Source organism: Mesorhizobium sp. M0909, assembly GCF_040319515.1.
Lineage (GTDB): Bacteria > Pseudomonadota > Alphaproteobacteria > Rhizobiales > Rhizobiaceae > Mesorhizobium.
The window spans coordinates 1-223308 of sequence record NZ_JAMYOA010000009.1 but is presented as its reverse complement, the minus strand read 5'-3'; the positions used below and the strand labels follow the sequence as shown (position 1 = coordinate 223308).

Here is a 223308-nt window from a genome sequence, read left to right as displayed (position 1 = left end):
ACGGCTTCAGCAGGTAGCCCTGGGCGCCGGCCCGTTTTGCCCGCATGATCGCCCCGACATCGACCTCGACCAGCGAAATCAAAACCTGCGGCAATACCGGGCTTTCGATGGCGCGCACGCGGCGGATGAGGTCCTGCGCCTGCATGTCCGGTAAGGCGCCGTCGACGACGATGATATCAGGCATGTCGGCCGCGCACATCTCGATCGCCTCGTGGCCGCTGGCGGCCTCGATCACCATCATGCCGGAACCGCCCAGGATACGCCTTGCGACCTTCCTGATGACGCTCGAATTATCGACGAACATGCAGCGTTTCATTCCTGGACCCTCTTGCCGTTTGGCGAACCGGCAGCGTCGTGGCATCTGCCTGGGAACATAGGGCCGATCTGGTAAAGAAGCCGAAAAGCCGTTAGGTAAAATTTTCCTGAAGGTGTTTTAGTGAAATCTTCTTTCCCAATGCTTCACGCAATCAAGCTGCAAGCGCGTCTCACAGATGTTAAGACCACGCCGTAAATAGGACTTGGAGAGAATACTTTCCCCGCTCTTTCGGAGAACTTCAGGCTGCGGAAAGGACGATCTCGTCGGCGGTCGCGTGGATCGAAATCGTCATGTTGGCTTCGCGGGCCAGGAGCAGCGTGTAATAGGGCTGCACCGAATGCGCGTCGATCGGCTCGTCCGGCCTGTTGCCGGAATGCAATTCCAGGAATTTGGGCGGCACGCGCAGCATCGGGCCGCTCGCCGCGAGCGCAAAGCGCGGCTCGGTCTCCAGGTTCTCCAGCGTGACCGCCAGCCTGCCGCCGCGCGGAATGGCGGCGTTGGCGACGAGGATGAGATTGAGCAGCAGCTTGACCTTGTTCTTGGGCAACAGCGCACGGGTCCCGTTCCAGACCAGTTCCGGCTTCTCGTTCTTCAGGAAGGCGATGGCCACGGCCTCGGCATCCCCGGTGTCGATCAGCATGCCGGCGGAACCGGCGGCGCCGAAGGCGATGCGGGCGAATTGCAGGCGGGCGGAAGCGTTTTTGGCGCTTTGGCGGATCAGTTTCATGGCGTCTTCGTCGGCGCCGCCCTCGTCGAGCAGCTCAAGCCCGTTGTTTATGGCGCCGACCGGCGAAATGATGTCGTGGCAGACCCGGCTGCACAAAAGCGCCGCCAGGTCGGGTGCGGAAAGGGTGAAAAGCTCGGCCATCGGCAAAAATCCCTGCAAATTTCACAACACAATGACCGGGCGGTCATGATCACGCCTGTCAACACGAATCACGCTCTCTCCCAAGCATTCTGAATACACAGCGCTTATGCGTGCAGCAACAAATCCAAAATTTTGATTGTCGAAAATGGTGTGTTCACGCAGCAGGGTGCTGCGCGGGCGATGCGAAACAGCCTTCGAACCGCCATCTTCATGTGAGAGTTTAATGGTTGAAAAAGGATTACGGCATAGTTTGCCCCTAACAGTCATCCTTAACGGCCGCCAAAGAGCTGTACGGATGCGAGGCGTCGGCGAAAGTGCTCCCTGACGGAGATTGGAAGCATGGTTTCCCGATTCTACGACCGGACTTTTTTCCGTGTCATCTCAATGACGATCGCGCTCATCGGCCTTGTCGCCTTTTCGGCATCGGCGGCGCGGGCGCAGGAATACACGGCCCAGGAGATCGTCGATTCCGGTCATAAATTCTTCGGCGCGACATCGGGCGGGCTCGCCACCGTCGTCGAGAAGATTTTCGCCACCTATGGCCTGCCGAACGGCTATCTGCTCGGCGAGGAGGGGTCCGGGGCGCTGATCGGTGGCCTGACCTATGGCGAAGGCACACTCTATACCAAGAATGCCGGCGATCACAAAGTGTTCTGGCAAGGCCCGTCGCTCGGCTGGGACTTCGGCGGCGAGGGCTCGCGCGTCATGATGCTGGTCTACAATCTGGACGATGTGAGCAGCCTCTATAACCGTTTTGGCGGCGTCGCCGGCTCTGCCTATGTCGTCGCCGGCGTCGGTTTCAACGTGCTGAAGAACAACAATGTGCTGCTCGTGCCGATCCGTACCGGCGTCGGCGCCCGTCTCGGCGTCAATCTCGGCTACCTCAAGCTCACCCAGCGCGCGACCTGGAATCCGTTCTGACCGGCATGACGGAGCGACGGCGATTGGGCCTGTGATCCAGCGGCCCGAGCTTTGCCGCGGCATACTCTTGCCGTGGCGCCGGATTTCCGTCATGCGAAGATGGCAAAGTCGACCTTTGGCGGTTGCCATGCACAACGGATAGTCATCTTGGTCCAGTCGATCCTGTTCTTTGTTCTCGGCTTTCTCTGCGCCGGCTTTCTGGCGCTGATGATTGCTCCGGCCGTGTGGCGGCGGGCGGTGGCGCTGACGCGCAAGCGCGTCGAGAGTTCGATGCCGTTGACGCTGGCCGAGATCCAGGCGGACAAGGATCGCATTCGCGCCGAGTTCGCGGTTTCGGTGCGCCGGCTTGAAATGACCGTCAAGTCATTGCGCGAGAAGGCCGCCGAACAGCTGGTCGAGATCGGCCGCGACCGCGAAGCCCTGAAGGAATTGGCGGCCGAGCGGCAGGACAAGAACCGGGTCGTCGCCGATCTTACAACCAGGGGCGAGGAGCTTCGCAAGCGCGATGAGCAGCTGCAGCAGCTGTCGGAGCGGCTTGCGGAGACCGAGCGCGCCCACGAAAAGCGCGGGCTCGAACTGCGGAAACTGGAGCACATGTATGACGACGCCAGTTTCTTATCCAGCAGCCGGCAGATCGAGCTGGTGGCGCGCGAATCCGAGCTGCAGAAGCTGGCGAGCGACATTTCGCTGCTGCGCGGCCAGCGTAAGGAGGCGGACAGGCGCAGCCAGGAATTGGCAGCCGAAAGCAAGGCTTTGCGGGACGCGCTGAAGGCCGAGAAGAAAAGAACCGGCGACCTCGAAAAGAAAATCGAACGCCTGCTCGCCACGCTGGCCGATCGCGAGGACAGGCTGGAGCGCCGCGAGAAGGAACTGGTGCGCCTTCGCGAAAAGCCGAAAGGCGCTGAAAGGGCGCCTGCGGCGGGTCTTGCCGGCGTGCCAGGCAGTCAGGTCAATGTGGCCGCCAACGGCGACATCGAAAAGACAACCGCCAAGCTCGACGCCGACCGCGAGCGGCTGGAGGCCAGGCTGACATCGCTGGCACGCGAGAACAGGCGGCTGAAGACAGATCTTGCTGCCGTCGAAACGTCGAAATCACGGGCCGGAGATGATGCCGGCAGCGCCAGCGCGGCATTGCGCGAAGAGATGAACGATCTGGCGGCGCAAGTCGTGGCCTTGACGGCAAGGCTCGACGGGCCGGATTCGCCGATCGCCCGGGCGCTTGCAGCGGCTGAGGATACGCGGCCGGGGAGCAGCGGACGCAGCCTTGCCGATCGGGTGCGAGCGCTGCAGAAGGCCGCTTCGACCGACTGAGATTCCGCAAGCGCAAGCGCGGCGGCTCTGAAGCGCGTCGCGTTCGACCGCCTCATAGGACGCGCTTTAAGTTCTTGTTTGATGCATGTCGTTATCGCGAAACCGCTGCACGCTTTTGCGCGACATGCATCAGGCTCCGGAAAAATGATGCAGCGCGATGGCTGACGCGGCGGCGACGTTCAGGCTGTCGAAGCCTTGCGCCATACCGATCCGCAGCGTCTGCAGGCGGGCAAGCAGGCTTTCCGGCAGGCCTTCGCCCTCGGTGCCGAGATAGAGCGCCAGCCGCTCGTTTCTCTTGGCATCGCGAATGTTGATCTGCCCGCGCGGCGACAAGGCGAATTGGCTGAAGCCTTGCCGGTCGAGCATGGCGGTGCAGCCGGCGGTATCGGCAAAGCAGGCGAAGGGGACCTTCAAGGCCGCACCCACCGAGACGCGGATTGCCTTGCGATACAGCGGATCGCAGCAGGTCGGGTCGAGAAGCACGGCATCCGCGCCAAAAGCCGCGGCATTGCGGAAGATCGAGCCCATATTGTCATGATTGGCGATGCCGACCAGCACCACGATCAGCGCGCGGGCGGGCAGCGCGCCAAGCAAGGCTTCGGCGGAGATCGCCGCGCCCTTGCGGCCGATCGCCAATATGCCGCGATGCATGTGGAATCCGGCGATCCTGTCTATGATTTCGCCGGATGCGACATAGATCGGAAGCCCGGCAGGCGCCTTGCGCAAGACGTCATCGAGGCCGGCCAGCCGGTTTTCGAGTACCAGCACCGATTCTGCCTCGAAGCGCCGGGCGGCGAGCAGCGTGTCAAGCACCACCTTGCCTTCGGCGACGAACCGGCCTTGCCGGCCGGCAAGATCTCGCTCCCGGATGTCGAGATAGGCTGCGACGCGGGGATCGTGCGGATCGTCTATGCGGATCGGATTCATGGCTTCCTCGGCGGACCATGGCGTCGGCCACGAATCGGGACTCGGTTTCGGAAGGCATGATGCCGGAACCGAAGCTCAGACCGTATCTCAGCGTCGAAATGGATGCACGCCGTTCTAACGGTCATCCAGTCACTGGGGCGCCGGGCCAGGATGGAATCTGCCCGGGCTTTGGCGACGGGGGAATATTGATTCCCGCGGTACGGCTCTTCGGCAAGCCGCTTCAATGCAGAATTTCGATGGGGCGAGGGAACCGCACAGGGCCATGCCGCGTCATAGAAGCGGGCTCCTGCTGCGGTCCTGGGAGGACATCGATGATCAGGCTCCTCCTCGTCTTTGCCGCCACGCTTGCCCTTGCATGCGGCGTGGCCCGCGCGGCCAAGCTCGATCCGGCCACCGTCAATCAGGCCCAATTCACTGTCGGCGAACCGAAGGGTGTCGATCCGATGCTGCTGAAGGCGCAGATCCTTCTGGATCGCGCCCGCTTCTCGCCGGGCCTGATCGACGGTCGCCTTTCCCAGAACTTCGCCAAGGCCGTCGCCGCGTTTCAGGCGGCAAACGGACTTCCGCCCGATGGCAAGCTCAGTCCACAGACCTGGAGCAAACTCATCGCAACCTCCGCCAAGCCGGTGCTGGCGACCTATGAGGTGATGCGCAAGGATGTGCGTGGACCGTTCACCCGGCGTATTCCCGCCCGCTTGGAGAGGATGGCTCGCTTGCGGCGGCTCGGCTACCGCAATGCGGTGGAGAGATTGGCCGAGCGCTTCCATGTCAGCGAACAATTGCTGAGAATGCTCAATCCGGGCACCAGCCTCAGGAAGCCCGGCAGGACCTTGGTGGTGCCGGATGTCGACAGGGGCGACCCTCCCGCCGGCGTCGCCACCATCGAGGTCGACAAGGGCGCTCGCCTGGTGCGTGTGCTCGACCGTGCCGGCAAATGGCTGGCGGTCTACCCCGCCTCGATTGGGAGCGAGGAGAAGCCGGCGCCGAGCGGCATGGCAGAGGTCAGGCGCGTGGTGCACAACCCTACCTATCACTACGATCCGGACTTCGCTTTCAAGGGGGTCAAGACCAAGCGGCCCTTCACCATCGCTGCCGGGCCGAACAATCCCGTGGGATCGGTCTGGATCGACCTTTCCATCGAAAGCTACGGCATCCACGGCACGCCCGAACCAGGCAAGATCGGCACGACCTTTTCGCATGGCTGCATCCGGTTGACCAATTGGGATGCCGAAGACCTTGCCTCCATGGTGCAGCCGGGCACCAAGGTCGAGTTCAAGGACGAGATGGCGCAGGCCGCCGACGAGCGTGTTCAGTAGCAAGGCCGACTTGGCAGCAAGGCGGATTTGGCAGCAAGGCGGATTTGGCGGCAAAGCGGATTTGGCGGGGTGTTCTCCGCCTCGGCCGCTCAAGTCCCGGCGCGACGCAGCCGGTGAGCCATCTGCGACAGTTCACCTTCGCCAAAAATGCCGTCCAGCATATGCAGCAATTCGCGCACCGCCCCGGATTTGCAGGAATAATAGATCATTTGCCGATCGCGGCGGGTCTCGACAAGGTCGGAAGCCCTGAGCTTGGCCAGATGCTGTGACAGGGCGGATTGGCTGAGCGACACCTTCTCGGCTATGGCGCCGACCGACATCTCGCCCTCGGCCAGATAGCTCATGATCAACAAACGCTTTTCGTTGCCCATCAGCGTCAGAAACGCAGCCGCGGTTCCGGCGTTGGCGACTAGTTTGTTCGAGACCATAGATCCCCCATGCCTTCTTGCTCATCCGCCGCTATGGGGGCAATAGCGTCGGATTCCATAGACTTTCCCTATAGATGCACGCCAGCGATTCAGCGTCACTCGCAAAGGTAGAACATTTCGCTCAAATCTCAAGGCTTGCTTTCCATGCAAGCCGATTAACTGTGCGGCTGTGATTAATTTGCCGATCGGGCAGCCTTTGCCATGTCGACCAGGACAAGCCTGAGGTCGCGTGCCGCTGCCAGCGGCTCGGGGAAGAAGACCCGACAGACATCGTCGCCGGATACGAGATCCATCCCGTCGGCGTCGAACCCGGTGACGATCCAGCCGTCGCCCTCGGCCCCGCCGAAATGACTTGCGTAGAGGGCAATCGCATCGAGATGGTCGGCGTTCATATGGTCGAGTGCCGATTGCTCGCCGACGGCAAGCTCTTCGACGATCGCTCCCGTCGCGACCAGATAGGTGCGGTCGAGCAGATAGGCCTTGCCGAAGCCGCCGTTCAGGCTGGCGCGCTCCGGTTCGACCCGGAAGATCGAGAAGTCGCCGAGTCCGGCATAGAGCTTCGCCTTGGGATTGTGGTTGAGGTAGCGCCGCTCGGCGCGGGCGTGTTCGTTCGATCCGCGTTCGAGCCGCACGGCGCGGCAGACGAGCGTCAGTCGCGGATGCGCCAGCGGATCGCCCTTGCCGGGTTCGCCGACGAGCAACGAGCAGCGCGGGTCGGCAAGGATAGCGCCGGTATGGGCGGACAGCATCGACACCAGGATCAATGGCGTGCCGTCGATGTCGGTGGCGACGCCGACCCGGGTGGCCAGCGGCGAACCGGTTCCTGGTTCGAGCACCGCAAGCGCGCCGAAACGGGCACTGCGAATCAGCGTCTTTGCCAGCCTGATCGCCTCGGCGTCGGTCGCGCGGATCACGTCTTTCCTGGGTTCGTCCAAAGCACCACCGTCGCTTTTATTTCGGCGCCATGCGGAGCGCGCCATCGAGGCGAATGGTCTCGCCATTGAGCATCTGGTTCTCGACGATGTGCAAGACAAGTGCCGCGTATTCCGAAGGCTCGCCCAAACGGGAAGGGAAGGGTACTGCGGCGCCGAGCGAATCCTGCACCTCCTGCGGCATGCCGGCCATCATCGGCGTCCTGAAGATGCCGGGCGCGATGGTGCAGACGCGAATGCCAAAGCGGGCGAGATCGCGCGCCACCGGCAGCGTCATGCCGACGACGCCGGCCTTGGACGCGGAATAGGCCGCCTGGCCGATCTGGCCGTCATAGGCCGCGACCGATGCGGTGTTGACGATCACGCCGCGCTCGCCGCCCTGTAGCGGTTCGAGCCTCGCGGTCCGGTCGGCGACCAGGCGGATCATGTTGAAGGTGCCGATCAGATTGACCTCGATCACCTTGCGGTATTGATCGAGTGGGTGCGCTCCGTCCTTGCCGATCGTCTTCAAGCCGATGGCGATGCCGGCGCAATTGACCAGAATGCGCGGCTCGCCGAGCGTCTCACCCACTTCCGCGACAGCAGCGGCACCGCTCTCCGCGTCGCTCACATCACATTGGACGGCGATGCCGCCGATGTCGGCCGCCACCTTGGCCGCCCGGTCGATGCCGAGATCGAGGACGGCAACCCTGGCGCCACGGGCGGCAAGAGCGCGCGCCGTCGCCTCGCCAAGGCCAGAGCCGCCGCCCGTGACGATCGCAATCTGGCCGTTCGGGTTCATCTTGACGTTCGCCTCCCGGCCCAGACTAATGTTGCGAAGCCACCGTGCAACAGCGCCGGCACGGTCACGCCATCGCGGCGATGTGCTCGGCAATCCTTGCCTGGTCGGCGTGGCAAACCTCGCCCACCAGCCTTGCCACCGCGCCCGGCATGATCTCGTGCGCCAAAAGCCGGTCGGGATCGACGGGACGCGGCATCGAGATCTGCCCGCGCGGCAGCCTCTTGAAGCCGAGCGGGCCGTAATAGGGTTCGTCGCCGACCAGCATCACGGCCGGCGCGCCGGCCTTGGCGGCGGCTTCCAGCGCGATTGCCACCAGCTTGCGGCCAATGCCGAGGTTTTTGAAGGCCGGCCGCACGGCGAGCGGCCCGAGCATCAGCGCGCGGCCGGCACCGGCGGCGATACGCGTCATCCGTACCGAGGCGACGACGATTGCGCCGTCGACGGCCACGAATGACAAAGCGCGTTCGTGCGAGCCAGCTTGGCGGATCTTGTAGGCGGCAAGCACGAAACGGCCCGGCCCGAAAGCCTCGTTGTTGATGGCTTCGATTTCAGGATCATGCGCCGGAGTTTCCGGCAGGTATTTCACGTCGGCAAGGCTCATGGTCTTTGCGTTCCGGTATACGAGGAAAGGTTTGCTGCAAGCGGCAGCGTTCGCCAGTCAGCGCTTCATCAAGCGCGGGCGCTCTTTCGTCGTCGGTCGAACCGGATCACGGCAAAGTCAAACATGCGGATGTCCGCTACCACCAATTTTCAGCCGCCGCAATCGGCCGGCGCAGCCGACACGCACTCGACGACCCAGCCGTTGACGATCTGTTCAGCGTCGGGGATTTCCGCGGGGCCGCTTGCTGCCCTACATCGGGTAGGAACGCGAAAGGATATTTTATGGGATTGCTAGTCGAAGGCCAATGGCAGGACCGCTGGTACGATACCGGGGAGAGTGGCGGGAAATTCGTGCGCGCGCAGTCACAGTGGCGCGACTGGGTGACCCGCGACGGCGCGCCGGCCGAAGGGCGAAAACGCGGCTTCAAGGCCGAGTCCGGCCGCTATCACCTCTATGTCTCGCTCGCCTGCCCGTGGGCGCATCGGACGCTGATCTTTCGCGTGCTCAAGAAACTCGAGGACGTGATTTCCATCTCGGTCGTCCATCATTTCATGGGCGCCGACGGCTGGACGTTCCTGGCCGAGGACGGCGCCACCGGCGACACGCTCTACGGCCTCGATTTCCTGCACCAGATCTACACCAGGGCCGGTCCCGGCTATTCGGGCCGGGTCACCGTTCCCGTGCTGTGGGACAAACGCGAGCAGACCATCGTTTCGAACGAATCCTCCGAGATTATCCGCATGCTCAATTCGGCGTTCGACGAATGGGGCGATGCCAAGCTCGATTTCTATCCGCAACCGTTGCGCGGCGAGATCGATGCGGTCAATGCGCTGGTCTATCCCGCGGTCAACAATGGCGTCTACCGTGCCGGCTTCGCCACCACGCAGACAGCCTACAAGGAGGCGTTCGGCGAATTGTTCTCGTCGCTCGACACGCTGGAGGACCGCCTGTCAAAGCAGCGCTATCTCGTTGGCGGCGGCATCACCGAGGCGGACTGGCGGCTGTTCACGACACTGGTCCGCTTTGACCCGGTCTATGTCGGCCATTTCAAGTGCAATCTGCGCCGCATCGCCGACTATCCGAACCTGTCGAATTATTTGCGCGACCTCTACCAGGTGCCGGGCGTCGCCGGCACGGTGAATTTGCACCACATCAAGTCGCATTATTACGGCAGCCACGAGACGATCAACCCGACGCGCATCGTGCCGGTCGGGCCAGAGCTCGACTATGGCGCGCCGCATGACCGAAACAGGTTCAGGAAGGCGGCTTGAAACCACCGACCGCGAGCTGGTTACTGGAAAGGCTCCGCATCGAGTTGGGCTCGTCTGGCGCGACTGGCCTTCAGAAAGATTTTGCCGAGTCGCTTGTTGAAGCCGATCGCGTTGAGGCAAAATCCAAAAAGCGCAAGTATTGCCAGAACTAGTATCCAGGCTCCGGCGGGGATATCTTCCAAGCTCGTCGGCGCGACGCCGACCAGCACCGAGAACAGTAGGCAAACGATTGAAAACAACAACGATGCAGCTGTTGAAAGAATGACTATTTTCCAATACTCACTTCGCTCAAATAGTCTTCCATGTCGTTTTATGAATGCTGAGTAGGAGAAAGAAGATGATGCGAATATTATAGCTAAATTCACGGCCGTTGCCGTGCTCTTTTCCACGGATGGAAGAAGGTACACAAAGGCTACCCATGAAACATACAATACTATTGTTGCAGAAATATAAATTCCAACATAACGCCAAATATTTACGGCTTCAATCTTGTCAACTGGCATTTGTTTCCCCCGAATTCGACGCAAAATAAAGTCTTGAGTTCCAAATGCAAGAAAATTCTCTGCTGTGAAGTCACCAGTGGGGCGAGGCCGCGGCGTTTCCAAAAATCTCCGCGATGCGCCGCAAAGTTGCCGGTGTCGTGCCCTCCGGCAGACGATCGAGCGAAAAGAAGCCGGCCTCAGCGATCTCGCGGTCGGGCAGTTTGGGTGCTTTCTGGTTGAACTCCTCGACCAGATAAAGGCCGACATGATCGCGGCGGCTGGCGCGGCGGTTGAAATGCAGCGATTTCAGCACCGGCGGTCCGGTCAGCGCGATGTTGCCTTCCTCGGACAGTTCGCGCGCCAGCGCCTCGATCATGGTCTCGCCCGGCTCGACGCCGCCGCCCGGAAGATGCCAGCCCGGAACATAGGTGTGGCGGATGAGGAAGACCGAATTGGAGGCTCGGTCGTGGATCAAGCCGCGCACGCCGAGCGTCATCGGCCGCCGCAGTACGAAGTACAGGTGAAACAGCCTTGCCCTGAGGCCCGGCCATCCGGTCTGGCGCAGGGCTTGCTCCGGATCCGGCGTCGTCATCGTCCGCGAAACCGTGAGTGGAAAGCGGCGCGCGCCTCGCCTATGAAGAAAAGATGTTCAGGCTCGCGCATATTTCCGATGTCCATCTGGGGCCGCTCCCCGATGTAACCTATCGCGATCTCGCCTCCAAGCGCGTGGTCGGCTACGTCAATTGGCAGCGCAACCGCCGCCGCCACATGCACGACGCCGTCATCGACACGATCGTCGCCGACATGAAGGCCAGCGGGCCGGACCATCTCGCCATCACGGGCGACCTGGTCAATCTGGCGCTCGACGGTGAACTCGAGATGGCCAAGCACTGGCTGGAGACGCTGGGCTCGCCCAACGACGTGTCGGTCGTGCCGGGAAACCATGACGCCTATGTGCCGGGCGCCTTCGACAAGACCTGCCGGTCGTGGGCGGCGTGGATGACCGGCGACGGCGTCAATACGCCGGTCGACCGCAACACCTTTCCGTATCTGCGCGTACGCGGCGATGTTGCGCTGATCGGCGTCTCCACGGCGCGCGCCACGGCTCCGTTCATGGCCAACGGCTTCTTTCTGGAAGGCCAGGCGGAACGGCTGCGCGGCATGCTCGACGCCACAGGCAAGCGCGGCCTGTTCCGGGTGATCATGATCCACCACCCGCCGATGCGCGGCGCCGTTTCGCAGAACAAGCGGCTGTTCGGCATCTCGCGCTTCCACAGGGTTCTTCACCGGCACGGCGCCGAGCTTGTGCTGCATGGTCATTCGCATGTGCCGTCGCTGTTCTTCATCGGCGCCCGCAAGACAAAAATCCCGGTGGTCGGGGTCGCCGCCGCCGGGCAGGCCCCCGGCAGTTCGCATGCGCCGGCGCAATACAATCTGCTCGACATCGACGGTGAAAAGAACAATTGGCGGATCAAGCTGACGCGCCGCGGCCTGACCGGGCCGGCATTGCCGCCCAGCGACCTGCAGACGCTGGAGCTTGGCGTCGAGGCCGAGGCGTCGATGGCTAGAGCAATTCCAGGAAAAGTGTGAAGCGGTTTTCCGTCCGGAATTGCATCAAAACAAAGAGATAGAGCCGTTCAGCGTTTCGGTGAAACGCTGAACCGCTTTAGAAGCTTATTTTCATCGCGACGATGCGATCCCAGAACAGCACGAGCGAAATCGCCAGGCCGACCAGGGCGCCGGCGGCGATCAGGCCGAGGCCGGAAAAGAACGCCGACCAGCCGTTGCTGCGCGCGGCGATCTGCAGCGGCGGCTCGGCCTCCGCCACCAGGGCGCGTTTAAGGCCGGCGACGGCTTGCTCGATGCCGCCTTCCATCATTCTCTGGCGCTCGACAACGCGCTCGGCGACATAGCGCGTCACCTGGTCGGCAACGACCTTCATGTCGGTCGATTCGGCGAGGACGACGCGGCCGATGCGCGTGTCCTTGAGAAAGCGGTAGGTGCGGCGGTCGCGTCCCATGGCGACATGGCTGACGGCGTCGATCCACAGCCGTGGCTGCAGGCCGGACGAGACGGCGAAGTCGAAACTGTCCATGTCGGTGGGCACGTCGCCGAAGACCGGCGCGAGTTCGGCGGCAAGCAGATCGAGCCGCATGCGATGCGCTTCGCGCATGTCGACGACGACGTCGTCGCGGTCGGCGAAGGCGTTCTTGACGTCGCGAATGGCATCGGACAGTTTTCGCGACTGATCGATCTGGGTGATGTTCTCGCCTGCGTCCTTCATCGGCGTTGCCTCGCGGGTTTGGTTAACACCGAATTAACACAGCCGCCGGCAAAATGCACTTGCCAGATCGACGGGCCGGCAAGGGTTCGGTGGAAGGAGCACCTGCGCCGCGGCCGTCCCGCGCGAGGACGGATCAGCTCGTCGCCGCAGCCAATTCTGGACGAAGCCGCCTGCTGCGACGCCGGATGTTGCGACGGACAGCCTCGACGACCAGGCCGGGCGCTTCCTCGACCAGCATATGGCCGGCTTCCAACACGCGGTGCAGATGAAAATGCTTCGGCAAGCCGTCCGCCTGGCTGACGGGCAGCATCGCGTCGTCGGTTCCCCAAACCACCATGATTGGCATATTCAGCGTTTCAAGCCGCTCGCTTGGGATGACGCCTTGCCGATCAGCCCTGGTCATGGCGGCCCCGAGCTCGACAAGTGTCCGTAGCTGACCGGGACGCTGCCGCATCTCGTTGACGAGATCGACCCTATGCTGCGAAGGCCGGCTTTGTGGTCCCGACATGTCGGCAAGACAGGCGCGGATTTCATCCGTGCCGGCAGCGGCGGCGTAACGACGCAGCAGCGGACCATTGATCTCAGGACCGAAACCGCCCGGCGCCAGCAGCGTCAGCGAGGCTATTTTTTCCGGCTCGTTCAATGCCATCAGGGCGGCCACGGCGCCGCCCATCGAGTGGCCGACGAGATGGGCCCGCTTAATCCCGCGAGCGGAAAAATCCGCAAGGACGGCACTGGCTGCAATCCTGGCCGGACCGCCGCCCGGAAAATCGAGCGACAGCCCATGCCCCGGCAGATCATAGGCCAACGTCCGCGCGCCGAGTGCCAGGGACGCGGCCACCTCGCGCCAGTCGTCGTGGCAGCCACCGAAACCATGCAGCAAGGCGATGGTTGTCGGGCCGGTGCCCCGTTCGGCAGCGTAAAGAGATGGGCTCATGCAAACTTTATGGATCAGATGCCCGGGGGCGGTCTTATGCGAGGATCAGTCTTTGCGGGAGATCAGACTTATGCGGAGATTAGTCTTATGCGCGATAAGACCTATGTGGGATCAGATTGGCCGGTTCAAATTGTGTCTGAATTGCGCTTTGGCCGTCCGGATGGCCAGTAAAATCTTCGCGATCACCTGACGTCGTGCACGCGCCGGGAGACGTCAGCTGGCGCCGCCAAGCCCGGCGGCGCGCAGGGCTTCCACCAGCCGGTTGGTCAGATCGGCGGGATATCTTCGTTCGACGAAAGTTGCGCGCGGATCGGCTGCGAATTTCGGGAATTTGGTGGTCAGTTCCTGCAGCAGCCTGCTCGCCAGCTTCTCGCGGCCGGCAGCCTTGGCGCCGATCAGCCGCGCGGCCAGATAATGCGATTTCATTTCCGTCGTTCGCAAGCCGTCGCCGGCAAGCGTCGCCTTGTTCATGTCGCCCATCATGAACTCTCCGGCGAACAGCCCGTAATCCCACCATGTCGGATGGGCGCTGGCGATGTCCACCGCGTGAGCGATGATCGGGGTGCCCTCGCTGTACCTGCCGGCGAAAACCAGCCCGTAGCCATAGGCGGCGGCCATTGCGAGATCGTAGGGATTGAGCTCATAGGCCTTGCGCATCCAGCGGATCGATTCCGCGGAATCGCCCATGCGCGAGTTGAGATAACCAAGGGCGCGGTGCGCGTAGGGGCTGGTCGGGCCCATCTGGATGGCGCGATGGGCAAACGTCATCGCTTTTTCGATCGTCGCGTCGGCGGGGTAGGGATAGTGGTCGGTGACCGCTTCAAGATGCAAGGACGCGAGCTCCGAATAGACGAGCGACGACTTCGCCTTCCCGTTGGCAAGATCTTCGAGGCAGCGGTAGGCGGCTTCGTGCGTCTGGGCGTTCTGGTCGAGATAATATTTGCCGTTGAGCACCAGGCACGCCGTCAGCCCGGTCTGGATGCCGCTCTGCTCGATGTAGTTGTAGATCGTGCCCGAGGCGGGAAGAGCCGAGCTCAAAATGCCGGAGATCTGGTCCTCGATGGCGGTGTTCGCGCTGTCGCCGGCGGTCAGGTTGCGTGACAGCAGCACGCGGCCGGTCGCCACGCTTTGCAGCTCGAGCATGATGTCGCCGCTGCGCGGCCCGGGCAGGACATCGAATACGAAGCTGGCGGCGTCGGTAACTGGATCGGGCGGGCTGTCGGCATCACGGCCGATGAAATTGATGGTGTCGAAGCCGCTAAGGCCGGCGCGCAGCGATGCGGCGACACGGCGAGCCACGTCGCTGTCGGCCTTGATGGCGATGTAGACCTGGGGAAGGTTTTCGACCGGAGGCGCTGCAATGCTGGCGGTCGCCACCGCGGTCTCGACCGCCGTGTCGCCGCCGGTCAGCAATACCACGCTGCCCTGGCGAAGGATCAGCACACCCAGCATGAGAATGACCAGCGCGATCGCCAGCCAGAAGAATTGCAAATGCCGCTGCAGCGAAGGTGCAGCAGGGGTGACGGCTGGAACGCTCAGCAATGCAGCCGGATGTGTCCGGTTGCGGGCGTCCTCCAGCGATCCGGGCGGGGCGTTTGTCGCCTCTTCTGTCGCCGGCTGCGGCTTGCTCTTTGCCTCCACCTCCGCCGGCAAGCGAATGGCATTGAGTTCGTAGGATGGAACATAGCCGCCGCGCGGAATGGCGATGCGGACCGGTTCGGCAACGCCCTCATTGGCGAAATACTGCTGCAGAAGCTCGCGCAGCCTGCCGGCCTGCACCCGCACCACCGCATCGGTCGACGGATCGAAATCGCCGTCCTTGCCGAAGACGTCCATCGCTATGGAGAAGCCCTTGAGCCGGTCGGCTTCGCCTGCCTGCTCGCGCTCGACGAGATAGCGGAGCAGCTTGCGCGCGCGCTCGGATCGTCCGAACGTTTCGCTGGCAAGCAATCGCTCCAGCGTTTCGCGCACTGCGGGGGCGGCAGGCGTGGTATGCTGCAAGTGTCGATCCCTTCGAATTCGGCACAGGTTGAGGTACAATCATATAGCGCTGGCGGCGCCTTACAAGCGTGTGCTTATGGTGCGATAGCGTACCCACCGGATAAAAGTCCGGTGGGCCGATGGCGCGAGTCTGGCAGTCTCGGCTAGCCGAGCTTTCGGCCGACGATGCGGTTGGCGGCCGAAACCACGGCTTCGAGCGAGGCGGCGACGATGTTGGTGTTAATGCCGGCGCCGAACAGCTTGCCGCCCGGATGTTCCATCTCGACATAGGAAATGGCCGAGGCATTCGAGCCGCGCTGCATGGAATGCTCGGAATAATCCAGCACCGACATCGGCACCCCGACATGGCGCGACAGCGCATCGACGAAGCCGTCGATCGGGCCGGTGCCGGTGCCTGATATGGTCACCTCCTTGCCTTTGTCGAGGATCACCGCTTCGACCACGCGCCGGCCCTTGACCTCGGTGTCGGGGTAGGTGTGGTGGTCGAGGAATTTCAGCCGCGCGCCGGGCTGGTCGACATAGGTGTCGAGAAAGCGCTCGTAGATGCGCCTGGCCGGCACCTCCTTGCCTTCGGCGTCGGTGATCGCCTGGATGGCCTGGCTGAACTCGATCTGCAGGTTGCGCGGCAGGTTGAGGCCGTAATCCGCATGCAGCACATAGGCGATACCGCCCTTGCCGGACTGCGAGTTGATGCGGATGATGGCTTCATAGCTGCGGCCGACATCGGCTGGGTCGATCGGCAGGTAGGGCACCTCCCAGTGCGGCGTGTTGGCCTTGCGCAGCGCCTTCATGCCCTTGTTGATGGCGTCCTGGTGCGAGCCGGAAAAGGCGGTGTAGACGAGCTCGCCGACATAGGGATGGCGCTCGGGGATCTTCAGCTGGTTGGAGTATTCGTAGACGTCCTTCATGCGATTGATGTCCGAGCAGTCGAGCTTGGGATCGACGCCTTGCGTGTACATGTTGAGCGCCAGCGTGACGATGTCGACATTGCCGGTGCGCTCGCCATTGCCGAACAGCGTGCCTTCGACGCGGTCGGCGCCCGCCATCAGGCCGAGTTCGGTGGTGGCGATGCCGGTGCCGCGGTCATTGTGCGGGTGCAGCGAGATCAACAGGTTCTCGCGATTGTCGAGATTGCGGCACATCCATTCGATGCGGTCGGCATAGATGTTGGGCGTCGACATCTCGACCGTGGAGGGCAGGTTGATGATCAGCTTGTTTTCCGCCGTCGGCCTGACGATCTCGGTGACCGCGTTGCAGATCTCCAGCGCCACTTCGAGCTCGGTGCCGGTAAAGCTCTCCGGCGAGTATTCGAAACGGTAGCCGCCGCCGGCCTTCGCCGCCATGTCCGTGATCATCTTGGCCGCATCGGTGGCGATCCGCTTGATGCCGGCGACGTCCTTCTCGAAGACGACGCGGCGCTGCAGCTCGCTGGTCGAGTTATAGAAATGGACGATCGGGTTGGTGGCGCCCTTCAGCGCCTCGAAAGTGCGGGTGATCAGTTCCGGCCGGCACTGTACCAGCACCTGCAGCGAGACGTCGGCGGGCACGTTGCCTTGTTCGATGCACCAGCGGGCGAAATCGAAGTCGGTCTGCGAGGCCGACGGGAAGCCGATCTCGATCTCCTTGAAGCCCATGTCGAGCAGCAGGGCGAACATGCGCGCCTTGCGTTCCTGGCCCATCGGATCGATCAGCGCCTGGTTGCCGTCGCGCAGGTCGACCGAGCACCAGATCGGCGCCTTGTCGATCACTTTCGAAGGCCAGGTGCGATCGGCAAGGCCGACGGTCGGATAGGGTTGGTATTTGCGGGCAGCGTCCGGCATGCCCTTCGCGGGCTTGGTGGTTTCCTCTACGTTCAGACGGATATCTTCTCGTGCGTTCATCGTCTTTTCTCCCGGCGGCTCGCGGATCCAGCTTCAGGCGGATTGGTGGCGAGCGGCGCCTTTACCAGAATTTCGTTCGCTTGATGTGACGTGCCAATTTGCAGACTGGCCAAGGAGCGTGCGCGTGAGCGGCGAATTCGACCGCCGGGCGCTCCTTCAGCGAACCCGGCGATCGCCGATAAGGCCGAGAAGCAGCAGGGTGGAAGCAAGCGCGCGAACGGTCTGGCCGGCAATGCCGGTCGGACGGGACGCAAAAGAGGTGGCGCGCGGGCTCATGGCGGTTTTCATACAGGAGCGGGCAAAGCGAGGCAAGTGGGAGCACGCCCGTCGGCTTGGGGCTGTTCGATGCCAGGGAAATCAATCAAACGGATGACCGATGCTGGCGCTGCCCCTCACTCGGGGCGGCGCAGACCTGTCGCGATTGTCCGGGTAGCCACATTTTGTTCTTGCTTTGTGCCGGCAACTATGCTACTAATTTGGGTATGGTGCTAATTGGCTCCAACGACCCGCCTCCCGAGGCGGGTTTTTTATTTTCGGCGTCATGCTTCGAGGACTACCCTATCGTCCCATCCGGCCGCTCCTTCCAGAGCACCGGAATCCGGTCCAGGAGGAAAGACATGGACACGCCCGATCCCATCCGCCGCTTTGTCGAAGCCACCAATGCCGGCGACACCGAAGCCTTCCTGGACAGTTTCACGCCGGATGCCTTTCTGAGCGACTGGGGCCGGTCGTTCCGGGGCCGCGAGCAGATTGCGCGCTGGAACCAGTCGGACAATATCGGCGTGCAGTCCAGGTTCAGCATCCTCGGCATCGCAGCAGCGGACGGCACCTGCCGCGTTCGCATCGCCGTCGAAGGCAACGGTTTCAACGGCGAGGGCGATATGGTCTTCACGCTGGACGGCGAGCGTATATCGAGCCTGGTGATCAGCTGACGCAGCCCAGCTGGGCTTTACTCCCGCAGGCTTCTCGCCACCAGCCGCGCCACGCTTGGGCCGACCAGAAGCACGATCAGGAAGCGTGCCGATTGCAGCGCCATGACGAAGGATATGTCGACATGCTGCGCGGCGGCGGCGATGATGGCGACGCTGTCCATGCCGCCCGGGCTGGTTGCCAGATAGGCGGTCAGCGGATCGATGCCGAGCAGGCGGCTGATCAGGAAGGCGAGGCCGCCGCAAAAGCCGATCAGGGCAATGATCGAGCCGACGATCTGCGGCAGCGCGCGGGCCGCGTGGCGCAAAATGGCCCTGGTGAAATTCAGGCCGATGCTCCAGCCGATCGTCGTATAGCTCAAGGCAAGCAGCCAGGGCGGCAACTGCATGGTCACGCCGAGCCCAAGATGGATAACGGTGCCGAAAATGAAGGTGCCGAGGAAGAACGGCGACGGCAGCCGGAAAATCTTGCCGGCGAGGCCGCCAACCAGCGCCACGCCGAAAGTCGCGGCTAAGCCTTGCGGGTCGACCGGTGGGAACCAGACGATGGCTGGCACCTCGATGCCCGAGGTGTCGACCCAGAGCTTGGCCACCAGGGCTGCCGTCATCGAGACGCAGATGACGCGCAGATAAAGCATGAAGGCGACGAGGCGCTGGTCGGCGCCGAAGGCACCGGCCATCAGCACCATGGCGGTGGCGGCGCCCGGCGACGAGCCCCAGACCGCGGTGGTGCCGGGCAGGATGCGCCAGCGGCTGATCAGCCAGCCGAGCAGGCTGGATGCCGCGACCGTCGCCATCACGACGCCAAGGAACAGCGGCCATTCCTTGTAGAAGACGGGAAAGATATCGGCCGAGATGGAACTGGCGACCAGGCAGCCGACGATCGCCTGGGCTGAGCCGAACAGAACCCGCGGCACGCGCACCGTGGCGCCGTTGGTGCCGGCGACGATGGCCGCCAGCATCGGTCCGATCAAGAGCGCGGCCGGCAGGGCGGCGAGTTCCAGCGCGCCGGCAAACAGCACCGAGACCACCACCAGGACCGGCCACTGCCAGGCCTTGTGGATCCGCGCCAGGTGCTCGATGGCCGGCGGGTTCGGGGAAGAATCCATAGATGGGCTCTTAGACCGGCCGCGAAAAAATGCGAACCCTTTTTGCGGGGTTGGCCTTGGGTGACGACTGCACTAGGAGATGGCCGGCAGGCCAGAGGGGGGCGCTGTCCCGCCGGCCTCTCCCTCTATTCCGCCTTCGCTGGCAAGCCGAACCCGCCAACAGGATGCGTCTCCACCTGGAACTCGAACCCGGCGATGATCGGCCGTGCCTTGGCGATTGCCGCCTGGACTTCGGGCAGCTGCAGCGAAGCCTTGTGGCTTTCGGCGTCGGTCCACACTTCGGTCACCCAGATCGCGTCGGCATCGGCCGGGTCGGTGGCGATGATGTAGTTCAGGCAGCCGGGCATGGCGCCGGTGCTGGCGAGCAGGATATCCATCATTGCGTCACGCTGGCCGCGCATCGCCCGCATCTTGCCGATCAGTCCGTACATTCGATTTGCTCCGTTAAGATGACGCAACCAGGAGTATGCAGTTCGCCGTCTACGGCATCAACTGCCCGCCATTGACCTCGATCACCTGGCCGATGATGTAGCCGCTCAACAGATCGGAGGAGAGGAACAGATAGGCGCCGACGCAGTCCTCGGCCGTGCCGGCGCGGCCCTGCGGGATGGTGGCGATCATGCTTCTCATCTGTTCGTCGGTCGAGTAGCGCTCGTGGAAAGGGGTGGCGATGGTGCCGGGCGCCACTGCGTTGACGCGGATGTTGAAGCCGATCAGCTCTTTGGCCATGCCGCGCGTGACGTTGGAGACGAAGGCTTTGGCCGAGCCGTAAAGGCCGGCGCCGCCACCGGCGCCGTTGCGCGCGGCGATCGAGGAGGTGTTGACGATGAAGCCGCCCTGGCGCTTCAGCCATGGGATCGCCTTGCGCGAAGCCGTCAGCACCGAGCGCGCGTTGAGGTCCATCACCGCGTCGTAATGCGCCTCGGTCTGCTCGGCATAGGGCACGCGGCCGAGCATGCCGCCGGCATTGTTGACGAGGCCGTCGAGCCGGCCGAAATGTTGCGCACTGTCCTCGACGACGCGCTCGACATCGGCAGGGATCGAGAAATCGCCCTGGGCGAGGAACACGTCGCCGCCGCCGTTGCGAATGGTCGCGGCCAGGTTTTCGGCAGCCGCGCGGCTCGAATTGTAATGCAGCGCGACGCGGCATTTCTGCGCGGCGTAGGCAAGTGCAAGCGCCGCGCCGATGCCGGTCGACGCGCCGGTGACCAGCACCGCCTTTCCGGCAAGGTCGGGGATGACCAGAGAGGGGCTGACAAGGGCGGTGGTGGCTGGCACGTCTATTCCTCCGGGGGACTCTGCCTGCTCTTCGTAGGCCCTCGCAGTCCTCGCATTCAAGTCCGTAAAAGTTTAGAGCGGTTCACCGTTTCACGGAGACGGCGAACCGCTCCCTCTTTGTCTTGACGCAATTCCGGACGGAAAACCGTTTCACACTTTTCCTGGAATTGCCCTATGGCCTGAGATAGGCGTAGCCCTGGCGTTGCAATTCGGCGAGCTTGACGACGCCGCCCCTGTCGGCTGCATGGAAGCCGTCGAGCAGGTCGGCAAGGCCGATATCCATGCCGTGCATGGTGTTGGCGCAAGCGTGCGGGCTGAGCCCGTCCTGGACAAGGCCGGCGAACCGCCCGGAAATGGCGGCGGATATGCCCTTCGACTTGAAGGCGGCAAGTGCCGGGCCGTGCACGACAAGCGCGATGTCGGCATTGCCGTCGGTGCCTTCGAAGTGGTTCTTGATGTTGCCGAGCACGAAATTGACCTTGTCGAGGTCGCTGAGGTGATAGGCGACCTTTTGCCTTTCCTCTTCGACAGCCTTGACTTCAATGGCTGCCGCCTTGGTCGGGCGCAGCCCGAAAAGCCCGGCAACTCCGGCAAGACCGACGCGGAAAATATCGCGGCGTCGCATGGCTTCATCTCCCATTTGGCCGGCCGGCGCAAATTGCGTGGCCTCGGCCGCGATCCTAGCATAAATTGACGCCACGTCTTGTCGGGGCAATGGAGGGGTAGCATGACGTCGAGGACCATAATGGGGACCATTGTGGGCGCCGGAGTTGGGATTGCCTTGCTCGCCGCCGTCGCCGGCTCTGCTTTCGCCGATGACACGCTCAAACTCACCGAGCTCAGCCCCGACGGCAAGGACGCCTGCTTCGGCCGCGTCTATGATGCCGCGCATCTCAAGTCGCATCCGCAGCAGAAGGTGGCGCGCATCTTCTTCTACTACGGCCGCGACCCGGTCAGCCGGCCGAACGAGGAGCCAAGCGCCGGCATCGACTCCTCCTACAATGGCTTCATGGCGACGACGGTGCGCGGCGCCGGGGCGCCGGAATGGCTCGGTGGCTGGTGCAGCCATGAGTCCGAGGACGGCAAGACCGGCCCGATCCGCTGCGGCATGGATTGCGATCGCACCATGGCTTCGCTGAAGGTCGACGACAAAGGCCGGCTGATTGTCTCGGACGTGCAGCCCGACCTCTATCTCGACGCCGGCTCGGAAGACGAGCTCGGCAAGGCGGAGTACGAAAGGCAGGCGCTGGGCAAGGACGATAACGGCTTCAGGCTCGACCCGATGCCAGCCGCGACCTGCAAGGCGGAGTTCGCGCGCATCGACCCGATCGACCCGGCCCTTGGCCCGCCATTGCGCGAGCGACTGAAGCCGGACCAGGCCTTCTGCTACGGACGCGACTACGACGCCGCGCATCTCGGCTCGCATCCCGATCAGCTGACCCAGTCGATCAGGGTTTTCCGCGGACCGGTCGAGCTGGCGTCTTTCGCCAAGGAGGGCGATCCGGCCAATTGGCCAAGCGGCGCCGACATCGCCGTTTCGGTTACCACGCGGCAGAAATCGGCCAAGGTCACGCAGGTCTACAACTGCCAGGGCGAGGGCGACCAGTGGCGCTGCGCGGCGAGCGCGAAGACGGGTGCTGCCTCCTGCGACATCGCGCAAAAGGAGGTCTTCCTTCGCCGCGGCGCCAACGGCACGATGATGCTGGCCAACCCGAACAGCGGCCTGCCGATCGTCGATCTGTGCTCGAAAGCGGCGGCAGGCGACACAATGTCCGACGACAAGGTCTACCGGCTGCAGCCTATGCAGCAGGCTGCCTGCGGGCTTTGAGCAGTTGAGAACCGCGATGCCGGCGGGACAGCGCCCCCCTCTGTCCTGCCGGACATCTCCCCCTCAAGGGGGGAGATCGGCAGCTTCGCCGACAGCGCTTGTCGTTGGAGATTGGCGAAGCCCGAAGCGACATCCAATCTCCCCACTAGAGGGGGAGATGTCCGGCAGGACAGAGGGGGGCGCGAAGGATCACGACTGAGCGATGTTTTCTCTGCGACGCCACCTCACGCGAACGGCACGGCCGTCGTGCCCTTGGGCAGTTTCGCTTCGTCGTCGGGTTCGACATGGATGATGACCCGCACGGAAGGGATTTCGGCCTTCAGCGCGTCTTCGATGCGGTCGCAAATGACGTGGCTGGCGCCGACCGACATGTCGGCGTCGACAACCAGATGGAACTCGATGAAGGTGGCGCGGCCGGCGATGCGCGTCTTCAGGTCGTGGACCTCGAGCGCGCCCTTGCAATTGGCCGAGATGATGTCGCGGATACGGATATGTTCCTGGGTATCGACGGCGCGGTCCATCAGTCCGTTCATCGACGAGCCGATGACGTGCCAGCCCTGCCACAGGATGTTGAGCGCCACGATCACGGCAAGAGCCGGATCGAGAACCTGCCAGCCGGTCAGCACGGCGCCGACCAGGCCGATGAACACACCGACCGAGGTCGCCACGTCGGTCATGATATGCCTGCCGTCGGCAACCAGCGCCGGTGATTTTTCGCTTCGGCCGGTGCGGATCAGTGTCAAGGCCCAGACGGCGTTGATGACCGTTGCGACGCCGTTAATGGCAAGGCCGGTCCATGGCTGTTCGAGCGGGGCCGGATGCTGCCACGACCACCAGACCTCGTTGAGGATGAGCAGCGCGGCAAGCACGATCAGCACGCCTTCCAGGACGGCCGAGAAATACTCGGCCTTGTGGTGGCCGAACGGATGGTCCTGGTCGGCCGGCTTGTAGCTGACCTGGATCGCCCAATAGGCGGCCGCTGAGGCAATGACGTTGACGATCGATTCCAGCGCGTCCGAATAAAGCGCAACCGAACCGGTGACGTACCAGGCCACCAGCTTCAGGCCGAGCACGACGAAGGCGACGACGATCGACCAGAAGGCGAGGCTGGCGACCTTCTGCCTGGCGGCGGCTTTGTTATCCACCGCGGTCACTGGGGAAGAAATCCCAACACTGAGCCCTCGAATTTAAGCGGCCTTTTCCTTGGCCTTGCGCGGCAGGTGCGCGACAATGTTCTCGATGATGCGCATGCCGGCATTGTGGCCGAGCGTCATGATCGATTCCGGATGGAACTGCACCGCAGCGATAGGCTCCTTGCGGTGCTCGAAGGCCATGATGATGCCGTCTTCGGTCTCGGCGGTGACGACAAAACCATCGGGCAGCCGCACCGGATCGGCGAAGATCGAATGGTAGCGGCCGACGGTCACCTCCTTGGGCAGGCCGGAGAAGATGATGCCTGGCTTCGATACGCGGATGCGCGACGGCTTGCCGTGCATCGGGATGTGCAATTGGCGCAGCTCGCCGCCATAGGCCTCGGCCAGCGCCTGCAGCCCGAGGCAGACGCCGAAGATCGGCAGGTCGCGCGCACGGGCCCGCTTGATGGTGGCGGCGCAGTCGAAGTCCTTCGGTGTGCCGGGACCGGGCGACAGCACGACCAGGTTTGGCTTCAGCCGGTCGAAGATCTCGTCCGGCACCGGCGTGCGCACCGTCGAGACATTGGCGCCGGTCTGGCGGAAATAGTTGGCCAGCGTATGGACGAAACTGTCCTCGTGGTCGACCAGCAGGATATTGACGCCGTCGCCGACACGCGCGGTGCTGCGTTCGGTGCTGGCGGCATTGCCTGATTTGGCGTCGCGGATGGCGGAGAGCATGGCGGATGCCTTCAGTTCGGTTTCGGCTTCTTCTTCCTCGGGAATGCTGTCGAAGAGCAGCGTGGCGCCGGCGCGCACTTCGGCGATGCCATCCTTGATGCGGATGGTGCGAAGCGTCAGGCCGGTGTTCATGTCGCCGTTGAAATTGACCATGCCGATCGCTCCGCCATACCAGGCGCGCGGGCTCTTCTCGTTCTGCTCGATGAAGCGCATTGCCCATAATTTCGGCGCGCCGGTAACGGTGACGGCCCAGGCATGCGACAGAAAGGCGTCGAAGGCGTCCATGCCTTCGCGCAGCCGCCCCTCGATGTGGTCGACGGTGTGGATCAGGCGGGAGTACATCTCGATCTGGCGGCGGCCGATGACGCGCACCGAGCCCGGCTCGCAGACCCTCGACTTGTCGTTGCGGTCGACGTCCGAGCACATGGTGAGTTCGGATTCGTCCTTCTTCGAATTGAGCAGCTTCAGGATCTGCTCGCTGTCGGAGATGGCGTCGTCGCCGCGCTTGATGGTACCGGAGATCGGGCAGGTCTCGACGCGGCGGCCGTTGACGCGCACGAACATTTCCGGCGAGGCGCCGATCAGATATTCGCCCTCGCCGAGATTGATGAAGAAGGAATAGGGCGAAGGGTTGATGCTCTTCAGCTTGCGGGAAATCTCGGAGGGCTGGGTTTCGCAGCGTTCGTAGAACATCTGCCCCGGCACCACTTCGAACAGGTCGCCACGCTCAAAGCTCTTCATCGCCTTGCGCACCAGCTTGGCATATTCGCCGGGCTCGTGGTCGCCGCGCGGCGGGATGCGGTCGGCGGTCCTGAACGGCTCGACGATTTCGTCCCGCGGCAGGCCTTCGGTCGAGAAGCCATCGCCGGAATAGTCGTAGCGGTCGGTCCAGGCCTTGGTCGAATAGTGGTCGACGACGAGGATCTCGTCGGGCAGGAACAGCACGAGATCGCGTTGGCTTGGCCTGCGCTCGAGCTTGTAGTCGACCGGATCGAACTGGAAGGCGAGGTCGTAGCCGAAGGCGCCATAGAGGCCGAGATTGGCATCTTCCTCGGTCTTGAACAAGGCGGTGATGGCACGCAGAACGGTGAAGACGGAGGGAACGCGGCTGCGTTCCTCCTCGGTGAAGACACGACCGGGCTTGGCGACTTCGAGGCGGACGAGTTTGTTCGACGTCTCGGCGATCGTGACATCGTCAAGGTCGGCAAGCACCGTGCCGATTACCGGCAAAAGCACCTCGCCGCGGCGGTTCAGCGCCTCGATGCGCATGGCGCGGCCGCGTGCCGAGATCACCACCGGCGGATCGATGATGGCGGTGTCCCAGCGCGTATAGCGGCCGGGATATTCGTAATTCGAGGAAAACACAGCGCCGCGGCGCGAATTCAGCCCGTCGACATAGCCATCGATCGCTCCCTCATACGGCCGGTCGTGGCGCTGGCGGGTAATCGCCACGCCGCCGGCGGTGACGAAGCGCTCGGCTCCATTCTCCAGAATTTTCGTCGTCATTGCCGTCTCCATCAGCGTCTTTGGGGCAACGGACCCGGGAATGGCTTGAAAAAACAAATGGCCGCCCGGACATTCCGCTGCGGCCACCCTCTATTGTCACGCGAACGCGTTCGAACAGGCCGCTGTCAGCGAGCCCACCACCAAATGGTCTTGATCGAACGCATATTCATGGCGATTCCCATAGCGGCGATTGGCCGGCCGCGCAACTGGATTCAAATGAAGGCCTCAGTCCTCCAGCGTTCCCGACCTTGCATCGGCGCTCGTCCCGTCGCCGACCAGCTTCAAGAGGTCTTCGCCGGCGCGGATGATGCGGCGGGAGCGCCGCGTGAGGATGAGGCCCGCCTGCGGCGCCAACACTTCTGTGCGGCCGTCGGGCTCGCCGGGCGCGTGGACGATGGTGGCAAGGCGTGCACCCTTGGTGACGCGGTCGCCCGGCTTCACGTCGTAGAGGATCGCGCCCGAGCGGGCCGCCGGCATCATCTCGATGTTTTCGAGCGGCGCGACAATACCGGTAAAAAAACTTGGCCCAACGAAGCTGCCAAGCGCGGGCAGCGCCTGATCCTGGATGACGCCGCGCGCCACCAGCAGCCGGTAGAGCCCTTCGGCATCGGCGCCGGCCAGGGCGCCGTCAACATCGAGTACGCCGCGATATTCGACCGTGGTGGCGACGCGCCGGTCCAGGCGCGCCACGTCGGCTGGAGCGTTCTGATATGGCATGATCGAGGCGCCTTCGAAGGTGCCGTCGGCGTCTTCGTGCCACAGCATCACCGCATCGACGCCCATGGCCGCTGCACAATCCGCCATGGCCGGCCACAGGCTGGTGTGGACGTAAAGATAGGCGAGGCCCTCATCGTCGCAATGCAGGTCGAGCACGATGTCGTGGCCGATGGAGAGCTGCAGCAGCCGCGTTTTCAGCCGCTGGTCGACCGTGCCGTGCGTCGGCAGCAGGGCGACGTCGGGCGCGGCGAGCCGCGGAAAGCCGCGATTGAAATTGGTGCGCGTGCCCAGATGGAAGCGGCCCTGATGGTCACCGTAAAGATATTGCGCGCGGCCTATCGGATTGGCCCAGGGCACGATGGTGATATTGCCGCTGACACGGCCTTCGGCTTCCGCCTTGCTGAGCATCGGTATCAGCGTGTCGATAGCGACGACGCCCGGCAATTCGCCGGCATGAAGCGCCGCCTGCAGATAGGCGGAAGGCGCCGTCTTGTCCGACCCGGCGAAGCGGAAGACGGGGAATTCGTAGGAAACGCCTTCGCTGTCGCCGGCGATGCGTTCGATGGACTTCTGCATGCTGTCCTCCGTCAAGAGTTCGGAAGACATGCCCGTCGCCGGCGCGCTTGTCGATTGGTCCAGCCAGCGGTGCTATGGGCGCAATGAGCCTCCCTGCGGGATGCGCGAGGGGTCGCGCGATACGCCCGGTTCACACCAGCGGCTTTAATTCCTGGGCGATGGTCGGCAGAAGCTCCGAGACGTTCGGGTGGATGTGCACGGCGCGCGCCAGCGTGCTGACCGGCGCCTTGGCATACATCAGGTCGAGCACGCAGTGCACCGCCTCGTCGCCGCCCGGGCCGAGCACCGAACAGCCGAGGATCTCCCGGGTGTCGGCATCGACCAGGATCTTCATGAAGCCTTGCGTCTCACCTTTTTCGACTGCACGGCTGACGCGGGTCATTGGCCGCTGGCCGACCAAGGCGCGGCGGCCGGATTTCCTTACCGCTGTCTCGGTCATGCCGCAGCGGCCGAGTGGTGGGTCGATGTAGAGCGCATAGGCCTCGATGCGGTCGCTGACCTTGCGCGGATCGTTGTCGAGCAGGTTGGCGGCGACGATCTCGTAATCGTTGTACGAGGTGTGGGTGAAGGCGCCCTTGCCGTTGCAGTCGCCCATCGCCCAGATGCCGGGCACGCTGGTGCGCAACTGGTCGTCGACGACGATGAAGCCGCGTTTGTCGACCTCGACGCCGGCTTTGTCGAGGCCGAGATCGTCGGTGTTTGGCGTGCGGCCGAGCGCCAGCAGCACATGCGAGCCGACCGCAGCCGCCTTGCCTGGCGCGAAGGTCACGGCGATTTCGTTGCCTCGCCTGGCGAAGCGGATGTCGTCGGCGCCGAGATGGACGGCAATGGCTTCGTTTTCGAGGATCGACAAAATGGCGTCCGAGACGTCCTCGTCCTCGCGGCCGATCAGACGCGGGCTTTTTTCGATGACCGTGACTTCGGAACCGAAGCGGCGGAACATCTGCGCGAATTCGAGCGAGACATAGCTGCCGCCGATGACGATAAGATGGCGCGGCAGCTCGTCGAGATCCATCATCGACGAGTTGGTCAGGTAAGAAATGCCGTCGATGCCGGGCAGGTCGGGCACGGAGGCGCGCCCGCCGGTGTTGAGGAATATCTTTTCGGCGCTCAGCAGATCGTCGCCGACGCGCACCGTGTTGGCGCTTACGAAGCGCGCATGGCCGCGATAGAGCGTGCATTTGTCCATGCCGGCAATCCAGTCTTCGAGATTGCCGCGGGCGTCGTTGGAGACCTTGTCCTTGCGCGCCTTGATCGCCTTGTAGTTTACCCCGACGGGACCGGAGAGCGTCACCCCGTAATCCGCGGCGGAGCGGGCGAGATGCGCGGCATAGGCGCTTGCCACCATCGTTTTGGTCGGCGTGCAGCCGGTGTTGACGCAAGTGCCGCCGACCAGCTTTCGCTCGATCAGCGCCACGCTCATGCCGGCCGCATTCAGCCGGCCGGCGAGCGGTGGGCCGGCCTGCCCGGCACCGATGATGATGGCGTCGAATGCCTTTGCCATCATGCCACCGCCGCCACGATCAGAAGCCCGCCGACGATCGCCACCGCGTCCTCGATGAAGGCGGCGGGCGGGTCCTTACCGAAGGCGGTGGCCAGGCGTTTGCGCGCCTCGGCGCCGCCCAGCGTGCCGATCACCGCACCAACGGCGCCGGCGATCAGGCCGCCTATGGTGGCGCCGTCCGTGGCGCCGATCACCGCGCCGGTGAAAGCGCCCAGGACGATGCGCGTGCCGAATTGCTGCGGCACCTTGCGGCTCGGCGTCGATGGCAGCTGGTCGGTGACCAGCTCGGCGATGGCCAGGATGGTGAAGACGCCGACAGCGATCCAGTGGCCCATGAAGCTCGCCCAGGTGCCGGCAACCGGCAACCAGCCAAGCCAGGCGCCCCAGGCGACCGCGGCGGGCGCGGTCATGGCGCGAAGCCCGGCAACGATGCCAATCAGGAGTGCAAGAATGTACAGCATGATTGATCCCTCGATGGCCGGCTTGGGACATATCCGAGAGGGCAGGCTACCATAGGTCCGGTATTTGACCAGAGGTGGTGTCGCCGCCGGCGCTTCCCGTATTTGCAACACTTGTGCTTTGGCAGAGATTGAAACTGGAGTTGCGGCCATGACGGCGAGCGAACGCACGAAAATGGCGGCGGGCGAGTGGTATTGCTGCCTCGATCCGGAACTGGAGGCGCTGCGCATTACGTCGCGCGACGCGGTGTTCGAGCACAACAGCCTGCCACCGCGGCAGCGTGGCGATATCGGGCCTGGATTGCGGACGCTGCTCGGCGCTGCGGGCGAGGGCGCCCGGATCGAAGCGCAGTTCCACTGTGCCTATGGCTTCAACATCTTTCTCGGCGACCGCGGCTTCCTCAATGCCGGCTGCATCATTCTCGATACGGCGCCAGTCCGCATTGGCAAGGGAACACTGCTCGGCCCCAATGTGCAGATCTATTGCGCCGAGCACCACGGGGAGACTGCTGGGCGGCAGGCAGGGCTGGAAATCGCCAGGCCCGTCGAGATCGGCGACAATGCCTGGATCGGCGGCAGTGCCATCATCCTCGGCGGGGTCAGGATAGGCGACGGCGCCATCGTCGGCGCCGGTGCCGTGGTGACGCGCGACGTCGCGGCGAACACCACGGTGGTTGGTAATCCGGCACGGATAATCAGGAACGGCTGAGCACCTGTGCTTCCGTCGCCGGTCATGTCGTCGTTCTGGTGGACATGGGGGCGGCTGTGTCACTTGGCCGGAGGTGGATGCAACCGTGTGTCGAGCGCAAACGCCTCCTGGGTCTTCATGGCGTATGCCCCTCTGGCGAGGCTCGCGTCGAAGATCAGGTTCCAGCTATGCTGCGATACGGCGCTCGGAATCACAACGAAGCGGTGCCGTTGCAGAAGATCGTCGCCAAACGCCTGTTGTCCGGAGCTCGGAATGCCCGGGCGCAACCAGTTGGGGTTGGGCACGGCCGCAGGGTCGACGATATGCACATCCGCGACATCGCTGACGATCGCTGCCGTCATGACATGCGCTATCGTGTCGAGCGCCCTGAAGCCCTTATGGACCGCAACTTCGAGGATCGCAGTCGACGGATCGATCGAGCAGTAGACGGCGCGCACGCCCTTGCTGTTCCAGCGTCCGCCCACCCTGTATGCGCCCTCGCCACTATCCCATGCAGGCGCAAACGCGGCTTGATCGAGGCGCCATCCGATGAGGTCGGAGCCACCAAGCGCCGCCGGCAGCGGCGTCATGCATAAACGCCATATTCAAGCCGTTCCAGATAGTCTTCTACAAGCTCGATCCCCGCCGGTGTCGCCAGAAGGTCGATTGGACGACGCTGGTCGAGCCCAATCGCCGGGCGCTCCAGCCATTGCTCTGCCTCCACCTGCGAACCGAACACGTCGGTCGCTTTCGACAGGATCTCCGCGAACTTCCAGGTTCGTCCGCTCTGGTCCTGACTGAGAGGCTTGGAAGGAGCATCCTTGCGGCGCTGGTAGGTGCGTAGGCTCATGCCGACGGCCTTCTCCAGCGAATCAGTCTTCTGGATGAAGACGAGTTGCCCGATAAGATGGTCCAGCGCTGAAGCCGGCAGGCCGTGCAGAAGCAACTCGTGGGCATCCAAAGCGCTGCTGAGGCGCCTTGCCAGAATGCGGCTGCCGCCTAGCAATTTCGCCACCTTCTGAAGTTCATTGTTTTTTGCTGCTGGCGCAGCCTTTTCCAATGCCATCGCCACGGCGAGCCCTCTTCGCGTCATCTGTCGCTTTAATATATGACAGATGACGCAGAGCCTTTCAAGTACGACAGGATCGAGAGCAGGGCAAATGCTCCGAGAAAAAGATAGCCTGCTCGGGCCGGATGGCAGTCCAACGTCGGCACTGAAGCGATTGCCCTGGAATCGAGCGCGAGCCGAATTTCACCTCGGCATGTGCGCCACGCGCTCCTCCTGAGCACTCTTCGAGAATTCGCGCCGGTACTGCGCCGGCGAGGTTCTGAGCCGCGCCGCGAAATGCTGGCGCAGCGAGGTGGCGCTGCCGAAACCGGCCTCGAAGGCAACCGTGTCCATCGATTTCTCCGTTGCCTCCAGCAGCCGCTGCGCCAGCTGGGCGCGCTGGTCGGTCAGCCAGTCACCAAAACTGGTGCCGATCGTTTTCTGGAAACGGCGCGTGAACGTCCGGCGGGTGAGGCCGGCGTGACCGGCAACGCTGTCCAGACTGTGCGGCTCACCCAGGGTTTTGCGCACCGCTTCGAGAGCCTGGGTGAAGCGGTCCGCAATGCCGGTCCTGGCGATGGGACGTTCGATGAATTGAGCCTGCCCGCCCTGCCTATGCGGAGAAAGCACGATCTGCCGGGCCAGGCGAAGTGCCGCCTCCGCGCCGTAACGAGCCCGCACGACGTGCAGGCAGCAGTCGAGCCCGGCGGCGACGCCGGCGGATGTCACGACATCGCCATTGTCGATGTAGAGCACTTCCGGTTCGACGAGAATGTCGGGATAGAGTTCCTGCAGCTGATCCGCGTAGGCCCAGTGCGTCGCCGCTCGCCGCCCCGAAAGCAGTCCGGTCGCCGCAACAGCGAACGTTCCCAAGCACAGTCCGACGATCAGCGCGCCGCGCTCGTGCGCGCCAAGCAACGCGTCGATCAATGCGGCTGGAGGCGAGCTCCTGAGATCCTTCCAGCTTGGCACGATGACGATGTCGGCGTCATCGAGCGCGGAAAGCCCGTGCGGGACGCTGATGGTCAGCCCAGCATCGGTACGGATCGGCCCGTCCTCAATCGCGCAGACCCGGAAGTCGAAGCGCGGCAGTCCGAGTTCCGTGCGATCCGCGCCGAACACGAGACACGGCACGGAGAGATGAAACGGGCTGATGCCATCGAAGGCGATGGCGGCAACGGCAGGATCGGTCATGGGAGCTCCAGCAACGGGTGAGGCGATTGTCCCAATTCTTTCGAATAATGTCAATTGGGACACTTTTTGCGTTCCCGTGGCGAGCTTATCGTCCATCCATCACTGTCCAACGGGAAAGGAAAACCCCATGTCGCAACCAGCCACAGGTAAAGCTCCACGCCGCGCCCTCATCGTCATAGATGTTCAGAACGACTATGACGGCGGCAACCTCGCCATCCAGCATCCGCCCTTCCGCGACAGCGTCGTCAATGTGGCGCGAGCGATGGATGCGGCCACCGAGGCAGGCGTCAAGGTGGTGGTCATCAAGCAGTTGGCACCGGAAACCTCACCGGTTTTCGCCAAGGGCAGCCACGGCGCCGAGTTGCACCCGGAAATCGCCAGGCGAAACCGCGACCACTATGTCGAAAAACACCTGCCAAGCGCCTTCACCGGGACCGACCTCGAGGAGTGGCTGCGCGCCAACTCTATCGATACGATCACTGTCATCGGCTACATGACACATAATTGCGACCTCTCGACGGTCATCCACGCCGTGCATATGGGCTTCGAGGTGGAGTTCCTATCGGACGCAACGGGGTCATTGCCCTACGCCAACAGCGCCGGCTACGCGTCGGGGGAGGAAATCCATCGCGTCATGACGATCGTCCTGCAATCGCGCTTCGCGGCCGTTCTCAAAACCGCCGAATGGATCGAGTGCCTGAAGACCGGCGCGGTACCCCAGCACGACACACCCTATGCCTCCAACCAGCGCGCGCTGGCGCGGAGCGCAGCGTAGGAGACCATTGCGGACAGGCAGAAGGGCGCCGCAGCGTTGCGGCGCCCTTTGCCGTACGAGCACTGATTATCCCTAAAACAGGCCTTCGATCTGGCCGATTTCGTTCAGGAAGATCTTTTCCGAGGATGGCGCTTTGGGCAGACCGGGCATGGTCATGACCTCGCCGCAGATGATGACGACGAAGCCGGCGCCGGCAGACAGCCTGACCTCGCGCACCGGTACGGTGTGGCCGGTCGGCGCGCCGCGCAGATTCGGATCGGTCGAGAAGGAATATTGCGTCTTGGCCATGCAGACCGGCAGGTGGCCATAGCCGGCGTGCTCCCAGGCGTGGAGCTGATCGCGCACCGACTTGTCTGCGATCGCTTCGGAACCGCGATAGATGCGCTGGACGATGGTGTTGATCTTCTCGAACAGCGGCATGGCGTCGGGATAGAGCGGGGCAAATTGCGACGCGCCGGATTCGGCCAATGCCACGACCCTTTTGGCCAGTTCCTCGATGCCGGCCGATCCCTGGGCCCAGTGCTTGCACAGGATCGCCTCTTCGCCCATCGAGGCGACGTAGTCCTTCATCGCCTGGATCTCGGCCGCTGTGTCGGAGTAGAAATGGTTGATGGCGACCACAGCCGGCACACCGAACTGGCGGATGTTCTCGATGTGGCGGCCGAGATTCGCACATCCCTTCCTGACCGCCTCGACGTTCTCCTTGCCGAGGTCCTCCTTCTTGACGCCGCCATTCATCTTCATGGCGCGAACCGTGGCGACGATGACCGCCGCTGCCGGCCTCAGGCCGGCCTTGCGGCATTTGATGTCGAAGAACTTTTCGGCACCGAGATCGGCGCCGAAACCGGCTTCGGTGACGACGTAATCGGCTAGCTTCAGCGCCGTCGTGGTGGCAACCACGGAGTTGCAGCCATGCGCGATGTTGGCGAAGGGGCCGCCATGGACGAAAGCCGGGTTGTTCTCCAGCGTCTGCACGAGATTGGGCTGCATGGCGTCCTTCAGGAGTACGGCCATTGCACCGTCGGCCTTGAGGTCGCGGGCATAGACGGCCGACTTGTCGCGACGATAGGCGACGATGATGTCGCCGAGGCGCTTTTCCAGGTCCTTCAGGTCGGTCGACAGGCACAGGATGGCCATAACTTCCGAGGCGACTGTGATGTCGAAACCGGCCTCGCGGGGGAAACCGTTGGCGACGCCGCCGAGCGAACAGATGATCTCGCGCAGCGACCGGTCGTTCATGTCCATGACGCGGCGCCAGACGACACGGCGGGTGTCGATGCCGAGCTCGTTGCCCCAATAGATGTGGTTGTCGATCAGCGCCGACAGCAAGTTATGGGCAGTGGTGATGGCATGGAAATCGCCGGTGAAGTGGAGGTTCATGTCCTCCATAGGCACGACCTGCGCGTAGCCGCCACCGGCGGCACCGCCCTTGACGCCGAAATTCGGTCCGAGCGAAGCCTCGCGGATGCAGACGATGGCCTTCTTGCCGAGGCGGTTGAGGCCATCGCCCAAGCCCACCGTCGTCGTCGTCTTGCCTTCGCCGGCCGGTGTCGGGTTGATGGCGGTGACGAGGATCAGCTTGCCGTCCTTGTTGCCCTTCACCGACTTGATGAACTCGGCCGAGATCTTCGCCTTGTCGTGGCCGTAGGGCAGAAGATGCTCGCTCGGAATGCCGATCTTCTGGCCGATCTCCTGGATCTGCTTCTTCCTGGCGCCCCGCGCGATCTCGATGTCGGACTTCACTTCGGCCATGACGGCTTCCCTCTGGATTGGACGGATTTGACTAGTGTGGTCGCAAGAACAGCCCGGCGTTGCAGGCGCGAGCATGTTCTACCCCTGTCGCTGCCGCGGCGTCAACTTTCATGCAACTATGTTTCCTGCAAAGAAAATACCTCTGCCGCCGGCCGCTCTGCTACAGGTTCTTTTTTGCGCCGGTTGCAGCGCCGTATAGAAGCCAGAGCAGGGGCGGTTCCGCCGTCTCAAAACAGCCGCCTAATACGCGAAAAGCGACAGAAGCAACGGCGCAAATTCACCAGCGCCGGCTGTGCGGAACGATCCGCTACTGCGTCAGCACGTTGCTGATCTCGACCATGTTCGAGCGCACCCTGAGTATGTAAAAACCCATCGTCGTCAGATGTGTCGGCAACAGCCAGCCGTCCTCGCGGCCATTGGCGATGATGAAGGGCTGGATGCGCAGCGCCGAGACGAACTGCGCGTCCATCGTATCCCACAGGTTCTGCAGGTGCTTTTCCTTGATGACGTCCTCGAAGTCGGCCTGTGCGCCCTTCATCAGCCCGTAATAGGCATAGAGCTGGCCATAGGCGAACCAGAAGCGATCGTCGGCGCGCGTGTCGAACCAGCCATTATTGTGGTTTTCGGCACGCTCCTTGAGGATCGCCGAGGTCGAACCGATATCGGACGAGATGCGGTCGATATACTGCTTGAGATTGTCGGCGCGGGCATCGAACGTCGCCTGGCAGGCTGCGAGGCGGGCGTTGAAGGAACGCAGCTTGCGCACCGCGTCGCGATAGTAGCTCGGCGTCGGCGTCTTGGGGCCGAACGGGTTCAAGCCGAAATACCAGGTTTCCTCATCGAACTGCAGATTGCCGCGGGCGTCCTGCAGGTCGGCGTCGATCTGCGAGGTGGTGCGGACGCGGCCGAGATTATCGGCAAGCTCGGTCGCCGTACGCCGCACCGCCTGGTTGATGCCGCGCTGGAACGAAGCCTTGTTGTCCATGAACGGCGTGTGGTCCCAGTCGATGCCGAACAGGCCGAGCTTGTAGAGGATCATCGACGACACCCAGGCATTCTGGTTGACGTTGAAGTCGGTCAGGTCGGCAGCAACCTGGGCAATGGCTGAATTTCCGCAGGTCTTGGCCGTGTCGGTGCCGGCGCCGGCGGAAACCTGTTCACCGGCGGAGCTGTTGCGTTTTTCGAAAGTGTATTTGTCGACGTAATTCGGGTCGAAATTGTTCCACCACTGCGTGGCATAGAAGAAATTGACATAGAGGCCGATCAGCACGAGCACAGCCAGGCCGAGCACCGCCTTCAGGATCCAGCCGCGTTGCGTGTACCAGCGCCCCGCCCACAGGAACGGCCACAGGATCGCGCCGATGAGCAGGCCGATGCCGCGGCCAATCCACTGGAAAATCCGGGTGAAGAAATTCACGATCGGATCAAGCATGGCGATGTCACCCCCCTCAGTCAGTCAAGCCGTAGAGGCGTGTGCGAAACGCCACCTTGTCCTTCAGATATGTGGTTTTCAGAACGTCCACAACATGCGATCGCCAGGCGTCGCTGAAGCCGTCATAATCCCTGTAGAAGCCCGGCTTGTTGAAGACGTAACGCGAGACGAAGTCCTGCGGCACGAAGTCCGAGATCAGCTGGTTGGTCAGCCAGGCGTCGGGATGGTCCGGCTTGGCGCGGATGACCAGGAAGCGCTGCTGCGGGAACACATCCTCGATCTTGAGATGGCCGAGCTGGGCGATCTCGCGCTTGGCGGCGTTGAGGAAGGGAAAATTGCCGTCCCTGGTGATCAGATCGGCATGGCCGTGGATCCAGGTCTGCAGCCAGACCTTGTCGACATCGGTCAGATTGCGGTCGGGCTCGGCGTCGCGGATCATCGCGCGCACCACCATTTCGGCGCGATGCTCGAGATAGCCGGAGGTTTCGATCCATGAGGCGCGCGGCAGCTCGATGCGGCCGGTCGAGGCGAGGAACTTGAACACCTTGTCGGCATCGTGGATCGAAAGGTAACTCACCTGCCACGGCCGCGAGCGGCGGAAACCGGGCGCTGCCGGGTCGCTGATCACCGTCGTCACGTCGGGATCGACGAACACATAGAGCCCGCCGAAATGGCTGGTCCAATAGGCATTGTGACGGAAGATCACCTGGTCCGGCACCAGCGCATTCTCGCGGATGTCGCCGCAGATCTTCGCCAGCTCGACCATGTGGGCCAGCATGGCGTTGTCGCGCCAGGCATCCGGCTCCTGCTTCAGCCGATCGACCAGCTTGCCGAGTTCGGCGGCCTTGCCGAGCACATCCTCGGCCGAGAGCACCTTGAATTCGACCTGGTTGATCGACAGCAGGTCCTCGATGTCGTCGACCTTGGGGACCGAATCCTCGATCTCGCCGTAGATGACGTCCTTGATCGTCAGCGCATCGATGGCGCGCTGGTTCTTCGACATGAATTCGTACATCAGCAGCGAGGTGTTGGAGAATGCCGTGTGCACCACCGGCAGGTCGATCTGCGACGGCGTCAGGATGATGAAGCGGCGGTTGACCTCGTTCGGATCGAGGTAGCTGTAGTCGCCGCATTCCTCGGCGACCTGCGGCGAGAAGCCAGTGCGATCGATCTCGAAGCTTTTCAACTTGGTCGGCTTCAAGCCGAACGCGATCATCGCCTTGTTGTAGCGCTGGATCAGGTGCGGCTCGTCGATCGTCAGCAGCCGGCCGTAGATCAGCTCGTTGTCGCGCAACAGATTGGGCTTGTTGGCGGGGCTCATGCTTTCTTCTTCCCGTTCACGGGGAGAAGGTGTCCGAACGGCGGATGAGGAGCGCGAACGCTCCTTCTTCCCTTGTGGGAGAAGGTGGCCGAGCGAAGCTCGGTCGGATGAGGGGTGTTCCAGCTTGACGAATACCCCTCATCCGTCGCCTTCGGCGACACCTTCTCCCACAAGGGGAGAAGGGGGCGTCGGCGCATCTCACGCATTCCACAGCCCCTTCTTCTTCATCTCCTCGATCTCGCGGACGGCACGCTCCCGCAGCCGAGTATCGCGGATCATCTTGCTCACCGCGGCATCGTCGGACTTGTCGGAATAACGGAATTCGGAATCCGCATAGCGATTGATCTCCTGCATGACCATGTCCATCGAGAATGGCCCGCGCAGTTCCTCGATCATGGCTTTCTTGTCGTCGTAACCCTTGTGCATGAAGGCTTCCGGCTTTTCGAACCACTCGTCGGGCAATTCGATGTCCATGGCACGCATCTTGATCGCGTCGGTGACGTTCTTGATGGCGCGGCCGGTAAAGCGCGGCTCGGCATCCTTGATCATGTGCAGATAAGTGCCGATGTCGGCCATCGTCTTCGGTGCGCCGTTCTCCTTCATATAGCGCTCGTAGACCTTCATCAGCCCGTCTTCCTGCGGCTTTTCATGTTCCTCATAGGCCTCCATCACCGCGCGCTGGATTTCCTGGGCAGCGTAGAGCTTGTGCTCGCCGAGCGGGATCTTGTGGTTCTTGCCGGCGAGCAGAACGAAGATGTCGATGTAGTCGTCGCGGCTCTGCGGGCCATCGACCAGCCAGCGCGCGCCGGCGCGCTGGCGCAATGCGTCGTCGACGTTCTCGGGATAGTTGGAAAACATGCCGAACGAGCAATTGCCGCGCACCACGGTGCCGGCACCCCCGAACGCGTCCATCAGGACGCCGGTGATTTCCTGCTGGCCGGCCGAGGCGCGATCGTCGGAGCGGCGTGCGGCGACCTGGTCGATATCGTCGATGGTGCCGAAGCCGATGACGCGCGGGTTCAGCACATTGTTGATGAACTGACGGCAGTTCTGGCCGGACTTGCCCTGGTAGGACGAGATCTGGTCGACGCCGAAATTCTCGTAGGCGAAGGGATAGCCGGCGACCTGGCAGTAGCCGTTGACGAGACCGGCGATCATCTGGATCAGCGTCGTCTTGCCGGTGCCGGGCGCGCCGTCTCCGATGAAGGTGAACAGGAAGCCGCCGAGCTCGACAAACGGGTTCAACTCGCGCTCGAAGTCGTAGGCCATCAGCATCTTGGCGAGCTTGACCGACTGGTATTTGGCGATGTGGTTGCCGACGACCTCTTCTGGTTTTTTGAAGGTCATGACCAACGGTTTTGCCCGCTTGCCCGGCGCGACGTCGAAACCATCGAGCGTGAAATCGTCGACGTCGATGCGGATATGCGCGTTCTCGAACGGGCCGATGCCGTCGAAGCGGCCTTTTCGCGCCAAAAGCCCATCGATGGCAATGCGGGCAAAGGCGCGCGCCCGGGTCATCAGGTCGGCGTCGTCCTTCGCGCCTGATATCGCCCTGTCGAGGCCGGCCACGATCGATTTCACCGCGTCCTGGGGCGTGTCGAACAGAAAGTCCGGCTCGGGCGTGTCGTTCGGCGCCTCGCCGTCGCTATCGATCAGCTGGAACAGATAGGAGGCGAAGCTGAAGGCGGAAATATAGGCCGAAGCTGACAGCAGCTTTTTGAATGTGGCGGCTTCGTCGCCTTCGAGCGGCGCGCGGGCGTTTTTCGCTTGCAGGCTTTCGAGGTCAGAGCCTTCGGCGAAGACATCGGATATTGCCAACGCAATGGCCAGCCCACGCCGGGCGCGAAACAGCAGCGTGTGCTGCGGGATGGTCAGCAGCTGGTCGTCGGGATGGACGGCAGCGACGGTTTTGGCGAGCTCGACCTCGCGCGTGCGGCGAACCGAGCCGACCGAAACGGTCGAGACGAAGCGGCGGTTGGTGCCGGCAAGCGCGGTACCGGATTCGCGCGATGGGTCCTCCAGCACGACGATGCGGGTGATGAAACTTTGCGCAGTGGCGCGGTGCTTTTCGATTGCCGATTCCGGGATGGTGGTCAGACCGGTGTCCATGGAGGATGCTCCGCGATTTGATGGTCAGACGTCGCTGATGACCTGCCCTTTGGACAGGATATGGACCTTGTAGCCCGAAAAGATCTTCTGCGCCTCGCCGGCGGCGTAAAGCGACTGATAGGCCTCATGCGGAATCAGCGCGTGGTTCTCGTAGCTCGACACGCCCTGGCGTGCGGCCTCGAGATCGTCGGTGTTGATGAAGAATTCCTGCGTCGTCTTCTCGCTCGAAAACAGCCCCTTGCGGCCGGGCTTCTCGGCCTTGGAAAAGACCTCCTGGATAGTCCAGGTCAGCAGCCAGGCGTTTTCCGGCTTGCGCACTTTGGCCAGCACTTCGTTCACCGTCGAATTGTTGTCGGTAATGCCGGCAGAATAGAACGGGCCGAGCACGACGCGGCGCAGCTGCTTGGGATGCAGCGTCTCGAAATCCTTGTCGAGGTTGACCGCGATCGTCGCCGGCGACAGCGTGTAGGCGGAATTCTTCTCGGTGAAATCGTCGAAACGGTGGGCAAGCTCGGGATTGAGCAAGCCGTCGACCGGCAGCGGAATATCGACCCTCTCATTAAGTTTGCCGCTACTATCGACCAGCTGCCGGATCATGTCGTCGGAGGAATCCTCGACCGTCGCCATGTAGACCAGCGGCAGGTTGGCGCTGCCGTCGAAGCAGGCCCAGTGGACCAGGTAATAGGGCCGCAGCGTCTTCGGGTTGACCGAAACCTTGGCCGTCTGCGCCAGCGTGAACGGGCCGAAGGTGGTCCCGCTCTTGACGTCTTCAAGGTAAAGCCGCTCGGCCATCGACTTCTGCAACGCTTCGGGAAATTCCTTGTGGCGCAGAATGAAGTCGGCCATTTCCTCGCGCAGCTCGCTGGCCGAAGGGATGACGGCGAGACGGCTGTCGGCCTGGAGGCGGTCGTTTTCCAGCTCGAGCAGGTTCTGGAAAACCGGAAAACCGCTTTCGGCGCGCGAGATGCGGAACGTCTCGGTGAAACCCAGCCGGTTGCGCCAGCACGAGAACGACTTGTCGAGCCGCGCAATATATTCGGCGACGACCTTGGCGACGATGCCGTGCCGATAGAGCGGCGAGCGATCGTCGCGCATGAACACTTCGAGGCCGCCAAGTGCCGCCGCGATCGTCGAGAAATAGCGCGCCGCGGCTTCGTTTTCGGGAGTCATGCTGCCAGCCCTTGGGAGCAGTGCACGTGCAGCAATTACGACTGCACGTAATTTGCCGAATTGTGCTTCTTCATCACATCGTCGAAGCGGCGGGCGAAGGCATCGTCGGCGAGCTTCTTGCGGCGCTGGATGTCGGCGGTGGCGACCATGTTCTTCTCGTGCATTTCAAGCAGATCGCCGATGTGCTTTTGCGAGGCGGCACCAATGCCGGCCATGGTCTCCTCGGCGGTGTTGTCGACCTGGCTGCCCAGCGTGTTGATCTTGTGGGCGACATCCTGCTGGGCGGCGGTCTTCAGCGAATCTTCCAGGGCCTTGTACAGCACGATGCGCTGCTCGGTATCGATGGTCAGCTTGTTGATCAGCGTCGATTGCGCCGCGATCTGATTGTTGAGCGAATCGACGAAGGTCTGGAACATCGAGGTGTAGCGCTCCAGCGTCTGGCTCTCGGCCAGCAATTCCTGCTCCTTGGCCTGCTTTTCGTTGTATTCCGTGGCCAGTTTCGAGCGTTCGCCTTCAAGCTGCGTGCGCTCCTTCTGGCTGGTCGAGGCGGCGATCTTGTTCTCGATGTCGAGCAGCATCGGGTTGAGTTCCTCGATGCGCTTCTGCACGGTCTCGAGATTGGACATGGTTGTCTTGCGGCGCTCGATCACCTGCGACAGGCTGGCCTCGGAGGTCTTGTAGCGCGCGTCGAGAACCTGCTTCTGCGCCTTGAGGATGCCGACGATGGTGTCGGATTTCGCCAACAGCTCCTGCAAATTGCCGGCCAGCGACATGTTGCGGACGCGGTCGGTGCGCATGCGCTGTTTGCGCTGGCTAGAGAAGACGCCGACGAAATTCTCCCAGCCGGTGTAGTTCTTCATGCTCTCGAATTCGGCGCCGAAGACGTTGGTGGCGTCCTCCAGGCCGATGATCAGGTCGGCGATATTGCCTTCCATCACCTTCTGCTGCTTCAGCACGTCCTCGATGCGGGCATTCTCGATGTCGAAATTGGCGTCGCCGATCTTCTTGTCGGCGGTGGCGAGCGTGTCGAGCACGCTACCGGACTGCTCGATCTTGGTGCGCATGTCCTCTACGACCTGCTTGGTCTTGGCAATCTCGGCATCGAAATTCTGCAATGTCGCCATTGGGGCCTCCCGCTTCGGCATCGGTTTTCGTGTCGCAAACCGCCGTGACTATATGTGCCGGGTTTGGCGAATGAAAGACGGAAGACGGGCGACACCAGGAAACGAGGCAACTGGGGTCACGCTCAGGGCTTGGGATCGGCCTTGAGGTAGGCGATGACATTGGCGATGTCCTCGTCGCTGGTCAGGCCGGAAGGTCATTTTATTGCCGGGGACCTTCTGCCGCGGCGCGCGCAGGTATTCGGCAAGGTTTATTTCGTCCCAGACCAGGCCGGCGGCGCCGGCGTCCTTCATCCCCTGCGAGTAGCGGCTGAGATAACTGTCCGCGGTGCCGGCGGTGCGGCCGACGACACCCAGCAGATGCGGGCCGACCTTGTCGCGTTCGCTCGTTGCCTCGTGACAGGCCATGCATCTGTTGAAGACCTTCTTGCCGAGAGCGGCATCGCCGTCGGCATGCGCGGCAAGAGCGCCGACGAAGAGGAAAGCAGTTGCAGATGAGATGGCTCGAAACATGGGAACTCCCCGACGGCTCTGGCTGAGAGGTTTTGAAAATAGGAAGCAGGCCTTAACAAGCGCCGCACGATGACGCGATTGCCGAACGAATGTTGGCTGGGCGGTCGGATGGACGCAACGCGCTGGTCAGGTTTTGATGAAGCCGATGAAATCGTCGGGCATGACGCGGCCCATTTCCTCTTCCCAATGGCGGCGGCAGAGTGAGACATAGACGTCCTTGCCGATCGCCACCTGTTCACCCTGTTTCGCCACCTTGCCGTCGGCCCCTAGGCGTACCACCATCGTCGCCTTGCGGCCGCAACGGCAGATTGTGCGCCCCTCGCGCAGGTCGTCTGATATCGCCAGCAAGGCGCGCGAGCCGGAAAACAGCTTGCCCTGGAAATCGGTGCGCAGGCCATAGCACATGACCGGGATGTTCAGCCGGTCGGCGATGCGAGCGAGTTGCCAGACCTGATCCTCTTCGAGGAACTGCGCCTCGTCGACGAAGACGCAATGCACCGTGGCGTGGTCATGATGCTCGGCGACCCGGGCAAACAGATCGTCGCCGTCGCGGAACATCTCGGCCTCCGTCTCCAGGCCGATGCGCGACGAGATCAGCCCGGTATCGCCCTTGCGGTAGTGGCCGGCGATGAACAGCATCGTCGTCATGCCGCGCTCGCGGTAATTGTACGAGGCCTGCAACAGCATCGTCGTCTTGCCGGCATTCATCGTCGCATAATGGAAGTACAGCTTGGCCATGCCGTCCTTTTAAGCCGAGTTGCAACAAAGCGGGGAGGGGGAGCGCCTACATTCCACCGGGAAAAGACGACTTCCATCCGTAAAGCGGCGGGCGTGTCGCCGATCGGCCAGCCTGCGCCGTTGTTCGTGATTGCCTTAGTGCTTGAAACCGCAGCAGAATGGTGTTTGGCTGACGGAACAAAGGTGGAGATAAAACCGCCACTTCGCTTCACCGAGAACTGAAATGGGAGAATTTCTATGTCGCGCATGAGTTCATTCGTCGCCGGCCTCGGCCTGGCGGCTTTTCTATCCACGACTGGGGCCTTCGCCGGTGATGCGGAAACCTGCAAGACGGTGCGGCTGTCCGATGTCGGCTGGACCGACATCCAGGCGACTACCGGCGTCGCCTCGGTACTGCTCACGGCGCTCGGTTACGAGCCGCAGGTGATCCAGCTTTCTGTGCCGGTGACCTATGCATCGCTGAAGAACAAAGACCTCGACGTGTTCCTTGGAAACTGGATGCCGTCGATGACCAACGACATTAAGGACTATACCGCCGAAGGCTCGGTCGAGACCGTCAGCGAAAATCTCAGCGGTGCCGGCTATGGCATCGTCGTTCCGACCTATGTCGCCGATGCCGGTGTCAAGACGCTGACCGATCTCGGCAAGTTCAAGGACAAGTTCGACGGCAAGATCTATGGTATTGAGGCCGGCAATGACGGCAACCGCATCATCCTCGATATGATCAAGGATCCGAAGACCAATCTCGAAGGCTTTGAACTGGTCGAGTCTTCCGAGGCCGGCATGCTCACCCAGGCCGAGCAGTCGATGAAGAACAATGAATGGATCGCCTTCCTCGGCTGGACGCCGCATCCGGTGATGGGCGCCATGAAGATCACCTATCTCGAGGGGATGGGAGATAGCGGCTTTGGTGCTGCCACCGTGCATACCAATGTACGCAAGGGCTACATGAGCGAATGCCCGAACGCCGGCAAGTTCATCGCCAATCTGAAGTTCAACCTGGACATGGAAGGCGAGATGATGGACGCGATCCTGAAGGGCGCCGACGCCAATACCGCCGCGACCGACTGGCTGAAGAAACACCCTGACGCGATCACCCCCTGGATCGCCGGCGTCACCACCTTCGACGGCGGCGATGCGGCGGCAGCTGTGAAAACGGCGCTCGGAAGCTGACCCGATCATCTGGCATGACGAGACAAGGGGCAGCCACGGTAGAAATGGCTGCCCTTTTTCATATCCTGTGACAAGATGACCGTGCGGCGAAGGACGGCGCCGGCAGAAGAGGGGCTAGATGGATCCGATCTCCAAATTCCTGGTCAGTTACAAGATTCCCATCGGGGCATGGGGGAAGGCGTTTTTCGGCTTTCTCACCGACAATTTCGACACCATCTTCAGGGCTTTTTCCAACAGCCTCAACTTCCTGCTCGACGGCATCGTCGACGGGCTGCTGTTGCTGCCGCCGGTTCTGCTGATCGCGCTGATCGCTCTGCTCGCCTATTTCCTGCAGCGCTCGAAAGGCCTGGCTTTGGCGGTATTCATTGGATTGCTGTTCATCCTCAACCAGAACCTGTGGAAGCAGACGGTGGAGACGCTGGTGCTGGTGGTCGCCGCCGCCGCCGTGTCGATGGCCATCGGCGTGCCGCTCGGCATCTGGGCCGCGCACAAGCCGAAGGTGTATCGCGTCATGCTGCCGGTGCTCGACCTGATGCAGACGCTACCGACCTTCGTCTACCTGATCCCGGTGCTGACCCTGTTCGGCCTCGGCAATGCGCCCGGCCTCATCGTCACCATCATCTTCGTCATTCCGACCTCGGTTCGGCTCACCCATCTCGGCGTCACCTCGGTGCCGAAATCGATCGTCGAGGCGGGCGAGGCGTTCGGCGCCACCAAACGCCAGCTGCTGTGGAAGGTCGAGCTGCCTTCGGCGCTGCCGACCATCATGGCGGGGCTGACCCAGTCGATTATGCTGTCGCTGTCGATGGTGGTGTTCGCCGCCCTTATCGGCGCCGGCGGCCTCGGCACCGAGATCAACCGCGCGCTCGGTTCGCGCCGGATCGACCTAGGGCTTGAGGCAGGGCTGGCCATCGTCGTGCTTGCCATCGTGCTCGACCGAATGACGCGCATCGGCGTGGGAGGCAAGAAATGACCGTCGCCGTCGATTTCAGAAATGTCGACATCGTCTTCGGCGCCGACCAGGCAGGCTCGCTGGCGCTGATCGACAGCGGCGCCACCCGCGCCGAGATCCTCGAACAGACCGGCAACGTACTGGGCTGCGCCGGCGCCAGCCTCACCGTGAACGAGGGCGAGATCTCGGTGCTGATGGGGCTTTCCGGCTCCGGCAAATCGACGCTGCTCAGGGCCGTCAACCGGCTGAACGTCGTCTCGCGCGGCCAGGTGCTGGTCAAGGACGGCGACGGCACGGTCGACGTCGTCACCTGCGACGAGGCGACGCTTCGGCGGTTGCGGCAGAAACAAGTGGCGATGGTGTTTCAGCAGTTCGGTCTGCTTCCGTGGCGCACAGTGGAGGAAAATGTTGGCCTCGGCCTCGAGCTCGCCGGCGTGCCTGAAGCCGAGCGCAAGGAGCGGGTGAATAAGCAACTGAAGCTGGTTCATCTCGACCAGTGGTCGAAGAAATACGCGCATGAGCTTTCCGGCGGCATGCAGCAGCGCGTCGGCCTGGCGCGCGCCTTTGCCACCGAGGCGCCGATCCTGCTGATGGACGAGCCGTTCTCGGCACTCGACCCACTGATCCGGACCAAGCTGCAGGACGAGCTGCTGCAGCTTCAGGCCGAGCTGAAGAAGACCATCATCTTCGTCAGCCATGACCTCGAGGAGGCGCTGAAGATCGGCACCCACATCACTATCATGGAGGGCGGGCGCATCGTGCAGACCGGCGCGCCGGAAGACATCGTGCTGCGGCCCGCCAACGATTATGTCCGCGACTTCATCGCCAATGTGAACCCGCTTTCGGTGCTGACCGCGTGGAACGTCATGCGCGACCGCCGCGACCTCGAGCACGGCGAGGACGGGTGGGTGTGGCTCGACCGGCGCAAGACGACGCGCTTCAAGATCGACGAGCATGGGCTGGTGGCGGCGGCCGAGCGCGACGGCAAGCCGGCGGTATGGGTGTCCTGCGCCGATGTCGAAGCCCAGCCGGAGGAGACGGCGCAGGTGTTCTGGGCCAATCCCGGCACCTCGCTGAAGACCGTGATGCTGGCCATGCATCGCTCGCAGACCGCACCGGTGGCGCTGTTCGACGACCAGTCGCGCTTCGTCGGCGCCATCGGCGTCAGGGATGTGCTGAGCGCGGTGCTGCGAAGATAATTTTTCTCCTTGGCGAGAACCGAGACCAAACGCCGCGCCAAGGAACGCCGGCTTAGCCCGATATCGCAAGCTAAACCGCCAGCGGCAATCTCAGTTCCGTCAACAGGCCGCCATCGGGGTGATTGGACAGGATGACGTCGCCGCCGGCGCCGCGGGCGATGTTGCGGGCGATGGTCAGGCCGAGGCCGAGGCCGCCGGTCTGACGGTTGCGCGACTGTTCCAGGCGCACGAACGAGCCGAACACGGCGTCGAGCTCGGCTTGCGGTATGCCCGGCCCTTCGTCATGGATCGCCAGCGTGATTGTCTTGCCTGATTGACGCAGGCTGAGATGCGCCCTCTTGCCATAGGTCACCGCGTTCTGGACGAGGTTGGTGACGCAGCGCCGGAGCGCGACCGGCCGCGCCATGCAAATCAGGCCGCGCGAGCGCCCGTCTTCATTCTCGAAGGAGACCTCGTCGAAGCCGTCGGCGATCGATTCTACCAGCGACCAGAAATCGATCCTCTCGCTCTTCTCCTCGGTCACCTCGAAAGTGGCGAAGTCGATGACCGAGCTGGCAATGCCTTCGATATCGGCGAGGTCGTGCGCCAGTGCGGCGCGCACGGACGAATTCCTCAGCAGTTCGAGGCGCAGCCGCATCCTGGTCAGCGGCGTGCGCAGGTCGTGCGCCAGTGCGGCCGCAAGATGCTCGCGGTCCTCGACGTAGGCGCGCAGCCTCGCCTGCATGGCATTGACCGCCTTTGCCGCGGTACGCACCTCGCGGCTGCCGCTCTCGGCGATCGGCGGGCTCTTCAGGTCCTCGCCGATCCGCTTCACCGCGGTCTCCATCATCCGGTAGGGCGCCGTCAGCCGACGCAGCGACCAGATCGAGGAAGCCACCACCAGCCCGGCGATCAAGGCATAGAGCGGCAGGCTATCGAAGCTCAGTATCGGCCCGGCCGGCGTGTTCGGCTCGGTGAAGTTCAGCCATTGGCCGTCGGCAAAGCGAAGCGAAGCCGTCAGCTTGTCGCTCTGGGCGAAATCGGCCGCCAGCACCAGCAGGTCGCGCTCGACCTGGCCGATATCGGGACCGGCGACCGTCCCACCGGGAGCGTCGGCTTCGTGCGTTGCCGGGTCGCGGCGGACCCGTGCATCGGTGATGCCGAACTTCGACAGCCGGCCGACCAATATGTCTTCCAGTTCGGCCAGCTCGTCGTCGCCCGCTATCGACGAGGTGACGGCGGGCGTGTCGGAGACGGTGAGCGCATAGGTGGCGTTGAACAGCCCGGAGGCCGTCGCCTTGCGCTGTTCTGGGGTGGCATCATGCATCAGCTGCACCAGGGAGAAGGCGCGGTCGTTCAGCCGATAGAGATCGACGACGTCATTGGCGGCGGCACGGTCGCGCGAAACGATGTAAAGGGTCGCGATCTGGCTGATCAGCAGGCCGGCGATGACGATGAGCAGCACCCAGACCGGCAGCGTTTGCGGCAGGATGCGTCTCATTCGGAGGTCGTCTCAGGCAGGAACTGGTAGCCGCCGCTGCGCACGGTCAGGATCAGTTTCGGCGTTTTCGGGTCGTCCTCCATCTTGCGCCGCAGCCGGCTGACCAGAATGTCGACGCTGCGGTCGAAGCTGTAGCCGCTGTCGCCGCCGGACAGCTCGATCAGCTGCTCGCGGCTCAGTACGCGCTGCGCGCTCTTGACGAAGGTCTGCAGGAGATTGAATTCGGCCATCGTCAGCTCGATCCTGACGTCGCCGGGCGCCATTAGCCGGCGGCGCGAACAGTCCATCGTCCAGCCGGCGAAATGGTAGATCTGCCGCGAGGCGGCGCGTCGCGGCTCGGCGGCGCCATTGCGTCTCAAGACGGCACGAATGCGTGCGAGCAGCTCGCGCGGATCGAAGGGTTTCGGCACGTAGTCGTCCGCGCCCATCTCCAGCCCAACCACGCGGTCGGTTGTCTCGGTAACCGCGGTCAGCATGATGATCGGCGTCGAATAATTGGCGCGCAAGTCGCGGCAGAGCTCCAGCCCGCTCTTGCCGGGCAGCATGACGTCCAGGACGATCAGGTCGACCTGGGCGCGGCGCAGGACGGTCTCCATCTCGGTGCCGTCGGCGGCGACCGATGTATGCAGCCCTCGCTTCTGGAAGAATTCCTGAAGCAGGTCACGAATGCCCTTGTCGTCGTCGACGATCAGTATGTGGGGGTCGGATTTCACAGGAAACCTGTCATTTGTGGATCGCCCAAGCGGTGCTTCGGCCGTCAGCCAGACGATAGAATTCAGGCCATAAGTTGGCCAGTGAAGATCGGCGGCCCGATCCGGGCTGCCCAGAAACAATCCAGAAACAAAATTCTACAATCCGGAAAAACTGCCGAAAAAAATCAAGGTCATAAGTGGTGCCGTGGCGGTCAGGTCATCGGCTGCGACACGCGTTACGGGATTACGGATAGACCAATGCAAAGGTTCTCGATCAGTCTGATGGGTGCGTTGCTTTCCATTTCGCTCGTCACGGCTGCGGTTGAACAAGCCGATGCAAAACTGGCCGATGCAAAGGTGGCCAATGCAAAGGCGGCCGATGCAAAGGTGGCGACCACCCGCAGCGAGCGTTGCATCGATCTGAACCGCCAGTTTGACGAAGCCCTCGAAACCCATGCCGCGGCAACGCAGGTCACCGCGGCGAAAGCACTTCAAAGAAAGGGAAACCGGTTCTGCGCCAACAAGAAACAGGCACAGGGAATCCGGATGCTCGCGAACGCCTTGAAGCTGCTTGGAGTGACACCGATCGATCCCGTTCAGTGACACTCAATCCGATCTGCACAAAAAGGAAGTGAAGCCATGAAAAAGTCTCTCCTCTCCGCCCTCGGTCTCGCCATCGCGCTGGCCGTCTCGATGCCGGTTCTCGGCGCCAGCAGCGCCAATGCCGCGACCACCACCCCGGCTGCGACGACAACGACGACCGCTGCGCCGGCCAAGGCCGTGAAGAAGGTCGCTGCCAAGAAGACCGTCAAGAAGCACAAGAAGCACGCGGTCAAGGCAGCTCCGAAGGCCTGATCAAGCGACATCTTTCTACCCTATGAGAAGACCGCTCCAGTTGCGATTTGCCTGGAGCGGTCGTCTTTTTTATAGCGTGCAGACAATAGGGGGCAGTCCCGGCCCACACCCCCGTTGAACGCCAGACGGCAGTTCCCACATAGGCACGGATTTTTGAGCTGCGTCCGCCGGGAAGCCGCTCGCGCGCGGTTGAATGGACGACCGCTTTTGCCCATGTCAAAATGACCGCAAAGCCGTCGTACTCAATTGCCGGTCCAATGCCTGAAATCGCGACAAAACCCCGTACCAGCACGAAGCCGAAAGTCGAACGGCCGAAGCTCTACAAGGTTATCCTGGTCAATGACGATTTCACGCCGCGCGAGTTCGTCGTGACTGTGCTGAAGGCCGAGTTCAAGCTCAGCGAAGACCAGGCGCATAGGATAATGATCACTGCGCACCGGCGCGGCGTCTGCGTCGTCGCCGTCTTCACCAGGGATGTCGCCGAGACCAAGGCAGCGCGGGCGACCGATGCCGGCAAGGCCAAGGGCTACCCGCTGATGTTCACGACGGAGCCGGAGGAGTAGGGCTCCTTTTCCCTTCTCCCCTTGCGGGAGAAGGTGGGCGAGCGAAGCTCGGTCGGATGAGGGGTGTTCCAGGGAACGCCGACGCCTCATTTCTTCCGGCACCCCTCATCCGTCTTGGCGCTTCGCGCCAATCCACCTTCTCCCACAAGGGGAGAAGGAAGGACGGTGCCGCTACCGCCCTTCGCGGTACCACATAGAGCCCATCGCCAGAAGAAGCAGGCCGAGTCCGAGGAAGCCACCGAACAGCGGCACGCGCGAGACGGCCTTGAGCACGCTGTCGTCGGTAGTGCGCAGGCCGATCCAGTCATTGCCGGAGGCCGCGCCCGACGAACGGACCGGGACGATTGATGGCAGCGTGACCGTGCTGGTGAGATTGCCAAGTGGCGAGGCCGGAGCCAGCCGGCGAACGCTGCCGCCGGTTGCCTCAGCCGGTGGTTTCAGCCGGTTCTCGGTGGAGACGACATCGGTGAATTCCGGGGCGTTGACCGGCCCGACATGGGCCAATGCCGTCAGGTCGCCATTGCCGACCTGGTAGAGACCGATTTCGCTGGTCTCGACGCTGCCGAGGAAGACACCTGGTTCGGATTTCTCGAGCCTGACGATCAGTGCCTTGCCGGATGGCGTGATGACTTGCGCCGGGCCGGGGTCGTCGCTCATCGTCTGGCGGCGGATTTCCAGCACCATGCCGCGGCCGTCGGCGGTCAGCCGCTCTTCCTCGAGTTCGGGCTCCTTCATCAGCCAGTGGGCGATGCGCCGGTAGAGCTGGACGTGGGGCCCACCGCCCTCGAAGCCGCGCGCCCACAGCCAGCCCTGGTCGGACAGAAGCATGCCGACGCGGCCTTCGCCCTTGCGATCGAGCAGCAGCAGCGGCCGGTTGTCGGCGCCCTTCATCACCACCTCGCCCTCGGGGTTCTCGACCCCGATGGTGCGGAACCAGCGGCTCCAGTGCGGCGGCTCGGTCGCGGAGCCGTCGAGCCCACGCGTTACCGGATGACGCTGGCCGGTATCGGTGAGGCGCGGATAGAAGGCCTTGTCGATGACCTCGCCGGTCGGCATTGCCGGCAGCGCCGACATCAGCGGCGTGCGGGCGATCGAGCTTTCGCCGGCATATTCGGGGCCTGCCGCGATCAGCAGCGCGCCGCCCTTTTCGACATATTCGGAGATATAGTCGTAATAGAGGATCGGCAGTACGTCGCGGTGCTGATAGCGGTCGAAGATGATCAGGTCGAAATCCTTGATCTTCTCGACGAACAGCTCGCGCGTCGGGAAGGCGATCAGCGACAATTCGTTGATCGGCGTGCCGTCCTGCTTTTCCGGCGGGCGCAGGATGGTGAAGTGCACGAGGTCCACCGAAGCGTCGGATTTCAGCAAATTGCGCCAGGTGCGCTCGCCCGCATGCGGTTCACCGGAAACGAGCAGTACCCGCAGATTTTCGCGAATACCGTCGATCAGCGCGATGGCGCGGTTGTTGGTGTCGGTGAGTTCGCCCGGCTCGTGGTTGATGGCGAGTTCGACAATGTTGCGCCCGGCGCTGGGAATAGTCACCTGCAGCGGCATCGCCTGGCCGATGTTGGCGTGCTCGACCGATACCTGCTCGCCATTGACCGATACGCGGACATCGACCGGGCCGGTGTCGTTGTTGGTGGCGATGACTCGATAGGTCATGTCGAGCGGCTTGCCGACGAGGCCGAAGCGCGGCGCATTCTCGAAGCGAATGCGACGGTCCTTTTCATGCTCGTTGCCGGTAATCAGCGCATGCAGCGGGGCATTGAAGTCGGGTGTGCCGGACGGTGCGTCATGCACCTCGCCATCGGTGATCATGATGGCGCCGCCGATGCGCGATGGCGGCACGTCGCGGAAAGCATTTTCGAGCGAGGAAAACAACCGCGTCTCGGTGCGCTCGTCGGCGGCTTCGGACTTGCCGGCTTCGACGACACGGACGTCGAACTGCTTGAAGCGGCCGAGACGTTGCTGAAGCCCGGCTAACGCCGCGTCGGTCTGCTTGGTGCGGTCGCCGATATCCTGGCTCTGGCTGCGGTCGACGACGACGGCGACGATGCTTTTCAGCGGCTCGCGCTCTTCGTCGAGGAACACCGGATTGAGCAGCGCCGCAGCCAGGGCAATCAGGGCTGCCAGGCGGAAAATCGCACCGCGCTGGCGAAACCAAAGGCCGGCCAGCGCCAGCAGCAGCAGCGGCACCAGGACCACTGCGAGCAGCGGCCAGGTGATGAGCGGTTCGAAGGAGAGCGACCAGTTCATGGTCTACTGTCCCAGCCGTTCGAGCAGCACCGGGACGTGCACCTGATCGGATTTGTAGTTGCCGGTCAGCATGTACATCATGATGTTGACGCCGGCGCGCAGCGCATAGATGCGCTGCATCGGATCCGAAGGCACCGTCGGCAATAGCGGGTCGCCATTCTCGTCGACCGCCCAGGCGCCGGCGAAATCATTGGCGGTGATCATGATTGGCGAAACGCCGTCGCCGGTGCGCACCGGGCGGTTCTCGGTGTTGCTGGCTTCGAGCGATGCCTCGACCCAAAGCGGGCTGCCGGCAAAACGGCCAGGAAACTCCGGAAGAATGTAGAAGGATTTGGTCAGCACGTGGTCCGACGGCACCGGTTCCAGCGGTGGCACGTTGAGGTTGCCGAGGATGTCGCGCAGCCGCTCCGTAGCCGGGCTGGTCGAATCCGCACCAATGCCATTGGCGAACTGGTCGCGGGTGTCGAACAAGACCGTTCCGCCCTGCTGCATATAGGCGTCGATGCGCGCGATGGCGGCCTCGCTCGGCATCGGGGCCGAGGGATCGATCGGCCAGTAGATCAGCGGGTAGAAGGACAGTTCGTCCTTCGAGATGTCGACGCCGGCGGGTGCTCCGGGTTCGAGCGCGGTTTTTTCGATAAGAAAGCGGGTCAGCCCTTCGAGCCCGGCGCGGCTGATCGAATCGACACCCGGCTCGCCGGTCAGCACGTAGGCGATCCGGGTCTTTGAAATGTCCCCGATCGCCTCCGTATCTCCCGGTTTGGCGTCGTCGGCACGCGCGACGTCCGCTTGGCCAATCAAGGCGCCGAGCGCCATCAGCAGGACGGCTGCCGTCGCCGCAGCGCCGGCACGGCGCGGCCGGCGCGACAACAGGCCGCCCATCCAGAATACGGCAAGCGTGTCGAGCACCATCAGCACCAGGGCGGCCGTGACAAGCGGACCTTTGAGGTTGCGCTGCTCGTCGAAGGCATACTGGATGGTGGTGACCGGCACCGTGATTTCAGGCCGGGCCAGCGGCGTGAATGCGCTGTCGCCACCGAGCAGATTGTGAGCGAACACTCCCGTTTCCGAGCCGTAGAGGCCGGGCGGGTTTTCCAGCGTCACCGGCAGCGGGCCGGCGCCGGGCACTAGGGGCCTGGCATCCGGCGTCGGCGGCACCAGCGTGCCGTCGGCGGCGATCATGCGATAGGGTGCCAGCGACGTGGCGGCTGCCTCGGCATTGGCGACTGCCGAGCCCTGGTTGCGCGACAATTGCACGATGCGCCGCAGCATCTCGACGAAGCTGCCGGAGATCGGGAGGTTGGACCACGTCGCCTCGGGGGTGACGTGGAACAGTACGAGGGTGCCCTTGTCCTTCTTCATCCCGGTCACCAGCGGCGTACCGTCGGCAAGCGTGGCCCAGGTGCGCTCGACAATGTCGGGCGTCGGCTCGGCCAGCACCTGCCTGGTAACGGTGACCTCGGTTGGCGGCGCGAGGTCGGCGAAGGGACCGGTTTTCGGGAATTCGGTGACCGGCTGCGGCGCCGTCCATGACAGCGCGCCGCCAAGCGATCGCTCGCCGGTGCGCAGCCGGACCGGCAGCAGATCGTCGTCATTGCCGGCAGCGGCCAGCCGCGAACCGGCAAAACGCACCAGTGTGCCGCCCTTGTCGACCCAGTCGACCAGCCTCTGCCGCGCCTGTTCCGGAATGGTGCCGACATCCGCCATGACGATCATCGCCGGTTTCTGGTCGAGCAGTTGCGGAATGGCGTCGGCGAGATCGACGCTCGACGGCTCGACGAGATCGGCGAAGGGCTGCAGGGCGCGGCGGATGTAGTAGAGCGGCGACAGCAGCGGTTGCGCCTGATCGGCCTCGGACTGCGACAGCAACCCGACGCGGCGGCGTTTTGAGCTCTCATCGAGCACGCGGACGGCACCGGCCTGGCGCTCGCCATCGAGCGCGATATAGGCGAAGTCGTTGCGCAGTTCGAACGGCACCGCCATCGTGCCGGTCGCGGTGGTTCCGCCCGGGGCAAAGGTAAGCATCGCGTCGGCAATGCGGCGGCCCTTGTCGTCGAACGCGCCGGCCGTCACCTGTGCAGGTGCCGGGTCGCCCGGTGCGCGGATGGCGGTCAAGGCGAAGCCGTCGACCTGGTTGTCGGCGCCGGTCAGGCCAGTCAGCGACAGCCGGTCGGAGACGGCCCAGACAATACGTGCCGCGTTCTTTGACAACAACGTGTTGAAGGCGGTTTCGTCGCCTTGCGCCGCCAAGCCATCGGCGAGCACTGCGACGCTGGCGCCCGGCAGCGACTCCAGGGCTGACGCGACGCGGGCGTAGACGGCGGGGCGGTCGGTCGGGATCGGCCGCGGCTTTGCCGCGCGCAGCCGGTCGAGCGCGGCAGCGGCATCGAAGGGACCGATCTCGGCATTCGGCTTCTCGGCGGTGAAAGCGATGAGCACCGGCACGCCATTCGAATTGGCATCGGCGATCAGCCGCTCGGCGGTAGCGACCCGCTTGCCCCAGTCGGCGGCACTTGCCCAGTCATTGTCGATCACCAGCGCCAGGGCGGCGCCCTCGGCGGGCAGCTTTTCGCGCGGGTTGAAGACAGGTTCGGCAAGTGCCGCCACGACAAGCGCGGCCATCAGCAGCCTGAGCAGCGTCAGCCACCAAGGGCTCTGCTGCGGCGTTTCTTCGCGCCTCAACACGCGGGCGAGAATCCTGAGCGGCGGAAACACCTCGGTTTGCGGCCTGGGCGGGGTCAGCCGCAGAAGCCACCAGATCACCGGCAGCGCCAGCAGGCCCCACAGCACCATCGGCGCCCCGAAGGAGAGCGGCAGCCAACTCATGCGCGGGCCCTCCCGGCAAAGCTGCCCTCGGCGGTCATCGCCATATGGATGCGCACCAGCGCCTCGGAGGCAAGGCGATCGGTATGGTTGACGGTAAAGCTCCAGCCAAGCCGTTTGCACCAGGCGGCCAGTTCCTGGCGGCGGGCGGCATAAAGCAGGCGATATTCCTCGCCCAGCATTTCGGCGCGGCCGGCGGTCAGCTTGTCGCCGGTCTCAGGATCGGTGAATTCGGTGCGCCCGGCATAGGGGAAGCTTTCCTCGGCCGGATCGGCGACCTCGATCAGATGTGCGCGCACGCCGTGGCGGGCGAGCACGTCCAGCCAGGCCATGGTGTCCTCGACCGGGTCGAGGAAATCGCTGACGAGGACGATGTCGCAGAAGCGGCGAATGCCGGACAGGTCGGGCTTTGCCGGCAGGTCGCCGGCGTGCATCAGTTGCGCCGCGATGCGCTCGGCGCCATTGCGGGCGGTGAACGGGTCGGTCAGGCCGGGCCAGGCAATGCGCTCGCCGCTGCGCGACAAAAGCTCGGCCATGGCCAGCGTCAGCACAAGGGCGCGCGATTCCTTGGAAACGCCGGCTCCGGTCGATTTGTAGAGCATGGAAGGCGAGGGGTCGGCCCACAGCCACACCGTGTGGGCGGCCTCCCATTCACGGTCGCGGACATAGGTGTGGTCGTCGCGGGCGGAACGGCGCCAGTCAATGCGCGAGGAATCGCCTTCGACATAGGGCCGGAACTGCCAGAAATTCTCGCCGATGCCGCGCTTGCGGCGGCCGTGCCAGCCGGCAATTACCGTGTTGACGATGCGGCGCGCCTCGACCAGCAGGTCCGGCACCAACGAAGCCCGCAACCGGCCTCTGGCGAGCGCATCGCGCGTCGCTGCCGGTGCCTGCGCTTCACCGATGCGCGCCATCAAATCCCTTTCGCGAGCTTCGCCACGACGTCGCGAACCGTGGTGCCCTCGGCGCGGGCGGCGAAGGTCAGCGCCATGCGGTGCTGCAGCACCGGCTCGGCCAGTGCGCGGACGTCGTCGACCGACGGCGCCAGCCGGCCGTCATAGAGGGCGCGGGCGCGGGTGCACAGCGTCAGCGCCTGACTGGCGCGCGGGCCTGGGCCCCAGGCGACGTGCTTGTCGGTATCGGCGTTGCCCTGGCCGGGACGCGCAGAGCGCACCAGCTTGAGGATCGCCTCGACGACGCTTTCCGGCACCGGCATGCGGCGGATGAGCGTCTGGATGTCCTTCAGCCGCGCCGGCTGCAGCACGTTTTCAGCCTTGGCATCCTCGATACCGGTGGTTTCCAGCAGGATGCGGCGCTCCGCCTCGATCTCGGGGTAGAGGATGTCGACCTGCATCAGGAAGCGGTCGAGCTGTGCCTCGGGCAGCGGATAGGTGCCTTCCTGCTCCAGCGGGTTCTGCGTCGCCAGAACATGGAACGGTGACGGCAAGTCGTGGCGCACGCCGGCAATGGTGACGTGGTATTCCTGCATCGACTGCAGCAGCGCCGACTGGGTACGCGGCGAGGCGCGGTTGATCTCGTCGGCCATCAGCAGTTGCGCGAAGATCGGCCCGGAAATGAAGCGGAACGAACGCTTGCCGAATTCATCCTGCTCCATCACCTCTGAGCCGAGAATGTCGGACGGCATCAGGTCGGGCGTGAACTGGATACGGCGCGAATCGAGGCCGAGCACGATGCCCAGCGTTTCGACCAGCTTGGTCTTGGCTAGGCCGGGCACGCCGACCAGCAGTGCATGGCCGCCGGCCAGCAATGCGACGAGCGTGCGCTCGACGACGCTTTCCTGGCCGAAGATGACCCGGCCGACGCCGTTGCGAACCCTCGAAATGTCGGCCAGCGCTTTCTCGGCCTGCGCCACCATGTCCTTTTCGCTGATCGGGCTTTCCTTGATCATCACGCTCATGCAGCATCGATCCTTCTGGTTGGAAATACCGCTTGGCACAGTGGGTGCCGCAGAATGCCGCGATTCGGCCTCGCAGGGCGCCTGTCTTTGAATTTAAATCACAGACTTAGGCTGACAAGCGGAACAACAGTGACTATTTCGTGACCATGACGGAAGCCGCAGACAATCGTGAAGAGAGCCTGACGGCCGCGACCGAGGCGCGCGGGCTGCAAGCGCTGGTCTCGCGCGCGACGCGCGCCGGCAAGGGGCCGGCGCCGGTGGAACGCTGGAATCCGGCGTTTTGCGGCGATCTCGACATGGAAATCAAGCAGGACGGCACCTGGTTCTATCTGGGAACGCCGATCGGCCGGATGCCGCTGGTGCAGCTTTTTTCCTCGGTGCTGCGTAAGGACGAGGACGGCAGGACCTACCTGGTGACGCCGGTGGAAAAGGTTGGCATCCGCGTCGCCGACGCGCCCTTCATTGCCGTCGAGATGGACGTGTCTGGCGCGGGCGACGGACAAATCATCACCTTTCGCACCAATGTCGGCGACGTGGTCGAGGCTGGGGCGGGACACCCGCTGCGCTTCGTCGATGAGGACGAGACAGGTGGCCTGAAGCCCTATGTGCTGGTGCGCGGGCGGCTGGAGGCGCTGGTGGCACGGCCGGTGATGTACGAGCTGGTCGAGCACGGCGAAGAGATCGACATCGGTGGCAAGACGATGTTTGCCGTCCGTTCCAAAGGCGAGGTCTATCCAATCATGCCGGCTGAGAAACTGAAACGGCTGAGCGCATGATGGACCGCCTATGATGGATCAGGTGACGCCGTTGGCGTTTTCCGCTGCCGAGTTTCGCCAGCGCGTCGCGGCGCAGCCGCTGGCGCATGCCGGCGACGATTTTGGCGACCACCGCTTCAATCCGGGCCATCCCAGACTGAAGCTGGCCAACGCGCTGCGCGACGCCGCCGTTCTGATCCCGGTGGTCGATCATGGCCATGAAGCCACGGTCCTTTTGACCAGGCGGGCGGAAAAGCTGCGCAACCATTCGGGGCAGGTTGCTTTCCCCGGTGGCACCGTCGATCCAACCGATGCGAGCCCGGAAGCGGCGGCGTTGCGCGAGACATTCGAGGAGATCGGTCTCGATAGGGATTACATCGAGATCATCGGCCGTCTGCCGGACTACGTTTCCGGCAGCGGCTATCGCATCGCCCCGGTGCTCGGGATTGTGCGGCCCGGTTTCAGCCTGACGCTGAATTCCGACGAAGTCGATGCTGTCTTCGAGGTGCCGCTGGGTTTTCTGATGGACCCCGCCAACCACACCAGAGACAGTCGCATGTGGAACGACCTCGAATGGTTCTTTTACGAGATGCCCTATGGCGGCCAGCGCATCTGGGGCGTCACTGCGGGCATCATCCGAACGCTCTATGAAAGGCTCTATTCGTGAGCAATCCTGTGTCGATTGCCGGCAAGGCCGGCTGGCTCGGCGAAAGCCACTTGCAGCGCCTGCTCGCCGCGCTCACCCACGGCGGCGAGGAGGCGCGTGTCGCCGGCGGTGCGGTGCGCAACGCGCTCATCGGCCAGCCGGTCGCCGACATCGACATCGCCACCACGACGGTGCCCGAGGAAACCATCCGGCGTGCCGAGGCGGCGGGCTTCAAGACGGTGCCGACCGGCATCGAGCATGGCACCGTCACCGCGGTCGCCCAGGGCAAGGCCTATGAGGTCACCACGCTGCGTGCCGATATCGAAACGGACGGCCGGCGCGCCAAAGTGTCGTTCGGCCGCGACTGGAAAGCCGACGCTGAGCGGCGCGATTTCACCATCAATGCACTCTATGCCGAAGCCGATGGAACGGTCGTCGATCTGGTCGGCGGTATCGCCGATATCGAGGCGCGGCGGCTGCGCTTCATCGGCGATCCGGAAGCGCGTATCCGCGAGGATTATCTGCGCATCCTGCGTTTCTTCCGTTTCTTCGCCTGGTATGGCGACGGCAGGCCGGATGCCGAAGGGTTAAAGGCTTGCGCCCGGCTGAAGCAGGGGCTCGACCAGCTCTCGGTCGAGCGCGTCTGGTGGGAATTGAAGAAATTGCTGTCGGCGCCGGATCCGTCGCGGGCGCTGCTGTGGATGCGCCAAGCCGGCGTTCTGACCGCCGTTTTGCCGGAAAGCGAGAAATGGGGCATCGATGCCATTCACGGGCTGATCAAGGCCGAGAAGGACCTGGCCTGGGCGCCGGACCCGCTGCTCAGGCTGGAAGCCGTCGTGCCGCCGGATGCCGCGCGCATGAAAACGCTTGCCGAGAGATTGAGGCTTTCCGTGAGCGAGGCAAGCCGCCTGCGGAATTGGGCGATCACGGCTGCCGTCGATCCGAAAACGACCGAAGGAGAGTTGGCGAAAAGGCTTTATTTTGGCGACCGCCAAGGCTTTGTCGATCGGTTGCGGCTGTTGCTTGCTTCCGCTCGAGCCCGCGCGGTCGAAGACAATGACGCACTACTCGAAGCCGGTGGCTTCTCGCGCCTGCTTGCCTTCGCCGAAAAATGGCAAAACCCTGTTTTTCCGCTCAAGGGCGCCGATCTGACGACACTTGGCGCGTCACCGGGGCCAAAGCTTGGTGCAACGTTGAAGAACCTTGAAAAGGAATGGGTCGAGTCCGGTTTTGCGCTCGATCGCGGCGCGCTGCTCAAGCGCGCCGCAGAGGCACTCGAATCCTGACCGTCACGCTGCGTCGCGGACCTTTTCGATGCGCGAGCGGATCGCCTCGATCATCGTCTCGCGAATCACCGTCTCGCCATGCGTCTCGCGCAGATGCTCGACGGCACGGCGCATGACCTCAGCCTCCTCCTCCGCGCGTGTGTGCCACTCGCAGCCGGGTACGAGCGACCCGCAATGGAATTCCTTCATCGGCTTCTCCTCATCTCCTCCTTGGAGCACCGCGCACTGACACGGAAGCTCCACACCTTTGATTGCGCGATCCGGAAACCGCGTCCGGTATCCGGGCTACACGCTGGCCAGGTTAGCATAACACGATCGAATGGTTTTGGTTGCCTTAGAGTGCCGTGCGTCCAAGCCGACACGCGGTGATCGGATTGCGAAAAGGCGGAGCATCGCTGCTCCGCCCTCTTACGCTACCTAGGAGTAAGACCTCGTCTTGCTCCAGCGGGCAGGACATCACTTCACGATCTTGACTGCCTCGGCAATTTTATCCTTGCCGCTCATATCCCACGTGACGCGGACCTTTTCGCCGACCTTCAGGCCAGGATCCTTGAAGGTCTGGGGCAACGTAAAGGTGGCTCCGTTATCCAGAACCAGGCTCATCGCCGTTCCATCAAAGCTTTTGATCGTGCCGGTGGTGTGCTTGACCGCAGCGAATGCGGCAGTACCAGAGGCGAGAACGGCAGCGGCGGCTGCGGTCATAATAAGCTTGCGCATGGCATGCTCTCCTGGAAAATGCGGGCACTGCTTGGGAAAGGTGCCCCATTCAATCATGGGCCGTCCGGTCACGTCGGGTCGCGGCTCTCGGGAGTAAAGAACCGCCGGCGTTTCCCGGCCCGACGCGACAAATAGCCCAATCTTTACAATGGTATATTAGACGAAAAAGATATTTTTTGGCGCGCCTTGCGCCACATTCGCTGTCAAATTCCGGGGATTTGGACCCGATTGCGGCTCACGTCGTGCTCACCGAGATTTTACGGCCATTTCGCTTCTGGCGGCAGGCTGGACAGGATCGAGGCGACATTGCCGCCGGTCTTCAGCCCAAAGACGGTGCCGCGATCGTGAAGCAAGTTGAATTCGACATAACGGCCGCGGCGGATGAGCTGCTCGTCACGGTCGCCATCGGTCCAGTTGTCATTGAAGTTGGCGCGCACCAGATGCCCGTAGACGACGAGAAAAGATCGCCCGACGTCCTGGACGAAGTTGAAATCGGCGTCCCAGCCGCCTTTGTCCTCATCCGAATGCAGCCAGTCGAAGAAGATACCGCCGGTACCGCGCGGCTCGTTGCGGTGCGGCAGATAGAAGTACTCGTCGCACCAGGCTTTGAATTTCACGTGGTCGGCGATCGCCGCGTTCTTCTCGCAGGCAAATTGCATAGCCCTGTGGAAGGCGACCGTGTCGGGGTCGTCCTGGCTGCGGCGGCGGTCGAGCACCGGTGTCAGGTCGGCGCCGCCGCCGAACCACTGGCGTGAGGTGACGACCATGCGCGTGTTCATATGCACGGCCGGCACGTTGGGGTTCCACGGATGGGCGATCAGCGAAATGCCGCTCGCCCAGAAGGACGGGTCCTCTTCGGCGCCCGGCATCTGCTTCCTGAATTCGGGGGAGAACTCGCCATGAACGGTCGAGGTGTGGACGCCGACCTTCTCGAAGACGCGGCCATGCATCATCGACATGATGCCGCCGCCGCCCTTGCCGGCATCGCGTTGCCACGGCGTCTTTTCGAAGCGACCGGGCGACCAGCTGGCCTGCGGCCCCCGCAGGTCCTGCTCGATCTGCTCGAAGCTGGCGCAGATACGCTCGCGCAACGTCTCGAACCACAGCCGTGCCTTCGTCTTCTTCTGTTCGATGTCGGCTGGCAGCCCCGCCGGTATCTCGGGTCGTTGCAAATCCTGTCTCCGGTTGCGGGGCGTACCCCGACAAATGACTCGTCTTTTCCGGCCGCGATCCCTAATCTCTTAGGTGCAAGGGTCAAGTGTAAATGGAGTTCTTTCGTGCGCACCCCGGCAAGACCGCCGCTGGATGGCCTGAAGAAGAGGCTCGACCGTTCACGCGCCGAGAACGCGCGCATGCCGCGCGACGGCTTCCTGCGCGAGACCTTCGTGCTGCCGCGCTCCGACGCTCGTCTCAAGGCGAAGGAATGGTTCGAGCGCTTTCCCAAGCAGGCCTATTGGACCGAGATCGAGAGCTGGTTCGAGCGGCCGGGCGACGTCATCGAATTCACGATCAGGCGGCTGCCGGCGGCGGATTAACGCTCGATCAGCAAGCGTCTCGCGCCCGGCCCTCGGATGCTCAGCCGGTCGCCCTTATTCCGCAGCGGACATTTGTCGATCGACATGCAGCCGCAGCCGATACAGTCGGTCAACCCGTCGCGCAGCTTCTTGAGCTGACTAATCTTCTGGTCGAGCTCGTCGCGCCAAGCCGTCGAAAGCAGGTTCCAATCCTCGCGGGTCGGCGTTCGTCCTTCGGGCAGCGATCGAAGGGCTGTGCCGATCTCGGCCAGCGAAATGCCGACCTCCTGCGCTACCTTGATGATCGCCACACGTCGCAGCACGTCGCGGCCGTAACGCCGTTGGTTGCCTGATGTGCGGTGGCTGCGGATCAGCCCGCGCGCTTCATAGAAATGCAGCGCCGACACCGCCACGCCACTGCGCGTCGCCACCTGGCCGACCGTCAATTCCGTTGCCGCAGCCATCTCCGATTTTCCGCTTGACCTCAAGTTAAGTTGAGCTTGTAGCGAAGAAGCCTCGAAGATGCAAACGGCAGGAGATGGCGATGGGCGTCTGGATGAGAATGACCGGAGAGGACGCAGTGTTGCGTGAGGACGATGCCTTGGTCGCTGCGGCCGGCGATCGCGTACACGTCCTAGCGAAGCTGCCGGATCGCCTCGCCCGCCACCATCGCAACGGAAAGCGCGACGTTGATGCTGCGCGCTCCGGGCTGCATCGGGATGGTCAGGCGCGCATCCGCCGCCTCGTGGACGGCATCCGGCACGCCTGCGGATTCGCGGCCGAACAGGAGAATGTCGTCGCCGGCAAAGGCGAAATCCGTGTAGGCGGCAGCTGCTTTGGTCGACAGCAGCACCAGCCGCCGCTTGGCAAGCTTGCGCCAGTCCTCGAAGGCGTGCCAGTCGACATGCCGGGTGAGCGCCGCCATTTCGAGGTAGTCCATGCCGGCCCGTTTCAGCGCCCGGTCACCGAGCGGGAAGCCTGCCGGTTCGATGATGTCGACGCCGAGACCGAGGCAAGCGGCGAAGCGCAGGATTGTCCCGGTGTTGCCGGCGATATCAGGCTGGTAGAGCGCGATGCGGAGACGGTCGTTCATTTCCGCGTCTTTCTAATAAGTGGCAGATCAGCCACAGAGCTCTCGCGGTTTTGGAAATTCCTGGACTGGCGGGTGGTCATTTTCTGCGAAGTCGGTTATACGGCCAGCATTGTCAACCCGAACCGATGGAGGGGTAATTCATGATGGCCATGCACATCCACCACCTCTCTCGTGGGCTTACCAGCCCGACGGCGGTTTCGGTACGACGATTCTCCTGACCTTCTAGACTTCATCGCACCGATTCCCGCCGAAACCTTTTTCGGCCCTTGAAGGAATCCTGCGATGTTTTTCAAGCTGTGGAGGGGCTGAACGCCCCACCTGAACGCGCTTCGACCGACGCCACCTTTGCCGCGCCGCGCATGCCCGCCGCCTGGGTTGGTTCACCCTTCTACCTGCATCTTCAACTGGAGGACGGACCGATGTTCGATCCCTGTAAAATACCCGGCTCAAGAAGCCTGCACGAGCGCAAGACCGCGACCTGGGCGCTTTTGATCGGCGAGACCCACTCGTCGGCGGTTCACGCCGAGACCCGCCGGCGTCCGCATCGCGGCATGCTGCCGGACGTCGATTTCTCGCGCGCCGTTCCGGACCATAGCCGGCCGTCGCTGGTGCGCCGGATCATCAGGCTGATCCGACCTGGTGCAAAAACCGGCGCGAAAATCCGGATCGTCAAAACGTCATCAGCATCGTCAACCGAGACTGTCGGCGAAAGGCCCGCGACAACCTATATAGCGCGAAGCAGGGCCGGCGAGGCGGACGATACCGTATCGCCGGTCCTTGACGCCCTGCGGTCTGGGCACCTCGTCCGTTCGCGTGCCGCGTGAGCGGGAAATTGTGAGCATCACTATGTTTAGCTGGTTTGAAAAAAGGCTCGATCCGTTCCCTGCCAAGGAGCCGGTCGAGCCGCCGCGGACACTGATCGCCTTCTGCGTGCATTACACGCGCGGCGCATGGCCCTACATCGCTCTCGATGCGGTACTGGTGACGGCCATCGCCCTTGCCGAGGTGTGGATGTTCGGCTTCATGGGCCGGATCGTCGACTGGCTGTCCGGACAGAATCGCGAGACGTTCCTGCAGACCGAAGGCTTGAAGCTGGCCGGCATGGCCTTCATCGTGGTTTTCGCGCTGCCGGCAACGGTCTGGTTCCATTCGCTGCTCAACCAGCAGACGCTGATGGGTAATTATCCGATGCGTATCCGCTGGCAGGTGCATCGGTACCTGCTCAAGCAGTCGATGAGCTTCTATCAGGACGAGTTTGCCGGGCGCATCGCGACCAAGCTGATGCAGACAGCGCTCGCCGTGCGCGAGTGCGTGATCAAGCTCATCGATGTGCTCAATTATATCGTCGTCTATTTTCTCGGCATGCTGTTCATTGTCGGCTCGGCAGACTGGCGGCTGGCTGCGCCGCTTGCCGTCTGGCTTGCCGGCTATGTCCTGCTGTTGCGCTATTTCATCCCGCGACTGGGCAAGGTCGGCGAGGAGCAGGCCAATGCGCGCTCGACCATGACTGGCCGTGTCGTCGACAGCTACTCCAATATTCAGACGGTCAAGCTGTTCTCGCATGCGCGGCGCGAAGCATCCTTCGCCAAGGACGGTATGGCCGGCTTTCTCGACACCGTTTACCGATCGATGCGGTTGGTGACGCAACTCTACGGCCTGCTCTATGTCCTGAATTCGCTGCTGTTGTTTTCGGTCGCCTCGATCTCGCTGTGGCTGTGGCTCGGCCAAGCCGTGACGATCGGCGCTGTCGCCCTGGTCATCGGCCTCGTGCTGCGGCTCTGGGGCATGTCGCAATGGATCATGTGGGAGATGTCCACGCTGTTCGAAAATATCGGCACGGTGCAGGACGGCATCGCCTCGATCTCGCTACCGCGCCTCGTCGAAGACCGGCCTGGTGCCAAGGATATTGCCGTGACCAAGGGCGAGATCCGTTTTGAGGACATCCGCTTCCACTACGGCAAGCAGAAGGGTGTGATCGAAAGCTTGTCGCTGACGGTGAAGCCGGGCGAGAAGGTCGGCATTGTCGGTCGATCGGGTGCCGGCAAGTCGACGCTGGTCAATCTTCTATTGCGCTTCTACGACCTCGAAAGCGGCAAGGTCCTGATCGACGGCCAGGACATTGCGGCAGTGACGCAGGACTCGCTGCGGGCCCAGATCGGCATGGTCACGCAGGACACCTCGCTGCTGCATCGCTCGGTACGCGAGAACATCCTCTATGGCAGGCCGGACGCCAGCAACGAGATGCTGATCGAGGCGGCGCGGCGCGCCGAGGCGCTGGATTTCATTGCCGGCTTGTCGGATTCGAACGGCCGCAAGGGTTTCGACGCGCATGTCGGCGATCGCGGCGTCAAATTGTCCGGCGGCCAGCGGCAACGCATAGCCATAGCCCGTGTCATGCTGAAGGACGCGCCGATCCTCATTCTCGACGAGGCGACCTCCGCCCTCGATTCCGAGGCCGAGGCGGCCATCCAGGAGAATCTCTACAAACTGATGCAAGGCAAGACCGTCATCGCCATTGCGCACCGGCTGTCGACGATCGCGGCCATGGACCGGCTCGTGGTCATGGACAAGGGCCGAGTCATCGAGGAAGGTTCGCATGAGGAACTCGTTGCCAAAGGCGGGCTCTACGCCCAGCTCTGGCAACGTCAGTCGGGCGGATTCCTGCTCGACGACGCGCCTTCTGCCAACGATGCGGCCGCCAACGATGCAATCGCCAAGGGTGAAGCCGCCGAATGATGACTGCCATCTACCGCTGGTTCGAGAACTGGGTCTATCCATTCCGGGAGCCCGCGGACCTTCGGCCACCTGCCGGCGTCAGGGGTTTCCTCTGGCATTATGTCGGGCAGGCGAAGATCGCCTTCTTCGCCATGCTGGTGATCGGCGGCATCGCACCGCTGGTCGAAGCCGGACTGTTCTATTTCGTCGGGCGGCTGGTCGACATTCTCGACCAGCTTCCCGGCGAACGCAGCTGGCACGCGCTGTGGACTGCCGCCGGCCCGGAACTTGTCTTCATGATCGCGGTGGTGCTGGTCATCCGCACCATTGTCGTCGGTCTGTCGGCGCTGGTCGACGAGCAGACGATCACGCCGGGTTTCTATAATCTGGTGCGCTGGCAGGCGCATCGCCATGTCTCGCGCCAATCCTACGCCTTCTTCCAGAACGACTTTGCCGGGCGTATCGCGACCAAGGTCTGGCAGGCGGGACAGGCGACCGGCGATCTGATGGAAAGCTTCATCGAGGTCGTCTGGTTCATGGTCGTCTATACGGTGACGACGCTGGCGCTGGTCGCCGGGCTCGATCTCCGGCTGGCGGTGCTGGTGGTGATCTGGATTACCGCCTTCGGCTTGCTGGCCAGGCGCTATTTGCCGGCAATCCGCAAACATGCCGAAGCGACCGCCGAAGCCGGCTCGATGATCACCGGCCGCCTTGTCGATTCCTATTCGAACGTACAGACGCTGAAACTGTTCTCGGCCGATGGCGACGACCACTACATCAGGAACGGCTTCGACATCTATCTCGACGCGCTGCGCCCGTTCACCCGCCGGCTGACAGGCGTGCGCATGGCGCTGACGATGCTGTCGGGCATCATGATCACGGCGATCGCCTGCTTCGCCGTTTATCTCTGGGTCGAGGGTTCGATCACAGTCGGCGCCGTGGCCTTCACGCTGTCTTTGGTGCTGCGGCTGAACATGCTGCTCGGCCGGCTGATGATGCAGCTCAACGGCATCTTGCGTAACCTCGGCGTGCTGGAAAACTCCAAGGCGCTGATCTCGCAGCCGCTCGGCCTGACCGATGCGCCGGACGCGAAAGAGCTTGTCGTCGGCGGCGGGCGCATCGACGTCAGCAATGTCGAGTTCCACTACGGCAAGGGGTCCGGCGTGCTCAACGGCATCGACCTCGTCGTGCGGCCGGGCGAAAAGGTCGGCCTGGTCGGCCCGTCCGGCGCCGGCAAGACGACCTTGGTCAATCTGATCCTGCGCCTCTACGACCTCGAGAGCGGCAAGATCACCATTGACGGGCAGGACGTCTCCAGGGTCACGCAGAATTCGCTGCGCGCCAATATCGGCGTCGTCAGCCAGGATACGGGACTTTTCCACCGCTCGCTGCGCGACAATATCAAGCTCGGCATGCCGGAAGCGACCGACGCCGAGGTGGTCGCGGCAGCGAAGAAGGCCGAGGCGCACGAGTTCATCCTCGGTCTGCGCGACAATCGTGATCGTATCGGCTACGAGGCCTATGTCGGCGAGCGCGGCGTCAAGCTCTCCGGCGGCCAGCGCCAGCGCGTGGCGATCGCCCGCGTCTTCCTCAAGGATGCACCGATCCTGGTGCTCGATGAGGCCACCTCGGCGCTCGATTCCGACGTCGAGGCGGCGATCCAGGAAAATCTGGCAAGGCTGATGGAAGGCAAGACGGTCATCGCCATCGCGCATCGGCTGTCGACCATTGCGGCACTCGACCGGCTTGTGGTGCTCGACGAGGGCCGCATCGTCGAGCAAGGCACGCATGACGAGCTGGTCGGGCTCGACGGGCTCTATGCCAGGCTGTGGAAGCGGCAGTCCGGCGGCTTCCTGTTCAACGAGGAGAGCGCGCTGGCCGAGACCCGGCCGGCGGAGTAGTTTCTAAAAACCGGAGTAGACCATGGCGGTGAGAATGCCATCGAATTTCGGACGGTCCGGCGCGCAGGAGAGCGCGTTGGACCTGCTTGGCCATGAAATCCTCGGCGAGAAGGCGGCCGCGCTCGGCCGCGCCGGCCGGCGCGTCGAGGAAACATTGACCAGGCTGCGCGAGAATTGCGACAGTGTCGACCGTGCCCGGCTGCTCAGGGATGCAGCCGAAGCGGTGCACGGGTATTTCATCCAGCGCGAACTCTGCGGCCTGCGCAAGCACGACGCGGTGATCCGGGAATACAACATTCCCAAGGCCGTGCTGGCCAGGCTCGGCGCCAGCGGATGACCCGAACCGGAACTGGTTCGGGAAGCGTTATTCCAGCCACTCGGTGATGAAGCTGCCGTTCTCGTGTATGTCGGTGGTTTCCAGCGGGCCTGGCCCGAGATTGGTGAATTTGTGCGGCGTGTTCGGCGGCACGACCAGGATCTGGCCGGCTGTGGCCTCGATCTGCCGGTCGCCGACGGTGAACAGACCGGTCCCGGTTCGGATGATGAAAATCTCGCAATAGGGATGGCTGTGCAGCCTCGGGCCGCCGCCGGTCTCCGGCAGGTAGTTAAAGATCAGGCAACTGCTGGAACCGTAAGGCCCGCATTGCAACTCGCCTTGCCAGTGGTCGGGCAACTGGTCGGGCGCTTTGGCCCATTTGTCGCGGTCGATGACATGCGCCATGGGGCGAGGATAAACCGGGCGAGCGTCCGCTGTCGAGGTGAACGCAGCCATTTGGTTTTGCTGCTGTTTTCCAATCGTTCAGCTGGGCAAATTATGCCCCCGCGACAATCTGCCCTTGTGCCTTCGCCCGTCTGGACAAAAACAGGCTTCACGCATAAACCCAAGTCCCAAATGCCGGAGGAATTCGCTAGCCTGTTCGCCATGCGCTGTCGGGCCGGCGCGATTGAGCAGGGAACAAGCTCGGCCGCCGGTACGGAAGAGGCGAAAGGATCAGGCACCGTGAGCGCAACCGACACCCAGGATCCCAACCGTCGTGATTTTCTCTACGTCGCCACCGGCATGGCCGCGGTGGTCGGCGCGGGCGCCGTTGCTTGGCCGTTCATCGACCAGATGCGTCCGGATGCCTCGACGCTGGCGCTTGCCTCGGTCGAGGTCGACGTCTCGTCGTTGACGCCAGGAATGTCGCTCGTCGTGAAGTGGCGCGGCAAGCCGGTAGTCGTGCGCAACCGCACCGAAAAAGAGATGAAGGACGCCGAGGCGGTCAATCTCGCCGAGCTCAAGGACCCAATCGCCCGCAATGCCAACCTGCCGGCCGACGCGCCGGCGACCGACGCCAATCGAACCACGCCGGGCAAGGAAGCCTGGATGGTGATGGTCCAGGTCTGCACCCATCTCGGCTGCATCCCGCTCGGCCAGGAAGGCGATTTCGGCGGCTGGTTCTGCCCATGCCACGGTTCCGTATACGATACCGCCGGCCGCATCCGGAAGGGGCCGGCACCCGAGAACATGGCAGTACCGGTGTTCCAATTCGTTTCCGACACCAAGATCCGTATCGGCTGAGGCAGGGGATATTTCCATGAGCGAGGGACACTCGACCTATACGCCCAAGTCCGGCATCGGACGCTGGTTCGATTCGCGCATGCCGCTGCCGCGGCTGGTCTATGACAGCTTCATCGCCTATCCGGTGCCGCGCAACCTGAACTATGCCTGGACCTTCGGCGGCATCCTTGCGCTTATGCTGGCGGCGCAGATCCTGACCGGTATCGTGCTGGCCATGCACTATGCGGCCGACAGCACTCTCGCCTTCGATTCGGTCGAGAAGATCATGCGCGACGTGAATTCGGGCTGGCTGCTGCGCTATCTCCATTCCAACGGCGCGTCGTTCTTCTTCGTCGCCGTCTACATCCATATCTTCCGTGGCCTCTACTACGGCTCCTACAAGGCGCCGCGTGAGCTGCTGTGGATCCTCGGCTGCATCATCTACCTGCTGATGATGGCGACCGGGTTCATGGGCTATGTGCTGCCCTGGGGCCAGATGAGCTTCTGGGGCGCCACCGTCATCACCGGCTTCTTCACCGCCATTCCGCTGGTCGGCGACTGGATCCAGCAGCTTTTGCTCGGCGGCTTCGCGGTCGACAATCCGACGCTGAACCGCTTCTTTGCGCTGCACTACCTTTTGCCGTTCATGATTGCCGGCGTCGTCGTGCTGCACATCTGGGCGCTTCACGTCGTCGGCCAGAACAATCCGACCGGCATCGAGGTCAAATCGAAGACCGACACGCTCGCCTTCACGCCTTACGCAACCATAAAGGACGGGTTCGGCATGATCGTGTTCCTGTTCGTCTTCGCCTATTTTGTGTTCTACCTGCCGAATTATCTCGGCCATCCCGACAATTACACCGTGGCCAACCCGCTGAAGACGCCGGCCCACATCGTGCCGGAATGGTACTTCCTGCCGTTCTACGCGATCCTGCGCGCCATCACCTTCAATATCGGGCCCATCAACTCCAAGCTCGGGGGCGTGCTCTGCATGTTCGGCGCGATTGTCATGCTGTTCCTGGTGCCGTGGCTCGACACCTCGAAGGTGCGCTCGGCAGTCTACCGGCCCTGGTACAAGCTGTTCTTCTGGCTGTTCGTGGCCGACGCCATCCTGCTCGGCTGGCTGGGCTCGCAGCCGGCCGAGGGCAGCTATGTATTCATGGCGCAGATGGCGACGCTGTTCTATTTCGCCTTCTTCCTGGTAGCGCTGCCGGTGCTCGGGCTGATCGAAAAGCCGCGACGGCTGCCGAATTCGATCACCGAGGCGGTGCTCGAGAAGAACAAGGGCGGCGGCGGACATCCTGCCGGTGCCACGACCGCGCCGGAAACCAAGGGCTGAGCATGATCCCGAAAAGTGGAAACCGGTACTCGGACAAGGTCATGCTCGAGACGATGACAGCGCGTCAGAGAATCTCAAGGGGAATTGGCATGAAAAAGATTCTCTCCTCGCTGGCGCTGCTTGGCCTTGTGGCCGCGGGCATGGGTGCCGCAAGCACTGGAGCCAGCGCCCAGGAAGAGGCGCACAATGAGGCGGCGCCGACGCATTTCCCGATACACGAACCGAAGGAAATGGACTGGAGCTTCGCCGGGCCATTCGGCACGTACGACAAGGCCCAGCTGCAGCGCGGGCTGAAGGTCTACAAGGAAGTCTGCTCGGCCTGCCATTCGATGAATTTGGTGGCGTTCCGTACGCTGGAAGGCCTTGGCTATTCGGATGCGCAGATCAAGACGCTGGCGGCCGAATATACGATCCATGACGGCCCGAACGATGCCGGCGACATGTTCGACCGTCCCGGCAAGCCGTCCGACCATTTCCCGGCGCCATTCCCCAATGTCGAAGCGGCAGCGGCGGCAAATGGCGGCGCAGCACCGCCCGACATGTCGCTGCTGGCCAAGGCGCGCGGGGTCGAGCGCGGCTTCCCGCGCTTCGTGTTCGACATCTTTACGCAATATGCGCAGGGCGGCCCCGACTACATCCACTCGCTGCTGACCGGCTACGACCAGCAGCCGCCGGCTGGCATGGTCATACCGGAAGGCACGCACTACAATCCGTACTTCCTGTCCGGCGTGTCGCTGAAGATGCCGAAGCCGCTCTCCGACGGCCAGGTTACCTATGATGACGGCGCGCCGCAGACTGTCGACCAGTACTCGCGCGACGTGTCGGCCTTCCTGATGTGGGCGGCCGAGCCGCACCTCGAGGACCGCAAGAAGACCGGCTTTCGCGTGCTGGTCTTCCTGCTGCTGTTCGGTGCGCTGGTCTACCTGACCAAGCGCAAGGTGTGGGCCGGCGTGGCGCACTGAGCCCTGCGATATACGAGAATGCGAGGGCGTCGAAAGGCGCCCTTTTCATTGCAGGCATGTCGATTGATCGCAGCCGACGCTGAGCAAGGCCCTTTGCCGGACAATTTTCCGTCAGGTATCACATGGCGGTAGCCGGACTTGGCGGCGCCGGGTTACGATTGGCCCATTCCTTTCACGCCTTCAGCCGAATCTGAATAGCCCGGAGAGCCGCTCGATGAAATCCTCGCTCGAAGAGACGCTGCTTGCCGCGATCCGCACCATTCCGGATTATCCCAAACCCGGCATCCTGTTTCGCGACATCACCACGCTGCTCGGCAATGCGCGGGCCTTCCGCCGCGCCATCGACGAACTGGTGCATCCCTATGCCGGCCTGAAGATCGACAAGATCGCCGGCATCGAGGCGCGCGGCTTCATCCTCGGCGGCGCCATCGCCCACCAGCTCTCGGCCGGCTTCGTGCCGATCCGTAAGAAAGGCAAGCTGCCTTACGAGACGGTGCGCGTCGCCTACAGCCTGGAATACGGGCTGGACGAGATGGAGATGCACAAGGACGGCGTTTCTCCAGGCGAGAAGGTAATCCTCGTCGATGATTTGATCGCCACCGGCGGCACGGCCGAGGCGGCCGTCAAGCTATTGCGGCAGATCGGCGCCGATATCCTCGCCGCCTGCTTCGTCATCGACCTGCCGGACCTTGGCGGCCGAGAGAGGTTAGAGGCGCTCGGCGTACCGGTGAGGACGCTGATCGGGTTTGAGGGGCATTGAGCGTTTCTTCCTTCTTTCCTGTGGGAGAGGGGAAGAACTCCGCTCACTCCACCTTCACCAGCACGGCACTTTCGAATTCGATGACCTTGTCGCCGGTCGAATCGAAGGCCTCTGAGCGGAGCGTCAGCAGCCGCCAGCCCGGTCGCGAGGCGATGGGGCGATGGGCCAGCGCGGTGCGGGTGAAAGTCACGGTTTCCCCGGCATAGACAGGTTTGGGCCATTTGAGGTTCTTGAAGCCGGGCGAGGGACCGAATTCCGGCACCGGCCCGGGGCCGGGCCAGCGGGCGACCTCTGCCTCCATGCCAGCCTGGAGGTTCAATTTCATCCAGGTGGCGGCGGTGTGCCAGCCCGAGGCGCAGAGCCCGCCGAATATGCTGTTCCTCGCCGCCTCTTCGTCTATATGGAATATCTGCGGGTCGTATTTGCGGGCGAACGCCTTGATCGCCTCCGGTTCGAATCGATGTGAACCGAGCGTGACGGTGATACCGATGCAGAAGAATTCGTCGAGGCTCACGCACTGCCCTCGCGGGTGAGGAACATGACGGTGTTTTCGAGCTCGAAAACACCTTCGCCGCGCTGGTTGAACAACTCGCTGCGCATAGTCACCAGGCCAAGGCGGGGCTTCGATCTGGACAGTCGCTTGGCAAGGACGGTGGTGCTGCCGCTCAACAGGTCACCGGCCAGGACCGGCCGTTTCCATTTGACCTGGTCGACGCCTGGCGCGCCCTGGGAGGTCGAGTCGAGCAGGAAGGCATCGCACAGCATGCGCATGAACATGGCGCAGGTGTGCCAGCCCGAAGCCGCCAGCCCGCCGAGGATGCTGGCCTTGCCCGCGGCCTCGTCGAGATGCATCGGCTGGGCATCGAACTCGTCGGCGAATTCTATGATTTCAGCGGCGCTTACCAGCTTGGTGCCGAGGTCGAGCGAAGCGCCCTCGACAAAATCCTCATAAGCCCAGGTCTTTGTGGTCATGGTCTGGAATCCTGTTCAGGATTGTACAATCGCTACGCGTCGGGTCCCGGATGCAGGCAGGGCGGCATTTGGTCAAGCAATTTCTGGTGCGCCAGCCTGCTGTGCCCAAGCCGTAGCGCGCATTGACGACCCTATAGCCAGCCGCGACGGCGGAAATACCAGAAGGGCAGGATTGCCGAAAGCACCATCATGCCGATGGCGAAGGGATAGCCAAAGTGCCATTTGAGCTCAGGGATGATGTCGAAATTCATGCCGTAGATTGAAGCGACAAGCGTCGGCGGCAGGAAGATGACAGCGGCGACGGAGAAGATCTTGATGATGGCGTTCTGCTCGATCGAGATCATGCCCAGCGTCGCGTCGAGCAGGAAGCTGATCTTCTGCGACAGGAAGGTGGCGTGGTCGGCAAGCGACAGCACGTCGCGCGACAACGTTTTGATGCGGGCGCGGGTATCCTTGCTCATCTTGGTCTGAGTGGAGGCATGGGCGAGGAAGCCGGCAAGGCGCTGCAGCGAGATCAGGCTGTCGCGGACCGAGGAGGCGAGGTCCTCCTTGCGGCCAATGCCTTTCAACAGTTCCTGGAAGTCACGGTTGCGCTTGGAAACTTTGGTCGAGCGTGCCTCGAATATATCGCGCGAGATCGCCTCGACGTCGCGGCCGGCGCGCTCCAGAATGTCGGCGAGGCGGTCGACGATCGCCTCCAGCAGGCCAATCAGGATGGTGTCGCCGCTGGTGCAGCCGGTCGCCACCTTCTCGGCGCGCAGCGGAAAGGTCTTGAACGCCTTCGGCTCGTGGTAACGCACGGTGATCAGCCTGCTGCCGGCGAGCACGAAGGTGACCGGTGACATCAAGGGATCATCCAGTTCGGTCTGAGCCGGCAGAATGGCAGTCATGAAGTAGGCGCCGTCCTCGACGTAGAGACGGCTCGAGATCTCGATCTCCTCCATCTCTTCCCGGGTCGGAACGGCAATGCCGAGCCAGGTCTCGATCGTGGTCTCTTCTTCCTTTGTCGGGCTGAGAAGGTCGACCCAGACGACAGCATCGCTGTTTTGCAGGAGATCATCGACAAGGCGCAGGCGATCATTGTCGACGACGAAGGCCTTGATCATCGCCGGTCTCCCTTGCTGTTGCTAAAGAGGGTTTCGTTCGGAAGGGGCGCGTCACTCAGATCGCACTGACATGGCCATGTGAGGCTCGAGACCAGCGCAGAGGCCCCTTAGACCGGGCGTGACGTGCCGTCAAGCAGCGGCAAGACGCCGCCGCGATGCCTGTTATGAAGTTGTGACCGAGCAGCAGCCATTGTGGAGGCCGGGCGGTTCTCGCCGGGTCAGGTGTTGAACTTGAACAGCATGATGTCGCCGTCCTGGACGACATACTCCTTGCCTTCGTCGCGCGCCTTGCCGGCCTCCTTGGCCGCTACTTCGCCGCCTAGCCTGACGAAGTCGTCATAGGCGATGGTCTGGGCGCGGATGAAGCCGCGCTCGAAATCGGTGTGGATGACGCCTGCCGCTTGCGGCGCCTTGGCACCCTTGTGCACGGTCCAGGCGCGCGTCTCCTTGGGGCCGACGGTGAAATAGGTGATGAGCTGCAAAAGCTCGTAGCCGGCGCGGATCACCTTGTTCAGGCCGGGTTCGTCCAGGCCGAGCGTTGCCAGGAATTCCATTTCCTCTTCGTCCGAGAGCTGGGCGACTTCGGCCTCGATCGCCGCTGAAATCACGACAGTGCGGGCACCTTGCGCGGCGGCCATCTTCTCGACCACCCTGGTATGCGCGTTGGCGGTGGCGGCGTCGGCTTCCGCGACGTTGCAGACGTAAAGCACCGGGTGTGAGGTCAAGAGATTCAGCCCCTGCAGGATGCGCAGATCCTCACCCGAGATGCCGTTGAGCAGGATGCGGGCGGGCTTGCCGGCCTGCAGCAGTTCGAGCGCCGCTTCCATCATCGGAAGTACGGTCGCTGCTTCCTTGTCTTTGCCGGCGGCACGCTTGCGGATCTGCACGATGCGGCGCTCGAGGCTGTCGAGATCGGCAAGCATCAATTCGGTCTCGACGGTCTCGGCATCGGCGACAGGATCGATGCGGCCCTCGACATGGGTAATGTCGTCATCCTCGAAGCAGCGCAACACATGGACGATGGCGTCGACCTCACGGATGTTGGCGAGGAATTGGTTGCCAAGCCCTTCGCCTTTCGAGGCGCCACGCACCAGGCCGGCAATGTCGACGAACGAGATGCGGGTCGGGATGATCTCCTTCGACTTGCCGATCGCGGCGATCTTCTGCAGGCGCGGGTCGGGCACCGCCACCTCGCCGGTGTTCGGTTCGATGGTGCAGAACGGATAATTGGCGGCCTGTGCCGCCGCCGTTCTCGTCAACGCATTGAAGAGCGTCGACTTGCCGACATTGGGCAAGCCAACGATGCCGCATTTGAAACCCATTTTTGTCTGGTCCTATCGGGAAATCGAATTTGATCAGGGCTATGGGCGAAAGCGCCGATGATCGTCAAGCCCTGAGCACTTATGCCCGCGGCGCTGACGGCGCCATGGCTTAGTCCTTGCCGCCAAAAAGCTTCTTCAGCATGGCCGCCATCGGGCCGGTTTCGGGCAGCTTGGCCGTCGGCTGCTGCGGCCGCGCCTGGCGGACGTGGCTTTGTGCCTTTGGCGCCTTGGGCGGCAGGCGGTCGTCGTCGCCCGTCGGCGTGAGCTTGTCGCGCAGGGCCAGCGTCACGCGGTTCATGAAGGAATTGTCGTCGCCCTCGGCAAGCAATCCGGCACCGTCGGCGATTGCGTCGAGCAGCACGTCCAGCCATTCGCGGTCGGCCTTGGCGAAATCGCCGAGCACATGGCCATGCACCATTTCCTTGACGCCGGGGTGGCCGACGCCGATGCGCACACGGCGAAAATCCTTGCCGACGTGCTGGTCGAGCGAGCGGATGCCGTTGTGGCCGCCGGAACCGCCACCGACCTTGACGCGCACCTTGCCGGCAGCAAGGTCGATCTCGTCATAAAAGACAGTCAGCGCCGAAGGGCCGAGCTTATAGAAGCGCAAGGCTTCGCCGACCGACTGGCCGGACAGGTTCATGAAGGTCTGCGGCTTGATCAGGATCACCTTTTCGCCGGCAAGCGTGCCTTCGGCGATCAGACCCTGGAATTTCTTCGACCAGGGCGAAAAGGAATGGCGGCGGGCGATCGCGTCCGCCGCCATGAAGCCGACATTGTGCCGGTTGCTGGCGTATTTCGCGCCCGGATTGCCGAGGCCTGCAAAGACAAGCATCGTCGCCTCCGGGCGGGAAGGGGTTACTTCTCTTCGGCGGCAGGAGCCGCTTCGGGCGCAGCCGCTTCAGTCGTCTCTTCTACCGCCTCCGGCTTCATCGCCGAGGAGCCGGCAATGGTCGCGATGGTGAAGTCGCGGTCGGAGATCACCGGCTTGACGCCGGCCGGCAAGGTGACGGCCGAAATGTGGATCGAATCGCCGATATCGGTGCCGGTGAGATCGATGGTGATGAAATCCGGGATCGCATTCGCCGGGCAATGGAACTCGACCTCGTGGCGCACGATGTTGAGCACGCCGCCGCGCTTGATGCCGGGCGACTTGTCTTCATTGATGAAGTGCACGGGCACGTCGACATTGACTTCGGTGTCCTTGCCGATGCGCAGGAAATCGACGTGGACCGGAAAATCCTTGACCGGGTCGAGCTGAAAATCCTTGGGCAGAACCTGGATCTTGTTGCCGTCGACGTCGATCGTGGCGACCGTGGTCAGAAACCCGCCGCCATGGATCTTGTAGTAGATGTCCTTATAGGTCAGCGCAATTGCCAGGGGAGGCTGCTTGTCGCCGTAAATCACTGCAGGCACTTTACCGTTGCGGCGAACTGCACGGGCGGACCCCTTACCGACCTGTTCGCGCGCTTCGGCCTTGAGCTCGTAAGTATCGTGGCTCATGGCATTTCCTTTCGCGTTGTTCTGGAGCGTTCGCGGCCAGCGTGGCTGGGCCGTAAACGTCGAAAGCCGCCGGGTGGGGCGGCCTTCCGCCGCGTTGCCTCCAAGGGTGTCTACGCGGGTGGCGGCTCTATAGCGGAAGGCGGCGCGAGGTGCAAGCCAAAGGCAGGTATGGGGCAGCATCTCACTGAATTTCGGCTTTGCGCCCTTGGCGGACGTTCAGTTGACAAATCTTCCGCACAGGCGCGACTTACACGAGACACGACATCTTCGTCATCGCCACGCCAAGTGTTGTCATGTTCGATTTGTCAAGCCTGAGAGCAAGCCGTACTGGAAAGCGAACCGTTTACTGATTTCACGAAGTACAATGGGGTGACAGTCAGAGGGGAACGCAATGACGAGCGCAACGGACATTCTTGATGCCGTCGTCATCGGTGCCGGCTGGGCGGGGCTAGGTGTCAGTCATGCGCTGATGCAGCGCGGCTTACGTCACAGAGTGCTGGAGCGACATCGCATCGGTGAGACCTGGCGGACCCAGCGTTGGGACTCATTTCGGATAAATACCGCGAACATCCAAACGGTCATGCCCGGGGATAGCTATGTCGGCTCCGATCCCGACGGCGCAATGACAAGCGGCGAGTTTGTCGCGATGTTGGAGGACTATGCCCGCCGTCATGCCCTCCCGGTGGAAACCGGTACGCCGGTGACCGACCTTGTTGCGAGCGACGGCCTGTACCGGCTTACCATTCCGCGCGGTTCCCTGTGTGCGAGAATGTGGTGATCGCCAGCAGTAACCAGAACTGCCCGGTGCGCCCGTCCTTCTCCGCTTTGTTGCCGCCCGAAGTCCGGCAGATCGACGCATCAGCCTACCGCAACGCATCCGGTCTCGACAGTGGAGCGGTGTTGGTGGTCGGTAGTGCCCAGTCGGGAGGCCAAATCGCCGAGGACTTGGCCCAAGCGGGGCGAACTGTGTTTCTCGCAACGAGCCGAGTCGGCCGGCTGCCCCGAACGTATCGAGGTCGTCACATCAGTGTCTGGCTGGTTCTTAGCGGACTGCTAGACGTGACGCGCAAGGAAATACTTGAACAGGGCCCAATCCCAGGAAGGCCGCTGCAAGGAGCGCTCCATACAATCAGCCTGCAGTCCCTCAGTGCGCAAGGCGTCGTCGTACTGGGTCGGCTCACGGGCGTCGACGACGGCCGCCTCTCGTTCAGCGACGAGGCGGAAGCGCATGTTCGCCATGCGGACGAGGGCTCCGCCAGAGTTCGAAGCCAGATCGACGATTATATCGCGCGCAACCGAATCGATGCCCCCGAGGCTGAGCCGGACCCGGCGGAGACGATTGAAGCGCGTCTGCCCAATCCACCGATCCGATCAATTGATCTCGCGGCGCGGGGGATCACGACGGTGATCTGGTGCACCGGTTTCACTGGGGATTTCGGATGGGTGCGCGTTCCCGATGTGCTCGATCCACACGGCCAACCACTGCACGAGAACGGGTTTGCGAGCGTCCCGGGTGTGTATTTTGCCGGCCTGCCTTTTGCAATCACCCGGCGGTCGGGCACAATATTGGCAATTGCGGAGGAAGCAGCCCTGGTGGCCGACGATATCCAGCGTCGTTTGGTAAGGATCGCCTCCGACCTCCCGATTCAGTGATCCCGACCGCAGACGAATCTCATCCGGTCGGCGGCTCTCTCCTCTCGCGAGATTTGAGCCATTCAAGATGAATGGCCGCGGAGGGTTAAAAGCCGAGGTTCAACCCGACGTGTCACCTGCTCGTGGTCAATGCTCCACCTTCCTGGCTTTCCGCATGTTCGGTAAGAACACCGTCAGTAGCCCGAGCAGCGGCAAATACGAGCAGACCTGGAAGACGAAATCGATGCCTTTCAGGTCGGCGACGACGCCAAGCACGGCGGCGGCGATGCCGCCCATGCCGAAGGCGAAGCCGAAGAAGATGCCGGCGATCATGCCGACGCGGCCGGGCACCAGTTCCTGGGCGAAGACGACGATGTTCGAGAAGGCCGAGGACAGGATCAGGCCGATCAGCACGGTGAGAACCATCGTCCACTCGAAATTGGCGTAGGGCAGGGCCAGCGTGAAGGGCAGCACGCCGACGATCGAGAACCAGATCATCGCCTTCTGCCCGTAGCGGTCGCCGAACGGGCCGCCGAGCAGGATGCCCAGGGCAGAGGCGCCGAGGAACAGGAACAGCATGACTTGCGACATCTGCACCGAAACACCGAACTTATGAATGGAATAGAAGGTGTAGTAGCTGGCAAGGCTGGAAATATAGGCGTTCTTGGTCAGTACCAGCAGCGTCAGCACCAGCAGCGCTCCCATCACCTTGCGGCGCGGGAAGGGCGAGACGAAACCTGCCGCCTTGCGGGTGCCCTGTGCGGCACGCAGGCGGCTGTACCAGCCGCCGACCTGCCACAGCACGATGATGCCGATCAGCGAGCCGCCGGCGAACCAGGCGATGCTGGTCTGGCCGAAGGGCACGACGATGAAGGCTGCCAGCAGCGGCCCCATAGCCTGGCCGAAATTGCCGCCGACCTGGAACAGCGACTGCGCAAGACCGAACCGGCCGCCGGAGGCGAAGCGGGCGATGCGCGAGGATTCCGGATGGAAGATCGCCGAGCCGATACCGATCAGCGAGGCGCCGATGAGGAGCAGGAAATAGTGTCCGGCGTAGGCCAGCACGACCAGTCCGATCAACGAGGAGGCCATGCCGTAGGGCAGCGAATAAGGCATCGGCCGCTTGTCGGTGATCATGCCGATCACCGGCTGCAGCAAGGATGCCGTCACCTGGAAAGTGAAAGTCAAGAGGCCGATCTGCCAGAAATCGAGACCGTAATTGTCCTTCAGCAGCGGATAGATCGCCGACAGCAGCGACTGCATGATGTCGTTGATGCAATGGCAGAAGCTCACCGCCAGGATGACGGTGAAGGCCGTCGCCTGAGCTGAGATGTGGCCGGCCGCTGCCGGCTCGCCCTCGGCGATTGCTGTGGTATCTGTCAAGGCATGCTCCGTGGTCTTTTTGGCGGGCACTTCCGCACGCGGTCTTATGGGGCCGGTTGCCTTATACGTTGCTTGTCACGCGACTTCTTTCGTGGTTTGGTCCAATAGTTTCGCAAGTGGGCCATAGCTGATGCCGCATGGCAGGGAAATGTTTAAAGCGGGCGACGGTGATCTCGGGTTGTTGCATGAGCGTCGCTGGCAATGGCTGGAGCAGGCCGTTGGGCCGGCAGTGGCGCTGCCGACCGAATATCCGGACGGCTACCATGTGCCACGGCACCATCACAGCCGCAGTCAGTTGCTGCACGCGCTGGTCGGGGTCGTGCTGGTAACGACGCGGCATGGGCGCTGGATGGTGCCTCCGGACCACGCGATGTGGATCCCCGCCGGCACCGAACATTCCGTCGAGATGCTGGGCGACGTCAGCATGCGGTCCGTCTATGTGATGCCGGAGGCCATTCCCGGCCTACCGGACGGGTTGCGCGTCGTCGGTATCACCGATCTGATGCACAGCCTGATCGTGGAATCGGAAAAGCTGCCGCAGGGCGCGGAGTTGGAGGGGCGGGGCGGGCTGATCATGAAGCTCCTGCTGCACGAAATCCCGAACCTGCCGGAACGGCCGCTCGGACTGCCGTTCCCGTCCGACGCAAGGCTGGCAGCGCTGTGCCGGCGCTTCGTCTCGGCACCGTCACCGCATGCGACGATCGACCAATGGGCCGCTATCGTTGGCATGAGCCGCCGCTCTTTCACCCGCGCGTTCCACCGCCAGACGGGATTGTCGCTGTCGACCTGGCGTCAGCAGGCCTGCCTGTTCGCGGCGCTGCCACGGCTGGCCGACGGCGAGCCGATCACAAGGGTGGCGCTCGATCTCGGCTATGACAGCGTGCCGGCGTTCATCACCATGTTCAAGCGCATGCTGGGAGCCTCGCCACGCGGTTACATGCGGGGCGCCCGTGATGCTGGCGAAGGTGCGGCGAATAAGCGGTCCGGCTCGGCCTGAGTCGCAGCCCTGAAGCGCGTAGCGTTCGACCGGCCTCATGCGACGCGCTTTGGATTCTTGTTTTCATGCATGTCGTTATCGCAAAACCGCTGCACAGTTTTGCGCGGACATGCATTAATCGAACAGGCTCGACACCGATTCCTCGGTCGCCGTGCGTGAGATCGCCTCGCCCATCAGTTCGGCGATGGAGATGACGCGGATATTGGCGGCGTCGAGCACTGCCTGGGTCGGCTGGATGGAATCGGTGATGACCAGTTCCTGCAGTTTCGAGGCGCCGATGCGGGCGATGGCGCCGCCGGACAAAACGCCATGGGTAGTGTAGGCGGTGACACTGGTGGCGCCGTCGGCAAGCAGCGCATCGGCTGCATTGCACAGCGTGCCGCCCGAATCGATGATGTCGTCGATCAAGAGGCAATCCTTGCCGCGCACGTCACCGATGACGTTCATGACTTCCGATTCGCCGGGGCGCTCGCGGCGCTTGTCGACGATGGCGAGCTGGGCATCGATGCGCTTGGCGAGCGCGCGGGCGCGGACCACGCCGCCGACATCCGGCGAAACCACCATGACATTGGCAAGCTGCTTGTATTTCGCCTTTACGTCGCGGGCCATGACCGGCACGGAAAACAGATTGTCGGTCGGGATGTCGAAGAAGCCTTGAATCTGGCCGGCATGGAGATCCAGGGTCAGCACCCGGTCGACGCCCGCCCTCGTGATCATGTTGGCGACCAGTTTGGCCGAGATCGGTGTGCGCCCCGAGGCACGGCGATCCTGCCTGGCATAGCCGAAATAAGGAATAACCGCAGTGATGCGCTTGGCCGAAGAGCGCATGAAGGCGTCGATCATGATGAGCAGTTCCATCAGATGATCGTTGGTCGGGAACGAGGTGGACTGCAGGATGAAGACGTCCTCGCCGCGCACATTCTCCTGGATCTCGACGAAGATTTCCTGGTCGGCGAAGCGCCTGACGCTGGCCTTGCCCAGCGGAATGTTGAGGTAGCGGGCGACTGATTCGGCCAGCACCCTGTTGGAATTGCCCGCGAAGAGCTTCATGCACCGTTCCTGGCGAAGGATTGAGAGACTCCGATAGCACTCCAGCCTCTTAGTCGGGCTTTTAGCGGCCCGCGCCGGTATTGCAAGCGTCGTGAATGGGAATCCGCCGGCTAATCTCAATAAACGCTTACGGCTTGACGATGCGGCGATAGGTCCACTTCGATGCCGACGGAATCGGGGATAGCTCTATCTTTCAGTCTGAGCATGGTCTCTTCCGAAAACCGGATTCACTTTCGGAATTATGCTCCATGTCAGCCGGCGCCGCCGCCAAGCCACGTGGCGAACTGGTCGATTGTCTGGTCGGCAATTGCCTGCATGGTGGCCGGGGCGACCGCCGCCCAGCCTTCGCCGCCGCCGACAGAGGGCGCTTTCTGCTGGCCGTTGATGCGATGCAGCCGGTTGCCGGCCGGGTCATAGATGTCCCAGACGTAGATGACGGTGGTGTCCTTGCCTTCCGTCATGGTCGAGAAATAGCCCTTGAGCACATGCGTTGGGGTCTGGTCGGTGCTGCCGGCCAAGGTGATGCCGCGCTGCCTGGCGCGTGTCTGAAGCTCGGCGGTCAGCGGTGTCGCGGCTTCTACCGAGGCGCCGACGATCGGCGCCACCTGCAGCCGGGTCCGCGCAATGGCAGCCGCGCTTTTGGCGGGTGGCACGGCTGCTGCAGCCGAAGGCTGCGCTGTATCTGCCGTTTGCGCGGTGCCGGCAGGCCGAGCCGGAGTTGCGGGGGGCGTTGCGGCACTTCCGGCTCCGGAGAGCGATTGCGTCGATTGCGGGGCAATGGCCGACGGTTCGAGAACGTCCTTCGCATTGGTGCAGGCCGCCAGCGCCAGCGCCACGAGCAATGACACGGTCGTCACATGCGATCGTCTCATTAGCCTGAAAACTCCTTGGCGACGAACGCCCCTCACACTCTTTCCATTATGGATTCACTGCACGATCAAGTCGAGATCATGGCGGGACAGCGGCTTAGGCTGGGATTCGGTCGTCAGATAGGTACGGCCAAGCGTCATCGCGGTTTCGGTTTCGGAGTCCATGATGATCATATGGGCGAACAGCGTCATGTTCGGCGCAATCGGTTCGGGATTACCCTGATAGAACATCGGCATGTCCATCCAGGACGGGGTGAAGCGGGCGCCGAGCGAATAGCCGCAGGCATTGAGCCGGTGCTTGGTCAAATTGTGGGCTTCGAGGGTGCGGGCATGGGCGTCGAACACGTCGCCGAACGTATTACCGGGCGTCATCGCCTTCTCGACTGCAAGTAGCGCGGCGCGGGCGGCATCGAACAATTCCTGGTGGCGTTTCGATACCTTGCCGGTCAACACCGTGCGCATCATTGCCGCATGGTAGTGGTGGAAGACACCGGCCCATTCGAGCGTCAGCTGGTCGTTCTTGGTGAGCTTGCGGCGGCCGGCTTTGTAGCGGCAAAGCAGGGCGTCGACGCCGGAGCCGATGATGAACTCGTTGGCCGGATAATCGCCGCCGCCGGCAAAGATCGCACCTTGCATGGCGGCGAGGATCAGCGCCTCATCGCCGCCCTGCTTGATCAGCGGCAGTGCTGCGTCCAGCGCGTCGTCGGCCAGATTTGCGGCTTTTTCCGCCTTGGCGATTTCTGCCGGGCTCTTGAACAGCCGTAGCCGACTGACAATGCCGGAGGCATCCGCGATCTGCCCGAAGGTCTGCAACTGCTCGTCGAGGCGCCGGCCATTATAGGCCGTCAGGCCGTGGGTGTCGTATTCGACGCCGATGCGGGCGCCGAGCAGGTCGAGTTCGTTGAGCAGATTGCGCAGGTCGACCGCCGGATTGGCGCCGTTACGATCCGTCCACAAAACGATGTTGTCGATGATCGAGGTGTGGCGCGCCTGGCGCAAGTCGGCCGAACGCGTCAGCAGCACCATCGAGCCGTCGGCCTTGACCACCAGGCACTGGAAAAAGCAGAAGCCGAAGGTGTCGTAGCCGGTTAGCCAATACATGCTTTCCTGGGCAAACAGCAGGACGGCGTCGAGCTTCTTTTCAGCGATCTCGATCATCAGTCGATCGCGCCGCGCGTCGAATTCCGAGCGTTCGAAATGCAGCGCCATCAGTCAGCCTCCAAAACGATTGCCGAAACCTGCCGCCCGTAGTCGGGCTCGTTGCGATGCGTGCTGCGCCGATAGGAGTAGAAAAGCTCTTCCTCGGCATAGGTGCAGCGGCCAAGTCCTTCGGCGTTGACGCCAGCCTTGGTCAGCCGGTCGACCGTGTAGCGGTTGAGATCGAACATCGCATGTCCGGCATTTGCAGAGGGCACGAAATAGCGAGCATTGCCGGCATCGGCGTCGACGAAACGGGCGACGAATTCCGGTCCGACTTCGTAATTCCGTGGGCCGATCGAAGGACCGAGCACTGCGACGATGCAGTCGCGCCGGGCGCCGAGGCTTTCCATTGCCGCAACGGTGTTTTCCAGCACTCCGGTGAAAGCGCCTTTCCAGCCGGCATGGGCGGCGCCGATAATGCGCGCCTCGGCGTCGGCGAAGAGGACCGGTCCGCAGTCGGCGGTCGAGGCACCGACGGCAATGCCTGGCCGGTCGGTGACAATGGCGTCGGCCTTGGGCCGCTCGCCGGCAAAAGGCTCCCTGGCAATGACGACGTCCGGCGAATGAACCTGGTGAGCGGTCAGCAGATGGTTTGCAGGCACGCCCATCCATTCGGCGACCCGGCGGCGATTTTCGCACACCAGCGTCTGTTCGTCGTTCGAACCGGTCCCGATGTTGAGGCCCCGGTAGATGCCGCTGGAAATGCCGCCGACTCGCGTGAAGTAGCCGTGGCGGATGCCTTGCGCCGTTTCCAGCAAGGGCGACCGAACGGGATCCGGTTTGGTCTGATTCAGCATGGCGGCTTTGTTGTCCGTATGGGCGATTTCGTCAAGCGAGTTGAAGGGGCGCAGTTGAAGGCTGGTCGGTTGAAGGCTGGCGAAGTTGATGTCGGGCGCTAGTCGGAGACGGGAGAGTGAGAGAGGCGGCAGCGAAAAGTCAATCCGTGCTTGGAAACGGCGGAACGGCAATTCCTGCGGGGAGGACGGCAAGCACCTTGAAGAGTTCGCCCATGCCCTGCGGGCCGGCGAGGCGCTCGACGTCGGCCGCGATCTTTTCGCGAGCTGCCTCATCGGCATTGGCGCCGAGTCGGCCAGCCCGTTCGAGAAGCCCCATCTTGAGCAGGAATTCACCTTGCGTGGAGAGGTGGGCATCGAGGCCGTGTGCCCGAACGGTGGCCGCGAGGGCGGCGAAATCGACATGGGCGGTGACATCGGCCTGCCCCGGATTGGCCAGCACGTCCTCATGGCCGTGCTTGCGCAAGGCCTGCAAGGTGTCGCCGATCCCGGGCTGGAGGTGACCGTAGTCGAGAAAAAGGCCGGCGCCGCCAAATCCGGCAAGTCGCCCGGCGATTGCCGCCATAAGGGCAGCGCGGGCTGGCGCCACCTCGACGATGGCACCTTGCGGCGCATTCTCGGCACCCTCCGGCAGCAGCATCGGGTCGAGCGAGCCGGCGCCGACGAAAAAGCGCAGCCGGTTCGCATCGTCGAGACCGATCATCCGTTCGCGCCAGCCGGCTCCAGCGCGGACGAACTGCCGGATGGGCAGCGCGTCAAACAGCTCGTTACCAACAATCAGAAGCGGCCCCTGCGGCAGCGTCTCGACGGCCTCATGCCAGGCGATGGTGGCCGACGTCCCGGCAAGCGTCCGTTTCTGGACCTCGGTCAACCGCGGACTGGTCTCGATCAAGGCGAACGATGCGCTGGCGGTAAGCGTCGGATCGAGCCGCGAAAGCGTGCGCAGCATATCTCTCATCAGCGTGCCGCGGCCGGGGCCGATTTCGGCGATGGCAACCGGCGTCGGCCGGCCGATCGCCAGCCATGCCTGATAGAGCCAGACAGTGACCAGCTCGCCAAACATCTGGCTGATCTCCGGCGCGGTGACGAAGTCGCCAGCGGCGCCAAACGGCTCGCGTGTCGTATAATAGCCGTCCTTCGGATCGAACAGGCAGAGCGCCATGTATTCGCTGATGGGGATCGGTCCCACCGCACCGATCAGCTCGGCGATGCGGGTCTTCAGCCGCGTCATGCCGGCTGCGGTTTTGTCACCGGCTTGGCTGTAGCCATGGCCCAGATGCCGGCCAGCACCATCGGCAGTGACAGCACCATTCCCATGGTCAGCCAGCCCGTGCCAAGGAGGTAGCCAAGCTGCTGGTCGGGCTCGCGAAAGAATTCGACGAAGATGCGCGAGGCGCCATAGCCGGCGATGAAGGCGCCGCCGACGAAGCGCGGCGTCTTCAGCTTGAGCCTGGAATGGGTGAGGAAGCGCAGGATCAGGAACAGCACCAGGCCTTCGAGCAGCGCCTCATAGATCTGGCTCGGATGGCGTGCAAATGGGCCGCCATTGGGGAATTCGAATGCCCATGGCACGTCGGTCGGTCGGCCCCATAGTTCGGAATTGATGAAGTTTGCCAGGCGAACGAGGCCAAGCCCTACCGGCACGCCGGCGGCAACCACGTCGAACAGCGACCATGTGCGGATGCCGCGAGACCGGGAAAACAGCGTCATTGCGAGAATGACGCCGAGCAGGCCGCCATGAAACGACATGCCGCCCTGCCAGACGGCGACGATATCGAGCGGATTGGCAATGTAGCGCGGCAGGTCGTAGAACAGCACGTAGCCGGTGCGTCCGCCGAGCACCACACCGATGGCTGCCCAGACGATGAAGTCGTCGAGGTCGACCGGCTTCATCGGCAGGGTGCCGTCGGGCCAAAGTTTTGGGTTGGTGACGAGGCGTTTGGCATACCACCAGGCGAACAGAATGCCGACGATATAGCCGACGCCGTACCAATGCACCGCCAGTGGTCCGATCCGGACGATGACCGGGTCAATGTTGGGAAAGGGCAGGGCGGCCAGCGGCAGCAAATATTCGCTCAACAGGGTCTCCAGGTTCCAATCAGGTTCGGGCGCGGACCATGCGGCAGGCTTTTGGCGGGGTCAAGGCAAGCATATGCTTGCATTCCGAATGGTGCGCCACTACGTCAATTCAACCAAGCGAGGATTTGCCATGGCGACCGGACCGAACCGCATTCTCGATGAATTCGCCAAGCTGATGACCGACGCAGCCGGTGCCGCGCAAGGCGTGCGGCGCGAGGTGGAGACCGCCTTCAGGGGCCAGGCCGAGCGCATACTCAACTCCATGGACGTGGTGCAGCGCGAGGAATTCGAAGCCGCTCGCGACATGGCGGCGAAGGCCAGGGAAGAAAACGCCCGCCTCGCCGCTCGCATCGAGGCGCTCGAGGCCAGGCTTGCCGAATTGACCGGTCAAGCAGCGCCTGTGGCTGCGGCAAAGCCGCGTGCAAAAAAATAATCAGAAATAAATCGTTAAACTTTTCCACAAAGCCGGATCGCAAAAAGCGCTTTGTCGTGAATCGCTTACCGGTACTGCGTGAATCTTTGTGACATCGCCTTTCCACATGCGAATGACGCAGTGCGAAAAATTTGGCTGGTCACGCGACTCCCGATCAATAGACTGAATTTGTTGCATGATTCGGAGCAGGGTCATGCGCCGGGCGGTGGGGTCCGGTCCGGGGTCTTTGCGTTGACGAAGTCCTGGCCGTCCGAGTTCTAGGCAGAATTGTTCGAGTGTGCCTCTCCCGCGGAGCGTGTGGTGGCGCTCCCAGAACGACAGGAAGCATTTTATGGAACTTCTCGAACTCGAATTCTCCCGCGAAATCCATCCGGTGGATGTTATCGAGCAGGTGGCGCACAACAACGACTGGTCCTTCGAACGGGCCGGCGACGACGAGATCTCGATTTCGGTTGCCGGAAGCTGGACCGACTACCACGTTTCATTCTCCTGGATGGAGGACTACGAGGCGCTGCACCTGGCCTGCGCCTTCGACATCAAGGTGCCTGAGGCGCGCGCGCTCGAGGTGATGCGGCTGCTTTCGCTGATCAACGAGCAGATGCTGTTTGGCCATTTCGACCTCTGGGAGCAGGAAGGCGCCATCATGTTCCGCCAGTCGCTGCTGCTGGCCGGTGGGGTCGAGCCGTCGAGCCAGCAGGTCGAGGTGCTGCTGTCGTCGGCGCTGGAAGCCTGCGAATGCTATTTCCAGGCGTTCCAGTTCGTCGTCTGGTCGGGGACTTCGGCCAAGGATGCGTTGGCCGGCGTGCTGTTCGAAACCTACGGAAACGCCTGACCGTCGATGAGTTCGAGCAACACGCGAAAACCCGAAATCAGCTTTGCCGATTTCGACCGTATCGACATCCGCGCCGGCACGATCGTAGAGGCCGAGCCTTTTCCCGAGGCGCGCAAGCCGGCGATCAAGTTGAAAATCGATTTTGGTCCCGAGATCGGGGTGAAGAAATCCTCGGCCCAGATCACAAAATACTATACGCCCGAAACCCTGATCGGCCGGCAGGTGTTCGCTGTAGTCAATTTCCCGCCGCGCCAGATCGGGCCATTCATGTCGGAAGTGCTGACGCTAGGCTTTCCCGATGAAGAGGGCGCCGTCGTGCTTGGCGCGATCGAGCGCAAGGTGCCGGACGGAGGCAGGTTGTTCTAGCTGCGCTGTTGCTCACGCAGCCAGTTTACGCATGGTGCCCAGCGCCTCTTCAACCGTTTCCATGAACATTTCCGCGCAGGCCTTCCAGCTGTAGCGCATCGCGCGTTGCCGCGCCTCGGCGCGGTCGACGTGAAGGGCGGCGAGCGCTGCTTGCCGCAGGTCGTCCGATACCGCGCCGCCGATGCCGTCTCCGACGATGTCGATCGGTCCGGTGACGGGATAGGCTGCGACCGGCGTGCCACTGGCCAGCGCCTCGATGATGACGTTGCCGAATGTGTCGGTGCGGCTGGGGAAGACGAAGGCATCGGCCGAGGCGTAGATCTCGGCCAGCTCGTCATTCGGACGATGGCCGAGGAAATGGGCATCGGGATATCTGGCCTTCAGCTTCGCTAGTTCCGGCCCTTCGCCTACGACCACCTTGCTGCCCGGCAGGTCGAGGTCGAGAAAGGCCGGCAGGTTCTTTTCGATCGCGACGCGGCCGACGCAGAGGAAGATCGGTCCGGGAAATCCCAGGTCCTTTCTTTTATCCGGCCGAAAATGATCGGTGTCGACGCCGCGCGTCCACGGCCGGAGCTTGGTGAAGCCGCGCGCCGCAAGATCGTCGGCAAGCGACTGGGTGGCGACCAGCGTTCCCTGTCCTGAATTATGGAAATCGCGCAGCCAGCGATAGGCCCATGCTTCAGGCACCGGTAGGCGTGCGCTCAGATATTCCGGAAAACGTGTGTGATAGCTGGTCGTGAACGGGCGGCCGGCGTTGCGGCAGTAGCGCCGGGCCATAATGCCGAGCGGTCCTTCGGTGACGATATGAACGTGGTCCACCTTGCGCGCCTCGATCAGCCGCGCCACGCGGTGCGGCGTCGTCAGCGCCAGCCTGATATCGGGATAGGTCGGCAGAGGCAGGGTGCGAAAGATGTTGGGCGTCAGGAAATCCGTCTCGACATCGAAGGATTTCAGGGTCTCCGAGAGGCGCTCCAGCGTGTGGACGACGCCGTTGACTTGCGGGCGCCAGGCGTCGGTGACCATCAGGATGCGCATGGCGGTCCCTTGGCGGCAAGCTTGATTGGCTTGCCGCGATGCCTGAGCGGCGACCACGCCGCAGCTCTGGCGTCGCACCGGCGCACCCGGGCAGGCGCGGGGTCGAAATGAGGCCGCAGGGCCGAATCAATCAGGATCGCGCGCTTCATTGGCGCTCTTCACCATGGTTTCATGACGGGCGAATGAAGGCCGGGTCTTGCTGCCGTCAAGCCGGAACCTTGATCACCGCCCGCAAGCCGCCGAGCGGGCTGCGTTCGAGGACGATGTCGCCGCCATGACTGCGGGCAATGTCGCGTGCGATGGAGAGGCCAAGGCCGGTGCCGCTGGCGTCGAGGTTGCGGGCCTCGTCGAGCCGCACGAACGGCTTGAATACATCCTCCCGCTTTTCGGGCGGAATGCCCGGACCGTCGTCGTCGATGGTGACGAGCAGCGAACCGCGTCCATGATTGGCGTTGATCTCCACCGTCTTGGCATAGCGGAATGCATTGCCGACGACATTGGAGAGCAGCCGGGCAAAGGCATTGGGGCGCACGTGGACGTGCGGATCGCCGGTAAGTACGGTCGACAGCTTGCGCTTGCGCAGCGCGGCTTCCTCGCGAAGCTTGTCGAAGAAGGCTTCGAGGTCGAACCGGCCGGCATCTTCCGATGCTTCGCCGCGTGCAAAGGCAAGGTAACCTTCCAGCATCGACTGCATGTCGTCGATGTCCTGGTCGAGTGCCTGGGTGTCGGCCGCCTTGGTCCCGGCCAGTGCCAATTGCAGCTTGAAGCGGGTGAGGATGGTCCTCAGATCGTGGCTGACGCCGCTCAGCATGGCGGTGCGCTGCTCGAGCTGGCGTTCGATGCGTTCGCGCATCTGGATGAAGGCAAAGCCGGCGCGGCGGACTTCCTCGGCGCCGCGCGGGCGAAAATCGCGCGGCATCGGCCGGCCTTTGCCAAAGCTCTCGGCCGCCTCGGCCAGCGTCAGAATCGGCCGGATCTGGTTGCGCAGGAAGGGAATGGCGATCATCAGCAGCACCAGCGAGGTGCCGACCATCCAGATCAGGAAAATATGGGTGTTCGACGCATAGGCCTGGCTGCGGCGCACGAAGACCCGCAGCACCTTGTTCTCAAGCTGGACGCGGACCTCGACGATATTGGAATTGCCGACCGTATCGATCCAGAACGGACGGTTGATCTGGCGGGTGATCTCGGACGAAAGGATCTCGTCGAGGATCGAGAAGAACGGCTTTGGCCCGGGTGGCGGCAGCGGGTCGGGGGGGAGGAGGTCGACCTTCAGCTGCATGCGATCCTGGGCGATGCGGATGACGTTCGCGTAGTCGGCGTCATGCGGATAGGTATCTATCAGGTCGATGATGGCGGCGATGTCGCGCACCGTGGCCTGTGACAGGCGTTGCGTCACGGTCTGCCAATGGCGCTCCATGAAGACAAAGGCGACGACCGACTGCAGCATGATCATTGGCGCTATGACGATGATCAGCGAGCGGGCATAGAGCCGCTTCGGCATGTAAAGCGACACCAGGCGCCAGAAACGGTTCCAGGCGCGCGGCACGGCCTTCAGCGCCCGCGTCGCGCGGGCGCCGAAGCCGCCATCTCCCGGCCGTTCGAGTTGCGTGGTCGCCATTCGTCTTTTCGCTCACCGGGACCCGGCAAAGGGCCGCTGTCGGCGGCATTCTATTCCACGCTGAGCCGATACCCAATACCGCGCACGGTCTGCAGCCAGACCGGATTGGACGGATCGCGTTCGATCTTGCGGCGCAGCCGGTTGATCTGGACGTCGATCGTGCGCTCGCCGACCTCGGATTCGTCGCCGACAAGCTCATGCCGCGGTATCGTCTCGCCGGCACGGGCAGCGAAGATCGCCAGGATTTCCTGCTCGCGGTCGGTCAGCTTGAGCGCCTCTCCGCCGCGCTTCAGCTCACGCCTGGCGATCTGGAACGTATAGGGACCGAAGACCAGCTGTTCGACCTTGGGCGTCGTCGCGGGGCCGCCGCGGCGCAGGATATTGTTGATACGCAGGATCAGCTCACGCGGGTCGAACGGTTTAGGCAGATAGTCGTCGGCGCCGGCCTCGAGCCCGGTGATCCGGCTGTCGGTTTCGGACAGTGCGGTGAGCATCAGGATCGGTACGTTTTTCTCCGCCCGCAGCGCCTTGGTGAGATCGACGCCGCTTTCACCCGGCATCATGACATCGAGCACGATCAGATCGAAGTCGAGGCCGGCGAGCTTTCGGCGCGCCTCGCCGGAATTTCCGGCGACGGTGACGCGAAAGCCGTTTTCGGTCAGATACTGTTTCAGAAGATTGCGGATACGGGTGTCGTCGTCGACCACCAGCAGATGCGGCGCGTCGTCTTCCGGTGCTGTCGGATGATCAACCCTCTCAATGGTCTCCATGGCTTTTCCCTGACATCTTTGCGGGCACAATGTCGATCTGCGCCCTTAGTTCCGGATTGACCATCGCTTCAAGGAACCGTTCGATAACGGCGCGTTCGGTGGCTCCGGAATCTTCCAATGCAGCATGGATGCGGCGCGACTGTGGCCGCGCCAGCGCCAGCGCCAGCGCACGGCCCTTGGCCGTCGGATAAAGCTCGCGCTGGCGGCGGTCGCGAGGGCCCTGCAATTGCACGATATGGTCGGTGTCAATCAGTTGCTTGAGCACGCGCGCCAGGCTCTGCTTGGTGATCTTGAGCACGTCGAGGAGCTCGGCGACCGTCAGGCCGGGCCGGCGATTGACGAAATGCAACACCCGATGATGGGCGCGGCCAAAACCGTAATCGGCCAGGATCTGGTCCGGATCGGAGGTAAAGTCGCGATAGGCGAAGAAGAACAACTCGATGATGGCGAAATCGATGCCGTCCTCGTCGGTGATCGCCGTCCTGATCGGCTCTGCGGCTGCGTGGCTCGTCATCTTTTCTCCGTGTGAAGCAGGAAATTATGTCAGCACTATTGACGTATTTTCCGCGCGATGGTAATTTTTGGCAAGCTTTTCGGCGGATTGCGAACGAAAAGGCAAGCGAAGCCGTTTTTTCCGGAACTTCCTGAGTTTGCCAGACCTTAAATATCCGCCTACGCTTTGAGACAATGGCCGTCCGCAGCGGCCGAGGCGAAACACGCAACGACACTGTGCGGGCTGCCGCCCGCGGGAGGTTACCATGGCATCCGTTCCCTTCGACCAACTGGACGGCTTTATCTGGATGAACGGCGAATTCGCCAAATGGGCCGACGCCAAGATCCACGTCTTGACCCACGGGCTGCACTACGCCAGCGCGGTATTCGAGGGCGAGCGCGCTTATGGGGGCGAAATTTTCAAGCTGACCGACCACACCGAACGCCTGCATGAATCGGCGCGCCTGCTTGGCTTCAAGATACCCTACTCGGTCGCCGAGATCGACGACGCCTGCCGCACGCTGTTGAAGAAGCAAGGTTTCCAGGACGCCTATGTCCGGCCGATCGCGTGGCGCGGCAGCGAACAGATGGGCGTTTCCGCACAGAACAGTCGGATCAACTGCGCCATCGCCATCTGGCAGTGGCCGAGCTATTTCGACCCGGCGCAGAAGCTCAAGGGCATCCGCCTCGACATGGCCGAATGGCGCCGCCCCGACCCGCGCACCGCACCGTCGAAATCGAAGGCGGCCGGCCTCTATATGATCTGCACCATGTCCAAGCATGCCGCCGAGGCCAAGGGCTATGCCGACGCTATGATGCTCGACTGGCGGGGCCAGGTGGCGGAAGCGACAGGCGCCAACATCTTCTTCGTCAAGGACGGCAAGATCCATACGCCCAAGCCCGATTGCTTCCTCGACGGCATCACCCGCCGCACGGTCATCGGCCTTGCCAAGGACCGCGGTTTGGAGGTGATCGAGCGCGCCATCATGCCGGAAGAGCTTGAAGGCTTCCAGCAGTGCTTCCTCACCGGGACGGCAGCCGAGGTGACGCCGGTTTCGGAGATCGGTCCATACCGATTCGAGGTCGGCGAAATCGCCAAGACGCTGATGAATGACTATTCTGCGGCCGTTCAGCCCAAGCACGCAATCGCTGCAGAATAACGAAAGTCACAGCTTTTTTAACTAGTAAGGGCGGTTTTCGGGCCGCCCTTTTTATTTAAGCGCTTCTGCATTTGACTTTCACACAATTCGGCGTCTCATGATGGGGTCGGCCCGGGAGGCTGGCAGCTATGGAGGGACTGGAAATATGGATATGAACACGCTTCTTCCGATCATTATTCAGGTGATTACGGGTATCATCGGTGGTCAGGCGGTTGGCGCGGCTATCAAGACGGCGGCGATGGGGCAGCTTACCAAAATCCTGGGCGGCGCTGTTGGCGGCGTCGGCGGTGCGGCCATCCTCAACAGTCTGCTGGGTGGCGCGGTCGATCCGACAGCCGCGGCCACGGCGGCAGGGGCAGGCAGCGCGTTGAACATTTCAAATATCGTTGGCGGTGCCGGCGGCGGCGCCATCCTGACCGGCATCATCGGTGCGGTCATGAACGCGATGAAGAAATAAGCTTTGACGTTTCAGGGTTTTAAATGGGCGGCTTCGGCCGCCCATTTCGTTTTCCGTTTTGCGTTTTTCCGTTTGCCGTTTGTGGAGCGGTGGACGCCGTTCGCGTGTGTCTCTACATCAGGGTAAGGTTAGGGCTTTCCTGACGCGTTCGAGGGGGCGCGCAGCGCTCCGACAGCGTGAAAGGACGAATATGGGTCAGCTCAACGCCGGCATCGTGCCGGTCACGCCGTTCCAGCAGAACTGCACCATTCTCTTCGACATGGACGACAGGCAAGGCGTTGTCGTCGATCCGGGCGGCGACATCGACAAGGTGCTGGCGGCGCTCGAGGACAATGCGATCACTGCCGGCGCGATCTGGATCACGCATGGCCATATCGACCATGCCGGCGGGGCTATGGAGCTGAAGGAGGCGCTCGGTATCGAGATCATCGGCCCGCATGCGGCCGACCGGCCGCTGCTCGCCAATCTCGAGAACCAGGCGAAGCGCTACGGCATCACCGATCCCGTGCGCAACTGTGTCCCCGACCGGTTCCTTGCCGAAGGCGAGACCGTTTCGTTCGGCTCACACGTGTTCGAGGTGCTCCATTGTCCGGGCCACGCACCCGGCCACGTCGTCTACTATAACCGGGCGGCGAAGTTCGCGCATGTCGGCGACGTGCTGTTCCGCGGTTCGGTCGGCCGCACCGACCTGCCGGGCGGCGACCACGCCGCGCTGATCGCCTCGATCAAGGAGAAGCTTTTGCCGTTGGGCGACGACATCGGCTTCATCTGCGGCCACGGTCCCGGCGGCCGTTTTGGTGAGGAGCGGCGGAGCAATCCGTTCCTGATCTGAAACCGCTTGCCGGAAACAAAAAAGCGCGGCCTGTGCGACCGCGCTTTTTTCCGGCAGGAAACTGCCTCCGTTAATTGGCGGTGCAGAAATGCTGTTCGCCGTCATAGCCTGTGAACGTGCCGGTACGCGCGTTGAAGCTCCGGTAGCGGTCCGAGCAGTATTCGTACCAGCCGCGGGTCCAGGGCTCCGCATAGCTTTCGGCATAGGCCACCCGCGGCTGCACGTAATAACGGCGCACCGGGGCAGGCCGGTAGTATTCATCATCATAGGCCGGGTCGTAATAGCGGGGCTGCGGGCTGGCGAGCGCACCGCCGATCAGGGCACCGGCCGCAAGGCCGAGCACGCCTGCCGCAACGGCGTCGCCGTTGCCGTGGTGCCGGCGGTGATGGCGCCATTCATCGGCACTGGCCGCGGGCAAGGTCGCAAGCGTGGTCGCAACGACCGCGGCGGAAAGGATGGCAGTCTTGAAAATTCGGTTCATATCGGTCTCCTTCGTGCCGGCCCGGGTCGTTTTCGGGGGATGCGGTCCGGCTTTAACGAAGACTAATATGGGACCGTGGCTGAACGGGGGCTGAACGAAATTTGGCCAGGCGGGTTCATCCAACTGGGCGATTCAAGCGTGCGGTAAACACCGCAGGCCAGACCGGCCCACGTCCATTCTGTCCAGGGCCGGTTCAGCCGATCGACAGGTTGACGGCTTTCGGACCCTTGCCGCGCTTGTCCGGCTCGGTGTCGAATGTCACTTTCTGCCCATCCTCCAGACCGGGAAGACCCGACGCCTGCACGGCCGAAATATGGACGAAGACATCCTTTGCCCCGTCGTCCGGCGTGATGAAGCCGAAGCCCTTGGCGTGATTGAAGAATTTGACGGTGCCGGTCTGCGGCATGGGAAGCTCCTTTGATCCCACAAGTCCAGTCTCGGGCCGGCAAATGCCCGGACGGAAATTTGTCCTTTATTTTAGTGCCATCGGCAAGAGAAAGTTTTGCGGGTGCCGGCAAGCATCCCAGAACACAAAAGGCGCGACGAAAACCGCCGCGCCTTTATAAAATTCACGTCACACCAAAGCCTTGCAGCATCCTCACACCCGAAAGGACGCGCGGCACGCCGCCGTTCAGGCGGCGCGGAGATTGACCGCTTTCGGACCCTTGCCCATACGGTCGGGCTCGACATCGAAGGTGACCTTCTGACCGTCGACGAGCGTGCGCAGCCCGGAAGCCTCGATCGCCGAGATGTGTACGAACACATCCTTGGCGCCGCCATCGGGCGTGATGAAGCCGAAGCCTTTGGTAGCGTTGAAGAATTTAACGGTGCCGGTCTGGGCCATTGGGGAAACTCCTTCACCCGTGTCAGTCTTGGTGGTTCCGCCCGCCGCCTGGCGCCGTGGGCAAGTCCCGGTGGTTGCTTCGGCAGTCATGCACTGGCGCATGGTAAAACCCCCCGCCGAAAACGGGGCTGTCAGAGATTCACAGTATCGGGGAAAGGTCGTCCAAAACGTTCCGCTCTCCGGGTCGCAAATGCCCGAACACAAAATTTATCGCACGGAAACGTGATGCTTGCAAGATAGAGCCGCGGGCGGCCCAACAGGCGCATCCCGACGCATCGCACCGATAGTCCCGGTTCTCCGCCCGGTCATCGGCCAGACGCAGCCCAGGCATGGTCCAGCAAGCGGGGCCGGTGCTGTTTTGCCTTTGCGCCGGCATACCGCCTTGGTTGGCCATGCCGCCCGTTGCAAACAGGGGTTGCATTTGGCGGCGGAATGACGAGGATCGGCCGGACGCAGGCACCATTTGTGCAGGCACGAGCTTCGAGGGAGGGAACATTCATGCGGTTTCTTGCGGCAATCTTCTCGCGGCAGAGTTTTTCCATCCTGTTCCTGTCGGCAATTCTCGCGGCCTGCACCGTCGTGGTCGATGAGGGGCCGGGGCCGCGCCCGCCACGGCCGGGACCGCAATTCTGCACCAGGCAATATGACCCGGTCTGCGCCAGGCGCGGCGGCGACCGCCAGACCTTCGCCAACGCCTGCCTTGCCGAACGGGCCGGATACCGCATCATCCGTGAAGGCGAGTGCCGTGGCGGTGGTGGCGGCGGGGAGCAGACATTCTGTACCCGCGAATACCGCCCGGTCTGTGCCCGTCGCCATGGCGAACTGCGCACGTTCCCCAATGAATGCGAGGCCCGCGCGGCTGATTATCGGGTCGTCGATGATGGGCCGTGCTAGCGCACCGGCCTCACTGTTCGTCCGGATAGGCACCATCGGCGGGGCCGACGTAGAGCTCGGCGCCGTCCTCGTTGGAGATGCGCAGGCGATCGGGGATCTGCGGCATCATCAGCGTGTGAAGCAGCGTGGCGGCGCCTTGCAGGGCGGCGCGCAGGTTCGGCGCCTCCAACGACACCCGGTCGAGTGTCGCTTCGTCGGCATCGCGCGAGCGGTAGAACTCGATGACGAAATTCAAGCACGCCTCCAGCAGATTGTCTGCGATCGACCCTAGCCTTTGGACTTGGGTTTCGTACCGGTCTCCGCCTGCTTGACCGCCGAGCCGAATGGCGAGGCCGGCTTTGCAGCCACCTTGTCCTTCTTGGGCTTGCGTGTCTCGCGGTTGCTTCGCTGTTGACCCTTGGCCATTTCTGATCCCTCGTGCGTGGGTGGTAATGTCGAGAGTGCTATCGCTCAGCCGGCCGGGTTGTCGACCGGTTCGAGATTGTCTTCCGTGGTGACCCGCTCGTAGGTCTCCTGCTCGCTGCGGATGCGGTATTGCGGCGAGCCGTCCTTGACCGGCAGCCGGCTCTTGATCTGGAACAGCTCCGCGGTCTTTTGGACAAGGCCGATGCGGCTCTTCATGCGGACGGTCTGGCCGACGGTGAAGATATGCGACGGCGTATCCGTGCGCCGCGCACTCTGCTGGAAGCGGATCATGTAACGTTCTCCTGATCGTGCCGAAGCGCTGCTTCGAGTTCGGCGTGGTCGACGGCGACAAGCTGGCTGGTCGGGCTTTTCACCGTCCTTGACGGCAGATGGATGAAAGTGGCGACGCGGCGCCAGGCAAGCCACGACATGCCGTCGATCAGTTCCTCGTCGTGGTCGATGTCATAGTCGCCGGCCGGCTGCACGCCATCTAGCCCGCCAAGCACGAAAGGTGCCGCGAAACGCGATGGAATGAGTGGTGCGGGCAGACATTCTTGTGCCTTGAAGTTTCTTTCCGGCCTGGCCCTGAAAACGGGGCCTGGATTGCGGTATCGGGTATCGGCGATTTGTATGAGTTTTGGCGGGCCGAGAACCCCTGACGCCGCGAGGGGACCAAGCACGGCCCAAAAACGGTTCCATACCAATATTCTGAAAATGCGGCTTATTCAAGAAGATTCCGGCTTTTTGCCGCTACCAACGTAAAATTACTTTTCTATGGTTATTTGCGAAACGATGATACGGTGCCGGGCATCTCAAAAATTGTTTGAAGAAGTTCCGGAAGAGTTCCTCCGGCATTTGTGTTTATTTAGGTATGAAGGGAATAGAGTCATGAGTTCCGTAAGAACACCGAATGTCCCGACAGTTGCAGTCGATCCTGTCGTCAAGCCGACAAAGGTCATATCGCCGCGCCTCACGATAAGAAGCGACGAGGCGGCAAGGCGAAGGATTGCCGACACCGACGGCACGGTGCGGCGGGCGCGCCAGCTTGCCGAAAGCAACCGCCTGATTTGACGCGCAAGCCATGACACTCAATTTTCCCAACCCCAGCCGCTCCTACGACGCTGCAGCCAAGCGCGTTCGTTTCGTCGGGCATGACGGCATGTTCGAAGTCCCGTTCTTTATCGAGGTTACGGCACTTTCGACGGTAAACCCGGCTGCAAGCGGAGCCGAAGCCGAATTCCTCAGTGCCTTCGACGCCAAGCGTTCATCGATCCACGATATTGCGCGCGAAGCCTACTCGCACGGCCGCAAGAACATGTATGTGCTGACGCCGGCCGACTTTCGGTAAGTTCCCCGGGTTCGGAGGTTTGCTTCGTAGCAACCGCCGTCTGCTCTTGCACGTGCCGCAGCGATGGCCTAGATCGCGGCAGGCGGACAACACGGCAGGTTTCCCATCAACAGAGATCCGAGACAACCGGCAGGCGCACGTTACGGCTCAGGCGGACAGCCGCCGCTGGGGCTCGACCAGCACGTGCAGCGGGCGCTGCAGTTGCACCAGGCGGGGCGCCGGCAGGAAGCGGAGGCGCTTTACCGTCAGGTGCTGGCGCAAAAGGCCAACCACCCGGCTGCTGCGCATTTCCTCGGGCTTCTGCTGCACCAGACCGGGCGCAGCGCCGAGGGGCTGGCGCTGATCGAACAATCGGTGCGTCTGCAGCCGAACAATCCGGATTTCCTCAACAATCTCGGCACCGTGCTGCGCGACCTCGGCCGGGTAGCGGCCGCGGCCGATCTCTTCCGCAAGGTGGTGGCGATTCGGCCGGACCAGTTGGCGGCGCGCGACAATCTCGGCTCGTCGCTGAAGCAACTCGGCCAATTCGAAGGCGCCGAAGATATTTATCGCGGCACGATCGGCCGCAACCCGTTCCATGTCCGCGCCCGCGTCGGGCTTGCCGAAACGCTGCAGGAAGCGGGCCGGCTGGATGAAGCACTGGCTGTTTTTCGCGAGGCGCTGACGATCCGGCCGAAGGATGCCGATCTTTTGCACGGCCTGGGCGTCGGGCTGATGGAAAAGGGCAATCTCGACGAGGCTGCGGATCTTTTCAGGCAGGCGCTGGCGGTGGACCCCGGCATGGCCAGGGCCTGGCTGATGCTCACCCAGGTCAAGCGCCAGAAGGAGCGCGACGCCGAGCTTGCCCGCATGGAGGCGGAGCACGCCAAGGCGCCGCAAGGCAGCCTGGCGCGCATGCAGCTTTCCTTCGGCCTCGGCAAGGCCAACGACGACCTCAGGGATTATGGCCGCGCTTTCGACTATTTCGCCGAAGGCAACGCGATCCGCCGCCAGGGCATCGACTACGACGCCGGCAAGACGCGCGGCGAGTTCGAGGCGATGAAGGCGGTATTCGACAAGACCTTTTTTGAAAAACACAGGCCGGGCGGGATCGCCGACGACACGCCGATCTTCGTTGTCGGCATGCCGCGATCCGGCACCACGCTGGTCGAGCAGATCATCGCCAGCCATCCGCAGGTCTATGGCGCCGGCGAGCTCAGCATATTGAAGACGGCGGTCGGCAAGCAGTTTCCGCTCAGCATGAAGGGCGGCTTTCCCTGGGGCATCGCCGACATGCCCGACAAGGCCTATGCTGAGGCCGGCCAGGCGTATCTCGACATGCTGCGCGCCCGCTATCCAGGTTTTCGGCACGTCACAGACAAGATGCCCGGCAACTTCCTCTTGGTCGGCTTCATCCATATGATGCTGCCGAAGGCCAAGATCATCCATTGCGCGCGCGATGCGGCGGCGACCTGCCTGTCGATCTACAAGGTGCACTTTCGCGGCGACAGCCATCGCTACGGCTACGATCTCGACGAGCTCGCCGATTTCCACAACCTCTACACCGATATCATGGCGCACTGGCACGCCGTGCTGCCTGATGTCGTGCACGACGTTCGCTACGAGGATTTCGTCGCCGACCAGGAAGGCCAGTCGCGGGCGCTGATCGCCCATCTCGGCCTGCCATGGGACGACGCCGTGCTGTCGTTTCACCAGACCGACCGGCCCGTGCGCACGGCGTCGGCCGCGCAAGTGCGCCAGCCGATGTATCAGGGCTCGGTCGATCTGTGGAAGCGCTATGGCGACCGGCTGAAGCCGCTGCTCGACCGACTAGCGTAATGCGTTGCGGGCCTACAGCTCCAAAAACGGCTGGAAGCCGCCAAAGATCATGCGCTTGCCGTCGAACGGCATGGTCTCCCAGTCCGGCTTGAGGCGCGGATCGGCCATCACCTTGGCCATCACCGCATCACGATGCTGCCTGGATTCATAGACGACCCAGGAGAAGACGACGACCTCGTCTTCCTTGGCCTGCACGGCGCGCGGGAAGGAGGTGAGCTCGCCATAGGATACGTCGTCGCCAATGCATTCGACATAGGCCAACGCGCCATGCTCCTTCCAGACAGCGCCGGCCGTCTGCGCCATTTTCTTGTAGGCATCGAGATTTGCCTTGGGCACGGCCAGCACGAAACCGTCGACATAGGACATCTGACTTCCTCCATGTGATCGTTTTCCTCTCCCTTTAGAGCGGGGAGAGGTGATTTCAGACACAGCCTGTGTTGGATGTTAAGCTGCTTTCACCGGTGCGTTCATTGCCCATTCGACGCCGAACGGATCACGCATATTGCCCCAGCGGTCGCCCCAGAACATCACCTGCAACGGCACGACTGCCTCGCAACCCGCCTCGATGGCCCGCTTCCACCAGGCGTCGATGTCGTCGCTGCCGAGATGGAGTTGCATGGTGTAGCCCTGCGGCTTCACAGCGGCCATTCCATGCTCGGGATAGAAGTCGGAAAGCATCAGGGTCGAACCGTTGATGTGGAGATGGATATGCATGGTGCGGCCCTGTTCATCCGGCGGATAGGCAAAGACCTGCTCGGCACCGAAGGCCTTTTGGTAAAATTCTGCGGCTTTGAAAGCGCCGTCCAGCTGAAGGTAGGGCGTCAATCCGCCAAGCACTTTGGCGGCGGACTGGGTCTGCGGCTGATCATTCATGTCATGCTCCTCTTTGCGTCTGGTTGGCCTTTGCGAACCACAGGACGAACGGAACGGCGAAGATCCTACACGGCCGATGGTTTGGATTCGAAATGGCGCCTGCCGCGACGGCCAACTGCCACCTTTCAACCTTCGATGCGAATCCGCGGGCTGTTTTGCGCGTCGACGACGATTTCCGGCCAGCCGATATCTTTGCGCAACTCGATCGGCAATGAAAGGATGGCGCGTTCGCTGCGATAACGGGCGCGAGCCGCCGAGTAACGCGTCACGGCGTGACCTATGGATGACAGAATAGACATGATGCTTTCTCCTCGATTGGCGCCGGCATCACCGTGTCGGCGTCCCAAGGACGTGGCATGCGATCATCATCCGACAGAGCGCCGGATTTTTTTCCGCAATTTTTTAACCGCCCGCTTCGGCTACCTCCTGGAAGAAAGCTTCCGGGCTATCGATCTCGGTCAGCCGCCGTTTCTCGATCAGCCAGAAGCGGTTGCCAACCGCGCGGATGAAGGAGCGGTCGTGCGAGGCGAGCAGACAGCTCGCCTGACGTTCCAGCAATTCCGCTTCCAGCGCCTCCTGGCCATCAATGTCGAGGTGGTTAGTCGGCTCGTCGAGTAAATAGAAATTGGGATTGGCGAGCCTCAGCGCCAGCATCATCAGCCGCGCCTTTTGCCCGCCGGACAGCACGCCGATCCTGCGCTCCTGCATGTCGATGCTGACGCCGGCGCCCGCCAGCAGCGAGCGGGCGCGCTGCTCACCGACATCGAATCTGCGCGAGAGCGTCGCCAGCGGCGTGTCGTCGCCGCCGATGCCCGACAGCGCCTGGTCGCTATAGCCGAGCACCGTCGACGGCGTCACCTTCACGCCTTGCGCCGCCGTTTGCGGCTCGACGATGGCATTCCGGATCAGGCCGATCAGCCGTGATTTGCCGACGCCGTTACGGCCGAGCAGGACAATGCGGTCCCCTTGGCAGATATGGCGCTTGCCGGTGCCGAACAGAACCGTGCCGTCAGGCGTTCCGACCACCAGATCGTCGAGCGTGATCAGCACCTTGGCATGGCTGCCGCGATTGGCGAGCTTGATCGTGCCCGCCGATTTTTCGCGGTGCGCCGGCGCTGCCGCGTCTTCCAGGCGCTCTGCCCGCTGGTTGAGCTGCTTGGTCTTGACCGTCAAAAGGTCGCTGCCGGAATTGATGCCGATATTGTTGAGCTTGGCCGCCTGCCGGCGCAGCTGCTGCGCCACTTTCATGTCGCGCTGGAATTTGCGCTCGGTCGAGGCGTCGACCTCGTCCAGCGTAAGCCTCGCCCGCGAATAGGGCAGCGAAAACACCGGCGATTGTTCGGGGCGTAGAAACAGCGTGCGGTTGGTCGTCGCGTCGAGGAACGCCCTGTCATGGCTGGCGATCACAATCGGCACCTCGCGCGGCAGCGCGTTCAACCAGGTTTCGAGTTGGCTGATCTTGCCGAGATCGAGATGGTTGGTCGGCTCGTCGAGCAGCAGGACGTCGGGATCGGTGACCCAGACGCGGGCGATCAGTGCCAATCGCTGCCAGCCGCCGCTCAAGGCCCGCATCGGCCGCGCGCGCATTGGCTGCGGCACGTCGAGCGAGTCGAGAACCACATCGATGCGCCATTGTTCGCTTTCGGCCTGCTCGGCCGGCAAGACGTCGGCCACCACTTCATGAAAGCTGCGCCCGGCCAGCGCTGCGGGGATGATTTGCTCGACATAGCCGACGCGCAGGCCGCGCGTGCGGGAGATGTCGCCTGATGTCGGCTCCATGTCGCCGGTCAGGCACTTCAACAAAGTGGATTTGCCGCGACCATTGGCGGCGACGATGCCGAGCCGATCGCCAGTGCCGATGGTGAGGTCGAGATTGGAGAAGAGCGGCGCACTCATAGTGACGCCGAGGGACTTGAGGCTGATCAGGGCCATGTCGATTTCTCTGGTCTGTCCGGAGTGATTCCGGTTGATGCACTTTGACGGTGCGCAGCTGGCCATCAGGCTCGGCGTTTCAGCACCACGAAGGGCAGACCAAGAAAATCGAAGCGGGAGAACCCGGACCGTCTCTGGTCAGCCTGCAAGCAAGCTCGCAGGGCAGAGACAGGGCCGCGCTGACGGTGGTGAGAAAATAACACGCAGCCCTCCTTTCAAGACGTTCAAGTTGTAGAAACTGGCTACACCAAGGGTAGCGCCGATGGCAAGTGGCTAGGCTCCCCCTTCTCCCCTTGCTTGGTGGGAGAAGATGGCCGCGAAGCGGTCGGATGAGGGGCGCTCCAGCTTGGCACCGACGGCGATCCGTCCAGCACCCTCAACCGTCTCGGCGCTGCGCGCCGATCCACCTTCTCCACAAGGGGAGCAGGGAAGCTCGCTACCGTCCCGGCCGACCCGTCTTGCCCGGCCGGCGCTTTTCACGGCGGGCGTCGGCGGGATCTTCGTAGGAGCCGATGCCGGCGCGCTGACGGACAATGGGTTTGGCGGAAACGTCGTGTTCCTTCGCGCCCCCCTCTGCCCTGCCCTCTTTGCCACCACTTGGCATCTCCCCCACGAGGGGGGAGATTGGTTGTGGTTTCGCCGGCGCTTTTCCCTCGACCGGCTTCTCGGTCCGCCGCACCGTCATCTCGTCCAGTGAGTTCTTCCTGAACAGCGGCTTGGTCGGTTCACCCGGTATACCGAAATCCGAACCGTGCGCTTCCTGCGCCGACTGTTTCTTGAACAGCGAACGGGAGACCGCGCCTGACGGCGTCGGCATGTCGGTGCCAGGTCCCATATCGTCCAGCGAAGGTTTCGCGAACAGCGGCTTCTTGACCGGCACGGCGCCGTCGGCGCCCATTTCGTCGAGCTCCGGCTTGCGGAAGAGGTTGGGCCGGGCAGCCTTGGCCGCCTCTTCGGCGGCATGTGCCTCATCGAGCTTGCGGAAACGCTCCTGTTCCTCTGCTGTACGATGTTTGGCCACGCCCTTGTTGTGCTTGCCCTTTTCGCGGCCCGAAACCGGGCTTTCCATGTCGGCATATTTGGCCAGCGGGTCGTCCGAGATGGACAGTTCCATCTCGCGCAGCCGCTTGATTTCGTCGCGGATACGGGCCGCCTTTTCGAAATCGAGGTTGGCGGCGGCGTCGCGCATCTGTTTGTCCAGGGCGTCGAGATGCGCCTTCAGATTGTTGCCCATCATGGCGCCGGCGCTGTCGGTGAACTGCGAAATGTCGGCGCGGACATGGTCCTTCTCGTAGACTGAATCCAGGATGTCCGAAATACGCGACTTGACCGATTCCGGGGTGATGCCGTTGGCCGCGTTCCACTCCATCTGCTTTTCGCGACGGCGGTTGGTCTCGGCCATCGCCCGCTCCATCGAGCCGGTGATCTGGTCGGCATAGAGGATGACCTTGCCGTCGACGTTTCTGGCGGCGCGGCCGATGGTCTGGATCAGCGATGTCTCGGAGCGCAGGAAGCCTTCCTTGTCGGCGTCGAGAATGGCGACGAAGCCGCATTCGGGAATGTCGAGGCCCTCGCGCAACAGGTTGATGCCGACCAGCACGTCGAAGGCGCCAAGGCGCAGGTCGCGCAGGATCTCGATGCGCTCCAGCGTGTCGATGTCGGAGTGCATGTAGCGGACGCGAATGCCTTGCTCATGCAGATATTCGGTCAAATCCTCGGCCATGCGCTTGGTGAGCACAGTGACCAGCGTGCGGTAGCCGGCCCTCGTGGTTTCGCGGATTTCGCCGACTACGTCGTCGACCTGTGTCTTGGCCGGGCGCACTTCGACCGGCGGGTCGATCAGGCCGGTCGGGCGGATGACCTGCTCGGCGAAGACGCCGCCGGACTGCTCCATCTCCCAGGCGCCGGGCGTCGCCGAAACCGCGACGGAGAGCGGGCGCATGGCGTCCCATTCCTCGAAGCGCAGCGGCCGGTTGTCCATGCAGGACGGCAGGCGGAAACCATACTCGGCCAGCGTCGCCTTGCGGCGGAAGTCGCCGCGATACATGCCGCCGATCTGCGGGATGGTGACATGGCTTTCGTCGATGAAGACCAGCGCATTGTCGGGAATGTATTCGAACAAGGTCGGCGGCGGATCGCCCGGCTTGCGGCCGGTCAGATAACGCGAGTAATTCTCGATGCCGGCGCAGGAACCGGTCGCCTCCAGCATCTCCAGGTCGAAGCGGGTGCGCTGCTCAAGCCGCTGCGCCTCAAGCAGGCGGCCAGCCTTTTCAAGCTCTTGCAGCCGATATTTGAGTTCTTCCTTGATAGACTTGATGGCTTGATTCAAGGTCGGGCGCGGCGTGACGTAGTGCGAATTGGCGTAGATCTTGACGCTCTTCAGCTCGCCGGTTTTCTGGCCGGTCAGCGGATCGAATTCGGTGATCGCTTCGATCTCGTCGCCGAACAGCGAGATGCGCCAGGCGCGGTCTTCCAAGTGGGCCGGGAAGATCTCGATCGTGTCGCCGCGCACCCGGAACGAGCCGCGGACGAAGTTGATGTCCTGGCGCTTGTATTGCTGGGCGACGAGGTCGGCGAGCAGCGCGCGCTGGTCGAGCCAGTCGCCGATCTGCATCTGGAAGGTCATCGCCGTATAGGTCTCGACCGAGCCGATACCGTAGATGCAGGACACCGAGGCGACGATGATGACGTCGTCGCGCTCGAGCAGCGAGCGCGTCGCCGAATGGCGCATGCGGTCGATCTGCTCGTTGATCGAGGATTCCTTCTCGATGTAGGTGTCGGTCCGGGGCACATAGGCCTCGGGCTGGTAATAGTCGTAGTAGGAGACGAAATACTCGACGGCGTTTTCCGGGAAGAATTTCTTGAACTCGGAGTAGAGCTGCGCGGCCAGCGTCTTGTTGGGCGCCAGGATCAGAGCGGGGCGCTGCGTCTCCTCGATCACCTTGGCCATGGTGAAGGTCTTGCCCGAGCCGGTTACGCCGAGCAGCACCTGGGTGCGGTCGTTGCTGTTGACGCCCTCGACGAGATCCTTGATCGCGGTCGGCTGGTCGCCGGCCGGCTCGAAATCCGAGACCATCTTGATGGCGATGCCGCCTTCGGATTTCTCAGGCCGGGCAGGGCGATGCGGCGTCCACAGCACGCCGTCCTTGTGCAGCGGATTGCCGGATTCGATCAGCGCCGACAGCGCCGCGACCGTGGCGGTGACGCCGCCCGAGGCCATGGCCTCGGCGTCCTCCAGCGAAATGTCGAGGCCGGCGACAGGGTTGAGACCGGCCGCAGTGCGCTCCCGCGCCGAAGCCGCGCCGCCCATCGAGGTGCCGCGCGCAGTACGGCCGGGGGAAGAGGAGCGCTCCGGGATCTTCTTCGACTTGGCGCCTTCCCTCCCCCTCGAGGGGAGGGTGGCGGCGGAGCCGCCGGGTGGGGTCGGTGCGGCAGTGCTCTGCGACCCTTCACGCCGAGCGCTTCCTTTGCCGACCCCCTCTGTCGCCTTCCGCGACATCTCCCCCTCGAGGGGGGAGATTTGACGCCCTTCCTTCTCGGCTTCCTGCTCGATCTGTTCGGCCCAGTCGGCGATCGAGCCGGTCAGCGGGGCGCCAGTGAACTCGGCCTGCGGCGCCTCGGCAAAGCCGCCCTTGTACAGGGGCTCCGACGCATCGAGAAAATCGGTCAGCGGGCTGCGTCGCTTGGGCGGCGAAGCGCGATCGTCATTCGCCGGCGGCGGCGTTTTCTTGTCGGAGAGTCTGGCCATGGCCCGAATATGGGAGGTATCGGCCAAAATGGAAAGAGCGGAGTGGCGGGTGGTGCGAGGCGCAATTTGGCTGCTGACAGCAGGCTGTCAGGAGCACCCTCCAGGTTTCCTCCTTAGTTAAACCAAAGCGCGAACGTCAGAAACCCGGCGCCGCCGAACTGGCGCTGGATCTGGTTGAACTCCTCGCTTGTGAGAATCTTGCCGCGTTCGAGATAGGGTGCGATGGCCGGCCCGGTGATCGACAGCACCAGGTCGAAGGTTTTTGGCTCATCAAAGAAGCGCTTCATGTTGATGCCTTTGTCGGCGATGCGGAAATGCGGCAGCAAGGTGCGGCCTTTCAGCAGATCCTCCGCCATATCAAGGGCGGCGAGCCAGGCCTGCACCTGCTGCTCGCCGACTTCAAGGCCGGTCAGCGGGCTGGCGCCTTTCTGCTGCGGCCCGGGCAGCCATTCGTGGTCATTGTCGGTTTCGGCGCGGATGGCTTTCCAGTCCTCGCGCGACAGTCGGATCATCTCCATCAGATGGCGGCGCGCCGCTTACCGGCGCTCAGGCTCGACCACTTGCCAGTTGATGAGATGCACCAGGGAGATGAAGTCGGCGAGGCGCCATTCGGACGTCAGGATGCCGCCATTCATGCCACCGTCCAGCGGCACGAGCGTATCCTGCAGCGGCAGTTTTGCGCGCGGGAACAGCATGTGGAAGGAGCCGTCGAAGGTGTTTTTGAAATCATGCGCCAGCCAGAAGTCGGCCTGCGCCATCAGGAACTCGGCATAGCCCTGCAGCCAATAGCCGTCGGCGCGGTCGAAGCGAAAGGTGAGGGCTGGTGCGGCCGCGTCTGGCACACCGCCGCCGCGCGACAGAGACGCCATGATCGCGGCGGCACTTTCGTCCGGCGCGATCTGGCCATCCTCGTTGAGATCGATGCCGAGGCGGGTGAGGTCGATGACCATGCCGATGTCCGCGTCGGCGGGCACCGAGCCCAGCGTGGCTGCGGATTTCTCCAGCCGGTCGCGGAAGGCGACGAGAATGGCGCGGAATTGTCCGTAGGTCAGCGGCTCGGGATCGGGGTTGTCCGGCACCGGCAGCCGCATCAGCGGCAGCATGAAGGATTGCGGGCTTTCGAAACCGTGGCGATGCAGGCCGCCGGCCAGGATCTCCAGCGCGGTGAAGAATTCGCCGGCGCCGGCGGCGTAGGCGGCTGCCGGATCGCCTGGCGCGGCGGTTTCAAGCGCGGCAAGAGCGCTGTCGCGCTCAGTCACGGTTTTTGCCTCGAACAGTGCCGCGGCATCCGGCACTGCGGCGCCGGCCGAAGACAGCGGCAGGAAAAGAACGATGGCGCACGCCACCAGCCTGGAAAAACGCGTCATCGTGATCACCCCTTTTGTCGCTCCGCAGTGGATCATACACGCATTTGGTTCGCGCGCCTGTAGCCCTGTGGTTCAACGACAACAGTCAGCGCTTCAATCAGTCCGGCTGGCGGTCTACACAAGGCAAACCATTGGGCCGTCGCGTGTCGAATTATCCGCTTTCCTACAAACTGTCCTGGCTGCCACGCTTCCTCCGGCCTTCGCTCGATGGCGACGCGCGCGGCTTTGCTCCGGCGGCCGCAACCCTGCTCGACCCGCCGCCGGCGCGGACGGTGCGGCTGGCTTTCGTCGGCGATATCTCGGCGGTGGCCAATCGCAGCCCGCCGGACTGCGACCCGGCGATCGCGGCGCTGTTCGCCTCGGCCGATCTCGTGGTCGGCAATTGCGAAAGCCCGGTGGTGGAACGGCCGAGCGCTGTTTTGGGTACGAGGTTTGGCACGCATCACGCGATGAGCGAGCGGTTCCTTGCCGAGGCGCTGACCGCCGCCGGCATTTCGCGTGAGAAACTGGTGCTGTCGCTGGCCAACAACCACGTGCTCGACCAGGGCATCGCCGGCTTCGACGAGACGGTCGCCGCGCTGGAGCAATTAGGCATCCGCACAATCGGCGCTGGGGCTCCAGTCGAGCGGTTTGCGGTCGGACCGCTGACAATAGGCCTTGCCGCCTTTACCTTGTGGCGCAATGCCGACGCGGCTCAGTTCGCGGGCCGTGTCTCGATGGAAAGCAATCCGGCGCAATGGCCGCACGATGCGGCTTCGGGTGTCGACCTCCTCTGCGCGGTAGCGCATTGGGATTGGGAATTCCGGCATTTTCCACGTGCGAAGACGCGGGCACTGGCGCGGCTTCTGGCCGAACACGGCGTCTGCCTGATAGCCGGGCATCATGCCCATGTCGTGCAGCCGATCGAGCGGATCGGCAAGACGCTCGTCGCCTATGGACTCGGCGATTTCCTCGGCACTGCCTTCGCGCGCCAGCCGTGGCCTGGCCGCATCGGTGCCATTTTCGTCGTCGACATCAGCGCCGATCCCGGCACGCGCGGCGCCATTGCCGCCTACCGGCTGCAAGCCTTCATGCGGCTGCGCGCCGGCGATCACGAGCGGCTGGTGCCGGTTGAAATGTTGAAGGGAAAATCAAGGCAAAGGATTCTGGCCCGCCTCGATGCGATCTTCAGTGCCGGGCGCTGACGGCTGCGCTGACGCGGTCCACCAAACCGGCTATCATGCCCAGCGCGGGCAGGCTTGTGGCGGCGGTGGGTGATGGAAACTGCGGATTTCATGCCGAGCGAAGCGGTGATCGCCGGCCTCAGGAAGAACATCGAGGCCTATGAGGTCGAAAGAGCTTCGGCCTATCGCCGGACGCGCTGGCGGGTCCCACTTTTCATCGGGCTGGTGCTGGCGTTCGTGGTGTTTGTGGCCTGGCTCTTCAACGGGGTTGCCGACCCGAACGAGCAGTGGGTCTCGACCCCGCATGTGTTCCTCTATGTCGGCGGACTCCTGGCAGCGATCCTGCTCTATTTCCGGGCGATCAAGCCAGCGAGCAAATTGCAGCAGTCCTTTCGCAGCACGCTGTTGCCGATCATCTTCGGTTTCATCGAGGACATTCGGTATCGCCACAACGTCAAGCCGAATTCGTTCGACCGACTGCCGCGTGAGACGGTTGGTTCGTTCAACCGACGGTCTTTCGACGATGTTTTCTCCGGCCGCTACGAAGGATTTCCATTCGAGCTGTACGAAGCAGATCTACGGGAAGGGACGGGCAAGAGCACGACGGCAGTGTTCAAGGGCGTGATCGTCGCCTTCGAGACGATCGTGCCGTTCCCCGGCACATTGGTTGCCGCGCGCCGGACCAACAAGGTGGTCGGCTTCCTCCGCGGCATCTTCGGCAGCAAGATGCAGGAACTATCCAGCGGCGTACCCGAACTCGACGCCGCCTATGAGTTCCGCACCGACAATATCGAGGCGGCGCGGCCGCTGGTGACCGGCCGGCTGGCGCAGGCGCTGCAATGGCTCGGCGAGACCCGGCCGAACGATCCGGCACGCGTCGCGCTCAACGGCAGCGACGGCTTCCTCCTGCTGCCGCAGGAACGGAATTTCTTGGAGCTCCCGGATATCTCCACGCGCCTCGACTACACCAAGCATGTCGCGCCGATGATCGCCGACATGGGCGCGATTCTGGCGACGGCGGCTTTGGTGCGCAAGATCGGGGCGAAGGACGAGGAGGCGGGGTAGTCCGGCTGGGCGGTCAGCAATCGAAGCCGCGTTGGCTACGCATGTAGTCGACTTCCTCCTTCGGCATCGACTTGAACATCACACAGACGGTGAAACTGCCAACCTGGTGACCGTTTTTGGTATATCCCCAGTCGGAAATATCGTCTCGGTTGAATTCTACATACTGGCCAGCCACGACGTTGTGGACGCTATGTGGCTCATTCGCCAATATCCCCACGAATCCGGTTTCGTTCCGCTGGAACGGGATGACCCAGAAGTGTTCGGTCACATGTCCGTCCTTGATCATCACCTTCAGTTTGAATGTGTCCGTTCCAGGTGGCGGTGTCTGGGATAATGCCAGGAATGCATCCAGGGTGGCACGTGCCTGTGCAGTCGCCGCCGCCATATCTGGATCGTCAGGCGCGACTGCGACGACGCTGTCGTCGCCCTGACTGGAGTCGTGAGCCTCGGCGCATATCGGAGCAAGCTCTAGCATCAGGGACAGTATCGCGCGGGACACGAGCTTCATGGAATGGGCGCCCATACAATGGTCAGCATCATCATGGATCCGTTCGGATTTTCAATCATAGCGCGAATCATACCTCAATTGCAACCATAAGAAAATGCTCCTGATGCTGATGCCGCAACTGCCGCTAGTTCTGCTACGCACTCCGGCTCTGGTTTTTGCCGGAAACCCGCGCTATCCCTGAGGTAGCGAGGGGTGTCATGGTCGAAAAACGCAAGGGGTTTCGCCTGTCGCGGCGGCTGCTGCTGGGTGCGGCAGTGGTCGGCGGCGCGATGGTCTGGGGCGGGACGACAGTGGCGCGGCTGGCGCGCGGTCCGTCGGGGCAGAAGAATTCCGGGCGCATCGACGACATTGACGGCATCGATCTGGCGCAGAAGCCGCTGGAGGGCCCGCCAGCCTACGATCCGTCGCTGCCATGGCTGACCAAGGGCGGCGACATCAACGATGCCAGCGGCCTGTCGATGACGCCGGTCTACGGCGTTGTCGAAGTCAGCGAGGAAGACCACGTTGCGAGCGCGCTGGCCTTTGCCCGCACCAATGGCCTGAAGGTCTCGGTCGCGGCTGTGCGCCATTCGATGGGCGGACACGCTTTCGACGACAACGCGGTGGTCCTCGACATGCGCAAATTCAACAAGGTCAGCGTCGACCCGGCTGCGAAGACGATGACCTTGCAGCCGGGCGCGCGCTGGCACGACATCCAGAACCTTTTGCACCCGCGCTTTGCGGTGAAGGCGATGCAATCGACCGACATCTTTTCGGTCGGCGGCTCGCTGTCGGTCAACGCGCATGGCATGGACCACCAGGCCGGCTCGGTCGCCGGCTCGATCCGATCGATGCGGGTGATGCTGGCGGACGGTTCGGTGACAACCTGCTCACCGACCGAAAACACCGAGCTGTTCCGCCACGTCGTCGGCGGCTACGGCCTGTTCGGCGTGGTGCTGGAGGCGACGCTCGACATTGTCGACAACGACGTCTACCGGACCTCGCGCGAGATCATCAAATCGGACGACTTTCCAAGGTTTTTCGCCGAGGTGCTGGAGCCAAACAGGGCGATCGGTCTGTTTTATGGGCACCTGTCGACAGCGCCGGGTAATTTCCTCGAGGATATGATCGTCTACCGCTATGACAAGGTGGCCAACCAGCCGCCGGCCGACCAGCCGGCAATCGGCGAACCGGGTTCAGTCGGGCTCAAACGGGTGATCATCAACCTGGCGAAATGGGGAAGCGTGTTCCAGGAACTGAAATGGTTCACCGAAAAGACGCTGGAGCCGCAATTCGAGAGCTGCACGGTGGCGCGCACGACGGCAATGGCCGAAGGCGAGGCCTGCCTCGTCACCCGCAACAATCCGATGCATGATTCAGTGCCCTATCTGTTCAACGATCTGCTCGATGAGACCGACATCCTGCACGAGTATTTCATCCCGCGCGCCGCCTATAACCCGTTTATCGCCGAAGCGCGCGAGATCCTGCGCAACCAGAGCCTGCCGGTGCTCAACGCGTCGGTGCGCGTCGTCCACAAAGAGGATGTGGCGCTGAATTATGCGCCGGAGCCGGCCTATTCGCTGGTGCTCTACATCAATCAGCCGACCGACGCCGACGGCAATGCCAGGATGCGGGCGCTGACAAGGGCGCTGATCGATGTGACGATCAAGCATGGCGGGCGTTTCTTCCTGCCCTACCAGCTCCACTACACGGGCAAGGAACTGCTTGCGTCCTATCCGGAACTGCCGTCCTTCCTGGCGAAGAAGCGGCAATACGATCCGGGTGAGCTGTTTTCGTCGACTTTTTATCGCGCCATCAGGGCATTGATCGGCACGGCCTGAGCGTCGGTTACAGACCGTCAGGCAGTTTCGCCGCCAGCCAGTTCGCCGAGCGCTTGGCGATGCCGATCGTTGCCGCTGCGGCGCGGCCGAGATCGGTCTTGACCACGGCGTAACCCGCCTTCGTGCGGTAGAGCACGGCGCGGCCGCCATCGACCGCCGCTTCATAGGCGACTGGCCGGACGGTTTCCGTTTCCGTCGCCGTTGCCTGCGTTCCGACGGCAGCACTGGGCCGATGGCTCAGTTCCGGTGGCAGCGGGTCTGTCGCGGCGGTGCTGGCCGTCGTCAATTCGGGCTCGGAAGTGGTCGCCGCGAGCTGAGATGACGAGTTCTGTGTCCGGCAGATGCCGGAGACCAGCGGATAGTCAAAATTGCGCTCGTGCAGCATCTGGCTTTTCATCGCCGCTTCGCATTCGGCGATGGTCGACCATTTGGCGGGCGTCTCGCCGATATATTCGCAAAGCCTGGCGTCGCAATCGCAGCCGACGATGGTCATGGCGACAAGGGCGGTCTTGATCACAATCTTGTCCCTCCGAGTTGCCTGGCGATGTGCGCAAGACAAAGTGCTGCGGGGTCATCAATCGTTGCGGAACAAGGCGGGATTTGGCCGCGATTGTGGAATGAGCGTGGCGGAGCATCACGCAACGTCTTGCCGGGGCCGGCTGTGGCCGAAAGGCCTCAGTAATCGTAGACGTGCTCGAGCCTGGCGCCCGCCGTCATCAACGCCGGCAGCACGATGTGCAGCTTGCGCACGGCGACGGTCAGGCCGGTGCGTCGCGTCGAAGGTTCCGCCGGAAGCGGGTAGCTGAACAAGGTGCGTGCACCTTCGGGAACCTTGATTTCGGCGTTGGAAAGCATGGTGACCATGATCTCGTCATTGCCGCCGATCTCGACGAAGGAGATGCCCTTGCCGATCAGGCGCGGAATCATGTCGGTGAACACCTGATAGCGCCTGGTGACGAAGACCGTGCCGTCGGCGCCGAGATCGCGCTCCAGCAAAGTGTCGGGCTCGTTGCGCGTCACCTCGCTGACCGGACCCTTGGCCCAGACGTGAATGTCGAGCAAGGCCGGATCGGTGGTGGCGGCGAGCGCCGACTTGATCAGATCGGCGTAGCCTTGCTTGATGGTGTCGGCGAGGCCGAAGGCGAGCTTGCGTTCGCTGGTGCGGAAGGCGCTGTCGTCCGCTGCCGGCTGGACGGCGAACAGGCCGGCACGCTTTTCGGCATAGGGAAACTGGTACCACGGCACCTGGTCGAGAAAACCGGCATAGTCCGCCGCCACCTTGGCCTGGTAGATGTCGACGGCGGTGCGCTTGCCGGCGGTCGCTTCGGTGACACGGCCGACCGTATTTTCATAGGCCCACTGGATGGCGTGCTCGATCGTGTGGCTAGTGCCGATGATCACCAGCATCTGGTGGTTGTCGAGGTTGAACTTGTAGGCGGAGCTGGCGCGGATGACCGTCGCATAGTCCTGCCAGAAACGGCCGATATAGGAGAGATAGGGAAAACCGCTCGGCTGGTTCTTGTCGACGAAGCCGGCATATTCGCGGGCGGCGTAGACGATGGCCCATTCCGGATAGGTGAGAAAGGTCGATTCCTCCGGCCGCTGGTAGCCGGGGATCTCGGCGCGGACCTTGTCGGCCAGCGCCTTCGGCGGGTCACCCTCAGTGACGCCCGGCAATGGCGTTGTGTCCAGCGACGGCGTCGTGAGAAAGCCGTAGGCCAGCCCGGCGATCGGGATCAACACGACAATGACGACGAGCCAGAGGATCGCCTTGATGATGCGCTTCAGCCAGCGGAACAGGAACATGGCCGGTTAGGCCATGGCGAAATGGTCGTACACACGTTTCGACAGCCAGAACCCGACATAGACGGCGAAGCCGCCGATGACGATGTGCGGCAGGTTGGCGAAGAAGCGGGCCGGGAATTCGATGTCGTTCAAGGAGCGGAAGCCGTTGATGAAAATGCCGCCATCGAGGCAACCGGAACCGGTGACCAGGCCGAGCACGCCGTCGAACAGATAGACCGAGCCGAACAGCTTGAAATAGAACACCGCCTGGCGGTGCGAGATGAAGGCGGCCGCCAGCGCCCAGACGCCGGAGAAGGCGTGCAGCAAATCATCATACCATTGCAGCGAGAACAGGCCGAATAGATTGCCGCCGGCATCGTTGAAGGCCGGCACATAGCCGATGGCAACAACGCCGAAGAACAGGAAAGCATAGGCAACAGCAAGCTTCTGGATGAGCGTCATGAAATGTCCCCCTGCCGTCAGCCCTTTTAAGCGGCCCCCGACGGCAAATGGATAGTAGCTGATTTTGGCGCAGGGTGAAGCGTCGCCGGCAAAATCGTCCGGCGGGGCCACAAAGACAGTCGGCGCCGGGATTTCTCCCAGCGCCTCCCTGTCAGATCAGGACACGGTCGCGGCAGCAACTCCCGAAAGGTGTCGCGCCATGCCGGCCTTGATTTTGACGGTCCTGCCAGTCGCCACCCGAGGGTAGCGTCCGTTCCGGACCACGCCGGTCTCCACTCTTGCGAGCTTTGCCCGGCGCGCCATCGAAGGTTTTTGCCGTCCTTCATGGCAGCATCGGTCCGCCGTCGGCGCTCGCACGCTTTCCGCGGCCCCGTAGGTCTCGGCTTCCATCCCTCCAACAGGCAAGCCTGTTCTCGTTCAGGGCCGTACGGGCCTCAGGAAATCCGCCGTTCCGCTGTGCCTTTCGGCGTGGCGATCGGTAGCCGCCTGAGATGGGTTTAATGTATGTCGGATAAGTGTTTGGCGGAACTGCCGCGTGCCTGTGGATAGCGGGATTATCGGGGACTGACCCTGCCAAAACAGCGAGTTTCCGATCTCTGCCGCCGCCGGCCGGGATTTGCCGCCTCGAGGCCAAAACCGCATTGTCGGACATTCGATCTTGCCCCGCGGGCCGGCGCGGGCTTCAATGCCGGCAAATGATTGGAAGGCGTGTTCGATGGCCTTGGGGAGGCGGGCTTGAAGGTCGCGGTGGTTCTCAATCCGATCGCCGGCGGCGGCAGGCTCAAGCGGCATTGGCCCGAGGTTGCGGCGTCGCTGAAAAGACATTTCGGCGATTTCGAGCTGCGTGAAACGCAGGCCGAGGGCGATGCCGAACGGCTGGCGCTCGACCTTGCCGCCATCGGCTTCGAGCTGGTGATCGCGGCCGGCGGCGACGGCACCGCCAGCGAGGTTGCCGACGGGCTGCTGAAAGCTTTCCGAGAAAGCGGCCGGACGGCCGAGCTTGGGCTGCTGCCGTGCGGCGCCGGCATCGACTTCGCGCGCGGGCTCGGCCTGTCGAACAATGTCGACCTGACACTGAAGCGGATTGCCGAGGCCAAAGGGCGCAAGGTGGATGCCGGGTGCATCAGCTATGTCGACGACCACGGCGCGCTGGCCAGCCGCCATTTCATCAACATCGCCAGCCTCGGGCTCTCCGGCGCCACCGACCGGGCCGTCAACGCCGACAAGCGCAAGGGCAAGGTTTCGGCCAAGGCGCTGTTCTACTGGCGCACGGTCTGGGAGTTCCTCCGCTACCGCTTCCAGGACGTCGCGATCACCATCGACGACGGTGCCCCGGTCGAGGCGCGCATGGCACTGGTGGCGGTGGCCAACGGTAAATTCTTCGGCGGCGGCATGATGATCGCGCCCGATGCCGAGCTTAACGACGGCGAGTTCGACATCGTCATTCTGCGCGCCGCCGGCAAGCTGAAGCTGATCTGGGACATCCGCCTGCTCTATGGCGGGCGGCACCGCAACCATCCGGCGATCACCATCCTGCGCGGCAAGAAAGTGGTTGTCGAGCCGCTCGGCGATGTGCAAAAGAACGCCGCCCTGATCGACATAGACGGCGAATCGCCGGGTCGCATACCGGCGACCTTCGAGATCCTGCCCGGCGCCTTGACGCTGAGATATTGAATCAAGGCATTGAGGGATTGATTCAAGTTCTTTCGGCGGTGATTCCGGCGATCCGGCCAATGTGCTGAAATCGCGTAACAATTGCCTGATGTCAGGCCTCGAACTTGGCCGGGAAACCACGCCCGCGAAGATCGGTTCCGATCGCATCTTCCAGAAGCCTGACGATCATGGTCGACCAATTCCTTGAAACAGTGATTTTGGCAGGTGGCGGCCCATCGGCAGCGAACGTCGGTCGTTCCTGTCGGTGGTAAATCGCAAACCTTGGAGATTGGCCGAATCCTCCCCAACTTCGTCATCCCAGGGCGAAGCAGGAGCGAAGCTCCGTCTTCGCGGAGACCCTGGGATCCATGCCGTAACCTTGATCAAAGGGTGCAGCGGAGCAGAATTTTGCACCGCAGCAGCGCTCTGAAGTCGCGGCATGGATCCTGGGGTCTGCGCCGCGTCGCTTCGCTCCTTGCTCCGCCCCAGGATGACGAAGCGATGGGCATTTGCGCTAATCGCCAAGGCATGGGGTCCGTCAACGCAAGCGACCCGTCAAATCCTCTGTGCCGAGGAACCAGGCGCCGGGCCGCGGTCGTAGACGGCGACGGCAAAAGCCGTTGCGGATCAGGCTGGGGCTCACGGCATCAGCGGCGTCTGCATCATCTGCAAATGCAGGTCCTTGCCGGTCCAGGGATGCGCTTCGCAAACGGCTTCATTGAGTTCGACGCCGAGGCCCGGCTCCTTCGACGGGATGACATTGCCGTCCTGCCATTCGATCTTCTTCTTGAGCAGCTTCTCGTGAAATCCGCCCCACTGCTTCAGCGATTCCAGAATGAGGAAGTTGGGCAGCGTCACCGCGAGCTGGATGTTGGCGGCGCCGACGATCGGCCCGCAATAGCAGTGCGGTGCGATCTGGATGTGATAGGCCTCGGCCATGGCGGCGATCTTCTTGGTTTCGAGAATGCCGCCGGAGCGGCCAAGGTCCGGCTGCAGAATGGTCGCCGCGCGGTTCTCGATCACACGGGCGAATTCGAACTTGGTCGTCAGCCGCTCGCCGGTGGCAATCGGGATCGAGGTCGCGCGGGCGACCTGCGCCATCACCTCGGGCATGTCGGGCGGCACCGGCTCCTCGAACCACAGCGGGTCATAAGGCTCGATGGCGCGGGCGAGGCGCAGCGCACCCGAAGCGGTGAACTGGCCGTGCGTGCCGAACAGGATATCGGCGCGGGTGCCGACCGCCTCGCGGATCGCCTTGACCATACGGGCGGAGAGATCGATGTCGACGAGGCGCGGCTGGTGGCCGTCGAAGGCGGTGTAGGGGCCGGCTGGGTCGAGCTTGACCGCGTTAAAACCCTGCTCGACATATTCGAGCGCGCAGGCAGCGGCCAGATCGGGGTCGTTATAGACGTTCTTGCCGCGGGCGTCCTCGGAGTGGACGCTGCCGCTGTGCGGGTAGAGGTAGGTATAGGAACGCAGCGTTTCGTGCACCTGGCCACCAAGCAGCTTGTAGACCGGCTTGCCGGCCTCCTTGCCGATGATGTCCCAGCAGGCGATTTCGAGCGCCGAGAAACAGCCCATGCCCGACACGTCGGGGCGCTGGGTGAAGCCGGACGAATAGGCGCGGCGGAAGAAGTTTTCGACGTCGTGCGGATCGCGGCCGATCAGATAGCGCTCTGCCATGTCCTCGACCATTTTTGCGGTGACGTGGGCCGAGAAGGTGGCGTTGTAAGCTTCGCCATAGCCGACGACGCCGCCATCGGTGGTGAGCTTGACGAAGATGAAATACTTGCCGCCGATGCCGGGCGGCGGATTGCCGACCACCCAGGTCTTGACGTCGGTGATTTTCATTTCTGATCCTCCAGAACCAGTTCGGCGCCCTTCCATCCGGTCATGATCGCGGCGGCGTTGGTGTTGCCGGTTATGTTGTCCGGAAAGATCGAGGCGTCGATGACGCGCAACGCCTGGATGCCGTGTACCTTGAGGCGCGGATCGACGACGGCGTGCGCCGCGTCCGGCCCCATGCGGCAGGTCGAGACCGGGTGATAGACGGTGCCCGAGCGCTTCCTGAAATCCTGAATGAGATCTGCATCGGAGGTGATCGACGGACCCGGCAAAACCTCCTCCTCGATGATCTCGGCGATTGCCGGCATCGATGCGATCTTTCTGACGAATTTCACCGCCGCCAGCATTTCGACGACGTCTGCCTCGGTTGAAAACGCGTTGGCGACGATTTTGGGATAATCGCGCGGATTGGCGGAACGGATCATGATTTCACCGCGGCTCGATGGACGGCAGTTGGACAGCCCGATGGAAAAGCCGGGCCACGGATCGGGCGTCAGGATCGGCCGCTCGCCGCTCTTCGGAATGACGGTCGAAAACGCCTGGAAATAGAGCTGCATGTTGGGCCGTGCCGCGGCCGGATCGGTGCGGAAGAAGCCGCCGGCATTGTTCATCGACAGCGACAGCGGGCCTGAGCGCAAAAACACGTATTGCATGCCGACCAGCAGCTTGCCCCACCACGGGCGCAGGATCTGGTTGAGCGTCGGCAACCTGCCCTTGAAGGTGTAGTTGATGCCGACGTGGTCCTGCAGGTTTGCCCCGACATTCTCGTTGGCGTGAACGACAGGAATGCCGAGCGCGCCAAGCAGCGCCGACGGGCCGATGCCGGAGAGCTGGAGAAGTTGGGGCGAATTGACCGAACCCCCCGACAGGATGATCTCGCGCCCGGCGCGGGCGGTTTTCGTGGCGCCATTCTGGAGATACTCGACACCGATGGCGCGCTTGCCCTCGAAAAGGATTTTGGTCGCCAGCGCGTTGATCTCGACGCGGACGTTTTTGCGCTTCATCGCCGGGCGCAGGAAGGCGCGCGCCGCCGACATGCGGCGGCCGTTCCTTGTGGTGATCTGGTAGACGCCGACGCCTTCCTGCGAGGCGCCGTTGAAATCCGGGTTGAGCGGCAGGCCGGCTTGATTGGCGGCGGCGAGATAGCGTTTGGTGAGCGGATGGACGGAGGTCGAGCAGTCGGTGATATGCAGCGGCCCGCCGACGCCGCGCCATCGGTCGGCGCCGGCCTGGTTATCCTCCAGCGCCTTGAAGGCGGGCAGCAGGTCGTCGAAGCCCCAGCCCGGGTTGCCGGCCGCTGCCCAAGCGTCGAAATCCTCACGCGCGCCCCTGATCCAGACCATGGCGTTGATCGAGCTCGAACCGCCGAGCAGCTTGCCGCGCGGCCAGTGGTCGACATTGCCGGCGAGACCCGGGTCCGGCTCGGCCTTGTAGTTCCAGTTGACTGCCGGATCGAAGAAGGTCTTGCCGTAGCCGAGCGGCATCTGCACGTAGAAGCGGCGGTCGCTGCCGCCGGCCTCAAGCACCAGCACCGAGAAGCGGCTGGAAGCCGACAGCCTTTCGGCCAGGACCGAGCCGGCCGAGCCGGAACCGACAATGATGAAGTCATAGGTTTGCATGGTGGATAAAGATGGCCCTGAATTTCGCCCAGCCTAGACGCCGCGGACCGCCGCCATCACCGGAGCTTCCGGCATCGCTTGTGAAAAAAGCGACTGGCGCGCGTTGCTCACGCTATGACGCGACTGCTTTGCGGAAGGCGCGGCTGGAAATTGAAATCGTGTTATCGCATGGGTCATAAGCGTTGGCGAAAACATAGCCGCCCGCCTCATGCAGGGCGCCGAATAGCAGGCCGTCGCTGGCGCATTGCGCAGGAAACGCCTGGACGTCCTCGACATCGAAACCAGTTTAACGGTCGATTGTCCCGACCGCTGTCCTTTGCCAGCCTGGTGGAGCATCAGGCGTGTGCCTCCGGCTGGACTGACCAATTCGTCAATACGGTCGCCGTCCTCTCGATGCGCTTTGAAACCGAAATGCTTTTCGTAGAAGGCGACTGTCGCTTCCAGGTTCTTGGCGTAGAGAACAATTCGATTGAGCGCTAAAGCCAATTGTTCCTCCGCCAACCGGTCCGAGCATCACAGGCGATGATCGGCAATCTGCTTGAAATCATAGCGCATGATCGGGCGGGCCGGCGTCCTGCGTGCGACCACCCTGAACCCGGCGCGCGCGAAAGTGGAGGCATATCCGCTGCCGGACGCGCTCGGCGATACGTCGGCATCGAAAGGATAGGCTTCGAGCGCCGGACCATTTGCGTGTCTTGCGACTTCCAGGGCCTGTGTGATCAGCTGGGATGTTACGCCCTGCCGGCGGTATTGTTTTCGCACGTAGAGGCAGGACAGGGACCAGACCGGCCTGTCATCCACGCGCTTGAGCTGCCATAGCCGATCGAGCCAGGGCAGGGCATCTCGTGGCGTCACCTGGCACCAGCCAACAGCCACATCGCCGTCGAAAGCAAGCAAACCCGGAGGCGGACCATGCTGGACGGCTTGCCGGAACGCTGCCTTGTTTTCCTCACTGGATCGCTTTCGATAAGAACGACCGATCCGCCCGTACATACACCAACAACGACTGCAGACGGCGCTGTCACCGAACAGGTCCTCGAGCGCGGGCCACAGATCGGGCGTCAGTGGGCGAAAGGTAAGCTTCATGTCAGCCGCCATCCGCTACCTATCTTGCCCAGTCTAGCCTGCACTGCGCGCTAGCGCATCATAGATTGCAGTCCATGCGGGTGATGTTCGAAAAGGGGATTTCGCTCAGCATCCCCGCCGTTCTCCGGCTCGGCGCAGAAAATTGATTGCTGCCTAATCTGCAGCAGTTAACTGCATCCCATCGCTATTCCCGCTGTTTATGAGGCGCATTATTGATGTCGCAAGGAGTTCGCCGTGAACAGCGCCGACCCGCCCGAAGGTCTTCCATTTCCATGGAGTGGTCCGAGCGGTCGGCATCCCCCCTGGCGGCGATCCCGTTGCCCGCGCCCAGCTTCAGCAGCAATTCGAAGGACAAGAACATGAATATCAACCGTCGAACGTTCGGTATCGGCACCTTTAGTGCCGGCGCCCTGCTACTTCCCCCGATCAGCCTCTTTGGGAGCAACGCTGCGGCTATCGCCGCCCCGTCTCCGGCTTCGCTTGCGAGCGCCCACAGGTTCATGCTCGGCGACCTTGAGATCACAGCACTGAGCGACGGCTATCTCAATCTCGGCCTCGAACTCTTCCCTTCCGCAGATCCGGCTGCCGTTGAAGCGCTGCTGGCAAAGGCATTCCTGCCAAAAACACTCCCGACCTCGGTCAATGCTTACCTTGTCACCAAAGGCGACAGACGGGTGCTGATCGATACCGGCACGGCGTCGGCGATGGGGCCCATACTGGGACACATACCCGAGGCGCTCGCCGCCGCCGGCGTCGGGCCGGAAGAAATCGACACGATAATCATCACCCACCTCCATCCCGACCATGCCAACGGCCTTGTCGGTATTGGCGGCACGGCCGCCTTCCCGGCAGCGGAGGTCGTGGTTGCCGCGCCGGAATTCGCTTTCTGGCACGATGACGGGATCCTATCCAAGGCGCCCGACCAGATGAAGCCGTATTTCGAAATAGCGCGCAAATCGCTGGTGCCTTACCATGGCAAGGTCCGGAAGATCGAAGGCGAAGTCGAGATCGCGCCCGGGATCAGCGCGTTGCCTGCGCCTGGACACACGCCGGGGCATCTCGCGCTTCGAATTGGCTCTGGTGATGCCAACCTGCTGCTCCTGACTGACGTCATCCACGCCTCCGCGCTGCAATTTGCGCATCCGGAATGGGCAATCGCCTTCGACGTGGACCAGGAGGCCGCAATCGCCACACGCAAGAAGGTGCTCGACATGGTGTCGGCGGATGGCCTGCTCGTCGCGGGTATGCACCTGCCCTTTCCAGGCATCGGTCATGTCATCCGCGACGGCAACGCCTATGCCTACGTCCCGACACCCTGGCCCGCTTTGTGAAGCACGCCTATCGGCGAGGGCTTGGTTCTGTCGCGCCATCGGGCGCGCCAGCCTTCTCACCTCGGCCATAGAATGCAATCCTACTGGTTGGGCTCGTCTAGCTGCGCACAGCATCCTTTCAACACTGTCGACCGATACCCGAACTTCAGGCCGCGACACCATTCAATGGCGTTGACCTGTCCGTGCCGCGACGGTACGGGGTCTGGGCGATCGGTTCGAGAGGATTGGCCAGATGGTGCATTACGCGGACGGGCGGCCGATCGGCGATCTGACGCTCAGGACGCTGGCCATGCCTTCGGACGCCAATGCGGCAGGCGACATTTTTGGCGGCTGGGTGATGGCGCAGATGGATCTCGCCTGCGGCATCCGCGCCGCCGAGCGCGCCAAGGGCCGCGTGGTGACGGCGGCGGTGAAGGAAATGTCCTTCGCCAAACCGATGAAGATCGGCGACACGCTGTGCATCTATACGCATGTCGAACGCGTCGGCCGCACCTCGATGACGCTCAAGGTCGAGGCCTGGGCGCAGCGCTATCTCTCCGACCTGATGGAGAAGGTCACCCATGCCGACTTCGTCATGGTGGCGCTGGACGGCGAAGGCAAGCCGAAGGCGGTTCCGGCCGAAGGCTGACCCGGCCTGATTCCAGAAGACGGATTTAGACAGCAGTCTCTCCCGCGCGGGGGATGCGGACAGCGATCCCGCGTGGTCTTTGGCTAACGGGTTCCCGCATGCGCGCCTGCAGCGCGACCGACGGGATCTTGGAGGAAAGACAATGCGTCAACACATGCTGAACGCTGCCCTGGCGGGTGCCTTTGCAACCTTGCTCTGCCTGTCGTCCGCAAGCGCTTTCGCCGAGGTCAAGAAAGGCGATCCAGGCGCTACCTGCACGTCGGAAAACCGCACCATCAACGGGCAGGCGGCCAAGTGCGAGATCTGCTCGGCGACGAAATGCGACACCAGCGGCACGACGGTGAGCAATTGCCGCAAGGAGACGACCACGACTTGCACGATTGGCGGCAAGGTAGTCAGTCCCAACCCGAAATGGAACCGGATCGAGAAGCTGCCGAAGAGCAAGATGCAGTTACAGCAGTAGGGCTCGTCCGGAGCATCCCCGACAGGTTCAAACCCTTACAGCGCAAGGGTTCAGCTGTGCATGGCGTCGAATTTTTCTCGCGCGGCCTTGACGCGCTCGGTGTTCTTGCGTGCCCATTCGCCGAGCGCATCGACCGGCACCAGCAGCTCGTAGCCAAGGTCAGTCAATTCGTAGTCGACCCGCGGCGGGATGGTCGGGAACACGGTGCGGGTGACGAAGCCGTCGCGCTCGAGCCCGCGCAAGGTGGTGGTCAGCATCTTTTGCGAAATGCCGCCGACCGCGCTGCGCAGCTCGTTGAAACGCAGCGGCCCGTTGCCGAGTTTGCCAACGACGAGCACAGTCCATTTGTCACCGACGCGCTGCAGGATTTCCGAGACGGCGCGGCAGTCCTCGGTGCGGTACGGGTGCCTTGGTAACAAAAAAGTGCCTCCTTGCACATTGAGCGGCCGGTTACTCATATAGCTCAGGTATCTAAACGATACCAGTATTGCTGTAAGGAGAGCCCCTCTATGTCAAAACCCAAAATCGCCATCGTCATTGGTTCGACCCGCGCCGCGCGCTTTGCCGACGTGCCGGCCCAATGGATTGCCAGGATCGCCAAGTCGCATGCCGATATCGACGTCGAAGTCGTCGACCTGCGCGATTTCCCGCTGCCGTTCTTCGATGAGGTCGCATCCTCCGCCTGGGCGCCGTCGCAGAACGAAGTGGCGCAGCGCTGGCAAAAGAAGGTCGCCGGATTCGACGGTTTCATCTTCACCGCCGCCGAATACAATCATGGCCCGACGGCCGTGCTGAAGAACGCCATCGACTACGCCGCCAACGAGTGGAACAAGAAGCCGGCCGGCTTCGTCGGGTATGGCAGCGTCGGTGGCGCGCGCGCCGTCGAGCAGCTGAGGCTGCATGCGGTCGAGTTGCAGATGGCGCCGGTGAAGTCTGCGGTACACATCTCCTGGGCTGATTTCCTTGCGGTCAAGCAAGGTGACAAGAAGCTCGACGAGTTCGAGCACCTCAACCAGGCGGCAACCGCGCTGGTCAACGACATTGCATGGTGGGCCAGGGTGCTGAAGACGGCGCGTCAGGCCGATGCCGTCGCCGAGGAAGTCAAGGCGGCCTGAGCATAGGTTCGAACAGTCCTCCCAAGGATTAATTCTCCCAAGCATTGGGGCGGCGCATGCGCCGCCCTTTTTGTTTCACACGGCATGGGCGTCCTGCGCTTGCCGTGGCCTGATGATGCAATCGGCAAGGCGGTCCATCTCATTCAACTCGTCGGCGTGATGCTGGCCCCACTGGCAAAGTGCCAGCAGGATCGGCTCGAGGCTGAGGCCGAGCTGCGTCGCCGAATATTCGACGCGCGAGGGGATCTCGGCAAAGATCTCGCGGCGGACGACGCCGTGCTCTTCCATTTCGCGAAGCTGCTGGATCAGGACTTTCTGGGTGATGCCGGGCATCAGCGCCTGCAGCGCCGACAGCCGCCGGGGCCCGTCGAAGAGATGGTACAGGATGACGGCCTTCCAGCGGCCCGAAATCACTTTCAGCGCGCGCTCCGCCGGCAGCATCGGCAGCCTCTTGATCAGCTTGGCCATGGTCACCTCCCGGTCAGCAGCGGACAAATCGGTGTGTAGTCGAAGCCAGGCAGATAGTGGCAAACAGCGGCCGATGCCAACAGCGATCGGTGCCTGCGATGAGAGCCATTCAACTGAACCGTTTCGGCGGGCCCGACGTTCTCGAGATAGTCGCGGTGCCGATGCCGGAGCCGAAAGCCGGCGAGGTTCTGGTCAGCGTTCAGGCCGCCGGGGTGAATTTCTTCGAAGTGCTGATGCGGGCGGACCGCTATGCGGTGACGCCGCAGCTGCCGATGGTCCCTGGTGTCGAGGCCGCCGGGATCGTGGAGGCGCTTGGACACGGGGTGGAGGCTTCCTTGCTCGGCATGCGCGTCGCTGCGCCGTTGTTCGCCTCGAGCCAGCCGTTTGGCGGCTATGCCGACTATGTGACGATCGACGCAAGCCTGGCCGTGCCGCTGCCGGATGCGCTCTCGTTTGAAGACGCGACGGCATTGATGGTGCAAGGGCTGACAGCGCTGCATCTAGCGCGGCAAAGCCGGCCGGCCGGCAAATCGGTGCTGGTCGCCGCTGCCGCGAGCGGCGTCGGTTCGTTGCTCGTCCAGCTTGCCAAGCGCGCCGGCGCGAGCCGTGTCATCGCGGCAGCCGGCAGTAAGGCCAAGCTCGACCTTGCTTTGTCGCTGGGAGCTGATGCTGCCGTCGACTACAGCAACACGGATTGGCCGGAGCACGTCCGGGCAGCGACAGGTGGCGCTGGCGTCGACACCATCTACGACATCGTCGGCGCCCCGCTGACGGCGGCCGCGCTCGAGGCCCTTGCGCCTTGCGGTGAGTTGGTGTTTGCCGCACTTGGCAGATACGCGCTCGGCGCCCCGCAGATGGAGGCGATGATCGGCCGCAACCAGTCGCTGAGGGGTTTTGCCCTGCTGCCGTTGCTATCTACGGACGGGCTCCGCGACGGCCTTTTGGAGCTCTTCAATCTAGCGGCAAGTGGTGAGCTTAATGTGACCAAAGGTGGCCGCTTCCCGCTCGACCAGGCCAGCCACGCACATCGCCTGCTGGAGGAGCGCGGCGCGACCGGCAAGGTTGTCTTGATACCTTAGCAGGTGGTCGGCAAGGAGCCGAGGATCCGGGCTTGTGCCGTTCCGGCCGTCAGCGAACCCGGTAGAATGGATTTGGCAGCAGGAACAGCTTCTCGGCATACCCACCGAACAGGTCGGATGGCTGGTCACCGACATTGGCAATTATCGTGTAGCCGGCCTTTTCGATTTCGGCCCTTATGGGTGCCTTGAAATCTGCGGCGGAACCGTATTTGGCCCCGGGCTGGACCATGTAAAGGTGCTCATAACCGGCATAGCCGGCCGACTGCAGGTTCTGTTCGGTTGCTTGACGCTGGTCCTCCGGACGTCCGGTGATGAAGAACACCGCGACTTTCGCCGTTCGCGCCTGCCGGAAAACCTCCAGCACAGGGTCGATAGCCGGATCCTTCGCAAGCTGATCCCAGGCGGCCCAGCCACAGGGACCGTCGATTGCGATGTCGCAGGCGCCGCCGATCGGGCGGCCGAAATTGTCACGTGTGATCACTTCCCAGTTGGCCAAAGCCGTCTCGTCGATGTCGAGCACCAGTGCGGGGCGAGGCACCTCCATTGCGCGCTTGACGACCCAGTCGCCTGCCTGCTTCGCCACAGCGGCAAGGTCGCGATCATAGTCGCCGGAATCATGATAATTGGCAGCCGCCAGCATCGCATCGCCGACATTGGCTGGCTGGGACGGGCTTGTGAGAAGGAGCGAGTCGGAACGCGCCGGCCCAGGAACATTTGTGCCGATCATCAGCACGATTGCCCCGACACGCGCAATTCTATTCCAACCAATCGCCCGCATCACGAGACTTTGCGGTCACGAGAAGTCGGCTGTCAAGCGAGGTCGTCCACAGGTCCTCGAGACTGCGACGCTGAATTGGACATTCCAGATGCCGAATGTCTCTATGGGTGGCTGCACGCTACACGATTTTCCGCCGCCGCGGTCTTTGCCTCCGACAGGCGACGCACCGCCGGAACCGCCGGTCGAAATGCGTCACCCGAAAATCATGGCCGTTACGCGCTTTGCCGTGCCCTACGCCGCCTGAACGATCTCGACCAGTTCAACGTCGAACACCAGATCCCGTCCCGCCAAAGGATGATTGCCGTCGAGCTTGACGCTGGTGTCGTCCACGCCGACGACTGTTACCGGCATCGGGCGCCCCTCTGAGGTTCTGACCTGCAATCGAGTGCCGAGATCGACGTTGATGTTGTCTGGTACGCGGGCGCGGTCGACGGTCATGACCGCTTCGGGGCGGTGGGGGCCATAGGCGGCGTCGGCGGGAATGGTGACGGTGCTTTTCGCGCCCACCTCCATACCCTCGACATGGGTTTCGAGACCGGCGATCACTTGTCCTTCACCCAACGTGAATTGCAGCGGTTCGTTGCCGGAAGAATCGACTGAGTGCCGTCAGCCAGGCGGCCGTTGTAATTGATGCGCACGGTGTCGCCATTCTTGGCCTGTGTCATGATAGCCATCCTTTGAAAGTTTCGAGGGGCCGGCCAGAGCTCACGGTCCCGTCCTCGATCATCCACACACTCGGGTGCGCGGCGCGAAACGCTAAAACTAGGGACCTGGCTGCCGATGTAAACCCCGATTGGGCTACGCCGGCATGATCCGCCGGCGTTCGTCGCCTTCGGCAGGAGTGCGCCGGTCTAGCAGTCATACCGGCTCTAGCCATTCAGGCAGCGTGCAAATGGCGGCTAGATCAGGTTATGGCCGCCATCGATGCGGATTGTCTCGCCGGTCGTGAACTCGCTTTCCATGAGGTAGACATAGGCGGCGGCGACGTCCGCAGCGGTCGGAATTTTTCTCGACGGCAACCGGGCAGCCATGTCGGCAAAGAAGCTGGATTTGGCTTCTCCAACAATGTCCCACATCGGTGTGTCGACCCATCCGGGAGACACGACATTGACGCGCGTCGGGGCCAGTTCGAGCGCCAGGGCGCGGGCGAAGTAGCTGAATGAGCCGGCAATCGCTGAGACGACCGAGCCTCCCGGCACCGGTGGCCGATCCTTGTTGATACCCGAGGTGAAGGTCATGGAGCCACCGGCCTTCAGGGTGCGCACAGCGTGCTTGGAGAGCATGACGACCCCAATCAGCTTGTTATCGACGAAGCCTCGCACAGCCTCCATGTCGGTACTGCCGATCGGATCGCCGGGCGGCAGTGTTCCGGCGGTCGATACCAGGTGGTCGAAGGGACCGATCTCCTCGAACAGGCGAGCGACGTCCGCTTCGTCGGTCATATCGGCAACCAAGCTGGTCACGTGCCCCGTATTGAGCGTCCGTTCGGCCGCCTGCAGTTTCGCTGGCGACCGGCTGACGATCACGACCTCCGCTCCGCAATTGAGAGCAGCTTCCGCGACGCCGAGACCGATGCCGGAGCTGCCGCCGATGACGATGACTTTCCTGTCCACGAGCGATGTCATGGGAGGTCTCCATTCGTTTGCGATTTCGGTGAGGGTCAAGCTTTGCCGTCGTAGGCGGCTTCGAGGTCGGCGATGATGATCTTGCGCATCCCGTACATCGCCTGCCGGACGCGGTTGGCCTTTTCGCGGTCCGGGTCGGCACTGAGCCGCAGCAGGATTTCCGGGATGACCTGCCAGTAGACGCCGAACTTGTCGGTGAGCCAGCCGCAGGGTTGTTCCCTGCCGCCGCCGGCGGTGAGCGCTTCATAGTAGTAGTCGGTCTCGGCCTGGTCCCTGGTCTCGATGTAGAGTGAGAGCCGCTCGTTGAAAGGCGGCTGCGGCCCGGCATTGAGCGCTGTAAGGTGCAGACCCTCGAGCTCGAAATCGAAGGTGGCATGCGGGACCGTCTTGTTGGTTCCGGACACCCAGTCGGTGTATTCGAGCGTCTGGAGCGCTTTGCTGTTCTTGAAGACCGAGAGATAGAAATCGCGGGCCTCCTTGGCGTCGGTATTGAACCAGAGGAATGGGTGGATGGTGGCCATGTCCGTTCTCCGTTAATTCCTTGCGGCAGCGATCTTTGGCGAAGGGCCTGTCCGCTGTTGCTTTCATTCAGGCTTAGCGGTGATCCGACGGCCGATAGACCGAGCCGTCCCAGTCGCGGGCAAACCCGAGGTCTTCGAGCCGGCGGGTCGAGAAGCGTGCAATCTGCCGCTCGGTCCGGCGCCGGCTGCTCGATGCGAGGATGCGGCCGGCCATGCCGGTCAGGACGTCGACGATGGGTTCAACTCGTTTGGCGTTCATGATGCTCTCCCAGAGTGGCGGCAGTTTTGGTTTCAGCAGTTGCCCCGCGACTTTCGTCAGCGAGAGTATCAGTCACATCAAGTCGCCTTTTGAAGCGGCGCTTAATGACTGAATACGCGAGAAAATATGCCGTCTTCCGGCCTGGACGACAAACGACTTATCGGCGACAATGTGTGAGCATCGCTCACACATAGGTATCGATCCATGCCCCGGAAGCTGCCTCCCCTCACCACTTTGCCGAGCTTCGAAGCGGCGGCGCGCCTGTTGAGTTTCTCCAAGGCGGCAGAGGAACTTCATGTCACCCACGGTGCGATCAGCCGGGCGATCAAGAACCTTGAGGATCAGCTCGGTGTGCAGCTGTTCGAGCGCGGTACGCGTTCGGTGAGCCTGACCGCCGTCGGCGAGCCCAATGCGCGGGCGGTGCGCGAGGTGCTCGACCAGTTGGCCGCCGCCACTGCTGCGGCAACGGCCCGCTATTCGAGCTCGACACTGAACGTCAGCACCTCCGATGGCTTCGCGGGGAGATGGCTGGTGCCACGCCTCTACCGCTTTCACCGTGCGCATGGCGACATCGATGTGCGGGTTTCGACGAGCGGGAAGCTGACCAACTTCCTCGGCGACGGCATCGATGTCGCCGTCCGTTATGGCAGCGGAAACTATCCGGGGCTCACGTCGGAGTTCCTCACCGGCGAGGAGGTGTTTCCAGTGTGCAGCCCAAAGCTTCTTGAGGGGGCGCATCCGCTCCGCACGCCTGAGGACCTCAAACACCACACGCTGATCCGTGACAGCTTTCCGATCGACTGGGCGACCTGGCTGGCGAGCGCCGGGGTCGAGGGCGTGGACCCGCAGAGCGGGATTACCTTCGACTCTGCCACCTTTGCCATGGAGTCGGCTGCACAAGGCGAGGGGGTGGTGCTGGGTCGGACCATGCTCGTTGCGGCCGACCTCGCCGCCGGGCGGCTTGTCCGCCCCTTCGGCCACGCCCTGAAATCCCCTTCCAGCTTCTATCTCGTCTACCCGCCGGAGGCGATCCGTCAGCGCAAGGTCAAGGCTTTCAGGGATTGGCTGCTTTCAGAAGTCACGCCGCAAATGGACTGACAGGAAGGCCGAGAGAACAGGATCGTCTACGGGTCAATCGCCCGGTGACTGTCGGCTCGCCCGAACTGCGGTGATGATCCAGGCGCGCGAGTCACAAGCACACCGTCCGCGGTCAAGTGCGCGTCGAGCAGATCGCGCAACCGCCGTAGCGCCGCGTCGACATCCACATCCGCGCGGGCGAGCGGATCCTTGACCAGTTGCAGGCCAAGCAAAGCGTCATAGGCCGCATCGACGTCCTGGCCGTAGAAGACCGGCTCACGCACTTCGGCGAAGTCGACCGAAACAAAACCGGATGCACGCAAGATCTCCGCGGTGATGGCGGGGTCGCCAAGCGAAAATGGGGTGGCGGCGCCCGCCGATATGGCGGACCCCGGCGCAATCGCCCGTTGAATGGCAGTTGCCCACTCGTTACGATCCTGGCATTGCCATACCATCCACACAAGACGTGCCCCTGGTCGCATTGCCCGGGCGATATTGGCGAACGCCGCCGCCGGATCGGCAAAGAACATCACGCCAAATCGACTGATGCACAGATCGAAGCCGGCAGCCGGAAATACCAGCAATTGCGCATCGCCGCGCTCGAAGGCGACGTTTCGCAATCCTTCTTCGGCGCTACGGCTCCGGGCGATCTCGAGCATCCGCGCCGATACGTCCACGCCGAGCACGCTGCCTTCCACCGCGACACGGGCGGCATCACGAGAGGATTGTCCCGAACCGCATCCGATATCGAGCACGCGATCGCGCGTTCCCGCCTTGACCGCAGCCCCGAAGACCTCGTTGTGCCGTCGCAGTTCGGCGTCGTAAAACTCAGCGCAGTTCAACACCATCGCACGCCTGTCTGGAGGTGGGCCGGCAGCATTTCCGGCCGCTCTGCCCTGATCTTTTCGCGTCGGGCTGACCCCGAACTGTCAGCCGCGCCGCGCCGCCTCGATCGCTGCAACGTCGATCTTTTTCATCTCCATCATCGCTTCGAATGCGCGCTTTGCTTCATCGCCGCCGGCGGCCATCGCTTCGGTCAGCACGCGCGGCGTGATCTGCCAGGAGATGCCCCATTTGTCCTTGCACCAGCCGCACGCACTTTCCTGGCCGCCATTGCCGACTATGGCGTTCCAATAGCGGTCGGTCTCCTGCTGATCGTCGGTGGCGATCTGGAAGGAGAAGGCTTCGTTGTGTTTGAACGCGGGCCCGCCATTGAGGCCGAGACAGGGGATGCCGGCGACCGTGAACTCGACCGTCAGCACGTCGCCGGCCTTGCCGGACGGGTAGTCGCTGGGAGCGCGGTGGACGGATTTCACCGAGCTGTCAGGAAAAGTCTCGGAATAGAAACGGGCCGCAGCCTCGGCGTCCTTGTCGTACCAAAGGCAGATCGTGTTCTTGGCGATTGTCATTGCTGGTCCCTTTGCTTTCGAAATCAATCTGGGCTTTTGAAATCAACCCGGGTTTTTCACAGCTGGCCTCGGCGTTGCACCGGACATGGAAATGCGCTCGTGCCATCGACGTTCCGACAGCAGCTGCCCGGAACCAACGTACCACGGCTGGTGCTTTCAGGACCAGATGCGGGCAGTGACTCGAACCGGAGATCCGCCTGGTCCGACCGGCGGCCTCACTCTTTGCGTAGGGCAGCGCCGCTTTGCTCAAGGTCGCGCTGGCTTTCCGTTGGCGCGCCGTTGCCTCAGAAGGCGCATGAGCAAGTTCCGTCTGTCCTTGCGCGGGACGAGTTCGATATCGCTGACGAGTTTTGCGCCGCCCTTGTGCCGCTCCAATGTGATCTTGCGGCTATGGAAAGCTTCCAGCTCGGCGCGATGCGCTACGCTTATGATGGTGACCTTCGGCAATTCGCGAATGATCATCTGCATCATGTTGTCCTGGCTCTTCTCATCGAGTGCCGACGTTGCCTCGTCCAGCACGATGATATCGGGGCGGTGCAGCAGAAGACGCGCGAAGGCGAGGCGCTGCTTTTCGCCACCCGACAAGGTCTGGTCCCATGGGGCGTCCTCCTCAATCCTGTCGTTGAGGTAGTCGAGTCCCACCTTGTCGAGCGCAGCCTTGATCTTATCCAGCGTCCAGCTGTCGGCGGCGCCTGGATAGGCGACAGCGCGGCGAAGGGTCCCGGTCGGGATGTAAGGCCGTTGCGGCAACATGAACAACCGTCTGTCGGCGCGGATGTTGACGCTGCCGCTACCCCATGGCCACAGACCCGCGATGGCCCGCACCAGTGTACTCTTGCCCGAGCCGGATTCGCCGGCGACAAGCACCCGTTCGCCTGGTTCGATCACGACCTCGGTTTCCTTGACCACGGCGGTGCCGTCGTCGAGCGACACGGAGAGATTGTTCAGGCTGAGCATCGCATCGCTGCCGGTCTCGCCGCGCTTTATGCGCCCCAGCGTGTTGCTCTGTTCCGCCCGCTCGAGCCCGTCGAGTGACATCATCAGCGAGGCGATGCGCCGTGCAGAGGCATTCCAATCGGCGAGACGGGGATAGTTGTCGACCAGCCACCCGAACGCGCCCTGCACGATGGCAAAGGCCGAGGCAGCCTGCATGACCTGCCCAAGTGTCATGCTGCCTTCGAGGAACTTCGGAGCGCAAAGCAAGACCGGCACGACAGGCGCAAACAGGCTCGACCCTTGGGACACCAATGCCGTGCGCATGTGCTGGCCTGCAAGGAGCGCCCATTGCCTGAGCACATGGGCGAATGTCTTGTCCATGCCGCTGCGCTCCTCCTCCTCGCCGCCGAGCAATGCGATACTCTCGCCGTTTTCCCGCACGCGCGTCAGCGAGTAGCGGAACTCGGCTTCCGCCTGATTTTTTTCCCCGGAGAGGTGGACGAAATGGCGGCCGATGACCGCCATCGAGGTGGACGTGATCGCGGCATAGAGCACTGCGGTGATGACCAGGAAGCCGGGAATGGTGACGGTCGAACCTGCAATCGTCAGGGTCAGGGCGCCGCCGATCGTCCACAGCACCACGATGAAGGTCGAGGCCGACAGAAATGCGACGATGACACCGGCAATGAAATCGACCGGCGATTCGGTGGCAATCCGCAAATCCTCGGCGATGCGGGCTTCGGGGTTGCTGTGGTCGCCGCCGACAAGGTTCAGCTGATAGTAGCGGCCGCTTGCCAGCCAACGCGCGATGACCGCGGTGGTGAGCCAGGAACGCCAGCGGCGCTGTATCTTCATGCGAAAGAAGACTTGTGCCACCACAAGGCTGGCGCTTCCGAGCACGAGTGGCAGGAATACGGCGCTCAGCCAATATACGGTGTGGGCATTGCGTTGCTCAATGGCGTCGAAAATTGCGCGATTCCAGACATTGATCCCATACTGGAAGCCGACATTGGCGACGATCAGGACCAACAGCCCGATCGTCAACGGCCAGGCGACCCTGTCGCCACTGCCGCTCCAGTAACCGCGGGCGCTGATCCAGAAGCGCTTAAGCAGATATCTCTTGCGCGCCCGCTCGGCCTCTTCAGGTGTCAGCTTAGGATCGGGTTCGGTGACATCCGGCGGCGGCGCGGGCTTGCCGACGACCTCGGACGCGACATCGACAGTCGTCTGGCGCGACTTCTCGGCATCGCGCGATTGGGCGCCGTCAACCGATTTCAGCTTGAATTTAGCTTGGGGCATCCGGCGATAACGGCTTAAAAATCAGAAGGTTTCACAGCGTCCGCTCGAGACGCCGGCTGCCAACAGCACCAGGGCTTCTCCAGTGTTCCAGTGCTCGTAACACCCTATGGGCGTTCTCGAAAATGACGGCCTGTGATCTGGTGCGGGACAGCTAACCGAACCCACAAGATGGAGATGTGTTCTGTTGTGTTTCGGCACCAGCCGAAAGTGAATGGTGTCGGGCCCGTTCCGAGCTTGAGAAAGTCAGCAGTGCATCGGCGTCGGAACAAAGGGTGCGATTTTGCCGTTGAGCGAGAAACTGGAAGCGACCCGCATGTCCGAATTGCCGATTGAGGAGATCGAAGGGCGGCTGAACGCCCAGCGCGAGACTTTGGCGCTGGTCGTCGCGCTGCTTGCAAGCAAGGATACGGCGCCCGAGCGAATATGGGCCGAACTGGAGGACCGTTTTCAGTTTCAGAACAGTCAGGAGGACCCCGGCGTCCTGCCAAGCCGCGCATTCGCCATCGAGGCTGCGAAGATGCGGGAGTTCAAGCTGATCGCCGAAGAGGCGCGGGCGCGCAACGCGGAATGGAACGGCAGGGACAAGCCACAGGGCGCCAGCTGAAACCCCGGCGAGTGCTTGCGGGACCGGCTATTTTACCGTGACCGAACATGTCAGCTTTGCTGCAAAAGTGTACGCGCCAACTCCTCCCATTCCTCGTCAAGCGTTGAGGTCGACGGCGTGGCATTGCTGCGGCGATACCAATATTCCGCATTCGACTGGTCGCCTTCCTTGCGGTGGAGATAGGCATGTACGTGCATGCCGGCCGTATCGTCGCGCTGCTGCGCGCATTCGTGCGCCTTAGCCCAATCGCCCTTTGCATCCCACCACAGCGCCTGCAGGGCAGGACTCAAGCCGGCTGGCGGCTGTGGTTCGGCAATCGAATCCCTGAAGGCTTGCAGATCCATTTTGTTCACCATAGCGACGGTACAGGGCGTCCATAATAACCACGCCGGCGGCCGACCGATAGCGTGCATCGGGCGGGATGACTGACATGGATATCGGGACTGCCGAGGGCGGATGTCCGATAACCGCACTGCCAGACGCTTGATTCGATGACGTGCATGAAATAGTGCGCGCCACGAAACCATGATGCCTGAGACAGCGAGGATAAGTAGCGAGCCGATGACAGCCTCCGACAAGCCGCGCCAATTCTACCACGGCACCCGGGCCGACCTTAAACCGGGAGACCTGATCGAAGCCGGCTACAGCTCCAATTACGGCGCGCGAAAGCAGGCAGCCTGGGTCTATCTGACCGGCACTCTGGATGCGGCTATCTGGGGTGCAGAACTGGCCGCCGGTGACGTGCGCCAAAGGATCTACATCGTGGAACCAACCGGCCCGATCACGGACGACCCCAACCTTACGGACAAGAAATTTCCCGGCAATCCGACGCAGTCCTATCGCTCCCGCCAGCCGCTCAGGATCACGAGCGAGGTCACCGAGTGGCAGGGCCACTCACCCGAGCGGCTGAAAGAGATGAAGGACCATATCGAACGGCTGAGGGTGCAAGGCATCGAGGCGATCGATTGATCGCTAAATAGGCATGCGTCCTGCAATTGCCGGGCCTGGCTCTGACCTACGGTCGGTGGCAGTCGCCGCGAAATACGGTTCAACGTCCACAACAGGTCAGACCGACCGCGTCGCTCGTTACCGCACGACCTCGCGGTGACCGCCGGGCAGGCGGGTGGCGATAAGCTTGTCGATGCGGCGGCCGTCGAGGTCGACCACCTCGAAGCGCCAGCCTTGCGCGTCGACGCATTCGCCGGTCGCCGGCAGATGATGCAAATGCGACAGCACATAGCCGGCGACGGTTTCGTAGTCGCGGTTCTCGGGCAGGTCGATGCCGAGAATGTCTGCCATCTCGTCGGCCTGCATGTAGCCGGCGAGCAGCCATGAGCCGTCCTCGCGCTTGACGGCGTTTTCCTCTTCGCCGGCATCGAGATCGGAACGGAAGACGCCGGTAATCGCTTCCAGAATGTCGGCCGGGGTGACGATGCCTTCGAAATGGCCGTATTCGTCATGCACCAGCGCCATCGGCACGTCGGATTCCTTCAGCGTCGCAAGCACGTCCAGCGCGTCGGCCTGGTCATGCACGATTGGCGCGACCCGCACGTGCCGGCGCGGGTCGAGGGCGCGGCCGCCGAGCATTGCGGCCAGCACGTCGCGGGTCTGGACGACGCCGATCATGGCGTCGACGCCGCCGTCGCCGGCCGGCAGGCGCGAATGCTGGGTCTCCATCAACAGCTTCCTGATGGCCGCCTCGTCGGCTTGCAGATTGATCCAGTCGACCTCGGTGCGCGGCGTCATCACCGCGCGCACGGCACGGTCGCCGAGCCGCATGACGCCGGCGATCATGCGCCGTTCGTCGGATTCGATGGTGCCATGGTGTTCGGCCTCGGCGACCAGCATCTTGATCTCCTCGTCGGTGACCTTGTCCTCGCTCTGGCCGCGCTGGCCAAGCAGCCACAGGAGGGCGCGGCCGGAAAAATCGAGCAGGAAGACCAGCGGCGCCGAGACGCTGGCGAGGATGGTCATTGCCGGGGCGACCCTGACGGCGACCCGTTCGGGGTCGCGCAATGCGATCTGCTTGGGCACCAGTTCGCCGATGATCAGCGAGCCATAGGTGATGAGGGCGACGACGATGCCGACGCCGAGCGGATCGGCGAGGTTTTCGCGGATGCCGGCCGACGCCAGGGAGGTGGCCAGCCGCTCGCCGAGCGTGGCGCCGGAAAAGGCGCCGGACAAGACGCCGACCAAAGTGATGCCGATCTGCACCGAGGACAGGAATTTTCCCGGATTGGCGCCGAGCGCCAGAGCCCGGCCGGCGCCCTTGACGTTGCGGTCGATCATCGTCTTGAGGCGCGCCGGCCGCGACGAGACGATGGCGAGTTCGGACATCGACAGAAGGCCGTTCACGCAGATGAGGACGACCACGATGGCAATTTCAGCATAAAGCATGCCGGGTCCATAGCATTGCCGCGCGGCTTTCGAAAATAGGACGGTCAAGCTTTTTAAATTTAGCGAGCCGGGCAATCAGGCGGCACCCAATGCCGCATCCCAGGGCGGCGCGGAAAAATGCTCGATCAGGGCGTCGACGACGACGCGCACCTTTGGCGCGAGATTGCGTGTTACTGGCCAGATGGCATGCACCACGGTGTTTTCGACAAGACAGTCCGACAGAACCATTTCGAGCTCGCCGCGCCTGATGCTGCCGGCCGTCAGCCATGTCGGCAGATAGACGATGCCACAGCCGGCCAGTACCGCATCGAGCATCGGTTCGCCGTGGCCGAGCACCAGCCGCGCCTTGGGCGCGAATTTCTCGAGACGGCCGTCGGCATGCCTGACGGTCCAGGGATGGACCGTGCCGTCGCGGCCGTAACCGATGAGGCTGTGCCTGGCCAGGTCCTCGATCGAGTGCGGCCTGCCATGGGCGTCGAGATAGGCGGGGGCCGCGACGATGGCCGAACGCTGGGCATAGATGCGGCGCGCGGCGAGCGACAAGCTGTCGTCGAGGTCGCCCATGCGCACCGCCAGGTCGATGCCTTCCTCGATCAGGTCGACGCGCCGGTCGTTGAACGAGATTTCCATCGTCAGATCCGGGATTTTTTTGGAAATGTCGAACAGAACCGGGGCGACGCACCGCCGGCCGAAGGCCAAAGGCAGGTCGACACGCAGCCGGCCGGAAGGCACTTGCTTGCGCGAAGCCAGCAGTGACTGCGCGGCTTCGATCTCGGCCAGTGCCCTGACGCAGGCTTCGTAATAGCTCAGGCCCTCACTGGTCGGGCTTAGGCTGCGGGTGGTGCGGTTGAGCAGGCGAACGCCCAATCGCTGTTCCAGCTGCGCGATCGACTTGCCGACCGCCGATTTCGTGACATGCAGCCGCGCGCCGGCGCCGGTGAAGCTGCCGGCCTCCACCGCGTGAACGAATGCGACGATGCCTTGCAAATCGGCCGATTCCAATGAAGCGCTCCTATTGTAGAGTTTTGCTCCTTAATCTGTTGCATACCATGCCACATGGAAGCACTTTTCTCCATAGTGAAACGGCATAAATGTCTCGCGCACCATCAACCACGGAGCGCGAACCAAATGAGCACCCAAAACAGATCCTGGCAGATGACCGGTTTCGGCCTGTCCAGTTTGAAGCCGGCCGAGGGAAAGCTGCCCCGACCCGGGCCGCATGATCTTCTGGTACGCGTCACAGCGGTATCGCTGAATTACAAGGACAGGATGATCGTCGATGGCGTGCTGATACCGGACCTCAGCTTGCCGTTCGTGCCGACATCGGACGCGGTTGGCGAAGTTGTCGCCACCGGCAGCGAAGTGAGCCGCTTCGGCATCGGGCAGCGGGTGCTCGGCCAGGTAATCGCCGACTGGCCGGACGGCAACGCCCCGCCGGTGCTGCACAAGCATACGCTTGGTTCGTCACTGCCCGGCATGCTGTCCGAGCATGTGCTCTTTCACGAGGATGCCGCCGTGGCGGCGCCGCCGTCGCTCAGCGATGTCGAGGCGTCGACGCTGCCGATCGCGGCGCTGACGGCGTGGTTCGCGCTGGTCGAGGCGGCCAAGCCTATCCCGGGTGAGACCGTTCTCATCCAGGGCACCGGCGGCGTGTCGCTGTTTGCGCTGCAGTTCGCCGCCGCTTTCGGCCTGCGCGCCATCGTCACCTCGAGCAGCGACGAGAAGCTCGAGCGGGCAAAAGCGCTCGGCGCCTGGAAGGGGATCAATTATCGCAGCCATCCGGCATGGGACGAGGTCGCCCGCGAGCTGACAGACGGCGCCGGCGTCAGGCACGTGCTGGAAATGGTCGGCGGCGACAATGCGCGGCGCTCGCTCAATGCGCTGGGCGCCGACGGCAGGCTGTCGCTCATCGGCCTTCTCGGCAGCATGGAGCTCAGTTTCCCGATCATTCCGTTCCTGCGCAACCGGATCGTCGTGCAGGGCATATCGATCGGCCACCGCCGCGCCTTCGAACGAATGAACCAGGCGATCGAGACGCTCGCGATCAAGCCGGTGATCGACAGGGTGTTTGGCTTCGACGAGGTGCCGCAGGCATTCGAGCGTCTGGAGACCGGACCGTTCGGCAAGATCGTGATCACCGTCCCCTGAGCCCATCGGGACGAAATGGCTGTCAGACGGGCCGATTGCGCGCCTACGGCAGTTGCAGCAGTACGCCGATGATGGCCTTGCCGTCGGTGAAATAGGGATCGCCTTCGCCGTTGCGTCCGGTCTTTGTGGCGCCGACGCCTGGTATCTCGCTGGTCGAGATCAGCATGCCGGCGGCGGAGAGGTCGTGCATCAGCCCATCGCGCTCGGCGTCGATGTCGGGGCCGATGTGATGAGTGATCGCGCCGGTGTCATGGCTGAGGCCGACGCCGCGGTCAAAGCTTGCCGAGCCAAGCCAAAGCGGCCGGCCGTCGTCTCCGGTCGCAGCGGTCTGCCAGAAGCGGACGTGGTGGCGCCGGTCAGCGCTGTCGCCGACCGGCTTTTCGAAGGCTAGGTCCTGGGCGCGGCCTTCGAACAGCAGCCGGCTGACCGGCGCGTCGGGATAGGGGCGGTCAAACAGCACGCTTTCGCCGATCTCGATCGCCGTCTTCAGCGTGACCGCGTCTGCCGTATCCCAGCCGGCGACGGCAAAAGCATGGACAAGCTCCTTCTTGGTGCCGACAAGGCCGACATTGATCGGATCGCCCGGAATGCCTTGCGGCGTGTGCGTCACCATCTCGAATTGCTGATTGCGAAAATTGCGGTCGCGTAACGTCCAGAACTCAGGCGCGGCGAAATAGGCGAGCGAAAGATAGGCGGCACAGCATGCCACCAGCCAGGTCGTTGCACGTCGTCGAAGGCTTCGTTGGCTCAAGAGGCACCACCCAAGCGTCTGCGCACCATCTTAATCGGCGCAGCAGGTCTTGGGCAGGGGCTGCAATCAGCGGCAGGCGCGATAGCCGTTCTTGCGGTTCTTGATGTCGAAATGGAAATGGTTGCGGTGGTCGTAGTTGTAGCCGGGGCCGAGCACGGTGGTGAAATACTGGCAGCCGTCGGCCCGCACATTGTTGAGGAAGCCGCGCGTGCGGAAGGCGAACAGGCCGGGCTTGCGGACGTCGATGTCGTCGCCATTGTTAAGCTCGATGCTCATCACATCGAGCGCATTGCCCTTGCCGTGTTCCGACAAAACACCTTCGCCGGCGATCCTGCGGCAGGAATAGCTCGAGCCCTGGTGGATGGTCTTGACGCCTGAAAAATAGCGCCAGCGGGCCGATGGGACGAGTTCATTCCTGGTCCAGCCGGCAAAGCTGGCGGCCATGTCGCAGGTCAGCGTCGCGGCCGGCTTCATCGCGACGCTGCCGATGGCCGAGACCCTGACCGGATAATCGATGCCGCATTGGCCTTCATGGATCGGCGCGACGTCGGTGTAGACGACGCCGAGGCGTTTCAGCTCCTTGCGGCAATCGATCTCTGCGGCCGGCATCTGTTCGGCCGGCGACATCGGATTTTCCATGCGCGGATAGGCGGCCGTCATATAGGGGTTGGACGGGACGAGGCGCTGCATGCCGGAATATTCTGGGCCGGAATCTTGCTGGCCGGAATATTGTGGGTCGGAATAGGGCGGGACGGCAGCGGTCTGGCTGCCGACGTCGACGGCCGGCTGCAGCGACAGCACGCTGCCGGTGTTGCAGGCGGAGACCGCCGCAATGGCAAGCACGACGGCAAGCCTGCCGGCCATGCGCGCGCGTCCTGTGTGCCGCGCAGCGACAAGCGCAGCGCGAATTAGCCCGGCCATCGGAAGGGTTCCTGTCCCCAGATGGCACAGACTCTAAACCTGAAGAGTAAAGGAAAAATCAGCGACGCCGTTCACGCCTGCGTCCAAATTGCGGCGCCCATTATCGGCGGCCGGCGTCATTCGCAAAACGTGCCGCCATTGCGGCGCGGTTCGAGGTCGAAGTGGAGATGCTGCGAATGATCGGCGTCGCTGCCAGGGCCAAGCACGGTCTTGAACGGTCCGCAGGCTGCCTTGCGCACTGTGTCCAGGAATTTCGCGTCCTTTTCCGGCGGCGCCGGGCCGACATCGATCTCCTTCCCGTCCGAAAGCGTGAAGCTGGCGATGTCGAGCGCGTTGCCGAAGGCGTGCTCCGACAATTTGCCGCCACCATTGCGCGACCGGCAGACAAAGGCGGAGGCCTGGCCGATCGATTTGATATCCGTGCCGAACTCGGCCTTTGCAGCAGGCTGGATGACCGAAGCAGCAAAGCGTGCGGCGGCCTCGGCCATCTGGCAATTGAGCTCGGGCTCCGGACCGATGGCGATGGATTTGCCGAGCGTCTTCAGCACGATCGGGTAGGGGATCGAGCAACCGACCGCCGTATCATGCTCGGGCTTGCGCTCCTCGAAATCGACGCCCATCGATTTCAGCCGCCTGCGGCAGGCCAATTCCTCGGCCGGCATTTCTTTCTCGGCAATGGCGACCGATCGAGGATCGGGAAGGATTTCTTGCTCCGCCTTTTTGTCTGCCTCGGCCGGGTTTGGTGGCGCGACCGGTGAGTTTGCCGGCGGCTCGGGCTGCGCCGGCTTTTCAGGCGGCTGTGGCGCGATCGCCGGCGGCTTCGGCTGCTCGGTCCTGGACTGGCCATTTTGGGGCTGATCGTTTTGAGGCTGACCGTTTTTGGGCCGCTCAGCCTCCGGAGCGGGGCGTGGTTCGGGGACCGGGATCTCGGTTGGTGCTGGCGGAGTGACTTGCCGGTTGAGTTGCGGAACCGGTGCGGTTGGCGGCAGCTCGGGCGCCTTGGCTGAAACGGGTCCCGCCAGCGGCGTAGCCGCAACGGCCAGCAGCACTCTGCCCAATCTGAAAAAGCCAAACGCCGCCATTGTATCGCAACGGCCAGAATGCAGGGAAGTTGCCTTGGGCGAAGGGGGCTGGCGATCACAATCGGTAACCGCGCTGTTACGCGCCGATCGCTTCCAGGCCTTCCTCGAGCCAGTCCGCCAGCAGCGGCATGCCGAGCAGATATTTTGCCGTGCGCTTGTTGGCGCGCTCGCGGGCGGCGGTCAGCGCGTCCGTCCATTCCGTCGCGTCATAGTCGCCGCGGCCGACCCAGGCCAACGCAATCAGTTCGGCCGCTTCGTCGACATTGAGATCGTCGATCAGCTCGCGCAGTTCTTCCTCGGTGAGATCTTCGGAGCTTTCCTCGGCAAGGCCGTCATGATGGTGGTTGTCGTGCGCGTTGCCGTCGAGCTCTACCTCGTGCTCGGCGCCGTCGGTATAGTCTTCGTTGACGGCGGCGCTGAGCGCCTTCGCCTTCAGGATGAACAGGCGCACGGTGTCGGGACCGATCGAAAGCTCCCAGTCTCGTTCAACGCGTTGCTGCACCGGCCGTCTCCCTGCTTCGTGCTCGGTCGGCCCGATGATAGCGGATTTGCAGCGCTCGTCACGTTCTCTTGCGCGTGGGCGTTAATCGTGAACCATGATTTATGATGCCCTCTCTTCCCGGAATAAGATGGCCTTGCTGGGAGAGATCGCGGTTTTGAGATAGGATGACATTTCCGGGACGAAACGGCTTTGGCCCGGCGTTAGTGTTGCATTGTCAGGTTCAAAGGAGAGTGTAATGCGCAGACGATTGCTGATTTACGCCATGGCCATTGCCGCCCTGCCGCTGATTGCCGCTCCGGCGTTTTCGGCTGGTGAAGGCGGGGGAGGTGGTGGCGGCGGCGGAAATGGCGGCGGCGGCCAGAGCCAGTGCAAGAAGGGGGAGGCCTGGGACAAGAAGCAGAAGAAATGTGTCTCGCCGAAGCAAGGTATGCTGGATGACGACAGCATCTATGATGCCGGTCGCGCGCTGGCGATGGATGGACGCTATGACGAGGCGATCGCCGTGCTCAGCCTCGCCGCCAACAAGCAGGACCCGCGCATCCTCAACTATCTCGGCTATTCGCACCGCCATTCCGGCCGCGTCACCGTCGGCCTCGGCTATTACGAGGAAGCGCTGCGCATCGACCCGAACTACACGCTGGTACGCGAATATCTCGGCGAGGCGCACCTGCAGATCGGCGATCTTGCCGGCGCCCAGGAACAGCTCCGCGAAATCGAGAAGCGCACGGGCAAGGGATCTCGCGAATACGGCATGCTGTCGGAGCAGATCGATCATTTCATGAGGAGCTGATCCGACCTCCGGACGCTGCTCATACCGGCTGCGGCGATCGCAGCCGGTTTTTTGCTGTGCTCACATGCTGCTCCGAACTGGAATTTGGCATCACGGTACACGTGATGCGCTCCTTGACGTTAGGTCAGCCGCGCAATCGGTGGATGATTTTTCAAAATCCGACTTTTTGGACGTGAAAAACCCGCGAAGATTGCTATATCTTGCAAAGATTGTGGTGAGACGGTTCCGTTAGCGAGGCTGCCGGACCGTTTTCTTTTTGTACCATCGACAAGGTCGCTCCCGATTGCGGGGGCGGCGGCAGGAAAGGTCAGGCATTATGAACAAGGTCCCGATGACAGGCGAGGGGTTCGCGTCATTGAAGGAAGAACTGCGCTGGCGCCAGCAACAGGAGCGGCCGCGTATCATCGAGGCGATTTCCGAAGCGCGCTCGCATGGCGACCTCTCCGAAAATGCCGAATATCACGCGGCAAAAGAGGCACAGAGCCTCAATGAGGGCCGGGTCAACGAACTCGAGGACCTGATCGCGCGGGCCGAGGTGATCGACGTCACCAAGCTCAGCGGCGACAAGGTCAAGTTCGGTGCCACCGTGGTGCTGGTCGACGAGGATACCGAGGAGAAAAAGACCTACCAGATCGTCGGCGACCAGGAAGCGGACGTGAAGTCCGGCCGCATCTCGATCTCCTCGCCGATCGCGCGCGCCCTGATCGGCAAGGAAGTCGGCGACGCCATCGAGGTCAACGCACCGGGCGGCGCCAGGGGCTACGAGATCGTCCAGGTGCAATTCATTTAGAACCTTTTGATAATTCCACTCTGGCGAGTCGAATAGCGCGGTTTTCTGCGCTTCCGGTGCTCACGTACTTTAAGTACGCTCCGCTCCGGTCCTCGAAACCACGCTATTCGACTCGCCAGAGCGAATTCTGAAAAGGTCCTATGCAGCGCCTTGTAATTTAAGCGCCAGCAATCTCTCTGCTTCTGCCATCACCTCCGGCGGCGTGACGCTGCGGCCAGGCGCGGCCAGTAGCGTCGATGAGAACGGCCCGCGCGGGCCGGTCAGGCCGGGCTCCGTCGCCAGGAATACAGCCACCGTAGGCACGCCGAAGGCGCTGGCGAGATGGGTCAGGCCGGTGTCGGCGCCGATGACCAGCGTCGAGCAGCCGATGACGGCGGCGATCTCGGCAAGCGGCGATCTGGGAACCACCACGGTTTGCGAAACGGCGCGGGCGATCGCTTCGGCAACCCCCTGTTCACGGTCGTTCGACCAGGTGGTGACCGGGGTCATCCCTCGTGCCACGAGAAGCCTGGCGATTTCGACCCAGTCCGCGACCGGCCATTTCTTGTCCTCGCGGCTGGTGCCGTGCAGCAGGAAGGCTGTCTTTTCGCCGACAAAAGTCGATTTTGCGGCTGGCGGCACGATGCCTGATTCGAGCCGGGAAAAATCCGGCTCGTAGCCGAGCGCCAGCCCGAACAGACGTCTCGTGCGCTCAATGGCATGCAGGCCGCGCGGCACGGCGTAGCGATGACCATAAAACAGGCTCGCCGAAGGCTCGCGGGCGCTCGAGCGGTCGAAGCCGGCGATCGGTGCTGCCGCCAGCCGCGCCACCAGCGCCGATTTCAGCAAGCCTTGTGCATCGAGGACGAGGTCGTAGCGGGACGCGCGCAAGGCGCTGCGCAGGCCGACCACTTCCCGCCATGTGCCGGGCTCGAGCAGCTTCCCGCGCCAGCGCCGGATCGCCACGCTGTGGATGGTTTGGATGGCTGGATGCAGCGCCGCGATGCCGGCAAAGGCCTCTTCCACGCACCAGTGGAAGGAAATATCCGGGCGGGCGCGGCGCGCGTCCTCCACTGCGGGAAAGGTGTGGATGACGTCGCCCATCGACGACGTCTTGACGATCAGCACCTTCATGCGGCGGCCGGCATTTCCAGCAGCCGCTCCGCCGCCGCCACGACGCGTTCGACCTCCAGCGTCTTCAGGCAGTTGAGATGACCGAGCGGGCAGATTTTTTTGTGGCAGGGCGAACAGGACAGGCCGAGCCAGACCAGTTCGCGACGCTCGGCGAGCGGCGGCGTGTTGTCGGGCGAGGTCGAGCCGTAGACGGCGACGACCGGCGTGCCGACGGCGGCGGCGACATGCATCAGTCCGCTGTCGTTGGAGACGGCGAGCCTCGCCGCGGCGATCAGGTCGATGGCATCCTCCAGCCGCGTCTGACCGGCAAGGTCGGAGGCGCCCGGCGTCAGCGCCGCGATTTCAGCCGTCACCTCAGCGTCGTTCTTCGATCCGAACAGCGCGACGCCAAACCCTTTCGCCATCATCTCCCGGGCAAGGCCGGCATAGTGTTCGCTCGGCCAGCGCTTGGCCGGGCCGAATTCTGCGCCGGGCATGAGTGCCACGAATTTCCCCGCCGTCAGCCCGAAACGGCTGAGCAGTGCCGCCTGGCTGGCTTGATCGACGGCGAGCTTCGGCGGCTGGAAGGCGCCACCACGGGCAAGGCTGAAATAGGCCTGCGCGGTGCGCCGTTTCAGGCGATCGGGCAAGGGCACGATGTCGGTCAGCAGCCCGTAGCGCATTTCCTTGAGATGGCCGACACGGCGCGGAATGCCGGCAAAGAACGGGATCAGCGCCGACTTCCAGCTTCCCGGCAGGACAAAGGCCATGTCGTAGCGGCCGCGCAGCAGGCGGCCGAAGCGCCTTCGGACGCGGAATTCGAACGCGCCGGATTGCAGCGGCAGGTCGATCTGCTGGCGGATTTCGGGCATGCGCTTGACCAGCGGTGCTGCCCACGCCGGCGCCAGCACGTCGATGGCGGCGTTCGGATGAAGCTCCCTCAGCGCCTGGAACAGGCACTGCGCCATCACCATGTCGCCCACCCAGCGTGGGCCGATCACGAGGATCGTTGGGCTTTCAGCCATTCGACATAGTCTCTGACGCCGGTTTCCACTGTGCGGAACTGGCCATTGTAACCGGCTGCGCGCAAGCGGGACATATCAGCTTGCGTAAAGCTCTGGTAGCTGCCCTTGAGGTGGTCGGGAAACTCGATGAATTCGATCTGGCCCTTGCCGAGCGTATCGATCACCGTTTCGGCAATGGCGCGAAACGGCTGGGCGTTGCCGGTGCCGCAGTTGAAGATGCCGCTAGAACCGCGTTTCCACAGCCACAGATTGACGTCGGCGACATCGCCGACATGGATGAAGTCGCGGCTCTGCTCGCCGGGCCCGAAACCGCCATAGGCGCCGAACAGCTTGGGGTTTTCACCGCGTTCGACCTGGTTGAACAAATGGAAGGCGACAGAGGCCATGGCGCCCTTATGCGCCTCGCGCGGACCGTAGACGTTGAAATAACGCAGGCCCGCCACCGGCGAATGGTCGGTATCGAAAACGGTGCGGCGGACATAGTCGTCGAACAGCTTTTTCGAATAGGCATAGACGTTCAGCGGCCGCTCGCATTCCGGCTCCTCGCGAAACTCGGCGCCGCCGCCATAGACCGAAGCGGACGAGGCATAGAGGAAGGGTACGCGCAAGGCCAGGCAGGCGTGCAGTAGGTGCTTCGAATAGGTGTAGTTGACCTCCATCATGAACTTGCCGTTCCATTCGGTGGTGGTCGAGCAGGCACCCTGATGGAAAACCGCCTCGATGCGGCCGAGGTCACCGGCCTCCATCCGCGCCAAAAAGTCGTCCTTGTCGAGATAGTCGGCGATCTCGAGATCGGCGAGATTGGCGATCTTGTGGCCGTCGGTGAGGTCGTCGACGACGAGAATGTCGCTGAAACCGTCGGCGTTGAGCGCGGCGACGATGTTGGAACCGATCATGCCGGCGCCGCCCGTGACGATGATCATTTTAGTACGCCCTGACTTGCCGTTGCTTGCCGATTCCGGCCCTTATAGGGGAGGCCGGCAGGCCTGTCGACAAAGCAGGTGGCGGGGCGGCCGGATGAGCGCCACAGTGCCGCCGCAAACGTCACGTTTCAGTCGGCCTGCCGGCCAACCGGCGACAGGAGCAAGGTAATGCCGTCAACCGAACTGCTTGTCGCCTTTTTCGCCACCACGGCGATCTTCGCCTATATCCCTGGGCCCGCCATGCTCTATGCCGCTGCGCAAACCATGGCGCGCGGCCGCTGGTCCGGCCTGATGGCAGCGCTCGGCATCCATCTTGGCGGCTACGTTCATGTCTTCGCCGCCGCTGTCGGCCTGTCGGTGCTGTTCCATGCCGTGCCGGTGCTTTACATGGCGGTCAAGCTGGTCGGTGCGCTGTATCTGATCTGGCTCGGTGTTTCGTTGTTTCGCGCCAAGGCGCAAAGCGACTTGCCGGGAGTTCAGCCGAAATCCGCCCGCCGCGCCTTTTTCGAGAGCGTTGCCGTCGAGGTGCTCAACCCCAAGACGGCGATTTTCTTCATGGCGTTCCTGCCGCAATTCATCGATGCCTCGGCAGTGTTTCCGGTGTGGCTGCAGTTCGTCGTGCTTGGAACGATCGTCAATTTGATGTTCTCGTCGGCCGACATTGTTTGCGTGGTGCTGGCCGGCGCAGTGATCGCCAGGCTGCGGCAGTCGAGCCGGGCGCAGAGCCTGATGCGGCGCGCCGGCGGTGCGGTGCTTGTCGGACTGGGCGTGCATGTCGCGTTGCAGAAAAGCTGACGCATTGCCTCGCCGCCGCGATCGGTCGAAGGCCTGCCGTTGCGTCGGCTGAAATTGCGGTATATCGGCATCGCCATGAACGGCCGGCCCTGCCAATCGAATTCCCCGTCACTGAAAATCGGCTCTCCCACGCGTTGACATGATCAAGCTGCCCTCTCCCGAACCTCTTCACCGCGCCATTTCGCGCTTCGGCAGCGCCACCGTGCTGGTGGTCGGCGATTTCATCCTGGACCGTTTCGTTAACGGCGTGATCGAGCGCATTTCGCCGGAAGCGCCGATCCCCGTGCTGCACGGGCGCGGCGAAACGCTGGCGATGGGCGGCGCTGGCAATGTCGTCGCCAATATCGTTTCGCTCGGCGCTGCCGTCATACCGGTCTCGGTGATCGGCGCCGACGAGGCCGGCAAGAACCTCATGCGCATGCTCGGCGAATTTAGCGTCGACACCGGCGGGCTGGCGCAGGATGCCGATCGCATGACGTCGTCCAAAAGCCGCTTCAGCGCGCTCAACCAGCAGGTGCTGCGTTTCGACGAAGAGGAAATCAAGCCGCTGGGCGATGCCGAGCGCGCGACATTGGTCGGGCATTTTCGCGAAGCGCTGGTGCGCGCCGACATCGTCATCCTGTCCGATTACGGCAAGGGCGTGCTGCTCGACGGCGTCGCCGATGAGCTGATCTCGATCTGCCGGCAAGCGGGCAAGCCGGTGCTGGTCGACCCGAAGGGGAGCGATTATGCGCGTTATGCCGGCGCGACGGCAATCACGCCCAACCGCAAGGAACTCGGCGAGGCGGTCGGCCGCGCAGTATTTGCCGATGACGAGATCGAGGCGGCGGCGCGCCAGCTGATTTCGGCGCACGGTTTCGATTTCGTCGTCGCGACGCGCAGCGAAAAGGGCATGAGCGTCGTCGGTGCGGACGACGCCCGTCATATCGCCACGCAGGCGCGCGAAGTGTTCGACGTTTCGGGCGCCGGCGACACGGTAATCGCGACCTTCGCGCTGGCTCTTGCAGCAGGGGCTGATCGTGTCATGGCCGGATCGATCGCCAACGCCGCCGGCGGCATCGTCGTCGGCAAGCGCGGCACCGCGCGGCTGACGATCGAGGAACTCACCGGTGCGCTGTTTCGCTCGCATGGTCCGGTCGCCCACAAGGACGCGATCCTCGATGCCGCGGCCGCGGCGCGGCTGGCGGCTGCGTGGAAGGACGAGGGCTTGAGCGTCGGCTTCACCAATGGCTGTTTCGATATCCTGCATGCCGGCCATGTCAGCCTGTTGCATGCGGCGCGCAGCCAGTGCGACCGGCTGGTGCTCGGCCTCAACAGCGATGCCTCGGTGCGCCGGCTGAAAGGGCCGGGACGCCCGGTCAACGACCAGCATGACCGGGCCTGCGTGCTTGCAGCACTTGCCTCGGTCGACGCCGTCGTCATCTTCGAGGAGGATACGCCGCTTTCACTGATCGAGGCGCTGAGCCCCGACATTCTGGTCAAGGGCGCCGACTATACGGTCGATCAGGTGGTTGGCGCCGATGTCGTGCAGAAGGCCGGCGGGCGCGTCGTGCTGGTCGATCTCGTCGCCGGCAAGAGCACGACCGGCACCATCGGCAAACTACGCGCCGGGAACTGAGGGTTTCATGTCCGAACTGAACGATTACCTGGCCCGCTCGGCGGCCGCGATTTCGGCGATGGTCGAGCGCGACCTGACCAGCGAGATGGAGCGGGCGGTCAGCGCCGTCGTCGCCGCGCTTTCGCAGGGCAAGGCGCTGCTGATAGCCGGCAATGGTGGTTCGGCCAGCGACGCCATCCATATCGCCGGCGAGCTGGTCGGCCGCTTCCTAAGGGAGCGCAAGGCCTACAACGTCATCGCGCTGCCGGCCAACGCGGCGGTGCTGACCGCCTGGGGCAATGATTACGGCTTCGACACGGTGTTTGCGCGCCAGGTCGAGGCGCATGGTTCGGCAGGCGCCGTGCTGCTCGCCATCTCGACCAGCGGCAATTCGCCAAGCATCCTCGCCGCCGCCCAGCAAGCGCGCATGATGGGCATGACGGTGGTCAGCCTGACCGGCGACACCGGCGGCAAACTGAAGCCGCTCTCCGACATCCTGCTCAACGTACCCTCGACCTCGACGCCGATCATCCAGCAGGGGCATTTGTGCCTTTACCACCATCTCTGCGAACTGGTCGAAACGCGCCTCTGCGACGCAGGGTGATTGCGCCAAGCCAGTAGAGGCCGTCAATTGTCAACGGGGAGAAGTAGCCGCAACGCTGGCGACCCCTCCCCGTCCTTCACGGGGAAGGGTAAGGGTGAGGGCAGCGCCAGTCTGTAGCGATTATTATTTGACGCATAGCCACATTTTGTTCTTGCTTTGTGCCGGCAGCTATGCTACTAATTCAACTACGGTGATGATTCTCACCGAGGATCCGCCCGCCGAGGCGGGTTTTTTGTTTCCGGGTTTTGTTTCTCGGGCGCTTTGTCTGGTCTCAAGCCGAAAACGCCACCAGCCCTTCGTCCTTGACCCGGCGGATGGTCAGCGCGGTTCGCACCGTATCGACATTGGGGGCCGAGGCCAGTTCCTCGATGACGAAGGTCTGGAAGGTGCCGAGATCGCTCGCCACGCAGTGCAGCAGGAAATCGGATTCGCCCGACACCATCCAGGCATCGCGCACGATCGGCCAGCCGCGGGTGCGCTCGGCGAAGGTCTTGAGCTCGGCGTCGGCCTGGTGATGCAGGCCGATCAGGCAGAAGGCGACGACGTCGAGGCCGAGTGCCGGAGCGTTGAGCAGGGCACGGTAGCCGCGGATGATGCCGGCTTCTTCCAGCCGCCGGACGCGGCGCAGGCACGGCGGCGCCGAAATGCCGACGCGGCTCGACAGTTCGACATTGGTCATGCGTCCGTCCTGCTGAAGCTCGCGCAGGATCTTCCAGTCGATGGCATCGAGATCGGCCTTGATCGGCATGGCGGCTTCCGTGGTGACGCGAAAGAATCTTTCGCGACTTTGTAGTTAAACGACTTTGCTGTCTATTCCATCCGCTGGATCGAGGATTTTCGCGTCATCTTGCTGCGGTTGCTTGTCGCCGTCGCCGGTGCCGAAGCTTTCCGGGGACGAACGGCAACTTGCCTTGCTGGCGTCGCAGGCAACACTTACATTACGCGCAACAATCGACGAGAGTTCATGCCACAATCCATGGCTGCTCCCCGCAGAGGCTTTTCATGATCACCAAGCACGCGCCTGTTCTCATCATCGGCTCCGGCCCCGCCGGCTATACGGCGGCAATCTATGCCGCCCGCGCCATGCTCAAGCCAATGCTGGTCGCCGGCCTGCAGCAGGGTGGGCAACTGATGATCACCACCGACGTCGAAAACTATCCGGGCTTCGCCGAACCGATCCAGGGTCCATGGCTGATGAGCGAAATGCTCAGGCAGGCCGAGCATGTCGGCACCGACATCGTCAACGACATCATCACCGAGGTTGACCTCAACGTGCGGCCGTTCCGCGCCAAGGGCGATTCCGGCACGATCTATACCGCCGACGCGCTGATCATCGCCACCGGCGCGCAGGCGAAATGGCTGGGCATTCCGAGCGAACAGACCTTCATGGGTTTTGGCGTCTCCGCCTGCGCCACCTGCGACGGTTTCTTCTATCGCGGCAAGGATGTCGCGGTGATCGGCGGCGGCAATTCGGCTGTGGAGGAAGCGCTCTATCTCTCCAACCTGGCCAAGAGCGTCACCGTTATCCACAGGCGCAGCGATTTCCGCGCCGAGCGCATCCTGCGCGAGCGGCTGCTGCAGAAAGACAATGTCCGCATCATCTGGGACACGGTGGTCGACGAGATCACCGGCAGGCCCGGCAAGGCGCCGCTGCCGCCGTCGGTCGAAGGGCTGAAGCTGCGCAACGTGGTGACCGGGCAGGAGATGCATCTGGTGGTCGACGGCGTGTTCGTGGCGATCGGCCACGCGCCGGCGGTCGAGCTGTTTGCCGGCAAGCTGAAGCAGAAGCCGAACGGCTATCTGTGGACGGCGCCGGATTCGACCCGCACCGATATGCCGGGTGTGTTCGCCGCCGGCGACGTGACCGACGACATCTACCGCCAGGCGGTGACGGCGGCCGGTCTCGGCTGCATGGCCGCGCTCGAGGCGGAAAAATATTTGGCGGGGATCGAGGTTCACCGCGAAGCGGCGGAGTGATTGTTGAACAAGCGGCTGAGACAAGCCGCGCAAAAGCCTGATTTTTCATTCAGACGCCAAAACAGGCGGACGCCAGAAAACAGGACGAGGGGAAATCATGGCGTTGGATTGGGACAAGCTACGCGTGTTTCACGCCGCAGCGGAAGCGGGGTCGTTCACCCATGCCGCGGAAACACTGCATTTGTCGCAATCAGCGATCTCGCGGCAGGTCAGCGCGCTCGAGCATGACGTCGGCGTGCCGCTGTTCAATCGCCATGCCCGCGGCCTGGTGCTGACCGAGCAGGGCGAGATGCTGTTCCGCACGGCACACGACGTGCTGATGAAGCTTGAAACCATCAAATCGCGACTGACCGAAACCAAGGACCGGCCCTCCGGCGTGCTCAGGGTGACGACAACGGTCGGCCTCGGCGCCGGCTGGCTGACCGAGCGCGTGCAGGAATTCATCGAGCTCTATCCCGAGGTCAGCCTGCAGCTCATCCTGGCCAATGAGGAGCTCGATCTCACCATGCGCCAGGCCGACTGCGCCATCAGGCTGCGCCAGCCGCAGCAGCCGGACCTCATCCAGCGCCGCCTGTTCACCGTGCATTTCCATCTCTACGCGGCGCCCTCCTATGTGAATAAATACGGCAAGCCGAATTCGATCGCCGAGCTGAAGGCCCATCGCATCGTCACCTTCGGCGTTCCGGTGCCGGCGCATCTGTCGGAACTGAACTGGCTGGAAACGGTCGGCGATTTCGAAGGTGGGCAAAGGGTGCCGACGCTGCAGATCAACGACATCCTGTCGATCAAGCGAGCGGTGCAGGGCGGCGCCGGCATCGCCATGCTGCCGGATTATGTGGTCAGCAAGGATTCCGGGCTGGTGCAGTTGTTGCCCGAAACCGAAGTGCCGTCCTTCGATACCTATTTCGCCTATCCCGACGCGATGAAGAACCAGGCGAAGCTGCATGTCTTCCGCGATTTCATCATAGCCAAGGCGCGCAGCTGGTCGTTTTAGTTACGAGTGCCGCTCGTCGACTTCTGAGCAACGTCGGGCGATTGGCGAAGGCTTCGGCGAAAGCGTCCTTCTTCCCGTCACTATACGGGGAGAAGATGGCGGGCAGCCAGATGAGGGGCAGCGCCAGCCTTTGTCGCACTTGCCCTTCGATGGGCAGTCCTGATGCCCCCTCACCGCCCTGCCATTTCTCCCCTGTATGGTGACGGGGAGAAGGAGCTGTCTCACCGGTTTCGCCAATTGTCGGCGTCCAGAAATTAGCCGCGCCAAGGCGTCAGCCGGGGCAGCCAGCCTGGTACGGCCCGGCGGTAGGCTTCGTATTCGGCGCCGTAGCGGCGGGCAAGCGTTGGTTCCTCATATAGTTTCACGAAGGAGATCATGGCGGCCGCGGCGATGACTAGATAGGCGGCGACCGTCCCGCTCGAAAACAGCAGTGCCTGGCCGAGGACGATCGACAGCACGGCGACGTACATCGGGTTGCGGACATGGCGATAGATGCCGCCGACGACCAGCCTCTCGGTCGGCGCTACCGGGGCTGGCGTACCCAGGCCCTCCAGGGCAAAACGGGCAAATGCGTGCAGCAGCACGATTGTGCCGGCGACAATCAGCAGCCAGCCCACAGGAACGAAACCGGGCAGTCTCGACCAGGGCCGGCGATAGCGATCGGTCAGCAGCCAAGGCAGCAGTCCGGCGACCACGCCGGGCGCTGCCGCAAGGAAGATGACACTGCCGGCGATCGCCGAAGTGGCTCGCATATAGCTCTCCTTACGGGCGCGGCCTTGAACGTCTCCTGCAAAGCGCTTCAGGTCTTGTCCGGCATGTAACCCAAACCGCTACACCCTCAGGTCAAGCTCGATGGCGGGCTTTTTGGGTGGGCATGCATCAGCAAGGTCTGGCTGCCGAAAAAACAAACGCGTGCTGCACGATTCCACGTCATCCTGCGTTTTTCGACTTCCGAGCAGGAATCGCTGTTGATTCGCGGCTGCGGATCGATTTTTGCCTTGCCGCAGGCTGTATTTCAGCGATTCAACTGGTCCTATTGCGCTTCGGGACGGATTAGACCACAGCCGGCGCCTTTTTGCATGTGAGTGTTGCAAAATAGATGCTTGTTTCTTGGGCATGAAGAGCACATATATAGATCATCTCCTGAGCGCGTTCTCCTCCCATTAGCGCTCTCGAGTGTTCCCCTCTGGAGGTTAGCCTTAACAGGCACTTCCAATCAAACTCAGCCGGGTCTTCATTGATCCGGCTTTTTTGTTGCCCGAAACCAACACTTCGCCGGAAAATCGGCCGGAACTGGCGCGTAACAGTGACATGTAACCTCGGGTAACATGCGTTGGCACGCCAAATCGGGTAAGCAGAGCATAGGACGCGGTGTGGCTCGTCCGGGGGATGGGGGCATCACTCGGACGACCCGGGCTCAGGCAGCTACCGCGTCCGAACCATCCTCCGCCGCCAGACACCGGCGGCAAGCATGCGGCGGACCTGCCGTTTCGCCTCCCACGAAGACGGTCCGCAACGAAACGGCGCCCGAATGATCCGGGCGCCGTTTCCTTGTGTGCATCCTTGTGCTCTGGCCGCCGCAAGCTGTTTCAGGCGGCCTTGCCGTTGGCGTTCAGCGCTTCGTCGGCCAACCGCCCGGTGAGTTCGGCCATGTGGTCGAAGACGGCCCGATAGCTGGCGACACCAGCCGTGGCCGAGCGCAGCTCGATGATGAGGTCGCCGATCTCGGCCTGCGGCATGGTCGCCTCAACCACGTCCCATCCCGGCCAGTCGGGCCGCGCGTCGTAGCCGAGGATCTGGCCGCGCCGCTGCGGGATCAGCGCGATGATCTTCGACGTCGCATCCGACGGCGTGACGATCTCGACCTTCATCACCGGTTCGAGCAGCACCGGCGAGCAGGCGGCCATGCCTTCCTTCATCGCCAGCTTCGCCGCCATCTGGAAGGCCATGTCGGAGGAATCCACCGCATGGTAGGAGCCGTCGGAAAGGTTGACGGCAACATCGACGACCGGAAAGCCGAGCGGGCCGGATTTCAGGTAATCGCGCACGCCGGTCTCGACCGACTGGATGTACGTCTTCGGCACGACGCCGCCGGTGATCGTATCGGTGAACTGGAAACCTGACCCGCGCGGCAGCGGCTTGATCTCCAGCACTACGTCGCCGAACTGGCCGTGGCCGCCCGACTGTTTCTTGTGGCGGCCGCGCTGCTGCGTCGCTTTGCGGATCGTCTCGCGATACGGCACGGCCGGCACATGGCCTTCGACCGGGATCTGGTTCTTGCCTTCCAGCCGCTCGCGCACGACGCGCAGATGCATCTCGCCATGACCCGACAGCACGGTTTCGGCTGAATCCTGGTTGTGATGCAGACTGAGCGAGGGATCTTCCTCGGCCAGGCGCTGGATGGCCGCCGACATCTTGACCTCGTCCTTGCGCTCTTTCGGCCGCAGCGCGAAGGCGAAGACCGGTTGCGGCGGGGTCAGCGTGACCAGCGGCTTGATGCCGCCCTTGGTCGAGCTCAGCGTCTGGCCGGTCCTGACGGCGTCCAGCTTGCCGAGCGCCACCGTGTCGCCGGCCTTGGCCGACGTCAGCTTGACCTGGTCCTTGCCGAGCATCTTGTAGATGCCGGAGACCTTTGCCGTCTCGCCGCTGGGAAGGAACAGCTCGGCGGCGTCGGCGACCTGACCGGACAGGATGCGCGAGACCGACAGCTTGCCGCCATGCGCGGTGTGGATGGTCTTCATCACCTGGACCACGGTGGCATTGCTGTCGGGAGCGCCGAGACGCTGGCGCGTCGCCGCGATATCGGGTGCGTCGTGACGGATCGCCTTCAACAGGCGCAGCACACCGTTGCCCTTCTCGGCGGTGCCGATCAGCACCGGCGTCACCGTGCCGTCGCGCAGATCCGCGGCGAGGTCATCGAAGATCGCGTCCTTTGGCGGTTCGATCTCGTCCAGCAATTGCTCCATCAGGCGGTCGTCATGGTCGGCGAGCGTCTCCAGCATGGAAAAGCGCGCCTCGAGCTCGCGCGCCTTGTCGTCGCTCGGGATCTGGGCGACCTCGCTCTCGGCATATTCGCGATAGATGTAGGCACGCTCCAGAGCGAGGTCGATCGAGCCGATGACGACGCCGTCCTTGCGCAGCGGGATCTGGCGCAGCAGCAATGGCACCGTGCTTGCCGGCTGCAGCATCTTCAGCGTGTCGCGCACGCCTGATATCGCCTTGTCGACCTTGTTCAGGAACAGCATACGCGGCACGCCGAGATCGTCGAGCTTGCGCATGATCAGCTGCAGGGCAGGGATCTTCTTCTCGTCAGCCTCGGCGACGACCACGGCGACGTCGCAGGCAGCCAGCACCGGCTCGGCTTCGAAGGAGAATTCGATGGAGCCGGGACAATCGACGAAGGTGAACGGCTCGCCCATGAAATCGGTTGTGGCGAAGGTCGCCTCGACGCTCATGCCGTGAGCGCGCGCTTCCGGCGAATGATCGGAAACGGTATTTCCGGACGAAACGGGATTCTGGCGGGGAATGGCGCCTGTACGGGCGAGTATGGCTTCGAGAAGTGTCGTCTTACCGCTTGCAAAGGGACCGACTATGGCAATGCATTTCGGTCCCGTGCGTCGTCCTCCGGCGCGAGTACCCATGGCTGACCTCCACTCAGGCGTTTCCCTGTGAGCGGCGGCCGGCCTGTCGGCCGTCGCGGGCGAGGCTTTTTTCAATTTGCCACCTACCCAAAGGGCATCGTCCCACGGGCAGGCCGGGAGGGCAAGGGATTTGAGGTTGAAGGGATTTGAAGTTGGGGCCGGTTCAGCCGGTGCCGGTTCGGCGCGACGCCAGTGGCGTTGCCTCAATGCGCTGCACTGACACCGTCTCGGCAAAGCGCGCGAGCAACGGATTGAACAGGTCCGCACGCTCCCAGAAAGGCGCATGCCCGGCACCGGGAATGATGTGGCAATGCTCCCACAGCGAGCCGTAGGCGAGCGTTTCAAAATAGCCGAGCCGGACGAACGGGTCGTTCTCGCCATTGACGATAGCGACCGGAAACGCCGCCTGCTCGACCACCTGTCTCTGGTCGGCGCCCTTGCCGGTGAGCATGCCGCGCGTCACCGCGGCGCGCAGCCGGCCGTCGGTGCGCAGGATGGTTTTGCGAAAGGACGGGTCGGCGGTGTCGCCGAAGCAGAGCGTTTCGAAGCGCTCGGCGTCGCGTTCGGAATACGTCTTTTTGGACGCCAGCAGCATGTCCCAATGCGCATGGAAGCCGCGCAGCATGCCGAAAGGGCCCTTCGATACCGGCGGCGCGCCGGTCAGCATCAGCCCGCCGACGGCGCGGTGAAAACTCGCGAGCTCGATTGCCACGTGCCCGCCAAGCGACCAGCCGAAGACAATGGCGCGACCGATGCCCAAGGCATCGAGGAGCTGAGCCGCCGATTGGGCAAGGCCGGCGATGGTGTAGTCCGTCGCCGGATCGCGGGCGTCCGACGAGTCGCCATGGCCGGGCAGGTCGAAGGCAATCAGCCGATGGGCGGCAGCCAACGGGCTGTCGAACTGGCGGGCGAATACGGTGCGCGAACTGCCCGAGCCGTGGATCAGGACAAGCGGGATGCCCGGTCCCGACGACTGGCTGAGGCGCAAATCCGCTTGCGGCGTGCGGATCGTGCGGTGGGAAACGGCCATATCCGGTTGGACCTTCGAATTGTCTCGAGGTCAACATCGCATGCCGAGGTCACCATGTTGTTTAGAACGGTGGTTAAGAAATGATTTCTCGGTTTCTGCCGGGTATGATGGCCGAATCCACCACAGCTAACCCCCGGAGCCTGATGATGGAATCCACGCTCGACCTTCTCCTCTCGATCAGCAGCATCGCGACGCTCGGCCAATATGCCTGGTCGATGCGCGGGCATTTCCAGTCGCCGAGCATGTCTCAAGGCGCCATGATCATTTCGGCCGTCGTGGTCGGCACGGCGCTGTTCTTTCTGGCGCTGCTGTGGATCGAGCGGCAACCGGTTGCAGCGAAGATCGGCGGGTTTGCCGTCGAACTGGCAAGCTCGGCGCTGTTCTGGTGGGCGATCTCGGTTTCGCGCAAGGCGCGGCTGCGTTTCGCGTTTGATCCGGACAATCCCGACAGCCTGGTGACCGAAGGCCCTTATAGCCATGTCCGTCATCCGTTCTACACATCCTACATCATCTTCTGGATCGGATGGGGTATCGCGACCTGGTCGGTGTGGGCGGTCGTGCCGGTCGCCGGCATCGTTGCGATCTATGTGATCGCGGCCTTGGACGAAGAGCGAAAATTTTCACGTACAAGGTTGGCCGGTGCCTACCAGGCCTATAGCGGACGTGCCGGCCTGTTCTGGCCGCGTTTTGCCCGCAGCCGGCAGGAGATGCAGCCGGCATCGGACGAAAGTGGTAGTCTCTAAGACACTGGATTGGATCGAGGATTTGCGACGATGAAGTTTATTGGCTGTGGCAGCGTGCCGACGATTGTTGCGCCGGAAAAATACTTCACTGGCCGGGTTTTGCAGACGCCGATCATCGAGAAGGAGGCACCGGCGCGGCTACGCGCCACGCTGGTCAGTTTCGAGCCCGGCGCCCGGACCCACTGGCATACGCATCCGCTCGGCCAGACGCTCTACGTCACGTCCGGTGCCGGTCTCGCGCAAAGCTGGGGCGGGGCGATCCAGGAGATCAGGGCCGGCGACGTCGTCTCCTTTGCGGCCGGCGAAAAGCACTGGCACGGCGCCGCGCCGAAATCGGCGATGACGCACATCGCCATGCAGGAGGCGCTGGAGGGCGTGCATGTCGACTGGCTGGAGAAGGTCAGCGACGAGCAGTATGGCGACTGAAACGTCTCAGACCAGCGCGGCGGTGAAGCGCTGGATGCGCGTGCAGGCCTCTTCGAGCAGAGCCTCCGACGTGGCGTAGGAGATGCGGAAGTTCGGGCCGAGGCCAAAGGCCGAGCCGAAAACAACCGCCACGCCCTCGGCCTCAAGCAGTTCCGAGCAAAAGGTTTCGTCGCTGTCGATCACCTTGCCGCTCTTGGTCCTCTTGCCGATCAGCTGGGCACAGGAGGGATAGACGTAGAACGCACCCTCCGGCGATGGGCAGGTGATGCCGCGCGCCTGGTTGAGCATCGAGACGACGAGATCGCGCCGGCCCTGGAAGATCGCCTTGTTCCTCGGGATGAAATCCTGCGGCCCGTTCAGCGCTTCGACCGCCGCCCATTGGGCGATGGTGCAGGCGCCGGAGGTCTGCTGGCCCTGGATCATGTCCATCGCCTTGATCAGCGGCACCGGGCCTGCCGCATAGCCGATGCGCCAGCCGGTCATGGCATAGGCTTTCGACACGCCGTTCATGGTCAGCGTGCGCTCATAGAGCTTAGGCTCGACGTCGGCGATGGTCTTGAAGACGAAGTCGCCATAGGTCAGGTGCTCGTACATGTCGTCGGTCAGCACCCAGACATGGGGATGCTTCAACAGTACGTCGGCCAGGCTCTTGAGCTCCGCTTCGGTATAGGCGGCGCCCGAGGGGTTCGACGGCGAGTTCATCAACAGCCATTTGGTGCGCGGCGCGATCGCCTTTTCCAGCACGGCCGCCGTCAGCTTGAAGCCGTTGTCGATCGAGGTGTCGGCAAAGGTCGAGGTGCCGCCGCAGATCGCCACCATTTCGGGATAGCTCACCCAGTAAGGCCGCGGGATGATCACCTCGTCGCCGGGATTCAGCGTCGCCATGAAGGCGTTGAACAGGATCTGCTTGCCGCCGGTGCCGACGATGGTCTGCTCCGGTCGATAGTCGAGATTGTTCTCGCGCTTGAATTTCTTCGCGATCGCCTCGCGCAGCGGCACGATGCCGGAGACCGGCGGATATTTCGTCTCGCCGCGGCGGATGGCCTCGATCGCGGCGTTCTTGATGTTGTCGGGGGTGTCGAAGTCCGGCTCGCCGGCGCCCAGCCCGATCACGTCGCGGCCGGCGTTTTTCAGCTCGCGCGCCTTCTGCGTCACCGCGATGGTTGCGGAAGGCTTTACGCGGGAAAGGGCGTCGGCAAGAAAGGCCATGACAGATATCTCCAGGAAGGACCGGCGCGGCGAAGGCGCCGCGGCGCCTCTCATGTCGCATCATCTGGTCAAGCGCAAGCCCAGCGCAGGCATTGTCGAATGAGCCAGCGCGCAATGCTGGCAACAATAAATTCATCAACGATCGGTAAAAGCTTGAACGGCAGGGACCGTAGCCGGTCCGCCAGTCTCGCATAGCGAGGAACCGTGACGCGCAGCATCGAGCTTGCCCATATCATCCGCCATGATGACGGCACCGCCAGCGGTGTCTGGGGGCTCTATACGCTGCAAAGCGCGTTCCAGCCGATCTTCGCCTTCAACAAGGGCAAGCTGTCCGTCGTCGCGTTCGAGGGGCTGATCCGGCCCTTCCGCGACGGCGAGCCGCAGCCGCCAATGAGTTTCTTCAACAGCTGTCCGGCGGTCGATCGCCTGCATATCGAGGCGCTGACACGGACGCTGCACCTGCTGAACGCCGGCGCCTGCCTGCCGCGAGACGCCTCCATCTTCATCAACTTCGATCCATCGGTGTTCACCGACCGCAGCATCGCCGACAAGGCGCTGCGCGACATGCGACTGGTGCTGCACGAGGCCGACATCGATCCGCGCCGCGTCGTCTGCGAGGTCACCGAGCAGAAATCGGCGTCGCAGGAAACGCTCTACAATTTCGTCGAGGCGCTCAGGAGTAATGGTTTGCGCATTGCGGTCGACGATTACGGCGCCGATGAATCCGACATCAATCGCATCAAGGAACTCAGGCCAGACATAGTCAAGTTCGACGCCGACTGGATCATGACGCTGATGGAGTCCGGTGCCGGCTTCGCCTTGCTGACCGCCATGGTGACAAGCTTCGAAGAGCAAGGCATCCGTACGGTATTCGAGGGCATCGAGACGGGCTGGCAGCTCGAGCTTGCCGAAAAGTCGGGCGCCTCGATGGTACAGGGCTATGTGCTGGCGCGCCCCGAGCTTGCGCCAACCAGCTTCCACGTCTTTGAAAAGAGCGGGCAGGCGGCTGCGGTGCCGGCCGATACGGAGAAGGTGGCCACCGCCGTTTCGCCATCGCGGCGGCCGATGCGGACCTTTGGCCGCAGGGTGACATCGTGACCGGGCGGGCCGACATGCGGCGCAAGGTCGGCGAGGCGATCTTTGCCGACGAGGTCGGCATCGAATATGGCGTCTACGGCGCATTCCGGCTGAGGAGCGCCTACCAGCCGGTCTTCGCGCCGCGCGGCAGGTTTCTCGCCGCCGTCGCGGTCGAGGGACTGATCGAGCCGCATCGTGCAGGCAGGCCGGTGGCGCCGCAAATCTTCTTCGAAGGCGTGCCGGCAGCGGATCGGCTGTTTGTCGAAACCATGTGCCGGGTGCTGCATTTGCGCAACTTCCGCAACATCGGCGTCGACGGGCTCGACCTGTTCTTCAACTACAATCCGCTGATCAACGATGACCCCGCACGGGCGCTGGCCGAAATCAGGCTGATGACCAGGCATCTGGCGGATTTCGGCCTGCATCCCGGCATGCTGGTCTGCGAGATCACCGAGCAGGCTGCCGGCGACAAGGTGCTTGTCAGCCTGGCGCGCGAGATGCGGCGCGACGGCGTCCGCATTGCCATCGACGATTTCGGCACAGGGCATTCTACCGAAGAAAGGGTCGTCCTCGTGCAGCCCGACATCGTCAAGATCGACGGCACCTGGTTCGCCGAATTCTGCCGCCATGCCGCCGCCGAGCGGTTTTTCCGGCCATTGGTTTCGACGCTGCACGATCGCGGCGCCAAGGTGCTGGTCGAAGGCATCGAGAACGCCACGCATCTGCGCGTCGCGCTGGATGGCGGCGTCGACCTGCTGCAGGGCTTTTACCTTGCCCGGCCGGCGCTGGCCGGAACGCTCTTCGACGAGGAGCCGCTGTCGATCGACAGGCTGCTTGGCAGGGACAGCAACGTCATCCCCTTGTTCGGCTAGGATATGCCGATATTCAAGTGATGCCGGCCTGCGAACGGGGGGTCCTGCGCTTCCGGTGCTCACGTACCCAAAAAGTACGCTCCGGTTCTCGGAACCCGCCCTTCTCGGCTCGGCCTGACTTGAATCTCGACATATCCTGTAATGCATCAGCGGCGCTGATGGTTACGCCAAAACAAATCACTGGATGAAGCCGCCGCTGCCGCGATAGAGGCTGGATCAAGCCTTGAGACGGGTGGTTGCGAGCAAGGGGAGCATCGATGATACTCTATGGAATGATCGACAGCGGCAATTGCTACAAGCCGCGCCTGTTGATGGCCAAGCTCGGCATCCCTTTCACCAATGTCGAGGTCAGCTCGCATACCGGCGAGACGCGCAAGGCCGACTATGTCGCCAAGAACCCGAACGCCATGGTGCCGCTGCTCGAACTCGACGACGGCCGGCGGCTGGCCGAATCCAACGCCATCCTGCTCTACCTCGCCGAAGGCACGCGGTTTCTGCCGGCGGACAGATACGAACGCGCGCTGGCCTATCAGTGGCTGTTCTTCGAGCAATACAGCCACGAGCCTTACATCGCCGTGCGCAGGGCGCTGCTGACCTTCCCTGAAAGAGCCAAGGACGCGACGCCCGAGCGGCTGGCGCTGACGCTGGAGCGCGGCAACAAGGCGCTCGGCGTCATGGACAAGCACCTGGCCGGGAGCAGCTTCTTCGCCGGCAATGCGCTCAGCGTCGCCGACATTGCGCTCTATGCCTATACGCATACGGCCGAGACGGGTGGGTTTCAGCTCGACGCCTATCCGGCGGTGGCCGCCTGGCTGAAAAGGGTCGAGGCCGATCCGGGGCACGTGCCGCTGGAGTGGTTGCCTTAGTTCTGTCCTCACGCTTGTCGCCGCTTCGCGGCTCGCTCCGGGCGTTGGGCTTGTGGCCTTCGGCCAGTGGCGTGAATGCTCGCACGCCTTTGCTCAACGAGGGCAGTTTTGGTAGGCCTCCCAAAACGAGGGAGTGGCAAAATGATTCACAGAGGCCGGGTCCGGCCGGCGCGATGATCAGCCAATGCCTGCTCGGCAAGCTTGTCCAGTCTGCCGCCCTTGGCGTCGGCTTCGAACTGACGGTCCCACATGTCGGCCTGCAGCGCCTCGAACCATGCGGCAAACGCCTTGAGCTCTTCGGGACTTAGTTCGGCGACGGATTTCTCAATCTGTTCAAGCTTGCTCATGGGTCGATGGTACAATGACCGGGGTAAAAACAACCACAAAGTGGTCCCGTAGGACCAGGGCGGCGGCGGTTCACTGGAATCCAGACAGCAAAAAGGCGGGACAAAATCCCGCCTTCCCATGCTTGGTAGCCTGATCGGGAGCGTTTTGGCCGGGCCGGCAGCAATCTGCTGCTTCGGCTTGTCGGGGTCTTTCGCTCCGGCGCGCTTCTCGCGCGACCGCCAGTACATCCGTGACTTGCCGCGCGCCCCGGGCTATCGCCCGGCGCACGCCATTCGCAAAATCAGGCTGCCTTGCTCAGAGATCCAGCGGACGACTTGCCAGTGCGGCGGTCCTGCTCGATCTCGAAGTTGATCTTCTGGCCTTCGACCAAGGTCGACAGTCCAGCACGCTCGACTGCGGAGATGTGGACGAAAACGTCCGCGCCGCCGCTGTCAGGCTGAATGAAGCCGAAACCCTTGGTGGAATTAAACCACTTGACCGTACCTGTTGCCATTTCGATAGTCCTTTACGTTTGCTTTAGTTTGACTGGACCGAAACCCAGCCGGTTTGTATCGAGATTTTGGAGATAGAACGTCAGCAAACGCGAATATCGCGAGGCCCGGATCGATCGGCCGAAATATCAATGGACCGGATATAGTATGCCTTCGCGCAAAAAACAAGACGGGGCGGAAAATGGCTCGGCGGCAATGCTGCCCAACGGCCGCCCCAATCGCGTGAGAGCGTCGTCGTTGCGCGCCTGACGCGGGAGGATCGCGCCGGCTTCGGGCGCGACCGGGTTTTGGGGGGAGGGATATGAAAATCGTTCTGCTTGCCGCTTGCCTGACGCTAGTGGCCGCCGAGGCGCAGGCGGTCTCGCGCTATGACCCTACCCGCATGAGCTGCGACAAGGTGCAGGCGACGATCGCGCGCGAGGGCGCGGTCATCCTGCGCTACAGATCGGCGCGCGTGCCAGGCCTGGCGCTCTACGACCGCTATGTGCGGAGCCAGCAATTCTGCGACATCGGCGAGGTCAGGGCGCGGGCCTCGGTGCCGAGCGCCGATACGAATTCCTGCACCGTCTACAAATGCAAGCGGGTGGAGATCGACCGGCGCTTCCGCCGGCGCCTGCTTCCGGATTAGGCTGGTCGAGATGGTGCGCGGGGGTGCCGGCCTCACCTGAATATCAGCACACCTAAAACCCGAACGACACCTGCGCGGGCGGCGGCGGACCGACGCGTACGCCTTCCATTGCCAGCATCTTTTCCTTGGTAGCCGAGCCGCCGGGGGCGGAAAAGCCGCCGATCTTGCCGCCGGCGGCAAGGATGCGGTGACAGGGAATGACCAGAGGCACCGGGTTGGCGCCGAGCGCCGCGCCCGTCTCACGCGCCAGCCCGGCATGGCCGGCGCGTTTGGCCAGTTCGCCATAGGTGGTGGTTTCGCCGAAGGCGAGTTTTCGCGCCGCGTCATAGATCGCCAGGCGGAACTCGTCGACGCCGCTGAGATCGACCGGCACGCCGGAGAAATCGATATCCTCGCCAGCGGCATAGGCCTTGATCGACGCGATCAGCTCGGCAACCCATTGCGGCTCGGGCTTCACGGCTTGTTCGACGTCGGAGGCATGGCGCAGCAGCCGGCGCTCGACCGCGTCGCGGTTGCGCTGCGGCAGGCATAGCCGGGTCAGCCCGGCTTCGCTCCAGGCGATACCCATGTAGCCGAGCACGGTTTCGAAGACCGCGTGGCCGGCGGTGGCATGAGAGGCGTCCATGGCGTGCTCCTTTCCGGAATCCTTCGAAGTACAAATCCAGAACAATATCGCATTTCCCGGCCCGGCTCGCCACCCGAAAACCACCGGCTACCGCGGATTGCCCGGGGAAAGATGCTGGTGTAAGGACTTCTTAACACCCGACGAACCGGACCCGAGCGCCGCTTGCCAGCAAAATTCCTCTTTCCCGTCCTAGCGGCGGTGTTGGCCGTGGCCGCTCTCAGTGGCTGCACCTCGACTTCGCCGGCGACCCCGGCGCCCGCCTTCACGGAAAACTCTGCCAATACCGATGCCGGCTTCACGCTGGCGCTGCCCGACACTGTTTCGGTGCTGCCGGAACCGTCCGGCCTCGCCCAGACAGCAGCACTGACGGTCGCGCCGGCGGCCGCCTTTGCCGGGCCGACACCGCTGGCGGCAACTGCTCCCGCCGTCATGACCACCAATGCCCAGCCAGCCATCGCAACGGCCGCTGTCGCCATGCCGGTCACCGAACAGACTGCAGCCATGCCCGGCGTCCAGCCGGTTTCCTACACGGTGCCGCAAAACCCGGCCGTTCTGGCCGCGATCGACCCGGCAGAGGGCCAGTCGAACGCCGGCGCCCGCAGCGAGATCGAGCGGCTGATCGAGAAATATTCCGCGCTTTACCAGGTGCCGGTCGATCTGGTGCGCCATGTTGTCAACCGTGAGAGCACTTTCAACCCGAAAGCCTATAATCACGGGCATTGGGGGCTGATGCAGATCAAGCACGCGACGGCGCGCGGCATGGGCTATGACGGGCCGGCGAGCGGCCTGTTCGACGCCGAGACCAACCTGAAATATGCAGTGAAATATCTGCGCGGCGCCTGGCTGGTCTCAGGCGGCAACCCCAAGCGCGCCGACCGGCTCTACCAGAGCGGCTATTATTACGACGCCAAGCGCAAGGGGATGCTGGGCGAAACCGGCCTCGGCAGCGACAGCGTGCGCCGCCGCATGCAGCCCGATGCCTGAGCCGCGCCCACCGGCGCCGAACGACATAAGACTGCGCAAGATCCTCGACGACACGCTTCTGGCGCCGCGCTGGCCGGAAGGTTTTTTCATGCGCGGCTTCGAAGCCGCCGATGCGCTCGCTTTGCATGCACTGTTGACCGCGGTGTTCCACGACGGCGCCGATGGGCCGTTCGACGAATGGTGGCCACGCATTTCGGGCGACGCGGAATTCGATCCCGCTTTGTGTTTCCTGGTCATCGACGGCAAGGGGCGGTTGGCGGGCGCGGCGCTCTGCTGGGCGACGGGGTTCGTCAAGGATCTTGCCGTTCATCCCGAGGCGCGCGGCAAGGGCATAGCCGAGGCGCTGATGCGCCACGCCTTCGCGGTGTTTCAGGCAAGGGGCGCGGCGCATGTCGACCTCAAGACCAACACCGTCGAGAACGCGGCCGCCGTCAGGCTCTATCAGCGGCTGGGGATGATCGAGGTGGATTGGGCGGGGTGAGGAGCGCCGTTCGTCCTTTTGAAGGCGGCAGCCCGGGTTCTTGTCGCCACGGCGCCTGCGCAAGAATGTCGGAACCGTTTCGCGCGATGCGTCCTTGGGAGGCAGGCGCGTTGCCACGAACGGCGCGCCGCCAAAAAGCACGGCAGATGGAGATGACGATGATCACCTTTCCCAACGAGTCCCAGGAATACCGCGCCGCCCGCGAAAAGCTGCTGCGGAAGGAAATCGAGCTGCGCCGCGCCATGGAGGATGTGGCGGTCGCCCGCCGTGCGCTGCCGCCGGGCGGGCTGGTGCCGCCGGATTATGTGTTCGACGGGCTCGGCACGGACGGCAAGCCGGCTCGGGTAAAACTGTCGGAGCTGTTTGCGCCTGGCAAGGACACGCTGCTCATCTACAATATGATGTTTCCGCGCCATCCGCAGGAGACGCGCGACGTGGCGACGAGCGGCGGCACGGCGAAGCTGCCCAGACCGGACCAGCCTTGCCCGTCCTGCACGGCGCTGCTCGACCAGTTCGACGGCGCCATTGGCCACCTCGAGGCCGCCGGCTACAATTTCGCTGTCGTGGCCAAGACCGCGCTGGAAAACCTGCTGACGCTCGGCCGCGACCGCGGCTGGAAAAATATGCGGCTGGTCTCGTCGGCCGGCAACAGCTTCAAGCGCGACTATCACGCCGAGGCCGAGGATGGCGCGCAGCTCCCCGTGCTGTCTGTGTTCCACCGCGACGGCGACGGCATCCGCCACTTCTGGAGCTCCGAACTCGGCTTCGCGCCGCCCGAACCCGGCCAGGACCCGCGCGCCATAGGCACCTGCGAGATCCTGTGGAATCTCATGGATTTTACCCCGGAGGGCAGGGCGCGGAGCTGGCAGGAGCAGCTGCAGTACAGAGAGGCTTGCTGCCACTAGCCTCGCTCGGCGCCGCCCTCATCTGCCTGCCGGCATCTTCTCCTCGTAGAGGGACGGGAGAAGGGGGCTGGCGGCAAACTCAGCTCCCTTTCTTCAACTCTGGAGATTGGCGACGGCGAAGGCACCTTCTCCCCGTCACTATACGGGGAGAAATGCCCGGCAGGGCAATGAGGGGCGGCGCAGACCTTATGTGATTTGACGCTGCGGCGCGCTGACCTACCCTCTAATGCCGGAACCGAGGAGACGAGCGATGCTGTCACCTTTCAACCGGAGCGTCGCGCTGGCAGCGGCGGTGATCGTTGCCGGCGCCACCGCAGCCTATGCCCATCACGGCTGGTCATGGACGCAGGACGGGTTTTTCGAACTCCGGGGCAGGATCACAGCCATCTATATCGGCAACCCGCACGCCACGCTGGATGTCGACGCGAAGGGAGAGGCCTGGCGGGTGGAGATGGCGCCGCCATCCCGCACGATCGCCGCCGGCTTCACCGAGGAGGTCGCCAAGGTCGGCGACGAGGTGACCGCGATCGGCCACCGCTCGCGCGACGAGAGCGAAAAGCGCATGAAGGCAGTCCGCGTCATCGTCGGCGGCAAGACCTATGACGTCTATCCCGACCGCGTTCCGCCGGCCTGAATGGACGGGTTTTTCGCCGGCATCGAGCAACTCGCTTTGGTGCGGGGACTGAAGGCCTCCTTTTTCGCCTACCCCATCGTCAACGCGCTGCACATCATGTCGATCGGCGCGCTGCTGACCAGCGTCTGGCTCATGGACCTCAGGATCCTGGGCGCCTTCCGCTCGCTGCCGCAGGCACCGTTCGTGGCGCTGCTGCGCCGCACCGCATTCGGCGCGTTCGCCGGCGCGCTGGTCACGGGGGCGCTGCTCTTTTCGGTCAGGGCGAGCGCGTATGCGGCGATGCCGATCTTCCTCGCCAAGATGACACTGATCCTTCTCGCCGGCATCAATTTTCTCGCGTTTATGCGGCTCTGCCGCGTAGGAGGCGAGGCGGAGCCGGCCAGTGGGGTTGCTACCATGCTAGCGGGGCTTTCGCTGGTGCTGTGGATGTCCGTACTTTTTGCCGGACGGTTCATCGGTTTTCTCTGACTAAGGCAAGCATCGGCACTGGCCTTCCCGAGGCCGGCAGATAAGCTCGACGCAACCACAGGGAGATCGTCATGAACAAGGAAATCATCGAGGTGCCGGTGCTGTCGGCGGCCGTGCGCGCGCTGGGCGTGCCGCTGTCACTGGTGACCAAAGGTGCGGGGCTGGTCTTCGTGTCCGGCACGCCGCCGCTCGATATTTCGACCGCCAAGCTGGTCCGAGGCGACATCGAAACGCAGACCGATACGTCGCTAAAGGCGTTGAAACATTGCCTGGAAGCGGCGGGCACCTCGCTCGACAACGTCCTGATAGTGCGCATCTACGCCGCCAATTCCGGCTTCTACGGCGCCATCAACCGCGTCTATGCCAAGCATTTCCCGCAAACCCGCCATCGCGAACCTTCGTGCCGGTGGCATCATGGCCGATGGAGTTCGATATAGAGATTGAGTGTGTGGCGGTGGCGTGAGGGTGAGAAGCGGTCCGCATAGCGGACGAAAGCCAATTGCTTGGCTTTTCGAGCTTCGAACGCCCTGAGCCTGCGAAGGGCTGGCTTTCGCAGGGTTCAAGTCTTAGAAGCCGCGTGAGGGAAAATTTGTTATCATAACAAAGAGTTACTTTTGTTTATTCGCCTCTTGCGTCGATACTCTTTGAGGGTCTCAGGTCCAAGGCGCGTGAATGTGTTGGCAATATCATCACATATTTTGTCCATTACCTTGGTCATCGCAAGCCGATCAATCGTTGGGTAAGCTGTCATTAAAGCAGAGGTAGCGATAGCGAGGGATATTGCCATCATTTGAGCAGGATCTGCCATGGCGCTATTGCTTTCTCCGGCAAGTAATACGAGGCCTCGATTTTCAGATACCCCAAGCATTGCGTTTGGTGGTCGATAGTTGCCATGAGTATCTGCGCACGCCCATTTGTATCGCGGTCGCCAATGATCCAGCCCAACGGCCTTCTCGATCTGAAAGAACGTCGCCGTACCTGAGAGTTCGGGCTTTGCCCAACTCCAGTCTCCTTTCGAAAATTCGAAGCCAAATTCGGAAACAACGGCCTCTTTTATATCTGAAAGCCGTTGAAATTCGATGTCTCCGAATGGTTCTAGGCCGGCTTGCTTTTCGTATTCTCGATATTGCTTCGCAGCTTCGAAGGCTATCACGTGGCGCTTAGCCAGATATCTCTTGGAGACCAGTTGCGAATTTCGAGACAGAAACGTTGCGACAACGGCTATTTCATGGAGTGTACGCCACCTACCCAATGCCCCATCGGGAAATCCACCCTTTAGCAAGCAAAATATTTCTCGTGATACCAATACCGCTCTAGCATGAAGAGAAGCAAGTGCTCCAAGCTTTAGATCATTTTTCTCTTCGGCTCGCTTCTTTTCATCATTGTACACAGCCCCGCCAGCCTCATGGCTTGTTACAATTAACATTTGAAGAAGATCGAAGCCTTCTTTCCACCGACTATAGTTTCTTTCACGAAATCTTGCTTCTAACTCGGCATACTCGTTCACCATTTCGGGCAGCCGAGCCTTGCAATCGGTGAAAATATCATCAGCAAAAGCCGGGATCATTTTTTCTGTCTCTTCGCTTACAATCTTCGAAAGCTTGTCCTCTGAGAGTCCAGATTTCGCGGCCATTTTAACCAAGGCTTTTTGGAGCCCTTGATCGGCTTCGTTCAAACGCCATTTTCTCGGGGGCATGTCTCGCTCCGGGGATTGCTCGTCTATTACCTATGTTAGGTCGCTCGCCGCGGCGCCTGGAAGCAGCGAGCACTTCAGTTCGTCGTGATGTGCGCACCTACGCCGTCAATTCCAGTTTCTACAACGCCACTAGCACTTTGGTCGTGATAAGACACGCTTGGCTGTTAACGACATGAATGGGCTTGGGCATGACGCCGGAAGACATTGAGGCAGTTCGGGAGCGCTACTATCAAGCGCTGAAGCCGCTTTTCTTTCCAGAACTACCTGTCAAACATGACATAATCGACTTCTTCGCCTCGCTTTTGCGGGTCGTCGGAATGGAGGATCGTGGGTGGGATCCGCTGCTTGAATCGCGGGCAAGCCTCGAGGATTTGAACAGCATCATGCAGATGGAACTGCCTCCAGAGGGTTTTCCTGATGCAGAGATGACGAAATGGCGGATGGGCCTTCTAATGTATAGCCATATGGTGGAGATGGACGCACCATATGAGATCATCACAAATCTTCTTCGCTTCCAACTTGGCCACGGATACAGTCCGAATCCATACTTTCAATTTATGAAGAGCGAAGAGAAAAAACAATTTCAGAGGCGCGGTCTATTTCCGGTTGGGAAAATCAAGATAATTAAAAACCTCTCGCGCGAGCTTGGGATCGAGTTGGGCGATTTATTCGACGAATTTTATAATCCGCAACTTCGAAATGCGATCAGCCATTCGGATTACATATTCACGGAAACGGAATTTCGTGTGCGGAACGGGACGGGGGCATGGGGCGCGTATTCAATTCCTCTCAATGAGCTGGACCAAACCATAACCTGTTGCAAAGCCTTCTATTCCACATTCTTCGGAATCGAGCACGCCGCCCGTTATTCATGGGGTGGGTGGGCAAAGAAGTGCTTGCCTTACGACGTGCAATACAAGGGACTATTGGAGATCCTTGTCGAAAAAGGGCTCATGTGCGGCTTTCGGGTCCATTGGCCCAACGGTTCCGATTCAACTTACCGTCGTACCGAGGATGGGATTGAGATGGTCAACTGTATGTTGGCTATGAAGCGGAGCTCCATCGAGTTGATGGTCGGGATGTATGCCCGTAATCCGGGCAACTTTAGCCCACTTGTGGAAGACGGCGCGCAGCCAGTGTATACGAAGCGTGCTGGTGATGATGCCCCGCTCAACTGGCCGGGCGATGGCTCTGTTTGAAAAGCGCATCGTAGGAGAAGTGAATTGGGCCTATACACAAAAGATGGTCGTCCCCTCCAAGTTTCGGGAGACAAGGTCTACAGCCGATCGGGTAAGGTTGTCGGCCGCGTGAAGGGCAGTAAGGTCTACGGTCCCGATGGTCGGTATGTCGGCACAGTTGTTGGCGATCGGCTCGTGTATCGATCCACTGACAGCGCCACGACAAGTTCTCCGTTTGCTGCGGCTAACCGAGCCGGATCGGCTACAGCGAATCGTGCAGGCTCGGCTACTTGGGGCGATGAACCCAATATCCCAGACTGACCGAAGGTCGCAAATCTACGCTTCGGTGTCTCCAATCCTCTACGCAAAATATTCCTGCAGCGGCCTGACTTCCAAGCTCCCCGCCCGCAGCGCCGCAATCGCTTCCGCCACCGCAGCCGCACCTGAAAGCGTCGTGTAATACGGCACCTTCTGCATCAGCGTCGCCCTGCGCAGCGATTTGGAGTCCGAAACCGCCTTCTGGCCGTCCGTCGTGTTGAAGACGATCTGCACCTGGCGGTTGCGGATGGCGTCCTCGATGTGCGGGCGGCCTTCCAGCACCTTGTTGATTTTCTCTGCGACGACGCCGTTTTCGGCGAGGAAGCGGGCGGTACCGGAGGTGGCGAGCACTTTAAAACCCTGGCCGGCGAGACGCTTGACCGCCGGCAATATTCCCTTCTTGTCCTCGTCGCGCACCGAGACGAACAGCGTGCCCGCGCGCGGGAGATCGACACCCGCCCCGAGCTGGCTCTTGGCGAAGGCCAGCGCGAAGTCGCGGTCGAGGCCCATGACCTCGCCGGTCGAGCGCATTTCCGGGCCAAGCAATATGTCGACGCCGGGGAAGCGGGCGAAGGGGAATACCGCTTCCTTGACGGCGATATGGCCGGGATTGCGGGGGTCGGGCATGGCGCCGTAATGGGCGAAGGCGTCTTCCAGGCTTTCGCCGGCCATGATGCGGGCGGCAATTTTCGCGATCGGCCGCCCGATTGTCTTGGCGACGAAGGGCACGGTGCGCGACGCGCGCGGGTTGACCTCCAGCACATAGACCGTGCCGTCCTTGATCGCGTACTGCACGTTCATCAGGCCGCCGACATTGAGCGCGCGGGCGAGTGCCGCCGTCTGGCGCTCCAGCTCGTCGACGAGCTCCGAGGGCAGCGAGTGCACCGGCAGCGAGCAGGCACTGTCGCCCGAATGGATGCCGGCTTCCTCTATGTGTTCCAATATGCCGGAGACGTAGGTCGACTTGCCGTCGCAGAGGCAATCGACGTCGACCTCGATGGCGCCTGAGAGATAGGTGTCGAACAGCAGCGGGTTCTTGCCGAGCAGCGTGTTGATCTGGCCGGTCTTGTCGTTGGGGTATTTCTGCTTGATGTCCTCGGGCACCAGGCCGGGCACGGTGTCGAGCAGGTAGGATTGCAGCATGCTCTCGTCGTGGATGATCTGCATAGCGCGGCCGCCGAGCACATAGGACGGGCGCACGACCAGCGGGAAGCCGAGCTCGCCGGCGACCAGGCGGGCCTGCTCGACCGAATAGGCGATGCCGTTCTTCGGCTGGCTGAGGCCGAGCTTGTGCAGCAGCTTCTGGAAGCGGTCGCGGTCTTCGGCCAGATCGATCATGTCGGGCGAGGTGCCGAGGATCGGGATGCCGGCCTTCTCCAGCGCATCCGCCAGCTTCAGCGGCGTCTGGCCGCCGAACTGGACGATGACGCCGACCAGCTCGCCCGAGGCCTGTTCGGTGCGCAGGATCTCCAGCACATCCTCCGGCGTCAGCGGCTCGAAATAGAGCCGGTCGGAGGTGTCGTAGTCGGTCGAGACGGTCTCGGGGTTGCAGTTGATCATGATCGCCTCGAAGCCGGCGTCGCGCAGCGCAAAGGCGGCATGGCAGCAGCAATAGTCGAACTCAATGCCCTGGCCGATGCGGTTGGGGCCGCCGCCGAGGATGACGACCTTTTTCCGCGACGAGACCTGCGCCTCGTTGGCCAATGCGCCGGCAAAGGGAACCTCATAGGTCGAATACATGTAGGCGGTGGGCGAGGCGAACTCGGCGGCGCAGGTGTCGATGCGCTTGTAGACCGGATGAACGTCGAGCGTACGCCTAATCTTCTCGATTTCTTCGACGTCTTTCCTGACAAGGGAGGCGAGGCGGGCATCGGAGAAACCCATCGCCTTCAGCATGCGCAAATTGGCGGCGTCCTCGGGAATGCCGTGCTCGCGGATGCGGTCTTCCATGACGAGGATGCCGGCGATCTGCTCAAGGAACCACGGGTCGATCTTGCACATGGCGTGCACGTCTTCCAGCGAGGTGCCCATGCGGATCGCCTGCGCCACCATGCGCAGCCGGTCGGGTGTCGGCGTGCCGAGCGCGGCGCGAATGGCGTTGCGGTCGTCGACGTGGCTGGCGGGCGCGCTGCCGTGGCCGATGCCGGGGATCTCGATCTCGTCCAGACCGGTCAGTCCGGTCTCCAGCCCGCGCAAAGCCTTCTGCAGCGATTCCTGAAAAGTGCGGCCGATGGCCATGACCTCGCCGACCGACTTCATCGAGGTGGTCAGCACCGGCTCGGCGCCGGGAAACTTCTCGAAGGCAAAGCGCGGGATCTTGGTGACGACATAGTCGATGCTCGGCTCGAACGAGGCCGGCGTCGCGCCGCCGGTGATGTCGTTCTCCAGCTCGTCCAGCGTGTAGCCGACGGCGAGCTTGGCGGCGATCTTGGCGATCGGGAAGCCTGTCGCCTTGGAGGCCAGCGCGGACGAACGCGATACGCGCGGGTTCATCTCGATGACCACCAGACGGCCGTCCGCCGGATTGACGGCGAACTGTACGTTGGAGCCGCCTGTCTCGACGCCGATCTCGCGCAGCACCGCGATCGAGGCGTTGCGCATCATCTGGTATTCTTTGTCGGTCAAGGTCAGGGCAGGGGCGACGGTGATCGAATCGCCGGTGTGCACACCCATCGGGTCGATGTTCTCGATCGAGCAGACGATGATGCAATTGTCCGCCTTGTCGCGGACGACCTCCATCTCATATTCCTTCCAGCCGAGCACGCTCTCCTCGATCAGCACTTCGGTGGTCGGCGAGGCGTCGAGACCGGACTGGACGATCTCGAAGAATTCAGCGCGGTTGTAGGCAATGCCGCCGCCGGTGCCGCCCATGGTGAAGGAGGGGCGGATAATTGCGGGCAGGCCGACATGGTCGAGCGCTTGTGCGGCAATCGCCATGGCATGGCTGATATAGCGCTGCTTGCGGTCACCTTCGCCGAGGTTCCAGCGAGTTTCCAGCGCGTCGAGCGCGGCGTCGAGGTTTTCCGGCTTCTCGGCTTTCAGCGCGGCGCGTTCGGCCTCGTGCGTCTTGCGGTCGGCATTCTTGACGTCGGTGGCGTTGGCCAGCATCGACTTCGGCGTTTCCAGGCCGATCTTGCTCATCGCCTCGCGAAACAGTGCACGGTCCTCAGCCTTGTCGATTGCGGTGGCGTCGGCGCCGATCATCTCGACATTGTAGCGGTCGAGGACGCCCATGCGGCGTAGCGACAGAGCGGTGTTGAGGGCGGTTTGGCCGCCCATGGTCGGCAGCAGCGCGTCGGGCCGCTCCTTGGCGATGATCTTGGCAACCACTTCGGGCGTGATCGGCTCGATGTAGGTGGCATCGGCCAGCTCCGGGTCGGTCATGATGGTGGCCGGATTGGAGTTGACCAGGATGACGCGAAAACCCTCTTCCTTCAGCGCCTTGCATGCCTGGGTGCCGGAATAGTCAAACTCGCAGGCCTGGCCGATGACGATGGGGCCGGCCCCGATGATCAGGATCGACTTGATGTCGGTGCGTCTTGGCATATCGAAGGTCCGTTCGGCAGGCGGCTTGCACGAAAAACCGGACGGGAAGACCCGGCCGGTTGTGCTCGCGATTCTGGTATAAGGCTAGGAGGGCCTTATAGGGAAGAGTTTTGCCGGATGTAACCCCGAAAATGAGGCAGTAGGGCAGAGGTTCGAGCGGCCTTTAAACATATTGCCCTACTGCCCTACTGCCTCATTCCCCTACCACTATCCCCCAGCGCGAACTGATCCGTAATCTCGAAGCGCTCGGCAACGCCGACGCGGATCATGTTGAGGCTGCCTTCGCGCGTGAAGCGGAATTCGCCCGGCCCATTCGAACCGGCCGGCTTGCCGGCGTAGAAGCTGATGATGCGCGTGCCGCCGTCGGGCCAGGTCACGGTCACGTCGGTTTTGTCGCCGGTGCGCGCGACGCCTGCCTTGCAGTTGGTCATCGGCTGGCCGAGATAGCGCGCGCAAGGAATGACGTTGCCGGCACCTGGGAATGGTGTCCCCGGCGGCTGTAGCCGTGCAACGGTCTGTGCGTCGGGCGGAGGCGCCGCATTGGTCGCGCCGAATTTCTGGACGGGATCCACTGCCGCGGGCGCCGATCCATCAACCTGTCCAGTCGAGGGATTGCCAGCGGCCAGGGCCAGGCGGTAAGCGTCCTCGATAGCCACCCTGCCGATTGCGTCAGCGGAGTTCAGCGACGTTTCGGGAGCAGTTGCGCCGAGGCGCGTTGTCAGATCGGGCAGCGGTTGAGAGGCAGGGCTCTCCGCATTGGCCGCCGCCTGGGGTGTCACTTGCCGGGGATTGATGGGGTCGAGGTAGCGTGCGGGTGCCCATCCGCTCAGCTTCGGGTCGTCAATGTCTTCGACCTTGCACCACTTGTAGCCGCTGACCTCGCCACAGCCGAGATTTTTCACGCTCGATCCACTCGGCAACCGCGCCTCGATCTTGCCCATGGCCGACGCCGTGGCGCGCACGTTCAGAAGGTCATCGGGAGCGAGACCCGTCACAATCGAGATGATGGGCTCCGGCTCCTGGCCGTTGGCCGGCAGCTCCGCCAGCATCAGCGGAGCGGCCACCACCGCAAGCAGCGTCGTCGGGAGTGTTACTGTGCGCCTAATCATCTGCCATGGGCGGTAGGTTCAATTGCCGAAGGCGCGGCCAGGCACGAAAGCGCCGCCGCACGCCAGCCGGTTTTTATAGGCGACGAGGCGGCGCTGTGTAAGCCCGAAAAGGCGCCGCGTGTTGAATCGCGACCAGGCCGCTTCCGTAAACTAACAGCCGGCAAAATATTGCACATTTCATGTAAATATGCACTCTCTCAAGTAAGGTTGAGGAGGGCAATATGGTCGACCTTGAAATATTCGCGCAAGTGGAGAACATAGTTCGCCAGCGTATCAAGAAAACGCGCGCTGAAATTGAGGCTTCACTTGGTCACATCGCCAACGGCAATCCGCTGGCCGCCGAACAGACCCTCTCCAGGCGCCTCGACAGGTTGCAGGTAAAGGCGTCGCTCAGCCGCACCGAAGCGGAGATGATATCGGCAGCAATCGACATGAGATCTGCCGGGGAAAGAAAGGCCGCCGCCAAACAGCCAGGACCGGAGGCAGTTCTCGGCCCAACGCTTGATTTCATCGGGGTCGCATTTCTGGAGCGTGGGCGCCGTGCTGCCGACGCGGTCGGGCGCGTTGCCGTTCTCAACGGCAATCCGCAAGGATCGGGTTTTCTGGTCGGGCCAAGGCTGTTCCTCACAAACAACCATGTGATTTCGTCGCCGGCGGATTCCCGGCGCTTCCAGGTCCAGTTCGATTATGAGCAGGACGGTGCAAATGCCGTGCGCACGCCGACGACGTTCCTGTTCGATCCTGAATCCTGTTTCGTGACCGATAGCATAGAAGGTCTGGACTATACGCTAATCGGGGTCGGCGAGCGGCGTTCCGGCCCAAAGGAACTGGGGGAGTTCGGTTTTATCTCGCTGTCGGACGCGCGCGACAAGCATATGCTCGGCGAGATCGCCAACATCGTCCAGCATCCCGAGGGCCGCTTCAAGGAACTGGTGCTGCGTGAAAACCGGCTGGTGGCCCGCGACGAAACGGTTCAAGTGCTGCACTATGTTGCCGATACCGAACAAGGTTCGTCCGGTTCACCGGTCTTCAATAATGAATGGGAGCCTATTGCCCTGCACCATTGGGCCGGCCCGTTCCACGAGGTGACGGGCATAGCTGGCTATGCGCTTGCGCGCGAGATCAACGAAGGCATACGGATCAGCGCCATCGTTGACGATCTGGGCGCTAGAAAGTCCAGGTTGCCGGGCTCATCGGCATCGGCGGTTTCGGAAGCTCTGGCGATTTGGTCCGGCACGCCGCGCATGATGGATGAGACAGTTCGGCTGAACGCCGACATTCGCGGAGACGTGCCGGACAAGCCGGTGCAGCGGCCTGAACCGGATCGCGGCCCGCCGGCGACGAGACATAATGCCGATGGCTCGGTCACGTGGACTTTTCCCGTCGAGATAAATGTCCGGGCGCCGTTGATCGACGGCGACAGAGGCGATGCGAGACGAAACGACGGAGCAAGCGAACCCGCCAAGGTCGTGGCCATCGCCGAGGCCGCGGGTTGGAAAACAGAGGACTTCGACGATCGTGGAGGGTATGAGCCCGGCTTCATACCGGGCTTTGTCCTGCCAATGCCGACGGTTGCCAATTCACCCTACCGGTTGGCCAAGAACCTTCTTGCCAAACCGGGCGAGGACCCACACGAATTGCGCTACCATCATTTTTCGATCTTGATGAACGCCGATCGCAGGCTTGCCTTCGTCACCGCTTGCAATATCGATGGATCCCGTACCAAGGCGGTCAATCGTGAGGACAAGACGGTCATCGACAACCCGTCGCTTGTCGACTTGGGGGTGGAGTCGATTTCCGGTTCGGAAGCCAGCGATGCTTTCCGGCCCGATCGCCGCATCGACCTTGGCGAGCAGATGACCCAGGAGTTCTATTCGAGCCAGAATGTGCCCGGATTTCCCGTCGCAAAATCCAAGGAACGAATCGCTCGAATGTTCCAGAAGGGCCATATTACACTTCGCGGCGACCCCGCATGGGGCGTCGATCAGGAGGCGGTCGCGGCAGAACGCGACACGTTCTTTTATACCAATGCTGCGCCGCAAGTCGGCTTCTTCAATCAGGGAAGCTCGCTTGACCATCCCGGCTCCAAGGGGAAGCTGAGATGGCGCGCGGTAGAAACCTATGTGCTGCGCAACGCCTATACGACGCGAGGCCGGGTCTCGGTGTTTGCCGGGCCAGTGTTCCGCGAGGACGATCCTCCCTACCGCTTCGACAGCCATGTTCCGCTGAAGTTCTGGAAGATCGCGCTGTGGTCCGATCAAGCTGGCCTGCGCGCCATCGCGCTGCTGGCCGACCAGAAGCCGGTTTTGGAAGTGATGCCCGAAGCGTTCGGCGAGCGTGCCGAGGCATTCGACGACCCGCTTGAAATTGCCAGGGTATCGGAGTTTCTTTCGACGGTGGCCGAGATCGAACAGCTGACCGGTCTGAACTTTGGCCAGCAGGTGCGCGACGCCGACATTCGGGCCGGTTCCGAATCGGCTCCAGCACAGACTTTCAACCCAAGGCATCTAACGCCCAGTACGTCACGGCCAAAGGCTTCATCGCCCAAGACTTCGGCGCCCAAGGCTTCGACGTCCAAGACCTCGGCGGCCAGCGCCCGACGTCCTGCCAGGCGATCGAAGCGATCCGCGTCCGACGACTGAAGATTGCGGCTTCTGCCGGTCGAAGGCGGTCATCCGTTCAGCTAGGCATGAGCAAGCTCAGCCTGGCATGAGCAAGCTCAGCCTGGAATGAGCAAGCCCGGCATGAAGCCGGTGCGCAGCGCGTGAGCCCATTCGGGCCGTCCCGCCTGCTCGGCCTGATACGCCGCCGCCTCATGGTCATAGGCGACGGCGATGGATTCGAAACGATCGGGGTGCAAGTCGACGATGCCATAGCGGGCGTGTGGCGAGCCTTGCTCCGAGACATGCGCCGGTGGGGTCGAATCGTCATAGGCCGGGCAGCCGATGCTGCCCGGATTGAAAATGACCGGACCGCCGGGAATGCGGATCAGCTCGCTGCGGTGGCTGTGGCCGCAAAGCATGATGCGGCAGGCGGGATCGACCGCGCCGAGCCGCTGCTCGATTGCGGCCAGCGGCGCGCGCACCAGCCGGCCCTCGACGATCGCGTCAGTCAGGTATTTTTCGTCGTGGTCGGGCCGGGCATGGAAGGCGATCACGCCGGGCGCCACCTCAAGCGTGACGGGCAGCGCGAACAGCGCCTCGCGTTGGCCTGCCGTCAGCCGTTCCTGCGCGTAGCGGTCGGACGGCCACATGGTCTCGTCGGCAGTGTCGCGGGCAACGCGGCGGTCGTGATTGCCGCGTACCGTCGGCAGGTCGAGCGCCTCGAGCCGCTCCATGGTCTCGCGCGGCCACAGCGGGCCGGAAACGCAATCGCCGAGATTGACGATGAGGTCGGCGCCGCCGCGCTGCCGCAGATCGTCGAGCACGGCGTCGAGCGCCAGGACGTTGCCGTGGATGTCGGCGAGGACGGCAATGCGCATGGCAGGCTCCGTTAATTGGAATGGCTGGACGGCAGGTGAAGCTACTTTGCTCGTCTCGCGAAGCGGGCGAGAGCGGAACCCAGCTTCGCGCCGGTCAGGCGCGGACTTCGATCTCGTGGCCGCCGACCGCCGGTAACGATGCGTCGTCGCCGGCCGCGGCAATAACGCTGTCGAGCAAGCCCGGGAAGCGGCGGTCGAGATCGTCACGGCGCAGCGTGATCAATCGGCTGGTGCCAACCGCCTCGGTGCGGGTGACGCCGGCCTCACGCAGCTTGGCCAAATGGTAACTCAGATTGGTTTTCGAGGCGAAGTCGAGGAACCGGCTGCAATTCAGCGGCACGCCCTCTTTGCTGGCGAGATAGCGCACGATGGCCAGTCGCGTCGGGTCGCCGAGCACAGCAAGCACGTTCGGCAGGCTGATCTGGTCGGCGGTGGGATGGGGCAAGGTCATGCCCAGGAATTAAGCACATTTGGAGCCGATTTCAACGCATCTCCTCTCGTGGCCAATGGACACATAGTTTCGTCCCGTCGCCCCGTCCTGACACCGGGCTGTCAGGATGGTTCGGCTATTTTGCAGCGGCTTTATTGACATCATGCCCTGTTATGTCCAATTGTTCAATAACCTTTGAACTAAGGAAATTGCCATGGATAAGCGCCTCATCTGGCTTGCGCTCGGATCGTTCACGATTTCGACCGAAGGTTTCGTCATCTCCAGCCTTTTGCCCGATATTGCAAAGGATGCCGCCATCTCCGTTCCGCTCGCCGGCACGCTGATCACCGCGTTTGCGCTCGCCTATGCGATCGGCACGCCGATCCTGGCAACGCTGACCGGCGAATGGGACCGTCGCCGCGTCATCCTGTGGACGCTGGTGTTCTTCGTGTTGGGCAACGTCGCCGCGGCGCTAAGCTTCTCCTTCGAATTGCTGTTGATCGCGCGCATCGTCATGGCGCTGTCGTCAGGCCTGTTTGCGGCGACCGCACAGGGAACGGCCGTTGCGCTTGTCGACGATCATCACCGCGCCCGCGCCATTGCCGTGGTCGTCGGCGGCACTACGGTTGCGGTAGCGGTCGGAGCACCGCTCGGCGCGCTCGTTGCGACGGTTGCCGGCTGGCGCGGCACCTTCTTTGCCATTGCCGGCCTTGGTGCGCTCGCCGGCGCGATCCTGTGGTACCGGCTGCCGCGCGGCATCGTCGGCACAAGGCTGCCGCTCCGCATGCGGCTGGCAGCGGCACTTCGCCCCGGCGTCATGCCTATCCTGGTGACGACCATCCTGGCCCTGATCGGCGCCTTCACCGTCTTTGCCTTTGTCGCGCCGCTCGCGATCGAAGGCGGCGGACTGAACCCGATCGCGCTTCCCGGAATGCTGCTCGCTTTCGGCGTTGGCGCGGTCATCGGCAATATCGGCGGCGGTCAGGCCGCCGACCGTTTCGGCGCGACACGCACCGTCTGCTGGTCGCTGGCGCTGAGTGCCGCCATGCTGGTCACGTTTTCGCTGATCCCGATGTTCCTGCCGCGCGAGATCGCCGGGCCGGCATTGATGGCCATGATGGTGCCGTGGGGCATCGTCGGCTGGGCATTCCCGCCGGCGCAGGCGAGCCGCATCATCAAGCTGGCGCCCGATGCCGCGCCCATCGTGCTGTCGCTGAACGCTTCGGCACTTTATCTCGGCGTCGCACTGGGTGCCGTGGTCGGCGCCGCGGTGCTGCGCTATGGCGCACCGGCCGACCTCGGCGTGGTCGCGGCGGCATTCCCGATCATCGGTCTGGGCGTAGTGCTGGCGGGCCACCTGGCGGCGCGACCGGTGGCGATGCCGGCCGAATAGGGCTGTTAGCGGAGCTTGGCTGCCGGCCGCCGATAATTCAACTCGCGGCCGGCGGTACGTCGAAATCAAGCGCGGCGATTTCGTCCAGCGCCGCTCGCAGGCTTGCCGCCTGTTCTTTTCCAAACATCTCCTCGAAGCGCTGCTGAGCGACTTGCCACAGCTTCAGAGCTTCTTCGAGCTTGATCCGGCCCTGCGATGTCAGCCTGACGCGCCTGATGCGGCGGTCGGCAGGGTCGGCGAAGGTCTCGATGTAACCATCCCTGATCAGCGGCTTCAGCGTATGACCGAGGGCCGACAGGTCCATGACGAGAGCCGCGGCAATGGCACCCATCGTCGGTTCGTCGCCGATGTGGATCTGGTAGAGCAGGCCCTGCTGCGTGGCCTTCAGACCCGATGGGGCCAGCACATCGTCATAGAACTGGCCCAGTTTCCGCGTCGCGCGGCGCAGCATGGCGTTGTTGCAAAGCGCCAGGCCGGGCAGGGTGGTTTGGGACATTGGCGGATTTCCAATGAGGGACCGGAAGGCCCTCGATGCAAACCAGAAATAGTCCTTGCTCCCCGGATTGACAAGATGGTGGCATATGCCTACGTTCCAATAGTGGCATATGCCAATAATTCGTGTGCCAGTCGAAGCAGGGATGTTGCCCTGCGGCACCGGCATTTGGAATCGAACCAGAAGGAACAAGACAATGAGCAATCAGGATAAGGGTACAGCGGTCGTCACCGGCGCCTCGTCCGGCATCGGTGCGATCTATGCCGACCGGCTCGCCGGCCAAGGTTACGATCTGGTGCTGGTGGCGCGGCGCGCCGATCGGTTGGAGGAATTGGCGGAGAGGCTCCGCTTCGCGTATGGCATAAAGGTCAGCGTCATCGGCGCCGACTTGTCCGACGACGGCGATCTGCGACGGGTCGAGCAGGCGATATCAACCGACGACAGCGTGACGCTGCTGGTCAACAATGCCGGCCTTGGCGGCGCGCAGGTGGTGGCAACGGCTGAAGCCGATGTCGCCGAGCGCATGATCAAGGTCAATGTCGTGGCGCTGACTCGGCTGACGCGCGCGGTGCTGCCGGGGCTGCTGTCGCGCAACCGCGGCGCCATCGTCAACATCGCCTCGGTCCTTGCCTTCGATACCTCGTTCGGCGGCATCTACAGCGGCACCAAAGCCTACGTCGTCAACTTCACCGAGGCCTTGCAGCGGGAAGTCGCCGGCACGAAGGTCGCCGTGCAGGTGGTCTTGCCGGGGGCCACGCGGACAGAATTCTGGGAAGTTGCGGGAAGCGATATTGCCAATGTGCCGCAAGAGATCGTGATGACGGCCGACGATCTGGTCGATGCAGCGCTGGTTGGCCTGGCAAAGGGTGAAGCGTTCACGGCACCGGGTCTTGCCGATGTTGCCGGGGTGGATGCCTTTCTTGGCGTTCGGCAAGGCTTCTTCGGCAGTCTTCTGGCCGGCAAGCCGGCGGCGCGTTACACTGCCTGACATAGCTAAAGACTAACCTTACGCTGTCCGCCACATCGGAATGATCGAGGCGGCCAGCAGCAGGCCAAGCACGGCGTTGAGCATGCGCCACTGCCGCTCGGTTCGCAGCAACCGGGCGAGCAGCGTGCCCGCCACGCACCATGCCGCCAGGGATAGAGCCGCTGCAAGGCCGAAGACGGCGCCGAGCAGCAAGGCGAGCTGCAGCGGCCCTTTGGCAAGCGCGGCAAAAGATGCCGCCGCTCCCAGCCCCATGGCCCAGCCCTTTGGGTTCATCCATTGCAGGCCGGCGCCGCCCAAAAAGCTGTTCGGCTTTGCCATGGCCACGTCCAGATTGGGCGGACCGCTGCGGCCGATCTTGAGGGCAAGCCATACCAGATAGAGGGTACCGGCCATTTTCATCGCCAGTTGCAGCGAAGGAGCGGCGGCCAGCAGACCAGCGAGCCCGGCAGCACCTGCCGCAGCCACTGTGGCCAGGCCGGCCGCACTTCCGGCCATCAGCGGGATAGAGCGGCGAAACCCGAACGGCGCGCCGGACGCCGTCGACAGCGTCGTGGCCATACCGGGCGTTGAGGTAGAGACCAGCGCGAACAGGACGAGGGGAAGGACGGTTTCAAACATGCTGCTTCCTTTGAAGCCCGCACGGTAGGCTGTTTGGCTCATCAGTAAATGCAATGTTTGCTATGACATGCATTAGCAAATATAATGGCTTGATGCTCCGCAACCTCGACACCGCCCTGATCCGAACCTTTGTCACCGTTGCCGACAGGGCCAGCATGACGGCGGCCGCCAACGCGCTGCATTTGACGCAAGGTGCCGTCAGCCAGCAGGTCAAGCGTTTGGAAGAGGTTCTCGGCTGCAGGCTGTTCGAGCGCGATCGGAGCGGATTGCGGCTGACCCGCTCCGGCGAGCGGCTGTTCGGCAAGGGCAAGCGCCTGCTTTCCCTCAATGACGAGATCCTGGCGGAGATGGCGGGCGATGCAGTTGCCGGTCAGGTGCGGCTTGGCGTGCCGTACGACCTTGTCGGCACCTTGCTTGCACCGGTGCTCAAGGCCTATGCCGAGGCGTATCCGCAGGTCGAGATCTCGCTTGTCTGCGCCTCGTCGCCGGAGCTGGCTGCGGCCTTGGCGGCCGGCACGATAGAGCTCGCGGTGATCGAGGAGCCGGTCGGTCGGTCGGCCGGCGAATGCCTTGTTGTCGACCGGCTGGTCTGGGTCGGCGCCAAAGGCGGCGGCGCCCGCAGCAAACGCCCCTTGCCGGTTTCGATGGTCGCCGAGACCTGCGCGTTCCGTCCGGTTGTACTGGAGGCGCTTAACGAGCACGGGCTGGCATGGCGCACCGTATTCGAAAACGGCAGCATCGACGCGACGACGGCGACAGTGCGTTCGGACTTGGCCGTCACCACCTGGTTGGCGTCGACCGTACCTGCGGACCTCGATATTTTGGCCAACGATCCGGATTTGCCGTCATTGCCGAATTTTGCAATCAATCTGCATTTGCCGAAGCACAGCGTTGCGCCTGCCGTACTGGCATTCGCGGGCCACCTCCGCGATGGATTGGCACGGCGACGAGAGGCGGCTTAAAACAGCAAAAAGGACGGCCAGTGTTCAGCCGTCCTTGATCGCCCTGCGGCATCTACTTCCAGTTCTTGCGCCGCTCGATCTCGGCTTCGGAAGGCTGTTCCGGGGCAAAGGACCCGGTCTTGATCTCGCCGGAGCGCTCATAGCTCGCCATGAGGACGCCGGTGGTCGATGCCTGCGAACGGGTTAGCTTGAAGGCGGCAGGCATCGCGCCGCTGCCGAACAGTTTTTTGCCCTTGCCCAGCACCAGCGGGAAAATCAGCAGGCTGATCTCGTCGATCAGGTCATTGGCGAGCAAGGTCTGGATCAGCTCGCTCGATCCCTGAATGAGCAGGTCGGGGCCGTCCTCCTGCTTCATCCGGCGCAACGTCGCCACGACATCGCTGCCGAGCGGCTGGCTGTTTTGCCAGGACAGCGTATCTGGCCTGTGCGTCGCCACATATTTGGTGACGGCGTTGAAGCTGTCGGCGATCGGGTCATTCTTCTGGTAGGGCCAATGGGCGGCGAAGATGTCGTAGGTCTTGCGGCCGAGAAGCAGCGCGAACGGTTTTGAAAACGTCTCGCCCATGGCGGCGCCCATCACATCGTCCCAGTAGTGGAACGTCCAGCCGCCGAATTTGAAGCCGCCGACAGGGTCCTCTTGCGGGCCGCCGGGCGCCTGCATGACGCCGTCGAGGCTGACGAATGTTGCGGCGATGATCTTCCTCATTGGAGCTCCCTTTCCCTGATCCGTGCCGTGATGGCCGGACTTCGAGCCAAGGACGGGCAGACAGACATTTGTCCGACAGCGGCCGGCAAATTTCCAGGGCTGGAAGGACGGATGATTGCCGACGTTGTTGGGTCAGTTTGGAGCAGACGCTCAGCCTAAACCGACGACCGTATCGTAGAGCAGCTTGAAGTTGAGCACCAGGATGAGGGCGGCAACCACCCAGGCCAGCACGGCGACGGCGCGGGAAATGGCGAAATTGCCCATTTTGCGCTTGTCCGAGACGAACTGCACCAGCGGGACGACCGCGAAGGGAAGCTGCATCGACAGGATCACCTGGCTGAAGACCAGCAACTGGCCGGTGCCCTTCTCGCCATAGAGCGCGGTGACGACCACCACCGGGATGATGGCGATGCCGCGCGTCAGCAGGCGGCGCGCCCATTGCGGGATGCGCAGCCGCAAGAAGCCTTCCATCACGATCTGGCCGGCCAGCGTCGCGGTGACCGTCGAGTTCAGGCCGGAGGCAAGCAGCGCCACCGCAAACAGGATGGAAGCGATGCCGAGGCCAAGCAGCGGCGACAGAAGCTCGAAGGCCTGGCCGATCTCGGCAACGTCGTGATGACCGGTGCCGTGGAACGCCACCGCCGACACGATCAGGATGGAAGCATTGACGAACAGCGCCAGTATCAGCGCGATGGTCGAGTCGGTCGTCGCCCATTTGATGGCGTCGCGCTTGCCGCGATCGGTGCGCTCGTAGGCGCGGGTCTGCACGATCGAGGAGTGCAGATAGAGATTGTGCGGCATCACCGTGGCGCCGATGATGCCGATGGCAATGTAAAGCATCGCCGGATTGGTGACGATCTCGGACGACGGTACGAACATGGCGTGCAGGATGGAGCCGACCGGCGGCGCGGCGGCAAAGATCTGAATGGCGAAGCAGCCGAAGATGACAATCAAAAGTGCTATGATGAAGGCCTCGAGGAAACGGAAGCCCTTGTTCATCAGCAGCAGCAGCAGGAAGGCATCGAGCGCGGTGATAATGGCGCCGCCGATCAGCGGAATCCCGAACAGCAGTTGCAAGGCGATTGCCGTGCCAATGACCTCGGCCAGGTCGCAGGCGATGATGGCCAGTTCGCAAGCGACCCACAGCATGAAATTGACCGGTCGCGGATAATAGGCGCGGCACGCCTGCGCAAGGTCGCGGCCGGTGGCGATGCCGAGCCGGGCGGCGAGCGCCTGCAGCAGGATCGCCATCAGGTTCGACAACATGATGATGAAAAGCAGCGTGTAGCCGAATTGGGCTCCGCCGGCGAGGTCGGTCGCCCAATTGCCCGGATCCATATAGCCGACCGAAACCATGTAGCCCGGCCCCATGAAGGCGAACAGCCGGCGAAGCCAGATCCCCGAGTGCGGCACCGCGATCGTTGCGTTGACTTCGCGCAGGCTGAGCTGCTCGTCGTCCTCCGGGCGGGCAAATCGCCACATGGACCGGGGGGCTGAGGTGGCTTCGGCTTCCGACATGAAATGGCTTTCCACTGGAACGATCGATGTTCTCTCCTTATCTATGCCACGGCTGAACATTATGCAATATGCTATATTTCATTGTCGGAGCTTTTTCGTGTAGCCGCTTGGCCGTGCGGCCGGACCGCAGTGACCGCCGGTTGCGCCGGCCACCGAATGGAAATAAACGGCCAGAACAAATAGGGTTCCGTGTTATGACTGCAATGTCGATTCAAACTGCCGGGAGGAGCGCGTATTGGCGCTGAAGAAAAGACCGGTTCCTCGCGAAAAGCCGCTGCCTGATGCAGAAATCCACTCGGAAGGCTTCAGGCAGACGCGTGAAGCGCGCCGCAGCGCGCTGGTCGAGGATTATGTCGAGCTCATCGCCGACCTGATCGAGGATGGCAACGAGGCGCGCCAGGTCGATATCGCGGCACGGCTCGGCGTCGCTCAGCCGACGGTGGCGAAAATGCTGACGCGGCTGTGCGCCGACGGGCTGGTCTCCCGGAAGCCTTATCGCGGCGTGTTCCTGACCGAGGCCGGCCGCAAGGTTGCGGAAGAGAGCCGCATTCGCCACCAGACGGTCGAGGCCTTCCTGCGCTCGCTCGGCGTCAGTGCCGAGACGGCGCGCATCGACGCCGAAGGCATCGAGCATCATGTCAGCGCCGAGACGCTCGAAGCCTTTCGCAAGGCAATAATCGCCGCCCGCTGAAAAGCACGTGGCGCGACTCGCTTCCCACGAGCAGGGCGAACGCCACAGACCCTGCGATGTTTCGGCCAGAGCAAACAAGCGTCAGCAAGCATTGCTTGTTCGCACGAAAAATACTGTGACTTGGCGTAACCGTTGAGATAATTGTGGTCGTGTCCGATCGAACCGGGACACGGCCCGATCGGCCGGAAGAAATTGCGTCATGGGGGTTGCCATGCTCTGGAAGGGCCGTCGTCAGAGTGACAATGTCGAGGACGAGCGCGGCCAGAGCGGCGGGTTTGGCGGTGGGCCGGGGCAGTTTCGCATCCCGATCGGCGGTCGCGCCGGCGGCGGCGGCATGTCGGGCATCATTATCGTAGGGTTGATTTTCCTGGCAGGGTGGTATTTCGGCTTCGACCCGAGCCAGATCCTCGATGACAGCGGCTTGCAGCCCGGTGGCGGCGGCCAGATCACCGACAATAGCGGCGGCCAGGGCGGCGGCACCGGTGCGCCCGCGTCCGACGAAATGAAGCAGTTCGTGTCGACCGTGCTGGCCGAGACCGAGGATACCTGGACCGGTATTTTCCAGTCCGAGGGCCTGACCTATCAGGATCCAAAGCTGGTCCTGTTCAGCGGCCGGATCGGCTCTGCTTGCGGTTCTGCCTCATCGGCGGCCGGACCATTCTACTGTCCCAATGATCGCAAGGTCTATCTCGACACCACCTTCTTCCAGCAGCTCGATCAGCAGTTCGGTGCCTCCGGCGATTTCGCACAGGCCTATGTGATCGCGCATGAGGTCGGCCACCACGTGCAGAACCTCGTCGGCATCCTGCCCAAATTCAACCAGATGCGGCAGAATATGAGCGAAGCCGACGCCAACCACATGTCGGTGCAGGTCGAGCTGCAGGCCGACTGCTTTGCCGGCATCTGGGCGCATTTCACCGGTCAGAAGGGCATCTTGGAACAGGGCGACATGGCGGAGGCACTGAACGCCGCCAAACAGATCGGCGACGACACGCTGCAGAAGAAGATGCAGGGCTACGTCGTGCCGGAAAGCTTCAACCACGGCACGTCGCAGCAGCGGCAGACCTGGCTGGCGCGAGGTTTCCAGAACGGCAAGCTTTCGGACTGCGACACGTTCAACAACCCGATCTGAGCCGACGGTTTTCTCGTAATCCGAGAGACTGGACCGCAGTCAGGGGATGTCAGGATGAAAGCACTCTGCCCGTTCCCTCATTGTTCCCAGCGATGTGCTCGCCTATAAGGTGTGTTCCCGTTCGCTCGGGCGGCCCGAGGAGATACCATCATGATAGACCGAAAAACCGCCAGGCGGGGCCTTGCGCTTGTTTTCACCACCCTGCTGCTCGACGTCATCGGCTTCGGCATCATTATGCCGGTGCTGCCGGCCTATCTCAGGGAATTGACCGGCGTCGGCATCAGCGAGGCGGCTATCGAGGGCGGCTGGCTGTTCTTCGTCTATGCGGCGATGCAGTTCGTTTTCGCACCGGTGATGGGTGGGTTGAGCGACCGGTTCGGGCGGCGGCCTATCCTGCTCGCCTCGGTGCTGACGTTCGCTATCGACAATCTGATCTGCGCAATCGCCTGGTCCTATCCGATGCTGTTCATCGGCCGCGTGCTGGCCGGCATTTCCGGCGCCAGTTATTCCACGACATCGGCATTCATCGCCGATATCTCGACCGACGAAAATCGTGCGAAGAATTTTGGGCTGCTCGGCATTGCTTTCGGTGTCGGCTTCGTCATCGGGCCGGTTCTGGGCGGGTTGCTCGGCACGTTCGGGCCGCGTGTGCCGTTCTATTTCGCTGCCGGGCTTGCCTTCGCAAACTTTCTGATCGCGCTGTTTCTGTTGCCGGAAACACTTGATAACAAGCACCGTCGCCGCTTCGAGTGGAAACGCGCCAACCCGGTCGGCACGCTCGTCCAGATGCGCAACTACGAAGGTATCGGCTGGATCGGACTTGTCTTCTTTCTGATGACGCTGGGGCACATGATGTATCCTGCGGTCTGGTCGTTCGTCTCCAGTTATCGCTATGGCTGGAGCGAACAACAGATCGGCTTCTCGCTCGGCGCTTTCGGCCTGTGCGGGGCGATCGTCATGGCGACTGTCCTGCCGCGCGTGATCCCCAAGCTTGGCGAGTGGAAGACGGCGGTAATCGGTCTGGCATTTACCGCACTCAGCGCCTTCGGCTACGCCTTCGCGTCACAAGGCTGGATGATCTATGCAGTGATCGTCGTCGGGTGTCTCGAGGCGTTGGCCGACCCGCCGCTCAGAAGCCTTGCGGCCGCCAAGGTGCCACCTTCCGCCCAGGGCGAACTCCAGGGCGCAATGACCTCGATCTTCTCGATCACCTCGATCATCACACCGCTGCTTTATACGGCGATCTTTTCCTGGTTCACGGGGCCGAACGCGCCCGTAGCTTTCGGCGGTGCCCCGTATCTGCTCGGCGCGATTTTCCTCACGCTGGCGCTCGTCGTCTTCGTCACCAGGGTGGCCAAGCCGACGCCGAAGGAAGTCAAACGCATGCACGCGCAGGAAGCGGTGACGGACGGGGCTTGATCGGCGCCGGGAGCCCGGCCGGCGCCGTCAGTCAAATCCGTTTTTACGCAATGCGCTAAACACGCTCGGCCAGTGCCGGCTCGCCGCGCTTTTCGCGGATCAGGTTGACGAAGCGGCGAAACAGATAGTGCGAATCCTGCGGCCCGGGCGAGGCTTCGGGATGATGCTGGACCGAGAAGACCGGTCTGCCGGTGAGCGCAATGCCGCAATTCGAACCGTCGAACAGCGAGACATGGGTTTCCTCGACGCCGCTCGGCAACGAGTCGGCGTCGACGGCAAAGCCATGGTTCATCGAGACGATCTCGACCTTGCCGGTGGTGTGGTCCTTGACCGGATGATTTGCGCCGTGGTGGCCCTGATGCATTTTTGCAGTCTTGCCGCCCAGCGCCAGCGCCAGCATCTGGTGGCCGAGGCAGATGCCGAAGAGTGGGATATCGGTCTTCAAAAGATCCTGAATGACCGGCACGGCGTAGTCGCCGGTTGCTTCCGGATCGCCAGGGCCGTTGGATAGAAAAATGCCGTCGGGCCGCATCGCCAGGATCTCCTCGGCGCCGGTTTTTGCCGGCACCACGGTGACCTTGGCGCCGAGGCCGGCCAGCAGGCGCAATATGTTGCGCTTGACCCCGTAGTCGATGGCAACGACGTGCATCGACGGATCAGCCTGTTCGCCAAAGCCCTCGTTCCAGACCCAGGGCGTCTCGCGCCAGACCGAGGATTGACCGGAGGTGACTTCCTTGGCCAGATCAAGCCCGATAAGCCCCGACCATGCGGCGGCGCGGCGCTTGAGATCATCGACGTCGAAGATACCGTCGGGCGCGTGCGCGATGACGGCATTTGGCATGCCCTTTTCGCGGATCAACGCGGTCAGCGCCCGCGTGTCGATGCCTGAAAGTGCGACGATGCCGCGCTTCTTCAGCCACTGGTCGAGACCGGTTCCGGCGCGATAATTCGACGGGTTGGTGACGTCGGCCTTGAACACGGCGCCGACGGCACCGGCGCGGGCCAGCGGGTTGAGGTCCTCGATATCTTCGTCGTTTGTGCCGATATTGCCGATATGCGGAAAGGTGAAAGTGACGATCTGGCCGGCATAGGATGGGTCGGTGAGGATCTCCTGATAGCCGGTCAGCGCAGTGTTGAAGCAGACTTCGGCGACGGCGGAGCCGGCGGCGCCCAGACCGCGACCCTCGATGACGGTGCCGTCGGCCAGCACCAGCAGAGCAGTCGGCTTGTCGGTGGCCCAAGGGGGGGGCGATGCGGCGGTCATCGTTGCCACGGCGGCACTCCTAAAGGTGCGCCCTCAGTCGGCGCAACAAAAAGCGCGAAGCGGCGATCTCACAGCCTCGGCGCGCTAAGTTTTCACTTGTGCATGTCGTTGCCCCAAAACAGCTACGCACTTTTGGGCGACGTGCACTAGAATTCAGTTCATGCAAGGCCCAGTACATAGGGGAAGGCGCCAAGGCGGTCAATGATGCCAGGAAGTGCGAGCCCGGATTTATTTCGTCGAACAATATCAGGGATTTGCCGGTAGTGTCGCATTTGCGTTGGGCTTTCGGCACGGCTATTGTCCGCCGCATTCGAAGGAGAAAGCACTATGCGAGGCAAAATCGCCGAATCCCTGAAGAGCGCGATGAAGGCGCAGGACAAGCGCCGGCTGCCGACATTGCGGCTGATCCAGGCGGCCATTCACGACCGCGACATCGCCAATCGCGGCGCCGGCAAGGAGCCGGCCAGCGACGACGAGATCCTGCAGATCCTGGCCAAGATGGTGAAGCAGCGCGAGGAATCGGCCAAGGCGTTCGATGACGGCAAGCGGCCGGAGCTTGCGGCGCAGGAGCGCGACGAGATGGCCATCATCCGCGACTTCCTGCCGACGCAACTGGGCCAGGTTGAGACGGAAAGCGCCGTCCGTTCCGCGATTGCCGAGACCGGCGCCAGCGGCGTCAAGGACATGGGCAAGGTGATGGCGGCGCTCAAGGAGAGATACGCCGGTCAGATGGATTTCTCCAAGGCGAGCGGCATCGTCAAGAGTCTGCTTCAGTAAGCTGCCGAAGGCCCTTGCCGTCGCGCCCGCAATCCGGCAGCCAAAAGCTCGCGCCCGTGATCGAACTCGTCAAACCGGCGCTTGAACACCTGCCGTCCTACAAGGCGGCTCTCGAGCGCGGCTGGTCGCCGGACAACGTGCGGCTGCTCGACGCGACGCGCGAGCAGCTTGCGGCTATCGAAAAGGATCCAGCGACTTTCCTTGGCGATCTCGACGATTCCGATGGCAAGGGACCGCCGATCACCTTGCCCGACGGTTCGACGGTGCCGCGGCTGCCCGGATTCCGGCGCTGGATCTGGGACGGGGAAGTCGCAGGCTCAATCGGCTTGCGCTGGCAGCACGGCACCGCGGCGCTGCCGTCGCATGTGCTCGGCCACGTCGGCTATGCGGTGGTGCCGTGGAAACGGGGACGCGGCTATGCGACCGAGGCGCTGCGGCTGATGCTGGTGGAGGCGAGGGCTGTTGGCCTGCCCTTCGTCGAAATCACCTGCAAGCCTCACAATGTGCCCTCGCAGAAGGTCGCTCTGGCCAATGGCGGCCGGCTCGTCGGGCGTTTCTTCGAGGACGCCGCCTATGGCGGCGCGGAAAGCCTGCGCTACCGGATCGATCTGTAGCCCTATTCGGCGGCAGCCGGCAGCGGCGGCGCAGCCCGGCTTCGCCATTCCCAGACATGCGAGGCAAGCGCAACCGCGACCGCGATCAGCATGGCGACCGCGCCAACCACCGGCAGGCTGCGATAGCCATAGCCGGCATTGAGCATGGCCGCGCCGAGCGATGCGGCGAGCGCGATGCCGACATTGAAGCCCGACGGAATGAGCGACGAGGCAAGATTGGAGGCGTCCGCGGTCCAGGTCAGTATGCGGGTCTGGATCGGCGTGCCGATAGCGAAGTTGAGGCCGCCCCAGACGAAGATCGCTATCACCATCGGCAGTGGGTAAGAACTGACGGCATGGATCAAGGCGAGCATCACCGCCTGCAGGAAAAGCATGGCGATGAGCGACGGCATCAGCTTCCAGTCGGCGAGCCGCCCGCCGACGAAGACGCCGATCGTTGCGCCGACCCCGTTGAGCAAGAGCACCCATGGTATCCATTTCTCGTCGAGGCCTGTGACCTCAAGCAGCGTAGGCGTGATGTAGGTGAACAGGCCGAACTGGCCGATCATCAGCATCAGCATGATAATGAGCGAGGTCCAGACCTGCTGGCGTGCGAGCACGCGGACCTCGCTTCCAAGGCTCACTGACGGGCTCGACGATCCCGTCTTGCGCGGCAGCAGGGCGCCGATTGCCGCGAAGGCCACCACACCGAGCGCGCACATCACCCAGAATGTCGCACGCCATCCCCAGATGTTGCCGATTGCCGTGCCGGCCGGAACGCCGATGACGTTCGATACGGTGAGGCCGGACAGGATCAGCGCCACCGCCATGCCGCGCTGATCTTCGCGCACGAGGCCGACGGCCACCACCATGGCAACGCCGAAATAGGCGCCATGCGCCACGGCCACCGCTATCCGCAACAGCAGCATCGAGGCGAAGTCGGGCGCCAGCGCGCAGGCGGCCTGGCCGATGGTGAAGGCTGCAGTCAGTCCAAGCAGCAGGGCCTTGCGGGAGAACCTTTTGGTGGCGAGCGCCAGCAGCGGGCCGCCGACTGCAATGCCGCCGGCATAGCCGGAAACGAGATAGCCGGCGGTCGGAATCGCGACGCCAAGGCCATCCGCCACCTGCGGCAGCACGCCGGCGATGACGAATTCGGTGGTGCCGAAGGCGAAGGCAGCTATGAACAGGGCAACGAGGGGCAGCATGGCGCGAAGGAGATCCTCGGACAAGCTGGCCTCAAACCACGGATGAGGGCAGCGGGCAATCCAGAAATTGTCGACGCCGCTTTAGCTTTTCTTGATCGCCGGTCTGGCGCCCGCCGCGGAGGCAAGAGCTAGGCGGCTGCCTTCCTCCCGTAAGGAATTTTCAGCCACGCCCGTTCGTGAAGATAATAGAGCAGCGACTTGGTGACGACCTCGGTCAGGCCGATGGCCGCGGCGAGCTTGATGCTTCCGGTCACGACGAGCGAGATGATCATCGTGTCGATGGTGCCGGTGACGCGCCAGGAAAGCGCCTTGGCGAAACTGCGAGAATGGGTGTCCATCGACTTTCCTCCCGGTAGATATGGGACGATCCTTTAGCCGACAGACGGGAAAACGCGCAAAGATAATTTTTGCGCATTAGCCCACAGCAATTTTCATAGGCGATGTTCTTAAGCTACCTGGCCTGTGGACGCAATCTATCCAGCCTTCAGCCGCGAACCGGTGAGCAGACCGCGCTCCTCAAGCACGGGATAGGCCATCGAGGCGAGCAGCGAGTTGATCTGCTTGAGGTCCCGAATGGTGTCGAGATGGATGGAACTGGTCTCGACACTCTTGGCGGTGCCGTCGCGCAGCCGCACGAAATGGCTCTGGCTGGTTTCCTTCTCGCGGTCGCGCAGCCGGTCCTTTTCCAGCACCAACTGGCGAGCGGTCTCCGGATCGCGAGATACCAGCACGTTGAAGGCAAGCCTGGCATTGGCAAGCACCGAGGCATGGAAGGCGCAAAGCTCACGCCATCCTTCCGGCGTAAACTCCAGCCCGCGCTCGAATTTCTTCTTCACGTGGACCAGCATGTTGCGCACAATGATGTCGCCGACCTGCTCCAGCTTGACGCAGGCGCCGATCAGCTCCTGGCAACGCAGGGCCTCGTCCTCGCTCAGCGGGTTCTTGGTGACCCTGGCCAGATAGAGCTTGATTGCCGCGTGCTTTCTGTCGACACGGTCGTCGAGTGCGGCCAGCGCGCCAATCTTGTCGGCATCGGCGCTCTCATAGAGCTCGATGATCCGTTTCAGCATGATCTCGACCGTTTCGCAGACCCGCACCACCTCGCGGGTGGCGTTGGCTAATGCCTGGCTCGGCACGTCGAGCGCACTTTCGTTGAGCGCGGAAAGCTCAACGACGTCGAGCGCGTTGGCGGGCTGCGGCTTGGTGCCCAGCGCCACGATCTTTTCCGAGGCGCGATAGACCAGGCGCGCCAGCGGCACGCCGGCGATCAGGATCAAGATGTTGAAGGCGATGTGGGCATTGACGATCTGCTCGGGCACGGTGCTGCCCAAGAAAGCGACTGGCGGCTTGAACGTCAGGAACAGGATCAGCATGATCAGCGAACCCATGCCGCGCATCAGGAGATTCCCGATCGGCACGATGCGAACGCCGGGCTCTGCGTTGCGGGTTAGAAGCGGCGCGATGATCGAAGAGCCGAGATTGACGCCGAGCACCAGCACGATGCCGAGTTCGGGCGGGATGAAACCGCGGCCGGCGAGCGTCACCATCAGCAGCACCGCGGCAATCGAGGAATGGAACAGCCAGGTGACCAACGCTGCCAGAAGATAGGCGGTGACCGGATCGCCGGAGAAGTAATTGACGATGAGGGGCATCAGCGTGCTCTGGCGCAGCGGCTCCGACGCCTGGCCGATCATCTCCAGCGACAAAAGCAGCAGGCCGATGCCGACCAGGATGCGGCCGAACTGGCGCCAGTCGCGCCGCTCGGTGGCCATGAACATGACGGTGCCGGCGACCAGGCAGACCGGCACCAGCAGCGACAGATCAAAGGTAAGCAGCTTGACCACCAGCGCCGAGCCGATCTCGGCACCGCGCACCGCAAGCTGGCCCGACATGCCGCTGACAATACCGGAGCCGGCGAATGAGCCGACCAGCAAGGTGACGGCGGTCGAGCTTTGCAGTGCGACAGCCAGGCCGCAGCCGGCCAGAACCGCCATGAAGGGATTGCGCATGGTAGCGCGCAGTTTGTGGCGCAGCACGTCGCCATAGGCGCGCTCGACGCCGGTCTTCACCAAACGGGTGGCAAACAGCATCAGTGCCACCGCACCGGCAAGGTGCAGCAAAACGACGGAGCCACTCATGCCAGGCCCCGCAACGCCACAGGCGCCGGCGACGCGGGCGCGGTGAAGTCGAAGGGGCAAACGCGGGCGCGAATCGTGGACATTGCAGAGGTTGATACTACTCCGATTTATTTTAGCCGAATAATAAATTTTGCCCGGTTCGGACGCGTGTTGGCACGCGACGGGGCGTGTCGGAAATGGATGGCTGACAAAATGGTTGCATAGCCTGCGAGGTTGCGGAGGGTCATGCGTCCATTCTCGGGCGGTCGCTTTAAAGGTATCGCTGAATTAGTCGTGCTAAATATAAGAAATCATTACGAAAACGTAATCTATGCATTCAGTCTCGGTTCATCCTTCCGGCTCTATTCCGGAGGCATCGACAACCAAGGACTACCCGCCATGAAACGTATCGTTCTTTCCGCCATTGCCTTCTCGATGCTGGCTGCAACCGCCTTGCAGGGCCAGGCTGCACCACTGAACACACCAAACGCGCCGCAGTCGAACTACAACCAGGTCGACTGGCAGAAGCCCGGCAGGCATGTGAACAAGCATGTCGACGTGACCAAGCGCGTCATAGTGAAGAAGAAGATCGTCGTGAGACGCAGCCATTGGCGCAACGGCCAGAGATATTCGAGCTGGAAGCGTCACCAGCCGATCCGCCACTATCGCCACTATGGCCTGCGCCGTCCGGGTCCCGGTCAGGAATGGATCCGGGTCGGTAACGACTATCTGCTGGTCAGCGTTCTCTCCGGCCTGATCTTCGGTGCCATCGCCGCGCAGTGAGCGCGGAACGGCTGACCGGCGCTGCGCCGGTTTAGATCAAGAAGGCGGTCCGCGGGCCGCCTTCTCTTTTTGACCTGTGAAAACCGGGTATGGTCGCCATTACGAGTCGTCGGGCTTCGCCCGTGTGATTATATGAAGGCCAAACGAGCTGTCCCCATGCGCTTTCCGCCTGCTTTCCTCGACGAGATACGCGACCGCGTACCGATTTCTTCGGTGATCGGCCAGCGCGTCGCGTGGGACAGGAAGAAGACCAACGCGCCGCGTGGCGATTATTGGGCGTGCTGTCCGTTCCATGGCGAGAAGAGCCCGTCCTTCCATTGCGAGGACAAGAAGGGCCGTTATCACTGTTTCGGCTGCTCGGTTTCGGGCGACCATTTCAAGTTTTTGACCGAACTCGATGGGATAAGCTTTCCCGAGGCCGTCGAGAAGATCGCCGACATGGCCGGCGTGCCGATGCCGGTTCGCGATGCCGATGAGGAACGGCGCGAAAAGGAACGCGCCAGCCTGACCGATGTCATGGAGATGGCGACGGTGTTCTTCCAGGAACGGCTGCAGGGACCGGAAGGGGCAAAGGCCCGCGCCTACCTGCGCGACCGGGGGCTGACACCGGCGACGCAGCAGTCTTTCCGCCTCGGCTATGCCCCCGACAGCCGCAACGCGCTGAAGGAGCACCTTGCCGCCAAGGGTGTCCCCAAGGCCGACATCGAGGCGTGCGGGCTGGTGCGACATGGCGACGACGTGCCGGTTTCCTATGATTGGTTTCGCGACCGCATCATGTTCCCGATCCCGGATTCCAGGGGCAAGATCATCGCCTTCGGCGGGCGGGCACTGGCGCCGGATGCGCTGGCCAAATACATGAACTCGCCCGATACGGAGCTCTTCCACAAGGGCAACGTGCTCTACAATTTCGCCCGTGCGCGCCAAGCGCTCGGAAAGGGAGCGCTGGCCAAGGGCGGCACGGTCATTGCCGTAGAGGGCTACATGGATGTGATCGCGCTGGCGCAGGCCGGCTTCGAGAACGTGGTGGCGCCGCTCGGCACCGCATTGACTGAAAACCAGCTCGAACTTCTGTGGCGCATGGCCGGCGAGCCGGTGCTGTGCTTCGACGGCGACCAGGCCGGGCTGAAGGCAGCATGGCGCGCCGCCGACATGGCGCTGCCGGCGGTCCAGGCGGGCCGCTCCGTGCGCTTCGCCCTGCTGCCGGAGGGCAAGGATCCCGACGATCTGGTCAAGGGTGACGGACCGGATGCGTTCCGCGCCGTGCTTTCCGAGGCGCGGCCGCTGGCCGACCTCTTGTGGATGCGCGAGACCGCCGGCGGCATCTTCGATACGCCGGAACGGCGGGCGGAGCTCGAAAAGACGCTGCGCGAACTGACCAGCCGCATCCGCGACGAGAGCCTTCGCTATCACTACCAACAGGAAATGCGCGAGCGCGTGCAGAGCTTCTTCGGTGCCCAGCGCGGACGCCGGGGACGTCAGGACGGACGGCCCGGTGAGCGCTTCCCGGGCAGGGTCTCAGCACCCGGCGGACAGTTTGCACGTGGCGGCGGTGCCGGTGGGCGCACCGCGATCACCGAAAGCCTCGGCCGCTCGGCGCTGGTCAAACGCGGCGGCGAGGGCATGTCGGTGCGCGAGGCGACGATCATTACGGCCCTCGTCAACCATCCCGTGCTGATCGACGAGAATTTCGCCCATGTCGAGTTCCTCGATCTCGCCAATTCCGATCTGAAGCGGCTGCACGCGGCCATCCTCGACGCCATGGCGCACGATATGGCCAACAACCGCGAGGCTGTAATCGCGACGATCGAGCGGGCCGGCTGTGGTGAGATCTGGCAGCGCGCGGTGGCGCTGATCAAACGTGCGCGGCAATGGCCGGCGCTGGAAACGGCAGCACTCGACGATGCTCGTGATGCGTTCAGCCAAGCTCTCCACTTGCAGCGCAGCGCGCGCACCTTACATAAGGAGCTGAAGCAGGCGGAAGCAGCGCTCGCCAGCGATCCCACGGACGAAAATTACCGGCACCTGGTCGAAATCCAGGCGCAATTTCGTGATGTGCAGGCAACGGAAGCGCTGATCGAAGGGTTTGGCGTATCGTCGGGCAGAGCTGGGCGCGTTTAGATCGAAGCCTCCAGAAGACTGAAATGTAAGGACGTGCTTGCGCGTTGGAATCAAGCGTGCGGTGCTCTAAGTCGGGTAATTGATTCGCTTTTTTCATGCGAATCATGCGAGAGGCGCTTGACCTTCCGGCAGAATGGCGGAATCAGGTCGATTCGAAACGTTAACCCGCCCCGGCATCGACGGGAATGCAGCGATGTAAGGTACTGATCACTGGACAGGCAGTCTGCTTGCCACAGATATCAGGGTTAATCTGGACTTAACGAGAGATGCAGTTACTGGCCCGGTAAAGCGCGTTCTGGAAAGAGCGCATCCATTTTGACCGGACCGGCAGCTTACGCGGCTTTGATACTCAGCCGCTTGGAGAAAATAAAGACTATGGCGACAAAGGAAAAGGAAGAAGTCGAGACCGAACGCGAGGCCGCGACCGATGGCCCTCTGCTCGACCTTTCCGACGATGCTGTCAAGAAGATGATCAAGGCCGCCAAGAAGCGCGGCTATGTCACCATGGACGAGCTGAATTCGGTGCTGCCCTCGGAGGAAGTGACCTCCGAGCAGATCGAGGACACGATGGCCATGCTTTCCGACATGGGCATCAACGTGGTCGAGGACGACGAGCAGGGCGAGGAGCCCGAAGCCGCCGATACTGCCGCTGACGCCGAGGAAGACGCGAACGAACTCGCCGAGCAGACCGGCACCGCCGTCGCCGCCACCACGACCAAGAAAGAGCCGACCGACCGCACCGACGATCCGGTCCGCATGTATCTGCGCGAGATGGGCTCAGTCGAGCTTCTGTCGCGCGAGGGCGAAATCGCGATCGCCAAGCGCATCGAGGCCGGCCGCGAGACGATGATCGCGGGCCTGTGCGAAAGCCCGCTGACCTTCCAGGCCATCATCATCTGGCGTGACGAGCTCAACGAATCGAAGATCCTGCTGCGCGAGATCATCGACCTCGAGGCGACCTATGCCGGGCCGGAGGCCAAGCAGGCGCCGGTTGTCGAGCGTATCGAGGAAGCCAAGACCGAGGAAAAGTCGCGCCGTTCGCGCGAGGACGAGGACGACATCACCAACGTCGGCGGCGGCACCCGTGGCCTGGTGGACGATGACGAGGAAGACGATGACGAGGCGAGCCTGTCGCTTGCGGCGATGGAAGCCGAACTGCGCCCGCAGGTGATGGAGACGCTCGACGTCATTGCCGACACCTACAAGAAACTGCGCAAGCTGCAGGACCAGCAGGTCGAGAACCGGCTGGCTGCCGCCGGCACGCTGTCGCCCAGTCAGGACCGCCGGCTGAAGGAATTGAAGGACCAACTGATCAAGGCGGTGAAGTCGCTGTCCTTGAACACGGCGCGCATCGAGGCGCTGGTCGAGCAGCTCTACGACATCAACAAGCGCTTGGTGCAGAACGAAGGCAAGCTGCTCAGGCTGGCCGAAAGCTATGGTGTGCGCCGCGAGGAATTCCTCAAAGAATATCAGGGCTCGGAGCTCGATCCCAACTGGACTCGCTCGATCGGCAATTTGACTTCACGCGGCTGGAAGGAATTCACCAAGAACGAGAAGGACGCCATCCGCGACCTGCGCGCCGAGATCCAGAACCTCGCCACCGAGACGGCGATTTCGATCCAGGAATTCCGCAAGATCGTCAACCAGGTGCAGAAGGGCGAGCGCGAAGCCGCGATCGCCAAGAAGGAAATGGTCGAGGCCAATCTGCGCCTCGTCATTTCCATCGCCAAGAAATACACCAATCGCGGCCTGCAGTTCCTCGATCTGATCCAGGAGGGCAATATCGGCCTGATGAAGGCGGTCGACAAATTCGAATACCGCCGCGGCTACAAGTTCTCGACCTACGCGACGTGGTGGATCCGGCAGGCGATCACCCGTTCTATCGCCGACCAGGCGCGCACCATCCGCATTCCGGTGCACATGATCGAAACGATCAACAAAATCGTGCGCACCTCGCGCCAGATGCTGCATGAGATCGGCCGTGAGCCGACGCCGGAAGAGCTGGCGGAAAAGCTCGCCATGCCGCTGGAAAAAGTGCGCAAGGTGCTGAAGATCGCCAAGGAGCCGATCTCGCTCGAAACGCCGGTCGGCGACGAGGAGGATTCGCATCTCGGCGACTTCATCGAGGACAAGATGGCGATCCTGCCGATTGACGCGGCGATCCAGGCCAATTTGCGCGAGACGACGACGCGTGTATTGGCCTCGCTGACGCCGCGCGAAGAGCGCGTGCTCAGAATGCGCTTCGGCATCGGCATGAACACCGACCACACGCTTGAAGAGGTCGGCCAGCAATTCTCGGTCACCCGCGAGCGCATCCGCCAGATCGAAGCCAAGGCGCTGCGCAAGCTCAAACACCCGAGCCGGTCGCGCAAGCTGCGGAGCTTCCTCGACAGCTGAGGCCGGGTGACGGAGAAGCAGTTTCAAGGGCGCCGGTGGCGCCCTTTTCCGTTTGGGCACAGGCGATCACGATTGAACGCGCCGCTCTTGCGGGTCGTGCACTACGAGAGGATAATTCCGCGACGGACGCATTCTCTGGGCGACAAACCCGGATGCCCGCCCCGGCGGTTGGACGCCGCGCTCCGTGGCACCGGAGGGAGGTGTGCCATGACAACTTACATCGTGCTGATCAACTGGACGGAGCAAGGCGCCAAAAACGTGCGCGAATCGCCGAAGCGGCTCGATGCCGCCAAGAAGCTGCTGGGCGACATGGGCGGGTCCTTCAAGGCATTTTATCTCACCATGGGGGATTGCGACATGGTGGCCGTGCTCGAAGCGCCCGACGATGCCGTCCTGGCTCGTTTCTCGCTGATGCTGGCGACGGCCGGAAACGTCAGGACGCGGACACTCAAGGCTTTCCCGGAGGATGCCTATCGCGAGATCATCACCTCGCTCGGGTAAGTTGCGCTCCAGGCCTAGCCGGCCATTTCGCGGCTGTCGTGTTGCGTTGCGGCGCAATGGCGTTTGCCGGATAGTCGGTGCGCGCCCCTCTGGTGCCGTTTCGAAACATGAGCAAGCCTCTGCTGACCGTCTGGTATAATACGCGCTGTCCGGTCTGTGATGCCGGCATCAGCCGGCAGAAACGGCGGCTGATCGAGGCGGTCAAGGCCGGTCGGATCGAATTTCGCGACATCAATACCGAACCGACGGCGTTGGCCCGCTACGGCATAGGGCTGGAGGATATCCGGCGTCGGCTGCATGCGACCGACGCCGGTGGCAAATTGCTGGTCGGCGCCGATGTTGCAGTTGCGGTGTGGCTGATAACGCCGGGCGAGGGCTGGTTGGCGACGCTGTTCGGCAATCCCGCCGCACTGCCGTTGACGCGCTATGCCTATGATCGTTTCGCCGATCTGCTCTATGCCTGGAACCGGCGCAAAGGCCGCTGGTAACAGGTATCCATTCCTCCCGCACCGAGCGTTTCGCATGCCCCGCTATCAAGCCGCGGGGTCGCGAAGCCAGCCGACGATGCGGCGCACCGCAGGCAGCACCAGCAGCAGCGTCGGAGGCAGCTTTCTGCGCGAGGTTTTCACATTCGTCTGGGATTTCGCCGAAGCATCCGGTTCGTCACCTTTGCATCCATTCGCCGGTCTTCGGCGTAACTGCCCGGAACGGGGGTGGATGCGTTGCTTCACGTTAGACGCCTGGGGAGTGGCCTTCGGCCCCTCGCGCGCTTCCTAACCGCCCTTGCCGGCGAAAACCAATCCTGCTGGCGCTTATCTTCAGATACATCGTAAGATATATCTTGACTCCGCCGCTGTGAATACGTAGTTGAGATATATCTTAAGACATAACTCAAGGAGCAAACAATGCACAAAGACAGTCATTTCGGGGGTGATCGTTTTGGCGAACACGCCGAGCGCGTTTTCATGCATATGGCCGGCAAGTTCGGCGGACGCGGCGGCGGCTTCGGCCCGTTCGGGCATGGCACGAGAGGCGGACGCGGCGGGCCGGGCGACATGTTCCGCGCCGGGCGCATGCTGGCCGACGGCGACCTCAAGCTGATCACGCTGTCGCTTCTGGCCGAGGCGCCGCGGCACGGCTACGACATCATCAAGGCGCTGGAGGAGCGCACCAGCGGCTTCTACAGCCCGAGCCCCGGCGTGGTCTACCCGACGCTGACCTTCCTGGAAGAGGCCGGCTACGCCGTTTCTGCGGCGGACGGCAACAAGAAGGTGTTTTCAATCACCGAGGCTGGGCAGGCGCACCTCAACGAAAATCGCGAGATGATCGACCACGTGCTCGAACATCTCGAGCGCTTCGGCCGCAAGATGGCAAAGGCGCGCGACTGGTTCGGCTGGAACGATGACGGCGACGGTGGCCGGCGCGGCCGCGGCCGCTCGGAAAAGCGCGACAAGTTTCGCGCCGTGCGCCACCGGCTGCGCGCCGCGCTCGGCGAAATCGTCGATGCGCCTGAAGCAAAGCAGGCCGAGGCAATCAGCATATTGGAAGCTGCCGCAGAGGCCTTGGAAGCGTTGTCGCGCGACTGACCTCTGAGTGCCAAGCCAGTTGCGGCCCTTGCCCGCTCGGCCAAGGACCGGTACTGAAAATCATCCTGCACCGCGCTATGTGGTGCAGGATGATTGCCGTTGGAGGATACCCCCATGTCTTTTCTGAAGCGTCTTTTCGGCGGAGGCAACGAAGCCGCCGAGCCAAAGACAGCGGCGCCGGCAAAGCAGATCGAGCACAAGGGCTTTTTGATCAGCGCCACGCCCTACAAGGCGGAGGGCCAGTACCAGACCTGCGGCGTGGTTTCGAAGGAGATCGACGGCGTGATGAAGGAGCACAAATTCATCCGCGCCGACCGCTTTGCCGGGCTTGACGACGCTGTCGACATCTCGATCAAAAAGGGCATCCAACTGGTCGACGAGCAAGGCGAAAAGATCTTCGGGTAGATCGGCTACGACAGCCTTGGGTCGATTGGCCCGCTTTCCAACGCCAGCACGGCGAAGACACACTCGTGAACCCGTAGCGGCTGCTTGGCGACAAATCGCGTTAGCGCTTCGTGGCCAAGCGCGAACTCTCTGAGCGCCAAGGCTGCGCTTGCCGGCCAGGCCGCGTTCTCGGAGGCGCACGAGATTGTTGGGCGCGTCATATTCGGGACCATAGATGATGCGCAAATATTCCGGGCCGCGGACCTTCAGCGCCGGCTGGATGAGCCCCTTCTTGCCACGGCTGACGAATAACCAATGGCAGTTGTGTGGCCCACCACAATAGGTTGTCGCCAACGACAACAAGGGCAGGCGCCGGGCGCCTGCTCTTGTACAATTCAGACGATGCTGACGCTTTACGCCGCGGTGGCGACGCGCTCGGCATTACCGGTCGCGGCCACAATGGCGTCGACCTTGGCCGAGGCCTTGGCCAGCGCTGCTGCCACCGCATCGGCGCCCATCCCGACTCCTTCGATGCGGATGACCTCGACATCGTTCATGCCGAGAAAGCCGAGTACGCTGCGCAGGTAGGGAATGGCGTGATCGAACTGCACGGCCGCACCTTCGGAATAGATGCCGCCCGAAGCCAGCACGATATAGACCTTCTTGCCGGTGACGAGGCCCTTGGGGCCGTTCTCGCCATAGGCAAAGCTCTTGCCGGAACGGGCAATGTGATCGACCCAGGACTTCAGCGTCGAGGAGATGTTGAAGTTGATGAAGCCGGTGGCGAGAATGACGGTGTCGGCCGCAAACAGCTCGTCCAGCACCGTGTCGGAAACGCCGACGACCTCAGCCTGGCGCTGGCTGCGTGCTTCGACCGGCATATATATGCCGGTCGAATAGTCGGGGTCGATATGCGGCAGCGGGTTGGCTACGAGGTCGCGGGCGACAAGCCTGGCCGAGGGATTGGCGGCAAGCAGCTTCTCGGCGAGTTCGGTGGCGATGCGGGTCGAGTGCGAGGCGGCGCCGCGTGGGCTGGATGTGACAAGAAGGATCGACATGATGGGTCTCCGGGGTTGGACTTAAAATCTCCCGGCAAATATGTGTGCGCAGACCCATTTGAAAAACTGGTATATTTTGTATATGATCCATCTAAATTGTGGATTGAACGATGCAACCGAACCCGACGCTTGACCAACTGCAGATACTGGTTGCGGTGGCCGAGACCGGCAGCTTCTCGGCCGCCGGGCGCAAATTGAATCGCGCGCAATCGGTGATCAGCTACGCTATCGCCAACCTCGAAGCGCAGCTCGGGCTGAAGCTGTTCGAGCGCGAGGGCACGCGTGAACCGCAACTGACCGATGTCGGCAAGGCGACGCTGGAAGATGCGCGACGCATGGTCGGCGTGCTGCAACGCATCCGCTCGCGTGTCGACGGATACCGGCAGGGATTGGAGGCTGAAGTTACGCTGTCGGTCGACGTGACACTACCGTCGCCGGTGCTGGTTCGGGTGCTAAAGGCATTCGAGGCGCAGTTCCCGGCAGTGACGCTGCGTCTGCATATCGGCTCGCTTGGCCTGATCCTCGATCATGTTGTCGGCGGACAGGCCGATCTCGGCATCGGGGGGCTTCTGGGTGAGACGGACGTGAATCTGCTTCGCATCGGCTTCATCTCCCTGGTGCCAGCTGCAGCGCCTGAACACCCGCTGGCGCTGCTGCCGAGACCAGTGGCGCTAGAGGATGTCCGCGAACACATCCAACTGGTCGTCTCGGACCAATCCGAGCGTACGCGCGGGCGTGACTATGGCGTCTTCGCCTACCGCACGTGGCGGCTGACGGATGTGCGCACCAAGCACGTGCTGATGCGCGAGGGGCTGGGCTGGGGCGGGCTGCCGCGATGGCTGATTGCCGATGATCTGGCGAACGGCCGGCTCGTCGAACTCGATCTCGAGCCTTACAGCGAAGTCCGCTCGCCGCTCTATGCCATGCATCGCGCCGATCGCAGCCCGAAACCGGCGGCCGCCTGGCTGATCGACCAGTTCAAGCGCCAGCTCGGCTGTTTCAACGAGTTCGAGCCGGGTGAGATGCCTGCGAAGGAGCCGGAGACAGGCCGTCGATCAGCGCCATGAGAACGGCGCGATAGTCCTCGATCGAGGCTCCAGCTTCAATGGCGAGCGCTGCGCGGTCGAAGGCAGCGGCGAGCAAAGCGGTCAGTGCTTCCACAGGCAATCTCTTCATGGAGTGCGACCGCATCGCGGCGATAAGGCCCTCGCGCAGCGAACGGTTGCCATGGCGATTGTCGATCGCATCCATGGCGGCGCGGCCGAGCACGGCCGGGCCATCAAGCAGCAAGAGTCGAGTTCGGCCGGGGGCACGCATGGCAGCCAGATAGGCATCCGAGCCGGCAATCAGTGCATCGCGGGCAAATAGCGAAGGCGGCGACGCCCGTTCGATCTCTTCCGAGACGGCTTGCGCCTCCTGTTCGACCACAGCGGCAAACAGCGCCTGCTTGTCGGTAAAGTGATGATAGAGCGCGCCGCGCGTGACCCCGGCAGCGGCGACGATCTCGGGTGTGCTGGTCTCGGCATACGATTTTTCGGTGAACAGTTTTCGCGCCGCGGCGATGAGCTCGGCGCGTGTCGCCTCGGTGCGATCGCGGTTGGAGCGGCGAGCGGATCCCTGTTGCATACATGCAGCCTGTATGTTAGTTCAATTTAGATGCAGACTGTATGTTATTCGCCGGGAGAAGGAAAGATGAGGACGACGAGCTATTATCCGGTGCTGATGACGAGCGACGTTGCCGGCACGGCAGCCTTCTATGTTGCGCATTTCGGCTTCAAGCCGCTGTTTGAGGCCGACTGGTACGTGCATCTGCGCTCAGCCGAAGACCGCCGCGTCAACCTCGGCATCGTCCAGGGCGATCATGAGACGATCCCGGAGGAAGGGCGGGGCCGCACGTCTGGCCTGCTGATCAACTTCGAGGTCAGGGATCCGGATGCCGTCTATGAGCGGATCACCGCCGCCGGGCTACCGATCCTGCGAACGCTGTGCGACGAACCCTTCGGCCAGCGCCACTTTATCACCAGGGATCCCAACGGCGTGCTGATCGACGTCATCAAGCCGATCCCGCCGAGCCCGGAATTCCTAGCGCAATATGCCGATGGCGCGGCGGGCTGAGCGAGACAGCGGCCGCTGGCAGGAACTGTCCGCAGACGCGAGGTGAGGGCTTTAGCCGCGTGGCCGGTCACGCCTTTGCGGTTTATGCTTAGGGGTTAATCAACCCTGGGCCTTCTCCATGCGTGAAATCTGCCTTGTCCGCGCACCCTCCAACCTTGGCCTCCGCCCGCTCCGGCCGGGGCATATTCCGGGGACCTGGCGCGCGCCGCAGGCGCTTACCGAAGCCGGCTTGGTCGAGATGCTTTCGCCCGCCAAAGTGGTTGATCTTGATCGGCCCGCCTATAGCACCGAGCCACAGCCGGGCACCCGGCTGCGCAACGGCAACGCCATACGCAGCTTCAATCTCGCACTCGCCGAAATCGTTGCCGGCGCGCTGGGACGAGGCGAGTTCCCGCTGGTCGTGGGCGGCGACTGCGCTGTCCTGCTTGGCGCGCTGGCCGCAGCACGGCGATCTGGTCCGGTTGCGCTGGTCCATGTTGATGGCCACAGCGATTTCCGCCATCCGGGCAATTACGACGTCAACGCCTCACTCGGCTCGGCCGCCGGCATGGACCTTGCGCTCGCAACCGGACGTGGTGAGCCGTTGCTGACCGACTGGCCCGGCATCGCAAGACCGCTTGTCGCGGACGAACAGGTGATACAGATCGGCGAACGCGAGAACCGCAACGCCAACTTCGCCTGGCCGGACATCCATTCGACCGCGATGACGTTGATCGACGTCTTTGCCGTGCGCGAGCTTGGCGCGGCGAAGGTCCTGGACAAGACCTGGAGCACGTTGGCGCGAACCGGCTGGCCCCACTGGGTGCATTTTGACGTCGATGCGCTCGATCAGACAGTAATGCCGGCAGTGGATTCACCGGGCAGCCCCGGCATCGATCCTGACGATCTCGTCGACATTCTCACGGCGCTGGTGGCGGATCCGCGCTGCACCGGAATGGATATGACCATTTTCGATCCGGATCTCGATCCGACCGGCGAACTGGCCGCGCTGCTGGTTTCGCTGCTTGGCCGGATCTATGCGCCGCGATAGAGCCTGCCCATCCCGATAGGTTCGGGATGGGCTCTATCTTGTTTGACCATGATGTTGTCCGAAAAACCGGTTCCCACTTTGCTGCGCTGACCTTCGGTTCGGGATCAAGGTCGAGCACTCAGCTTCGCGCCACTGGCATTACCGTGACCTGAGTAATGCCGGAGCGGCGCACCACCGTGCACAGCGTCTCGTGGCCGATGCGCTCGGCGTCGAGCATGCGCACCAGATCGTCGACACCGGTGACCGGGCGGCCGTCGATGGCGGCAATGATGTCGCCTTCCCTGAGGCCGGCCTTGTCCGCCGGGCTGTTCTTTTCGACGGTGCGCAGGCGCACCGCCGTGCGGCTCGATACTTGCGACAAAAGAGCTGCGCGGCGCGGCAGGTTGGTGGTGTCGGCTGAAACGCCAATGAAGGCACGGCGCACGCGGCCGAAGCGGATGATTTCCGAGATGACGAAATTGGCCGTGTTGGAGGCAACCGCGAAGGCGATGCCTTGCGCACCATGGATCATCGCGGTGTTAACGCCGATCACCTCGCCGGCCGACGACACCAGTGGTCCGCCGGAATTGCCGGGATTGAGCGCGGCGTCGGTCTGGATGACGTCGTCGATCAGCCGGCCGGTGGAGGCACGCATCGAACGGCCGAGTGCCGAGACGACGCCAGTGGTGACGGTCCATTCGAAGCCGAGCGGGTTGCCGATGGCAATTGCAATCTGGCCGCGCCTCAAACGCTTGGAATCGCCAAGCGGCGCAACGTCGGCAAAGTCACCGTCGGCGCGCACCAGCGCAATGTCAGTGTCGGGATCGCGGCCGAGCACGCGGCCTTCCCTGGAGGCGCCGTCCGGCATAGATACGCGCACGCTGCGCGCATCGCCGACGACGTGGAAGTTGGTGACGACCAGCCCGTCCGGCGCGATGACGAAGCCGGAGCCATGGCCGCCCGGGCCACCGATGCGTTCGATGCGGCAGACGGCGGGCCCGATGCGGTCGACGGCATCGGCGACCGTCGCCGAATAAGCATCGAGAAGGGCATCGTCATATTGCAATTGCTGAGCAGGCAGGGCCACCTGAGAACTCCGTTTGGAACAAGATGAACAATGCCTATATGTGCGGAGCGGCCGGACCGGCCGCGACCTGACCAGATGGCCAGTCAAATGCTCAACTAGCCGTCAGGCGAGTATCCGCCAACACCCTGCCGGGCGATATCTGGGTCACGAAGAACCCAGGAGACAAATCATGAGCGATTTCAATCTGAGCACGTTATCCGACGCCATTGCCGACATCGCGGCAGCTGCGGCACCCGCGACGGCCAGCTTCGCGACGCACCACCGGACGTCAACTGCTTTCCACTGGCGGGACGGCTATTTCGTCACTGCCGAGGAGGCGGTCGAGGCCGGCGAGGAGATCGAGCTGACGTTTTCTTCGGGCCAAGCCGTCAAGGCCGAACTGGTCGGCCGCGACCCGTCCACCGGCACGGCCGTTTTGAAACCGGCCGGCGCGCCGAGCGCCCCGTCACTGGTAAAGGCGGAGGCGGTGCGGCCGGGCAATCTGGCAATCATCGCGGGCAATAGTGACGGTACGTCACTCGCCACCTTCGGCACGGTCGGCGAGGTCGGTCCGGCCTGGCGCTCGATGCGGGGCGGCACGATCGACCGGCGCATCAACCTTGCCGTCAATGCCGGCGGCCGTTTCGAGGGCGGCCCTGTGCTCGACGCCAAGGGCGGACTGATCGGCATGCTGCTGTTCGGGCCACGCCGGCGGGCACTGGTCATGCCTTACGAAACGATCGAACGGGCAGTCACGACGCTGCGCGAGAAGGGTCATGTGGCGCGCGGCTATCTTGGCGCCGGCCTGCATCCGGTCCGCAATGGTGATACGCAGGGCGCCATGGTGATGAGCCTGGACGATAACGGCCCGGCGAAAGCAGCCGGTCTCAGCCTCGGCGACATTATCGTGTCGTGGAACGCAGAGGCGGTGCATGGCCCGCGCGAGCTGATCCACAAGCTCGGGCCAGACAGTGCCGGTGCCTTGGTGACACTCGGCGTGGTGCGCGGCGGCGAGAATCGTGAGGTTTCCCTGACCATCGGTGAAAAGCCACTGAGCTGAGGGATAGATGGTAAGCGGTGAGGTCGCTGGCAGACGGCTGACGGTGCTGATCGCGCTCGCTGACGCCGAGCGCGCACGAAGTCTGTCCGCGGCTCTCGCCGCGACCGATGATCTGCGGCCGGTTCTGGCGGGCGACGTCGACGGGCGCGGGGCGGCGGATGTCGCCATCGTCGATGACCATGGAGTACAAGGCGGTCTCTTCGACGCGGCTATGCCTCGCGTGCTGCTATTATCGCGAGCGGCCCGTGAACGGCCGGCCGATACAGTGTTTGCCGTGCTGCCGGTGCAAGCGGACGAGCTGCTGATCGCCGCCGCCGCGCGGCTGGCGGCGGCGGGCTACCGGATTTCGCGCGACAGCCATGCTCTATCCGATCGGCACGATTTTACCTTCCATGACAGCGACCGGTTCGATGAGGAACCGACTGATGGGCACATCGCCCGGCCAACACTTTCGCCGCGCGAAAGCGAGGTGCTGGCGCTGCTGGCCGAGGGCGCGCCCAACAAGGTTATCGCGCGACGGCTGGACATCTCCGTGCACACGGCGAAGTTCCACGTCGCGGCTATCCTGACCAAGCTCGGTGCCGCCAACCGCACCGATGCGATCGCCATCGCCATGCGGCAGGGCTTAGTGCTGGTCTAGCTCGAATTGTCTCAAGGCCTACGCAGCGTAACCCGCATGCGGTGGCTTGGGCCTTGCGCGGCGGTTCTCAGCCGCGCAAGGATCGTGTCTTTCATGTTGCAAGGAGACGCAACGATGTCGCTCAAGGGAAAGACACTATTTATCTCCGGCGGGTCGCGCGGCATCGGGCTGGCGATTGCGTTGCGCGCGGCGCGCGACGGCGCCAACGTGACGATCGCGGCCAAGACCGCCGAGCCGCATCCGAAGCTGCCGGGGACGATCTACACGGCGGCGCGAGAGATCGAGCGGGCCGGCGGCAAGGGGCTGCCAGCGCTGTGCGACATCCGTGAGGAAGCGCAGGTCGCCGAAGCCGTCGCCAAAACCGTGGAGAGGTTCGGCGGCATCGATATTTGTATCAACAACGCCAGCGCCATCCAACTCACCGGCACGCTGGAGACCGACATGAAACGTTACGACCTGATGCACCAGATCAATACGCGCGGCACTTTTCTCGTCTCCAAAATGTGCATTCCATACTTAAGGTTGGCGGAAAATCCTCACATTTTGAACCTGGCACCGCCGCTCGACATGAAGGCCAAATGGTTCAAGAACCATGTCGCCTATACGATGGCGAAGTTCGGCATGTCGATGTGCACGCTGGGCATGAGCGCCGAGTTCGCCAGGGACGGCATCGCGGTCAATTCGCTATGGCCGATCTCTACCATCGACACGGCGGCGGTGCGCAACCTGCTGGGCGGAGCGACGGTGGCAGCGATGAGCCGTTCGCCCGACATCATGGCCGATGCGGCATACGCCATCCTGGTCAGGCCGTCGCGTGAGGCGACCGGCAATTTCTACATCGACGAAGAAGTGCTGCGCGCCGAGGGCGTCAGCGATTTCTCGGCCTATGCGCCGGGCGCGACAGGCCCGCTCGCCGGCGACTTTTTTGTGCCGGACGAGGTGTTCGGCCGGACTGATACCAAAATCAAAGCTATCTACTGACGGAAGCATCTACCTACAGAAGTATCCCTCAAAAGACCGGCACAGACGCGTGCTCACTCCCCGGCTTTCTTGGCTTTGCCCAGGCCCATCAGCCGGTCGATATAAGCAAGCATGAATGCCGAGGCGACGAAGGCCAGATGAATGATGGTCAGCCACATCAGCTGGTCGGTCGTGTAGGAGACCGAGTTCAGGAACACCTGCAAGAGGTGGATCGAGGAGATCGCTACGATTGTCGAGGCGACCTTGACCTTCAGCGAGCCGACATCGATCGTGCCCAGCCAATGCACCTTGCCGTCATTTTCATCGAAGCGGCTGACGAAGTTTTCGTAGCCCGAGATGATCACCATCACCACCAGTGAGGCGACCAGCGCGGCATCGATGAGGCCGAGCATTTTCAGGATGGTGTCGGTGTCATCGAGCGTGAAGGCGACGGGAACGAACTCGAACAGCTTCTTGCCGAAGGACACGGCATAGATGGCAAGTGCCGCGCCCAGTCCGAGATAGAAGGCGACCAGCAGCCAGCGCGAGGCGAGAATGATCGATTCGATGGCAAGTTCGATGCGCTTCATGTGACGGTTCCGGGCTTCTTTGCGGAGCGCCGTATTTCGGGCAGGCTGCGGCGGTTTGCAAGGTCCTAAAAAAACGAAACCCCGCCGGGAGGGGACCGGCGGGGCTCGCGTGTCCCGCTGGAGTCTGGACAGGGCAGGGAACGCCCTGTCCAGAATTTGGGATTGGTAGCCGCGCGTTTCAAGATTGATGACCGCGCGACTCAATGGTTGATCAAATCGCGCGGTTCACATTGCGGTTTATTGGGCGCTGGCCACCGGCGCCACTAGGGGGGTAATCCGGCGGATGGCGACGCGCCGGTTCTCGCGATTGGGTCCCGACGTGTTTACCTTGAGATACTCCTCGCCATAACCCTGCGTCGTCAGGTTCTCCGGCGGGATGCCAAAGGCGTTGGTCAAGGCTTCGGCGACCGCCTCGGCGCGGCGGTCGGACAGAGCGAGGTTCGCTTCCGGCGTGCCGACTGCATCGGTATGGCCTTCGATCAGGAAGGTCTCGGCCGGGTTTTTCTTCAGCAGCTTCTCCATGGCGTTGGCAACACCCTCCAGCTTCTGGACCTCGGTGTCGGAAATCGAAGCCGAACCGAACTCGAAGTTGAGCGTATCGAGGTCGATCCGGCGGGCGATGTCACGCACGCGGGCCGAGCGCTTGACCTCGTCGACCGAATAGAGGCGCTGGACCCTCTCCACCGGCGGCCGTTCGAGGAAGGTGTAATAGTCGTCCGGATCCTCGACCTCTTCGGAATCCAGAATGTACTCCTCTTGCGGAATGGCAAGGCGCATCGGCGGCAGGTCGTCGCCCGGGTCGCGCCAGTCTGCATCATCGTCATAGTAGCGCTCGTCGACATAGCTCAGCACATATTCGCGCCCGTCAGGCGCGATGCGTGAACGCTGGATGACGTCGCCGTAGCGGTTGCGGATAGTGACGATCCGGACACCATTGTCACGCTCGACGATTTCCCGGGTGCGATCGCCCGACAGGTCCTCATAATAGACATTCCTGGCGCCGCGGTGCATGCGCGGGGCATCGCTGCTTTCCACGAAGGTCTGGTTGTTGAACTGCAGGATGACGCGGTCGCCGAATTCCCTGACGACGTTGGCGCCCTGCGGGCGCGGACGGCGGCGAACATCCTCGATGTCGGGCGCACGCTCGACGCGCTTGCCTTTTTCCTCGGTCACCGGAACGATCTTTTCAGGCTTGATCTCCTGCTGGGCTGCCTTGTCGTCGGTAGGTGGCGGTCCCTCCTCGATCGGAGCAGGCTTCGGGGCTTCCACCTGGTTCTCGCCCTGCTGGGCTGGCTGGTTGCCCTGCTGCTTACCGGCATTTTGGCCGCGCTCCTTGCCGGCCTTGCGCTTGCGCAAGACATCCTTCTGGCTGTCCAGTATGGGCGCCTCGTTCGGGTTGGCGGCGGCTTCGCCCTGAGCAGGGAGCCCACCCTCGGCGGGTGCTGCCTGTTCGCCCGTCGTCGTGGGCTGCTCACCGGTTGCGGGCTGCTGTTCGCCGGTCACCGGCTCTTCCACAACGGGCTTCTTGCCACGCTTTTTCGCCTGGTTCTCGGGCTGTTCGCCTTGAGCAGGAGCCGCTTGCTTCTCGGTTGGAAGTGGCTCGGCCTGTGGGAGAGGCTCACCGGCGGGGCGTTCCTTCTTGCGCGGCGCCTGTTCGGCCGGTGCCGCCTCGATCTGCTGGTCTTGCTTGTTCTTCCTCTTGCGCGGATTGACTTGCTCGTTGTTGTCGTTCGCGGGTGCAGCCTGCTCGGCCGGCTGTTCGGCAGGCGCGGCCTCCTGCTGTTGCTGGTCGCGCTTCTTTCCCCGCGGCTTGAGCTGCTGCTGATCGTCGTTCGCGGGCGCAACCTGCCTGGCGGGTTGTTCAGCAGGTGCAGCTTCCTGCTGCTGGTCGCGCTTCTTCCTGCGCGGTTTGAGTTGCTGCTGATCGTCGTTCGCAGGCGCGGCCTGCTGGTCAGCCGGAGCGGCTTCGATCTGCTGCTGGTCGCGCTTCTTCCTGCGCGGTTTGAGTTGCTGCTGATCGTCGTTCGCAGGTGCGGCCTGCTGGTCAGCCGGAGCGGCTTCGATCTGCTGCTGCCTCTTCTTCCTTCGTTGATTTCCTTGCTGCTCTTCGCCGGAAGGCGCGAGCTGTTCGGCAGGCGCGGATTCACTCTGTTTTTGCTGCTCGCGCTTGTTCCTGCGCGGCTTCTGCTCGGGCTCGCCCGATTGTTCGGCGGGCGCCGCTTCGGATTGTTTTTGCCGGTCGCGCCTCTTGCCGGGCTTCTGTTCCGGCTCCGACTTTCCGCCTTGAGCGCAAGCTTCGGCCGATTCGCCCTCGGCACAATTCGACTGCGCCGGGATAAACATTGCGCTGTTCCGGGCGGGGCCGAATGCAGCATTGCCTTGCAGCGGGAACGCGCCTAACGGCGCGGACGCCATCAACAGGCCAAGCGCCGTGCCTGCCAGAATCCGTGGTTGGCGTTTCATCATAAACACTCCTTGTGGCGTCCCATCCGTGCCCAAACTTTCAGCAATCATGTTTGGTTCCTGTTTGTAGGTCTTAGCGGTGGTACAGGGCGATTGACCGGCGTTTTGAAGGCGACTTCGTGTCATTCGTATGTTCCTGGCGTATCGTTCGGACGAGGCGCAAGGGTTGCCGTGCTTGACCTTGAGGCGTCCGAGGGCCACATGCCGACAATGGACAAGCCGTTCTGGAAGACCAAGACGCTCGAGGCGATGACCCCGGCCGAGTGGGAATCACTCTGCGACGGCTGCGGCAAATGCTGCCTGTCCAAACTCGAAGACGAGGACACCGGAGAAATCTACTGGACCAGCGTCGGCTGCCGGCTGTTCGACGCTGGAAGCTGCCGCTGTTCCGACTATGCCAACCGGCTGGCGCGTGTTCCGGATTGTGTCGGGCTGACGCCGCAGAATGTGCGCACCATCAGCTGGCTGCCCAAGACTTGCGCTTACCGGCTGGTCGCCGAGGGCCGCGATCTCTATTGGTGGCACAGGCTGGTGTCTGGAAGCGACGAGACCGTGCACGAGGCGGGCATCTCGATGCGCGGCCGAGTCAGCGCCAGCGAGACCGACCTTGCCGAGCCGGACGACTATTTCGACCATATTCTCGCAAAGGAGCCATAGGATTTTATCGCAAAATCGAGAATCCGGAACCGACGGCAAAATGGACGTTGTCCATCCACCATGCTATCCACCCTATGTAGCACCGCCGTCTATAGCACCGCCTTCAGAAGCGAGAGACTATTCCGGTTCTGCCTCATGAACTGGAGATGAACGGCCGGTTCGCAAAAAATTCAGACAGACGGGTGCATTCTCCTCCCATCGGTTCGACGAAAACGAGTTGAAACCCTCAACAAGGAGAGAAGACAATGTTCAATACCATCAAGACGGTTGCTCTTTCGGCTCTTGTCGGCCTTGGCACGCTTGCTGCCATCCCCGCTCATGCAGACAGCATCTATCTCGGCTTCGGCAACAACCAGGATCCGCGCGTCGGCGTCTATACCGGCGACGAAGATGATGGTTATTACTATCGCGAACACCGCCGTCATGGCGGCTGGCGCCGGTCCTGTTCGCCGGAGCGTGCCATCGACAAGGCCGAACGCATGGGCCTGCACCGCGCCCGCATCATCGACATCAACCGCCGCACGGTCAAGGTCGCCGGCCGCCAGTATGGCGACCGTGTCGTGATCGTATTCGCCAACGAGCGCGGCTGTCCGATTATCTATCGCTAAGGTCTTCGGGCCTGCGGCCGGTTGACTTGCAGCCGGTAGCGTAGCGGAGCCCTTTCCGCCAGGACGGAAAGCGCGGCTCAAAAACCCCGGAGGATCGATCCTCCGGGGTTTTCACGCTGCAAGCGATGATCATTTCAATTCGAAAGTCACCGTCACCTGTGCGGTATAGGAATTCTCGCCGGCTTGCACCGGGACCGACGCGCCAGCGGCATCGAATGCCTTGGCGTTGATCGGCATCGGCGGTGGTGCGAAATTCTGGTCGGTGATTTCCAGGACCCGGCCGATGCCGGCGCCGGCTGCTTCGGCCAGCGTCTTGGCCTTGGCCATGGCATTGGCGACCGCCTTCTTGCGTGCCTCGGTGACGGCTGCCGCCGGATCGTCGTTGGAGAAGGAGATGCCGCCGCCCTGGTTGACGCCGAGCGACACCGCCTTGTCGAGAATGTCGCCGGTCTTGTCGATGTCGCGGATGCGCACCGACAGCGTGTTGGTCACCTGATAGGCGACAAGCTCGGCCTCCTGGCTGCCGTCGGGCTTGTTGGTGTAGTTATAGCGCGGGTTGATCTGGATGCCCGCGGTCTGCAGGTCGCGCTCCTTGATGCCGGATGATTTCATTGCAGCGATCACCGCGGCCATGGCGTCGTTATTGGCATCGAGCGCTGCACGTGCCGTCTTGGCTTCGCGCATGACGCTGAGCGTCAGCAGAGCCAGATCGGGTGCTATCGCCGCCTCGCCTTCACCGGTGACGACGATACGCGGCGGCGGTGGTGAATCGGCGGCGGCCGCGATCGCCGGAAATGCGACTGCGGCGGCGATCGCCAGGGGCAAAATACGTCTGGTCATAAAATCTCCTCGATCTGGGATCCCAAGGCCGCCGAGTAGGCCGCGTCCAATGGGCGACGTGCAATAGGTTATCAATATGGGCTGATTTGGGCGATCTCTGCCAGCCCCTTGGAACGCCTGCTCGGAAAGCCGTTGGAAAGCCTTGTGCGGTTCAGGGAAAAACACTAATCCAGCGCCGTGGGGCCTGTAGCTCAATGGTTAGAGCCGGCGGCTCATAACCGCTTGGTTGGGGGTTCGAGTCCCTCCGGGCCCACCATTGGCTTTTGTGGCCGTTGATTTAATTGGATTTTTTGGCCATTTTTGTCCCACCTCTTTCAACCCCCTCAGAAAGTGGGACAATTTTGTTCTCTTTTCGATCGATAACCAGCAGGTATTTCGCCGCTCTCGCTACCTTCCGGCGACGCGCTTTCTTGATGTAGTGGTCGGGCTGCTGGTACGTAGTCCACCCATATATCGCCTTCAGCTGCTCGTGCGTCGCGCCGTTCTCAGCGGCGATCGTCGCGCCGGCCTTGCGAATTCCATGAGCACTGCAGTGCGGCAGCTCAGCTTGATCACACCACTGGCGCATCTTGTTGCCCAGACCGTTCTCCGAGAACGGGCGACCATACTCATTGACCAGGAAGGTCATCTGGTCGGAGGGCGTGTGCTCAAGTTCCGCCTCTAGTTCGGGCAGAAGCGGGAGCTCCACCAACACCGCATCCTTGTTACGACTGGTCTTCCCAGGCTTAATTCTGATCCACTTCTCCCACTGCTCGGTCTCCTCGTTGTAGACGAGCGTGATGTGCTGTCGACCGAAGATCGCGACGTCGGACAACCGCAGGCCAGTAAACATGAAGATCGAGAGCGCACGTCTGGCTGCGGTACCCAGCGGATGCCGCTTCTCATATTGAACGATCTCCGACACGTCCCATGGGTGCCAGCCGTCGCCGCTCTTTAGCCGTCTGATGCCGCGGGCGGGATTGGAGTCGACGCCCGGAATCTCTGTGTCCTTTGCCCACTCAAACATCGCGCTGATGGCTTTTACGATATTGTTTGCCGCGCCAAGGGCGTCGAGCCTGGTGTCCCTGATCTCCTTAACATGAGACCGTTTCATACCGGCGAATGGCAGAGATCCCTTGGTGGGATACTGAGGATCCGGGTCACCTTCGAGGGGATGAGGTAATTCGCATACGCGCTCCAGAATTGCTCGTCGGCGCGCCATAGTGTCTTGGGTGATTTCCGTGCCGCCCCGACGGTAATACTCCTGGCAAAGCCACAGCAACGTGCCTTTCTTCGCTGGCTCGGAAGGCTTGGGGAGGCGCCGGCAAATCTCGGGAAGAGTGCCGGGCCGAACATAAGTGACCTCGGCGCGCGCGCACCGCAGTTCCTCGAGGAACTCGTCGCTGCCGGTCGGTTCACGGAGCCGGACCTTCTTCCGACCCGGTGCGCGAAAATAGTACCGATCATTGCCGTGGCGATCAGTGTCCTTCACTACGCCCTTAAGATCGATTTTCACGGGCTCATCCGTCATGTTCGTGGTTTTCGATCCCAAGGATTGTCTAGTGGCGGCGAATCTTCGTCAAGCTTTGGTGCTCCTCCGATTTGGCGGTGAGGGAGCTTTCGAAAGGCCAATACAAGTTCCTCGACGTCCCAAACAATGCGCCCCTTGCTCGGCATTCGTGGCTGGGGCATCCGGCCGTCCTGGACCATTTCATCAAAGGTCGTTGAGCTTACGCCGATGAACGTCGCAGCCTGCTCGCGATTGATTCCTACCGGCGGGAGCGAGGGCGGCAAGACGCTCGGGGTGCGTAGCATCGGTTTAGCGCGTTGAAAGCGCGTTGTTGACGCCTGCCTGTCTTCCTATGTACCTGTCCGAATATTGCAGACGCTCAATCATGTCCTGGCCCTGTGCTTGCAGGCTCACCCTAGGTCTCCAGACCTCAGGATCGCTCAAGACACCGGACTCTTTTCCAGCCTTTGTGTACGATGATGGGTATCTTAATGCGCTCGAGGCCAAGAACTGAATGGTCGGCGACTTGGAAGGGCAAAATGACCGTGGAACCACGAATCTGAGTCAGAGGCGGAATCCAACTGAGGAAAGTATGGCTGTGTTCAGACGGTTATGACTCTCATGCATGCGTAACAACCAACAAGAATACCAACAAAATGTTTCTGTGGTTACTTTCATTCCTCATGGAATGCGCGACTGATTTGGTCCGACAGCGGCTTCACAAAATAAGAAAGCGCCGTACGCTCGCCCGTCTGGATCATCGCTTCGGCCGGCATGCCGGGCACGAGCGTCAGGTCCTTGAGCTTCGTCAGTTCCGCATGCGGAACCGACAGACGCACCAGGTAATACGAAACGCCGTTTTTTTCGTCCGTCGCCAGATCGGCTGCGATCCGGCTGACATATCCGTTCAATACCGGCGTGGTCCTCAGATTGAAGGCTGACATCCGCAGCACGGCCTTGTGACCAAGCTGGATTTGGTCGATGTCCTTCGGGGTGATTCGTGCTTCAAGCGCAAGATCGTCGCCTTCCGGCACGATTAGCATAATCGGATCGGCGGGCGTGATCACTCCTCCGACCGTATGAACTGCGAGTTGTTGAATGGCGCCTGACTGCGGCGCGACAATATCGATCCGTCGCAGTTCCTGTTCAGCCGCCACCTTGCGCTCAACATACTCCCCAACCTGCGCCTGAACCTCTCTGAGCTCCTGGCCGACTTCCGTCTTGAAATCCGGATCGATCTGCAGGATCTGCAGGCGCGTTTCGGCTATGCGGGCTGCCGTCTGTGCCTGATGTGCAATCTTCTCACCGCGTTCGCCGCCGAAAGTGGCAACCTGCGTCTTCAGACTGTTCAAGCGTTGGTCCGAGACAATGCCTTGGTCGCGCAGCCCACTCAGGGCAGCAATTTCCTTTTGGAGGATCTCGGTGCTTTTCTCACAAGCGATTGCCTGCGCCTTGAGCCCCTCGATCTCGTGCTCATATTGAGTGATGCGTTCCGCTAGCTGCGCCTGCCTTCCGTCGCGGGATTGTCTGCGGAATTCGAACAGCCGCGTCTCGCCATGTACTGCCGAAGCTACGTCCGGAACATCTCTGCGGGCGAGCAGCCAGTCCGGGAAGGCGATCTCCGCCAGATCGTCACGCTCAGCTTCGAGTCGTGCCAGGTTGGCGGCCAGCTCATCGAGCCGCTTGGTGACTACAGCGAGAGTGGCGCGCGTCTGGGTGGCGTCGAGCCGCATGAGGATGTCGCCGGCTTTTACTTTATCACCTTCGCTCACCAGGATTTCTCCCACCACCCCGCCGGTCGGGTGCTGCACCTTCTTCACATAGGAATCGACGACAAAGTGTCCGGACGCGACAACCGCGCCGGAGAGATTCGTGAAGGCCGCCCAGGCTCCGGCTCCTCCCACAAAGATCACGCTCGCCAGCAGGCCCGCCACCAGGTGCCGGCGAATGGACCTGGAAACGTCATTGTTCTGATGAATGCCGGACACCGGGATCCTCCATGTCAGCGCGCTCGTTATCCTGTGTAGACTCGATGGCCTTGACCCCAGCGCCTGATGCCATCGCTGCCCCCTTAAGGACTTTGGAAAGCGCCTCATCACGCGCACCGAATGCTCGCTGCCGTCCACCTTCCATCACCAACACCAAATCCACGGCGCGGATGGCGCTCGGCCGATGGGCAACGACAACCGCAATGCCCTTGCGCTCGCGCACGGAGGCGATCGCCTTGACAACCGCAGCCTCGCCTTCCGCATCGAGATTGGCATTGGGTTCATCCAGCACAACAAGGAAAGGGTCTCGATAAAGAGCACGGGCAAGACCGATACGCTGGCGCTGCCCGGCGGAAAGTGCCGATCCGGCCTCACCAATCGGAGTTTCGTAGCCGTGCTCAAATCGGAGGATCAGTTCGTGCGTGCCCGCTGCTTTCGCCGCGGTGACAATAGCCTCAGGGTCAGGATTATCTTCAAAACGAGCGATGTTTTCGGCAATGGTGCCGTCGAATAGTTCAACACCTTGCGGCAAATAGCCGATATGACGGCCTAGCGCTTCCCGGTCCCATTGATCGAGGCTTGCGCTGTCGATGCGAACCTTTCCGGCGACCGGCGCCCATGCGCCGACGATGGCGCGCGAGAGTGTCGACTTGCCCGAACCCGATGCACCGATGATCCCGAGTGCGCTTCCCGCCTGAACGGCAAACGCAAGGCCGGTCACGGTCGGCTTCCTTTCGCCGGGCGGAACGATTGTCACGCCTTCGAGGCGGAGTTCGCGTTCAGGTGCAGGCATTGGCATAACAGGAGCGGTTTCAGGAACCTTTCCCAAGAGGTCCTCCAGCCGCGCCCAACCCTGGCGCGCCATGAGGAAGGGTTTCCAGCTTGAAATGGCCAGATCGACCGGAGCCAGCGCACGCCCCATCGTGATCGAACTGGCAATCATGACCCCGGCCGTAGTCTCCTGCCTGATGACAAGGTACGCGCCGACGGCAAGAATGGCCGATTGCAGCAGCACGCGCAGCGACTTTGAAATGCCACCCAGCCCACCTGCCACGTCCCCGACTTTCCGGTTGGCGGCCAGATACTTGGCATTGGCCTTGTGCCATCGGGCAGCGATCCGCTTTGCGAGACCGAGAGCTTGCACGACCTCGGCATTGCGGCGCGCTGCTTCCAGTAGACCATTGCGTACCATGTTGTGGTCAATGGTATCGCGTATCGGCCCTTGCGAGAGAGTGTTGGTAAGGAGTGTCAGAGATGTGAGACCGATCGCCCCGATAAGTGCCGTCATGCCGATCCAGAAATGAAAGAGGAAGCAAATGCCAAGATAAAGCAGCATCCATGGCAGATCGAAGAACGCTGTCGGGCCGTTTCCACCTAAGAATCCGCGAACATTGTCGAGATCGCGTAGCGGCTGCAAGCCGTCGCCCGGCATGCGCGTTAAAAGCGGAAGGCGAACGATCGCATCGTGAACGCGTCCGGAAAACTGTTCATCGAAACGCTCGCCAATCCGCAGCAGCACGCGCGCGCGCAAAATGTCGAGCAGGCACTGGAACGCATAAAGCCCTGTAGCAAGCACGACGAGCCCCACTAGCGTCGATACGCTGCCACTTGCCAGAACGCGGTCGTAGACCTGAAGCATGAACAGCGGCGAGATCAGCGCAAGCACGTTCACCACGCCGCTGATCAACAGAATTCCCCAAAAAGCGGAACTCAGAGGGAAAGGTCTCAAAGCTGAATCCTTCAAGGAATGGTTACTCACGTAGGTCTCCGTGAGGATCTGGCGACCCAGCTCCCCATATTGCTCCCCGAGCGGCGACCGACTGCATCCGCTCGCTGCTTCAGGATCAGTGCTCCCGCCGAATATGTTTGGTTTGGCATCTAATGGAGCGGGTCAACAACAACACCGTCCGGCTGAAGGTTTGGAAGGGCAACGTCATCGTGGCCGGCCGCAAGGGCCCGAACAGGCTTCCGCCTCCACGCCTTCAGGGAGATTTCGGTGTACGACCAGCGCGACGTGCAGGGCTTCGTCAAGCTGTACACGCTGCGACTGCTCCCGGGCGCCCCGGCCCATCGCACGTAGCGGAAACGGAAAGCGCCCGCCCCCGGGGGGCGGGGCGCTGTTCCGTATGGGTTTTCTGGATCAAACGAAGGTGAAGTCCGACGCGGTCAGGCCTAGGTCGGCCACGGTGACCACACCGCCCAGGTGGACGAATTCATGCGCGCTGTTGTCGGCGGTGACATAGGCCAGAGTTGCGACTCTGTCGGTGTAGCTGCTTTGGTAGACAATGATGTCGCCGG

The 223308-nt window shown here is 62.8% G+C and carries 227 protein-coding genes, 1 tRNA gene and 7 pseudogenes (1 of these 235 only partly in view); 98 read left to right on the top strand and 137 right to left on the bottom strand.

The features are described 5' to 3' along the window. Both NKH83_RS16805 and chpT read right to left on the bottom strand, forming a co-directional pair. On the bottom strand, positions 1-316 hold the 5' portion of the coding sequence (locus tag NKH83_RS16805) for a response regulator (RefSeq protein WP_254819118.1). It extends 53 nt beyond the left edge of the window; the window shows 316 of its 369 coding nt (coding positions 1-316); it begins with the start codon at positions 314-316; its stop codon lies beyond the left edge, outside the window. Between the two features lie 238 nt (positions 317-554). Further along, a complete protein-coding gene (gene chpT / locus NKH83_RS16800) occupies positions 555-1184 on the bottom strand; it encodes a histidine phosphotransferase ChpT (protein ID WP_254819119.1) in 630 nt (209 codons plus the stop codon). A 339-nt stretch (positions 1185-1523) separates the two neighbouring features. Between chpT and NKH83_RS16795 the strand changes: the two genes are divergently transcribed. Together NKH83_RS16795 and NKH83_RS16790 are read left to right on the top strand one after the other, a co-directional pair. Continuing rightward, positions 1524-2105, top strand: a complete 582-nt coding sequence (locus tag NKH83_RS16795; RefSeq protein WP_023679557.1) for a DUF1134 domain-containing protein — start codon at positions 1524-1526, stop codon at positions 2103-2105. A gap of 147 nt (positions 2106-2252) precedes the next feature. Next, positions 2253-3416, top strand: coding sequence for a coiled-coil domain-containing protein (locus NKH83_RS16790; protein ID WP_352478072.1), 1164 nt, complete (start codon positions 2253-2255; stop codon positions 3414-3416). Between the two features lie 129 nt (positions 3417-3545). On the opposite strand, the gene NKH83_RS16785 is transcribed toward NKH83_RS16790, so the two are convergent. After that, positions 3546-4343 (bottom strand): TrmH family RNA methyltransferase, encoded by a 798-nt coding sequence (locus NKH83_RS16785; RefSeq protein WP_352478070.1) that lies wholly within the window; start codon positions 4341-4343, stop codon positions 3546-3548. 311 nt (positions 4344-4654) lie between these two features. On the opposite strand from NKH83_RS16785, the gene NKH83_RS16780 reads away from it, so the two are divergent. Continuing rightward, positions 4655-5659, top strand: a complete 1005-nt coding sequence (locus NKH83_RS16780; RefSeq protein ID WP_352478068.1) for a L,D-transpeptidase — start codon at positions 4655-4657, stop codon at positions 5657-5659. An 89-nt stretch (positions 5660-5748) separates the two neighbouring features. Here the strand turns inward: NKH83_RS16780 and NKH83_RS16775 are convergent, their stop codons facing one another. From NKH83_RS16775 to NKH83_RS16760, 4 genes are all read right to left on the bottom strand, one after another. Next, the gene (locus NKH83_RS16775; protein WP_254819124.1) at positions 5749-6087 is read right to left on the bottom strand and encodes an ArsR/SmtB family transcription factor; all 339 of its coding nucleotides are present in this window, start codon (positions 6085-6087) and stop codon (positions 5749-5751) included. Positions 6088-6260: 173 nt separating this feature from the next. Continuing rightward, a complete protein-coding gene (locus NKH83_RS16770; RefSeq protein ID WP_352805914.1) occupies positions 6261-7067 on the bottom strand; it encodes a HugZ family pyridoxamine 5'-phosphate oxidase in 807 nt (268 codons plus the stop codon). Then, on the bottom strand, positions 7039-7800 hold the full coding sequence (locus NKH83_RS16765) for a 3-hydroxyacyl-CoA dehydrogenase (RefSeq protein WP_352805891.1): 762 nt from the start codon (positions 7798-7800) through the stop codon (positions 7039-7041). Before NKH83_RS16765 ends, NKH83_RS16770 begins: the two co-directional genes overlap by 29 nt. 64 nt (positions 7801-7864) lie before the next feature. Continuing rightward, a complete protein-coding gene (locus NKH83_RS16760; RefSeq protein ID WP_254819127.1) occupies positions 7865-8401 on the bottom strand; it encodes a GNAT family N-acetyltransferase in 537 nt (178 codons plus the stop codon). 281 nt (positions 8402-8682) lie between these two features. Here NKH83_RS16760 and NKH83_RS16755 point away from each other — a divergent pair, with 281 nt between their 5' ends. Then, positions 8683-9672 (top strand): glutathione S-transferase family protein, encoded by a 990-nt coding sequence (locus tag NKH83_RS16755; protein WP_352805887.1) that lies wholly within the window; start codon positions 8683-8685, stop codon positions 9670-9672. Positions 9673-9692: 20 nt separating this feature from the next. Here NKH83_RS16755 and NKH83_RS16750 read toward each other — a convergent pair whose 3' ends face one another. Next, positions 9693-10175 (bottom strand): ABZJ_00895 family protein, encoded by a 483-nt coding sequence (locus tag NKH83_RS16750; RefSeq protein WP_352805884.1) that lies wholly within the window; start codon positions 10173-10175, stop codon positions 9693-9695. A gap of 70 nt (positions 10176-10245) precedes the next feature. Continuing rightward, on the bottom strand, positions 10246-10746 hold the full coding sequence (locus NKH83_RS16745; RefSeq protein ID WP_352651074.1) for an NUDIX domain-containing protein: 501 nt from the start codon (positions 10744-10746) through the stop codon (positions 10246-10248). A 53-nt stretch (positions 10747-10799) separates the two neighbouring features. On the opposite strand from NKH83_RS16745, the gene NKH83_RS16740 reads away from it, so the two are divergent. Beyond that, on the top strand, positions 10800-11744 hold the full coding sequence (locus NKH83_RS16740) for a metallophosphoesterase family protein (RefSeq protein ID WP_352805911.1): 945 nt from the start codon (positions 10800-10802) through the stop codon (positions 11742-11744). Between the two features lie 76 nt (positions 11745-11820). Here the strand turns inward: NKH83_RS16740 and NKH83_RS16735 are convergent, their stop codons facing one another. The 4 genes from NKH83_RS16735 to leuA all read right to left on the bottom strand — a co-directional run bounded on the left by NKH83_RS16735 (position 11821) and on the right by leuA (position 17256). Continuing rightward, entirely contained in the window at positions 11821-12438 is a 618-nt protein-coding gene (locus NKH83_RS16735; RefSeq protein ID WP_254819130.1) for a hypothetical protein, read from the bottom strand. A gap of 133 nt (positions 12439-12571) precedes the next feature. After that, positions 12572-13375 (bottom strand): alpha/beta fold hydrolase, encoded by an 804-nt coding sequence (locus tag NKH83_RS16730; RefSeq protein WP_352805880.1) that lies wholly within the window; start codon positions 13373-13375, stop codon positions 12572-12574. Positions 13376-13588: 213 nt separating this feature from the next. Next, the gene (locus tag NKH83_RS16725) at positions 13589-15376 is read right to left on the bottom strand and encodes a tetratricopeptide repeat protein (RefSeq protein WP_352478054.1); all 1788 of its coding nucleotides are present in this window, start codon (positions 15374-15376) and stop codon (positions 13589-13591) included. A 143-nt stretch (positions 15377-15519) separates the two neighbouring features. After that, positions 15520-17256: a 2-isopropylmalate synthase gene (gene leuA / locus NKH83_RS16720; protein ID WP_352805877.1), complete on the bottom strand. Its 1737-nt coding sequence runs from the start codon at positions 17254-17256 to the stop codon at positions 15520-15522. Between the two features lie 617 nt (positions 17257-17873). Here leuA and NKH83_RS16715 point away from each other — a divergent pair. Continuing rightward, the gene (locus tag NKH83_RS16715) at positions 17874-18188 is read left to right on the top strand and encodes a nuclear transport factor 2 family protein (RefSeq protein WP_254819134.1); all 315 of its coding nucleotides are present in this window, start codon (positions 17874-17876) and stop codon (positions 18186-18188) included. 17 nt (positions 18189-18205) lie between these two features. Here NKH83_RS16715 and NKH83_RS16710 read toward each other — a convergent pair whose 3' ends face one another. The 4 genes from NKH83_RS16710 to NKH83_RS16695 form a co-directional block, all read right to left on the bottom strand. Then, a complete protein-coding gene (locus NKH83_RS16710; protein ID WP_352651064.1) occupies positions 18206-19294 on the bottom strand; it encodes an AbrB family transcriptional regulator in 1089 nt (362 codons plus the stop codon). Positions 19295-19419: 125 nt separating this feature from the next. Beyond that, entirely contained in the window at positions 19420-19725 is a 306-nt protein-coding gene (locus NKH83_RS16705) for a putative quinol monooxygenase (protein ID WP_352805874.1), read from the bottom strand. Positions 19726-19774: 49 nt separating this feature from the next. Further along, the gene (locus NKH83_RS16700) at positions 19775-20572 is read right to left on the bottom strand and encodes an SDR family NAD(P)-dependent oxidoreductase (RefSeq protein ID WP_352805871.1); all 798 of its coding nucleotides are present in this window, start codon (positions 20570-20572) and stop codon (positions 19775-19777) included. A 172-nt stretch (positions 20573-20744) separates the two neighbouring features. Then, positions 20745-21197, bottom strand: a complete 453-nt coding sequence (locus tag NKH83_RS16695; protein WP_352805869.1) for a DsrE family protein — start codon at positions 21195-21197, stop codon at positions 20745-20747. 102 nt (positions 21198-21299) lie between these two features. Here NKH83_RS16695 and NKH83_RS16690 point away from each other — a divergent pair, with 102 nt between their 5' ends. Further along, positions 21300-22400 (top strand): hypothetical protein, encoded by a 1101-nt coding sequence (locus NKH83_RS16690; RefSeq protein ID WP_352805865.1) that lies wholly within the window; start codon positions 21300-21302, stop codon positions 22398-22400. Positions 22401-22624: 224 nt separating this feature from the next. On the opposite strand, the gene NKH83_RS16685 is transcribed toward NKH83_RS16690, so the two are convergent. From NKH83_RS16685 to NKH83_RS16665, 5 genes are all read right to left on the bottom strand, one after another. Beyond that, on the bottom strand, positions 22625-23554 hold the full coding sequence (locus tag NKH83_RS16685) for a cation diffusion facilitator family transporter (RefSeq protein ID WP_502895580.1): 930 nt from the start codon (positions 23552-23554) through the stop codon (positions 22625-22627). A 33-nt stretch (positions 23555-23587) separates the two neighbouring features. After that, complete coding sequence (locus NKH83_RS16680; RefSeq protein WP_352805862.1) at positions 23588-25777, bottom strand: anthranilate synthase; 2190 nt, start codon at positions 25775-25777, stop codon at positions 23588-23590. A 225-nt stretch (positions 25778-26002) separates the two neighbouring features. After that, entirely contained in the window at positions 26003-27070 is a 1068-nt protein-coding gene (locus NKH83_RS16675) for a M14 family metallopeptidase (protein ID WP_352805859.1), read from the bottom strand. Positions 27071-27200: 130 nt separating this feature from the next. Continuing rightward, positions 27201-28577 carry an FAD-containing oxidoreductase gene (locus tag NKH83_RS16670; protein WP_352478038.1) on the bottom strand — a complete coding sequence of 459 codons (1377 nt, stop codon included), beginning with the start codon at positions 28575-28577 and terminating at the stop codon, positions 27201-27203. After that, positions 28574-29035, bottom strand: coding sequence for a DUF4126 domain-containing protein (locus tag NKH83_RS16665; protein ID WP_352805857.1), 462 nt, complete (start codon positions 29033-29035; stop codon positions 28574-28576). The genes NKH83_RS16670 and NKH83_RS16665 overlap by 4 nt, the downstream gene beginning before the upstream one ends. Before the next feature lie 148 nt (positions 29036-29183). Here NKH83_RS16665 and NKH83_RS16660 point away from each other — a divergent pair, with 148 nt between their 5' ends. Continuing rightward, entirely contained in the window at positions 29184-29741 is a 558-nt protein-coding gene (locus NKH83_RS16660) for a sugar O-acetyltransferase (protein ID WP_352805855.1), read from the top strand. A gap of 59 nt (positions 29742-29800) precedes the next feature. Here NKH83_RS16660 and NKH83_RS16655 read toward each other — a convergent pair whose 3' ends face one another. From NKH83_RS16655 to NKH83_RS16645, 3 genes are all read right to left on the bottom strand, one after another. Continuing rightward, complete coding sequence (locus NKH83_RS16655; protein ID WP_352737713.1) at positions 29801-30310, bottom strand: RES family NAD+ phosphorylase; 510 nt, start codon at positions 30308-30310, stop codon at positions 29801-29803. Continuing rightward, positions 30307-30786 carry a type II RES/Xre toxin-antitoxin system antitoxin gene (gene parS, locus NKH83_RS16650; RefSeq protein ID WP_302896769.1) on the bottom strand — a complete coding sequence of 160 codons (480 nt, stop codon included), beginning with the start codon at positions 30784-30786 and terminating at the stop codon, positions 30307-30309. The genes NKH83_RS16655 and parS overlap by 4 nt, the downstream gene beginning before the upstream one ends. Before the next feature lie 186 nt (positions 30787-30972). Then, positions 30973-31962 (bottom strand): helix-turn-helix domain-containing protein, encoded by a 990-nt coding sequence (locus tag NKH83_RS16645; RefSeq protein WP_352805850.1) that lies wholly within the window; start codon positions 31960-31962, stop codon positions 30973-30975. A 127-nt stretch (positions 31963-32089) separates the two neighbouring features. On the opposite strand from NKH83_RS16645, the gene NKH83_RS16640 reads away from it, so the two are divergent. Further along, entirely contained in the window at positions 32090-32737 is a 648-nt protein-coding gene (locus NKH83_RS16640) for a cysteine hydrolase family protein (RefSeq protein WP_352805847.1), read from the top strand. Between the two features lie 72 nt (positions 32738-32809). On the opposite strand, the gene NKH83_RS16635 is transcribed toward NKH83_RS16640, so the two are convergent. From NKH83_RS16635 to NKH83_RS16600, 8 genes and pseudogenes are all read right to left on the bottom strand, one after another. Further along, a complete protein-coding gene (locus NKH83_RS16635; RefSeq protein ID WP_352805844.1) occupies positions 32810-34489 on the bottom strand; it encodes a formate--tetrahydrofolate ligase in 1680 nt (559 codons plus the stop codon). Between the two features lie 307 nt (positions 34490-34796). Continuing rightward, on the bottom strand, positions 34797-35921 hold the full coding sequence (locus NKH83_RS16630; RefSeq protein WP_023679513.1) for a DUF2333 family protein: 1125 nt from the start codon (positions 35919-35921) through the stop codon (positions 34797-34799). A 16-nt stretch (positions 35922-35937) separates the two neighbouring features. Then, entirely contained in the window at positions 35938-37242 is a 1305-nt protein-coding gene (locus NKH83_RS16625) for a DUF6638 family protein (RefSeq protein ID WP_352805842.1), read from the bottom strand. A gap of 198 nt (positions 37243-37440) precedes the next feature. Continuing rightward, positions 37441-39351: an AAA family ATPase gene (locus NKH83_RS16620; RefSeq protein ID WP_352805840.1), complete on the bottom strand. Its 1911-nt coding sequence runs from the start codon at positions 39349-39351 to the stop codon at positions 37441-37443. Positions 39352-39375: 24 nt separating this feature from the next. Next, on the bottom strand, positions 39376-40521 hold the full coding sequence (locus tag NKH83_RS16615; protein WP_352805836.1) for a hypothetical protein: 1146 nt from the start codon (positions 40519-40521) through the stop codon (positions 39376-39378). Between the two features lie 35 nt (positions 40522-40556). Further along, a complete protein-coding gene (locus tag NKH83_RS16610; protein WP_254819154.1) occupies positions 40557-41645 on the bottom strand; it encodes a hypothetical protein in 1089 nt (362 codons plus the stop codon). 122 nt (positions 41646-41767) lie between these two features. Next, positions 41768-42155: pseudogene (locus NKH83_RS16605) on the bottom strand (c-type cytochrome). Positions 42156-42281: 126 nt separating this feature from the next. Further along, complete coding sequence (locus NKH83_RS16600) at positions 42282-42893, bottom strand: thymidine kinase (protein ID WP_352805833.1); 612 nt, start codon at positions 42891-42893, stop codon at positions 42282-42284. 237 nt (positions 42894-43130) lie between these two features. Between NKH83_RS16600 and NKH83_RS16595 the strand changes: the two genes are divergently transcribed. The 3 genes from NKH83_RS16595 to choV all read left to right on the top strand — a co-directional run bounded on the left by NKH83_RS16595 (position 43131) and on the right by choV (position 46217). Then, positions 43131-44066 carry a choline ABC transporter substrate-binding protein gene (locus NKH83_RS16595; protein ID WP_352805830.1) on the top strand — a complete coding sequence of 312 codons (936 nt, stop codon included), beginning with the start codon at positions 43131-43133 and terminating at the stop codon, positions 44064-44066. Positions 44067-44184: 118 nt separating this feature from the next. Then, positions 44185-45039, top strand: a complete 855-nt coding sequence (gene choW, locus NKH83_RS16590; protein ID WP_254819158.1) for a choline ABC transporter permease subunit — start codon at positions 44185-44187, stop codon at positions 45037-45039. Beyond that, positions 45036-46217, top strand: coding sequence for a choline ABC transporter ATP-binding protein (gene choV, locus NKH83_RS16585; protein ID WP_352805827.1), 1182 nt, complete (start codon positions 45036-45038; stop codon positions 46215-46217). Before choW ends, choV begins: the two co-directional genes overlap by 4 nt. Before the next feature lie 70 nt (positions 46218-46287). Here the strand turns inward: choV and NKH83_RS16580 are convergent, their stop codons facing one another. Beyond that, positions 46288-47697 carry an ATP-binding protein gene (locus NKH83_RS16580; protein ID WP_352805824.1) on the bottom strand — a complete coding sequence of 470 codons (1410 nt, stop codon included), beginning with the start codon at positions 47695-47697 and terminating at the stop codon, positions 46288-46290. Next, positions 47694-48410: a response regulator gene (locus NKH83_RS16575; RefSeq protein ID WP_352646619.1), complete on the bottom strand. Its 717-nt coding sequence runs from the start codon at positions 48408-48410 to the stop codon at positions 47694-47696. Before NKH83_RS16575 ends, NKH83_RS16580 begins: the two co-directional genes overlap by 4 nt. Positions 48411-48647: 237 nt before the next feature. Between NKH83_RS16575 and NKH83_RS16570 the strand changes: the two genes are divergently transcribed. The 3 genes from NKH83_RS16570 to clpS all read left to right on the top strand — a co-directional run bounded on the left by NKH83_RS16570 (position 48648) and on the right by clpS (position 49807). Further along, positions 48648-48992, top strand: coding sequence for a hypothetical protein (locus NKH83_RS16570; RefSeq protein ID WP_292665026.1), 345 nt, complete (start codon positions 48648-48650; stop codon positions 48990-48992). Positions 48993-49028: 36 nt separating this feature from the next. Beyond that, a complete protein-coding gene (locus NKH83_RS16565) occupies positions 49029-49244 on the top strand; it encodes a hypothetical protein (protein ID WP_352450529.1) in 216 nt (71 codons plus the stop codon). Positions 49245-49501: 257 nt separating this feature from the next. Further along, complete coding sequence (gene clpS / locus NKH83_RS16560) at positions 49502-49807, top strand: ATP-dependent Clp protease adapter ClpS (RefSeq protein ID WP_352805820.1); 306 nt, start codon at positions 49502-49504, stop codon at positions 49805-49807. A 171-nt stretch (positions 49808-49978) separates the two neighbouring features. Here the strand turns inward: clpS and NKH83_RS16555 are convergent, their stop codons facing one another. From NKH83_RS16555 to NKH83_RS16540, 4 genes are read right to left on the bottom strand one after another with little or no spacing between them, the layout of a single operon-like run. Further along, positions 49979-52066, bottom strand: a complete 2088-nt coding sequence (locus tag NKH83_RS16555) for a hypothetical protein (protein ID WP_352805817.1) — start codon at positions 52064-52066, stop codon at positions 49979-49981. A gap of 3 nt (positions 52067-52069) precedes the next feature. After that, positions 52070-54892 carry a DUF4159 domain-containing protein gene (locus tag NKH83_RS16550; RefSeq protein ID WP_352805814.1) on the bottom strand — a complete coding sequence of 941 codons (2823 nt, stop codon included), beginning with the start codon at positions 54890-54892 and terminating at the stop codon, positions 52070-52072. Then, on the bottom strand, positions 54889-55803 hold the full coding sequence (locus NKH83_RS16545) for a DUF58 domain-containing protein (protein WP_352477997.1): 915 nt from the start codon (positions 55801-55803) through the stop codon (positions 54889-54891). Before NKH83_RS16545 ends, NKH83_RS16550 begins: the two co-directional genes overlap by 4 nt. Then, positions 55803-56807, bottom strand: a complete 1005-nt coding sequence (locus tag NKH83_RS16540) for an AAA family ATPase (RefSeq protein WP_254819166.1) — start codon at positions 56805-56807, stop codon at positions 55803-55805. Before NKH83_RS16540 ends, NKH83_RS16545 begins: the two co-directional genes overlap by 1 nt. 146 nt (positions 56808-56953) lie before the next feature. Here NKH83_RS16540 and NKH83_RS16535 point away from each other — a divergent pair, with 146 nt between their 5' ends. The 3 genes from NKH83_RS16535 to NKH83_RS16525 are packed head-to-tail and all read left to right on the top strand — an operon-like array spanning position 56954 to position 59494. Beyond that, positions 56954-57583 carry a DUF1285 domain-containing protein gene (locus tag NKH83_RS16535; RefSeq protein WP_352477995.1) on the top strand — a complete coding sequence of 210 codons (630 nt, stop codon included), beginning with the start codon at positions 56954-56956 and terminating at the stop codon, positions 57581-57583. 13 nt (positions 57584-57596) lie between these two features. Further along, entirely contained in the window at positions 57597-58229 is a 633-nt protein-coding gene (locus tag NKH83_RS16530; protein WP_352478099.1) for a CoA pyrophosphatase, read from the top strand. Continuing rightward, positions 58226-59494, top strand: coding sequence for a CCA tRNA nucleotidyltransferase (locus NKH83_RS16525; RefSeq protein WP_352477993.1), 1269 nt, complete (start codon positions 58226-58228; stop codon positions 59492-59494). The genes NKH83_RS16530 and NKH83_RS16525 overlap by 4 nt, the downstream gene beginning before the upstream one ends. A gap of 3 nt (positions 59495-59497) precedes the next feature. Here the strand turns inward: NKH83_RS16525 and NKH83_RS16520 are convergent, their stop codons facing one another. The 3 genes from NKH83_RS16520 to hemF form a co-directional block, all read right to left on the bottom strand. Then, positions 59498-59683, bottom strand: coding sequence for a DUF1059 domain-containing protein (locus tag NKH83_RS16520; protein ID WP_023679490.1), 186 nt, complete (start codon positions 59681-59683; stop codon positions 59498-59500). A 267-nt stretch (positions 59684-59950) separates the two neighbouring features. Beyond that, positions 59951-60211, bottom strand: a complete 261-nt coding sequence (locus tag NKH83_RS16515; RefSeq protein ID WP_023679489.1) for a DUF1344 domain-containing protein — start codon at positions 60209-60211, stop codon at positions 59951-59953. Between the two features lie 257 nt (positions 60212-60468). Next, entirely contained in the window at positions 60469-61383 is a 915-nt protein-coding gene (gene hemF, locus NKH83_RS16510) for an oxygen-dependent coproporphyrinogen oxidase (protein ID WP_352805809.1), read from the bottom strand. Positions 61384-61488: 105 nt separating this feature from the next. Between hemF and NKH83_RS16505 the strand changes: the two genes are divergently transcribed. Further along, positions 61489-61746 (top strand): hypothetical protein, encoded by a 258-nt coding sequence (locus NKH83_RS16505; RefSeq protein WP_023679487.1) that lies wholly within the window; start codon positions 61489-61491, stop codon positions 61744-61746. Here NKH83_RS16505 and soxR read toward each other — a convergent pair. Together soxR and NKH83_RS16495 are read right to left on the bottom strand one after the other, a co-directional pair. Continuing rightward, positions 61743-62189 (bottom strand): redox-sensitive transcriptional activator SoxR, encoded by a 447-nt coding sequence (gene soxR / locus NKH83_RS16500; RefSeq protein ID WP_352477990.1) that lies wholly within the window; start codon positions 62187-62189, stop codon positions 61743-61745. The two genes, NKH83_RS16505 and soxR, sit on opposite strands and share 4 nt — an antisense overlap. Positions 62190-62359: 170 nt before the next feature. Continuing rightward, on the bottom strand, positions 62360-62818 hold the full coding sequence (locus NKH83_RS16495; RefSeq protein ID WP_352477988.1) for a tRNA (cytidine(34)-2'-O)-methyltransferase: 459 nt from the start codon (positions 62816-62818) through the stop codon (positions 62360-62362). 419 nt (positions 62819-63237) lie between these two features. Between NKH83_RS16495 and NKH83_RS16490 the strand changes: the two genes are divergently transcribed. Genes NKH83_RS16490 through NKH83_RS16475 form a run of 4 tightly spaced genes read left to right on the top strand, consistent with a single transcriptional unit; the run spans position 63238 to position 67771 of the window. Beyond that, positions 63238-63642, top strand: a complete 405-nt coding sequence (locus NKH83_RS16490) for a hypothetical protein (protein WP_352805805.1) — start codon at positions 63238-63240, stop codon at positions 63640-63642. A gap of 22 nt (positions 63643-63664) precedes the next feature. After that, positions 63665-65554, top strand: a complete 1890-nt coding sequence (locus tag NKH83_RS16485; protein ID WP_352477984.1) for an ABC transporter ATP-binding protein — start codon at positions 63665-63667, stop codon at positions 65552-65554. Next, the gene (locus tag NKH83_RS16480; RefSeq protein ID WP_352477982.1) at positions 65551-67434 is read left to right on the top strand and encodes an ABC transporter ATP-binding protein; all 1884 of its coding nucleotides are present in this window, start codon (positions 65551-65553) and stop codon (positions 67432-67434) included. Before NKH83_RS16485 ends, NKH83_RS16480 begins: the two co-directional genes overlap by 4 nt. A 22-nt stretch (positions 67435-67456) precedes the next feature. Continuing rightward, positions 67457-67771, top strand: coding sequence for a DUF6665 family protein (locus NKH83_RS16475; RefSeq protein WP_254819177.1), 315 nt, complete (start codon positions 67457-67459; stop codon positions 67769-67771). 27 nt (positions 67772-67798) lie between these two features. Here the strand turns inward: NKH83_RS16475 and NKH83_RS16470 are convergent, their stop codons facing one another. After that, the gene (locus NKH83_RS16470) at positions 67799-68155 is read right to left on the bottom strand and encodes a cupin domain-containing protein (protein ID WP_254819178.1); all 357 of its coding nucleotides are present in this window, start codon (positions 68153-68155) and stop codon (positions 67799-67801) included. Between the two features lie 279 nt (positions 68156-68434). On the opposite strand from NKH83_RS16470, the gene petA reads away from it, so the two are divergent. The 4 genes from petA (at position 68435) to NKH83_RS16450 (ending at position 72035) form a co-directional block, all read left to right on the top strand. Beyond that, positions 68435-68995 (top strand): ubiquinol-cytochrome c reductase iron-sulfur subunit, encoded by a 561-nt coding sequence (petA, locus tag NKH83_RS16465; protein ID WP_352477980.1) that lies wholly within the window; start codon positions 68435-68437, stop codon positions 68993-68995. A 16-nt stretch (positions 68996-69011) separates the two neighbouring features. Beyond that, the gene (locus tag NKH83_RS16460) at positions 69012-70313 is read left to right on the top strand and encodes a cytochrome b (protein WP_254819179.1); all 1302 of its coding nucleotides are present in this window, start codon (positions 69012-69014) and stop codon (positions 70311-70313) included. Between the two features lie 89 nt (positions 70314-70402). Further along, positions 70403-71275 carry a cytochrome c1 gene (locus NKH83_RS16455; RefSeq protein ID WP_352477976.1) on the top strand — a complete coding sequence of 291 codons (873 nt, stop codon included), beginning with the start codon at positions 70403-70405 and terminating at the stop codon, positions 71273-71275. Between the two features lie 214 nt (positions 71276-71489). After that, a complete protein-coding gene (locus NKH83_RS16450) occupies positions 71490-72035 on the top strand; it encodes an adenine phosphoribosyltransferase (protein ID WP_254819181.1) in 546 nt (181 codons plus the stop codon). Positions 72036-72078: 43 nt separating this feature from the next. Here the strand turns inward: NKH83_RS16450 and NKH83_RS16445 are convergent, their stop codons facing one another. The 6 genes from NKH83_RS16445 to NKH83_RS16420 form a co-directional block, all read right to left on the bottom strand. Continuing rightward, entirely contained in the window at positions 72079-72549 is a 471-nt protein-coding gene (locus NKH83_RS16445; RefSeq protein ID WP_352477975.1) for a MaoC family dehydratase, read from the bottom strand. Further along, positions 72546-73007 carry a MaoC family dehydratase gene (locus NKH83_RS16440; protein WP_352477973.1) on the bottom strand — a complete coding sequence of 154 codons (462 nt, stop codon included), beginning with the start codon at positions 73005-73007 and terminating at the stop codon, positions 72546-72548. The genes NKH83_RS16445 and NKH83_RS16440 overlap by 4 nt, the downstream gene beginning before the upstream one ends. A gap of 131 nt (positions 73008-73138) precedes the next feature. Further along, positions 73139-74113 carry a magnesium/cobalt transporter CorA gene (gene corA / locus NKH83_RS16435; protein ID WP_352477971.1) on the bottom strand — a complete coding sequence of 325 codons (975 nt, stop codon included), beginning with the start codon at positions 74111-74113 and terminating at the stop codon, positions 73139-73141. Between the two features lie 218 nt (positions 74114-74331). Further along, a complete protein-coding gene (gene ychF, locus NKH83_RS16430; protein ID WP_352477969.1) occupies positions 74332-75435 on the bottom strand; it encodes a redox-regulated ATPase YchF in 1104 nt (367 codons plus the stop codon). 109 nt (positions 75436-75544) lie between these two features. Continuing rightward, positions 75545-76270, bottom strand: a complete 726-nt coding sequence (pth, locus tag NKH83_RS16425; RefSeq protein WP_352477967.1) for an aminoacyl-tRNA hydrolase — start codon at positions 76268-76270, stop codon at positions 75545-75547. 23 nt (positions 76271-76293) lie between these two features. Next, entirely contained in the window at positions 76294-76938 is a 645-nt protein-coding gene (locus tag NKH83_RS16420; protein ID WP_023719196.1) for a 50S ribosomal protein L25/general stress protein Ctc, read from the bottom strand. Between the two features lie 391 nt (positions 76939-77329). On the opposite strand from NKH83_RS16420, the gene NKH83_RS16415 reads away from it, so the two are divergent. After that, positions 77330-77716 carry an NAD(P)-binding domain-containing protein gene (locus NKH83_RS16415; protein WP_352805798.1) on the top strand — a complete coding sequence of 129 codons (387 nt, stop codon included), beginning with the start codon at positions 77330-77332 and terminating at the stop codon, positions 77714-77716. Continuing rightward, on the top strand, positions 77713-78591 hold the full coding sequence (locus tag NKH83_RS16410) for an NAD(P)/FAD-dependent oxidoreductase (protein ID WP_352805795.1): 879 nt from the start codon (positions 77713-77715) through the stop codon (positions 78589-78591). The genes NKH83_RS16415 and NKH83_RS16410 overlap by 4 nt, the downstream gene beginning before the upstream one ends. 126 nt (positions 78592-78717) lie before the next feature. On the opposite strand, the gene NKH83_RS16405 is transcribed toward NKH83_RS16410, so the two are convergent. Then, on the bottom strand, positions 78718-79953 hold the full coding sequence (locus NKH83_RS16405) for an MFS transporter (protein ID WP_352477963.1): 1236 nt from the start codon (positions 79951-79953) through the stop codon (positions 78718-78720). Between the two features lie 130 nt (positions 79954-80083). Between NKH83_RS16405 and NKH83_RS16400 the strand changes: the two genes are divergently transcribed. Then, positions 80084-80950, top strand: coding sequence for an AraC family transcriptional regulator (locus NKH83_RS16400; protein ID WP_352477962.1), 867 nt, complete (start codon positions 80084-80086; stop codon positions 80948-80950). A 114-nt stretch (positions 80951-81064) separates the two neighbouring features. On the opposite strand, the gene NKH83_RS16395 is transcribed toward NKH83_RS16400, so the two are convergent. The 6 genes from NKH83_RS16395 to lgt all read right to left on the bottom strand — a co-directional run bounded on the left by NKH83_RS16395 (position 81065) and on the right by lgt (position 86942). Continuing rightward, the gene (locus tag NKH83_RS16395; RefSeq protein ID WP_254819191.1) at positions 81065-82000 is read right to left on the bottom strand and encodes a ribose-phosphate pyrophosphokinase; all 936 of its coding nucleotides are present in this window, start codon (positions 81998-82000) and stop codon (positions 81065-81067) included. A gap of 251 nt (positions 82001-82251) precedes the next feature. Beyond that, positions 82252-82872, bottom strand: coding sequence for a hypothetical protein (locus tag NKH83_RS16390; protein ID WP_352477960.1), 621 nt, complete (start codon positions 82870-82872; stop codon positions 82252-82254). A 54-nt stretch (positions 82873-82926) separates the two neighbouring features. Next, entirely contained in the window at positions 82927-84078 is a 1152-nt protein-coding gene (locus tag NKH83_RS16385) for a M24 family metallopeptidase (protein ID WP_023678425.1), read from the bottom strand. Next, positions 84078-84866, bottom strand: coding sequence for a peptidoglycan editing factor PgeF (pgeF, locus tag NKH83_RS16380; RefSeq protein WP_352477958.1), 789 nt, complete (start codon positions 84864-84866; stop codon positions 84078-84080). The genes NKH83_RS16385 and pgeF overlap by 1 nt, the downstream gene beginning before the upstream one ends. 139 nt (positions 84867-85005) lie before the next feature. Further along, on the bottom strand, positions 85006-86094 hold the full coding sequence (locus NKH83_RS16375; RefSeq protein ID WP_352477956.1) for a class I SAM-dependent methyltransferase: 1089 nt from the start codon (positions 86092-86094) through the stop codon (positions 85006-85008). Further along, entirely contained in the window at positions 86091-86942 is an 852-nt protein-coding gene (gene lgt, locus NKH83_RS16370; RefSeq protein WP_352477954.1) for a prolipoprotein diacylglyceryl transferase, read from the bottom strand. The genes NKH83_RS16375 and lgt overlap by 4 nt, the downstream gene beginning before the upstream one ends. Positions 86943-87072: 130 nt before the next feature. Between lgt and NKH83_RS16365 the strand changes: the two genes are divergently transcribed. The 3 genes from NKH83_RS16365 (at position 87073) to NKH83_RS16355 (ending at position 88573) form a co-directional block, all read left to right on the top strand. After that, positions 87073-87375 carry an accessory factor UbiK family protein gene (locus NKH83_RS16365; RefSeq protein WP_352477952.1) on the top strand — a complete coding sequence of 101 codons (303 nt, stop codon included), beginning with the start codon at positions 87073-87075 and terminating at the stop codon, positions 87373-87375. 331 nt (positions 87376-87706) lie between these two features. Further along, on the top strand, positions 87707-88207 hold the full coding sequence (locus NKH83_RS16360) for a type III secretion system chaperone family protein (RefSeq protein ID WP_023678420.1): 501 nt from the start codon (positions 87707-87709) through the stop codon (positions 88205-88207). 6 nt (positions 88208-88213) lie between these two features. Then, positions 88214-88573, top strand: a complete 360-nt coding sequence (locus NKH83_RS16355; protein WP_352477950.1) for a tRNA-binding protein — start codon at positions 88214-88216, stop codon at positions 88571-88573. Positions 88574-88585: 12 nt separating this feature from the next. Here NKH83_RS16355 and NKH83_RS16350 read toward each other — a convergent pair whose 3' ends face one another. The 4 genes from NKH83_RS16350 to NKH83_RS16335 form a co-directional block, all read right to left on the bottom strand. Continuing rightward, a complete protein-coding gene (locus NKH83_RS16350) occupies positions 88586-89608 on the bottom strand; it encodes a glycosyltransferase family 4 protein (RefSeq protein ID WP_352477948.1) in 1023 nt (340 codons plus the stop codon). Positions 89609-89813: 205 nt separating this feature from the next. Further along, the gene (locus NKH83_RS16345; RefSeq protein WP_352477946.1) at positions 89814-91229 is read right to left on the bottom strand and encodes an ATP-binding protein; all 1416 of its coding nucleotides are present in this window, start codon (positions 91227-91229) and stop codon (positions 89814-89816) included. 50 nt (positions 91230-91279) lie between these two features. After that, the gene (locus NKH83_RS16340) at positions 91280-91999 is read right to left on the bottom strand and encodes a response regulator (RefSeq protein ID WP_023678415.1); all 720 of its coding nucleotides are present in this window, start codon (positions 91997-91999) and stop codon (positions 91280-91282) included. After that, a complete protein-coding gene (locus NKH83_RS16335; protein WP_023719182.1) occupies positions 91986-92513 on the bottom strand; it encodes a MarR family winged helix-turn-helix transcriptional regulator in 528 nt (175 codons plus the stop codon). Before NKH83_RS16335 ends, NKH83_RS16340 begins: the two co-directional genes overlap by 14 nt. Before the next feature lie 244 nt (positions 92514-92757). Between NKH83_RS16335 and NKH83_RS16330 the strand changes: the two genes are divergently transcribed. The 3 genes from NKH83_RS16330 to NKH83_RS16320 all read left to right on the top strand — a co-directional run bounded on the left by NKH83_RS16330 (position 92758) and on the right by NKH83_RS16320 (position 94940). Next, positions 92758-93651, top strand: coding sequence for a branched-chain amino acid aminotransferase (locus NKH83_RS16330; RefSeq protein ID WP_352805788.1), 894 nt, complete (start codon positions 92758-92760; stop codon positions 93649-93651). Between the two features lie 145 nt (positions 93652-93796). Beyond that, the gene (locus NKH83_RS16325) at positions 93797-94108 is read left to right on the top strand and encodes a hypothetical protein (RefSeq protein ID WP_254819202.1); all 312 of its coding nucleotides are present in this window, start codon (positions 93797-93799) and stop codon (positions 94106-94108) included. Positions 94109-94298: 190 nt separating this feature from the next. Next, entirely contained in the window at positions 94299-94940 is a 642-nt protein-coding gene (locus NKH83_RS16320; RefSeq protein WP_352713127.1) for an MBL fold metallo-hydrolase, read from the top strand. 70 nt (positions 94941-95010) lie between these two features. On the opposite strand, the gene NKH83_RS16315 is transcribed toward NKH83_RS16320, so the two are convergent. The 3 genes from NKH83_RS16315 to NKH83_RS16305 form a co-directional block, all read right to left on the bottom strand. Next, complete coding sequence (locus tag NKH83_RS16315; protein WP_254819204.1) at positions 95011-95421, bottom strand: BA14K family protein; 411 nt, start codon at positions 95419-95421, stop codon at positions 95011-95013. 193 nt (positions 95422-95614) lie between these two features. Continuing rightward, entirely contained in the window at positions 95615-95827 is a 213-nt protein-coding gene (locus tag NKH83_RS16310; RefSeq protein ID WP_006202521.1) for a cold-shock protein, read from the bottom strand. Between the two features lie 225 nt (positions 95828-96052). After that, positions 96053-96265, bottom strand: a complete 213-nt coding sequence (locus NKH83_RS16305; protein WP_006202520.1) for a cold-shock protein — start codon at positions 96263-96265, stop codon at positions 96053-96055. Between the two features lie 498 nt (positions 96266-96763). Between NKH83_RS16305 and NKH83_RS16300 the strand changes: the two genes are divergently transcribed. Continuing rightward, positions 96764-97159, top strand: a complete 396-nt coding sequence (locus tag NKH83_RS16300) for a Kazal-type serine protease inhibitor family protein (protein ID WP_254819205.1) — start codon at positions 96764-96766, stop codon at positions 97157-97159. A 10-nt stretch (positions 97160-97169) separates the two neighbouring features. Here NKH83_RS16300 and NKH83_RS16295 read toward each other — a convergent pair whose 3' ends face one another. Genes NKH83_RS16295 through NKH83_RS16280 form a run of 4 tightly spaced genes read right to left on the bottom strand, consistent with a single transcriptional unit; the run spans position 97170 to position 98070 of the window. Next, entirely contained in the window at positions 97170-97394 is a 225-nt protein-coding gene (locus NKH83_RS16295) for a hypothetical protein (RefSeq protein WP_254819206.1), read from the bottom strand. A gap of 32 nt (positions 97395-97426) precedes the next feature. Next, positions 97427-97564 carry a hypothetical protein gene (locus NKH83_RS16290; protein ID WP_254819207.1) on the bottom strand — a complete coding sequence of 46 codons (138 nt, stop codon included), beginning with the start codon at positions 97562-97564 and terminating at the stop codon, positions 97427-97429. Between the two features lie 45 nt (positions 97565-97609). After that, positions 97610-97855: a hypothetical protein gene (locus NKH83_RS16285; RefSeq protein WP_254819208.1), complete on the bottom strand. Its 246-nt coding sequence runs from the start codon at positions 97853-97855 to the stop codon at positions 97610-97612. Next, positions 97852-98070 carry a hypothetical protein gene (locus NKH83_RS16280; protein WP_502895579.1) on the bottom strand — a complete coding sequence of 73 codons (219 nt, stop codon included), beginning with the start codon at positions 98068-98070 and terminating at the stop codon, positions 97852-97854. The genes NKH83_RS16285 and NKH83_RS16280 overlap by 4 nt, the downstream gene beginning before the upstream one ends. Positions 98071-98452: 382 nt before the next feature. Here NKH83_RS16280 and NKH83_RS16275 point away from each other — a divergent pair, with 382 nt between their 5' ends. The 3 genes from NKH83_RS16275 to NKH83_RS16265 all read left to right on the top strand — a co-directional run bounded on the left by NKH83_RS16275 (position 98453) and on the right by NKH83_RS16265 (position 100730). Next, positions 98453-98635, top strand: coding sequence for a hypothetical protein (locus NKH83_RS16275; protein WP_254819210.1), 183 nt, complete (start codon positions 98453-98455; stop codon positions 98633-98635). A gap of 10 nt (positions 98636-98645) precedes the next feature. Then, positions 98646-98912: a DUF1488 family protein gene (locus NKH83_RS16270; protein WP_254819211.1), complete on the top strand. Its 267-nt coding sequence runs from the start codon at positions 98646-98648 to the stop codon at positions 98910-98912. Positions 98913-99095: 183 nt separating this feature from the next. Beyond that, on the top strand, positions 99096-100730 hold the full coding sequence (locus tag NKH83_RS16265; protein ID WP_352805781.1) for a tetratricopeptide repeat-containing sulfotransferase family protein: 1635 nt from the start codon (positions 99096-99098) through the stop codon (positions 100728-100730). A 12-nt stretch (positions 100731-100742) separates the two neighbouring features. Here the strand turns inward: NKH83_RS16265 and NKH83_RS16260 are convergent, their stop codons facing one another. The 6 genes and pseudogenes from NKH83_RS16260 to NKH83_RS16230 form a co-directional block, all read right to left on the bottom strand. Next, on the bottom strand, positions 100743-101096 hold the full coding sequence (locus tag NKH83_RS16260) for a DUF1428 domain-containing protein (RefSeq protein WP_352805778.1): 354 nt from the start codon (positions 101094-101096) through the stop codon (positions 100743-100745). Positions 101097-101174: 78 nt separating this feature from the next. Beyond that, complete coding sequence (locus tag NKH83_RS16255) at positions 101175-101603, bottom strand: VOC family protein (protein ID WP_352646563.1); 429 nt, start codon at positions 101601-101603, stop codon at positions 101175-101177. Positions 101604-101728: 125 nt separating this feature from the next. Continuing rightward, a complete protein-coding gene (locus NKH83_RS16250; RefSeq protein ID WP_023719167.1) occupies positions 101729-101902 on the bottom strand; it encodes a hypothetical protein in 174 nt (57 codons plus the stop codon). Positions 101903-102005: 103 nt separating this feature from the next. After that, positions 102006-103535 carry an ABC-F family ATP-binding cassette domain-containing protein gene (locus NKH83_RS16245; RefSeq protein ID WP_352805774.1) on the bottom strand — a complete coding sequence of 510 codons (1530 nt, stop codon included), beginning with the start codon at positions 103533-103535 and terminating at the stop codon, positions 102006-102008. A gap of 436 nt (positions 103536-103971) precedes the next feature. After that, a complete protein-coding gene (uvrB, locus tag NKH83_RS16240; protein WP_352805771.1) occupies positions 103972-107283 on the bottom strand; it encodes an excinuclease ABC subunit UvrB in 3312 nt (1103 codons plus the stop codon). A gap of 113 nt (positions 107284-107396) precedes the next feature. After that, positions 107397-108650 (bottom strand): annotated as a pseudogene (locus NKH83_RS16230) (hypothetical protein). Between the two features lie 143 nt (positions 108651-108793). Between NKH83_RS16230 and NKH83_RS16225 the strand changes: the two are divergent. Then, positions 108794-109834, top strand: a complete 1041-nt coding sequence (locus NKH83_RS16225) for a CapA family protein (protein WP_352805765.1) — start codon at positions 108794-108796, stop codon at positions 109832-109834. Between the two features lie 72 nt (positions 109835-109906). Next, positions 109907-110878, top strand: coding sequence for a hypothetical protein (locus tag NKH83_RS16220; RefSeq protein WP_352805762.1), 972 nt, complete (start codon positions 109907-109909; stop codon positions 110876-110878). A 13-nt stretch (positions 110879-110891) separates the two neighbouring features. Here NKH83_RS16220 and NKH83_RS16215 read toward each other — a convergent pair whose 3' ends face one another. Further along, positions 110892-111386 carry a YegJ family protein gene (locus NKH83_RS16215; protein ID WP_254819220.1) on the bottom strand — a complete coding sequence of 165 codons (495 nt, stop codon included), beginning with the start codon at positions 111384-111386 and terminating at the stop codon, positions 110892-110894. 197 nt (positions 111387-111583) lie between these two features. Between NKH83_RS16215 and NKH83_RS16210 the strand changes: the two genes are divergently transcribed. After that, positions 111584-113206: an FAD-binding oxidoreductase gene (locus NKH83_RS16210; RefSeq protein ID WP_352805759.1), complete on the top strand. Its 1623-nt coding sequence runs from the start codon at positions 111584-111586 to the stop codon at positions 113204-113206. A gap of 7 nt (positions 113207-113213) precedes the next feature. Here the strand turns inward: NKH83_RS16210 and NKH83_RS16205 are convergent, their stop codons facing one another. The 3 genes from NKH83_RS16205 to NKH83_RS16195 form a co-directional block, all read right to left on the bottom strand. After that, on the bottom strand, positions 113214-113723 hold the full coding sequence (locus tag NKH83_RS16205; protein ID WP_352477917.1) for a hypothetical protein: 510 nt from the start codon (positions 113721-113723) through the stop codon (positions 113214-113216). Between the two features lie 158 nt (positions 113724-113881). After that, the gene (locus tag NKH83_RS16200; protein WP_352477915.1) at positions 113882-115012 is read right to left on the bottom strand and encodes a hypothetical protein; all 1131 of its coding nucleotides are present in this window, start codon (positions 115010-115012) and stop codon (positions 113882-113884) included. Positions 115013-115018: 6 nt separating this feature from the next. Next, a complete protein-coding gene (locus NKH83_RS16195) occupies positions 115019-115453 on the bottom strand; it encodes a DUF4383 domain-containing protein (RefSeq protein ID WP_352805755.1) in 435 nt (144 codons plus the stop codon). Positions 115454-116188: 735 nt separating this feature from the next. Here NKH83_RS16195 and NKH83_RS16190 point away from each other — a divergent pair. Beyond that, on the top strand, positions 116189-117127 hold the full coding sequence (locus tag NKH83_RS16190) for a diacylglycerol/lipid kinase family protein (RefSeq protein ID WP_254819224.1): 939 nt from the start codon (positions 116189-116191) through the stop codon (positions 117125-117127). A gap of 618 nt (positions 117128-117745) precedes the next feature. Here the strand turns inward: NKH83_RS16190 and NKH83_RS16185 are convergent. The 4 genes and pseudogenes from NKH83_RS16185 to NKH83_RS16170 form a co-directional block, all read right to left on the bottom strand. Next, entirely contained in the window at positions 117746-118957 is a 1212-nt protein-coding gene (locus NKH83_RS16185) for a mandelate racemase/muconate lactonizing enzyme family protein (protein ID WP_352805751.1), read from the bottom strand. Next, the gene (locus NKH83_RS16180; protein ID WP_352805748.1) at positions 118954-120570 is read right to left on the bottom strand and encodes a GMC family oxidoreductase; all 1617 of its coding nucleotides are present in this window, start codon (positions 120568-120570) and stop codon (positions 118954-118956) included. The genes NKH83_RS16185 and NKH83_RS16180 overlap by 4 nt, the downstream gene beginning before the upstream one ends. Positions 120571-120682: 112 nt before the next feature. Continuing rightward, positions 120683-121056 (bottom strand): annotated as a pseudogene (locus NKH83_RS16175) (VOC family protein). 27 nt (positions 121057-121083) lie between these two features. After that, positions 121084-121656: a GNAT family N-acetyltransferase gene (locus NKH83_RS16170; protein WP_352805745.1), complete on the bottom strand. Its 573-nt coding sequence runs from the start codon at positions 121654-121656 to the stop codon at positions 121084-121086. Between the two features lie 215 nt (positions 121657-121871). Between NKH83_RS16170 and NKH83_RS16165 the strand changes: the two genes are divergently transcribed. The 3 genes from NKH83_RS16165 to NKH83_RS16155 all read left to right on the top strand — a co-directional run bounded on the left by NKH83_RS16165 (position 121872) and on the right by NKH83_RS16155 (position 124078). Further along, positions 121872-122987 (top strand): MBL fold metallo-hydrolase, encoded by a 1116-nt coding sequence (locus NKH83_RS16165; protein ID WP_352805905.1) that lies wholly within the window; start codon positions 121872-121874, stop codon positions 122985-122987. Between the two features lie 232 nt (positions 122988-123219). Next, the gene (locus NKH83_RS16160) at positions 123220-123615 is read left to right on the top strand and encodes an acyl-CoA thioesterase (RefSeq protein WP_023678380.1); all 396 of its coding nucleotides are present in this window, start codon (positions 123220-123222) and stop codon (positions 123613-123615) included. Between the two features lie 142 nt (positions 123616-123757). Next, a complete protein-coding gene (locus tag NKH83_RS16155) occupies positions 123758-124078 on the top strand; it encodes a hypothetical protein (RefSeq protein ID WP_352805742.1) in 321 nt (106 codons plus the stop codon). 50 nt (positions 124079-124128) lie between these two features. On the opposite strand, the gene NKH83_RS16150 is transcribed toward NKH83_RS16155, so the two are convergent. Continuing rightward, the gene (locus tag NKH83_RS16150) at positions 124129-124497 is read right to left on the bottom strand and encodes a winged helix-turn-helix transcriptional regulator (protein ID WP_352506704.1); all 369 of its coding nucleotides are present in this window, start codon (positions 124495-124497) and stop codon (positions 124129-124131) included. Between the two features lie 90 nt (positions 124498-124587). On the opposite strand from NKH83_RS16150, the gene NKH83_RS16145 reads away from it, so the two are divergent. Further along, complete coding sequence (locus NKH83_RS16145; RefSeq protein ID WP_352477902.1) at positions 124588-125193, top strand: NADPH-dependent FMN reductase; 606 nt, start codon at positions 124588-124590, stop codon at positions 125191-125193. Positions 125194-125268: 75 nt separating this feature from the next. Here the strand turns inward: NKH83_RS16145 and NKH83_RS16140 are convergent, their stop codons facing one another. Beyond that, positions 125269-125661, bottom strand: a complete 393-nt coding sequence (locus tag NKH83_RS16140; RefSeq protein WP_352805739.1) for a winged helix-turn-helix transcriptional regulator — start codon at positions 125659-125661, stop codon at positions 125269-125271. 98 nt (positions 125662-125759) lie between these two features. On the opposite strand from NKH83_RS16140, the gene NKH83_RS16135 reads away from it, so the two are divergent. Further along, complete coding sequence (locus tag NKH83_RS16135; protein WP_352805737.1) at positions 125760-126740, top strand: quinone oxidoreductase family protein; 981 nt, start codon at positions 125760-125762, stop codon at positions 126738-126740. A 49-nt stretch (positions 126741-126789) separates the two neighbouring features. Here NKH83_RS16135 and NKH83_RS16130 read toward each other — a convergent pair whose 3' ends face one another. The 5 genes and pseudogenes from NKH83_RS16130 to NKH83_RS16110 all read right to left on the bottom strand — a co-directional run bounded on the left by NKH83_RS16130 (position 126790) and on the right by NKH83_RS16110 (position 129923). Continuing rightward, positions 126790-127467, bottom strand: coding sequence for an HAD family acid phosphatase (locus NKH83_RS16130; protein WP_352477896.1), 678 nt, complete (start codon positions 127465-127467; stop codon positions 126790-126792). Positions 127468-127749: 282 nt separating this feature from the next. Then, positions 127750-128183, bottom strand: a pseudogene (locus NKH83_RS16125) (FKBP-type peptidyl-prolyl cis-trans isomerase). 234 nt (positions 128184-128417) lie between these two features. Further along, entirely contained in the window at positions 128418-129182 is a 765-nt protein-coding gene (locus NKH83_RS16120) for an SDR family oxidoreductase (protein ID WP_352805734.1), read from the bottom strand. Then, a complete protein-coding gene (locus NKH83_RS16115) occupies positions 129179-129664 on the bottom strand; it encodes a VOC family protein (protein WP_352646522.1) in 486 nt (161 codons plus the stop codon). The genes NKH83_RS16120 and NKH83_RS16115 overlap by 4 nt, the downstream gene beginning before the upstream one ends. Before the next feature lie 73 nt (positions 129665-129737). After that, on the bottom strand, positions 129738-129923 hold the full coding sequence (locus NKH83_RS16110) for a DUF1127 domain-containing protein (RefSeq protein ID WP_254819235.1): 186 nt from the start codon (positions 129921-129923) through the stop codon (positions 129738-129740). A gap of 204 nt (positions 129924-130127) precedes the next feature. Here NKH83_RS16110 and NKH83_RS16105 point away from each other — a divergent pair, with 204 nt between their 5' ends. Further along, positions 130128-131021, top strand: coding sequence for a transcriptional regulator GcvA (locus tag NKH83_RS16105; protein ID WP_352805730.1), 894 nt, complete (start codon positions 130128-130130; stop codon positions 131019-131021). Positions 131022-131054: 33 nt separating this feature from the next. Here the strand turns inward: NKH83_RS16105 and NKH83_RS16100 are convergent. The 3 genes and pseudogenes from NKH83_RS16100 to NKH83_RS16090 all read right to left on the bottom strand — a co-directional run bounded on the left by NKH83_RS16100 (position 131055) and on the right by NKH83_RS16090 (position 134644). After that, positions 131055-131848: pseudogene (locus tag NKH83_RS16100) on the bottom strand (class I SAM-dependent methyltransferase). Between the two features lie 81 nt (positions 131849-131929). Continuing rightward, entirely contained in the window at positions 131930-132403 is a 474-nt protein-coding gene (locus NKH83_RS16095) for a VOC family protein (protein WP_352687928.1), read from the bottom strand. A 252-nt stretch (positions 132404-132655) separates the two neighbouring features. Further along, entirely contained in the window at positions 132656-134644 is a 1989-nt protein-coding gene (locus tag NKH83_RS16090) for an ABC transporter ATP-binding protein/permease (RefSeq protein ID WP_352805728.1), read from the bottom strand. Positions 134645-134957: 313 nt separating this feature from the next. Here NKH83_RS16090 and NKH83_RS16085 point away from each other — a divergent pair, with 313 nt between their 5' ends. After that, positions 134958-135248, top strand: a complete 291-nt coding sequence (locus NKH83_RS16085) for a hypothetical protein (RefSeq protein ID WP_254819239.1) — start codon at positions 134958-134960, stop codon at positions 135246-135248. A gap of 50 nt (positions 135249-135298) precedes the next feature. Here the strand turns inward: NKH83_RS16085 and NKH83_RS16080 are convergent, their stop codons facing one another. Continuing rightward, positions 135299-135592 (bottom strand): hypothetical protein, encoded by a 294-nt coding sequence (locus tag NKH83_RS16080; RefSeq protein WP_352805725.1) that lies wholly within the window; start codon positions 135590-135592, stop codon positions 135299-135301. Positions 135593-135809: 217 nt separating this feature from the next. Here NKH83_RS16080 and arr point away from each other — a divergent pair, with 217 nt between their 5' ends. Next, on the top strand, positions 135810-136217 hold the full coding sequence (arr, locus tag NKH83_RS16075; protein WP_352805722.1) for an NAD(+)--rifampin ADP-ribosyltransferase: 408 nt from the start codon (positions 135810-135812) through the stop codon (positions 136215-136217). Between the two features lie 117 nt (positions 136218-136334). Here arr and NKH83_RS16070 read toward each other — a convergent pair whose 3' ends face one another. Both NKH83_RS16070 and NKH83_RS16065 read right to left on the bottom strand, forming a co-directional pair. Next, positions 136335-137645, bottom strand: coding sequence for a hemolysin family protein (locus NKH83_RS16070; RefSeq protein ID WP_352805720.1), 1311 nt, complete (start codon positions 137643-137645; stop codon positions 136335-136337). Positions 137646-137720: 75 nt separating this feature from the next. Continuing rightward, the gene (locus NKH83_RS16065; protein ID WP_352805717.1) at positions 137721-138647 is read right to left on the bottom strand and encodes a LysR family transcriptional regulator; all 927 of its coding nucleotides are present in this window, start codon (positions 138645-138647) and stop codon (positions 137721-137723) included. A 126-nt stretch (positions 138648-138773) separates the two neighbouring features. Here NKH83_RS16065 and NKH83_RS16060 point away from each other — a divergent pair, with 126 nt between their 5' ends. Then, a complete protein-coding gene (locus NKH83_RS16060) occupies positions 138774-139793 on the top strand; it encodes a zinc-dependent alcohol dehydrogenase family protein (RefSeq protein ID WP_352802723.1) in 1020 nt (339 codons plus the stop codon). Positions 139794-139836: 43 nt separating this feature from the next. Here the strand turns inward: NKH83_RS16060 and NKH83_RS16055 are convergent, their stop codons facing one another. The 4 genes from NKH83_RS16055 to NKH83_RS16040 form a co-directional block, all read right to left on the bottom strand. Then, entirely contained in the window at positions 139837-140544 is a 708-nt protein-coding gene (locus NKH83_RS16055; protein WP_352805714.1) for an LssY C-terminal domain-containing protein, read from the bottom strand. Between the two features lie 66 nt (positions 140545-140610). Then, positions 140611-141465, bottom strand: a complete 855-nt coding sequence (locus NKH83_RS16050; protein ID WP_352805712.1) for an extensin-like domain-containing protein — start codon at positions 141463-141465, stop codon at positions 140611-140613. A gap of 116 nt (positions 141466-141581) precedes the next feature. Next, entirely contained in the window at positions 141582-142547 is a 966-nt protein-coding gene (locus NKH83_RS16045) for an extensin-like domain-containing protein (RefSeq protein ID WP_352805709.1), read from the bottom strand. A gap of 76 nt (positions 142548-142623) precedes the next feature. Next, complete coding sequence (locus NKH83_RS16040) at positions 142624-143049, bottom strand: DUF3775 domain-containing protein (protein ID WP_352477868.1); 426 nt, start codon at positions 143047-143049, stop codon at positions 142624-142626. A 235-nt stretch (positions 143050-143284) separates the two neighbouring features. Between NKH83_RS16040 and NKH83_RS16035 the strand changes: the two genes are divergently transcribed. Then, positions 143285-143839: a tetratricopeptide repeat protein gene (locus NKH83_RS16035; protein WP_352805704.1), complete on the top strand. Its 555-nt coding sequence runs from the start codon at positions 143285-143287 to the stop codon at positions 143837-143839. 316 nt (positions 143840-144155) lie between these two features. Next, positions 144156-144629 (top strand): transcription elongation factor GreA, encoded by a 474-nt coding sequence (gene greA, locus NKH83_RS16030; RefSeq protein ID WP_023719113.1) that lies wholly within the window; start codon positions 144156-144158, stop codon positions 144627-144629. Positions 144630-144767: 138 nt separating this feature from the next. Here greA and waaC read toward each other — a convergent pair whose 3' ends face one another. From waaC to rfaD, 3 genes are read right to left on the bottom strand one after another with little or no spacing between them, the layout of a single operon-like run. Then, positions 144768-145742 carry a lipopolysaccharide heptosyltransferase I gene (waaC, locus tag NKH83_RS16025; protein ID WP_352805702.1) on the bottom strand — a complete coding sequence of 325 codons (975 nt, stop codon included), beginning with the start codon at positions 145740-145742 and terminating at the stop codon, positions 144768-144770. Next, positions 145739-146746 (bottom strand): lipopolysaccharide heptosyltransferase II, encoded by a 1008-nt coding sequence (gene waaF / locus NKH83_RS16020; RefSeq protein WP_352477864.1) that lies wholly within the window; start codon positions 146744-146746, stop codon positions 145739-145741. Before waaF ends, waaC begins: the two co-directional genes overlap by 4 nt. Next, complete coding sequence (gene rfaD, locus NKH83_RS16015) at positions 146719-147669, bottom strand: ADP-glyceromanno-heptose 6-epimerase (RefSeq protein WP_352477863.1); 951 nt, start codon at positions 147667-147669, stop codon at positions 146719-146721. The genes waaF and rfaD overlap by 28 nt, the downstream gene beginning before the upstream one ends. A gap of 168 nt (positions 147670-147837) precedes the next feature. Here rfaD and NKH83_RS16010 point away from each other — a divergent pair, with 168 nt between their 5' ends. The 3 genes from NKH83_RS16010 (at position 147838) to NKH83_RS16000 (ending at position 150665) form a co-directional block, all read left to right on the top strand. Continuing rightward, positions 147838-148464 (top strand): LysE family translocator, encoded by a 627-nt coding sequence (locus NKH83_RS16010; RefSeq protein WP_352477861.1) that lies wholly within the window; start codon positions 147838-147840, stop codon positions 148462-148464. A 139-nt stretch (positions 148465-148603) separates the two neighbouring features. After that, positions 148604-150082 (top strand): D-glycero-beta-D-manno-heptose-7-phosphate kinase, encoded by a 1479-nt coding sequence (gene rfaE1 / locus NKH83_RS16005; protein ID WP_352805697.1) that lies wholly within the window; start codon positions 148604-148606, stop codon positions 150080-150082. 7 nt (positions 150083-150089) lie between these two features. Beyond that, complete coding sequence (locus NKH83_RS16000) at positions 150090-150665, top strand: D-sedoheptulose-7-phosphate isomerase (RefSeq protein ID WP_352477858.1); 576 nt, start codon at positions 150090-150092, stop codon at positions 150663-150665. Positions 150666-150936: 271 nt separating this feature from the next. Here NKH83_RS16000 and NKH83_RS15995 read toward each other — a convergent pair whose 3' ends face one another. Both NKH83_RS15995 and NKH83_RS15990 read right to left on the bottom strand, forming a co-directional pair. Next, a complete protein-coding gene (locus tag NKH83_RS15995; RefSeq protein WP_023678347.1) occupies positions 150937-151413 on the bottom strand; it encodes an Lrp/AsnC family transcriptional regulator in 477 nt (158 codons plus the stop codon). Between the two features lie 45 nt (positions 151414-151458). Further along, the gene (locus NKH83_RS15990; protein ID WP_352805693.1) at positions 151459-151638 is read right to left on the bottom strand and encodes a hypothetical protein; all 180 of its coding nucleotides are present in this window, start codon (positions 151636-151638) and stop codon (positions 151459-151461) included. Positions 151639-151667: 29 nt separating this feature from the next. On the opposite strand from NKH83_RS15990, the gene trxB reads away from it, so the two are divergent. Both trxB and NKH83_RS15980 read left to right on the top strand, forming a co-directional pair. Continuing rightward, entirely contained in the window at positions 151668-152642 is a 975-nt protein-coding gene (gene trxB, locus NKH83_RS15985) for a thioredoxin-disulfide reductase (RefSeq protein ID WP_254819256.1), read from the top strand. Between the two features lie 97 nt (positions 152643-152739). After that, entirely contained in the window at positions 152740-153636 is an 897-nt protein-coding gene (locus tag NKH83_RS15980) for a LysR family transcriptional regulator (protein ID WP_023719100.1), read from the top strand. 254 nt (positions 153637-153890) lie between these two features. Here NKH83_RS15980 and NKH83_RS15975 read toward each other — a convergent pair whose 3' ends face one another. The 3 genes from NKH83_RS15975 to NKH83_RS15965 all read right to left on the bottom strand — a co-directional run bounded on the left by NKH83_RS15975 (position 153891) and on the right by NKH83_RS15965 (position 158307). Next, complete coding sequence (locus NKH83_RS15975; RefSeq protein ID WP_352477855.1) at positions 153891-154388, bottom strand: methyltransferase family protein; 498 nt, start codon at positions 154386-154388, stop codon at positions 153891-153893. A gap of 837 nt (positions 154389-155225) precedes the next feature. Then, the gene (locus NKH83_RS15970) at positions 155226-157277 is read right to left on the bottom strand and encodes an elongation factor G (RefSeq protein ID WP_352477853.1); all 2052 of its coding nucleotides are present in this window, start codon (positions 157275-157277) and stop codon (positions 155226-155228) included. 163 nt (positions 157278-157440) lie between these two features. Further along, the gene (locus NKH83_RS15965) at positions 157441-158307 is read right to left on the bottom strand and encodes an alpha/beta fold hydrolase (protein WP_352805689.1); all 867 of its coding nucleotides are present in this window, start codon (positions 158305-158307) and stop codon (positions 157441-157443) included. Positions 158308-158450: 143 nt separating this feature from the next. Between NKH83_RS15965 and NKH83_RS15960 the strand changes: the two genes are divergently transcribed. Then, positions 158451-159050, top strand: a complete 600-nt coding sequence (locus tag NKH83_RS15960) for a methyltransferase family protein (RefSeq protein ID WP_352506733.1) — start codon at positions 158451-158453, stop codon at positions 159048-159050. Positions 159051-159080: 30 nt separating this feature from the next. Continuing rightward, complete coding sequence (locus NKH83_RS15955) at positions 159081-159476, top strand: (R)-mandelonitrile lyase (protein ID WP_352805685.1); 396 nt, start codon at positions 159081-159083, stop codon at positions 159474-159476. A 6-nt stretch (positions 159477-159482) separates the two neighbouring features. On the opposite strand, the gene NKH83_RS15950 is transcribed toward NKH83_RS15955, so the two are convergent. Then, on the bottom strand, positions 159483-160685 hold the full coding sequence (locus NKH83_RS15950; RefSeq protein ID WP_352805682.1) for a pyridoxal phosphate-dependent aminotransferase: 1203 nt from the start codon (positions 160683-160685) through the stop codon (positions 159483-159485). 204 nt (positions 160686-160889) lie between these two features. Between NKH83_RS15950 and NKH83_RS15945 the strand changes: the two genes are divergently transcribed. The 3 genes from NKH83_RS15945 (at position 160890) to NKH83_RS15935 (ending at position 163500) form a co-directional block, all read left to right on the top strand. Further along, on the top strand, positions 160890-161783 hold the full coding sequence (locus NKH83_RS15945) for an EAL domain-containing protein (protein ID WP_352805679.1): 894 nt from the start codon (positions 160890-160892) through the stop codon (positions 161781-161783). Beyond that, entirely contained in the window at positions 161780-162634 is an 855-nt protein-coding gene (locus NKH83_RS15940; RefSeq protein ID WP_352805676.1) for an EAL domain-containing protein, read from the top strand. Before NKH83_RS15945 ends, NKH83_RS15940 begins: the two co-directional genes overlap by 4 nt. A gap of 257 nt (positions 162635-162891) precedes the next feature. Next, on the top strand, positions 162892-163500 hold the full coding sequence (locus NKH83_RS15935) for a glutathione S-transferase family protein (RefSeq protein WP_352805673.1): 609 nt from the start codon (positions 162892-162894) through the stop codon (positions 163498-163500). 146 nt (positions 163501-163646) lie between these two features. On the opposite strand, the gene NKH83_RS15930 is transcribed toward NKH83_RS15935, so the two are convergent. Further along, positions 163647-163847: a hypothetical protein gene (locus tag NKH83_RS15930; protein ID WP_352637184.1), complete on the bottom strand. Its 201-nt coding sequence runs from the start codon at positions 163845-163847 to the stop codon at positions 163647-163649. Positions 163848-164128: 281 nt separating this feature from the next. Then, positions 164129-164341, bottom strand: a complete 213-nt coding sequence (locus NKH83_RS15925; RefSeq protein WP_023678332.1) for a cold-shock protein — start codon at positions 164339-164341, stop codon at positions 164129-164131. 299 nt (positions 164342-164640) lie between these two features. Between NKH83_RS15925 and NKH83_RS15920 the strand changes: the two genes are divergently transcribed. Then, positions 164641-164967, top strand: coding sequence for a hypothetical protein (locus NKH83_RS15920; protein WP_352646484.1), 327 nt, complete (start codon positions 164641-164643; stop codon positions 164965-164967). A 52-nt stretch (positions 164968-165019) separates the two neighbouring features. Here the strand turns inward: NKH83_RS15920 and NKH83_RS15915 are convergent, their stop codons facing one another. Beyond that, positions 165020-165592 carry a methylated-DNA--[protein]-cysteine S-methyltransferase gene (locus tag NKH83_RS15915; RefSeq protein ID WP_254820326.1) on the bottom strand — a complete coding sequence of 191 codons (573 nt, stop codon included), beginning with the start codon at positions 165590-165592 and terminating at the stop codon, positions 165020-165022. 207 nt (positions 165593-165799) lie between these two features. On the opposite strand from NKH83_RS15915, the gene NKH83_RS15910 reads away from it, so the two are divergent. The 6 genes and pseudogenes from NKH83_RS15910 to NKH83_RS15885 all read left to right on the top strand — a co-directional run bounded on the left by NKH83_RS15910 (position 165800) and on the right by NKH83_RS15885 (position 169527). Continuing rightward, the gene (locus tag NKH83_RS15910) at positions 165800-166576 is read left to right on the top strand and encodes a transglycosylase SLT domain-containing protein (protein WP_352805669.1); all 777 of its coding nucleotides are present in this window, start codon (positions 165800-165802) and stop codon (positions 166574-166576) included. Continuing rightward, positions 166569-167057 carry a GNAT family N-acetyltransferase gene (locus NKH83_RS15905; protein WP_352805667.1) on the top strand — a complete coding sequence of 163 codons (489 nt, stop codon included), beginning with the start codon at positions 166569-166571 and terminating at the stop codon, positions 167055-167057. Before NKH83_RS15910 ends, NKH83_RS15905 begins: the two co-directional genes overlap by 8 nt. Positions 167058-167215: 158 nt before the next feature. After that, the gene (locus NKH83_RS15900; RefSeq protein ID WP_352805664.1) at positions 167216-167962 is read left to right on the top strand and encodes a DUF899 family protein; all 747 of its coding nucleotides are present in this window, start codon (positions 167216-167218) and stop codon (positions 167960-167962) included. Between the two features lie 250 nt (positions 167963-168212). After that, complete coding sequence (locus NKH83_RS15895; protein WP_352805661.1) at positions 168213-168596, top strand: DUF6152 family protein; 384 nt, start codon at positions 168213-168215, stop codon at positions 168594-168596. Continuing rightward, on the top strand, positions 168597-169064 hold the full coding sequence (locus NKH83_RS15890; protein WP_352805659.1) for a DUF6644 family protein: 468 nt from the start codon (positions 168597-168599) through the stop codon (positions 169062-169064). Between the two features lie 71 nt (positions 169065-169135). Continuing rightward, positions 169136-169527: pseudogene (locus NKH83_RS15885) on the top strand (RidA family protein). Positions 169528-169659: 132 nt separating this feature from the next. On the opposite strand, the gene NKH83_RS15880 reads toward NKH83_RS15885, so the two are convergent. Beyond that, positions 169660-170739, bottom strand: coding sequence for a DUF5677 domain-containing protein (locus tag NKH83_RS15880; RefSeq protein ID WP_352805657.1), 1080 nt, complete (start codon positions 170737-170739; stop codon positions 169660-169662). 209 nt (positions 170740-170948) lie between these two features. Between NKH83_RS15880 and NKH83_RS15875 the strand changes: the two genes are divergently transcribed. After that, positions 170949-171959 carry a hypothetical protein gene (locus NKH83_RS15875; protein WP_352805654.1) on the top strand — a complete coding sequence of 337 codons (1011 nt, stop codon included), beginning with the start codon at positions 170949-170951 and terminating at the stop codon, positions 171957-171959. A gap of 339 nt (positions 171960-172298) precedes the next feature. Here NKH83_RS15875 and carB read toward each other — a convergent pair whose 3' ends face one another. Beyond that, on the bottom strand, positions 172299-175802 hold the full coding sequence (gene carB / locus NKH83_RS15870; protein ID WP_352805653.1) for a carbamoyl-phosphate synthase large subunit: 3504 nt from the start codon (positions 175800-175802) through the stop codon (positions 172299-172301). Between the two features lie 185 nt (positions 175803-175987). Beyond that, positions 175988-176851, bottom strand: a complete 864-nt coding sequence (locus tag NKH83_RS15865) for an SH3 domain-containing protein (protein ID WP_352805651.1) — start codon at positions 176849-176851, stop codon at positions 175988-175990. Between the two features lie 281 nt (positions 176852-177132). Here NKH83_RS15865 and NKH83_RS15860 point away from each other — a divergent pair, with 281 nt between their 5' ends. Next, positions 177133-179553 (top strand): DNA/RNA non-specific endonuclease, encoded by a 2421-nt coding sequence (locus tag NKH83_RS15860; RefSeq protein ID WP_352805648.1) that lies wholly within the window; start codon positions 177133-177135, stop codon positions 179551-179553. 77 nt (positions 179554-179630) lie between these two features. Here the strand turns inward: NKH83_RS15860 and NKH83_RS15855 are convergent, their stop codons facing one another. Continuing rightward, positions 179631-180392, bottom strand: coding sequence for a metallophosphoesterase family protein (locus tag NKH83_RS15855; protein ID WP_352805644.1), 762 nt, complete (start codon positions 180390-180392; stop codon positions 179631-179633). Between the two features lie 94 nt (positions 180393-180486). Next, on the bottom strand, positions 180487-180843 hold the full coding sequence (locus tag NKH83_RS15850) for an ArsR/SmtB family transcription factor (RefSeq protein ID WP_352506754.1): 357 nt from the start codon (positions 180841-180843) through the stop codon (positions 180487-180489). A gap of 193 nt (positions 180844-181036) precedes the next feature. Here NKH83_RS15850 and NKH83_RS15845 point away from each other — a divergent pair, with 193 nt between their 5' ends. Further along, on the top strand, positions 181037-182215 hold the full coding sequence (locus tag NKH83_RS15845; RefSeq protein WP_352805641.1) for an MFS transporter: 1179 nt from the start codon (positions 181037-181039) through the stop codon (positions 182213-182215). A 37-nt stretch (positions 182216-182252) separates the two neighbouring features. Here the strand turns inward: NKH83_RS15845 and NKH83_RS15840 are convergent, their stop codons facing one another. After that, positions 182253-182711 carry a MarR family winged helix-turn-helix transcriptional regulator gene (locus NKH83_RS15840; RefSeq protein WP_352477816.1) on the bottom strand — a complete coding sequence of 153 codons (459 nt, stop codon included), beginning with the start codon at positions 182709-182711 and terminating at the stop codon, positions 182253-182255. 193 nt (positions 182712-182904) lie between these two features. On the opposite strand from NKH83_RS15840, the gene NKH83_RS15835 reads away from it, so the two are divergent. Beyond that, a complete protein-coding gene (locus NKH83_RS15835) occupies positions 182905-183696 on the top strand; it encodes an SDR family NAD(P)-dependent oxidoreductase (RefSeq protein WP_352646456.1) in 792 nt (263 codons plus the stop codon). A gap of 18 nt (positions 183697-183714) precedes the next feature. Here the strand turns inward: NKH83_RS15835 and NKH83_RS15830 are convergent, their stop codons facing one another. Then, complete coding sequence (locus NKH83_RS15830; RefSeq protein ID WP_352805635.1) at positions 183715-184314, bottom strand: LysE family translocator; 600 nt, start codon at positions 184312-184314, stop codon at positions 183715-183717. Positions 184315-184406: 92 nt separating this feature from the next. Here NKH83_RS15830 and NKH83_RS15825 point away from each other — a divergent pair, with 92 nt between their 5' ends. Further along, on the top strand, positions 184407-185276 hold the full coding sequence (locus NKH83_RS15825; protein WP_352478095.1) for a LysR family transcriptional regulator: 870 nt from the start codon (positions 184407-184409) through the stop codon (positions 185274-185276). Between the two features lie 52 nt (positions 185277-185328). On the opposite strand, the gene NKH83_RS15820 is transcribed toward NKH83_RS15825, so the two are convergent. After that, a complete protein-coding gene (locus tag NKH83_RS15820; RefSeq protein WP_352477810.1) occupies positions 185329-185982 on the bottom strand; it encodes a dihydrofolate reductase family protein in 654 nt (217 codons plus the stop codon). Positions 185983-186132: 150 nt separating this feature from the next. Continuing rightward, a complete protein-coding gene (locus NKH83_RS15815) occupies positions 186133-187500 on the bottom strand; it encodes an Nramp family divalent metal transporter (RefSeq protein WP_352477808.1) in 1368 nt (455 codons plus the stop codon). A gap of 235 nt (positions 187501-187735) precedes the next feature. Here NKH83_RS15815 and mntR point away from each other — a divergent pair, with 235 nt between their 5' ends. The 3 genes from mntR to NKH83_RS15800 all read left to right on the top strand — a co-directional run bounded on the left by mntR (position 187736) and on the right by NKH83_RS15800 (position 190742). Continuing rightward, positions 187736-188191 (top strand): manganese-binding transcriptional regulator MntR, encoded by a 456-nt coding sequence (mntR, locus tag NKH83_RS15810; RefSeq protein ID WP_254820344.1) that lies wholly within the window; start codon positions 187736-187738, stop codon positions 188189-188191. A 211-nt stretch (positions 188192-188402) separates the two neighbouring features. Next, complete coding sequence (ypfJ, locus tag NKH83_RS15805) at positions 188403-189323, top strand: KPN_02809 family neutral zinc metallopeptidase (RefSeq protein ID WP_352478094.1); 921 nt, start codon at positions 188403-188405, stop codon at positions 189321-189323. A 150-nt stretch (positions 189324-189473) separates the two neighbouring features. Further along, on the top strand, positions 189474-190742 hold the full coding sequence (locus NKH83_RS15800) for a TCR/Tet family MFS transporter (RefSeq protein ID WP_352477806.1): 1269 nt from the start codon (positions 189474-189476) through the stop codon (positions 190740-190742). Between the two features lie 55 nt (positions 190743-190797). On the opposite strand, the gene carA is transcribed toward NKH83_RS15800, so the two are convergent. Beyond that, on the bottom strand, positions 190798-192006 hold the full coding sequence (gene carA / locus NKH83_RS15795) for a glutamine-hydrolyzing carbamoyl-phosphate synthase small subunit (protein ID WP_352506809.1): 1209 nt from the start codon (positions 192004-192006) through the stop codon (positions 190798-190800). A 327-nt stretch (positions 192007-192333) separates the two neighbouring features. Here carA and NKH83_RS15790 point away from each other — a divergent pair, with 327 nt between their 5' ends. After that, positions 192334-192783, top strand: a complete 450-nt coding sequence (locus NKH83_RS15790; RefSeq protein WP_352477804.1) for a GatB/YqeY domain-containing protein — start codon at positions 192334-192336, stop codon at positions 192781-192783. A gap of 56 nt (positions 192784-192839) precedes the next feature. Further along, positions 192840-193397, top strand: coding sequence for a GNAT family N-acetyltransferase (locus NKH83_RS15785; RefSeq protein ID WP_352477802.1), 558 nt, complete (start codon positions 192840-192842; stop codon positions 193395-193397). A gap of 2 nt (positions 193398-193399) precedes the next feature. Here the strand turns inward: NKH83_RS15785 and NKH83_RS15780 are convergent, their stop codons facing one another. The 3 genes from NKH83_RS15780 to NKH83_RS15770 form a co-directional block, all read right to left on the bottom strand. Beyond that, positions 193400-194581 carry an MFS transporter gene (locus NKH83_RS15780; RefSeq protein WP_352478090.1) on the bottom strand — a complete coding sequence of 394 codons (1182 nt, stop codon included), beginning with the start codon at positions 194579-194581 and terminating at the stop codon, positions 193400-193402. Positions 194582-194709: 128 nt separating this feature from the next. Then, positions 194710-194919: a DUF2061 domain-containing protein gene (locus tag NKH83_RS15775; protein ID WP_023678301.1), complete on the bottom strand. Its 210-nt coding sequence runs from the start codon at positions 194917-194919 to the stop codon at positions 194710-194712. 135 nt (positions 194920-195054) lie between these two features. Beyond that, positions 195055-196719, bottom strand: coding sequence for a Na/Pi cotransporter family protein (locus tag NKH83_RS15770; protein ID WP_352477800.1), 1665 nt, complete (start codon positions 196717-196719; stop codon positions 195055-195057). A 378-nt stretch (positions 196720-197097) separates the two neighbouring features. Here NKH83_RS15770 and NKH83_RS15765 point away from each other — a divergent pair, with 378 nt between their 5' ends. From NKH83_RS15765 to NKH83_RS15745, 5 genes are all read left to right on the top strand, one after another. Continuing rightward, a complete protein-coding gene (locus NKH83_RS15765) occupies positions 197098-197481 on the top strand; it encodes an RcnB family protein (RefSeq protein ID WP_352477798.1) in 384 nt (127 codons plus the stop codon). 156 nt (positions 197482-197637) lie between these two features. Then, the gene (dnaG, locus tag NKH83_RS15760) at positions 197638-199599 is read left to right on the top strand and encodes a DNA primase (RefSeq protein ID WP_352477796.1); all 1962 of its coding nucleotides are present in this window, start codon (positions 197638-197640) and stop codon (positions 199597-199599) included. 375 nt (positions 199600-199974) lie between these two features. After that, the gene (gene rpoD, locus NKH83_RS15755) at positions 199975-201996 is read left to right on the top strand and encodes an RNA polymerase sigma factor RpoD (protein WP_352805627.1); all 2022 of its coding nucleotides are present in this window, start codon (positions 199975-199977) and stop codon (positions 201994-201996) included. A 207-nt stretch (positions 201997-202203) separates the two neighbouring features. Continuing rightward, positions 202204-202497 (top strand): GYD domain-containing protein, encoded by a 294-nt coding sequence (locus tag NKH83_RS15750; RefSeq protein ID WP_352450720.1) that lies wholly within the window; start codon positions 202204-202206, stop codon positions 202495-202497. Positions 202498-202604: 107 nt separating this feature from the next. Then, complete coding sequence (locus NKH83_RS15745; RefSeq protein ID WP_352477792.1) at positions 202605-202985, top strand: thiol-disulfide oxidoreductase DCC family protein; 381 nt, start codon at positions 202605-202607, stop codon at positions 202983-202985. A gap of 45 nt (positions 202986-203030) precedes the next feature. Here NKH83_RS15745 and NKH83_RS15740 read toward each other — a convergent pair whose 3' ends face one another. Continuing rightward, the gene (locus NKH83_RS15740) at positions 203031-203228 is read right to left on the bottom strand and encodes a hypothetical protein (RefSeq protein WP_352477790.1); all 198 of its coding nucleotides are present in this window, start codon (positions 203226-203228) and stop codon (positions 203031-203033) included. A 174-nt stretch (positions 203229-203402) separates the two neighbouring features. On the opposite strand from NKH83_RS15740, the gene NKH83_RS15735 reads away from it, so the two are divergent. Both NKH83_RS15735 and NKH83_RS15730 read left to right on the top strand, forming a co-directional pair. Further along, a complete protein-coding gene (locus NKH83_RS15735; RefSeq protein ID WP_352477788.1) occupies positions 203403-204083 on the top strand; it encodes a PadR family transcriptional regulator in 681 nt (226 codons plus the stop codon). A 114-nt stretch (positions 204084-204197) separates the two neighbouring features. Next, positions 204198-204488: an HlyU family transcriptional regulator gene (locus NKH83_RS15730; RefSeq protein ID WP_023678291.1), complete on the top strand. Its 291-nt coding sequence runs from the start codon at positions 204198-204200 to the stop codon at positions 204486-204488. Positions 204489-204493: 5 nt separating this feature from the next. Here NKH83_RS15730 and NKH83_RS15725 read toward each other — a convergent pair whose 3' ends face one another. The 3 genes and pseudogenes from NKH83_RS15725 to NKH83_RS15715 form a co-directional block, all read right to left on the bottom strand. Then, a complete protein-coding gene (locus tag NKH83_RS15725; RefSeq protein ID WP_352477786.1) occupies positions 204494-204688 on the bottom strand; it encodes a hypothetical protein in 195 nt (64 codons plus the stop codon). Between the two features lie 4 nt (positions 204689-204692). Next, positions 204693-204821, bottom strand: a pseudogene (locus NKH83_RS15720) (hypothetical protein); the annotation flags it as partial. Positions 204822-204880: 59 nt separating this feature from the next. Next, a complete protein-coding gene (locus tag NKH83_RS15715) occupies positions 204881-205525 on the bottom strand; it encodes an FMN-dependent NADH-azoreductase (protein WP_254820355.1) in 645 nt (214 codons plus the stop codon). A 110-nt stretch (positions 205526-205635) separates the two neighbouring features. Between NKH83_RS15715 and NKH83_RS15710 the strand changes: the two genes are divergently transcribed. Continuing rightward, complete coding sequence (locus NKH83_RS15710; protein ID WP_352477784.1) at positions 205636-206592, top strand: LysR family transcriptional regulator; 957 nt, start codon at positions 205636-205638, stop codon at positions 206590-206592. On the opposite strand, the gene NKH83_RS15705 is transcribed toward NKH83_RS15710, so the two are convergent. Further along, entirely contained in the window at positions 206525-207151 is a 627-nt protein-coding gene (locus tag NKH83_RS15705; RefSeq protein WP_352477782.1) for a TetR/AcrR family transcriptional regulator, read from the bottom strand. The genes NKH83_RS15710 and NKH83_RS15705 overlap by 68 nt on opposite strands. Before the next feature lie 66 nt (positions 207152-207217). Here NKH83_RS15705 and NKH83_RS15700 point away from each other — a divergent pair, with 66 nt between their 5' ends. After that, a complete protein-coding gene (locus NKH83_RS15700) occupies positions 207218-207640 on the top strand; it encodes a VOC family protein (RefSeq protein ID WP_352477780.1) in 423 nt (140 codons plus the stop codon). A gap of 118 nt (positions 207641-207758) precedes the next feature. Next, entirely contained in the window at positions 207759-208670 is a 912-nt protein-coding gene (locus NKH83_RS15695) for an arginase family protein (protein ID WP_352477778.1), read from the top strand. A gap of 118 nt (positions 208671-208788) precedes the next feature. On the opposite strand, the gene NKH83_RS15690 is transcribed toward NKH83_RS15695, so the two are convergent. Beyond that, a complete protein-coding gene (locus NKH83_RS15690; RefSeq protein ID WP_254820361.1) occupies positions 208789-209736 on the bottom strand; it encodes a S1C family serine protease in 948 nt (315 codons plus the stop codon). Between the two features lie 169 nt (positions 209737-209905). Here NKH83_RS15690 and NKH83_RS15685 point away from each other — a divergent pair, with 169 nt between their 5' ends. The 3 genes from NKH83_RS15685 to NKH83_RS15675 all read left to right on the top strand — a co-directional run bounded on the left by NKH83_RS15685 (position 209906) and on the right by NKH83_RS15675 (position 212396). Then, complete coding sequence (locus NKH83_RS15685) at positions 209906-210775, top strand: S1C family serine protease (protein ID WP_352477775.1); 870 nt, start codon at positions 209906-209908, stop codon at positions 210773-210775. 7 nt (positions 210776-210782) lie between these two features. After that, on the top strand, positions 210783-211415 hold the full coding sequence (locus NKH83_RS15680) for a helix-turn-helix transcriptional regulator (RefSeq protein ID WP_254820363.1): 633 nt from the start codon (positions 210783-210785) through the stop codon (positions 211413-211415). Positions 211416-211529: 114 nt separating this feature from the next. Then, a complete protein-coding gene (locus tag NKH83_RS15675) occupies positions 211530-212396 on the top strand; it encodes an SDR family oxidoreductase (protein WP_352477773.1) in 867 nt (288 codons plus the stop codon). A gap of 53 nt (positions 212397-212449) precedes the next feature. Here the strand turns inward: NKH83_RS15675 and NKH83_RS15670 are convergent, their stop codons facing one another. Further along, positions 212450-212965 (bottom strand): TIGR00645 family protein, encoded by a 516-nt coding sequence (locus NKH83_RS15670; protein ID WP_254820365.1) that lies wholly within the window; start codon positions 212963-212965, stop codon positions 212450-212452. Between the two features lie 237 nt (positions 212966-213202). Next, positions 213203-215428, bottom strand: a complete 2226-nt coding sequence (locus tag NKH83_RS31645) for an OmpA family protein (protein ID WP_502895578.1) — start codon at positions 215426-215428, stop codon at positions 213203-213205. Between the two features lie 210 nt (positions 215429-215638). On the opposite strand from NKH83_RS31645, the gene NKH83_RS15655 reads away from it, so the two are divergent. Next, complete coding sequence (locus NKH83_RS15655; RefSeq protein WP_352478088.1) at positions 215639-216085, top strand: YcgN family cysteine cluster protein; 447 nt, start codon at positions 215639-215641, stop codon at positions 216083-216085. A gap of 245 nt (positions 216086-216330) precedes the next feature. Further along, positions 216331-216693 carry a hypothetical protein gene (locus NKH83_RS15650; RefSeq protein ID WP_352477768.1) on the top strand — a complete coding sequence of 121 codons (363 nt, stop codon included), beginning with the start codon at positions 216331-216333 and terminating at the stop codon, positions 216691-216693. 129 nt (positions 216694-216822) lie between these two features. Here NKH83_RS15650 and NKH83_RS15645 read toward each other — a convergent pair whose 3' ends face one another. Beyond that, positions 216823-217533, bottom strand: coding sequence for an SIMPL domain-containing protein (locus NKH83_RS15645; protein WP_352477767.1), 711 nt, complete (start codon positions 217531-217533; stop codon positions 216823-216825). 180 nt (positions 217534-217713) lie between these two features. On the opposite strand from NKH83_RS15645, the gene NKH83_RS15640 reads away from it, so the two are divergent. Then, positions 217714-217789 (top strand) — tRNA-Ile (locus tag NKH83_RS15640). 21 nt (positions 217790-217810) lie between these two features. On the opposite strand, the gene NKH83_RS15635 is transcribed toward NKH83_RS15640, so the two are convergent. The 3 genes from NKH83_RS15635 to NKH83_RS15625 form a co-directional block, all read right to left on the bottom strand. Further along, positions 217811-219028, bottom strand: a complete 1218-nt coding sequence (locus NKH83_RS15635) for a tyrosine-type recombinase/integrase (RefSeq protein WP_352457555.1) — start codon at positions 219026-219028, stop codon at positions 217811-217813. A 668-nt stretch (positions 219029-219696) separates the two neighbouring features. Continuing rightward, positions 219697-221010 carry an HlyD family type I secretion periplasmic adaptor subunit gene (locus NKH83_RS15630; RefSeq protein ID WP_352548197.1) on the bottom strand — a complete coding sequence of 438 codons (1314 nt, stop codon included), beginning with the start codon at positions 221008-221010 and terminating at the stop codon, positions 219697-219699. Next, positions 220985-222769 (bottom strand): type I secretion system permease/ATPase, encoded by a 1785-nt coding sequence (locus NKH83_RS15625; protein ID WP_352805609.1) that lies wholly within the window; start codon positions 222767-222769, stop codon positions 220985-220987. The genes NKH83_RS15630 and NKH83_RS15625 overlap by 26 nt, the downstream gene beginning before the upstream one ends. Positions 222770-223308: the final 539 nt, after the last annotated feature.

Coding starts and splice junctions, on each gene's coding strand:
- NKH83_RS16715 (WP_254819134.1), top strand. CDS start 17,874: ATGGACACGCCCGATCCCATCCGCCGCTTTGTCGAAGCCACCAATGCC.
- NKH83_RS15955 (WP_352805685.1), top strand. CDS start 159,081: ATGAAGTTTATTGGCTGTGGCAGCGTGCCGACGATTGTTGCGCCGGAA.
- NKH83_RS15730 (WP_023678291.1), top strand. CDS start 204,198: ATGTCTTTTCTGAAGCGTCTTTTCGGCGGAGGCAACGAAGCCGCCGAG.
- NKH83_RS16545 (WP_352477997.1), bottom strand. CDS start 55,803: ATGGCGCGCATCGGTGAAGCGCAGGCACCGGCAGCGACGCGCGATGCG.
- NKH83_RS15935 (WP_352805673.1), top strand. CDS start 162,892: ATGATACTCTATGGAATGATCGACAGCGGCAATTGCTACAAGCCGCGC.
- NKH83_RS16795 (WP_023679557.1), top strand. CDS start 1,524: ATGGTTTCCCGATTCTACGACCGGACTTTTTTCCGTGTCATCTCAATG.
- NKH83_RS16420 (WP_023719196.1), bottom strand. CDS start 76,938: ATGAGCCACGATACTTACGAGCTCAAGGCCGAAGCGCGCGAACAGGTC.
- NKH83_RS16165 (WP_352805905.1), top strand. CDS start 121,872: ATGTCGCAAGGAGTTCGCCGTGAACAGCGCCGACCCGCCCGAAGGTCT.
- NKH83_RS15770 (WP_352477800.1), bottom strand. CDS start 196,719: ATGAGTGGCTCCGTCGTTTTGCTGCACCTTGCCGGTGCGGTGGCACTG.
- NKH83_RS16045 (WP_352805709.1), bottom strand. CDS start 142,547: ATGGCGGCGTTTGGCTTTTTCAGATTGGGCAGAGTGCTGCTGGCCGTT.
- NKH83_RS16140 (WP_352805739.1), bottom strand. CDS start 125,661: ATGGCCAAGCTGATCAAGAGGCTGCCGATGCTGCCGGCGGAGCGCGCG.
- dnaG (WP_352477796.1), top strand. CDS start 197,638: ATGCGCTTTCCGCCTGCTTTCCTCGACGAGATACGCGACCGCGTACCG.
- NKH83_RS15995 (WP_023678347.1), bottom strand. CDS start 151,413: ATGCCGATCAAGGCCGATCTCGATGCCATCGACTGGAAGATCCTGCGC.
- carB (WP_352805653.1), bottom strand. CDS start 175,802: ATGCCAAGACGCACCGACATCAAGTCGATCCTGATCATCGGGGCCGGC.
- NKH83_RS16540 (WP_254819166.1), bottom strand. CDS start 56,807: ATGAGCGTGATGATCAAGGAAAGCCCGATCAGCGAAAAGGACATGGTG.
- corA (WP_352477971.1), bottom strand. CDS start 74,113: ATGATCAAGGCCTTCGTCGTCGACAATGATCGCCTGCGCCTTGTCGAT.
- NKH83_RS15820 (WP_352477810.1), bottom strand. CDS start 185,982: ATGAGGAAGATCATCGCCGCAACATTCGTCAGCCTCGACGGCGTCATG.
- NKH83_RS16745 (WP_352651074.1), bottom strand. CDS start 10,746: ATGACGACGCCGGATCCGGAGCAAGCCCTGCGCCAGACCGGATGGCCG.
- NKH83_RS16220 (WP_352805762.1), top strand. CDS start 109,907: ATGGAAACTGCGGATTTCATGCCGAGCGAAGCGGTGATCGCCGGCCTC.
- NKH83_RS16645 (WP_352805850.1), bottom strand. CDS start 31,962: ATGACCGATCCTGCCGTTGCCGCCATCGCCTTCGATGGCATCAGCCCG.
- NKH83_RS15680 (WP_254820363.1), top strand. CDS start 210,783: ATGGTAAGCGGTGAGGTCGCTGGCAGACGGCTGACGGTGCTGATCGCG.
- NKH83_RS16200 (WP_352477915.1), bottom strand. CDS start 115,012: ATGTTCCTGTTCCGCTGGCTGAAGCGCATCATCAAGGCGATCCTCTGG.
- pth (WP_352477967.1), bottom strand. CDS start 76,270: ATGCTTGTCTTTGCAGGCCTCGGCAATCCGGGCGCGAAATACGCCAGC.
- NKH83_RS15960 (WP_352506733.1), top strand. CDS start 158,451: ATGATGGAATCCACGCTCGACCTTCTCCTCTCGATCAGCAGCATCGCG.
- NKH83_RS16255 (WP_352646563.1), bottom strand. CDS start 101,603: ATGAATGATCAGCCGCAGACCCAGTCCGCCGCCAAAGTGCTTGGCGGA.
- NKH83_RS16060 (WP_352802723.1), top strand. CDS start 138,774: ATGAGCACCCAAAACAGATCCTGGCAGATGACCGGTTTCGGCCTGTCC.
- NKH83_RS16355 (WP_352477950.1), top strand. CDS start 88,214: ATGAGTTCGAGCAACACGCGAAAACCCGAAATCAGCTTTGCCGATTTC.
- chpT (WP_254819119.1), bottom strand. CDS start 1,184: ATGGCCGAGCTTTTCACCCTTTCCGCACCCGACCTGGCGGCGCTTTTG.
- NKH83_RS15975 (WP_352477855.1), bottom strand. CDS start 154,388: ATGCGAGCCACTTCGGCGATCGCCGGCAGTGTCATCTTCCTTGCGGCA.
- NKH83_RS16665 (WP_352805857.1), bottom strand. CDS start 29,035: ATGCTGTACATTCTTGCACTCCTGATTGGCATCGTTGCCGGGCTTCGC.
- NKH83_RS15895 (WP_352805661.1), top strand. CDS start 168,213: ATGCTGTCACCTTTCAACCGGAGCGTCGCGCTGGCAGCGGCGGTGATC.
- NKH83_RS16620 (WP_352805840.1), bottom strand. CDS start 39,351: ATGGACACCGGTCTGACCACCATCCCGGAATCGGCAATCGAAAAGCAC.
- NKH83_RS16365 (WP_352477952.1), top strand. CDS start 87,073: ATGGCGACCGGACCGAACCGCATTCTCGATGAATTCGCCAAGCTGATG.
- NKH83_RS16400 (WP_352477962.1), top strand. CDS start 80,084: ATGCCGCATGGCAGGGAAATGTTTAAAGCGGGCGACGGTGATCTCGGG.
- NKH83_RS16185 (WP_352805751.1), bottom strand. CDS start 118,957: ATGAAAATCACCGACGTCAAGACCTGGGTGGTCGGCAATCCGCCGCCC.
- NKH83_RS16775 (WP_254819124.1), bottom strand. CDS start 6,087: ATGGTCTCGAACAAACTAGTCGCCAACGCCGGAACCGCGGCTGCGTTT.
- NKH83_RS16340 (WP_023678415.1), bottom strand. CDS start 91,999: ATGGAGACCATTGAGAGGGTTGATCATCCGACAGCACCGGAAGACGAC.
- NKH83_RS16655 (WP_352737713.1), bottom strand. CDS start 30,310: ATGACGCCGCTGCCGGCGGCGCTTGGTGGCTCCGACCTCATCGGATGG.
- NKH83_RS15655 (WP_352478088.1), top strand. CDS start 215,639: ATGGACAAGCCGTTCTGGAAGACCAAGACGCTCGAGGCGATGACCCCG.
- NKH83_RS16670 (WP_352478038.1), bottom strand. CDS start 28,577: ATGATGGCAAAGGCATTCGACGCCATCATCATCGGTGCCGGGCAGGCC.
- NKH83_RS15685 (WP_352477775.1), top strand. CDS start 209,906: ATGAGCGATTTCAATCTGAGCACGTTATCCGACGCCATTGCCGACATC.
- NKH83_RS16335 (WP_023719182.1), bottom strand. CDS start 92,513: ATGACGAGCCACGCAGCCGCAGAGCCGATCAGGACGGCGATCACCGAC.
- NKH83_RS16485 (WP_352477984.1), top strand. CDS start 63,665: ATGTTTAGCTGGTTTGAAAAAAGGCTCGATCCGTTCCCTGCCAAGGAG.
- NKH83_RS16375 (WP_352477956.1), bottom strand. CDS start 86,094: ATGACGCGGCTGAAGACCCGCATCGCCGAGCTGATCGGTGCGGTGGGA.
- NKH83_RS16565 (WP_352450529.1), top strand. CDS start 49,029: ATGAAAAAGTCTCTCCTCTCCGCCCTCGGTCTCGCCATCGCGCTGGCC.
- arr (WP_352805722.1), top strand. CDS start 135,810: ATGACAGCCTCCGACAAGCCGCGCCAATTCTACCACGGCACCCGGGCC.
- NKH83_RS15705 (WP_352477782.1), bottom strand. CDS start 207,151: ATGCAACAGGGATCCGCTCGCCGCTCCAACCGCGATCGCACCGAGGCG.
- NKH83_RS15950 (WP_352805682.1), bottom strand. CDS start 160,685: ATGGCCTTTCTTGCCGACGCCCTTTCCCGCGTAAAGCCTTCCGCAACC.
- trxB (WP_254819256.1), top strand. CDS start 151,668: ATGATCACCAAGCACGCGCCTGTTCTCATCATCGGCTCCGGCCCCGCC.
- waaC (WP_352805702.1), bottom strand. CDS start 145,742: ATGAAGGTGCTGATCGTCAAGACGTCGTCGATGGGCGACGTCATCCAC.
- NKH83_RS16735 (WP_254819130.1), bottom strand. CDS start 12,438: ATGAAGGACGCAGGCGAGAACATCACCCAGATCGATCAGTCGCGAAAA.
- NKH83_RS16270 (WP_254819211.1), top strand. CDS start 98,646: ATGACACTCAATTTTCCCAACCCCAGCCGCTCCTACGACGCTGCAGCC.
- NKH83_RS31645 (WP_502895578.1), bottom strand. CDS start 215,428: ATGAAACGCCAACCACGGATTCTGGCAGGCACGGCGCTTGGCCTGTTG.
- NKH83_RS16305 (WP_006202520.1), bottom strand. CDS start 96,265: ATGGCCCAGACCGGCACCGTTAAATTCTTCAACGCTACCAAAGGCTTC.
- NKH83_RS15715 (WP_254820355.1), bottom strand. CDS start 205,525: ATGTCGATCCTTCTTGTCACATCCAGCCCACGCGGCGCCGCCTCGCAC.
- NKH83_RS16595 (WP_352805830.1), top strand. CDS start 43,131: ATGTCGCGCATGAGTTCATTCGTCGCCGGCCTCGGCCTGGCGGCTTTT.
- NKH83_RS15965 (WP_352805689.1), bottom strand. CDS start 158,307: ATGGCCGTTTCCCACCGCACGATCCGCACGCCGCAAGCGGATTTGCGC.
- NKH83_RS15675 (WP_352477773.1), top strand. CDS start 211,530: ATGTCGCTCAAGGGAAAGACACTATTTATCTCCGGCGGGTCGCGCGGC.
- rpoD (WP_352805627.1), top strand. CDS start 199,975: ATGGCGACAAAGGAAAAGGAAGAAGTCGAGACCGAACGCGAGGCCGCG.
- NKH83_RS16440 (WP_352477973.1), bottom strand. CDS start 73,007: ATGACCACAAAGACCTGGGCTTATGAGGATTTTGTCGAGGGCGCTTCG.
- NKH83_RS16470 (WP_254819178.1), bottom strand. CDS start 68,155: ATGGCGCATGTCATCGACCGCGACAAATGGGCCAAAGCGCCCGACCAG.
- NKH83_RS16635 (WP_352805844.1), bottom strand. CDS start 34,489: ATGGCCGAAGTGAAGTCCGACATCGAGATCGCGCGGGGCGCCAGGAAG.
- clpS (WP_352805820.1), top strand. CDS start 49,502: ATGCCTGAAATCGCGACAAAACCCCGTACCAGCACGAAGCCGAAAGTC.
- NKH83_RS16450 (WP_254819181.1), top strand. CDS start 71,490: ATGAAATCCTCGCTCGAAGAGACGCTGCTTGCCGCGATCCGCACCATT.
- NKH83_RS15920 (WP_352646484.1), top strand. CDS start 164,641: ATGAAAATCGTTCTGCTTGCCGCTTGCCTGACGCTAGTGGCCGCCGAG.
- NKH83_RS15745 (WP_352477792.1), top strand. CDS start 202,605: ATGAGCAAGCCTCTGCTGACCGTCTGGTATAATACGCGCTGTCCGGTC.
- NKH83_RS16325 (WP_254819202.1), top strand. CDS start 93,797: ATGGATATGAACACGCTTCTTCCGATCATTATTCAGGTGATTACGGGT.
- choV (WP_352805827.1), top strand. CDS start 45,036: ATGACCGTCGCCGTCGATTTCAGAAATGTCGACATCGTCTTCGGCGCC.
- NKH83_RS15835 (WP_352646456.1), top strand. CDS start 182,905: ATGAGCAATCAGGATAAGGGTACAGCGGTCGTCACCGGCGCCTCGTCC.
- NKH83_RS16170 (WP_352805745.1), bottom strand. CDS start 121,656: ATGAAGCTTACCTTTCGCCCACTGACGCCCGATCTGTGGCCCGCGCTC.
- NKH83_RS16390 (WP_352477960.1), bottom strand. CDS start 82,872: ATGAGACGATCGCATGTGACGACCGTGTCATTGCTCGTGGCGCTGGCG.
- NKH83_RS15980 (WP_023719100.1), top strand. CDS start 152,740: ATGGCGTTGGATTGGGACAAGCTACGCGTGTTTCACGCCGCAGCGGAA.
- NKH83_RS16630 (WP_023679513.1), bottom strand. CDS start 35,921: ATGCTTGATCCGATCGTGAATTTCTTCACCCGGATTTTCCAGTGGATT.
- NKH83_RS15915 (WP_254820326.1), bottom strand. CDS start 165,592: ATGGACGCCTCTCATGCCACCGCCGGCCACGCGGTCTTCGAAACCGTG.
- NKH83_RS16050 (WP_352805712.1), bottom strand. CDS start 141,465: ATGGCCGGGCTAATTCGCGCTGCGCTTGTCGCTGCGCGGCACACAGGA.
- NKH83_RS16035 (WP_352805704.1), top strand. CDS start 143,285: ATGCGCAGACGATTGCTGATTTACGCCATGGCCATTGCCGCCCTGCCG.
- NKH83_RS16640 (WP_352805847.1), top strand. CDS start 32,090: ATGTCGCAACCAGCCACAGGTAAAGCTCCACGCCGCGCCCTCATCGTC.
- carA (WP_352506809.1), bottom strand. CDS start 192,006: ATGACCGCCGCATCGCCCCCCCCTTGGGCCACCGACAAGCCGACTGCT.
- NKH83_RS16385 (WP_023678425.1), bottom strand. CDS start 84,078: ATGGCGCTGCATTTCGAACGCTCGGAATTCGACGCGCGGCGCGATCGA.
- NKH83_RS16250 (WP_023719167.1), bottom strand. CDS start 101,902: ATGTCTATTCTGTCATCCATAGGTCACGCCGTGACGCGTTACTCGGCG.
- NKH83_RS16690 (WP_352805865.1), top strand. CDS start 21,300: ATGACGTCGAGGACCATAATGGGGACCATTGTGGGCGCCGGAGTTGGG.
- NKH83_RS16315 (WP_254819204.1), bottom strand. CDS start 95,421: ATGAACCGAATTTTCAAGACTGCCATCCTTTCCGCCGCGGTCGTTGCG.
- NKH83_RS16195 (WP_352805755.1), bottom strand. CDS start 115,453: ATGACGCTCATCCAGAAGCTTGCTGTTGCCTATGCTTTCCTGTTCTTC.
- NKH83_RS15900 (WP_352805664.1), top strand. CDS start 167,216: ATGATCACCTTTCCCAACGAGTCCCAGGAATACCGCGCCGCCCGCGAA.
- rfaD (WP_352477863.1), bottom strand. CDS start 147,669: ATGATCATCGTCACGGGCGGCGCCGGCATGATCGGTTCCAACATCGTC.
- NKH83_RS16080 (WP_352805725.1), bottom strand. CDS start 135,592: ATGGATCTGCAAGCCTTCAGGGATTCGATTGCCGAACCACAGCCGCCA.
- NKH83_RS16705 (WP_352805874.1), bottom strand. CDS start 19,725: ATGTACGGACTGATCGGCAAGATGCGGGCGATGCGCGGCCAGCGTGAC.
- NKH83_RS15670 (WP_254820365.1), bottom strand. CDS start 212,965: ATGAAGCGCATCGAACTTGCCATCGAATCGATCATTCTCGCCTCGCGC.
- NKH83_RS16285 (WP_254819208.1), bottom strand. CDS start 97,855: ATGATCCGCTTCCAGCAGAGTGCGCGGCGCACGGATACGCCGTCGCAT.
- NKH83_RS16070 (WP_352805720.1), bottom strand. CDS start 137,645: ATGCTTTATGCTGAAATTGCCATCGTGGTCGTCCTCATCTGCGTGAAC.
- NKH83_RS16755 (WP_352805887.1), top strand. CDS start 8,683: ATGGGATTGCTAGTCGAAGGCCAATGGCAGGACCGCTGGTACGATACC.
- NKH83_RS16245 (WP_352805774.1), bottom strand. CDS start 103,535: ATGGCCCTGATCAGCCTCAAGTCCCTCGGCGTCACTATGAGTGCGCCG.
- NKH83_RS16750 (WP_352805884.1), bottom strand. CDS start 10,175: ATGCCAGTTGACAAGATTGAAGCCGTAAATATTTGGCGTTATGTTGGA.
- choW (WP_254819158.1), top strand. CDS start 44,185: ATGGATCCGATCTCCAAATTCCTGGTCAGTTACAAGATTCCCATCGGG.
- NKH83_RS16495 (WP_352477988.1), bottom strand. CDS start 62,818: ATGAACGACCGTCTCCGCATCGCGCTCTACCAGCCTGATATCGCCGGC.
- NKH83_RS16360 (WP_023678420.1), top strand. CDS start 87,707: ATGGAACTTCTCGAACTCGAATTCTCCCGCGAAATCCATCCGGTGGAT.
- ypfJ (WP_352478094.1), top strand. CDS start 188,403: ATGCTCTGGAAGGGCCGTCGTCAGAGTGACAATGTCGAGGACGAGCGC.
- NKH83_RS16290 (WP_254819207.1), bottom strand. CDS start 97,564: ATGGCCAAGGGTCAACAGCGAAGCAACCGCGAGACACGCAAGCCCAAG.
- NKH83_RS16090 (WP_352805728.1), bottom strand. CDS start 134,644: ATGCCCCAAGCTAAATTCAAGCTGAAATCGGTTGACGGCGCCCAATCG.
- NKH83_RS16610 (WP_254819154.1), bottom strand. CDS start 41,645: ATGGCGACATTGCAGAATTTCGATGCCGAGATTGCCAAGACCAAGCAG.
- ychF (WP_352477969.1), bottom strand. CDS start 75,435: ATGGGTTTCAAATGCGGCATCGTTGGCTTGCCCAATGTCGGCAAGTCG.
- NKH83_RS16130 (WP_352477896.1), bottom strand. CDS start 127,467: ATGATCGGCACAAATGTTCCTGGGCCGGCGCGTTCCGACTCGCTCCTT.
- NKH83_RS16600 (WP_352805833.1), bottom strand. CDS start 42,893: ATGGCCAAGCTGTACTTCCATTATGCGACGATGAATGCCGGCAAGACG.
- NKH83_RS16300 (WP_254819205.1), top strand. CDS start 96,764: ATGCGGTTTCTTGCGGCAATCTTCTCGCGGCAGAGTTTTTCCATCCTG.
- NKH83_RS15840 (WP_352477816.1), bottom strand. CDS start 182,711: ATGTCCCAAACCACCCTGCCCGGCCTGGCGCTTTGCAACAACGCCATG.
- NKH83_RS15790 (WP_352477804.1), top strand. CDS start 192,334: ATGCGAGGCAAAATCGCCGAATCCCTGAAGAGCGCGATGAAGGCGCAG.
- pgeF (WP_352477958.1), bottom strand. CDS start 84,866: ATGCTGAATCAGACCAAACCGGATCCCGTTCGGTCGCCCTTGCTGGAA.
- NKH83_RS15925 (WP_023678332.1), bottom strand. CDS start 164,341: ATGGCAACAGGTACGGTCAAGTGGTTTAATTCCACCAAGGGTTTCGGC.
- NKH83_RS16625 (WP_352805842.1), bottom strand. CDS start 37,242: ATGAGCCCCGCCAACAAGCCCAATCTGTTGCGCGACAACGAGCTGATC.
- NKH83_RS16535 (WP_352477995.1), top strand. CDS start 56,954: ATGACGGAAGCCGCAGACAATCGTGAAGAGAGCCTGACGGCCGCGACC.
- NKH83_RS15865 (WP_352805651.1), bottom strand. CDS start 176,851: ATGCTGGCGGAGCTGCCGGCCAACGGCCAGGAGCCGGAGCCCATCATC.
- NKH83_RS15695 (WP_352477778.1), top strand. CDS start 207,759: ATGCGTGAAATCTGCCTTGTCCGCGCACCCTCCAACCTTGGCCTCCGC.
- NKH83_RS16730 (WP_352805880.1), bottom strand. CDS start 13,375: ATGAGCCCATCTCTTTACGCTGCCGAACGGGGCACCGGCCCGACAACC.
- NKH83_RS16275 (WP_254819210.1), top strand. CDS start 98,453: ATGAGTTCCGTAAGAACACCGAATGTCCCGACAGTTGCAGTCGATCCT.
- NKH83_RS16570 (WP_292665026.1), top strand. CDS start 48,648: ATGCAAAGGTTCTCGATCAGTCTGATGGGTGCGTTGCTTTCCATTTCG.
- NKH83_RS16115 (WP_352646522.1), bottom strand. CDS start 129,664: ATGGCCACCATCCACCCATTCCTCTGGTTCAATACCGACGCCAAGGAG.
- NKH83_RS16350 (WP_352477948.1), bottom strand. CDS start 89,608: ATGCGCATCCTGATGGTCACCGACGCCTGGCGCCCGCAAGTCAACGGC.
- greA (WP_023719113.1), top strand. CDS start 144,156: ATGAACAAGGTCCCGATGACAGGCGAGGGGTTCGCGTCATTGAAGGAA.
- NKH83_RS16215 (WP_254819220.1), bottom strand. CDS start 111,386: ATGAAGCTCGTGTCCCGCGCGATACTGTCCCTGATGCTAGAGCTTGCT.
- NKH83_RS15735 (WP_352477788.1), top strand. CDS start 203,403: ATGCACAAAGACAGTCATTTCGGGGGTGATCGTTTTGGCGAACACGCC.
- NKH83_RS16695 (WP_352805869.1), bottom strand. CDS start 21,197: ATGCGACGCCGCGATATTTTCCGCGTCGGTCTTGCCGGAGTTGCCGGG.
- NKH83_RS16555 (WP_352805817.1), bottom strand. CDS start 52,066: ATGAACTGGTCGCTCTCCTTCGAACCGCTCATCACCTGGCCGCTGCTC.
- NKH83_RS16675 (WP_352805859.1), bottom strand. CDS start 27,070: ATGCAGAAGTCCATCGAACGCATCGCCGGCGACAGCGAAGGCGTTTCC.
- NKH83_RS15905 (WP_352805667.1), top strand. CDS start 166,569: ATGCCTGAGCCGCGCCCACCGGCGCCGAACGACATAAGACTGCGCAAG.
- NKH83_RS15850 (WP_352506754.1), bottom strand. CDS start 180,843: ATGACCTTGCCCCATCCCACCGCCGACCAGATCAGCCTGCCGAACGTG.
- NKH83_RS15875 (WP_352805654.1), top strand. CDS start 170,949: ATGACGCCGGAAGACATTGAGGCAGTTCGGGAGCGCTACTATCAAGCG.
- NKH83_RS16210 (WP_352805759.1), top strand. CDS start 111,584: ATGGTCGAAAAACGCAAGGGGTTTCGCCTGTCGCGGCGGCTGCTGCTG.
- soxR (WP_352477990.1), bottom strand. CDS start 62,189: ATGGCTGCGGCAACGGAATTGACGGTCGGCCAGGTGGCGACGCGCAGT.
- NKH83_RS16515 (WP_023679489.1), bottom strand. CDS start 60,211: ATGCGCAAGCTTATTATGACCGCAGCCGCCGCTGCCGTTCTCGCCTCT.
- NKH83_RS16580 (WP_352805824.1), bottom strand. CDS start 47,697: ATGAGACGCATCCTGCCGCAAACGCTGCCGGTCTGGGTGCTGCTCATC.
- NKH83_RS16145 (WP_352477902.1), top strand. CDS start 124,588: ATGTCAAAACCCAAAATCGCCATCGTCATTGGTTCGACCCGCGCCGCG.
- NKH83_RS16780 (WP_352478068.1), top strand. CDS start 4,655: ATGATCAGGCTCCTCCTCGTCTTTGCCGCCACGCTTGCCCTTGCATGC.
- NKH83_RS16110 (WP_254819235.1), bottom strand. CDS start 129,923: ATGAACGCCAAACGAGTTGAACCCATCGTCGACGTCCTGACCGGCATG.
- NKH83_RS15765 (WP_352477798.1), top strand. CDS start 197,098: ATGAAACGTATCGTTCTTTCCGCCATTGCCTTCTCGATGCTGGCTGCA.
- NKH83_RS15970 (WP_352477853.1), bottom strand. CDS start 157,277: ATGGGTACTCGCGCCGGAGGACGACGCACGGGACCGAAATGCATTGCC.
- NKH83_RS16680 (WP_352805862.1), bottom strand. CDS start 25,777: ATGACGACGAAAATTCTGGAGAATGGAGCCGAGCGCTTCGTCACCGCC.
- NKH83_RS16490 (WP_352805805.1), top strand. CDS start 63,238: ATGTTCGATCCCTGTAAAATACCCGGCTCAAGAAGCCTGCACGAGCGC.
- leuA (WP_352805877.1), bottom strand. CDS start 17,256: ATGAACGCACGAGAAGATATCCGTCTGAACGTAGAGGAAACCACCAAG.
- NKH83_RS15845 (WP_352805641.1), top strand. CDS start 181,037: ATGGATAAGCGCCTCATCTGGCTTGCGCTCGGATCGTTCACGATTTCG.
- NKH83_RS16160 (WP_023678380.1), top strand. CDS start 123,220: ATGGTGCATTACGCGGACGGGCGGCCGATCGGCGATCTGACGCTCAGG.
- NKH83_RS16770 (WP_352805914.1), bottom strand. CDS start 7,067: ATGGCGCGCTCCGCATGGCGCCGAAATAAAAGCGACGGTGGTGCTTTG.
- NKH83_RS15780 (WP_352478090.1), bottom strand. CDS start 194,581: ATGCTGCCCCTCGTTGCCCTGTTCATAGCTGCCTTCGCCTTCGGCACC.
- NKH83_RS15710 (WP_352477784.1), top strand. CDS start 205,636: ATGCAACCGAACCCGACGCTTGACCAACTGCAGATACTGGTTGCGGTG.
- NKH83_RS15725 (WP_352477786.1), bottom strand. CDS start 204,688: ATGACGCGCCCAACAATCTCGTGCGCCTCCGAGAACGCGGCCTGGCCG.
- NKH83_RS16085 (WP_254819239.1), top strand. CDS start 134,958: ATGTCCGAATTGCCGATTGAGGAGATCGAAGGGCGGCTGAACGCCCAG.
- NKH83_RS16345 (WP_352477946.1), bottom strand. CDS start 91,229: ATGGCGACCACGCAACTCGAACGGCCGGGAGATGGCGGCTTCGGCGCC.
- NKH83_RS16010 (WP_352477861.1), top strand. CDS start 147,838: ATGCCGTCAACCGAACTGCTTGTCGCCTTTTTCGCCACCACGGCGATC.
- NKH83_RS15830 (WP_352805635.1), bottom strand. CDS start 184,314: ATGTTTGAAACCGTCCTTCCCCTCGTCCTGTTCGCGCTGGTCTCTACC.
- NKH83_RS16785 (WP_352478070.1), bottom strand. CDS start 4,343: ATGAATCCGATCCGCATAGACGATCCGCACGATCCCCGCGTCGCAGCC.
- NKH83_RS15645 (WP_352477767.1), bottom strand. CDS start 217,533: ATGACCAGACGTATTTTGCCCCTGGCGATCGCCGCCGCAGTCGCATTT.
- NKH83_RS16260 (WP_352805778.1), bottom strand. CDS start 101,096: ATGTCCTATGTCGACGGTTTCGTGCTGGCCGTGCCCAAGGCAAATCTC.
- uvrB (WP_352805771.1), bottom strand. CDS start 107,283: ATGGCCAGACTCTCCGACAAGAAAACGCCGCCGCCGGCGAATGACGAT.
- NKH83_RS15650 (WP_352477768.1), top strand. CDS start 216,331: ATGTTCAATACCATCAAGACGGTTGCTCTTTCGGCTCTTGTCGGCCTT.
- NKH83_RS16520 (WP_023679490.1), bottom strand. CDS start 59,683: ATGAAGGAATTCCATTGCGGGTCGCTCGTACCCGGCTGCGAGTGGCAC.
- NKH83_RS16135 (WP_352805737.1), top strand. CDS start 125,760: ATGAGAGCCATTCAACTGAACCGTTTCGGCGGGCCCGACGTTCTCGAG.
- NKH83_RS16320 (WP_352713127.1), top strand. CDS start 94,299: ATGGGTCAGCTCAACGCCGGCATCGTGCCGGTCACGCCGTTCCAGCAG.
- NKH83_RS16740 (WP_352805911.1), top strand. CDS start 10,800: ATGTTCAGGCTCGCGCATATTTCCGATGTCCATCTGGGGCCGCTCCCC.
- NKH83_RS15815 (WP_352477808.1), bottom strand. CDS start 187,500: ATGTCGGAAGCCGAAGCCACCTCAGCCCCCCGGTCCATGTGGCGATTT.
- NKH83_RS16480 (WP_352477982.1), top strand. CDS start 65,551: ATGATGACTGCCATCTACCGCTGGTTCGAGAACTGGGTCTATCCATTC.
- NKH83_RS15800 (WP_352477806.1), top strand. CDS start 189,474: ATGATAGACCGAAAAACCGCCAGGCGGGGCCTTGCGCTTGTTTTCACC.
- NKH83_RS15825 (WP_352478095.1), top strand. CDS start 184,407: ATGCTCCGCAACCTCGACACCGCCCTGATCCGAACCTTTGTCACCGTT.
- rfaE1 (WP_352805697.1), top strand. CDS start 148,604: ATGATCAAGCTGCCCTCTCCCGAACCTCTTCACCGCGCCATTTCGCGC.
- NKH83_RS16180 (WP_352805748.1), bottom strand. CDS start 120,570: ATGCAAACCTATGACTTCATCATTGTCGGTTCCGGCTCGGCCGGCTCG.
- NKH83_RS16155 (WP_352805742.1), top strand. CDS start 123,758: ATGCGTCAACACATGCTGAACGCTGCCCTGGCGGGTGCCTTTGCAACC.
- NKH83_RS16760 (WP_254819127.1), bottom strand. CDS start 8,401: ATGAGCCTTGCCGACGTGAAATACCTGCCGGAAACTCCGGCGCATGAT.
- NKH83_RS16310 (WP_006202521.1), bottom strand. CDS start 95,827: ATGCCGCAGACCGGCACCGTCAAATTCTTCAATCACGCCAAGGGCTTC.
- NKH83_RS16330 (WP_352805788.1), top strand. CDS start 92,758: ATGGCATCCGTTCCCTTCGACCAACTGGACGGCTTTATCTGGATGAAC.
- NKH83_RS15775 (WP_023678301.1), bottom strand. CDS start 194,919: ATGGACACCCATTCTCGCAGTTTCGCCAAGGCGCTTTCCTGGCGCGTC.
- NKH83_RS15855 (WP_352805644.1), bottom strand. CDS start 180,392: ATGCGCATTGCCGTCCTCGCCGACATCCACGGCAACGTCCTGGCGCTC.
- NKH83_RS16460 (WP_254819179.1), top strand. CDS start 69,012: ATGAGCGAGGGACACTCGACCTATACGCCCAAGTCCGGCATCGGACGC.
- NKH83_RS16000 (WP_352477858.1), top strand. CDS start 150,090: ATGTCCGAACTGAACGATTACCTGGCCCGCTCGGCGGCCGCGATTTCG.
- NKH83_RS15700 (WP_352477780.1), top strand. CDS start 207,218: ATGAGGACGACGAGCTATTATCCGGTGCTGATGACGAGCGACGTTGCC.
- NKH83_RS16660 (WP_352805855.1), top strand. CDS start 29,184: ATGACGGCGAGCGAACGCACGAAAATGGCGGCGGGCGAGTGGTATTGC.
- NKH83_RS15750 (WP_352450720.1), top strand. CDS start 202,204: ATGACAACTTACATCGTGCTGATCAACTGGACGGAGCAAGGCGCCAAA.
- NKH83_RS16765 (WP_352805891.1), bottom strand. CDS start 7,800: ATGAACCCGAACGGCCAGATTGCGATCGTCACGGGCGGCGGCTCTGGC.
- NKH83_RS16615 (WP_352805836.1), bottom strand. CDS start 40,521: ATGACTCCCGAAAACGAAGCCGCGGCGCGCTATTTCTCGACGATCGCG.
- NKH83_RS16415 (WP_352805798.1), top strand. CDS start 77,330: ATGACGAGCGCAACGGACATTCTTGATGCCGTCGTCATCGGTGCCGGC.
- NKH83_RS16395 (WP_254819191.1), bottom strand. CDS start 82,000: ATGAAGCTCTTCGCGGGCAATTCCAACAGGGTGCTGGCCGAATCAGTC.
- NKH83_RS16455 (WP_352477976.1), top strand. CDS start 70,403: ATGAAAAAGATTCTCTCCTCGCTGGCGCTGCTTGGCCTTGTGGCCGCG.
- NKH83_RS16550 (WP_352805814.1), bottom strand. CDS start 54,892: ATGAGTTGGCTGCCGCTCTCCTTCGGGGCGCCGATGGTGCTGTGGGGC.
- NKH83_RS15890 (WP_352805659.1), top strand. CDS start 168,597: ATGGACGGGTTTTTCGCCGGCATCGAGCAACTCGCTTTGGTGCGGGGA.
- NKH83_RS15860 (WP_352805648.1), top strand. CDS start 177,133: ATGGTCGACCTTGAAATATTCGCGCAAGTGGAGAACATAGTTCGCCAG.
- NKH83_RS15930 (WP_352637184.1), bottom strand. CDS start 163,847: ATGAGCAAGCTTGAACAGATTGAGAAATCCGTCGCCGAACTAAGTCCC.
- parS (WP_302896769.1), bottom strand. CDS start 30,786: ATGGCATTGGAAAAGGCTGCGCCAGCAGCAAAAAACAATGAACTTCAG.
- waaF (WP_352477864.1), bottom strand. CDS start 146,746: ATGGCTGAAAGCCCAACGATCCTCGTGATCGGCCCACGCTGGGTGGGC.
- NKH83_RS16475 (WP_254819177.1), top strand. CDS start 67,457: ATGGCGGTGAGAATGCCATCGAATTTCGGACGGTCCGGCGCGCAGGAG.
- NKH83_RS16530 (WP_352478099.1), top strand. CDS start 57,597: ATGGATCAGGTGACGCCGTTGGCGTTTTCCGCTGCCGAGTTTCGCCAG.
- NKH83_RS16105 (WP_352805730.1), top strand. CDS start 130,128: ATGCCCCGGAAGCTGCCTCCCCTCACCACTTTGCCGAGCTTCGAAGCG.
- NKH83_RS16710 (WP_352651064.1), bottom strand. CDS start 19,294: ATGGATTCTTCCCCGAACCCGCCGGCCATCGAGCACCTGGCGCGGATC.